We start from the raw sequence: 228,205 nt of genomic DNA on the forward strand, positions 1-228,205 counted from the left end.
CATCGACAAGAAGCAGCTCGTCGTCCGCTCCGGCCAGACCAAGCTCAACCAGGTCACCACCCTGCGCTGGGACGGCGGCACCGCCCAGAAGCGCATGGACGACATCCTGACCTCGGCCTACAAGAGCCAGCGGGTCGACGCCGTCCTCTCCCCCTACGACGGCATCTCCATCGGCATCCTGTCGGCCCTGAAGTCCGACGACTACGGCTCCAAGAGCAAGCCGCTGCCGGTCGTCACGGGCCAGGACGCCGAGGTCGCCTCGGTGAAGTCGATCATCGCCGGCCAGCAGTCGATGACCGTCTACAAGGACACCCGCCAGCTCGCCAAGGTGTCCTCGAACATGGTCGACGCGCTGCTCAACAAGAAGAAGCCCGAGGTCAACGACACCAAGACCTACGACAACGGCGCGAAGGTCGTCCCGGCCTACCTGCTGGAGCCGGTCGCGGTCGACAAGTCGAACTACCAGAAGGAGGTCGTCGACTCCGGCTACATCAAGGAGAGCGACCTCAAGTAGTCCCCGCCACCGACCGAGATTCACCACTGATTGGAAGGCACGACCATGGCGGGACCCGTCCTGGAAATGCGCTCGATCGTCAAGACCTTTCCCGGCGTCAAGGCGCTGTCGGACGTCACACTGACCGTCCGGCAGGGCGAGGTCCACGCCATCTGCGGGGAGAACGGCGCCGGCAAGTCGACCTTGATGAAGGTCCTCTCCGGCGTCCACCCGCACGGCACGTACGAGGGCGACATCCTCTTCGAGGGAGAGGTCTGCCAGTTCAAGGACATCCGGGCCAGCGAAGAGCGCGGCATCGTGATCATCCACCAGGAGCTGGCCCTGGTGCCCTACCTCTCCCTCGCGGAGAACATCTTCCTCGGCAACGAGCACGCCAGCCGGGGGATCATCAGCTGGACCGAGACCCTGCGGCACGCCACCGAACTGCTGCGCCGGGTCGGCCTGTCCGACCACCCGGACACCCGCGTCGCCGACATCGGCGTGGGCAAGCAGCAGCTGGTGGAGATCGCGAAGGCCCTGTCGAAGAAGGTGAAGCTGCTCATCCTGGATGAGCCGACCGCCGCGCTGAACGACGAGGACAGCGGCAAACTCCTGGAGCTCATCCTGGAGTTGAAGAAGCAGGGCATCACCTCGATCATCATCTCCCACAAGCTCAACGAGATCCGCAAGGTCGCCGACTCGGTGACGATCCTCCGCGACGGCCAGACCATCGAGACCCTGGATGTGAAGGCCGCGGAGACCACCGAGGACCGGATCATCAGCGGCATGGTCGGCCGCGACCTGGAGAACCGCTTCCCGGAGCGGTCGCCGCACGAGCCCGAGGAGGGCGCGGCGCCGGCCCTGGAGATCCGGGGCTGGACCGTGCACCACCCGATCGACCAGCAGCGCAAGGTGTGCGACGACGTGTCGCTGCACGTGCGGCGCGGGGAGATCGTCGGGATCGCCGGTCTGATGGGCGCCGGCCGCACCGAACTCGCGATGAGCGTCTTCGGGCGGACCTACGGCCGGTACGCGGGCGGCACCGTCCTCAAGGACGGCAAGGAGATCCGTACGAAGTCCGTCCCCGAGGCGGTCAAGCACGGCATCGCGTACGTCACCGAGGACCGCAAGCACTACGGCCTCAACCTCATCGACACCATCAACCGGAACATCTCGCTGAGCGCCCTGGGCAAGGTCTCCAAGCGCGGTGTGGTCGACGAGCACGAGGAGCGGCAGGTCGCCGAGGGCTTCCGCAAGTCCATGAACATCAAGGCGCCGACGGTGTTCGAGCCGGTGGGCAAGCTGTCCGGCGGCAACCAGCAGAAGGTCGTCCTCAGCAAGTGGATCTTCTCGGGTCCGGACGTGCTGATCCTGGACGAGCCGACGCGCGGCATCGACGTCGGTGCCAAGTACGAGATCTACACGGTCATCGACCAGTTGGCGGCCCAGGGCAAGGCGGTCGTCTTCATCTCCTCCGAGCTGCCCGAGCTGCTCGGCATGTGCGACCGCATCTACACGATGGCCGCGGGGCGGCTGACGGGTGAGTTCTCGCGGGCCGAGGCCTCCCAGGAATCGCTGATGCGTCAGATGACGAAGGACAAAGAGGTAACCCGATGAGCACGGACGTGACCGCCAAGAGCCCGGCCCCCGCGCCGCCGGGCAAGAGCGGAGGGGCCGCGGCCGACGGCCTGCTGCAGCTGGTGATCGACGGTATGCGCCGCAACATGCGGCAGTACGGCATGCTGATCGCGCTGGGCCTGATCGTGGTCCTGTTCGCCGTCTGGACCGACGGCGACCTGCTGCTGCCGCGCAACGTCTCCAACCTGGTGCTGCAGAACAGCTACATCCTGATCCTCGCGATCGGCATGATGCTGGTCATCATCGCCGGCCACATCGACCTGTCGGTCGGATCGCTGACGGCCTTCGTCGGGTCGATGGCCGCCGTGTTCATGGTCAAACAGGATCTGCCCTGGCCGCTCGCCGTGGTGCTGTGCCTGGCCGTGGGCGCGGTCGCGGGTGCCGTACAGGGGTTCTTCATCGCGTACGGCGGGATACCGTCGTTCATCGTGACCCTGGCGGGCATGCTGATCTTCCGCGGTCTGACGGAGATCTTCCTGGAGGGCCAGACCCTCGGCCCGTTCCCGGACGGGCTGCAGAAGGTCGCCAACGGGTTCCTGCCCGAGGTCGGCCCGAACACCAACTACCACAACCTCACCCTGCTGCTGGGCTTCGCGATGATCGCCTTCGTGATCTTCCAGGAGGTCCGTGACCGCAAGCGGCAGCAGGAGTTCAACCTGGAGGTCCCGCCCACCAAGCTGTTCCTGCTGAAGCTGGTCGCGATCGGCGCCGCGGTGCTGACGCTCACCATGCTGCTGGCCAGCTACAAGGGCGCCCCGATCGTCCTGCTGATCCTCGGTGTGCTGCTCGTCGGCTTCGGCTACGTCATGCGCAACGCGATCATCGGCCGCCACATCTACGCCATCGGCGGCAACCTCCCGGCGGCCAAGCTGTCGGGTGTGAAGGACAAGAAGGTCACCTTCCTTGTCTTCCTGAACATGGGCATGCTCGCGGCCCTGGCGGGTCTGGTCTTCGCCGCCCGCTTCAACGCGGCCTCTCCCAAGGCCGGCCTCAACTTCGAGCTGGAGGCGATCGCGGCCTCGTTCATCGGCGGTGCGTCGATGAGCGGCGGTGTCGGCACCGTCCTCGGCGCGATCATCGGTGGCCTGGTCCTGGGCGTGCTGAACAACGGTATGAACCTCGTCGGCATCGGCACCGACTGGCAGCAGGTCATCAAGGGCCTGGTGCTTCTGGCGGCGGTCGGGTTCGACGTGTGGAACAAGCGCAAGGTCGGTTCGTAAGTCAGATCGGGGCCCCGCCGGCAGGCGGGGCCCTCTCCTCAAGCGGGAGCCGCACACATGGAACTGAACAGACGCACGGTCATCGCGGGAGCAGCGGCGGCGGGCATAGCCGCCACCACGCTCGGCGGCACGGCGCACGCCACGGGAGGCAGGAAGCCGGTGAAGACGCTCTTCGGCAAGCTGGCCGACGGCACCAAGGTCTACAGCTGGTCGCTGGAGAACGGCGGCACGCGCCTGAAGGTCCTCTCCTGGGGCGGCGTCGTCCAGTCCCTGGAGATCCCGGACCGCCGCGGACGGTACGCCAACGTCTCCGCGGGCTTCGACAACATCGAGGACTACGTCGCGAAGACCCCGTACTTCGGCGCCCTCATCGGCCGTTACGGCAACCGCATCGGCAAGGGCAAGTTCACGCTGGACGGCAAGGCCTACCAGCTGTCCGTCAACGACGGCGAGAACAGCCTGCACGGTGGCACCCAGGGCTTCGACAAGCGCGTGTGGGACGTCGAGCCGTTCACCAAGGGCTCCGACGTCGGACTGCACCTGTACTACACGAGCGTCGACGGCGAGATGGGCTACCCGGGCACGCTCAAGACGAAGGTGACGTACACGCTCACCCGGCACGGCGACTGGCGCATCGACTACGAGGCCACCACCGACAAGGCCACCGTCGTCAACCTCACCAGCCACGTCTACTGGAACCTCGCCGGCGAGGGCAGCGGCACGATCGAGGACCACGAACTCCAGATCGCCGCCTCCCGCTACACGCCCACCGACGCGGGCCTGATCCCGACGGGCGAGCTGGCCAAGGTCGCGGGCACGCCCTTCGACTTCACCCGGGCCAAGGCGATCGGCCGGGACATCCGCACCTCGCACCCTCAGCTGGTGACCGCCAAGGGCTTCGACCACAACTGGGTCCTCGACAAGGGCATCACCGCCCGGCCCGAGCACGTGGCCACCCTGCGCGACCCGGCCTCCGGCCGCACCCTGAAGATCGCCACGAACGAGCCGGGCCTGCAGTTCTACTCCGGCAACTTCCTCGACGGCACCCTGACCGGCCCGTCCGGCCGCACCTACCGGCAGGGCGACGCGCTGTGCCTGGAGACGCAGCACTTCCCGGACTCGCCGAACAAGCCGAAGTTCCCGTCGACGGTGCTGCGGCCGGGGCAGACGTACCGGACGACGACGATCCACACGTTCGACTGCTGAGGCCACTGACAGGCCTTCACAGACCGGGCACACGTTCTACCCGTTTTCCTGACGGTTGAACGGTGCCACTGTGATCTCCGTATGAAAGGGCGGTCCGCGCTCCCCCGCGCGGGCCGCCCTTGAACGTCGGGTCCGGCCGTCCCCAACGGGCCCGCCTCACACGGAGGTTCCATGGCCGACAACGTCACGTCGCTGTTCCGCAGTACCGCGGCACACAGCCCGTCGATGGCGGCTCTGACACGCGAGGGCGGCGAGGGAGCCGGCCCCGTGGACTTCTGTATCCCCTGCAACCCGTACTTCCCGACCCCGGCCATGTTCGAGGACATGGCGGGCCGGCTGCGCGACATCATCACCTACTACCCGAGCAGCGCCGACACGATCACGGCCGAGCTGTGCAGTCTGCTCCAGCTGCCCCCGCAGTGCGTGGCCATGGGCAACGGCTCGACCGAGCTCATCACCTGGATCGACCACCTGCTGGTGCGCGAATCCCTCGCCGTCCCCGTCCCCACCTTCGGCCGCTGGACCGACCAGCCCATGGAGACCGGCAAGCGGGTCGACATGTTCCCGCTCCAGGAGTCCAGCGGCTTCGCACTCGACCTCGCCCAGTACGCCGAGTTCATCCGGGCCCGCGGCACGCGCGTCGCGGTGATCTGCAACCCGAACAACCCCGACGGCGGCTTCCTGCACAAGCACGCCATCGTGCAGTTCATGGACGCCATGGCCGATCTCGACCTGATCGTCGTCGACGAGTCGTTCCTGGAGTTCGCGGACGCCGAGGCCGAGCCGTCCGTCGTGCAGGAGGCGATGCTGCGGCCCAACGTCATCGTGCTGCGCAGCCTCGGCAAGAACTTCGGCCTGCACGGCATCCGCTTCGGCTACCTCGTCGCCAACCCCGCGCTCGCGGGCCGGGTCCGCGCGATGCTCCCCAAGTGGAACCTCAACTCCTTCGCCGAGCACGTCGTCTTCATGCTGAAGGAGCACGGCGCCGAGTACGCGCAGAGCCTGCAGCAGGTGCGCCGCGACCGCCTCGACATGGCCGGCCAGCTCTCTTCCCTGCCCGGGCTGACGGTCTACCCGTCGCAGGGCAACTTCCTCTTCGTGCGCCTCCCCGTGGGCGCCGAGGGCACCGTGGTCCGGGACCGGATGCTCACCGAGCACCGGATCCTGGTCCGCGAGTGCGGCAACAAGATCGGTTCGTCCAGTCGCTTCCTGCGTCTCGTGGTGCGCCCCCAGGTGGACGTGCGTCGCCTGGTGTCCGGCCTGGAACAGGTGCTCTACGGGACGTCCAGGAGGGGAGCCGCCGTACCCGAGCTGGGCAACGGGACCAGCTACAGCTCGGGTACGGCGGCCGTGGACCGTCTGGTGAGCGAGACGAACGGGTCGGGCATGCGGGGGCTCGCGGCGCAGGCGATGGGGATGGCCGCGGCGCCGGCTGCCGCCGCGGGGGCCGGAGGGCCGGGGCTCGCCGCCACCCCGGCGGCCGCGAGTACGGGTGGGGTGGGGTTCGCTCCCGCCGCGGCGGCCGCCGCCCCGGCTCCCGCTCCGGCCACCGGCATCGGCATGCCGCTCCCCGCCGCCGCGTCCGCCGTACCGGCGGGTGCGGGTGGTGGGATGCCGATGCCGGCTGCGGCGCAGGTGCCCCAGCCGCAGATGCCCCAGACGCAGATGCCGCAGTCGGTGCCGCAGCCCCAGATGCCGCAGTCGGTCCCGCAGCCCGCTCCCCAGCCGGTGGCCGCCCCGGCCCCGCCGCTGGCGCCCGCGGCCCAGGTCCCGGCACCGGTCCCCGCTCCGGCGCCCATGCCCGCGCCATCGCCCATGGCCGTCCCGTTCACCGGGCCCACGCCGCCCGGTGTCCCGGCCCGTGGGGGCCTGACGGCCGCGCAGGTGCGGGGTACGAACGGGCTGACGCCGGCGCCGGCCACGGGGTGGCCCGCCGCGCAGAGCTGGCCCAACGCGGCGGGGATGGGGCAGGCCGGATAGCGACCTTCTCGCCGTAGGCTGGTTCTGTGACCGGGCGGGCGCGGGGTCCGTCGTGGCGTGTCGCGCAGTTCCCCGCGCCCCTGGGCGGACTACACCGCCGTCAGTCTCCACTGCTGGCAGTTGTTGTTGAGCCATGTCCACTGGCGTACGTCGGCGCTGTCCGCCGTGGAGCAGCCGGCGACATCGGCCACCTTGCCCGTGGCCTGGTTGGCGATGCGGACGAAGCCATCGTCCGTGGCCACGAAACGGAAGCGCTGACAGGTGTTGTTCAGCCAGGACCACTGGCGCAGGTCGGCGCCGTCGGCCGTCGAGCAGTCGGCGGTGTCGAGGACCTTGCCGGTGGCGACGTTCACCAGGCGGTGGGTGTCGTCGCCGAGGTCCTCGAGGCGCCAGCGCTGGTTGGCGCCCCCGGTGCAGCCGTACTGCTGGACATTGGCGCCGTCAGCCGAGGAACTCCCGGCCACTTCCAGGCACTTGCCACTGTTGCGGTTGGTGACGGTGTAGGTCGTCGAGGCGGAGGCCGGTTCGCCGGAAGGCCCGGGGAGCGAGGCGCCCAGCCGCACGGGGGTACCGAAGTTCGGCGTGCCGTCGGAGTTCCAGGTGAACTTCTGCGCCCGGGTCGTACGGCCGTTGTCGCAGCCCTCGGAGGCGGCGTCGTTGGCGTGGTAGACGATCCAGTTCTCGCGGCCGTCGGGTGAGGTGAAGAAGCCGTTGTGGCCGGGCCCGTACACCCCGTTGGCGTCACTGCGCTGGAAGACGGGCGTGGACTTCTTGGTCCAGGAGGAGGCGGACAGCGGGTCGGAGCCGGTGAGCTCCAGTTGCCCGAGCTTGTAGTCGGGTGTCCAGCAGCCGCTGGCCGAGTAGATGAGGAAGGTCCGGCCGCCCCGCTGCAGTATCTCCGCGCCCTCGTTGACCGTGCCGCCCTGCCGCTCCCAGGCGTACGTCGGTGTCGAGATCGTCGAGTAGGAGCCGCTGACGGTGTACGGGTTGGACATCGGGGCGATGACGAGGTTCTGTGTGCCGCCGGTGATCGCACTGCCGAGCATGTACAGCCGGCCACCCACGTTCAGCACGCTCGGGTCGAGCATCCATACGTTGCTGAGCTGCCCCTTGTAGGTGTACGGCCCCATTGGGTCGGACCCCGCGCTCTCCAGCACATGGCTGCGCTGCGTCGGGTTGTAGTCGGACACGTTCTGCCCGGCGACGTAGTACAGGTACCAGCGGCCGTTGAGGAAGTGCAGCTCCGGCGCCCAGATGTTGCAGCAGCGGGAGGCGGCGTCGCCCTTCCACACCTGGACGCTGGGGGCGGTGGAGAGCCCGGCGAGGGTGGTGGACTTGCGGATGGTGATGACGTCGGTCCAACTGGTCGTCACCAGGTAGTAGTTGCCGTCGTGGTACGAGATCCAGGGGTCGGCGCCCTTGACGGACTTGACCGGATTGGCGAACGAGGCGGCGCTCGCGGAGGGCTGGCCGAGGCTCAGCGCGAGCAGCAGGGCCGCCAGCAGGGTCAGTAGGCGACGGGCCATCCGCTGCTCCAGTTCAGGAGGTTGACGCCCAGCTTGGGCGTGCCGTTGTCATTGCCGTCGTAGTAGTGGTAGACGATCAGGTCGCCGTCGGCGTCCTTCAGGATCGACTGGCCGCCTGGGCCGATGACGCTGCCGTGCGACTCCAGGACGGGGGTGCCGCCGTTGTTCATCATCGAGACGCCGTTCTTGTCGACGTACGGCCCGGTGATGCTGGAGGCGCGGCCGACCTTGACCTTGTACGTCGAACTCGTCCCGTTGCAGCAGGTGTCGTACGAGGCGAAGAGGTAGTAGTAACCGTTCCGCTTGACGATGAAGGGTGCTTCCACGGCCTTGGTCCCGGTGGGGCGGGAGGCGAGCGAGTAGCGGGTGGTGTTGGAGGACAGCTGCTTCCCGGTGGACGGGTTGATCTGGATCATCTTGATCCCGGTCCACCAACTGCCGAAGGACAGCCACCACTTGCCGTCGTCGTTCACGAAGAGGTTCGGGTCGATGGCGTTGAAGTCGCTGGCGGAGTTCGACGTGTAGACGGTGCCCTGGTCGGTCCAGCTGCCCGGCTGGCCGGTGCCGGAGGTCGCGAGGCCGATGGCGGAGGTGTTCGAGCCGAACTTCGAGACGGAGTAGTACATCAGGTACTTGCCGCCGTGGTACGAGATGTCCGGCGCCCAGGCCTCCGGCACGGAGGAGTAGTTCCGCCACCAGCTCGGCCGGCTGGAGAAGGCGTCGCTGCCGTTGCGGAAGGCGGTGCGGTCGCCGGAGGTCTTGTTGGCGATGCCGCCGCCGGTGGCGTAGAGCAGGTACTGCCCGGACGAGGTGCGGATCATCGACGGGTCGTGCGTGATGACGTCACCGGTGACCCGGCCCGGGTCGGGATATGCGGATGCCGTACCCGGAATCAGCGCCAGGAGCGCGGCGGCGGGGAGGGCGAACAGGGCGGTTCGCCTGCGGAGGGTGCGGGGACTGCGGCTCATGCGGGTCCTCTCCTTGCGGTGGGGGTGAAAAGCTGCTCGATATCCCGAACAGCGATCGCAAGTTCGAACGGACCGTAGAATCGAACCCCTTGCGCGTCAATGGTCCGCGCAGCAACAGCTGCGCGGACCACGGAAGCTCGGCCGAGACGCGGAAGTGTCAGCCGATCGGGAGTCACAGCCCGTAGTACCTGACGTGGTAGCCGTCCACGTACTCGCCCTCGCCGCCGGCGATCAGACCCGCCGGCTCGCTCACCCCGCCGCCCGGGCCGTCGCCACGAGCATCTCCGCGAGGGCACGGCCCTCGGGTTCGCCGGAGCCTCCCGCGTCCACGCGCCACACCGGATCGTCGTCGCGCCAGACCGAGGCCGAACCCGGGTGCTCGGCGACGGTGCCCCAGCCGAGCGAGGCCGCGTCGACGCCGTCCGGGGCGAAGCAGCCGATCGACAGCCGGTCGCCGCACGCCAGGCCGAAGAGGAGGGGCGCGCTGCCGCCGGTCCGCCCGTAGAACGGCATCCCGATACCGATGCCGAGGGCGGTCGCCTCCGCGGGCAGGGCCGTGAGGAAGTCGCCCAGCGACCGCAGCCCTATCCCTCGATGTCGAGCGCGGTCCCGTACAGCCGGTCCACCTTCAGCCGGATGACGACGCGCCGCTCGTCGACGAGTTGCCGGAGGAAGGCGTCCTCGTCCTCCGGTTCGGCGCCCGCCGGGATCATCGCGAGCAGCTCCCGGCCGACCGTGTCGCCGGGAACCGTCGTGACCTCGGAGATCTCGGCCTCGCCCTCGGCGACGGCGAACGACCAGACGTCCCCGCCCTGCACATGCAGCGCGGCACGCGGATCGCGGCGCAGATGCTTGAGCTTGACGCGGTCGGCCGTCGTCGAGAACCGCACCGTGCGGGACTCGGCGTCCCAGCTGTACACCATGGTGGTCAGGTGGGGGTGGCCACTGCGCTTGACGGTGGCGAGCGTGCCGAACTGCTGGGCGGCGAGCAGGTCGGAGAGGGCTGCGTCGGACAGGAGGCGGGGCGTCGGTCTGTCAGTCATGACATCGCCAACACCGGTAAGCCGCCTGGCATTTCGAGAACCAGCTCCCGAAATCCATTCCGGCAGCCGGATCTCCGCACGCACGGTCTTGCCGGGCGGCTCGCGGTCGAGCACCTCCCAGCGGTCGGCGAGCGCGTCGACCAGGACGAACCCCCGGCCGTGCTCGTCGAAGGGCCGGGGCGGGCGTACGGCACCCGGAGCGGGCGGATACGGCGGCCCACTGCGGGTGTCGGTGACCTCCACCCGGACGCTGCCCGTGACGATCGCCAGCCGCAGTTCGAAGTCCCGGCCCGGAACGCGCCCGTGCGTCACGGCGTTGGCCGCCAACTCGGCCACGATCGCAACGTACGGTGACCGGGTTCCGGAAGATGGACTGTGGCGTCATGCGCCCAATCTGGCGGCTGAGACGGGCGATTCTCCAGGCTGCCGCCGCGTACGCTGCGGCAGCGTACACGGTGACGGACTGGACAGTACCGGTGACTACCCGTGACGATCCCTCCGGGAGGTGATCGACGGTGGTCGATGGCGTGATGGGGGCGGGAACGGGCGGCGAGCCGGAGTCGTCGGACAGCTTGCGGACGTTCGGGGCGGTGGTCCAGGGCTTGCGCGAGCACGCGGGGCTGAGCCGGGAGGAGTTCGGCGAGCTGGTGCGGTTCTCCAAGCACACGGTGGCTTCTGTGGAGTTGGGCAGGCGGATGCCGGATCCGGTGTTCGTGGAGCGGGCGGAGGAGGTGTTCGGCAGGACGGGGGCGTTGCGGAAGGCTGCGGGGTGTTTGGAGCGGCAGCCGGGGTTGGCGGCTTGGTTTCGGCGGTGGGCTGCGCTGGAGCAGACGGCGATCACGTTGTACACCTACGAGTGCCGCATGATTCCTGGCTTGTTGCAGACGGAGGCATACGCGCGAGCGCTCTTCGCCAATCAGTTGCCGCCGCTGGACGACGGACAGATCGAGGAACGGTGGGCCGCTCGGGCCGAGCGGCAGAAGCTGCTGAAGGGGCGACCGAACACCGCGTTCAGCTTCATCCTGGAGGAGCACCTGTTCCTGCGATGCCTAGGTGGGGGTGGAGTCACCCGTGAGCTCGTCGATCATCTGCAGGAGATCGCGGAGCTGCGGAACGTCGAGGTCCAGATCATGCCGATGACGCAAGGGGCACACGCAGGGTTGGCCGGTCCCATGCAGTTGCTGGAAACACCCGAAAACCGGTGGCTCGCCTACAACGAAGGCCAGCGCGGAGGTCAGTTCATCTCTGACCCGAAAGAGATCAGCGTGCTTCACAGGCGGTATGCCAGGATGCGTTCGCAGGCTCTCTCCCTCGAAGACTCCTCGAGCCTGTTGCAGCGGATGCGAGGAAACCTATGAGCACCGTCGAACTGGCCTGGTTCAAGTCCAGCTACAGCAGCAGTGGCGACGGCGATTGCGTCGAAATGGCCGTAACCGCTTACCCCGACACCATCCACATCCGAGACTCGAAGAACAGGCAGGGCCCCCAGCTCCGCCTCTCCCCCACCGCCTGGTCCGCCTTCCTCACGCACGCCGCCGAGTAACTGCCGGAGGCGCCCAATTCGCTGCTCAGCCCCGGGCGGTCCCGAACAGCCCGTCGACGATCCGCCGCAGTGCGGCTTCCTCCTGACCGGTGTCTTCCCCCCGCTCGTACTCGGTCAGCGCGATGCCGGCGAGCGTGAACTCCCCCGTCAGTGCCCGCACCGCTCCCAGCAGGTCGTCGATGTCGAGACCTCCGGGTTCCGGTGTGCCGACGGCTGGGAAGACCCGCGGGTCGAGGACGTCGAGGTCGATGTGGACGTAGACCGCCTCGGCGCCGGTCGCGCGCACCGCGGCCAGGAGCGGACCCGGTTCGGCCAGCTGCTCGACGCCGACGTGCCGGATGCCGCGGCGCTCGACGAGGTCCCGCTCTCCCGGGTCCAGGGACCGGGCCCCCGCCAGCACCACGCGGTCGGCCGACAGGCTCCGCGCGGGTCGCAGGCCCTCCGGTCCGTCGCCGATGAGCGCGCGCAGCACCATGCCGTGGAAGGCCCCGGAGGGCGACGACTCCGGTGTGTTGAGGTCTGCGTGAGCGTCGAACCACACCAGCGCCAGCCGGTCCCCGAACACGGAGAGCGCGGTTTCGACGGGGGCGAGATCGACTCCGCAGTCGCCGCCGACGGTCACGACTGTGTCACCCGGCGGAATCTCGGCCAGTGCCTCGCGCACTGCTCGCAGGTGCCGCTCCAGTACGTCGGCGTTCCGTACGCCGCCCCGCGAGTTCCCGACGCCGCTGTCGAGCGCGACCGCGTACCGCCGGCCTTCGGGCATCAGCTCGGCAAGCCGGGCAGCCCCACTGCGCAACCGGCCGGCGGTCGCAGCCCCCGACCCCTGCCACTGCGCCACCTCAAGTACGACCCGCCCGGACGAGATTCTCTCCTCTCCACGGTGATCAACACAGCCTATGAGCGGCAGGGACACGGACGGACGTGCCCCTGCGCCTCATGAGTCATGGCCGGCCCGACATCCTCCCTGACAAGATCACCGCCCGATCCTCCCCCGTCAGTTCTCGTCCGCCACTCGCGGCGCACTCCTCACCGTCGCCCGCCGAACTCCCAGTCGTGCACCTCGACCGCGGCGTACCGCTCCGAGGTCAGCACCGCACGCGCCGCCTCCGCATCCGCAGCCCGCACCAGTGCCGCCGTACCCACCCACACGGCACCGTCGTCCGACAGCAGCGGCCCGTACGCGATCAGTTCGTCCCGCAGAGCACCCGGCGGATCGAGGTCGACACCGTCCCCCGAGCCGAACCCGATCACGAGGTACCGTCTCCCGTCCGTCCGCCCACCGGGAAACTCCCACATGGTCCGCCCCAGCAGATTGCGCCACCGCCGCACCAGCACGTCCCGGTACGCCCCGGCCTGGTAGTTGGGCTCGTCGAAGGCGAACGCCCGGGCGGCGGCGGCATCCGGCAGGTCGACGATGTGGACGCTGCCGGTGGGGGTCTCCCCGTCCTGGGCGAAGGTCGGCCCGCGGGCGATCAACTCCGCCTCGTACCGGTCCATGTAGGCCCAGTGCGCCTCCCCCAACTCCTCACGCAGCGGCAGGGAGCCGGGCCGGTCGCGGTGATAGCAGAAAAACTCCATGGCTCATCCAACCCCGGTGGCTACTCTCGTGTCTCCCATCGTCGCGACCGCAGGAGAGCAGACCGTGCGCAGCGCCTGGTCCTGGTCGACGCGAAGCTGGACCCGATCCCGCGCGCCCCGGGTTCCTCGGGCAGCAGCGGCATCGCCGCCTACTCCGAGGCGGAGTTCGTCACGGGCGGCGGCTGGGAGGAGGTCCGCGACCGGGTCGGCTCCCACTGGTGGTCCACGATGCGCCTGGCCGGCCGTGAGGCTCTGCACCGCAGCGCGTTCCACCTCACCCGCGGCACGACCCCGACCATGCGCGAGCTCCTGCTGGACCTGAAGATTCCCCGCACCCTCCTGCTCCCCGCGGCGGACGGCCCGCTCCCGGGCGCCGACGCCCTCACCGAGGTAGGGGTGTCCGTCGTCACTGTCCCCGACTGCGGCCACAACATCATGCTGGACAACCCGGAGGCCTTCGTGGCGGCCACCGCCGCGGCTCGAGAACGAGGACGCCCCTGCCATGCGGTACGTACGATTCGTCAAAGGCGCCGTCACCGTCGCCGTCTCCACCGCCGCCTGCCACTCCCTCATGTACGCCGGCTTCGCGGGGGCACGCGAAAGCGCGGCCGCGAGCGAGGACGACACGTGGGCCGGCGCCTTCGAGTTCCTGCTCACCACGGCCGCTTCCTGGGCGCTCATGCCGCTGCTGCTGTGGGCCGGCATGCTGGTGATGCGGGAGAGCGGCAACACCCTGCTCGTGCTCGTCGGCGGGTTGGTCTGGGTGATGCTCTCCGGATACTTCACCGACGACATCGACCGCGCCGGCGGGCACCTACCGGTTCCGGCCCTCGCCGCGTACGTCCTTCTCGGTACGGCGGCGGCCGGCGTCGGCCACCGGCCGGACGACGCGCAGGATCACGAAGGGCGGCCCACCGGACCACACGCCCGGTGAGGCCGCCCCCGTTCACACCGTCACGACTTCTTCGGGCACTCCTTCCACGCCAGGTGGTACACCGTGCTGATGTCCCCGTCCGTGGAGTCCATCGTCATGAAGCTGACCTTGTCCGCCGACTGGGTGCCGGCGTTGACCCGGAGTTCGGTGTTGATGTTGAAGTTGCGCTGGACTCCGCAGGGCGCGTAGACCAGTTGGGCCCAGTCCGTCTCGTCGGTGGCCTGCCAGTTGTCGTTGAGGGGGCCGCTGAAGGGGTGGTTCTTGTACACCGTGCTGGGCGAGCCCTGGAAGTAGTACGAGGCCCGCTGCGAGGCGCTCGCGCCGCGCTGGAGGGAGGCGAAGCCGCGGTAGTCCGCGCTCGCGATGGCGTAGGTGAAGCCGCCGGGGACGTGGACGACCAGGCTGAGCTGGCAGTTCCGGCGGAACGCGGTCGGGTCGGAGTTCCCGCCGGCCTGGGCGAGGTAGTCGCTGTAGGTCACCGTGAACGCCGTGTTGTCCTCGGAGACGGCGACCGCTGCCGTGCCCTGCGGGCAGCCGGAGCCGTTCACCGTGGCGACCTTGATGATGATCTTGTCCGGGGGCGGGTCGTCGAACCCGGAGGACGGGGATGATGCGGGAAGTGCGCTGGTGAGCAGCGCGGCGATCGCGCCGCTCAGGAGCAGGCCACCGGCCATGGTTCTCCCATCCGTTCGTGGGGGGTGGATCGATGCGTGAGCGCAGACAGGGCATGGGCATGTCAAAGTGACAGCGCATGCGCCCCCGGCCTGTGACCATTCCATGAAGGGGATGTGAAGGGCGGGAGCGGTCGCATCGTACGCAGGGCCGCAGGGGTCGGCCAGGTCGCTGTCCGGCCATTCACACTGGCGGGAATTCACTGGGGTACCGGCAGGCACATAGGGTGCGTTGCACCAGTGCGTCAGACCGAGGACATCCCGAGGACGGAATGAGGATCACGCACAGCGCCGCCCACGGCCGCCGCCCCTCAGGGGTTCTCCCAGGCCGCCGGTTCCGCCGCCAGCCGCTCCACCGGCTCCGGCAGCGCTCCGGCCGCGAGGTCGGCGACCGTCACGCCCTCCAGGATCCTGCGCACATTGGCCCGCAGCGCGATCCACAGCGGCAGCAGCGGCTCGGCCGTGCCGGAGTAGGCGAGGCCGGTCGGCCGCTCGCCGCGCACCGAGACGATCGGCCCGTCCACGGCCCGGATCACGTCCGCGACCGTGATCTCCGAGGCCTCCCGGGCCAGCCGGTAGCCGCCGCCCCCGCCGCGCCGGCTGTCCACGACACCGCCGCGGCGCAGATCGCCGAGGATCCCCTCCAGGAACTTGTGGGGGATGTCCTGCGCGGTGGCGACGGCCTCCGCCTTGACCGGCCCCTCCCCCTGCCGGACGGCCAGCTCCACGACCGCTCGTACCGCGTAGTCCGCACGTGCCGAGATCCTCATAGGACCATTGTCGCCGTCACCCTGTAGACATTGAGCACACACACCGCGCACCACACCCCTCGAGCACCACGCATCACGCACCACGCACCACGCACCGCAAGGCACAACAGGAGGCGCTCCCTTGGAGCTCAGCAGGCGTACCTTCCACGCTCTGGCCGGCACGGCGGCGCTCGGCTTCGCGCTGACCGGCAGTGGGTCGCCGACCTCCGCCCATCCGGCACGCACCGCGCCCACTGGCCCGCCCCCACCGGTCCCGAGCGCGGACGGCAGACGGCACGAGATCGGCTTCGACCACTACTCGCTGCTGGTCGACGGCCGCCGCCTGGTGCTCTGGTCGGGCGAGATGCACCCCTTCCGGCTGCCGAGCCCGTCGCTGTGGCGGGACGTGCTGGAGAAGATGCGCGCCCACGGCTACAACGCCGTCAGCGTGTACGTCGCCTGGAACTACCACTCCCCCGCGCCCGGCCGGTACGACTTCACCGGCGTGCGCGACCTCGACCTGTTCCTGCGGACCGCCGCCGAGACGGGGATGTACGTGATCCTTCGGCCCGGGCCGTACATCAACGCGGAGGTCGACGCGGGCGGCTTCCCGGGCTGGCTGACCGCCACCGAGGGCCGGGCCCGGACGTCCGACCCGACGTATCTGCGCTATGTCGACGAGTGGCTGACCGCCGTCAACGCCATCGTCGCGGGGCGCCTGTTCACACGGGGCACGGGCACGGTCCTGCTCTACCAGATCGAGAACGAGTACGACGCGCACACCGACGAGCCGTCCGGACGCGCCTACATGTCGTACCTGTACGAGAAGGTCCGCGCCGACGGCATCGACGTACCGCTGTTCCACAACGACAAGGGGCGCAACGGGTACTGGGCCCCGGGGTCGTTCGGCACCGGCGGCGAGAAGGAGCGCTGGCTGTACGGCTTCGACGGGTATCCCGAGCCGGACCGGGTGCCGCCCGACTGGGGGCTCTTCGGGAGCGGCGGCGCGAAGGGCGGGGCGACGGCCAGTCCGCGGACGCCCGCCTTCGTGCCCGAGTTCGGCGGGGGCTGGTTCGACCCGTGGGGCGGATCCTGGTTCGACGGCAAGGGGTACGCCGAGGCGCGCCGGACCCGGGACGCGGCGTACGAGCGGCGCTTCTACCTCACCAACCTCGCCAACGGCATCACGCTGCACAACGTCTACATGACGTACGGCGGCACCTCCTGGGGCTGGCTGCCCGCGCCGGCCGTCTACACCTCGTACGACTACGGCGCCGCGTTCGACGAGGCCCGCAACGCCACCCCGAAGCTCGCCCCCATGCACCAGATCGGGCAGTTGCTGCGTTCCGTGCCCGACCTCGCCAAGCTGAACCGGGCGAAGGCGGTGCGGGCCGGCGACGAGCGGATCAAGGTCTACCACCTGGCCAACCCCGACACCGGCGCCCACGTCTACGTCCTGCGCAACGACTCCGACGAGGCGGTCTCCTCGACGCTGCCGGACGCCGGGATCGACGTGCCCGTCACCGTCCCGGCCCGGGACGCCAAACTGATCGCCGCCGGTCTGAGGCTCGGGAAGCGGACGCTGGTGCACTCCACCGTGCAGCCCATGGTGAGCCTGACCGCCGGGCGGCAGGACATCGCCGTGTTCGCGGGCCGGCGGGGCGAGATGGCCCAGGTCGTCCTGGAGTGCGCGGACGAGCCGACGCCCATGCGGCTGGACGCGGAGCCCGCCTGGTCCTGGAACCTCGGCAAGCTGAACATCACCGCTCCGCTCGGCGCCGGCGGGCTGAGCCGGGTGCGGGTCGAGGACGACGGTGTGGACACGCCGATGCTGGTGCTGTTCGCCGACGACGCCACCGCCCTGCGGTTGTGGCCCTACGAGACCCCGTCCGGCCCGCTCCTGGTCTACGGCCCCGCCCTGCTGCGCTCGGCCGAGCTGCGCGGCTCCACCGTCCACCTCACCGGCGACACCACCGGGGCGACCGGCCTGGAGGTGTGGGGGCCGCGCGGGATCACCCATGTCACCTGGAACGGGCGCCCGGTCCCCTGCCGGATCAGCGCCTCCGGCAGTCTGCTGGCGCTGCGCCCGCTGCCCGGCGTGACCCGGCCGGCCCTGCCCGCCCTGGACGGCTGGCGGCGGCGGACCGGGAACCCGGAGGCCGAACCGGACTTCGACGACTCGGACTGGACGACGGCCGACAGGAAGACGACCTTCAGCACGACGCCCGTGCCCGACGGCGGGCCCGTGCTGTTCGCCGACGACTACGGCTTCCACTACGGCGACGTCTGGTACCGGGGCGAGTGGACCGACGCGAGCGGCATCGACTCCGTGTCCCTCGCCTACAGCACCGGCACCCAGGGCCTGCTGATGGCCTGGCTGGACGGCGAACCGCTGGGCACGCACCGGATGCCGGTCCCCGGCAAGGACCGGGCGCGGCAGGGGACGTGGACCGCGAAGGCCACCTTCGAGCTGCCGGAGGAACTGCGGAAGAAGTTCCGCGAGGAGCGCCCGGAGACGGAACGGCAACGGCATGTGCTGTCCGTGCTCGTGCGGCGGATGCAGCACGACATGGACGGCAGGGCGCTCGACACGCACAAGGCCGCGCGCGGCCTGACCGCGGTCACCTTCGAGGGCGCCTCCCCCGAGGTCACGTGGCGGATCCAAGGCACCGCCACGCCCGACCCCGTGCGTGGGCCGATGAACACCGGCGGGCTGCACGGGGAGCGCGAGGGCTGGCACCTGCCGGAGTACGACGACGGGGACTGGAAGGACGCCGAACTCCCCCGGGCCGACCGGCGGCAGGGCGTCACCTGGTACCGGACGGACTTCCGGCTTGACGTCGACCCGGGCGTCGACGCCTCGATCGGACTCGTCCTCGACGACGACCCGGGCCGGGCCTACCGGGTCCAGATCTTCCTCAACGGCTGGAACATGGGCCAGTACATCAACGACGTAGGGCCGCAGCACACCTTCGTGCTGCCGAACGGGATCCTGCGCACACGGGGTGCCAACACACTGGCGTTGGCGGTGTTGTCCGACGGGACCACACCCTCCGGGCCGGGGGACGTGCGGCTGACGCTGCTGGGCGCCGCGGCCGGAGGGGTGCCCGTAAAGCCGGTCTGACCGGATCGACCGGGGCCGTCACGCCAGCCGGATCACGTTCCAGGACAGCGGCTCCAGGACGGCGCTCAGCGTGCCGTCCCGCAGAGCCGTGCCGTCGACCGGGTGGGGTGCGACCCGCTCGGGGTCGTCGAGGGTGTTGCGGGCGTCGGGGTCGGCGTCCGCGAGGGCGCTGTGCTCGACGACCCGCGTCAGGTCGAGGCCGTTCAGGGCGACGTCGAGCGGCAGGGCGTCGGTGCGGCTGCGGTTGACCGCGAAGACGGTGACGGTGCCGTCCTCGGCGCGCACGGCGGTGGCGTGCAGCAGGTCGGTCTCGCCGTACTTCTCCGTCTCGTGCTTCGGGGAGTCCACGCGGACGTCCAGGACCTGGCCGCGGCCGTACCGCGACGCCTGCGCGAACGGGAAGAACGTGGTCTGCCGCCAGGCCGGGCCGCCGGGCTCGGTCATGATCGGCGCGATGACGTTGACGAGCTGGGCGAGGCAGGCGACCGTGACGCGGTCGGCGTGCCGGAGCAGGGCGATGAGGAGCGAGCCGAAGACGACCGCGTCCATCACGCTGTAGTTGTCCTCCAGCAGGCGCGGGGCCTCGGGCCAGTCGTCCTGCTCGAAGGTCTTGGCACGGGCCTCCCACTCGGGCAGGTACCAGACGTTCCACTCGTCGAAGGAGAGGTTGATCTTCTTCTTCGACTTGAGCCGGGCGCCCACGTGGTCGGCGGTCGCGACGACGTTCTCGATGAAGGACTCCATGTCGACGGCGGAGGCGAGGAAGGAGTCGAGGTCGCCGTTCTCGGGCCAGTAGTAGGCGTGCAGCGAGATGTGGTCGACGAGGTCGTACGTCTCCTTCAGGACCGTCGCCTCCCACTCCGCGAAGGTCGGCATGGACTGGCTGGAGGAGCCGCAGGCGACGAGTTCGACGCCGGGGTCCATCTGGCGCATGGCCCGGGCCGTCTCCGCGGCGAGGCGGCCGTACTCCTCGGCCGTCTTGTGGCCGGTCTGCCAGGGGCCGTCCATCTCGTTGCCGAGGCACCACAGGCGGATGCCGAAGGGGTCCTTGTCGCCGTGCGAGACGCGCAGGTCGGACAGGGCGGTGCCCGCGGTGTGGTTGGCGTACTCCTGGAGCTCCAGGGCCTCGGCGACGCCCCGCGTGCCGAGGTTGACGGCCATCATCGGCTCGGCCTGGGGGCCGATCTTGCGCAGGAAGTCGATGTACTCGGAGAGGCCGAAGCGGTTGGACTCCGTCGAGTGCCAGGCGAGGTCGAGGCGGCGGGGTCGGTCCTCGGCGGGGCCGACGGAGTCCTCCCACTTGTAGCCGGAGACGAAGTTGCCGCCGGGGTAGCGGACGGCGGTGACGCCGAGTTCCCGGACGAGATCCAGGACGTCCTGGCGCAGGCCCTTGTCGTCGGCGGTGGGGTGGTCCGGTTCGAAGACGCCGGTGTAGACGCAGCGGCCGAGGTGTTCCACGAAGCTGCCGAAGAGGCGGGGGTTTACTTCGCCGACGGTGAAGGCGGGGTCGAGGGTGAAGCGGGCGGTGTGCATGCTTGCCTTTCGAGGTTCGGTTTCGTCTGCAGGTGATTCGTGGCTTGTCGCGCCCACGCGGCGGAGCCGCACATTGACACAGACCAGCGCCCCTGAAGCAAGCTCGGCCAGCCCTTCTTGTTCCAGCTCAGGGTGTTCAGTCCCAGCTTGGGGGTGCCTTCGTCCGCTGCGTCGTAGTAGTGGTAGGCGAGGACATCCTTGCCCCGGTCCCTGAAGACCGACTCGCCGCCCGTGCCCATGTAGCGGCCGTGCCCCTCCAGGACCAGGTCGCCGCCGCCCTCCAGCATCGGCTTGCCCGTGCTGTCGACGTACGGGCCGGTGACCTTCAGCGACCTGCCGACCTTGATCTTGTACGTCGAGTTCACGCCCTGGCAGCAGGCGTCGTAGGACGCGAAGAGGTAGTAGTGGCGGCCGTGTTTGAGGATGTACGGGCCCTCGACGGCGTAGGGAGCGTCGGGGCGGGTCGCCAGGTGGTGGACCTCGGCGCCGGGGACCGCCTTGCCCGTCCTCGGGTTCAGCTCGACCATCCGGATGCCGGTCCAGTACGAGCCGAAGGACATCCACAGCCTGCCGTCGGCGCGGATGATCGCCGGGTCGATGGCGTTCCACGTGTCGGTCGTCTCCGAGGTGAAGACCTTGCCGTGGTCGGTCCAGGTGCCGGGCAGGCCGGTGCGGGACGTGGCGACGCCGATCGCGGAGTGGTTGCTGCCCCAGGAGGAGACGGAGTAGTAGAGCCAGGAGCGGCCGTCGCGCCGGGAGAGGTCGGGCGCCCAGGGGTCGGCCTTGTCGTTGTACTCGTACCACCAGGCCGGCGGCTCGGCGAAGGCGTTGCCGGCGTCGGTCCAGTGCCTGCCGTCCTCGGACAGGCGGGCGCCGATGATGCCGCCGGTGGAGTAGGCGACGTAGCCGCCGGACTTCAGACGGGAGACGGTCGGGTCGTGGATGATCTCCTGGCCGGTGATCGGGCGGGGGTCGGGGTAGGTCTCCGCCGCCTGTGCGGTGGGGGGCAGCAGGGCCAGGAGCGGGGCCGCCGCCACGGCCGTGAGGGTTCTGCGCAGGGTCACTGTCCCGCCAATCCCGTGTGGGCGACGCCCGCCACGATCTGACGCTGGAAGAAGACGAACACGATGATCAGCGGCAGGCCCGCCATCAGGCCGCCGGCCATGAGCTGGGCCCACTGGATGCCGTAGGAGTTCATGACGGTCGCGATGCCGTTCGGCATGGTCATCAGGTCGGGGTTGTTGGTCACCATGTACGGCCACAGGAAGTTGTTCCAGGAGGCGATGAAGGTGAAGATGCCGACCGCGGCGAGGGAGGGGCGGGAGAGCGGCAGGACGATGGTGAAGAAGACCCGCCAGCGTCCGGCGCCGTCGATGAACGCGGCCTCCTCCAGCTCGCGCGGGATGCCCTGGAAGAACTTGTAGAGGATGTAGACCATCGCGGCGGGCGCGCACTGCGGCAGGATCATGCCCCAGTAGGTGTCGACCATCCCCATCTGCTGGACCGTGGTGAAGAGCGGCACGCCGAGGACGGCGGGCGAGACCATCAGACCCGCCATGACCACGCCCATCAGGACGTTCTTGCCGCGGAACTCGGTGCGGGCGAAGCCGTAGCCGGCGAGGGCACTCACCAGCAGCACGACGGACGTCACGCAGACGGAGACGACCAGGGAGTTCACGAACCAGTTGGTGATGTTGCCGGTCTCGAACAGGGCCTTCCAGGCCTGGCCCGTCCAGTCCTTCGGGAGCCAGTGCGGCGGGATCTCGGCCGCCTCGGCCTCGGACTTGAGCGAGGTGAGCAGGGCCGCGGCGATCGGCGCCATGAAGACGGCGGAGACGGCGACGCCGAGCACGGTCAGGACGATCTGGCCGGGCGTCCAGGGACTGCGGGGCTCGAGCCGTATCTGCGTGCTGCTCATCGGGTGCCCTCCGCTCGGTTGCGCAGCAGCCACATCCGCGCCAGGGCGACGACTGCGATGATCACGAAGAAGATGATGGACATCGCGGAGGCGTAGCCCACGCGGTAGCTGGTGAAGCCCTGTTCGAGGGTGTACTGGACGAAGGAGCGCGTGCTGAGCTCCGGTCCGGGGCCGAAGTCCATCATCACGACGGCCTGGTCGAACAGCTGGAGCGAGGCGAGGATCTGGAGCGCGATCACCAGGCCGGTGATGCTGCGCAGCATCGGCAGGGTGATGTGGACCATGCGATGCCAGGCGTTGGCGCCGTCCAGCTTCGCGGCCTCGTACAGGTGGGCGGGGATGCCCTGGAGGGCGGCGAGGTAGAGCAGGAAGCTGAAGCCGACCGTCCACCACAGGGTGGTGATGACGATGGCGAGCATGGCGTACGACTTGTCGGTGAGCCAGGGCGTGTCGAGCCCGAAGGTCTCGTTGAACAGGCCGATGCCCTGGGTGAACAGCCACTGCCACATGTTGGCCGCGACCGTCGACGGGAGCAGGAACGGCGTGAAGAAGCACAGCCGCCACAGCCACTTCCCGCGCTCGATGTTGTGGGCGAGCATCGCGAGCAGGAACGCGAGGAGGGTGATGCAGGGGACGACGAGGAGCGTGAAGTACGCGCTGTGGCCGAGCGCGTCCCACATCGCCGAGTCCTTCAGTGCCTCGCGGTAGTTGTCGAGGCCGACGAAGCTCGCTTGCTCGCCCGTGATGTTGGCGTCCGTGAAGCTGAGGTAGAGGCCACGCAGCAGCGGCCAGATCACGAACAGCGCGAAGAGCACCAGGAACGGGGCGACGAACCAGCCCCCGTGCTGGAACCCCTGCTTGCGGCGGACGGTCGCGGCGGCGGTGGCGGTCGTCGCCCGGGCCGGTGCGACGACGGTCTGAGCGCTGGTCGTCATGCGACCGCACCTCCCTGCGCGGCGGTCCTGCCGTCCATCGGGTTCTTCGAGGCGAGGAGCCTGGTGAGCCGGTTCTTCATCCGCTGCGCGACCGCGGCCGGCTTGGCGGAGCCCATGGTCGAGGAGACGACGACCGGGCCGAGGTCCTGGGCGAGGACGCCGGTGGAGCCCGCGAACCACACCTTCGGCTCGGTGGCCTGGTGGTCCATGGCGCTCACATACTCGTTCTGCGGGGTGAGCTTCTTGTACGCGGCAGTGGAGAGCGTCGGCGTGTACGCGGGGATGTGGCCGCCGGCCGCCCACTGGAGGGCGTGCTTGACGACGTAGGCGGCGAGTTCGTGCGCGCCCTCGTTGGCGGCGCCGCCGCGTCCGGACTGGTGGGGCAGGACGAAGGCGTGCGACTCGGCGTGCGTGGCCTGTCTGCCGAAGACCGGCGGCAGCGGGGCGGCGCCGTAGTCGAGTTTCGCGCCGGAGAAGACCGGCACCGACCAGTTGCCCTCCCAGGTGAAGGGGGCTCCGTTGATGAACTGCTCGCCGGTGGGGGCGCCGGGCACGACATAGCCGTCGGTGACGTGCCGGCGGAGGAACTCCAGGACCTGGGTGGCCTTGTCGGTGTCGAAGGTGACCTCGGTGTTGGCGTCGTCGAACCAGGTGCCGCCGAGCTGGGTGTAGAAGGCGACGAAGAACCACCACTGGAAGTTCTGGTCGTTGGTCCACAGGCCGATGGTCTGGAGGCCCTTCTTCTGGACCTGTTTGGCCTTCTTCAGGACGTCGAACCACTCGGTGGTGGAGGTGACCGGGATCATCCGGCCGTCGTCGCCGAGCAGCCCCGCCTTCTTCAGCACGTCCTTGCGGTAGAAGCAGAGCTGGACGTGGATGTCGAGCGGGAGGGCGTAGAGCTTGCCGTCGATGACGCCGCGCTTCCACAGGGTGGGGTTGTAGTCCTGCTCCCGTACGCCGTACTTGGCGAGCAGGCCGACGTCCCAGGGGTCGAGGAGGCGGCCGGGCGAGAAGCCGGGTACCCGGCCCAGGTGCATGACGCCGAGGTCGGGGGCGCGGTTGCCCGCGGCCGCCATGGCGAGCTTGGTGTAGAAGGGGTTGCCCCACTGGAGCGTGGAGTCCTTCACGTCGATGCGGGGGTTCGCCCTACGGAAGGCGTCCAGCATCGCGATCATGTTGGCGCCGTCGCCGCCGCTGAAGAGATTCCAGTAGCGCACGCGTGTGTCGGCGCTGGAGGCGAGCGCATCGGCTCCGGTGCCGAGCGCGGCGAAGCCGAAGCTGCCGGCGACGAAGAGTCCGCCGAGCCCGCCGAGAAGCTGCCTGCGGTTCAGGTCAGGTCGTCCCATGCCCTGCCCTTACGATCGATGACCAGTGCCGTTCGGTATTTCGGATGCCGCTCGTTACTTCGAACGGGACCGTAAGTTCGAAGCGCTTGCGCGTCAATGGTCCGGCCCATTTCGGTGGGGACATTCAGGTCGACAACGGTCGTTCCGCGTTGAACATCGGACACCGGACCGCATGACGCGCACACTTTCGGGCGCGTAGTCTCGGACGCGCCGGCAGGCCGTCGGCCGGCGGTGAGAAGGGGGATCGATGGACATCGCGGGCGCGCGGATGAGAGCCGCCCGAGTCGCCGCCGCACTCAGGCGCTCGCGCACGGGATCCGCCATGCGCGCCCTGGCCGCCGAGCTCGCCACCGCGGTCCGGAAGAGACCGGAGCACCCCACCGACGTACGGTCGTTGTGCCGGGCGCTGTGCGAGGAGATGAGCACGCGACGCGGCGGACGGCCCATCCAGCTGCGGTTCGAGCGCTTCCCCGACGAGATCGAAGTGACCGGCCTGTGGGTGGAGTTCCAGGACTTCGACCTGGTCATCGTCGAGGAACGGGCCGAGGCCGTGCAGCAGTTGGTCATCCTGGGCCACGAGCTGTGGCATCTGCACGCGGGACACGGGCATCACCAGAAGGCGGGTGCGGCGGCGGCCCACGCGTTCGCCGACCGGCCGGGGTGGGACGATGCCGCGCTGGCGATGGCCGCCCGCAACGGCTCCCGGGAACGGGACGAGGCCGATGCCGATGCCTTCGGACATCGCCTGGCGGCGGGGTGCCGGGCGCTGCTGCCGGGCGGGCGCGGGCCGGACGCACCCCTCGAACCCGTGCAGCGGTCGCTGGGCTACCGGGGGCCGCGAGGAGGTGCGGCACCGTGGTGACGGTGGCGCTGACCCCGGCCGAGTTCGTCAACCAGTTCTATCCGAACTTCTGGTGGATCCCCGCGGGGGTCCTGGCCGCGGCCCTGGCCATCAAGCTGCCGAGCATCATCCGGCTCTGGAAGGACCCGATGCTGCGCGCGGTCGGCGGGCTGCTGCTGCTCGCCTGCGCGGTGTTCGTGTTCGTGGCGCCGTCGACGATCGCCCGGGTCAACCGGCTCACCGGGGTGGCGAACTTCTCCGGCCCCTGGGTCTACTCGCTGCTCACCGCGTTCTGCGCCTTCTGCCTGCTGCTGATCATCTCCTGGCGCAACGGCCTGTCCGACCGCTCGGAGCGCACCCGGCGCGCGATGCGCGGGGTCGTGGCGGTCTATTCGGGTGTGATCGTCGCGATGTGGGTGCTGTTCGCTCTCGCGGACGTGCCGGAGGAGCGGCTGCGCGATCTCGACACGTACTACGCCAACACCCCGTACATGCGCGAAGTGATCGTGCTCTACCTGCTCGCGCACACGGTGGCCGCGCTGGTCACCAACGGGCTGATCTGGAACTGGGTCCGCACGGACGGGCTCGACTCGCTGCTGCGCTGGGGGCTGAAGTTCCTCGGCGTCGGCTACGCGGCGCAGTTGCTCTTCGACGCCGCCAAGATCAGCGCCGTGGTGGCCCGTTGGGCCGGGCGGAACGTGGACTGGCTGAGCACGGCCGTCGCCCCGCCGCTCGCCTGCCTGTCCGCCGTGCTCATCGCGGTCGGCTTCATCCTCCCGCACGCCGGACAGTACCTGCACGGCCGCTGGCACGTCCGGCTCGCCCACCACGAACTGCGGCCGCTCTACCTGCTGATGAGGACGGTCAACGGCACCGGGGTCCCGTTCCTGCTGCGCGCGACGCCGGAACTGCGACTGGTCCGCCGGGAGACGTTCATCCGCGACGTGCTGCTGCCGCTGGCCCGGCACATCGACGAGGACCGGCGCGAGCGGTTCCACGACGCCGCCCTCGCCCTCGGCCACCCGCCCGACCTGGCGAAGGCACTCGCCGCCACCGCGGCGATCCTGGACGCGACCGACGCCAGGAACCGGACACGGGAGGACGACGGCACCGGCGCCCGTGACACCACGGACCTGCTGCGCGAGATCGGCGCCGTGTCCCGGGTCCTGCGCCGCACGGAGGACCTCCGGGCGATCCGCGCCCTGGCGCGTGACCACACGGACGGCAAGTCGCTCACCGGCTGACCACGCCCCGGGGTCGCCCGCAGCGGCCACGGGTGCCGCATCCGGCCGCGGCCGGTGCCCGTCGGATGGCACGGACGAGACCCGCACGGGGGCCGTGCACGGTACGTGAAGGTACGGTGAGAGCCGTCCGGGGCGAGTGCGGTATGGCTCGAAACCGGTGCCGGCGCACGGGTGTTGTGCGCCGCTCGGCGCTGGCCGGACGACGGGGAATGCCCTCAGGGCGGAGGAGCCTTCATGGCTGAGTGCGGGGAGTCGCATGTCGCGTAGAGCTGTCGTCATCGGTGCGGGTCTGGCCGGCATGCTGGCCGCGGCGGCCCTGTCCGCCGTCGCGGACGAGGTGGTCGTGCTCGACCGCGACGATCTGCCCGAGGGGCCGGAGCACCGCAAGGGCCTGCCGCAGGGACGTCACGCGCATCTCCTCATGGCCGGCGGTCTGGCCCCCATGGAGGACCTCGTGCCGGGCGTGAGCATGCGCAAGCACCTGCTCGCCGCCGGTGCGCACGAGATTCCGCTCGGCTCGGGCATGGTCGCCCTCACGCCCGAGGGCTGGTTCCGGCGCTGGCGTCACCCCGGCCCGCGGATGCTGACCTGCACCCGGGCACTGCTCGACTGGGCGGTGCGGGGCGCTGTGCTGGACAACACCGGGGTGGTGATCCGCAAGGCGCGGGTACTGGAGCTGACGGGGTCGCGGCAGCGGGTGACCGGGGTACGCCTCTCGACCGCCGCCGGGGAGGAGGACCTCGCCGCCGACTTCGTGGTGGACGCGAGCGGACGTGGCTCGCGGATCGTGACCTGGCTGGCCCGGCTGGGCGTCGACGACGTGCGCGAGAAGACGGTGGACGCCGGCCTGGTGAACGCCACCCGGCTCTACCGCACTCCCGAGGGGGCCGGGCGTTTCCCCCTGACCATGGTGCAGGCCGATCCGTATCAGGGACGGCCCGGCCGCAGCGGCATGGTGCTGCCGATCGAGGGCGACCGCTGGATGGTCAGCCTCGCCGGCACGCGGGGCGGCGGCGAACCGCCGTCCGACCCGGACGCGTTCCTCCGGTACACCCTGGACCTGCCCGACCCCATCGTGGGCCGGCTGATCTCCGGCGCGGAACCGCTCACCGAGGTCCATGTCAGCCGCAGCACCAGCAATCACCGCCGGTACCTGGAGAGGATCCGCTCCTGGCCCGACCGCCTCGTCGTCCTCGGTGACGCGCTGGCCACGTTCAATCCCGCCTACGGACAGGGCATGTCGGTGGCCGCGCTGGGCGCCCGGGAGCTGGACCGCGAGCTGCGGCGGTCCGGCCTCGGCGAGCCCGGGCTCGCCCGGCGTGTGCAGCGGCGGGCGGCCAGGCCGGTGGAGGCCGCGTGGACGATGGCCGTGAGCCAGGACGTCTGGTACCCCGGGACGCGCGGGGGCTCGCCCGGGGTCGCCGACCGTCTGGTCACCGCCTACACCCGCCGCATGATCCGCACGGCGACCGGCTCGTACACGGCGGCGTCGGCGGTCTGGGACGTGATGAGCATGACGACGCGGCCGACGCGGCTGCTACGGCCCTCGACGGTGCTGGCGACGCTGAGCGGGCCGCCGTTGCCGGCGGCGGTGGGGGCGCCGCTGACGGAGGACGAGCGGGCGGTCCTGCGGCGGCTGGACCGGACGGGACGCTGAGACAGGGGCGTTCCGGTCGGGTCCGCGCCCCCGTCCGCGTACTCACGTGTGCAGGTGTCCCGGGACCCGGTCGCCCCTGTCCCCCGTCAGCCGGCGAACGCGGGCTGTGCCAGTCCCTTGCCCGCCCCGGGCACCACGAACAGGGAACCCGCCAGCGCGGGCGGCTCGGTCAGCCCCGTACGGGCCGTGGTGATGTACAGGTCGGTCAGCCCGGCCCCGCCGAACGCGCAGGCCGTCACCAGCGGCACGGGCAGCTCGATCACCCGGTCCAGCTCACCGTCGGGCGTGTACCGCCGCACCGCCGACCCCTGCCACAGGGCGACCCACACACACCCCTCGGCATCCACGGTCAGCCCGTCCGGGAAGCCCGCGCTCTCCTCGATCTCGGCGAGGGTCCGCCGTCCGGAGATCCGTCCGTCCGCGTGGTCGAAGACGTCGACCCGCCGGGTCGGGGAGTCGATGTAGTACACGAGTCGCCCGTCGGGGCTCCACCCCGTGCCGTTGCTGACGGCCACGTCGCCGAGCACGACATCGACCGTGCCGTCCCCGGTGACGCGGGACAGCGTGCCGCCCCCCGGTGCCTCGTCGTAGCGCATCGTGCCCGCCCACAGCGCGCCGTCGGGCGCGACCGCGGCGTCGTTGGCGCGGCGGCCGGGGACCGGCTCGTGGTGGAGCCAGCGGAAGCCGCCGTCCGGGTCGAGCAGGCCGATCCCGTCGCGCAGGTTCAGCACCAGCCCGCCGCCGGCGCGCGGCTTGACGGCTCCGATGTGCTGTTCCGTGCGGCGGACCGTGCGGCGCCCGGTGGCCGGGTCGTAGGTGTGCAGGCGGGAGCCAAGGATGTCGATCCAGAGGAGCCGGCCGGCCGCCGCGTCCCAGGTGGGTCCCTCGCCGAGCTCGGCCTCGGCACGCACCGCGACCTCGCACGGCGTCGTCATGCCAGGCTCCGGTGACCGAGGTGCTCGGACAGCTCGGCGGCGCCCTTGGCGGCGAGCTGCTCCAGCTCGGCCCGGCGCTCCTCGCTCCACCGGATCATGGGCACGGAGATCGACAGGGCGGCGACGACCTGCCCGGTGCGGTCGCGGACCGGCGCGGCCACGCAGGAGACGTCCGGGTTGGACTCGCGGTTCTCGACGGCGAGGCCCCGCTCACGGATTTCGGCCAGGGCCTCGCGCAGGGCGCCCGGGTCGGTGATGCTGTTGGGGGTCATCGCGACCAGCCGGGCGCTGTCCGGGATGCGCGCGGTGAGCTCCGGCTCCGGAAGGGAGGCCAGCAGCATCTTGCCGACGGAGGTGCAGTGCGCGGGCAGCCTGCGGCCGGCCGCCGACACCATCCGCACGGCGTGCGTGGAGTCGACCTTGGCGATGTAGATGACGTCCGTGTCCTCGAGGATCGCCACGTGCACGGTCTCGTCGCAGGTCTCGGCGACGGACCGGGCGACCTGCTGCCCCTCGGCCGCGAGGTCGAGCTGCTCGGAGTAGCGGGCACCGAGCTGGTACGGGCGTACGCCGAGCCGGTAGCGTCCGGGCTGACCGGGCATCGGGACGATGTACTTCCGGGCGGCGAGCGTGGTCACCAGCTCGTGCACGGTGGTGCGCGGCAGCTGGAGCTTGCGCACGATGTCGGGGGCGGAGAGCGTCCCGTCCCCGTCGAGAAAGAGCTCGAGAATGTCGAGAGCCCGGGTCACGGCTGGTACGAGGCGTCCCACGACCGGCCCCCTCCCTAATATGTCTCAGGCGCCTGCGTTCGAGATTTCAACAGGCGATCGGCATGACGAACACAGGCTAGCCATAGAGGTATGTCCGGGCAATGGGCAGACGCCCGCATCACCGGGTTCCGCCTGCTCCTCTTCACGGGCATGGGGAGCGGCCGCGGCAGCGCCGAGCCCGTTTCATCCGCAGCGTCGACGACGCCGTGCACCGCCTCCACACCTCGGTGGTGGTCGACCTGGACGCTCCCGCCCCCGGGCGCCCGGCGGCGAAGGAGCGGGCCGCGGTGTGACACCGGGCGGTGGTGACCGGCGCCGGGGGGGCCGGGCTGGTCACCGCCGCCCCCGCATCACCCCCAGCTCCCCGCGCAGCCGCTGCGCCCGCAGTACCAGTTCCAGTTCGAAGCGGCGGTCGGGGTCGTCGATCTCGTCGCCCCACAGTTCGCGGATCTGGCGCAGGCGGTAGCGGACCGTCTGGGGGTGGACCCCGAGGCGGGTGGCGACCTCCGGGGCGCCGCCGCGGGTCTCCAGCCAGGCCAGGAGGGTCTCGGCGAGGCGGCGGCCGTGGGTGGGGCCGCAGTGGGTCAGGGGGGCCAGGCATCGCAGGGCCAGGTCGTCGATGAGTTCCTCGGGCTGGAGGAGGACCAGGGCCTCGGTGTGTTCGGTGCAGTAGAGGACCTCGCCGGAGGGGAGGAGGCCCCGTTCCATCAGGCGGACCGCCGCCTCCGCCCAGCGCAGGGACTTGGCCGCTTCGGTGAGCGGGACCGGCGGGCCGATCGCGCCGGACCAGCCGGCCAGGGCCCGGTGCATGAGCTCGGAGCGGCCCGCCGCGTCCGGCTCGGGCACGACCATGCGGGGCTGCTCGTACTCCATGTCGAGCAGGACGCCCTGGCCGACCGCGGGGGCCATCGCCTCGCGGGCCGGGCGCAGCAGGACGCCGACCGCGACCTTCGCCGGTAAGGGCCAGCCGATCCGGGCGGCGCGTTCGGCCAGGGCCTCGGCGGGGTCGCCGCGGTGGTGCTCGGCGAGGAGCAGCTCCATGAGGCGGCGTTGCAGGCGCAGGCGTTCGCCGGCCTGGCGGGCCGCGGCCTCGGCGTAGCCGCGTACGGACTGGTCGACCAGGCCGTCGAGGTACTCGTAGCCCGCGTCGACGAGCTCGTACATCGCCGGGGGCGGGATCTCCACTCGCTGGCCGATGTCGGCGAAGCGGCGCCAGGCCAGGCGTACGCCCATGCGGTAGATGGCCTGGAGGGAGTCGAGGGAGCGGCCGTTCAGGCCCTCGCCGCGGCCGAAGTCCTGGAAGACGCCGGGCGGGACGGTCGGGCGTCCCTCCGAGTGCTCCAGGTGCTGCACGAAGACCTCGATGGCGCGGCGGATGCCGACCAGGGCCATCGGCTCGCCGGAGTCGTCGAGGACGACGGGCAGATGCGGGTACTCGCGCTGGATCTCGCAGAGGATCTCCTCGGCGAGCGCGGGCGCCTCGGCCATGGCGATCGCGGCGAACCGGCGCACCTGGAAGCGCGGCACGTCGTGCCAGGCCGAGCGCGTCGTGAGGGCTGCGCTGCGGGCGGCCGTCACGGTCAACTCCCCTGGCCGTCTTGCTCGTACGTGATCAAGGGGGTGTTCGGCTGGTCGGGTGTGGCCTGAAGCAGCGCGACCACGCCCAGCGCGGCGCCCACGGCGAGGGCGGCGGCGAGCGCGACGGTCAGCGCGGCAGCGAGCAGTCTGGACATCGCAGGGTCAGCCTCTCTGTCCGGATTCGTCCGGAGATCGTCCGGAGGTTTCCCCACCTCGGCGTCCCGTCCCTGCCTGTCGCGCCCAGTCTCGACAAGCATTGACACCCCGTCAAGAGCCGCCTACGGTTCCCGGCCCAGCCGCACGCGCACATCTCGCCGCCGTGCCGGTCCTCTCGTACGTCGAGCCGTCCCAAGCCACTGGAGTGCCCGGATGCGCCGTACAACCTCTCCCTTTTCCCTGGTCCTGCTGGGTCTCGGCACGTTCCTGCTGGTGCTGGCGCCCCTGCTCGCCTGGTACGTGGAGCCGCGTGCCGCGGTGAACCCGATCGACATCGACACCACCGCCGTCTACACCGGCCGGGGCAGCGTCTTCGACACTGACCGGATCGAGACGGTGCCCGACCGGAAGATCACCGTGACCCAGCGGGTGCGGGGCAACGTCGAGGACAGCGAACGCAGCGGCAACGCCGTCTGGGACGTGACGACCACGGTCGACACCGACAAGTCGCTGCCGGCCGCCGACCCGCACGACGCCCTGGACTTCGTGCCGCACCGCTGGGTGATGGACCGGAAGACCACTCGGCCGGTGCACTGCTGCGGGGAGAAGCCGTACATCGAGGGCGAGGCGTATCTGAAGTTCCCCTTCGACGTGCAGAAACGCTCCTACCAGTGGTGGGACAACACCCTCGGCGACACGGTCGTGCTGCGCTATCGGGGCACCGCGAAGGTCCAGGGCTACACGGGCTACAAGTTCACCGGCTCCGTGCCGCCGACGAAGACCGGCACCCGCATGGTGCCCGGCAGCCTCGTCGACCAGCCGAACCGGCCGCAGGTACTGGCCGAGGAGTGGTACTCCAACCACGGTTTCGAACTGGTCGTGGACCAGGCGACGGGCCGTGTGATCTACGCGCAGACCGGCCCGAAGCGGACCCTGCGGGCGCCGGACGGGAAGAAGGACGCGGCGGTGCTGCTGGACAGCCGGAAGGTCTCGTTCACGACCGCGACGCAGAAGGAAGCGGTGCGGCAGGCCAAGCGGGACAGCGGGCAACTGCGCATGGTGGGCACGACACTGCCGATCGGGGCGGCGGTGGGGGGCTTCGTGCTCGCGGTGGTGGGTGGCGTTCTCGTGGCGCGTGGGCGGAAGGAGCCGGAGAGCCCCGTTCCGTCCGATACATCGGATACATCCGGTACGCCCCAGCCCACCCTCACGATGTGATGTGACGTCAGCTCCAACAAAGCCGGAAATTGTCACGCCGGTGAGTAGCCGTGGCGAACGTCCGGGCGAAAACTGTCCAACCCCACCCGAGCACATCCCGTCCACACCCCCCTCCCAGGAAGAGCTCAGGCACCCCACAGACCGACCCCCTGTGACGAACCCACCCCCACGTTTTCCCCACGCTGAGTTCCGCACCCCAACACGAGTTGGAGCACCCACCCATGCCCCAGCACGTACCGTCCCGGCTGCGCGCCGCGCTCCCCAGCGCGCCGCAGCACCTTCCGGCGCTCCCCCCACAACCGCGCCGGATCGTTTTTCTCGCCCATCGTGATCTGGACAACCCCTCCGCCGGCGGCTCCGAGCTGCTGGTCGACAAGCTCGCCGACGGGCTGACCAGGCTGGGTCACCAGGTGACCCTGCTGTGCGGAGGGCCCGCTGCCTTCCGTGACTACCGGGTCGTGTCCGCGGGCGGCCCCTATGGGCACTATCTGCGCGCCCGGTCGGCCTTCACCCGGCAGGTCGGTGACTGTGATCTGCTGGTCGAGGTGTGCAACGGCATGCCCTACCTGGCGCCGCTGTGGCACCGGGGACCGACGCTGTGTCTGGTCAACCATGTCCACACGGACCTGTGGACCATGCGCTTCGGCGGGCCGCTGGCCCCGGCGGCGCGGATCGGCCGAAGACTCGAACACTGGGCGCTGACCGGGGCGCAGCAGCGGGGCCTGCTCGTCGCCGTGTCCTCCTCCACCGCGCACGCGCTGCGGGCGATCGGCGTCGAGCGGGACCGGATCCGGGTCGTGCACAACGGAGTCGAGGAGCCGGGGCCGAGGGCCGAGCGCTCACCGGAGCCGTTGTTCGTCGCCGTCGGGCGGCTCGTCGAGTACAAGCGGATCGACCTGCTGCTGCGGCTGTGGGAGCGGGTGCGGCCGGTGACCGGCGGGCGGCTGGTGATCGTCGGGGACGGGCCCGAGCGGGACCGTCTGGAGCAACTGGCCGGACCCGGCGTCGAGTTCACCGGCCATGTGCCGGAGGCCGAGAAACACCGGCTGCTGTGTGCGGCCTGGCTGCTGCTGCACCCGTCCGCCGTGGAGGGGTGGGGGCTGGTCGTGACGGAGGCCGCGGCCCGCGAGACGCCTGCCGTCGCCTTCGACGTGCCGGGGCTCAAGGACTCCGTGGTCGACGGTGAGACCGGGATCCTCGCACGGGGCGAGTCCTCCTTCGCCGCGGCATGGTGCGCGTTGGCTCTCTCCGGGCGACGGCGGGAGTTGATGGGGAAGGCGGCGCGGGAGCGGGCTGCGCAGTTCCGGTGGGACCGGACGGTGCGGCAGTTCAGGGCTGTTGCCGCGGAGGCGGTGAGGGGCTGGGGCCCGTGAAGCCGCCCACGCGCCCACGCGGCGGAGCCGCACATGTCGCAGCCCCGCGCCCCTCCGGACACGACCCCTCGATCCGGCGCTCCCTCGCCCTGTTCCGCGCCTTCCTCCACGAGCAGGACGACCCCGAGGCCTGCTACTCGCTGCTCGCCCGCGACGCCGTCGACCAGGTCGAGGCCTACGACGGGCCGGTCGCCGGGCGTACCGTGCTCGACGTCGGTGGCGGCAGCGGGTACTTCACCGAGGAGTTCCGGCGCCGCGGGGCGCACGCGTTCCTCTTCGAGCCCGACATGGCCGAACTCGGCGAGAAGCCACCCGAGTCGGCCGTCGTCGCCGACGGGTACCTGCTGCCTCTGAGGGACGGCGTCGCGGACGTCACCTTCTCCTCCAACGTGCTGGAGCACGTGGCGGACCCCGAGACGTTCCTCAGCGAGCTGGCCCGGGTGACGCGGCCCGGCGGGCTGATCTACGTGTCGTTCACCAACTGGCTGTCGCCGTGGGGCGGGCACGAGTGGGCCCCGTGGCACTGGTTCGGTGCCGAGCGGGCGCGGGCCCGCTACCTGCGGCGGACCGGCAGGCCCGCCAAGCACACGCTCGGCGAGAACCTGTTCGCCGTGCACATCGGCTCCACCCTGCGGCAGGTGCGTGCCCGGGACGACGTCACGGTCGTCTCGGCGCGCTCCCGCTACTGGCCGTTCCTCGCGGAGGCCGTCGTCAAGGCGCCCGGCATCCGCGAGTTCGCCACCTGGAACCTCCTCCTCATTCTGCGGCGGTGCCCTACATGACAACCACGGTCCAGGCTCCTCCCCCGGCAGCCGTCCCCACCACCGCGACCACCGCGGGCCCGCCCGACGGCCCGCGGTCGCGGCGCTGGCTGCTGGGTTTCTGGGCCGTGGTGTTCGTGCTGTTCCTCGCGGTGCAGCCGGGGCGGCAGACCTTCGACACCAAGCTCGGTGTCACGGTCGATCCGGGGCAGTTCCTGGCCGACCTGGGGCAGTTGTGGCACGACCGGTCCGGGTTCGGCGGGATCCAGGACCAGTACGTCGGCTATCTGTGGCCGATGCTGCCGTTCTACTGGCTGTGCGACCTCGTACGGCTGCCGGTGTGGCTGGCGGAGCGGCTCTGGCTGTCGCTGATCGTGTCCGTCGCCTTCTGGGGGGCGTTGCGGCTGGCGGAGCGGCTGCGGGTGGGGAGCGGGGCCTCCCGGCTGCCGGCCGCGGTGGCGTACGCGCTGTGGCCGGTGTTCACGACCGTGATCGGGTCGACGTCCGCCGCGGCGCTGCCGGGGGCGTTCCTGCCGTGGGTGCTGCTGCCGCTGACGAACGAGCGGTACGCCGCCCGGGTCGCGGCCCTGCGGTCGGCGCTGCTCGTGCCGTTCATGGGCGGGGTGAACGCGTCGGCGACGCTCGCGTCCCTGCTGCCGGTCGGGCTGTATCTGCTGTCCCGGCCGCCGGGGCCGCGGCAGCGCAAGCTGATCGCCTGGTGGGCGCCGGCCGTGATCGTGGTGACGGCCTGGTGGTGGGTGCCGCTGCTGCTGCTCGGCGTCTACGGCGAGAACTTCCTCCCCTATATAGAGACCGCGCAGACGACCACGGACACCATGTCGGCGACCGAGGCGCTGCGCGGCGCCGGGAACTGGGTCGCCTATCTGCACCTCGGTGACGCGTGGCTGCCGGCCGGCTGGGCCGTGGCCTCCTGCGTCCTCGTGATCGTGTGCTCGGCGCTCGCGGCCGGACTCGGGCTCGCCGGACTCGCCCGGCGGGACCTGCCCGAGCGGCGGTGGCTGGTGCTGACGGTGCTCGTGGCGGCGCTGGTGCTGCTCGCCGGGTACGGCGGGGCGTTCGGGGCGCCGTTCCACGGGGTCGTGCAGGGCTGGCTGGACGGGTGGCTGTCGCCGTTCCGGAACATCTACAAGTTCCAGACGGGCCTGGCGCTGGCGCTCGTGCTGGGTCTGGCGCATCTGGTGGGTGTGGCCGCCGAGCCGCGCGGGGCCCGGCAGGTACGCGGCCGGCGCTTCGCCCCGCTGGTCGCGGCCGTGCTGATCCTGCCCGGGCTGCTGTGGCCGTACCTCAACGGCTCGATCCTCAACCCGGGTTCGTTCCAGAAGCTGCCCACCTACTGGCAGGCCACGGCCGACTGGCTGGAGAAGTACTCGCCCGACTCGCGTGCCCTGGTCGTCCCGGCGACCGCGCACGGCGTCTACACCTGGGGCTCCCCCATCGACCAGCCGCTCGACGTGCTCGCCGAGTCGCGGTGGGCGCAGCGCGACTACGTGCCGTTCGGCACGCCCGGCAACCGGCGCGCGATGGACGCCGTCGAGCAGGCACTGATGTCCGGCGCCGAAGTCCCGGGTCTGGCCGACTACTTGAGCCGGGCCGGGCTGTACTACGTCGTCGTACGCAACGACCTCGATCCCGACCAGATCGGTTATGTGCCCACCACGACCGTCAAGCGCACCCTCGAGCAGTCGGGGTACGAGCGGGTGACGGGGCTCGGGCCGGTGATGACCGGCGGCCGGATCGCGCAGGACGCGCCGCTCCAGGTGGAGGGACTGTACCCGCGGCAGCGGGCCGTGGAGATCTACCGGCCGACGGGGGACGACGTGATCCGGCCCGGGCAGGCAGGGCTCGCCCCGGTCGCCGACACGGCCGTGGTGTCCGGCGGGCCGGAGGCGCTGCTGCCGCTGGCGGAGCGGCTGCGCGGGCGGGCGACCGTCCTGACCGGCGACAACCACCCGGGGCTCGGCACCCCTGCCGTGCAGGTGGTGGGTGACGGGCTGCGGCGGGCGGACACCCGGTTCGGGCTGGTCAACGCCGGTACCTCGTACACGTACACGCGCGACGAGCGCAACGCGCCGGACGCCCAGCAGGACCCGGGCGAGAAGCCGCGCCAGATCCTGCCCTCCGAGGGCGCCGCTCACCAGACGGTGGCCGAACTGCGCGGCGCCCGCTCCGTGACGGCGTCCTCGTACGGCAACTGGCTCTTCCATCTCCCGCAGTACGACCCGGTGAACGCCTTCGACGGCAACCCGGACACCGCGTGGGCGGAGGGCGCGCCGGACACACCGGACGGGCAGTGGCTGCGCATCGGCTTCACCGGCCCCTTCGACATGCCGTCCTCCTTCAAGGTCACGCCGCTGCCGCAGGAGAGCGTGCGGGCGGCCGCGACGAAGGTGCGGGTGGAGACCGAGAAGGGCGCGAAGACCAGCTTCCTGCAGCCCAACGGCACGACCCAGCGGATCAAGGCGCCCGAGGGCGCGACGCGGTGGATGAAGCTGACGATCGTGGACTCCGTGGAGCGCCGGGCCGGTCTGACCGGCGCGGGCTTCTCCGAGATCGACCTGCCGGACGTGCGGGTGACCCGGCTGCTGCGGCTCCCGGCGGACGCCGAGGACGCCACCGCGGCCGCGACCGTCGTCTCCCTGCACCGCGCCTCCGACCCGACGGGCCTCTCCGCGACCGGCACCGAGGCGGGCCTGCACCGCCGCTTCACGACCCCGGCCGCCGGGACGTACGAGGTGAAGGCGAGCGCGGTGCCGGTGCCGGGCGAGGAACTCGACGAGTTGCTCTACGAGGTCGCACCCGAGCAGCAGGCCCGGATCGTGGCCACCGCCGACTCCACGGCGCGCCTCGGCGCGGGCCTCGCGGCACGCAACCTCACCGACGGCGACCTGACGACAGCGTGGATCGCGGGCGACCGGCCGACGATCCACCTGCGCTGGCCGGGCAAGCAGCCGGTCGGCGAACTGGTCCTGGCCCCCGCCGGCGGGCTGTCCGCCCGGGCCTCCGAGGTGCACATCAGCTCCCCGGACGGCGCGGCCATCGCCGGCGTCGACGAGAACGGCTGGGTCCGCTTCCCGCCGATCACCACGGACCGGCTCGACATCACGATCACCGAGACCGCCCCGCTGACCCTGCACAACCCGGTCGCCGACGAGGACCTGCGCCTCCCGGTGGGCCTCACGGAGGCGTACCTCCCCTCCCTCGACCAGTACCGCACCCCGCATCCGGACGGCACCCGGACGTTCTCCCTGCCGTGCGGGAAGGGCCCGGACGTGGCACTGGACGGTGAGCTGTACCAGACGAGCGCCAAGGGCACCGTGCGGGATCTCGCGGAGCGCCGGGGCGTGGAAGTGACGCTCTGCCAGGACGGCCGGGGCGACGCCGAGGTGCGGCTCGCGTCGGGCGAGCACCGGCTGGAGGGCGGCGACGCCGGCCCGCTCGCGCTCACGGACGTGACCCTGACCCGCGGCACGGTCCCCGAGGCCGCGGCGGCCGGGCGGGACCTGCGGATCCGGGACTGGCTGGGCGACCGGCGCGAGCTGACGGTCGGCTCCGGCGCGGCCTCGTACCTCACGACCTACGAGAACTTCAACGACGGCTGGCGGGCCACCCTGAACGGCAAGGAGCTGACCCCGGTGCGGCTGGACGGCTGGCAGCAGGGCTGGCGGGTCCCGGCCGGGGCGGGCGGCGACGTCAAGCTGTCCTACGAACCGGCCACGACGTACGACGCCGCCCTGATCGGCAGCGGCGCCGGCATCGCGGTCCTGCTGGGCCTGGCACTGTGGCGCCGCCGCGCCCCCAACCCCGACGCGCCCCAGCCGGCCCCGCCGCTGCCCGGCCTGTGGCTCGGCGCGGTGGCGCTGACACTGGTCGGGGTGGTGATCGCGGGCTGGTTCGCGCTGCTGGTCCCGGCGCTGGCGCTGCTGGCCTCGCGACGGCACGCCCTGCTGGTTCCTCTCGCCTTCGCCGCCCTGGCCGGTGCGGGAGTCACCGCCGCGTTCGGCGCCGGGGAGCCGGTGGGCACGGGCGAGGGCGCGTTCGGGCATCTCGCCCAACTGCTGGCGCTGATCGGCCTGTTCGCAGCGCTGGTGAGCCTGCGCGAGCGCTCTCCGGCGAAGGGGGAAGCCGCATGACGACACCGGTACGCGTCCCGTTCCCGGTGGTGGACGAGGTGTCCCGGCACTGCCTCCAGGAAGAGGAGCCGGAGACGGTCCACATCGAGGTGCACCTCCCGGGCCCCCTCGACCAGGCGCGTCTGCGCAAGGCGTTCGTGGAGGCCCTGCACCGGCATCCGCGGATCCTGATGCGGGAGGCACGGGGCCCCTGGTACCGGCGGCGCTACGAGTGGGAGTTGACGCCGGAGCCGGATGTGGAGGTGGTGACCTTCACCCCGCCGGGCCCAAGAGCTCTGCGGGACGCCCGGGCCCGGGCCCTCGCGGACGCCCCGCCGTTGTCGATGTCCCCGCCGATCCGCCTGGAAGTGGTGGACTCGGTCCTCCTCCTCACCATCAACCACACCGCCCTGGACGGCCCGGCCTGCCTCCGCGTCCTGGCCACGGCCGCCGAGCTGTACGGCGGCCGGGACAACGCCCCGGCGGCGCCCCCGACCCGCCCCGCCGACCCCCGGCAAGAAGCCCCCGACACCCGGGCCGGCTGGTCACCTCCCGCGCGGGTCGCGCACGGCACGCCGGACCCCTCCCCCGGCAACGGCCTGCTCGTCACCGAACTCCCCCTCCCGCACCGCCCCGAGGGCTCCCCGTACACCGTCAACGACCAGCTGATGGTCACCACGGCCCTGACCATCGCCCACTGGAACAGGGAGCACGGCGTCCGCCCCCGCCCCCTGCGCATCACGATGCCCGTGGACGACCGCCCCCGCGACACCACGATGCCCATCGGCAACGGCACCCGCCTGGTGGAAGTCCCGTACGCGCCGCGGGAACTGGACGTCACCGACATGCCGGCCCTCCTGCGCCGCACCGGGGAGCGCACCCGCGCCCTGAAGTCCCTGCCCCGCCCCCAACTCGGCCACGGCGCCGCCCTCCTGACCGCCCCCTGGGCGCCCGTCACCGCCCGCGCCGCCCTCACCCGCACCCTGCGCAGGGCCGCCGCGCCCTGGACGTCGACGACCCTGCTCAGCAACATCGGCCGGATCCCCTACCCCCTGGACTTCGGGGAGGAGGCGGGCCGCGCGCACGCGGTCTGGTTCTCCGCCCCGGCCCGGATGCCACGGGGCCTGACCGTGACCACCGCCTCCACGGCCGGTCGCCTCCATCTGGCCCTGCGCTGGTCGAAGGCCCTGCTCAGCCACGGCGACGGCGCCCGCCTCCGCGACCTCTTCGAGCACTACCTGCACACCACGGAGGTGACCCCGTGACGACACCGACCACCACCGGACGCCCACCGCGCGACCTGCGCGACTTCTACGAGAACCCCGCCGTCCCGGTCGCCTCCGGCACCCCGCGCAGCCTCCGCCAGGCCCGCATGCTGGCCCGCGCCCTCGGACCCGCGACCCGGACCCCCCGGACCGTTCTCGACATCGGCTGCGGGGACGGCACCGCTGCCGCCACCGCCGCCCCGCTCCTGCCCGGCCACCGCGTGATCGGCGTCGACTGGTCCCAGGACGCCCTGCGCCGCGCCCGCACCCGCATCCCGTACGCGGTACGCGGCGAACTCACCGGCGGCGGACTGCCGTTCACGTCCGGGGCGGCCGACGCCGTGCTGTTCAGCGAGGTCATCGAGCACCTCGTCGACCCCGACGCGGCCCTCGACGAGATCCGCCGCATCCTGCGCCCCGGCGGGCATCTCATGCTGTCCACGCCGAACCTGGCCGCCTGGTACAACCGCGGCCTGCTGCTGGCCGGAGTGCAGCCCGTGTTCTCGGAGGTCAGCCTGCGCGGCATCCACGGCCGCCCGGGCAAGGAGGTCGTAGGGCATCTGCGGCTCTACACCGCCCGCGCGCTGAAGGAGTTCGTCGCCGCGTCCGGATTCACGGTGGAACGCCTCGAAGGGGCTCCCTTCCACGGCGTCCCGCGTCCGCTGCGCCCGCTGGACCGGCTGGCCTGCGCCCGCCCGCAGCTCGCGTCGATCCTGCTGCTGCACGCCAGGAGGACGTAGCCGATGTGGTGGGGAGTGGCCGCGGCCCTGCTGGCGAACACCCTGTACAGCCTCGGGTTCGTGCTGGAGAAGCGGGCGCTCACCTCTCTCCCCGAGGTGAGCATCCGGCAACCGGCCCGGCTGCTGCGCCTCGTCCTCGGCAGCCCCCTGTGGATCGGCGGTTCCCTGGCCCTGGCCGCCGGTTTCGCCGCGCAGCTCGTCGTCTACCGCACCCTGCCGATCGCCGCCGCCCAGGGCATCTTCGTCTCCGGCCTGGTGCTGCTCGTGCTGCTGTCGGCGCGGCTGCTCGGGGAGGAGACGTCCGGCCGGGAGCGGTACGCGCTGGGCGCGATCCTGCTGGCGCTGCTGATGGTGGTGCTCTCGCTGCGCGAGGGCGCCGACACCGTCAGCCAGGACGCCCCCTACCAGCTGATCCTGCTGGTGTGCGTGCCCTCGCTGGCGGCCGGGGTGTGGCTGTACGCCTCCGCCGAGCGGCGCACCCGCAACCGGCACCGGCGCCCGACGACCGGCGTCGAGTACGGCGTGGCCGTGGGCCTGCTGTACGGCGTCAGCTCGCTGGCCATCAAGGGCGTCTCCAGCCACCTGACGACCCACGGCATCGGCGGCGCCGTCCTGGACCTGCTGAGCTCCCCGTATCCCTATCTGCTGCTGTTCACCGGTGTGTTCGGCCTGGTGATGTCGCAGGCGGCGCTGCAACGCTGCCGGGCCTCGCTGATCGTGCCGGTGTGCACGACCGTGACGTCCCTGTTCACGGCGGTGCTCGGCACGCTGTCGTTCGGCGAGGCCCTGCCGGACGAGCCGCTGCGGCTCGCGCTGCGGGTGGCGGGCACGGCCCTGGCGGTGGCCGTGCTGCTGACCATGCCGAAGCACGACACCGCTCCCCAACCCTCCCCACCCGCCAAGGAGCTGGCATCCCCATGAAGCCCGACGACCCGCTGCTGAAGATCCTGGCGTGCCCGATCGACAAGGGCCCGCTGCATCTGCTGGCCGAGGAGGCCGGGCGGGAGGAGGCGCTGTACAACCCGCGCCTGCACCGCCGTTACCCGATCACCGACGGCATTCCGCAGTTGCTGCCGTCCTCGGGCGAGCAGGTGCCGGACGACGAGCACGAGGAACTCCTCAAGAGGATGGCACCGTGACCAGCCTGGCAGCCCGCCTCGCCCCCCTTCTGCCCACCCGCCTGGTGGCCGCGACGGCCCGGGCGCTCTACCCCCGGTTCGAACCGGAGCTGGCCCGGCTCGCCGAGCTGTGCCCGCCGGACTGCGGCACGGCGGTGGACGTCGGCGGCTGGTACGGGCCCTGGACGCACCGCCTGGCCGGTCTCGCCGAGCAGGTCGTGACGGTCGAGCCGGTGCCCCATCTGGCCCGGCTGCTGGCCGCCGCGGCCCCGCCGAACGTCCGCGTGATCCGGGCGGCGGCCTCGGACCGGCCGGGCATCGCGCGTCTGTGGCTGCCGTCGGACGACTCGGGCGACCGGGGTGTGTCCTCGCTGGTGCGGCGCGACATCCACGCCCGCGCGCTGGACGTTCCCTGCGTCACGCTGGACGACCTGGGCCTGCGCGACGTCGGCTTCATCAAGATCGACGTGGACGGCAACGAGCCGGCGGTGCTGCGCGGCGCGACGGGCCTGCTGGCCCGCGACCGGCCGGCCCTGTTCGTGGAGCTGGAGTCCCGCATCCAGCCGATCGCGCCGGTGGTGACCTATCTGTCCCTGCTGGGCTACGACGGCTGGGTGCTGCCCGGCGACACGTGGGTGCCGCTGGCAGGGTTCCCCCTGGAGACCCACCAGGCGGACGCCTCCTATGTCGTCTCCCACGGCCTGCTCCGCCGGGTCCTGCCCTCCTCCCTCCTCAGAGGCCCGCGCTACGTCAACTCCGTCCTGTTCCTGCCCGACGGCCGCCGCCCCGGCAGGACCCCCGTGGGCGACGATGGGTCCCATGCCCTCCGGAAAGCACCCCGCTAGTCCCTTCACCCCGCTCGACTTCCAGCTGGTGCTGCTGCGCCGCATGGCCGACCACAATCCCGGCCTGGTGGAGGACGCCCGCCATGAGCTGGGCGTGTCGATCGCGGACATGCGTGAGGCCAACCGGCGGTGGCAGGCGATGGTCCGCTCCCCGCGCTCCCGCGCGCCCCTGTCCCGCTATCGTCAGGTCCTGGGCGAACCCGAGTCGCGTACGCCCCGCCGGATCGGCGATCTCGACTGCGAGGCCTGGCTCTGGCCGGTGCCTTACTGGCCCGGCCTGCGGTTCGAGGTGCTGACCGCCCCGAACCGCGCAGTGTGGAACGAGTGGCTGGTCCGCGCCCCGGGCGCGAAGGGCCCCGAACTGCGCACCCTCGACGATCTCACCCCCTGGTCCTGCACGGTCGACGAGGCGGCCCGCGCCTTCGCCCCGGCCCGCCCCCTGGAGGGCACGGCACCGACCCGGTGGGGGCTGGCGTTCACCGCGCCCGACGCCGAGGGCGTCCGGCGGGAGGCCGTCGCGGAGTTCACGTGGGGGCTGGTGCAGCGGGTGGCCGTCACCGGCGCTCAGGTCTGAGGGGGGTCTTCGCCGGTACGCACCACCAGGCGAGGACCGCCGCCGTCAGATAGGCGAGCGCGCCGATGCCCATGCTGGTCCGGATCCCGGTGCCGTAGGTCGCGGCGGAGGCGAGCAGGCTGCCGCCGAGCGCGACGCCGGTGGCGCTGCCGACCTGACGGGTGGTGTTGAACAGGGCGGAGGCGGCCCCCGAGTAGGCCGGGGGCGCGGCGCCCATCACGGTGGCCGTCGAGCCGGTGAGGGCGAAGGACGTGCCGAAGCCCGCGGCCATCATCGGGAGCACCAGGAGCCCGTAGGCGGGTTCGGCCCCCGCCGCGGCCCAGCCGGCCAGGCCCAGCGCGGCCAGGAGCATGCCCGAGATCACCAGCGGGCGGTCGCCGGTACGGCGGGTCAGCCGGCCGGACAGGACCGAGGCGAACATGGTCATCGCCACCGCCGGGAACAGCGCGAGCCCGGTACCGAGGGCGCTGTAGCCGCGCTGGTGCTGGAACTCCAGGCCGGCGGTGAACACCATGCCGTAGAAGCCGAAGTTGAACAGCAGGCCGATGACGGCTCCGCCGCCCAGGGCGCGGGAGCGCAGCAGGCCGAGCGGGAGGGCCGGGGACCGGGCCAGCCGCTCGCGCAGGGCGAAGGCCGCGGCGGCCAGGACGGCCAGACCGAGACCGGCGAGCACGGCCGGGTCGGACCAGCCGCGCCGTCCGGCCTCGTTGAGCGCCGCGGTCAGCAGGGCCACCGCCGCTACGACGGCGACCTGCGCGGGCAGGTCCAGGGCCCGGTCGGCGCGCCGGGGCGAGCGGGCCACGTGCCGCAGCGTCAGCACCAGGCAGGCCGCGCCGACGGGCAGGTTGATGAGGAACACCCAGCGCCAGCCCACCGTGGAGACGAGCAGCCCGCCCAGCAGCGGCCCGGCGGAGGCGGCGATGCCCGCCATCGACCCCCACAGCCCGAAGGCCCGCGACCGTACGTCCGGCTCCGGGTAGGCCTGCTGGAGCAGGGCCAGCGAACCGGGCACGATCAGCGCCGCGCCGAGTCCCTCCACCAGCCGGGCCACCACCAGGAAGGGGGCGCCGGGCGCGAGCGCGCAGGCCGCCGAGGACACGGTGAACACCGCCACGCCCCAGCAGAACACCCGCCGGTTGCCCAGCCGGTCCCCCAGCGCCCCGCCCGTCAGCAGGAACCCGGCGAGGACCAGCGTGTACCCGTCGGTGATCCACTGGATCCCGGTGAGCGAGGCCGACAACTCCCGCCGACCACCGGCACGGCGACGTTGATGACCGTCACGCCAGGATCACCATGAAGTACCCGGCGCACACCGCCAGCAGCGGGGCCCAGGACCGTCGCGCGGGCTCCGGGGCCGGATCGGGGGAGGGCATGGCCCTACCAGTACACCAAAAGCCTCACCGAGGGACGTATGCCCCACCCGTCGTGGTCAGCCGGCGGCGGCCAGCACCGCCCGCACGACCCGCGGCACGGAGTCCGGGTGCAGATCGAGGAACAGGTTCGGCTCGATCAGCTCCAGCTCCATCACGCACGGCTCGCCGTCCGGCCCGGTGACCAGGTCCACGCGCGCGTACAGCAGCTCCGCGCCCCCGGGCACGGCGGCCAGCGCCCGTTCGGCGACGGCCAGTTCGGCGACCGTCGGCTCCCAGCGGCGCAGGTCGGGGTGGGCGACCTTGTCGGCGTCGTACGGCGTGCCCGGCGCGAGGACGGCGCCCTTGACGCTCGCGTGCAGCAGGCGTCCGCCGAAGAACTGCAGGGCCCGCTCGCCGTACGTGTCGATGCTGCTCAGATAGGGCTGCACCATGACGGTGAACCCCTCGGCGTGCATGCGCTCGACCTGCCGTACGGCGGCGTCCCGCTCCCCGGCCGGGTAGCGGGCGGCGTACCGGGCGCCGGCCCCGGAGGCGGGCTTCACGACGTACTCGCGGTCGGCCGGCAGGTCGACGGGGTCGCCGGGCGCGAAGTACCGGGTGGGCACGGCGGGCACTCCGGCCCCGGCGAGCTGCCCGAGGTAGCGCTTGTCGGCGTTCCACCGCACGACAGCGGCCGGATTGGCGAGCCGCGTCACCTTCCCGCACCGCTCGGCCCACGCCGTGAACTCCCCGGCGCGCCAGCTGTAGTCCCAGGTGGAACGGATGAGGACGAGATCGAAGGCGGCCCAGTCGACCGCGGGATCGTCCCAGTGGACGGCGACGGCTTCGGCCCCGCCCTCCCGCAGCGCGTCCACCAGCACCGGCAGGTCCCGGTCCTTGTGCTCCTCGCCGCGGGGGTCGTAGGTGACGACGGCGATGCGCGGGGTGCCGGCCACGGCGACTCCATCCTGTACGGACGATCGACTCGATGTCCGTCGCAGGCTAACAATCGCGTCCGGAACCACGACACCCCGTTTGACCTTCACCTTCGGTGAAGCCCCAGCATCGGTGGCGGAACGGACGAGCCCGGGGAACCGGGGACCGCGGGGGGACGTATGGCCATGCTCACGATCGGCGCGTTCTCGAAAGCGTGCCGGCTCTCTCCGAAGGCACTGCGCCTGTACGACGAGCTGGACCTGCTGCGGCCCGCCCGCGTGGACCCGGACACCGGATACCGGTACTACGCGGCCGGGCAGCTGGAGCGGGCCCGGCTGGTGGCGTGGCTGCGGCGGCTTGGCATGCCGCTGGCCGAGATCCGCCAGGTCTGCCGCCTGCACGACCGCGACTCCACCGCCGCCGCCCGGGAGATCCAGGCCTACTGGGCGCGGGTCGAGGCGCAGACGGCTGTCCGGCGGGACCTCGCCGCGTTCCTGGTCGATCACCTGATGACGGACCCGCACGGGCCCGGGAAGGACACCGCCATGCTGGAACTGCGTTACTCCGCCCACTCGGACACCGGCCGCGTGCGCCCCGCCAACCAGGACACCGCCTACGCCGGCAGGCGGCTGCTCGCCGTGGCCGACGGCTTCGGAGCGGCGGGCGCGCCCGCGAGCAGCGCGGCCGTGGAGGCGCTGCGCTTCCTGGACACGGACGACATACCGGCCGGCGGTGTCCTCGACGTCCTGGAGGACGCGATACGGGGCGCCGAACAGGCCGTCCGGGACGTCGCCGACGGCTCCGACGACATCGGCACGACTCTGACCGCCCTGCTGTGGACGGGCTCGCGGCTGGCGCTGGTGCACATCGGCGACTCCCGCGCGTATCTGCTGCGCGACGGCGAACTGTTCCGCATCACGCACGACCACACGATGGTCCAGTCGATGGTCGACGAAGGCCGGCTGGCGCCCGAGGAGGCGGCCTCCCACCCCCAGCGCGCGCTGCTCCTGAAGGCCCTCACCGGAGGCGGGACCACCGCGACCCCGGATCTCCGCCTCCACGACCCCCGGCCCGGCGACCGCTATCTGCTGTGCTCCGACGGCCTGTCGGGCGTCGTCCCCGAACACCGCGTCCGGGAACTCCTCGCCACGCCCGTCTCCCCCGACGAGACCGTTCAGGCCCTGGTCGGTGCGGCCGACGAGGCGGGCGGCCCGGACAACGTCAGCTGCGTGGTGGCGGACGTCGTGGAGCCCTGAAATCGTGGTGGCGTCCGTACCGGCGTGGCACACAGCCAAGGAGATGTGACGCGTGACCTCTCTCTTCCCGGCCCTGACCAGCGGCTCCGCCGACAGGCCCGCCCTGCGGTTCGGCGAGCGCTCCCTGACGTACGCAGAACTCGCCGCCGCGGCCGGTGCGGCGGCGGAACGCTTCGGGGATGCCCGCCGGGTCGCTGTCTGGGCGACGCCCACGATGGAGACGGCCGTCGCCGTGGTCGCCGCACTCCTCGCCGGAGTCCCGGCCGTGCCGCTCAACCCCAGGTCGGGTGAGAAGGAGCTGGGGCACATCCTGTCCGACAGCGCCCCCGACCTGGTGCTCACGGCACCCGACGACCAACTCCCGGCCCCCGTGCGGGACCTGCCCCGCGTCGACGTCGACGTGCACGGCACCGGCGCCGCCCCCGAGGACCGTGCCGACGAGAGCGCACCGGCCCTGATCGTCTACACCTCGGGCACCACCGGCCCGCCCAAGGGCGCCGTCATCCCGCGCCGGGCCATCGCGAGCACCCTCGACGCGCTGGCCGACGCCTGGCAGTGGACCGGCGACGACGTCCTCGTCCACGGACTGCCGCTGTTCCATGTGCACGGGCTCGTCCTGGGCATCCTCGGCCCGCTGCGGCGCGGCGGGTCGGTGCGGCACCTGGGCCGTTTCAGTACCCAGGGCGTCGCCCGTGAGCTGAACGGCGGGGCGACCATGCTGTTCGGCGTGCCGACGATGTACCACCGCATCGCGGAGGCCGTGACGAGCGACCCGGAGCTGGTCAAGGCGCTGACCGGGGCGCGGCTGCTGGTCTCCGGTTCCGCCGCGCTGCCCGTGCACGACCACGGCCGGATCGCGACCTCGACCGGCCGCCGGGTGATCGAGCGGTACGGCATGACGGAGACGCTGATGAACACGAGCGTCCGTGCCGACGGCGAGGCCCGCCCGGGCACGGTCGGCGTGCCGCTGCCGGGCGTGGAGCTGCGGCTGGTCGAGGAGGACGGCTCGGAGGTCACCGCGTACGACGGGGAGACGGTGGGTGAGATCCAGGTGCGCGGGCCGAATCTGTTCACCGAGTACCTCAACCGTCCCGACGCCACCGCCGCCGCCTTCACCGCGGACGGCTGGTTCCGCACCGGCGACATGGCGGTGCGCGACCCCGACGGTTACGTCCGGATCGTCGGCCGCAAGGCCACCGACCTGATCAAGAGCGGCGGTTACAAGATCGGGGCCGGTGAGATCGAGAACGCGCTCCTCGAACACCCCGGGGTGCGGGAGGCGGCCGTCACCGGGGAGCCGGACGCCGACCTGGGCGAGCGGATCGTGGCGTGGATCGTGCCGGCGGATCCGCAGTCCCCGCCCGCGCTGGAGGAGTTGGCGGACCATGTGGCGCGGCGGCTCGCGCCGCACAAGCGGCCGCGGGTCGTCCACCACCTGGACGCGCTGCCCCGCAACGACATGGGGAAGATCATGAAGCGGGCGCTGGCTCATGGCTGAGCGCCTCTCCGCCCGGGCGGTCGTCACCGCCCTCGCCGACGACGCCACCTTCGCCGAACTGCCCGCTCCCGCACGGAGGCCGAAGCCCGACGGCCCGCTCGCCTGGCCGGGCTACGACGCCTTGCGCGCCCGTGCCGCCGAACGCACCGGCGAGCAGGAGTCCGTGGTCTGCGGCACCGCCCGCGTCGGCGGCACCCGGGCCGTGCTGATCGCGTTCGAGTTCGGCTTCCTCGGCGGCTCCCTCGGTGAGGGCACCGGCGACCGGCTGGAGGCGGCGTACGCGTACGCCCGTGAGCACCGTTTCCCGGTCGTGCCGCTGGTGGCGACGGGCGGCAGCCGGATGCAGGAGGGCATGCTCGCGCTGACCCAACTCCAGCGGGTGGCCCGCCAGTCGGCGCTCACCCGGGAGGCCGGTCTCGCGCAGGTCGCGGTCCTGCGCGACCCGACCACCGGGGGCGGCTGGGCCACCCTGGGCGGGGGCGCCGACGTGGTGCTCGCGCTGCCCGGGGCCCAGGTCGGCTTCGCCGGCTCCCGGGTGCGGCCGGCGGACGCGGACCCGGCGGCGTACACGGCGGAGGCGCAGGTCGCGGCGGGCGCGGCGGACGCGGTCGTACAGCCGGGGGAGCTGCGCGAGACGCTCGGGCGGTGGCTGCGGCTGCTGACGTGCCCGTCGACCACGCCCGCCCCGCCGCCCGACCCGCTCGGCGGGTCCGCGGTCCTGCCCGCCACGGGCCGGGACGCCGTCCGGCGCGCCCGTTCGCCGCAACGGCCGCGCGCCACGGCCTACTTGGACGCCTACTTCACCGACCGGGTCGTGATCAGCGGCGACCGCTGCGGCGGCACCGACCCGGACGGCATGCTGTGCGGCTTCGGCACCCACGAGGGCCGTACGGTCGCGTACGCCGCGCAGACCGGGACCGCGACCCGTCCCGCCGGCTACCGCACCGCCGCCCGGCTGATCCGCCTCGCGGACCGGCTCGGCATCCCGGTGCTGACCCTCGTGGACACCCCGGGCGCGGCCAACGACGCGGAGGCGGAGCGGCAGGGCGCGGGCGCGGCGATCGCCGACCTGTTCGGCGCGGTCGCGAGCGCCCGCACCCCGGTGACCACGCTGGTGATCGGCGAGGGCGGCTCCGGCGGCGCCCTGGCCCTGGCCGCGCCCGGCAACACCTGGGCCACAGCCGACAGCTACTTCTCGGTGATCGCCCCGGAACTCGCGGCGGCCATCCTCAAACGGCCGCCGCGCGAGGTGGAGGCGACGGCGGACCAACTCCGCATCCGTCCGCAGGACCTGGTGGAGCTGGGGGTGATCCGGGGGACCGTCGGTGGGTGAGTTCGAATGCCTCCTGCGTCATCACGTACCTTCCGTCACAATGGTGCTGCCCAGCGCAATCGGACGACGGGGGTGTCGTGGACGGGTTGGTCGAGTTCAGAACCGGTGACGGGGCCGTGGTCGCGGTCGAGGCGGTGGAGGAGCGGTCCGGCTCCCGCCTGGTCTCCCGCGGCGACGGCACGGTCCGGGCGGCCCAGACCTTCGAGGGCGCCCTGGACGGAGTGCGGGCGGCGGCCGAGTCGGCGCTGCGCGTCTTCCGGGACGGCTCGCTCGGGCCCGACGGGGTGGAGATCGAGTTCGGTGTGAAACTGGCCGCCGAGACGGGCGCGTTCATCGCCAAGGGCACCGCCGAGGGCCATCTGGTGGTCAAGCTGACCTGGTCCCCGTCCACGCCGGAAGGCACGTCCACGCCGGGGGCCGGCCCAGCCTCATGAACAGCGCCGAGTGGCACGCCCGGATCGAGTTACGGGGCCGGGTGACCGGAGCGGGTTTCCTGGTCACCCCGAGCACGGTGCTGACGTGTGCTCATGTCGTGGGCGACGGTGAGGACCTGGCGGTGACCTTCACGGAGCGGCCCGGCACCCCGCCCGTGTCCGCCCGGGTCGTCGCGCACGGCGGCTGGGGCGGCGGCGTCACCGACCCCGGCGACCTGGCCGTGCTGGAACTGGACCGGGAGATGCCGATCGCCCCGGCCGCGCTGGCGCCGGTCGACGCGGCGCACGGCACGACGGCCCGCAAACTCGTCGTCTACGGCTTCCCGGACGGTTTCGACGAGGGCACCCTCGCCGAATACCGCGTCACCGCACCGCAGTTGATCAGACGGGAATGGCTCCAGCTGGAGGCCTGGCACCCCGGCGGCCAGCCCCTGGCCCCCGGTTTCAGCGGGGCCGCCGCCACCCTGGCCGACACCGGCGAGGTCGTCGGCATGGTCACGGCGGACTCCGGGGGCCGGGACGTGCGCACCGGCCGGATGATGCCCACCCAGGTCATGGCCCGCTACTGGCCGGACCTTCAGAGCCTGGTCCCGACCGCCGACCACACGGGCGCCGACCGGGCCCGGCTGCGCGCCCTGGTCGAGAAGGCGGCCCGCGCCGGCGTCGACTGCGACCCGGTGCGGCTGTACACGGCGGCGGCCGACCCGTTCGATCCCCCGCCGCCCGAGGAGGGGTTCGACTCGCTGTGGTCGGCGGCCCTGTTCGTGCTGTGCGAACTCGACGGCCCTGGCGCCGCACGAACCGTCGCCCGGTTCGCCGACCGGCTCCAGGCCCTGCTGCACACCCCCGCCGTGGAGCCGTCGGTGCCCGACTGGTCACCCATCCTCGTCGAGCTCGGGCACAGCGGAGCGGGCGACGGCCTGGTGCGGGTGGAGGTGTCCGCGTACAGCGAGGGGCGGCGGCACCCGGTGGACTCCGGCACGGTCGAACGGCACCGGCTGCACGCCTACGTGCGGGACGCCATCGAGGCGGCCTTCCGGTATCTGACGCCCGGCGCGGACGAGCTGGTCACCTTCGCGCTGCCCCGGGACTGGCTGGACTGGCCGGTCGACCGCTGGGAGAGCGCCCCGGACGACGACACCCCGCTCGGCTGTGTCTACCCGCTGGTCGTCACCGACCACACCCGCCGCAAGGCCAGCACCCGGCACGTGCTGACCCGGGCGTGGAAGCGCCTCGACTCCTGGCCGGGTGCGCGGATGCACCGGGTGGAGTGCGGTGGGCCGGAGGAGCCGGGGCGGCTGCGGTTGCGGCTGCGCCGCCACGACGCCTGCCTCGCCGGGTTCGGCACCGCCCCGGCCGCCTCCCGCACCCGGCCCCACTTCGACATCTCGCTCGCCGCGCCGGCCCCGGTGATCGTGTGGTCGCGTGGCGGCTGCGGCTCCGGGCAGGAGGAGTGCGCCGGTGCGGACGGCTGCACCGGCAAGACGTTCCTCGACGCGCTCGACGCCCACGTCGTGGCCGTACCGCCCGCCGAGCTCCCCCGCCACATCCTCGCCCTGCGCGAGGAGGCGCACGCCGAGGTGGACCACTGGGCCCACGGCATCCAGCTGCTCTGGGACGACCCGCGGCTCTTCACCGACCCGCACGCCGTCGCCGCGCACACGAGGTCGCCGGTGGCCTGACCCACCCGCACGCGACGCGCCTGAGAGACACCCGCACGAAAACGGAGAGCGGAGACCACTCCCCATGCCGCACTGGTCCGTCTACACCGGCCGGAACGAGCCGCACGACGGTATCGACGACCTGCCCGCCCCGCCGCCCTGGCGTGCCTTCGACGGTGGGCCCGCCCTGCCGCCGCCGCACGACGGTGACGACGCGACGGCCGTCTCCCCCGACCGCGTGCACCGGGCGAAGTCGTATGTCGCCGGCGAGGAGAGCGTCCGGCTCGTCAACGCCGCGCTCTGCCTGCGCCGCCCCCTGCTCGTCACCGGGCCGCCCGGCACCGGCAAGTCGTCCCTCGCCTACGCGGTGGCGCGTGAGCTGCGGCTCGGACCGGTGCTGCGCTGGAACATCACCAGCCGCAGCTCGCTGGCCGACGGCCTCTACCAGTACGACCCGCTGTCCCGGCTGTACGCGGCCCGGGAGGGGCTGGACAAGCCCGGCGGTGTCGAGGACCACCTGCGTCTCGGCCCGCTGGGCACGGCCCTGCTTCCCTACGACCGGCCCCGCGCGCTGCTCGTGGACGAGATCGACAAGAGCGACCTCGACCTGCCGAACGACCTGCTGAACGTCCTGGAGGAGGGCCAGTACGAGATCCCGGAGCTGGTCCGTGCGGCCCGGCACTCCGGCGACGGCGGGGCCGAGGTCCTCGCCGACGGCACGGACACCCCGGTCACCGTCCGGGGCGGCCGGGTCCGCTGCCGGGCCTTTCCGTTCGTCGTGCTGACCAGCAACGGGGAGCGCGAGTTCCCGCCCGCCTTCCTGCGCCGCTGCGTCCGGCTGAAGCTGCGACGGCCCGACCGGGACCAGCTCACGCACATCGTCCGGGCCCATCTCGACCCGCCGAACGGTGACGCGGACCGCCTGATCACCCGTTTCCTGGAGCGGGCCTCCGGTGGTGAACTGGCCACCGACCAGCTGCTGAACGCCCTGTACCTCACGGGCGTCGCGGGCCTGGACGCCGAGTCCCGCGACGACCTCGCCGAGCAGCTGATGCCGTACCTCAGCGCGGCGGCCGACGGCGATGGCTTCTGAGGCCGGGACCGGGCCGTCCCCGATCGCCCGGCTGGCGGCGGCCCTGTCGGCGGCGGGCGCCGCGCCGACGCCCCAGGAGATCGCCGAACTGCTATGGCTGGCCGGTCAGTTGGAACCGCCGGCCGGCGAGTCCGAGACCGGTCGGCCGATCGCTCGCGAGGCTCCCGCCCCGGAGGCAGAGGCTCCCGGCCCCGAGGAACGGGCCCCCGCCGCCCCCGCACCACCGCGGACCGCCGAGCCGCCCGCCCGGGCCGCCCCCGACCGCGTCCCCCTCCGCCTCCCCGCCCCGCGCTCCCCGGACCACCCCCACCACCACTCCGGCGGCGGCGGATCGCCCCTCCTCGCGCCCGCGCCCCCGATGCTCGCCCACCCCCTCGCCCTTCAGCGCGCCCTGCGACCGCTGCAACGCAAGGTGCCCTCCCCGCATCTGCGCCTGCTCGACGAGCGGGCGACAGCCGACCGGATCGCGCGGCTCGGCGCCCACCCGGACGTGTGGTTCCCCGTGCTGCGCCCGGCACCCGACCGCTGGCTGCGCCTGAACCTCGTGCACGACACCGGCCCCACCATGCCGGTCTGGCGCCCCCTGGTGAGCGAACTGCACACGGCGCTCGCCCAGTCCGGCATCTTCCGCACGGTCACCCTGCACCCGGCCACACCCGACGGCCGGGCCCGCCGGGTCCCCGTCCTCGACGACGGCCGCACGGTCACCCTCGTCGTCAGCGACTGCATGGGCCCGCAGTGGCGTCCCGGCGAGGCCGGCGAGCGCTGGTACGGCACCCTGCGGCGCTGGGCCCACCACATGCCGCTCGCCGTGGTCCAGCCCCTGCCCGAACACCTGTGGCACACCACGGCGTTGCCCGCCGAGCCGGGCCTGCTGACGTCCCCGTCCACGGCGGCTCCCTCGGCGACCCTCGCCTTCACCCCGTACGAGACGTCACCGCCCCCCGACCAGGCACTCCCGCTGCCGGTCCTGGAACCGGGCGCCCCCTGGCTCGCCCACTGGGCGGCCCTGCTCGCCGATCCGGGCGGCGCCCGCACCCCGGGCGCGGTGGCCTGGCTGCCGCCCGCTCCCGCACCCCTCGCCGAACCCGTCCCCGACATCACCACCTCCTCCCCCGAGGACCTGGTCCTGCGCTTTCGCGCGACCGCGTCCCCGGAGGCCTTCCGTCTCGCCGGACACCTCGCACTGGCGGTGCCCTCGGTCCCGGTGATGCGCCTCGTCCAGCGCACCCTGGAGCGCGATCCACGCCCCCGGCACCTGGCCGAGGTGATCCTCAGCGGCATGCTCACCTCCGTCCCCGGCCCACCCGGCTCCTACGCGTTCCGGCCCGGCGTACGGGACTTGCTGCTGCGCTCCCTCCCCCGCACGGCCCGCGGCCGCACCCGTGAGTTCCTCGCACAGGTCGGGGGCCTGATCGACGAGCGTGCGGGACTCGCGGCCGGGGAGTTCCGGGCCGAGACGGCCGGCGGGCAGGGCGGGGCGGGCCCGGCCTTCGCGACGGTCAGCGAGGAGACCGTGCGGCGCCTCGGCGGGGAGGACCTGTTCGCCGGGCGGTACCGGCTGGTGGCGCGGCGCGGGTGGAACGGGCGGGTGTCCAGGGCCGTGGACACCCGCACGGACCGGCAGGTGATCGTGCGCAGGTACCGCGGCCGGCCCGCCGGGCACGACCGCTTCCTGGAGCAGGCGCGAGCGCTGGCGGGGATGGACGACCCGCATGTCGTGCGGGTGCTCGACTCCGGGGTGGAGGGCGACGCGCCGTACCTGGTGACGGAGTTCGTGGACGGCCTGACCCTGTCCGAGGTGCTGCCGGGCATCTCCTTCCGGGTGTTCACCACCCTCGTGAGCCAGGGCGTGGCCGGGCTCCAGGCCCTGCACGCACACGGTCTGGTGCGCGGGGAGCGCGGGCCCGCCGGTCTGCTGCTGCGGCCCGACGGCACCCTGCTGCTGAGCCGGTTCGCACTGGGTGAGGAGTCCCTGGGCAAGGATCCCGAGTGGGACTTCGCCGAATTCCGGTGGCTGCTCAAGCAGTTGGCCCCGGGGGCGCGGATCCCCGACGAACATCAGGAACTGCTCCACCTGATCGACCAGCACAGGCTGCCCGAGGCCGCCCGCTACGCGACCCGCCTGCACGCCACGTCCCCGTGGCCGCCGGTGCGTTCGTTCACCCTGCTCGGTCCGCTGCGCATCAGCGACGGCACGCGGGACATCGAGCCGCCCTCGCCGACGGCCCAGGCGCTGCTGTGCATGCTGCTGCTCCACCACGGACGGCGCGTGAGCCACGGCGAGCTGGCCAGGGGCCTGTGGGAGGAGGCCCTGCCGGAGAGCGAGGCCGCCGCCCGCCTCGAACGCCTGGCGGCGGAGGTCCGCGAGGTGCTCCCCCCCGACCGCCTGGTCTCCTTCTCGCGCTCGTACGCCCTGCACGCACCCGACGTGTACGTCGACGTGCCGCACTGCGAGCAGCTCCTCGCGCGCGACACCGGCGACCCCCGGCGCGCCCTCGACCTCTGGTACGGCGAGCCCCTCGACGGCATCCCTGGCCCTGCCGCCGCGGCCACCCGGGACCGCCTGCGCACCCTCAGGGCGGATCTGCGGTCCGGGCCGGGGCCCACCGCCCCCACCGCCCACACCGCGCCCACCGCGCCCACCGCGCCCACCGCGCCCACGATCCTCTTCGAGGCCGAGGACCTCACCGGCCACCCCGAGGCCCGCATCACCCTCGAGTACGCGGTGCACGAGATGCTCTCCCGCGGCGCGCTCGGCCCCCACCGATTCGAGGTACGCGTCCGCGGCAACGGCTACGACGTCCACACCGAACCCGGCACCTACCTCCTCCCCGTCCTGGTCGCCGTCCTGCGCGGCCTGCCCGAGGTCCTCACCGGGCTGGTGGACCCGCCGCCCCTGACCGTCACGTTCTGGGACCGGCCCGCCCCGCCGCCCGAGCCACCGCCCGTGCCCGCCGGCATCCAGGTGATCGTCTCCCCGGCCGTCTACGAGCAGTTCGCCGCCAGCTCGGCCGCCCAGGGCCCCCAGCGCTTCCAGCCCCTCTACCAGGACGGCGCCACGGACACCCCGCCCGTCGCCTGGTACTGCCCGCTGTCCCCCGCCACGACCCCGGAGCCCGAGGCCCGCGACCTGGTGCACGGCCCCTTCATCACCCGCGACCTGCGCCGGCTCGGCATACCGGCCCCGGGCCGCACGGCCGTCGTCCACACCCGGCCCGACGGCCCGCTGACCCTCCTCGACCCCGCCCGGCCGCACGGCGACCGGCCGCCGGGGCTCGTGACGTACTACGAGGTGGACCTCACCACGCACCAGGCCCACCACCGGGTCTCCCTGCCCAGTTCCGGCAAGGGCGCCTTCGCCGCCGCGGTCGAGCTGTCCTGGCACGTGGAGGACCCGGTCGCCTTCGTGCGGGCGGAGGTCGGCCGGGTGTCCGAGCCGCTGCTCGGTCATCTGCTGGAGGAGGCGGCCCGGATCACCCGCCGGCATCCGCTGCGCCGGGCGGGCGCCGCCCAGCGCGCGGTCAACGCCGGGCTGCGCCGCTGGCCGGTGCCCGGGCTGTCGGTGACGGCGTCGGTGCAGCTGGGCCCGGAGGGCGCCGCCCTGCCCGGACCGCAGGAGGCCGCTCCCGCGCCACGCCCGCCGGCCCAGCTCCTCGGCGAGGCCGAGACGGTCCTGCTCGGCTTCGACGGCCCGATGGCCCGCCTGTTCTCGGCGACCGCCGCGCGCGAGGCCGTCCTCGACCTGCTCGCCCTCGTCGACGAGCACCGCGATCCGGGGCACGCCCTGCCCGGCGCGGCGCGGGAGACGTTCGCCCACCCGCTGGACGTGCTCCGGGCCTTCGCACGCGACCCGCTCGGGCCGCTGCTGCGGGAGCGTCTGGACGAGATCGAACTCCGGGCGGTGCCGCACGCACCGGCGACGCACAACTCCGCGCCCCTGGTCCGCACCCTGCACGCCTCCGGCCGCCACGTCTGTGTGATCACGGACGTCTGCGCCGAGGCCGTACCCCGCTATCTGCGCCCCTACGGGGCCCTGCCCCTGGCCGCCGTCCACGGGCGCGCCGAGGACCTGGGGCTCCTCACCCCGCACCCGGACTGCATGCTGCGTGCCCTCGACTCCTGCGGCGGGTCCGCCGCCACCGGCCTGGTGATCGGTTCCACGGTCGCCGAGCTCGCCGCCGCCCAGCGGGCCGGACTGCGCTTCATCGGCCTCGCCCGGAACACCACCACCGACCGGCAGCTGCGCGAGGCCGGCTGCGAGACCACGGTGACGTCCCTCGCACCCCTGCTGGAGGCCGCGCACTCCCTGTGACCGAACGCCGAACCCCCCGTTCGGCGGCGCCCCGCCCGGCCCCCCAGGAAAGGCGGCCCGGCCGCCTGCCGCGCACGATGCGAGAAAGGCCCGCCACCCGGCGGACCCACGTCTGCGAGGCCCGCCACCTGGCGGCCCCCCACGGTCTGTGCTCTCGGGAGGACCTGCCATGACCGCCAGTCTGGAGCAGTTGCGCCGCTGCCACTTCGCCGTCGACCTGGGAGCGGCCCGCACACGCGTCTACGTCAAGGGCGCCGGCCTCGTCGTCGACCAGCCGTCCGCCGCCGCCGTGAACACCCGCACCGGCGCGCTGATCGCGGTCGGCGAGCTCGCGGAGAAGATGACGGGCCGCACACCGGACTACATCCGGGTGGTCCGGCCGGTCTCCGGCGGCACCGTCGTCGACATCGAGATGGCGCAGCGCATGCTGCGGCACCTGCTCGGCGACAAGATGCGCCGCGGCCTGCGCCGCAAGCCGATCCTGCGGGCCGCGGCCTGCACCCCGCACGACGCCGACCCACTGGCCCAGCGGGCCGCGATCGAGACGCTGGTGGGCCTGGGCGCGCGCCGAGTGGAGCTGGTCGACACGCTCATCGCCGCCGCCGTCGGCTGCGGGCTGCCCGTGGAGCAGCCCGAGGCGACCATGATCATGGTGTGCGGAGCGGCGGCCACGCAGGTGGCCGTGCTGTCCCTGGGCTCGATCGTCACCGCCGAGCGGATCCCGGTGGGCGGCGAGGCCGTCGACCACGCGATCGTGCAGCACCTGCGTCACAAGCACGAGCTGATGCTGCCGAGCCAGTCGGTACGGCCCTTGCAGCTGGCCCTGTCCGGCAACGGCCTCACCCCGCAGGGCCCGGCCTCCACGGAGATCCACGGCCGGGACGTCGCCACGGGCTTGGCCCGCTCCGTCCAGGTCGACACGGCCGCCGTCCGGGACGCCATCCAGACGCCCCTCACCGCGATCCTCGACGGCATCGGCAAGGTCCTGCGCGCCTGCCCGCCCGATCTGGTCGCCGACCTCGCCGACCGGGGGATCATGATGGTCGGCGGCAGCGCCCTGCTGCCGGGCCTGGACCAGATGCTGCGGCAGGCGACCGGTATGCCGGTGCACATCGCCGAGCGTCCGGACGTGTGCGCCGTGCAGGGTCTCGGCGCGATGCTGGAGGGCAGGATCGCGCCGCTGGCCCTGGACCCGCTGGGCACCTGAGCGTCAGCGGCCGGTCAGCGGGCGAACCAGCAGCGCACGGTCGTCCCGGTGTCGCTCCGGTGCACCCGCACCAGGTCGGCGATCAGATTGACCAGCAGCATCCCGCGCCCGCCGCGCTGGTCGCGGGGCACGGGCCGGCGTCCGGCCAGGATGTCCGCGAGCCGCCCTTCGTCGCGGACCTCGCACACCACGTACCCGTCCTCGGTCCACAGCCGCAGTACGCCCGAACCACCACCGTGCACCACGCTGTTGGTGGCGAGCTCGGCCGTGGCCAGGGCCAGGTCGTCCAGCTTCACGCCGACGAGGCCGAGCCGCGCGCCCTCCCCGACGGCCACGTGCCGGGCGTGGGAGAGCGAGTCGGAGTCGAAGGCGAACGTCACCGCATCCTCCACGGGCACCAGCGGCTCGTTGTAGCGGCTGACGACGTCCCCGGGGGCGTAGGCGGCGCTGTCCTGCTCCGTCCGGGAGCCGGGGTGGATGACGGTGGGGTGGGTGGCGTACGCGTCGGCGACCATGTGCTCGGGCAGCTGCACGACGTCGTACGGGCACAGGATGGTCGCCGTACGGCCCTGGAAGGCGGCGTTGATGAGCGCCTCGTGCTGGGCGCAGGCGGGGTACTCGCTTTCGGAGCGCCCGGCCCAGATGGGCTCGCCGATGATCCGCACCCGGCGGCCCGCGGGCTGGGCGTCGGCGAAGGCGCGCAGCACGCCGGGGATGATCCGCCCGGGGTTGCGTCCGGCGTCGCGCATGTCCAGCAGCCGCACGGCGGCAGCGTCGTCCCCGAGCGCGTCCCGGATCAGGGCGAGGTTCTTGCCGGGTACGGCGACGGCCACCGGTTCGCCGGCCTCCAGTCCGTCGCGTACGAAGGGCAGGGTGCCGTCGAGGTACTCCTCCTCGTCCCGGTAGAAGAGCGCGGGGTGGACGAAGGGGTCGAGGGGCCCGAAGGGCTCGGTCACGGCAGTGGTCATGATGTCGACACCTCGATCCCCGCCTGGCCGGGCCACAGCAGGTCCAGCGTGCGCCGCAGGGCGGGCGGCGGCCGGCGCACGACGAACCGCCGGCCGTTTCGGAGCTGCCCGGCGGCGGCAGCGAGCGCACCCACTCCCGCGACGTCGACGAACGTCACGTCGGACAGCTCAAGGTAATACACATCCTCATCCTCGCGAACAGCCTGTTCGAGCACGCCTTCCCAGATCGCACGTGTCGTCAGGCCGACCTCACCCGCCGCCCGGACGCCCTGCTGCCCGGCCAGCGGGAACACCGCCAGGCCCGGCGCAGGATCGCGAGGGCCGGTCGCCGACATCTGCTGCCGAGTGTTCAAGCCCCTCTCCCCACGCTTGTGGACCAACAGCGCTCTTACCCGTCCGGGACGAGCTCATTCCCCCGAAGCGTGTGTAGTACGCCGTACGGCGGGCAAGCGCACGTCACACCGACGTCCACGGGGGCGAGTGACGTCGTGCAGTCCGGCGAGACGATCACGACCGACGAGGACCGACAAGGCGGTGACATGACCTCAGCGGCATCACCACATCTCACAGGAGGGCTGGACACCCTGGTCATCTGTGGCCGCGTCGACGCGGACCGCGCCGAGCTCACCCCGCGGGGTGAGCTCGTTCACGGCTGCGCGGACATCCTGGGCAGAACGCTGGCCGGTCTCCCGGCCACCGTCACGCGGGTCGACCTGGACATGGGGGGCGTGCACTTCATGGACACGGCCGGCCTGCAGTTCCTGGACGTGCTGGCCGACCACGGCCGGCAGCGGTTCATGACGGTGACGGCGACGAACTGGAACGGCCAGCCGCGCCGGATCCTGGAGCTGGCGGGCCTGGACACGACCGACCCGCTGACCGGCCTGGACGCCACCGGCCCGGTCTCCGCGGTGACGCCGGACGCCCCGGCCGCCTCCGCGGTCGCCCTGGAACGCGCGGAGTGCCTGCACGTCCTTCAGGAGGAGGTCGACCAGCTGCGCCAGGCCATCGCCTCCCGCCCGGTCATCGACCAGGCCCGGGGCATCCTCATGGCCACCCACGGCTGCACCTCCGACGAGGCGTGGCACATCCTGCGGGAGACGTCGCAACTGTCGAACACGAAGTTGCGGGACGTCGCCGCTGCGGTGACGGCGAGTGCGGAAGCGGACGGCCCACCGCCGTCGGCCGAGCTGCGCACGGCGTTGCAGAAGGCTGTCGCGAGGCGCCGCCGGGGTTGAGGAGCCAGGGGCTTCCGTTTTCGCCGGAGGCCCAGGGGTCCCGGCCCGAAAGGGGTACCCGGCAGCCGTCAGCCGTCAGCGCCGCACAAGGAGGTGCACGATGAGCGACCACACCCCGTCACAGGCCGAAGGCGACCGCGACGACGAGCAGGACACGACCCCGCGCCCCACCCCGTCCCAGGCGGAGGGCGACCGGGACGACGCGAGCGCTCAGGGCGAAGGCGACGGAACGGAAGGCGGCGCCGACACCGGTTCCTAGGAGGCCACATGGAGGCGACGCGACGGGGCACCCGTACCTCCCCCACCACTCGAAGGAGTTGCTCGTGATCGTCGCAGTCGTCATAGCCGGATGCGTGCTCCTGGCCGTCCTGGCCTTCCTCGTCCCCCGTCTGTCGCGTCACCCCGAGCGCGGCACCCAGCGTTCGCTCGGCGCCGGCGCCCGGGCCGGCGGCAAGGCACCCGGTGTCCTGGGCAGGCTCTTCAGCAAGCCCTTCCACTCGAGTTCCCGCGCGGTGAGCCGCAGCGGCTCGGCCGGGCGCCGCACGCGCGGCCGCATGCCCTTCTGACCCACGCGGCCGGGTCGCCCGGCATGCTGGTCCGGTACGCAGGGCAGGCAGAAGGAGACCTTCTCGATGGGTACCGCTGTGCATGTCCCGCAGACGCGGGACATGATCGGGGAGGAACTCTCCGGGGACGAGGCGTTCACCGCGCTGCGGCGCTACGGGGGCCGCCGGCTGCTCGTCGACGCGTTCACCCGGTTCCGCTACGCCGACGGATTCAGCAGCTCCCGCTCCCTCGCCTTTCAGGTGGTCCTCGGCATGGTGCCGTTCACCATCGCCCTGGTCGGTGTGGCCACCACCGTGCACACGGAGAGCGTGGGGCGGATCATCGAACTCACCCTCGGCCGGATCGTGCCCGGCGCCAGCGCGGACCTGGTCGAGGACGCCCTGGACGGCACCGCGCGCAGCGCCGGTTCCGGCGTCTGGGGCGCCGTCGCCATGTGGCTGGGCCTGGCCTTCGCCGTCCTCAACCTGGCCTCCGCTATGGCCCAGGTCGAACGGGGCGCCAACCGCATCTACGGCATCGAACGCGACCGGCCCTTCCTGGCCAAGTACGGCCGTTCCCTGCTGCTCGCCCTGGCCGCGGGCATGCCGATGGTCCTGGGGTTCCTGGTGCTCGTGGCCGGTGACGCCGTCGGCAGCGCGGTCGTGCAGGCCCTGGGCTGGTCCCGTACCTGGCTCGACTGGTGGGGTCCTCTCGACGTGCCGCTGGGCGTGGTGCTCGCCTGGGTCGCCTCGTCGGTCATCTTCCGCTGGGCGCCCCGCCGGGACCAACCGGGCTACACCTGGCTGGCGTTCGGCTCCGCGGTCCATCTGGTGCTGTGGATCACGGCCACCTGGCTGCTGGCGCTCTACGTCGCCAAGAGCGGCTCCTTCGGCGCCGTCTACGGACCGCTGACGGCCTTCGTCGCCCTGCTGCTGTGGGCCAACCTGACGGGTGTGGCCCTGTTCCTCGGCATCGCGTTCGCCGCTCAGCTCGAGGCGGCCCGGGCCGGCATCACCGAGGCCGTGCGGCCGGACCCGGGGCCGGGGCCGTGAGGCACCCGGAGCGGGCAGGGGCGGATCGCTGACGCGCGCCCTGCCCCTGTGATCACCGCGCACAACCAGGACGTATCGTCCTCGGTGTGAGCGATGTGCCTCCCGCGACCACCGCACCGGCAGACCGAGAAACGACCTCCGAACCCGCCGGACCGCCGGTGACCGGCGACGACCCGGTCCTGCGGGCGGCCTACCGACTGTGCCGGCGCCGGACGAAGGACCAGGACCCGGCGGAGTACGCGCTGATCCAGCTGGTGCCCGCCGCCCTGCGCCCGGCGCTCCACGCCCTGTGGGCGGCCGCCAACGCCCTCGACGACCTGGGCGACGACCGCACCGCGCCCGCCGCCGAGCGGGCCGCCCGGGTCGAGGCCTGGATCACCGCCCTGCACCGCGAACTGCCCACCGGCTCCAGCCCGGACCCGGTCCGCCACGCCCTGGTGGACACCGCGAACCGCTGGGGTCTGGACCTGACCGAGCTGCGGGACGCCATGGCCCAGGTGCAGGACGACACCCGCGGCAGGCACTTCGCCGACTGGGCGCAGTGGCGCACCTGGGGCCGGGACAACCTCCTGCCCTGGTTCGGCCAGGTCCGCACCGTCTTCGACCGGGCCGGTGTCCCTGTGGCGCTGCGTCTGGACACCCGGGAGACCTACGAGGAGTTCCTCGACGGCGTCCGGCTCACCGACATCCTCACCGACCTGTCCGCCGACCTCGCCCAGGGCGACCTGCTGCTGCCCGCCGAGGCCCTCGACCTCCACCCCGGGTCCGCCGCCGACCTGGCGCAGCGCCGCTGGAGCCCCGCCGTCGCCGCCCTGGTCACGCACCTGACCGCTCTGGCCCGCCGGTGGGTGACCCAGGAGACACTCACCCGCGGCATGCACCCCGGCGCCGCCACGGTGCTGCACACGATGGCCGCCCTGCTGCACGCCCAGCTCGACGCCGTCGACGCCGCCGGCCCGGCTCTCCTCCACACCCCGCCCCGGCCCGCTCTCCTCACCCGGCTCCGCATCCTCGCCCCCGCCCGGACGCGCGCGGCCCTGGCCTGGAGCCTGACCCCGCTGACGGTGCCGCCACGGCATCTCACCGGCCCCCACGGATCACCGGCCCCCGCACCGCCGGCACCCACGAACGGTTTGCGGCCGCCGCCGCCCCATCCCAGCGGCGAGCAGCCCCCTCGGATCCCGCCCGGCCGGCTGCCCACCCACGTCGCCGTGATCATGGACGGCAACGGCCGCTGGGCCCAGCAGCGCGGCCTGCCCCGGCACGAGGGCCACCGCGCCGGTGCCGACGCCGTCCGCGAGGTGGTCCACGGCGCGCTGGAGATCGGCCTGCGTCATCTGACGCTCTACACCTTCTCCACCGAGAACTGGCACCGCGACCCGGAGGAGGTCGACGCGATCCTCGGCCTGCTGCGCGACGAACTGGCCGAGAACCCCTTCCGTGACCTCGACGTCCGGCTGCGCTGGCACGGCCGCGCGGGGCGCCTGCCCCCGGATCTGGTCGACGTCCTGCACCTGCGGGAGCGCACCACCCGCGCCCGCAGCGGCCTGACGCTGACGATGTGCATCGACTACGGCGGCCGGGACGAGCTCACCCGCACGGCCGCCGCCCTGGCCGGCCGGGCGCGGGCCGGCCATCTGGAGCCCGGCCTGATCGCCGAGGACGACTTCGCACGCCATCTGCCCCTGGTGGACATGCCGGACGTGGACCTGCTCTGGCGCACCGGCGGCGAACAGCGCGTCTCGAACTTCCTCCCCTGGCACACGGCCTACGCCGAGCTGCACTTCACCCCGGGCCTCTGGCCCGACGCCGACCGCCGCGATCTCTGGCAGGCGATCTCCGCCTACACCCACCGCCAGCGCCGCCACGGTTCGACCCCGGCCGTCCCTGCCGACGGACCGTCAGCAGCCCGCCGTCCGACAGCTCCTGCCGCGGGGCCGGGTGAGTGAACCGGGTGCGCCGCCCGGGAGCGGCACCGTCGTTCGCCCGCTCTCGCGAGTAGTTGGCTCCGCGCCGGCCTTCCTGATGGGGGCACAAGAACATCGCAGGCATGGCTCACGGCCAAGGGCGAGCACCGCAGCGCGGGCACCGTCGACTTGCTGGTCGCCGCCGCCGCGGAAGAGGCGGGGCTGACCCTGCTTCACTACGACCGCGACTTCGAGACGATCGCCCGTACGACCGGACAGCCCGTGCGGATGATCGATCTCAAGGACTGATCAAGACCACCACGACCCCGGCAGGGTCGAACGGCTGAGCCTCCTGCGCCGTTCTCGCGGTCAGACGTGTCCATCAGTGTCAGCCCTGTGCGGTGCTTGTCGTTCTGCTCCTGTCCTTGTGGCCCCTCAATGGCCCCTGGGGTCGCGGGCCGGCCGGCCCGGACGTCCAAGCCTCCAGCAGAGGCAGCCCTCGGCTGTGGAAGGCGCGCTCCGGCGGAGCGCCTCCCGCTCCGACCGCCGCCCCGAGGAGACCGATGCGACCGCGGCCGATCTCGCGCAGCCCGAGCGAGATAAATACTTGGCTAGCCACATGTTTGCTGTTACGTTGATTATGTGTCCAGCCACCTAAATGGGTGGCGACACGAGAGGAGTCGTCATGAGAGCCGTCCTGTTCGACCGTTTCGGAGGCCCGGAAGTGCTGCACGAGGCGGACATCGAGGTCCCGCGGCCCGGCCCCGGGCAGATCCGCGTCCGCGTCAAGGCGGCCGGGCTGAACGCGCTGGACGGCAAGATCCGCTCCGGGGCACTGGAGGCCGTCTTCCCCACGCCGCTCCCCTCCGTCCCCGGTCACGAGCTCGCCGGCGTGGTGGACGCCCTCGGCGAGGGCGTGCAGGACGTGCAGGTCGGCGACGAGGTGCTGGGCTGGTCGGACACCGGCTCGTACGCCCAGTACGCGCTGGCCACCACCGTGGCTCCCAAGCCCGCCGGCCTCGACTGGCAGCACGCGGTCGCGCTGCCGGTGGCCGCCGAGACGGCCGAGCGGGTCCTGGACCTGCTCGGCGTCACCGCCGGGGAGACCGTGCTGATGCACGGCGCGGCCGGAGCGGTCGGCACCCTGGCGGTCCAGCTCGCCACGGCCCGCGGAGCACGCGTCATCGCCACCGCCGGCCCCGCCAACCAGGACCACCTCACCTCGCTCGGCGCCACCGCGACCCTCTACGGCGAGGGTCTGGTCGAACGGGTCCGGACGCTCGCCCCCGACGGCGTGGACGCGGTGTTCGACCTGGCCGGCAAGGGAGCCCTCGAGGACTCCATCACCCTGCGCGGCGGCACCGAGCGCATCGTCACCATCGCCGACTTCCGCGCGCACCAGCTCGGCATCACCTTCTCCAGCGGTGGCCAGGAACGCTCGGCCGCCCGCCTGGCCGCGCTGGCGCGGGACGCCGCGACCGGCAAGCTCGTCACCACCGTCACCGCCTACCCGCTCGACCAGGCCGCCAAGGCCCAGCAGATCAGCGACGCCGGGCATGTCCGGGGCAAGCTCGTCCTCACCCTCGACTGATCACGCCCGCCATTCCCTCCTGTTCCGATCGTCACCTGGCCATCACCGCACCGAAGGACCACTCATGCTGAACGCCCTCTGGACGCCGACCACCGTCGGTGACATCTCCCTCCCGCACCGCCTGGTCATGGCCCCCATGACCCGCGACCGCTCCACACCCGAAGGCGTACCGACCGAGCTGAATGCCGAGTACTACGCCCAGCGGGCCTCGCACGCGCTCATCATCACCGAGGGCACCCAGCCCTCCACCGACGGCCAGGGCTACCTCCTCACCCCCGGCATCCACAATGACGAGCAGATCGCCGGGTGGCGCAAGGTCACCGACGCCGTGCACGCGGCCGACGGCCGGATCGTCATCCAGCTGATGCACACCGGACGCATCTCCCACCCTGACAACACCCCTCACGGCCGTCAGCCGGTCGCCCCATCGGCGATCCAGCCCCAGGGCGCGATGTTCACCGCATCCGGGCCCCAGGAGATGCCGACGCCCCGTGCGCTGTCGACGCAGGAGGTCGTGGCGACCGTCGACGACTTCCGCCGCGCCGCAGCGGCCGCCGTCGCGGCAGGCGCCGACGGCGTGGAGATCCACGGCGCCAACGGCTACCTGGTGCACCAGTTCCTCGCCGACAACACCAACCAGCGCACCGACCGCTACGGCGGCTCCATCGACAACCGCATCCGCTTCGCCGTCGAGGTCGCCGCTGCCGTGGCCGACGAGATCGGCGCCGACCGCACCGGCCTGCGCATCTCCCCCGGCAACCCCTACAACGACATCGCCGAGTCCGACACCGCCGAGCTGTATCCGGCGCTCCTGCGCGCCCTCAGCCCGATCGGCCTCGCCTACCTCCACATCCTCCACGCGGGCGACGAGGAGCTGCTGGGCACCCTGCGCGCGCTGTGGCCGACCACGCTGATCCTCAACCGGGCCGGCACCGACCTGCCCACCCGCGCCAAGGACGTCGACAACGGCACGGCCGACCTTGTCTCCGTCGGTGCCCTCGCGCTCGCCAACCCGGACCTGGTCGAGCGGCTACGCTCTGACGCGCCGCTGAACACCCCCGACCCGGCGACCTTCTACGGCGGCGGAGTGGCCGGCTACACCGACTACCCCACCCACACCGTCTGAGGAACCGATGCCCGCCCCCACACACCGCACCCCCTCCACGGCCGGCGAGGGGCCGATGAGCTACGCGATCTTCCAGCTCGCCCGCGCTCACCGCGCCCGCGCCGCCGCCATGCTCCGCGAGATGGACCTGCATCCCGGACAGGAACTGCTGCTGATGCAACTCCTCGACCGGGACGGCCAGACCCAGTCCGAACTGCTCGAAAGCGTCGGCCTGGACCACTCCACCGTCTCCAAGTCCCTGCGCCGCATGCAGGACGCCGGCCTGCTCGTGCGCGAGTCGGCCGAACACGACCGGCGCGTCATGGTCGTCCACCTCACCGACAAGGGCCGTGCCATGCGCGAGCCCATCGCTGCCATGTGGCGGGCCCTGGAGGAGACCTCCACGCGGGACCTGTCGGCGCAGCAGGCGGAGTCCTTCGTCCGTATCGCCTACGCCATCACCGACGCGATCAACAGCCGTGGTGTTGCGGCGGGAGAGTCCGAGTAACTCCCCTCGGCCCGCACCCGGTTCCGGCCCGGGGGGCGAATCGTTTCCGGCGTTCCCGCGAAGGCGACAGTGCCGCAGCGCATTCGGCCCATGAAGGCCCATGCTGAACGGAGCCAGGCTCCCCTACTGCCGGAAGAAGTCCCGGCGAGCCGAGCCGGCGGATGCGGCGGAACCCGCCCGTTCACTCCCGTACCACGGGGAGACCGGGGTGAACGGGCCTCAGTGTGAGGGGCAAGCGCGAGCTGTCCCGGTGGAGGCAGGACGGAACTCCTCCGGGGCCAGGGCGACACCCGCGGGGCCTGCGAGCCCTTCCCCGTCGCCGTCCGGCCCGCGTGAAGGTCGGCCGCATCACCCGCGTCCGGGCCGCCTTCGCCCCCCGGCGAGCTCCTGCAGGCCGCCGGTGACCCGCGCCGCGGATCCGCCCACCACAGGCCAGTCCCCTGAGCGGTCCGGGCCGACGGCGCCCGCCTCCCGCGACCACCAGTGCCCCGCCCGCCCAATCCCCCCTCACCACCACTGACCTGATGGAAAGTGAGACCCCCATGACCACCACCCTCCCCGTCCTCGTCGTCGGCGCGACACATGCTCGACCTCGACTCGCTCGTCGCCGCCATGAACGGCGCCGATGCCGTCATCACCACCGCTGCCGGCTACACCCGCGGCGGCAAGAACGCGCACGACATCGACACCGTCGGCAACGCCAACCTCGCCGAGGCCGCCCACCGCACCGGCATCCGGCGGTTCGCCCTGACCAGCATCCTCACCAGCGACCAGACGCCCCAGGTCCCGCACTTCTGGCACAAGAAGCTCGCCGAGGACAAGCTCGAACAGCTCGGCGTCCCGTTCGTCGCACTGCGGCCGGGGGCCTTCCTCGACCAGATCGCGACCATGGCGGGCAACCCGATCGACAAGGGCCGCCTGGCGTGGATCGGCAAGACCACCGTCCCGCTGACCTTCGTCCACACCTCCGACCTCGCGGCGTACCTGGCGGCCGCCGTCGACGCCGGGGCGGACGACGGTGAGCGCATCGACATCGGCTGGGACCGTCCGGTCAGCATGCGCGGGATGGCCGACCTGATGGGCAACCGGGCCGGAAAGGAGATCAAGGTACGGCCGTCCCCTCCGTCGTCGCCCGCGCCGCAGGAGCCGCCGCCGGACGCTTCATGCCCCTGGTCAAGGACATGGCCGCGATGTTCAGCTGGTTCGACAGCGGACGCTACGTCGCCGACCCCCGCCGCCAGGAGCAGCTGTTCGGCCCCGCCCCCACCGCCGAGGACGTCCTCGGCCGGTACACCGACGGGCTGGGCACGGCGCAGCACCGGTGACCAGCCCGCATGTCGGTCCGGCCGCCCGGGCGGGGCCCAACCGGTGAGTGGGGGGAACCGCTCTGGCATCGGCCGAACTCGCGAGCAGCGGATTCAGTCCGTTCAAGCGAAGTTGACGCTCCGGCACCCAAAAAAAGAACGTTTCCGCAGGTCACAGACCTGCACAGGTGGGGCGGGTGGGACTCGAACCCACGGCCGACGGATTATGAGTCCGCTGCTCTAACCGGCTGAGCTACCGCCCCATAGCGGCGTGTCGCGTACATGTGTGCGCGCCGTCTGCCGCAGCATAGCCGCTCATACGATCTCCTGCTTCGGCTGGGCGGCTTCGCACGGCCTACGTGACCTTGAGGACTGCACCGGGTGCCGCGCGGTTCCCGGGACAGCGGAACGGACACGAAAAAGGACCCCTGAGAGGGGTCCTTTTCGGCTTGCTCCCCCGACTGGACTCGAACCAGTAACCTGCCGGTTAACAGCCGGCTGCTCTGCCAATTGAGCTACGGAGGACCGAGCTCCCCGGACTGGACTCGAACCAGTAACCTGCCGGTTAACAGCCGGCTGCTCTGCCAATTGAGCTACCGAGGAAGGTCTCGTTTGCATCGAACGCACCTACCTGGGTATCCGCCAGGGGGCGCGCGTTCGCTGCGACACATACATTAGCGCAAGCAGGGGGGTGCTTTGCCAATCGGTACTCCCCGGCACCGACGCCGCATCGGAGACCTACGCAAGGAAAGGGTGGCCGCCATGCGTTACCGGCTCACGTTCGTCGCCGGAGTCGTCCTGGGTTACGTGCTGGGCACGAGGGCCGGGCGCGAGCGCTACGAGCAGCTGAAGAAGTCAGCTCGGCAGTTCGCTCAGAACCCCGCCGTACGCAACACCGCGGAGAGCGCGGCCCACCAGGGCCGTGAGTTCGCGGGCAAGGCGTACCACGTGGTGAGCGACAAGGTCGGCGACCGAGTCCCCGACTCGGTGGCGGACCGGGTCCGTCACCTCCGCGACCGAGCCACCCACAACGGCGGCGAGGACGACTGGGGCACGAGCAACACGTAACAGTTGTTTCTCGCATCGGGTACGGCCACGTCCCTCAGGGGGCGCGGGGAACGGCGCGACCAGCCACGACGAACTCCGCACCCTTCCACCGGCGCCAAGATCCACGGCGCCCACGGCTCAACCCGAGCGGAGCGTGCGGCAGAATTTCGGCCATGGGGATAGTCGCCGGGTTGGACAGTTCGCCCGATTTCACTCGTATCGTCGTCTGTGACACGGACTCCGGAGCCGTGCTCAGGCAGGGATATGCGCCGCATCCGGTGGAGAGCCCCGAGGGCGGCGGCCGGCCGTCGGACGTCGATCCGCAGGCCTGGCTGCTCTCCCTGGGCGAGGCCGCGGGCGGCGGGCTGCTGGAGGGTGTGCAGGCGATCGGCGTCTCGGCGCAGCAGAACGCCGTCGTGCCGCTGGACGCGCAGGGCAACACCGTGCGGCCGGCGATGGTCGGCGGCGACAAGCGGACGCAGGTCGCCGCGGCCGATCTGGTCGACGCGCTCGGCGGGCGCGAGGCGTGGGCGCAGGCGGTGGGCTGTGTGCCGCAGGCCGCGCAGCCCATCACGAAACTGCGCTGGATGGCCCGGACCGAGCCGGAGAACGCGCGGCGCACCGCGATCCTCCTCCAGGCGCACGACTGGCTGGTGTGGCAGCTGCTGGGCCGGCCGGTCAGGAGGACCACCGACCGGGGCGGGGCGTCCGGCACCGGCTACTGGTCGGCGGCGACCGGCGCCTACCGGCCCGACCTCGTCGAGCTGGCGCTCGGGCACCAGGTGATGCTGCCGGAGGTGATCGGCCCGGCGGACGCGGCCGGTACGACGCCGGAGGGGCTGCTGATCTCCGTGGGGACCGGCGAGACCATGGCGGCGGCGTTCGGGCTGGGCATCGGCCTCGGGGACGCGGTGGTGTCGCTGGGCGCGTCCGGGTCCGTGATGGCCGTGCACCCCGAGGCGCTGGTCGACGGGTCGGGGATGATCACCGCGCTGGCGGACGCGACCGGCATGCACCTGCCCGTCGTCACCACGCTGAACGCCGTGAGGACGCTGCGCGGGGCCGCCGAACTGCTGGGGCTGCCCGATCTGGAGAGCCTGTCCGACCTGGCGATGAAGTCGACGCCCGGGTCGCACGGGCTGGTGCTGCTGCCCTATCTGGAGGGTGAGCGGACACCGAATCTGCCGCACACCGCCGGGACCCTGGCCGGGCTGCGGCGCGAGTCGATGAAGGCGGAGCATCTGGCGCGGGCCGCGTTCGAGGGGATGCTGTGCGGGCTCGCGGACGCGCTGGACGTGCTGCGCGCCCGGGGTGTGGAGGTGCGGCGGGTGTTCCTGCTCGGGCCGGCCGCCGAACTGCCCGCCGTGCAGGCGGCGGCGCCCATGCTGTTCGGGACGCAGGTCGTGGTGCCGCAGCCGGCTGACTACGCGGCGATCGGCGCCGCCCGCCAGGCGGCCTGGGCGCTCGGGACGTCCCAGGGCATGCTCGACGTGCGCAATCCGCCGGCCTGGCAGGGCGCGGTGGCGCAGGTGCTGGAGCCCGGGGACGAGCTGGCCGTGGGACAGGCGGTGCGGCAGCAGTTCGTGGCGGTGCGGGAGCAGACGCACCCCGGGGCCCTCTGACCTTTGACCGCCTGTTGGGTTAATTCGGTTGAGGTAACGCGGGTGGAGTGTTCGACGATAGGGGCCAGGGGCAACCACTCGCCCCCGTCGCCCACTCCGAGAGAAGCAGCGTGCTCATACGACTTCTGCGGACCTATCTCAGGCCCTACAAGAGACCCATCACCCTGCTGGTGCTGCTCCAGTTCCTGCAGACCTGCGCCACGCTCTACCTGCCCACGCTGAACGCGGACATCATCGACCGGGGTGTCGTGAACGGCGACACGGCCTACATCCTGGGCTACGGCGGCCTGATGATCGGCATCTCGCTGGTCCAGGTCGTGTGCAACATCGGCGCCGTGTACTACGGCGCCCGTACGGCGTCGGCGCTCGGGCGGGACGTGCGCGGTGCCGTGTTCGACCGGGTGCAGTCGTTCTCCGCGCGTGAGGTGGGTCACTTCGGGGCCCCGTCGCTGATCACCCGCACGACGAACGACGTCCAGCAGGTGCAGATGCTGGCGCTGATGACGTTCACGCTGCTGGTGTCGGCGCCGATCATGTGCGTGGGCGGCATCGTGCTGGCGCTCGGTCTCGATGCGCCGCTGTCCGGCGTGCTGGTGGCGGTCGTCCCGGTGCTGGGCATCTGCGTGACGCTGATCGTGCGACGGCTGCGGCCGCTGTTCCGGTCGATGCAGGAGCGGCTGGACTCGGTGAACCGGGTGCTGCGCGAGCAGATCACCGGCAACCGCGTGATCCGGGCCTTCGTCCGGGACGAGTACGAGCAGCAGCGCTTCCGGAAGGCCAACACCGATCTCACGGACTTCGCGCTGGGCACCGGCAACCTGCTCGCGCTGATGTTCCCGATCGTCATGACGGTGGTGAACCTGTCGTCGATCGCCGTGGTGTGGTTCGGTGCGCACCGCATCGACAGCGGCGGGATGCAGATCGGTGATCTGACGGCGTTCCTGGCCTATCTGATGCAGATCGTCATGTCCGTGATGATGGCCACCTTCATGTTCATGATGGTGCCGCGCGCGGAGGTGTGCGCCGAGCGCATCCAGGAGGTGCTGGACACCTCCTCGAGCGTGGTGCCGCCGTCGGCGCCGGTGCGGGAGCTGCGCCGGCACGGGCATCTGGAGATCCGCGGGGCGGGCTTCCGCTACCCGGGTGCCGAGGAGCCGGTGCTGCGGGCCGTGGACCTGGTGGCCCGGCCGGGTGAGACGACCGCCGTCATCGGCTCGACCGGCAGCGGCAAATCCACCCTGCTCGGGCTGGTCCCGCGGCTGTTCGACGCGACCGACGGGCAGGTGCTCGTCGACGGGGTCGAGGTCGCGGAGATCGACCCGAAGCTGCTGGCCAAGACGGTCGGGATGGTGCCGCAGAAGCCGTATCTGTTCGCGGGGACCGTGGCGACCAACCTGCGCTACGGCAATCCCGACGCCACCGACGAGGAGTTGTGGCACGCGCTGGAGGTGGCACAGGCCAAGGACTTCGTGGAGCGGCTGGAGGGCGGTCTCGACTCGCCGATCGCGCAGGGCGGGACGAACGTCTCCGGTGGTCAGCGCCAGCGGCTCGCGATTGCCCGGACGCTGGTGCAGCGGCCCGAGATCTACCTCTTCGACGACTCCTTCTCCGCGCTCGACTACGCCACCGACGCCGCGCTGCGGGCCGCGCTGTCCCAGGAGACCGCCGAGGCGACCGTGGTGATCGTGGCCCAGCGGGTGTCGACCATCCGGGACGCCGACCGGATCGTGGTCCTCGACGAGGGCCGGGTCGTCGGCACCGGACGGCATCACGAGCTGATGGCGGACAACGAGACCTACCGGGAGATCGTGCTCTCCCAGCTCACGGAAGCGGAGGCTGCCTGATGGCGGGGCCCATGGGGCGGATGATGGCCGGGGGCGGCCCCGACCAGCGCTCGCTGGACTTCAAGGGATCGGGCAAACGGCTCGTCGCGCGGTTCCGGCCCGAGCGCGTGACCATCTGCGTGCTGCTGCTGTGCGTGGTGCTCAGCGTCGGCCTCAACGTCGTCGGGCCGAAGATCCTCGGCAAGGCCACCGACCTGGTCTTCGCGGGCATCATCGGGCGCGGCATGCCCGAGGGGGCGTCCAAGGACCAGGTCCTGGAGCAGATGCGGCAGCGCGGGGAGGGCGACGAAGCCGACATGCTGCGCAGCACCGACTTCACCCCGGGCGAGGGCATCGACTTCACGGCCGTCGGACATGTGCTGCTGCTCGCGCTGGGTGTGTTCACGGTGGCCGGGCTGCTGATGGCGGTGGCGACGCGGCTGGTGAACCGGGCCGTGAACCGGACCATGTTCCGGATGCGCGAGGACGTGCAGACGAAGCTGTCGCGGCTGCCGCTGTCGTACTTCGACCAGCGCCGGCGCGGCGAGGTGCTGTCCCGGGCGACCAACGACATCGACAACATCGGGCAGACCCTCCAGCAGTCGATGGGGCAGCTCATCAACTCGGTGCTGACCATCATCGGCGTGCTCGCGATGATGTTCTACGTCTCCTGGATCCTGGCGCTGGTCGCGCTGGTGACCGTGCCGCTGTCGTTCGTCGTGGCCACGCGGGTCGGCAAGCGGTCGCAGCCGCACTTCGTGCAGCAGTGGCGTACGACCGGCAAGCTCAACGCGCACATCGAGGAGATGTACACCGGGCACGCCCTGGTGAAGGTGTTCGGGCGGCAGGAGGAGTCGGCGCGGCAGTTCTCCGAGGAGAACGACGCGCTGTACGAGGCGGGGTTCAAGGCGCAGTTCAACAGCGGGGTGATGCAGCCGCTGATGATGTTCGTGTCGAACCTCAACTACGTGCTGGTGGCGGTCGTCGGCGGGCTGCGGGTCGCCTCCGGCTCGCTGTCGATCGGTGATGTGCAGGCGTTCATCCAGTACTCGCGGCAGTTCTCCATGCCGCTGACGCAGGTGGCGTCGATGGCGAACCTGGTGCAGTCGGGTGTGGCGTCGGCGGAGCGGGTCTTCGAACTGCTCGACGCGGAGGAGCAGGGCGCCGACCCGGTGCCGGGCGTGCGGCCCGAGGAACTGCGCGGGCAGGTGGCGCTGGAGCACGTGTCGTTCCGCTACGACCCGGACAAGCCACTCATCGAGGACCTGTCGCTGAAGGTGGAGCCCGGGCAGACGGTCGCCATCGTCGGCCCGACGGGCGCCGGCAAGACGACGCTGGTGAACCTCTTGATGCGGTTCTACGACGTCACCGGCGGACGCATCACCCTCGACGGGGTCGACATCGCGCGGATGTCCCGGGACGAACTGCGGGCCGGAATCGGCATGGTGCTCCAGGACACCTGGCTGTTCGGCGGCACGATCGCGGAGAACATCGCGTACGGCGCGTCCCGGAAGGTGACCCGGGGCGAGATCGAGGAGGCGGCCCGGGCGGCGCACGCGGACCGGTTCATCCGGACGCTGCCGGACGGGTACGACACGGTGATCGACGACGAGGGGACGGGGGTCAGCGCGGGTGAGAAGCAGCTCATCACCATCGCCCGGGCGTTCCTGTCCGACCCGGTGATCCTGGTGCTGGACGAGGCGACCAGCTCCGTCGACACCCGCACGGAGGTGCTGATCCAGAAGGCGATGGCCAAACTGGCGCACGGGCGCACGTCGTTCGTCATCGCCCACCGGTTGTCGACGATCCGGGACGCGGACACGATCCTGGTCATGGAGAACGGGTCGATCGTGGAGCAGGGGACGCACGAGGAGCTGCTGGCCGGGGACGGTGCCTACGCGCGGCTGTACCAGGCCCAGTTCGCGCAGGCGGTGGCCGAGGTCGACTGAGTCGCGTTCGGGGGTGCCAAGTGGTGTCGTGGGGCGGCTGCGGGCCCGGTGGGGGCTGGTCGCGCAGTTCCCCGCGCCCCTTGGTACGTGCGGCTGACGCCCTTCACTCCAGATAGCCCCTCAGCTGGTCCGCAAAGGCGTGATCCCGCAGTTTGTTGAGGGTCTTCGACTCGATCTGACGGATGCGTTCCCTCGTGACGCCGAAGATCCTGCCGATCTCCTCCAGCGTGCGCGGGCGGCCGTCGGCCAGGCCGTACCGCAGCTGGACCACCTTCCGCTCCCGCTCCCCCAGGGTCGACAGGACCGCTTCCAGGTGCTCCCTCAGCAGGAGGAACGCGGCCGACTCGACGGGGCTGGCGGCGTCGCCGTCCTCGATGAGGTCGCCGAGGGCGACATCGTCCTCCTCGCCGACGGGCGCGTGCAGCGACACCGGTTCCTGGGCCAGGCGCAGGACCTCGCTGACCCGCTCCGGCGCCAGGTCCAGATGGGCCGCGACCTCCTCGGGCGTCGGCTCGTACCCCCGCTCCTGGAGCATCCGGCGCTGGACGCGGACGACCCGGTTGATGAGCTCCACGACGTGGACCGGGACCCGTATCGTGCGGGCCTGGTCGGCCAGGGCGCGGGACATGGCCTGGCGGATCCACCAGGTGGCGTACGTCGAGAACTTGTAGCCGCGGGCGTAGTCGAACTTCTCCACGGCCCGGATGAGGCCGAGGTTGCCCTCCTGGACGAGGTCGAGCATGGTCAGGCCGCGGCCGACGTACCGCTTGGCGACGGACACCACCAGCCGCAGGTTCGCCTCGATCAGACGGCGCTTGGCCATCCGGCCCATGACGACGAGCCGGTCCAGGTCGAGGGCGAGCTGGCTGTCCAGGTCGGGGGTGAGCCGCAGCTTCTCCTCGGCGAACAGGCCGGCCTCGACGCGGCGGGCGAGTTCGACCTCCTCGGCGGCGGTGAGCAGGGGGATGCGGCCGATCTCCCGCAGGTACTGGCGGAACAGGTCCGAGGAGGGGCCGCCGGTCTCGGTGCGGACCGGCGGGGGTTCGGCGGCTTCGGGGGGCTCGGCCGTCTCGATGACCTCGGCGGGCGGTTCCTCCGGCTCCGGTTCCGACTCGGGGTGGTGCGCGACGCGGCTCTGCGCCGGGACCGCGGACAGGGCGTCGGCCTCCGCGTCCGGGGCGGTGCCGCCGGCGCCGGGGGCAGCACCGACGTCGGTCTGGGTGAGGGTCTGGGTCTGCACGGGGGCGACCTCCAGGATGATCGCTGCCAAGGAGTACGGCAGCGGTACTTCGGGGACGGAATCGACGGCCTCGCCGCTTTCCGTCCCGTACGCGATGAGCGGAACCGCGGGGGTCTGGGACCCGTCGGTGACGGGTCGGCCGCGCTCCGAGGACTCAGGCACCGGAACCCAGTGTGGGGTAAGACACATCGTTGCCACGAGGGGCGTGCGATGACTTTTTGCTTCCGGTCCGTGACCGCGCGGTGACCTCAGAGTGCGGCGGCGCCGTGCTCCCGGAGGGTCTGGTCGTACTGCTGGAGGACCCACAGTTCGTTCTGCACGGCGGCCAGCTCGGCCGGGTCGCCGTGGGTGCCGAGGCGGGTGAGGCGGCCCGTGATGTCGCGGATGCGGCGCTCCACGGCCCTGCGGCGAACCGTGACCAACTGGGCGCCCGCGTACACCTCGTCGACGCCCTTCACACCCTTGTGCAGCATGATCGCCTCGACGGCGAGCTCCGTCACCATCGCGCGGACCGCGTCGTCCGGGGCGGCCTCGCGGACCTTGACCAGGTAGTCCTGGGGGTCCGCGACGCCCAGTTCGGCGCCGCCCGCGTCCTGGATGGCCTGGCGGACGGCGGCGTAGGGCGGGGCGGTGAACTCGTCGATGCCGTACGCGTCGAAGGCCGGGGAGACCAACTCGGGTCGCTGGAGGGCGAGTTTGAGCAGCTCCCGCTCGGTGGCGAAGACGGGGTTGCGGAGGTTGAGGGCCGGGCCGCGGGGGGCGGCGGGCTGGGGCGGGCCGGCGTACCGCTGCTGTCCCTGGTGGTGCCGCTCCGGGGTGGGACCCTTGCCGCCGCGGTCGCGGGCCCAGCGGGCCAGCTGGGCCACGCGCTTGACCACGAACTGGGTGTCGAGGATGCCGAGCATGCCGGCGAGCTGGACGGCGACCTCGTGCTGGGCGCCGCTGTTCTTGATGCGGGCGACGATCGGGGCGGCCTCGTCCAGCGCCGCCGCGCGGCCCGCCGGCGTGTCGAGGTCGTAGCGGTCCACGATCTGGCGCAGGGCGAACTCGAAGAGCGGGGTGCGGGGTTCGACGAGGTCGGCGACGGCCTCGTCGCCCTTGGCGAGGCGCAGGTCGCAGGGGTCCATGCCGTCCGGGGCGATGGCGATGTACGTCTCGGCGGCGAACTTCTGGTCGTCCTCGAAGGCGCGCAGGGCCGCCTTCTGGCCTGCGGCGTCGCCGTCGAAGGTGAAGATGACCCGGGCCGAGCCGTTGTCCATCAGCAGCCGGCGGAGGATCTTGATGTGGTCCCCGCCGAAGGCGGTGCCGCAGGTGGCGATGGCGGTCGTCACACCGGCGAGGTGGCAGGCCATGACGTCCGTGTAGCCCTCGACGACGACCGCGCGGGAGGCCTTGGCGATGTCCTTCTTCGCCAGGTCGATGCCGTAGAGGACCTGGGACTTCTTGTAGATCGCCGTGTCGGGCGTGTTGAGGTACTTGGGGCCGTTGTCCGCCTCGTAGAGCTTGCGGGCGCCGAAGCCGACGACGTCGCCGCCGATGTCGCGGATGGGCCACATCAGCCGGCCGCGGAAGCGGTCGATGGGGCCGCGGCGGCCCTCCTGGGAGAGGCCGGAGAGGATCAGCTCCTTGTCGGTGAAGCCCTTGCCGCGCAGATAGCGCGTGAGGTGGTCCCACCCCTGGGGGCTGTAGCCGACGGAGAAGTGCTGGGCGGCGGCCTGGTCGAAGCCGCGCTCGGCGAGGAACTGGCGGCCGGTGTCGGCCTCCGGGCTGGTGGCGAGCTGTTCCCCGTACCAGTCGGCGGCGATCTTGTGGGCCTCGACCAGCCGGATCCGCTCGCCGCGCTGGTGGGAGGGGTTGTACCCGCCCTCCTCGTAGCGCAGGGTGATGCCCGCCTGGCCGGCCAGGCGCTCGACCGCCTCCGAGAAGGAGAGGTGGTCGATCTTCATCACGAACGTGATGGTGTCGCCGCCCTCCTGGCAGCCGAAGCAGTGGAAGAACCCCTTGCTCGGGCTGACCTGGAAGGAGGGCGACTTCTCGTCGTGGAACGGGCAGAGACCCTTCAGGTTTCCGCCGCCCGCGTTGCGCAGCTGGAGGTACTCGGACACCACGGCGTCGATCGGGACCGCGTCCCGTACCGCCTTCACGTCCTCGTCGTTGATCCGTCCTGCCACGCGTGAATTCTACGGTGGTGGACCGACAGTCCTGACGCCTATGAGGCGAGGCTGTCCAGCGGCACGTGCGGGTCCGCCAGCGACTCCGTGTTCACCTGGGCCCTGGACCGGATCAGGCGCTGGATCTTGTCTGTGACGTCCCACACATTCACGTTCATCCCGGCCAGCACCCGGCCGTCCTTCACCCAGAACGCGATGAACTCGCGCTTCCCGGCGTCGCCGCGGATCACCACCTGGTCGTAGCTGCCCGCGGGCGCCCAGCCGGAGTACTCCATGCCCAGGTCGTACTGGTCGGAGAAGAAGTAGGGCACGCGGTCGTACGTCACGTCGCGGCCCAGCATGGAGCGCGCGGCCGCCGGGCCGCCGTTGAGGGCGTTGGCCCAGTGCTCGACGCGCACGCGCGTGCCGAAGAGCGTGTGCGGGAAGGAGACGACGTCCCCGGCCGCGTAGACGTCCGGGTCGGAGGTGCGCAGCCGCTCGTCGACGACGATGCCGCCGCCGTCGGCGCGGTCGGCGATCTCCAGCCCCGCCGCCTCCGCCAGGTGGGTACGCGGGGCCGCGCCGATCGCCGCCAGCACGTCGTGCGCCGGGTGCTCCTCGCCGTCGTCCGCGCGGGCGGCGAGGACCATGCCGTCCTGGCCGACGATCTCCGTCAGCCGCCTGCCGAAGTGGAAGCGCACCCCGTGCTCACGGTGCAGCTCGGCGAAGAGCCCGCCGAGCTCCGGGCCCAGCACGCCGTGCAGCGGCGTCGGCCCGTGCTCGACGACCGTGACCTCCGCGCCGTACTCGCGGGCCGCCGCCGCCACCTCCAGGCCGATCCAGCCGGCTCCCGCGATGACCAGGTGGCCGTTGTCCCGGCCGAGGTTGGTCAGGACGTGCTTGAGGCGCTCGGCGTGGGCGAGGCGGCGCAGGTGGTGCACGCCCGCCAGGTCCGTGCCCGGGATGTCGAGGCGGCGGGGCTCGGCGCCGGTCGCCAGGAGCAGCTTGTCGTAGCGGACAACGGTGCCGTCCTCGCCGAAGCGGACCGTCTTCGCCGTACGGTCGATCGCGTCGACGGTCTGGCCGAGGTGCAGCTCGATGTCGTTGCGCGCGTACCAGGCGGGCTCGTGCACGAAGACGCTGTCGCGGTCCTCCTTGCCGAGGAGGAAGCCCTTGGACAGGGGCGGACGCTCGTAGGGGTGGTCGCGTTCGTCGCAGATCAGTATCACCCGGCCGGTGAAGCCCTCCGCGCGGAGCGTCTCGGCCGCCTTGGCGCCGGCCAGTCCGCCTCCGACGATGACGAATGTCTGATCCGCGTCGACCACTTGATGCCTCCTACGGGGGTCCGGGGGTGTCTCCCCGGAAAACACAGCGGGTGTCGCCACTTGCGAGCGTCCCGCACGGAGCGTGATGCGGGAAGAGGGAGTGACCCGATCAGGCCACGGAGGGTCACATTCGGGGGTGCTCGGGTCCCACCTGTCGCGTCAGTCTCGCCCCCGCCCCGTCAGACGGGCGTGAAGCGAACGGGCGGAGGTGTCGGTGAGGGAGGCGATCTGGTCGACGATCACCCGCTTGCGCGCCCGGTCGTCCGCCGCCCGGTCGAACAGGGCGCGGAACTGCGGGTCCAGGCCGTCCGGGGCGCGGGCGGTGAGCGCCTCGGCCAGTTCGGCGACGACGATCCGCTGGTCGGCGCGCAGCCGCTCCTGCTCGGCTCGCTGCATGACGTACAGGTCGGCGACCGCCTTGAGGACGGCGCACTCCATCCGGGTCTCGCGCGGGACGACCAGTTCGGCGGCGTACCGGGTGAGCCGCCCGGCCCCTCCCTCAGTGCCTGAACGGCCCGGGTGGTACCCCCACGCGGAGCGGGTGGCGGTCTCGGCGGCCAGGCAGAAGCGGCCGATGAGCTGGCTGGTGGCGTCCTTGAGCCGGGCCTGGGCGACGGCGGTGCCGTCGTAGCCGTGCGGCCACCACTCCTGGGCGAGCAGCCGGTCCAGGGCCTCGGCGAGCTCGGCGGGGTCGGTGTCGGCGGGGACGTACCTGCCGAGGGCGACCCGGAAGACGTCCCGGCGTTCGGGGTCGGCGTGCAGGCAGTTCGGGTCGATGTGGCCGGCGTGCAGGCCGTCCTCCACGTCGTGCACCGAGTAGGCCACGTCGTCGGACCAGTCCATGACCTGCGCCTCGAAGCAGGTGCGGGTGCCGGGGGCGTCCTTGCGGAGCCAGTCGAAGACCGGGCGGTCGTCGTCGTAGACACCGAACTTGTTCGAGGCCGGGTCGGTGGGGTGGGCGCCGCGGGGCCAGGGGTACTTGGTGGCGGCGTCGAGGGCGGCGCGGGTGAGGTTGAGGCCGACGGAGCCCTCCGGGGTGAACCGTTTGGGTTCGATGCGGGTGAGGAGTCTGAGGGACTGGGCGTTGCCCTCGAAGCCGCCGCAGTCGGCCGCGAACTCGTTGAGGGCCTGTTCGCCGTTGTGGCCGAAGGGCGGGTGGCCCAGGTCGTGCGAGAGGCAGGCGGCTTCCACGAGGTCCGGGTCGCAGCCGAGGGCCGCGCCCAGCTCGCGGCCGACCTGGGCGCATTCGAGGGAGTGGGTCAGGCGGGTGCGGGGGCTGGCGTCCCAGGCGGGGCCCCGGGTGCCGGGCGTCACCACTTGGGTTTTGCCGGCGAGCCTTCTCAGGGCGGCGCTGTGCAGGACCCGGGCCCGGTCGCGTTGGAAGGCGGTGCGGCCGGGGCGTTTGTCTGGTTCGGGGGCCCAGCGGTCGACTGACGCCGGGTCGTAGGCCGTGGGGTGTTGTGCGGTGCCGTCCATGTGACGACAGTAAGCGCGTCTGCGTGTGCCGGGCTCTGTTCTCTGGCGGGTGCGGGTTGTTTCGGGCTGGTCGCGCGGTTCCCGCCCCCTTTACGCCGATGCCAGTGCTGGTTCCTCGAAAGCCCGGGTCGTCAGTGCTTCCTCGTAGCGGTGCAGGAGGAGCTGGGCCATGGCGGGGTGGGTGCCCAGGGGGGCCGCCGCCGTCCAGGGGGCCTTCTGGGCGCACTCCGTGGCGAAGCGGCCCGGGGCCGTGAAGTAGGAAGCGAGGGCGATGTGGCGGCGGCCCCGTGCCAGGAGGGTGCGGACGGCCTCCTGGACCGTGGGGGTCGCCGCCGAGGCGTAGGCCGGGATGACCGGGACGCCGAGGCGGGCCGCCAGGAGGTGGGCCGTGCGGGCGGTGTCCGTCTTCGCGTCCGGGTCGCGGGAGCCCGCCGCTGCGAGGACCACCGCGCTGGTGCGTCGGGGGGTGGCGCCCCAGCCGGCCTCCGACAGGCGGGCCTGGAGGGCGTCCACCAGCAGGGGGTGGGGGCCCAGGGGGGCCGCCAGGTGGGTGCGGGCCGGGGAGGCCGCGGCCATCTCGGGGATGTCCTGCTTGACGTGGTAGCCGCGGCTGAGGAGGAGCGGGACGAGGACGGCCTCCCTGTCTCCGAGGGCGGCGAGCGTGTCGGGGAGCAGGGGGGCGTTGAGCTCGATGTGGCCCAGGTGCACCGGCACGTCGGGGCGCAGGGCCCGGACCCGGTCGAGGAGCGCGCTCACGGTGCTCAGCGCGCGGGGGTCGCGGCTGCCGTGGGCCACCACCACGAGGGCGGGCGGCGCCGGGCGGCGCGTGGCGGGCGGCGGGACGAGGCTGAGCTGACTGGGCATGCACCGATGGTCGCGGCGCCACGTTGCCTTCCCGTTGCATGGGCGTCACGGGTGTTTTCCAGCGGTTCACGATGCGGGACAGGGGGTGTGTGAGGAGGCTTGACCTGCGGTTTCCATGAATCGAGTGAACCTGGTCACGCGGCTGCGGATGAACCGGACGGCCCGGGCGGACGTCCCTGACTGTCGAGGAGCCGACCTGGGGAGGGACCGTCCGATGCGTCGTGTGACGTTGCGCGGACCGCGGCTGCCGCGTACCCGGCGGGGGCAGCGGAGGCTGGTGCAGGCCGTGATGGCCGGGTGCGTGCTCGCGCTGCTTCCCGCGACCTGGATGTACACGGTGGCGGGTGACCGGCTGCGTACGGCGGCGGATGTGCCGCGTACCGATGTGGCCGTGGTGTTCGGTGCCGGGCTGTGGGACGGGGAGCCCTCGCCGTATCTCGCGCACCGGCTGGACGCGGCGGCGCAGCTGTACCGGCAGGGGCGGGTGGAGGTGGTGCTCGTCACCGGGGGACAACAGCCGAGCGGACTACGACGAGCCGGACGCGATGCGCGGGTACCTGACGCGGCACGGGGTGCCCGACGGGCGGATCGTCAGCGACTACGCCGGGTTCGACACCTGGGACTCCTGCGTGCGCGCGAAGAAGATCTTCGGGGTGGACGAGGCCGTGCTGATCAGCCAGGGCTTCCACATCCGGCGGGCGGTGGCGCTGTGCGAGGCGGCGGGGGTCACCTCGTACGGGGTCGGGGTGGACGCGGTGCACGACGCGACCTGGTACTACGGGGGTGCCCGGGAGATCCTCGCCGCCGGGAAGGCAGCGCTGGACGCGGTGTTCCGGCCGGATCCGCGGTTCCTCGGGCCGCGGGAGCCGGGGGTGGAGAGGGCCTTGGCGACAGCCGAAGACCCTCTCGGTTGACCGGGCCGGCGTCAGCGTCAGCGCCCGTGGAAGCGCGGCGGGCGCTTCTCCAGGAACGCCGTCATCCCCTCCTTCTGGTCGTCGGTGGCGAACAGGGCGTGGAAGACGCGGCGTTCGAAGCGGACGCCGTCGCGCAGGCCGGTTTCGAGGGCCCGGTCGACGCACTCGCGGGCCGCCCTGACCGCCGCGCTGCCGTAGGAGGCGATCGTCGCCGCCGCTTCGAGGGCCTCGGGCAGGACCCGGTCGTCGGGGACCACGCGGGAGACGAGACCGCAGCGTCCAGCCTCCTGTGCGTCCATGGTGCGGCCGGTGAGGACCAGGTCCATCGCCTTCGCCCGGCCGACGAGACGGGTCAGCCGCTGGGTGCCGCCGATGCCGGGGATCACGCCCAGCTTGATCTCGGGCTGGCCGAAGACCGCCGACTCCCCCGCGACGACCAGATCGCACATCATCGCCAGCTCGCAACCGCCGCCGAGTGCCGGCCCGTTGACGGCAGCGATCTTCGGGGTGCGGAGGTCGGCGAACTCCTCCCAGGCGGCGAAGTAGTCCTCGGCCGCCATGTCGACGGCCGACTTCCCGGCCATCTCCCTGATGTCGGCGCCCGCCGCGAAGACCGTCTCCGAGCCGGTGACGACGAAGCAGCCGGTTCCGGAGTCCCCGTCCAACGGGCGCAGCACGTCGAGGAGTTCGGTGAGGAGCTCACTGCTGAGCGCGTTGCGGACGTGCGGTCGGTGCAGGCGTACGGTCACCACACGGCCGTGCCGTTCGACCTTCAGATGGTTCATCTGCCTTCTCCTTCCGAGAGATCACGAGTCAGGGTCACTAGTCCGGGTCACGAGTCCGGGTCACGAGTCCCAGATCGCGCCGTACGCCGGGATGCCCCGCCGCTCCAGGCCGTGGACCACCTGCCAGGTCAGCTTCTTGTTGGAGATGCAGATGACCGCCTCGGCGCCGAAGTCCCGGTAGGCCTCGTGGGCGAGGCGCACCATGTCGGGCTTGCCGTGCCGGGAGGTGTCCCAGATCAGGGCGTGCGGCTGGACGGCGAGGATCTCGTCGACCAGGGCGTCGCCGTAGGTCGTGCGGGGGTCGCGGGTCGCCCAGACCAGCCGGGAGGGCACCTGGGCGGCGAGCAGGTGGGGCAGGCAGGGGCCGATGCCGCTGCCGGTGGCGACGTAGACCACCTTGGTGAACAGGACCTCGATGTTGGCGACGCCGGCCGTGGTGATGCCCTTGACCCACACCTGCCGGGGCAGGTCGTCGATGAAGGAGCCCGTCCAGTCGCCGGCCCGGGAGATGGTCAGGCGGAAGCCCGGCTCGCCGGGGGCGGGGACGTTGGCGAAGGAGTGCCATTCCTTCAGCGGGCTGCGGCTGATGGCGGTGGACGAGCCCGCGAAGGGGGTCTCGCCGTGGTCGAAGCGGGCCAGCACCACGTGGGAGGAGGGACGTTCGAGGTGGACGTCCACCTTGCGCAGCCGAAGCCAGGGCAGGGCGACGCTGAAGGTGATCACGGCGAGCACCCCGACCTCCCAGGGGCCGGGCGACGAGAGCAGGGTGTGCGTCCAGAACAGGGCCAGGGCCGTCCAGCCGCCGAAACGGTGGATCTTCTCGAAGTGGTCGTGGTGGCGGGAGCGGAAGGGCGGCAGGGCGGTGGCGACGACGAGCGCGAGGAGGGCGATCAGCGTCCAGCCGACGGCCATCAGGGGGCCGATGGGCGTCGTGATCGTCAGCGCCAGGAACCAGGCCGTGCCCGCCAGCGCCCCGCCGACGTGCAGTCCGCCGAAGTGGTACACCTTGCCGAGCGTCCAGCGGACCCGCAGCGGCCAGCTCGTCGGGGCCGAAGTCGCCAGCCGGAACAGCAGGTTGATGACGTACTGCTGGCGTACGACGACGGCGAGGGCGAGGTTGGCGAGGGCCGCGTGCCCGAGGGTCGGCGTGGTCAACGGCCAAGCGGTCGCCGCGAAGGCCGCGTTGGCGAGCAGGACCAGGGCCGCGAGCCGGTTGTAGTGCATCAGGCGGGGGTGCTTGAGCAGGCGGCGGGGCGCGGGGAGGAGCGGCGGGAGCCCGCCGGTGGCCGGGTGGGTCCGGGGAGGGGACGTGGTCATGGCGCCACCGCCACGCGCTCCTCGATCATCCGCAGCAGCGCCTGTTTGTCGACCTTGCCGCGGTCGGTCTCGGGGAGGAGGGCGAGCGGCAGGATCCGCTCGGGGACGCAGTAGTACGGCAGGGCGTCCGCGACCGCGCGGCGGGCCGCGTCCGGGTCGACGTCCGCCGGGCAGACGAAGGAGACCAGGGTGCGGGCGTCGCGTTGCAGGGTGACGGCCCGGGTGCAGCCCGCGGCCGACTCCAGGACCGAGGAGACGGAGTCCAGTTCGACCCGGAAGCCGCGCACCTTGACCTGGTCGTCGGTGCGGCCGAGGTGTTCCAGCTCGCCCTCGGGGGTCCAGCGGCCGAGGTCGCGGGTGCGGAACATGCGGCGGCCGCCGCCCAGGAACGGGTCGGGGGCGTAGCGCTCGGCGTTGAGGGTGTCGTCGCCCAGGTAGCCGGCGGAGACGCAGTCGCCGCCGGCCCACATCTCGCCGGGCTCGCCGACCGGCAGGGGACGTCGGTCGGCGTCGAGGACGTAGACCGTGTTGTTGGGGGTGGGGCGGCCGATGGTGAGCAGCGGGGCGGCCGGGTCGTGGCGGCTCATCGTGTTGACGATCGTCGTCTCCGTCGGGCCGCAGCCGTTGAAGAAGGCGGCCTGCCGGGCCCACCGGTCGGCCAGCGGGCGCGGGCAGGGCTCCCCCGCGACGGCGACCGTGCGCACCCGGGGGCAGGCGGCCGGGTCGAGGCCGGACAGCACGGTCGGGGTCGCGACGAGCACGTCCGCCGTGCGGGCCGCCGCGGCGAGGTCCTTGCCGCGGATGACGAGCGTGCCGCCCTGGGTGAGGCAGCCGAGGATCTCCCAGGCGGCCATGTCGAAGGCGATGTTGAGGAGCTGGGCGACGCGGTCGCCGGGCCGGACGCCGAGGCCGCCCGGGGCGGTGAGCAGGAGGTTGGCGACGTTGCGGTGGGTGACCTTCACGCCGTTGGGACGGCCGGTGGTGCCGGAGGTGAACAGGACGTACGCGCCGTCGTCGCCGGTGACGCGGACGCGTGGGGGCGGGGCGTACGGCAGCGGCTCGTCGAGCGGGAGCAGCAGATGGCCGTCCGGCACGGGCACGCGGGGGGCGTGTTCGGCGACCGTCAGGACGACCCGGGTGCGGGCGGTGCGGATGACGTGGGTGAGCTGGGCCGGGGGTGCGAGACCGATGTCCTGCGGGACGTAGGCGGCGCCGGCCTTCAGGATGCCGAGCAGGCCGACCAGCATCGGGATCGAGCGGCGGACGAACAGGCCGACGTGGTCGCCGGGGCGGACGCCCTCGCGGACCAGGCGGGCGGCGAGGGCGCCGGCGTGCCGGTCGAGTTCGCCGTAGGTGATGCGGGCGCCCTGGTGCTCGGCGGCCACGGCGTGCGGGCGGGCCGTGGCGTGCCGGGCGACGGCGTGGTGCAGGAGCGGGTCGGGGACGGGGACGGTCGGACCCCGGCCGTACTGCCGGAAGAGCCGCTGGTCGTGAGGGGTCAGGTGGCGCAGAGGCATGGTCGGGGGGCCTCCTGGCTGTTTCGAGGTCGGATTGCCACCCGCGGCGGAGCCGCGGGTGGATGCAGCCGTGAGCGGCGGGCATGCCCGGGGGTCGAACGCCGTGCGGAGTCGTGCGAGCGCTGCGCGTAGCGAGAGCGTAGTGCGGCTGCTTCAACACTCAACGAGGTCGGATCGGCCAAGAAAGGAACGCAATGAGCCACATGTGGCGTTTCTCGTCACACGGGCAACGTCCGTGCCGGTCGGCGACGACTTGAAGGAGGGCAGGCCTGTGTCTCAGCGGGCAGCGGGCCCGTGCCTCACGCGGGCGGGGCGGTGGCGGGGAGGTTGCCGTCCCGGCCGCGTAACAGGGAACCGTCCCTGGCGTAACACGGCCGACGCACGCTGAACGGTATGCAGAACACCGCGACGCCCACGCACTGCCCGTACTGCGCCCTGCAGTGCGGGATGAACCTGACGCCCGCGCCGGACGGGACCGTCGAGGTGAGCGAGCGTGCGGACTTCCCGGTGAACCGGGGCGCGCTGTGCGGCAAGGGCCGTACGGCTCCGGCGGTGCTCGCGAGCAACGTCCGGCTGACCTCGCCGTTGGTGCGCGACGGGGGCGGCGCCCTGGTGCCCGCCTCCTGGGACGAGGCGCTGGACCGGATCGCCGCGGGGCTGGGCCGCACGCGCGCGGAGCACGGGCCGGACGCGGTCGGAGTGTTCGGCGGGGGCGGGCTGACGAACGAGAAGGCGTACACACTCGGCAAGTTCGCGCGGGTCGTGCTCGGCACGTCCCAGATCGACTACAACGGGCGTTTCTGCATGTCGTCGGCGGCGGCCGCCGGCATCAAGGCGTTCGGCCTCGACCGGGGGCTGCCCTTCCCGCTGGAGGACATCCCGAAATCCGGCTGCGTGATCCTCGTCGGATCGAACCTCGCGGAGACCATGCCGCCGTCGCTGCGGTTCTTCACCGAGCTGAAGGAGAACGGCGGCACGCTCGTCGTGATCGACCCGCGCCGCACGAAGACGGCCGAGCAGGCGGACCTGCACCTGGCGCCCCGGCCGGGCACGGATCTGGCCCTCGCCCTGGGCCTGCTGCATCTGGTGATCGCCGAGGGGCGGGTGGACGAGGAGTACGTCCGGGAGCGCACGGCCGGCTGGGAGGACGCGCGGGCGGCCGCGATGGCGCACTGGCCGGAGTACGTGGAGCGGATCACGGGGGTGTCCGTTCCCCAGCTCCGGGAGACCGTGCGGCTGTTCTGTGAGCCGGAGTCGGCGATGGTGCTCACCGCCCGGGGGCCCGAGCAGCAGTCCAAGGGCACGGACACGGTGGGCGCGTGGATCAACCTGTGCCTGGCGACCGGCCGGGCGGGCCGTCCGCTGTCCGGGTACGGCTGTCTGACCGGGCAGGGCAACGGGCAGGGCGGCCGCGAGCACGGGCAGAAGGCCGACCAGTTGCCGGGCTACCGCAAGCTCGACGACCCGGCCGCGCGGGCGCATGTCGCCGAGGTGTGGGGTGTCGACCCGGACAGCCTCCCCGGGCCGGGGCGCAGCGCGTACGAGCTGCTGGACGCGCTCGGCACCGACATCAGGTCCCTGCTGCTGATGGCGTCCAACCCGGTGGTGTCGGCGCCGCGGGCCGCGCACATCGAGGAGCGCATCAGGTCGCTGGACTTCCTGGCGGTCTGTGACGTGGTGCTGTCGGAGACGGCGGCGCTCGCGGACGTGGTCCTGCCGGTCACCCAGTGGGCCGAGGAGACGGGCACGACGACGAACCTGGAGGGCAGGGTCCTGCTGCGGCGCCGGGCGATCACCCCGCCCGACGGCATCCGCAGCGACCTGGAAGTGCTGCACGAACTGGCCGCCCGGCTGGGCGTGGAGAAGGGCTTCCCGACGGACCCGGAGGAGGTCTTCGAGGAACTGCGCCGGGCCTCGGCGGGCGGGGCGGCCGACTACTCGGGAATCACGTACCGCAGGCTGGTGGAGGAGGACGGGGTGTTCTGGCCGTGTCCGGCAGCCGTGGAAGCGGTGGACGCGGACGGCGACCCCACCTCGAAGACTCCTGCCTCGCACCCGGGCACGCCCCGGCTCTTCCTCGACCGGTTCGCCACTCCCGACGGCCGGGCACGGTTCGTCCCCGTCTCGCACCGGCCGATCGCCGAGGAACCCGACGACGAGTACCCCGTGCTGCTCACCACCGGGCGGGTCGTGGCGCAGTACCAGTCCGGGGCCCAGACCCGGCGCGTGGCGGAGCTGAACGCCGCGGCGCCCGGGCCCTTCGTGGAGCTGCACCCCCGGCTGGCGGCCCGGCTGGGGGCGGCCGAGGGGGACCCGGTCGCCGTCGTGTCGCGGCGGGGCCGGGCCGTGGCGCCCGCGCGGATCACGAACGCCATCCGGCCCGACACCGTCTTCATGCCCTTCCACTGGCCGGGCGAAGGCCGCGCCAACACTCTCACCAACCCCGCGCTCGACCCGACGTCCCGGATGCCGGAGTTCAAGGCGTGCGCGGTGCGGCTGGAGGCGGTGGGGCGGTAGGGCTCAGCCCACCCCGACCGCGTTCCAGGCCGCCGCGACCGCCTTCTGCTCCGTGCTCTCGCTGCCGTAGAGATCCTTCGCCGCACTCAGGGTCGCCGTGCGCGCGTCCGCGTAGTCCGTCGAGGACGTCATGTAGACCGTCAGCGCGCGGTACCAGATCTTGCCCAGCGCGGCCCGGCCGATGCCGTTCACCGTGGAGCCGTCGCAGGTCGGGGAGTGGTGGCCGACGCCGTTGAGGGTCTTGCCGCCGCTGCCCTCCGCGAGCAGGTACGCGAAGTGGTTGCCGACGCCCGAGGAGTAGTGCACGTCGAGGTCGGCCAGCCCCTCGCTCCAGCAATCGGCCGACTTCCCGTCCTTGGACGGCTTGTCCATGAAGCGCAGGGCCTCCCGCCCGAGGCCGGATCGGACGACCTTTTCGCCGATGAGCCAGTCGCCCCGGTCCTCGGGGTTGGCGGCGTGGAACTCCACCAGCGTGCCGAAGATGTCCGACGTGGCCTCGTTCAGGCCGCCGGACTCACCCGAGTACGTCAGCGCCGCCGTCTTCGACGTGACGCCGTGGGACATCTCGTGCCCGGCGACGTCCAGCGACACCAGCGGGCCCAGCACCTTGCCGTCACCGTCGCCGTACGTCATGCAGAAGCAGTTGTCGTCCCAGAAGGCGTTGTTGTAGTCCTTGCCGTAGTGGACGCGGTTGTAGGAGCCCTTGCCGTCGCCGGCGATGCCACTGCGGCCGTGGACCTCCTTGTAGTAGTCCCAGGTGACGTCCGTGCCGTACTGGGCGTCCACCGCCACCGTGGCCCGGTCGGCGGTCGTGCCCGTCCCCCACTGGTTGTCGGCGTCCGTGAAGAGCGTCGCGGGGGCGCGGGTCAGGCAGATGGACAGCAGGCACTGGTCCGTCTTGTTCCCGGCGTCGCCGGTGTACGTGCCACCGCGCGTCGCGTCCTTCAGCCGGTACGAGGAGCCGGACGCCGTCGTCTCCAGCGGGACCGTGCCGCCGTAGAGGGACGTGCCGTCGCCCGACGCCGACTCCAGGGAGTCCCAGGCGTCGATCCGGGCACCGGTCGTCGCGTCGGTCAGCACCGTGCGCCCGACCGGGTTGCCGAGTTCGTCGTGCGCCACCGCGTCGGTCTGCCAGGCCAGCTTCGGGGCGCCGTGCAGGGCGTCGACGACCAGCCGCGGCTTGGCGGTCAGCTTCTTCAGGGTCTCGCCGAGGTGGGCCGCGCGCAGCAGGTTCGCCGCGAGGTCGGCGGCCTTCGGGGCGGTCACCTTCGGGGTGACGCTCGCCAGGGAGAGCGCGGACCGCGTCGCGCGGCTCGTGCCGCGGTAGGTGCCGTCCGGGTTCAGATGGAGCACGAAGTCGCCGCCGAGGACGGGCAGTCGGTGGTAGGTGCGGTCGTAGCGGACGTGCCGGGTGCCGTCGTCGTCGACGACGACGTCCCGGACCTTCGTCTCCTGGGCCGAGGTGAGGCCCAGGGCCCCGGCCCGGTCCGCGAGCACCGCCTCGGCGTCCTCGATCGCGCTCGACCTGGTCGGCCGGTCCACCGCGCCGGCGGCCGGGGAGAGCACGGCGCCCAGCAGGGCGGTGGCGCCGGTGACGGCCACACCGGCGAGGGCGAGACGGGAACCGCGGATCTGACGTATCCGACTCATCGGTCTCCTCATACGGGCGCACCCGGTCGCGTGGGGTCGACCGGGTGCGGCGTTGATGTTGACCGCGAGTCAAGGCGACGCGGACATGGCATGTCCATAGCCCCGCTGTGCAGGTGTGTGAGGGTGCAGAATCGTTCCTGTGACCCTCCCTTTCTTCGTCTACGGCACCCTCCGTCCGGGGCAGGTCAACCACGACCTCCTGCTGCGCGGCCGCACCCGTTCCGAGGAACCGGCCCGGCTCGCGGACGCGGTGCTGTACCAGGGGCCGGGCTATCCGTACGCGGTCGAGGAAAGGGGCGGTGGCCCGGTCACCGGGGAACTGGTCACCGCGCTGCCGGAGGCGTACGAGGAGCTGCTCGCCGAGCTGGACCGGCTGGAGGAGTACGTGCCGGGGGATCCGCGCAGTCTGTACCTGCGTGTCGAGCGGAAGGTCGTACGGGAGGCCGACGGGGCGGCCGCCCGGGCCTGGGTGTACGTGGCCGCGCCCGCCGTCGCCACGCGGCTGCGGGCCCGGGGCCGGGTGATCGCGAGCGGGGACTGGCGGGCGCGGGTGTGAGGAAGGCGCGAGCGTGCGGCCGGCGTGCCTGAAGCGGGCTCAGCCGGCGTACGGCCGCTTCTCCCTGGCCTCTCGCAACGCATGTCCCCACCACACCAGTTGGTCCAGCATGGCCTTGGCCGCCGCGTTCGGGCCGGACGGGTCGCGCAGGGTGCCCCGGTCGTCGAAGGAGGCGCCGGCGTTGTGGAAGGAGACGGTGTCGCGCACCGTCACGGCGTGGAGCTCGGCGAAGACCTGCCGGAGGTGCTCAGCGGCGCGCAGGCCGCCGGACAGGCCGCCGTAGGAGACGAGGGCGACGGGCTTGGCCTGCCACTCGGTGAAGTGCCAGTCGACGAGGTTCTTCAGGCCCGCCGGGAAGGAGTGGTTGTACTCGGGGGTGAGGACCACGAAGGCGTCCGCGCGAGTCAGCTTCGGGGTGATGCCGGACAGCGCGGCGATCGCCTCCGGGGTCGGTTCGAGGGACATCGGCAGCGCGGCCTCGGCGACGTCCACGACCTCGGCGACCAGGTCGTCCCGGTCCCGGATGCGGCCGAGGAGCCAGTCGGCGACGACGGGGCCGAAGCGGCCGTGCCGGTTGCTGCCCACGACGAGGGTCAGGCGGAGCGGGCCGGCCGGGGTCTGCCCACGGGCGGCTGAGTCGGTAGCGGTTGCGTTCATGCGGCACAGCCTCGTACCTCAACCATTCTTGAGGTCAAGCGCCGGCGCACACACCCGGGTCACCCGTTCACACGCGCGCCCCGCGCTTTTCCGCAGCCCGCCCACCGAACGCCCGTGACCTGGCCAAACGGCCGCGCACAAAGGCCGGTCCCCTCGCACCTGACACCCATTCACCCCAATTCTGACGCCCCCTCAGCAAGCGCGGGGGTGCCGCTGCCCGTTACCTCGGAAAGGCAGGCGCACGACCGAACCGCTTCGAGGGAGCACCGATGCGACGTACCGCCCGGCCGCTGACCGCCACCGCGCTCGCCGTCGCCGCCGCGGCTCTCGCCACAGCCCCCGCGTACGGCGCGTCCGCCGACGGCCTGGAGGTGTCCCCGGCCTCGGTCGTGCCCGGCGGTCAGGTGACGGTGCGCACGGCGGCCTGTGGCGACGGCGGCCCGGCGACGGGTGACGCCGGCGCGGTCGGGGCCGGTTCCCTCGGCCTGGCCCCCGACGCGCAGGGGAAGGATGTGACCGGGCGGTTCACGGTGCCGCCGAGTGCGCAGCCCGGCACGTACGAGATCAGCGCGACCTGCTCCGGCAACGGCCGGCGGGTCACCGGGGACCTGGTGGTCACGCTGACGTCGGTGAGCGGGCAGGTGCATCCCCGGGGCAGTGTGAAGACGGGGGTCGGCGGCGCCCTGGGCCCCGACCCCGTGCAGACCGCGGCCGGTGTGGCGGCCCTCGCCGTCGCCGCCGCGGGCGGTACCTGGCTCCTGCATCGCCGGGCGAGAGGCGACGGGATCTGACGGACACCCTCCGCTGTCCGTCGCCGGTACCGCATGTCCCCTCCCCCTCCGGGTCCGACGCCCCTCGCGGCCCGGAGGGGGCACGGGGCCCGAGCTCAGAAAAGGGTGGGTATGCGCAGGGTCCCCAGGTTCGGCAGCGGCGTCCGCAATCCCGCGAACGCGGCCATGGCGGCCGTCACGGTGTTCGCGCTGTGCTGCGGGGCGTGGCTGCTGCGCAACGGCGCCGAGACGCACGCCCCGCCGCAGCCGTCCGCCGCGCAGGCCCGGGCCGGGCTGGACGGCCGGGCCGGTGAGCGGCCCGCCGTGCCGGCGCTGCCGCCCTCGCCGCCCGACCGCATCCGCATCCCGGCGATCGAAGTGAACGCGCCGCTGACCGGGCTCGGCCTGACGAGGACCGGCAGCCTCGACGTACCGCCCGCCGCGGACAAGAACCTCGCCGGCTGGTACGAGGCCGGCACCACCCCCGGTGAGCGGGGCACCGCGATCGTCGCCGGCCATGTCGACAACGCCGACGGCCCTGCCGTGTTCTACGACCTCGGCGCCCTGGCCAAGGGCAGCACGATCGAGGTGGACCGCCGGGACGGCGGCGTCGCGGTGTTCACCGTCGACGCCGTCGAGGTGTACGCCGCGAAGGACTTCCCCGACGAGAAGGTCTACGGCGCCGCCCGCCGGCCCGAACTGCGGGTCATCACCTGCGGCGGCGGCTGGTCACGCGGCACCGGTTACCAGGGGAACGTCGTCGTCTTCGCGCACCTGACCGGCAGCCGGTGACGCTCCCAGGACGTTGGCCCTCCCCCAGGCCCCCAGCGGTTCCAGCGCCTCGTTCAGGGACACGCCCCGCGGCGTCAGCGAGTACTCGACGCGGGGTGGCACCTCGTCGTACGCCTCGCGGTGCACCAGACCGTCGGCCTCCATCTCCCGCAGGTGCGAGGCGAGCACCTTCTCCGTGACGCCCGGCAGCTCGCGGCGCAGTTCCCCGAAGCGGCACGGCCGCTCGTTCAGCGCCCAGAGGATCAGCACCTTCCACTTGCCGCCGATCACGTCCATCGCCGCGTCGATCCCGCAGACGTACGCCCCCGGCCGTCGTCCTGTCGTCCCCATGCCGACCCTCCCCCTTCCGCTGCCTGCACTCTTCCCCCGGGGTAACCACCCACTTCGAAGTACGTACTTGAGCAGGCGCTTCCCCTACGACGAGCCTAAACGCCATGACCGACAACGCAGTTGCCTCCCGCACTCCTCTCACTCTTCTCGGCACCGGCGCCATGGGCACCGCCCTCGCCCGCGTCTGGCTGGCCGCCGGGCACGAGGTGACCGTCTGGAACCGCACCGCCGCCCGTGCCGAGCCGCTCGCCGCCGAGGGCGCCACGATCGCCCGGACCGCCGTGGAGGCGGTGGCCGCGCACCGGCTCGTGATCGTCTGCCTGCTCGACGACGCCTCCGTGGGCGAGGCCCTGGAGGGGGCCGCTCTCGCCGGGCGGGACCTGGTGAACCTCACCACCGGCACCCCGGCCCAGGGCCGTGCGCGCGCCGCCTGGGCCGAGGCGCGCGGCGCGCGTTTCCTGGACGCCGGGATCATGGCCGTACCGCCGATGATCGGCGTCCCGGACTCCGGCGGCTACGTCTTCTACAGCGGCTCCCCCGAGCTGTTCGAGGAGCACCGCGACACCCTCGCCGTACCGGCCGGCACCCGCTATGCCGGGACCGACCCGGGCTTCGCCGCCCTGCACGACGTGGCGCTGCTGAGCGCGATGAGCGGCATGTTCGCGGGCATCACCCACGCCTTCGCCCTGATCCGCCCGGAGGACATCGCCCCGAAGGACTTCGCCCCGCTGCTCGTGGACTGGCTGACCGCGATGGCCCCGGCCGTGCACCGGAGCGCGGACCAGCTCCAGAGCGGCGACTACACCCGGAACGTCGTCTCCAACCTCGCGATGCAGGTAGCGGGCAACGCCACCCTGCTGCGCACGGCCGAGGAGCAGCGGGTCAGCCCGGAACTGCTGACGCCGTACATGGAGCTGATGGGGCGGCGGCTCGCGCAGGGGCACGGGGACGAGGACGGGACGGGCATGGTCGAGTTGCTGGATCTGCGGCGGAAGACGGGCGCCTAGGGGGTGTCCGCAAAGTCCCCGCCTGCCCCGCCCTCCGGGCGAACGACGCGACTTTGCGGACACCCCCTAGGCCAGCCACTGCTCGTACGCCAGGTTCGCCACCAGGGCGAAGACGACCGTCAGCAGCACGATCCGGACGAAGCCGCTGCCCTGCTTCAGGGCGGTGTGGGCGCCGAGGGTGCCGCCCGCGAGGTTGAAGAGGGCCATCAGGGCGGCCAGTTGCCACAGCACAGCGCCCTGCCAGGCGAAGGTGGCCAGCGCCCCCGCATTGGTGCAGCAGTTGACGATCTTGGCGGTGGCGGAGGCCGTGACGAGGTCGAGGTGGAGGACGGCGGTGAGCGCGAGGACCAGGAAGGTGCCGGTGCCGGGGCCGATCAGACCGTCGTAGAAGCCGATGCCGAGGCCCGCGAGGCCGATCGCGGCGAGGATCCGGCGGCGGGTGGCCGGGCCGGTGGCAGGAGCCGTGCCGAAGGCGGGCCGCAGGATCACGAAGGCGGCGACCCCGAGCAGCACCACCATGATCACCGGTTTGAGGACCTCGGTGCTCATCCCGGCCGCGAAGAAGGCCCCGGCGGAGGAACCGGCGAGGGCGGCCAGCCCGATGCGGACGGCGGTACGGACGTCCACGGGAGCCTTGCGGGCGTAGGTCACGGCCGCGCCCGTGGTGCCGACGATGGCGACGGCCTTGTTGGTGCCGAGCGCGTGCGCCGCGGGTGTGTGCGCCGGCAGTCCGAGCAGCAGCACCGGCAGCAGCAGGAGGCCGCCCCCGCCGACCACGGCGTCGATCCAGCCGGCGGCGAGGGCCGCGACGCAGAGCAGGACGATCATGGTCAGCGATATGTCGGGCATGATCGTGACCCTATGCGACGCCCCCTGCCTCCCCTCACAGTCGGCCGTCGCCGCACTTCAGGAACCCTCACACCCACCGCCCCTCCCCGCTGAGGGCAGCGTTCCCCGCGGGAAACAGAGGTGATGCTGCCGGGTAACACCGGCACCGCACGCTCGAGTGCATGACCTCGAATGAGCGTGTGGTGGTGATCGGCACCGGCCTGGCGGGCGTACGGCTCGCCCGGCGGCTCGGTGAGCTCGGCACGCCCGCGCTGCTGATCGGCGAGGAGGAGCACCGGCCCTACAACCGGGTGCTCCTCGCCGAGGTGCTGGCCGGACGGTACAGCCCCGAGGTGATCGCCCTGCCGGCGCCGGCGCAGGTCACGCGCGGCCGGATCACAGGGATCGACCGTGAGCAGCGGACCGTCGCCTGTGCGGACGGGTCCGTGATCGCATACGACCGGCTCGTCCTCGCCACCGGCTCCAACCCGGTACTGCCGCCGCTGCGCGGCCTGTTCACCGAGAACCACGAACTGCCCGAGGGCATTCACGCGTTCCGCACCATGGACGACTGCCTGGGCCTGTCCAAGGCGGTCCGGCCTGGCATGAAGGCGGTCGTCATCGGAGGCGGGCTCCTCGGGGTCTCCGCCGCCCGGGCGCTCGCCCTGCGCGGCGCCCAGGTCGTGCTCGCCCAGCAGTCCGAGCGGCTGATGGAACGCCAGCTCGACCCGGCCGCGTCCAAGCTCGTCAAGCGGCACCTGACCGACCTGGGCGTCGAGGTGCACACCGAGTGCCGCGTCCGGGACGTGCGCTGCGTCGGCGGCGCCGTCCGCTCCGTGGAGATGGCCGACGGATACGCGCTCGACGCCGACCTGGTGGTCATCGCCTGCGGTGTGCATCCGCGTGTGGGACTCGCCCAGGCCGCCGGCCTCGACGTCCGCAAGGGCGTCGTCGTCGACGACGAGCTGCGCACCTCCGACCCGTACATCCACGCGATCGGCGACTGCGCCCAGCACGACGGCGTCCTCTACGGACTCGCCGCTCCCGCGCTCGAACAGGCCGACGCGCTCGCGGAGCTGCTCGCCGGTGACTCGAACGCCCGCTACACCGGCACCCGCTCCCTGACCCGGCTCACGCTGAACGGGCACGACAGTCCCTTCGACCTCGCCGCGTTCGGCGAGACCGAGGCGCTGCCGGGCGACGACGTCGTCCAGCTCGCCGACGCCACCCGCGGCACCTACCGCAAGGTCGTCGTCCGCGACGACCGCCTGGTCGGCGGGGTCCTCGTCGGCGAACTCGGCACCGTCGGCGCGCTCGCCCGCGCCTGGGAGGGAGCAGAGCCGCTCCCCTCCGACGGCGGCCCGCTGCTCCACCTGCTCACCAACGATGGAGGCTCCTGATGACCGCCACCCCGGAGGCCACGGAGGCCACCCCCACGATCGTGCTCGTCGGCCACGGCATGGTCGGCCAGCGCTTCCTCGAAGCACTCGCCGAGCGCGGCCTGACCGCCACGCACCGCGTGGTCGTGCTCTGCGAGGAGCCGCGCCCGGCCTACGACCGCGTGGCGCTCACGTCGTACTTCTCGGGGAAGACCCCCGAAGACCTGTCCATGACGGACATGGAGTTCATCGAGACGCACGGCATCGAGCTGTACGTCGGTGACCCGGCGACCGCCGTCGACCGGGAGGCCCGCAAGGTCACCGCCAGGTCCGGCGAGGTCTTCGACTACGACGTCCTCGTCCTCGCCACCGGCTCCTACCCGTTCGTCCCGCCGGTCCCCGGCAAGGACGCCGAGGGCTGTTTCGTCTACCGCACCATCGAAGACCTGCTCGCGATCGAGGAGTACGCGAAGTCGAAGGCCACGGTGGGTGCCGTGGTCGGCGGCGGTCTCCTCGGGCTGGAGGCGGCCGGTGCGCTCAAGGGGCTCGGACTCACCTCCCACATCGTGGAGTTCGCGCCCCGGCTGATGCCCGTCCAGGTGGACGAGGGCGGCGGCGCCGCGCTGCTGCGCACCATCGAGGAGATGGGCCTGACCGTCCACACGGGCGTGGGCACGCAGGAGATCCTGGTCGGCGCCGAGGGCGCCGTCACCGGCATGAAGCTCTCCGACGGCTCCGAACTCGCCGCCGACATGGTGGTGTTCTCCGCCGGTGTGCGCCCCCGCGACCAGCTGGCCCGCGACTGCGGTCTGACGGTCGGAGAGCGCGGCGGCATCACGGTCGACGAGCAGTGCCGTACGGTCTCCGACCCGCACGTCTTCGCGATCGGCGAGTGCGCGCTGGCCTGCGACGGCCGGGTGTACGGCCTGGTGGCCCCTGGCTACGAGCAGGCCGAGACGGCGGCGGCCACGATCGCCTCGGACGAGGCGTCCTTCACCGGAGCCGACCTCTCCACCAAGCTGAAGCTGCTCGGCGTGGACGTGGCGTCCTTCGGTGACGCGCACGGCACCGCCGAGGACTGCCTTGACGTCGTCTACTCCGACTCCCGCGCGGGCCTGTACAAGAAGCTGGTCATCGGCCGCGACGGCACGCTGCTCGGCGGCATCCTGGTCGGAGACGCGGAGGCGTACGGCACGCTGAAGGCGTTCACCGGCTCGGTCCCGCCGGTCTCCCCCGAGTCGCTGGTGCTGCCCGCCGGCGCAGGGGCGCCCACCCAGCTCGGCCCGGCCGCGCTGCCGGACGACGCGATCATCTGCTCCTGCAACAACGTCCGCAAGGGCACGATCCGCGACGCGGTGACCGAGCACAGGTGCACCACCGTGCCCGAGGTGAAGAAGTGCACCAAGGCCGGTACGACGTGCGGCAGTTGCGTCAAGGTCCTCGGCCAGCTGGTCACCGCCGAGCTGGAGGCGAGCGGCGTCGAGGTCGACAAGGGCCTGTGCGGCTGCTTCTCGCAGACCCGCGAGGAGCTGTACGAGATCGTCCTCGCGCTGCGCATCACCACCTACCAGGACCTGCTGGACCGCCACGGCCGCGAGGAGGCCCGGGGCGGTGACGGCTGCGAGGTCTGCAAGCCGGCCGTCGGCTCGATCATCGCCTCCCTCGCCCCGACGATCGGCGCGAGCGGTTACGTCCTGGACGGTGAGCAGGCGGCTCTCCAGGACACCAACGACCACTTCCTGGCCAACCTCCAGAAGAACGGCTCGTACTCGGTCGTGCCGCGGATCCCCGGCGGTGAGATCGCCCCGGAGAAGCTGATCGTGATCGGCGAGATCGCCCGCGACTTCGGCCTGTACACGAAGATCACCGGTGGTCAGCGGATCGACATGTTCGGTGCGCGCGTCGAGCAACTCCCGCTGATCTGGGCGCGGCTGGTGGACGCGGGCTTCGAGTCCGGCCACGCCTACGGCAAGTCGCTGCGCACGGTGAAGTCCTGCGTCGGCCAGACCTGGTGCCGCTACGGCGTCCAGGACTCCGTCCGGATGGCGATCGACCTGGAGCTGCGCTACCGGGGCCTGCGCTCCCCGCACAAGCTGAAGTCGGCGGTCTCCGGCTGCCAGCGCGAGTGCGCCGAGGCCCAGTCGAAGGACTTCGGCGTGATCGCCACCGCCAACGGCTGGAACCTCTACGTCGGCGGCAACGGCGGTGCGACGCCGCGCCACGCGGACCTGCTCGCGCAGGACCTGTCGGACGCCGAACTGGTCCGCCTGATCGACCGGTTCCTGATGTTCTACATCCGTACGGCCGACCGCCTGGAGCGCACCTCGACCTGGCTGGAGCGGATCCCCGGCGGCCTCGACCACGTGCGGGACGTCGTCGTCCACGACTCGCTCGGCATCTGCGACGAGCTGGAGCAGCTGATGCGGGCACATGTCGCGCACTACCGCGACGAGTGGGCCGAGACCATCAACGACCCCGAGAAGCTCGCCCGGTTCGTGTCCTTCGTGAACGCGCCGGACACCCCGGACCCGGTCGTCGCCTTCGTGCCCGAGCGCGACCAGATGAAGCCCGACCTGCCGCTGCTGTCCATCGGCATGCGACCCGCCGCTGACGTACTGGAAGGAAGCGCCCAGCGATGACCCTGGCACCCGAGACCACCGAGCTGAAGATCGAAATCGCCCTGGACGGGGACTGGTTCACGGTCTGCGACCTGAGCACGCTGCTCCCGGGCCGCGGGGTGGCCGCACTGCTGCCGGACGGCCGGCAGGCCGCGATCTTCCGCGACCGCTCCGGCGGCCTGTTCGCCATCGACAACCGCGACCCCTTCACCGGTGCCGCGGTCCTCTCCCGGGGCCTCACCGGCACCCACCAGGGCCGCCCCTTCGTCGCCTCCCCTCTGCTGAAGCAGCGCTTCGACCTGACGTCCGGCCAGTGCCTGGACGACGAGACGGTACGGGTGACGGCTTACGAGGTGCGGACGGCGTAGCCGACCGGCCTGAGCGTCTCGCCGAACGGGAGCGCCCCTTCTTCACGGAGGGGCGCTTTCCGCGTCCGCCTGGCAGGCTGGGGCCATGGTCACGCAGCCGAACGAAGGGACCGGCCTCGTCCGGCTCGGTGTCCCCATCGACGCCCGTCCGCTGTTCGGCCCGGAACTGGAGGCGCTGCTGGGCCTGCTGCGCGGGCTGCGCCCCAGCGGCTGGGAGCGGATCGCCGTTCCGGGCTGGACCGTGCACGACGTCGCCGCGCACCTTCTGGGCGACTACTGTGCCCGCCTCGGCCGCCGGGAGCCGCCGCTCTCGTTCGCGCCGGGCGAGACCCTGGAGACGTTCATCCATCGTGCCAACCAGGAGTGGGTCGAGCGCCATCGCGACATCGGCGCGGCAGCGCTCGTCGACTCCCTGGAGCGGACGGGCACCGAACTGGCCCACCGCTTCGCGCGAGCGGACCTGGACGCACCTGCCCTCGGCGTGTCCTGGGCCGGGGCCGATCCGGCGCCGATGTGGCTGGACTGCGCCCGTGAGTTCACCGAGCACTGGACCCACCGCCAGCAGATCCGCCACGCGGTGGGGCTGGGCACCGACGCGGAGCCGCGGGCCCTGTCCCTGGTCCTCGACACCTTCATGCGGGCGCTGCCGCACACCCTGCGCGACACCGGGGCGCCTGGCGGCACGCAGGTGGAGGTGACGGTCGACGGCCCGGTCGAAGCCACCTGGACCGTGACCGCCGGGCCGGGGGGCTGGTCCCTGGCCGAAGCGCCCGAGGGCCGGCCGGCGGCCGCACTACGACTGGACACGGAGACCGCCTGGCGGCTGTGCACCCGCGGTATCGAGCCGGCCACGGCACTCGCACGGGCCCGGGTCCGGGGGGACCAGCGGCTGGGCGAGGCCGTCTGCCGGATCGTGTCCATCGTGTACTGATCACGTCCCGTCGGGTGCCGTCGTGATCCGGCCCTCGGACGCCGGGGACGACGTTCACCGCGGTGGCCGTGTCGCTGCAGGCGAGGGCCGGGGCGACGCGGACCGGGGCGCGTCGGCGGCGCGTTCGCAGTGCGGCCAGTCGCCGAAGTCGCGGTCCCGGCTCCACAGCTTCCGGGCCGCGTGGATGTTCCACTCCGGGTCCAGGGCCTGGCGCGGGGTGCCGCCCAGTTCGCGCAGCCGGGTGTCGGAGATCTGGAACAGGCCCCAGTTCCGGGTGCCGTTGGTGTTGGGGAGGATGTGCAGCGGGTCGAGGAAGGACTGGCAGTCGGCGATGGCCACCGCCTTGTCCGGCACTTCGGGGAACACCTCCCGTACCCGTTGCCGCACCTTCTGCGGTGACCACACGCCCATCCGGACGCGCGAGGTGTACAGCGCCTTCTTCGTCGGCTCCCCGACGACTCCGTTGGGCTGGAGTCCGGCGAGCACCTGGAAGGCCGTGACGCGGCGCAGGGTCTGCGGTCCGAAGTCCCCGTCCACGCCGATGTCCGCGCCCTTGGCGTGCAGCAGGCGCTGCACCTCCCGTACGCACTCGTCGTGCTCCCCCATCGCGATCACGGGCGGGCAGTTGGCCGAGAACAACGGCCGGTCCTCGCCGGTGCTCCGCCCGCCGCCGGAGGGTGACCGGCCGTTCGACAGGGCCCAGGCGGAGACGCTGACGGCGGCGACGAGCGCGGCGACGACGACGCAGGTGCGCAGCCGGCGCCGGCGTGACCATCGGGCGGGCCGTGGGCTCGGCCCGGCCTGCGGCTCACCGGCCCGGCCGGGATCCGGCTCCCCGGACCGGGCAGGGCGCTGATCCGAGCCCTCGTGCGGGGCCACGACCGGAGCCGGGTCCGGGACCGGGGACGGGGCTTTGTCCGGGGCCGGGTCGACAGCCTGTTCCGCGGGTTCGTGTTCCGGTGTGCGTTCCTCGTCTCCCCCCGCACCGGCCGCGGCGGCCCGCGCCGCGTCCGCCAGCGCCCACAGGCGGTGCAGGGTGCGCAGTTCGTCCGGGGTCGCGCCACAGACCGTGGCCAGCCGGTGCACGCTCCCGTAGTCCTGCGGCACCGACGTGCCCCGGCAGTAGCGGTGCAACGTCGAACCGGCCAGTCCGGACTTCCTGGCGAGGGCCTCGTAACTGAGCCCGGACCGGCTCTTCAGCGAACGCAGCAGCGCGGCGAACCGCTCCGTTTCTGGGCATGCGGACAACGCCTCTCCCCCCTCGAAATCCCCAACAGGACGCTGGTCGGGCGTCTCGTGCCGACACTGTGCCACCAAAGGCGTCCCATGGCCGTCCCAACGGTTCCGGAACGCGCCAGGCAGGCGCTGGGACACCCGTCCCGGCATCCCAGGCGGCCCCGCCGTCCTTGCCCGGCCCGGTCGTGCCTTGCCAGCGTCGGGCCGTCCGCACCACCGTCCCCCGACCTCCGAGGAGACCAGGCTCATGCGCCTTTCCGTACGCAGGCACTCTCGTACGAATTCGCTGCTCGCGGTTCTCACCGTCAGCGCCGCCGCCGTCACCGCCCTGGCCGTGCCGAGCTCCGCGTCGGCGGCCCCGGCCGCGCCCGCCGCGGTGGACTGCGCGTCCGGGCACGTCTGTTTCTGGACCGGCTTCAACTTCACCGGCAGCAAGTGCGCGTGGGACGTGGCCGACCCCGACTGGCAGAACGGTGCCATCAGGTGCTCCTGGGCCGCCACGACCAACGTGAAGTCGGTGTGGAACGCGGGCACCAGCAGCTCCAGCGGTGTCGCCTACTACCGGGGCGCCGACTACTCCGACCGCATCGGCTGCACCCGCCAGCAGCACGGCGGCAACCTGGCCGGTACGTACAAGGTCCGCTCCCACCGGTGGATCTCGGGCAGCTGCGGCTGACCCGGCCCCCGGCACACGAACGCGGTGGCGTGCACGCCTGCAAGAGCGTGCACGCCACCGCGGCATGTCCCGCGGGCGCGGGTCAGCCCACGAGGGGCGAACCGCGTGCTCCGCCGGGAGGGGCCGCGTGTCGAGGTAGAACCACTCGGCGTCGGCGGTGGGCCGGGGCGACGGTTCCACCGCCTCCTCCGCCGGGCCGGCGACCGGGCGCCTTGGCAGCGGCGTCGTCGCCGGAGTCTCGAAGGCGGGTTGCGGCAGGCGTGGTCCAACGCAGCCGCAGCGCCGCGGAGGAGCAGCGGGCCCGCCCATTCGACCGTTTCTGGCGCGCTCCGGGTGCCCTCAAGGGCGGTACGGGACTCGGGCTCGCCCTGGTGCAGCGGCTCACCCATGCCGGCGGTGGCGAGGCGACCCTGCGCGCGGCGGCGACGGGCGGACTGGAGGTGGTGATCCGGCTGCCGTCGGCACGGCCTGGGGGCGAGGGCGGCCCCGGCCCGGGCGGCGAGCGCCCGAGGAGGCCCGGACGGGAGGTTCCGGCGCTGCCCGCGTAGGCCCGGACGGGAGGCTCCGGCACCGCCGGCGTCGCACTGACCGCCGTGGGACACAGGCGGCACACAGCATGCCGCCCCACGGCCACGAGTTGGCCATGCCCCGTCAACCCGGCCCCCTTAGCGTCCTTTCCGCCTCCCCCCACGCACGACCCCTGCCGTCGACCGGCGGCGGGGCGGTACGGCACCTCTGGAGTGAGAGTGGAACGTCGTAGCCTCCTGCGTGCGGCCGTCCTCGGCGGCACATCGGCCGCTCTGGGCGGAACCCTGTGGCGCGGCGCCGCGTACGCGGCTCCCGCCCAGCCCGGCACCGGCCCCTACGGGCCGCTGGGTTCCCCGGACGCCAACGGCATCAGACTCCCCAGCGGCTTCACGAGCCGGGTCATCGCCCGGTCGGGCCAGCGGGTCGGGAGCACGTCGTACACCTGGCACAACGCCCCGGACGGCGGCGCCTGTTACGCCGACGGCACGGGCTGGATCTATGTCTCCAACTCCGAGATCAACCCCTCGGGCGGCGCGAGCGCGGTGAAGTTCTCGTCGGCCGGCGCGATCACGGGCGCGTACCGCATCCTGTCGAACACCCGGCAGAACTGCGCGGGCGGCAAGACGCCGTGGAACACCTGGCTGTCCTGCGAGGAGGTGGACCGGGGTTACGTCTACGAGACGGACCCGTGGGGCACGAAGGCGGCGGTGCGCCGGGACGCGATGGGCCGCTTCAAGCACGAGGCGGCCGCGGCCGACCCGGTCCGCCGGGTCGTCTACCTGACGGAGGACGTGACGGACGGCTGCTTCTACCGCTTCCGGCCGACGACCTGGGGCGATCTGTCCTCCGGCACGCTGGAGGTCATGGTGGCGGGCACCGGCACCAGCGGCCCGGTGACCTGGTCCCGGATCCCCGACCCCTCCGGCGCGACGGCCACCCGCAACCAGGTGTCCGGCGCCAAGCGGTTCAACGGCGGCGAGGGCTGCTACTACGCGAACGACACCTGCTGGTTCACCACGAAGGGCGACAACCGCGTCTGGCAGTACAACGCGGCCGCCCAGACCATCGAACTCGCCTACGACGACTCCCTGGTCACCGGCGGCACGGCCCCGCTCACCGGCGTGGACAACGTCACCGGCTCCGCCTCCGGCGACCTCTTCGTCGCCGAGGACGGCGGCACCATGGAGATCTGCGTCATCACCCCCGCCGACGTCGTGGCCCCCTTCCTCCGCGTCGACGGCCAGTCCGCCTCGGAGATCACCGGGCCGGCCTTCTCCCCTGACGGCACCCGCCTCTACTTCTCCAGCCAGCGAGGCACCGGTGGCACGTCCTCGGCCGGCATCACGTACGAGGTGACGGGCCCGTTCCGCTCGTAGCCACCCCGTCCGGCTTCACGTGACCATCACAAGTTGGTCACCCCTCCCTCACGCCGGGCCGCCCGGGCCTACGGTCATCCCCTCACGTATCAGCCCTGGGGGGATGACCATGACCGATCCGTACACCGGCCCGCACACCACCCCGTACCCCGCACCGCCCATGCCCCGGCCCGGGAGACCGGCGCCCCGCTGGGCCCGGAAGCGCTACGTGCTCCCCGCGCTCGGGCTGGCCCTGTTCATCGGCATCGGCCTGGGCGCCGGGGGCGGGGAGACCACCGCGGACGCCAAGCCCGCCTCCGCCGAGCCGCAGCCGGCCGTCACGGTCACCGCGACGGCCACCGCCACCGCGACGCCGCCCGCGAAGGAACCGGAGCCCGCTCCCACCGTCACCGCCACGAAGACCGTGAAGGTCACCACCACGGTCACCGCACAGCCCGCGGCGGACGGCGGGTCCGACGACGGTGGCTCCGGGGGCGGCGGGGACGTGTACTACGCCAACTGCAGCGAGGTCCGGGCCGCGGGAGCCGCCCCCATCCACCGGGGTGAGCCCGGTTACGCCTCCCACCTGGACCGGGACGACGACGGGGTCGCCTGCGACACCTGAGCCCGGCCTGCCGGTGACCATCGGCGAATCCGGCCGTTCCACCGTTCGGGCAGCTCGATCCGGGCTGCCCAGCCGACGGAAGGAACATCACCGTGGACACGACCGCGCCCGTCCCGAACGCGCCGCGTGTGCTGCCCCGTGCCGAGTGGGTCAAGACACTGCCGCAGACCATCGTCGCGTCCTGCGTCCTGCTGCTCGACGCCGAGGACCGGATCCTGCTGCTGCGCTACGCCGGGGGGCAGCCCGCAGCGGGGCTCTGGGGGCTGCCGGGCGGCATGCTCGACCCGGGCGAGGACCCCGTCGGTGCCGCCCGCCGGGAGTTGCACGAGGAGACCGGCATCGTCCTCGAAGGAGACCTGCGGTTCATCGGGTACGACCACCGGGCCGATGTGCTGGGCACGGGGCCGGTGATCGACTTCTACTTCCACGGAGGGCGGCTCCCGGCCGGGCAGCCGGTCCGGCGCAGCTCCGAGCACGACCGCCACGGCCTCTTCGCCCTCACCGACCTGGAATCCACACCCCTGGCGACCCGGCTGCCCACCCTCACCGCACTCCTGACCGCCGCCAGGACCGGCACCGCCGTCTGCCTACGGGAGGGCCTGCCCCGGTAACCGCCCCCCAGACCGCGGAAGGCCCGTGCAGGCGGGCACGTCACCCGACCTCGATGTCGAGGATCTCCGCCAGCCGGGACAGCCCCTCGAGCGCACGCTCCTTGTGCGCGGCCACGACCCGAGTGCGCTCGGTCGCCGGCAGATGCCTGTCGGCCTCGGCGAGCAGGTCCGCGTACTCGCCGAGCACCTGCACAGCGAGGTTCGCGAGCTGCCCCGCTCTGCGGTGCACGGGGTCGCCCGGGTTCAGGTCGGCTTCGAAGATCTCCAGCGCCTCGTCCAGGTGCGAGCGTCGGCCTGTGCCGAGGGTGCCCGGTGCCGGCTTCTTGTCCATGCCCGAGTGTCCCGCACCGGGCGGGCGAACAGAACGCCGACAGCGCGGGAGCCGCACCTCCGCACAAGGTGCCGCTCCCGCGCTTCTGCGTGCGCCGGAGCCGCCGCGATCGGTGAGGGTCGGGGACCGTCGGCGGCTCCGGGTTCTGTGGACCCCGGCTAGCGGTGGTCGCTGCCCTGGGACTGGACCGCCGCCCGGCCCGCTTCCAGGCGGGCCACCGGGATGCGGAACGGGGAGCAGGAGACGTAGTCGAGTCCGACCTCATGGAAGAAGTGGACCGACTCGGGGTCGCCGCCGTGCTCGCCGCAGACGCCGAGCTTGAGGTCGGGGCGGGTCTCGCGGCCGGCCTTGGCGGCCAGCTTCACCAGGGAGCCGACGCCGTCCTTGTCGATCGTCTCGAACGGGGAGACACCGAAGATGCCCTTCTCCAGGTACGCGGTGAAGAAGCTCGCCTCCACGTCGTCCCGGGAGAAGCCCCACACCGTCTGGGTGAGGTCGTTCGTGCCGAAGGAGAAGAACTGGGCGGCCTCGGCGATCTGACCGGCGGTCAGCGCGGCGCGCGGCAGCTCGATCATCGTGCCGATGGACAGCTTGAGCTGCGCGCCCGAGGCCGCCTCCACCTCGGCGATGACCTGGTCGGCCTCCTCGCGCACGATCTCCAGCTCCTGGACCGTGCCGACGAGCGGGATCATGATCTCGGCGCGCGGGTCGCCCTTGGCGGCCTTGCGCTCGGCCGCGGCCTCGGCGATGGCCCGGACCTGCATGGTGAACAGGCCCGGGATGACCAGGCCGAGGCGCACACCGCGCAGACCCAGCATCGGGTTCTGCTCGTGCAGCCGGTGCACGGCCTGGAGGAGGCGCAGTTCGTTCTCGTGCGGCTCCTGGCGGGACTCGGCGAGCGCCACGCGGACGGACAGCTCGGTGATGTCCGGGAGGAACTCGTGCAGCGGCGGGTCGAGCAGGCGGACGGTGACCGGGAGGCCGTCCATCGACTCGAAGAGCTGGACGAAGTCCTGCTTCTGGAGCGGGAGCAGCTGCTTGAGGGACTCCTCGCGCTCGGCGTCGGTGTCGGCCAGGATCAGCCGCTCCACCAGCTCGCGCCGGTCGCCGAGGAACATGTGCTCGGTGCGGCACAGGCCGATGCCCTGGGCGCCGAAGCGGCGGGCGCGCAGCGCGTCCTCGGCGTTGTCGGCGTTGGCGCGCACGCGCAGGCGGCGCTTGCGGTCGGCGAAGGCCATCATGCGGTGCACGGCCTCGACCAGCTCGTCGGCGTCGTCGGCACCGGGGTGCATCCGGCCCTCGAAGTACTCCACGACCGGCGACGGCACGACCGGTACCTCACCGAGGTAGACCTTGCCCGAGGAGCCGTCGATGGAGACGACGTCGCCCTCCTCGACGACGTGCCCGCCCGGGACGGTCATCCGGCGGCGCTTGGTGTCGACCTCCAGCTCCTCCGCGCCGCAGACACAGGTCTTGCCCATGCCGCGCGCGACGACGGCCGCGTGGGAGGTCTTGCCGCCGCGGGAGGTCAGGATGCCCTCGGCGGCGATCATGCCGTCCAGGTCGTCGGGGTTGGTCTCGCGGCGGATCAGGATGACCTTCTCGCCCGAGCGGGACCACTTCACGGCCGTGTAGGAGTCGAACACGGCCTTGCCGACGGCCGCGCCCGGGGAGGCGGCGATGCCCCGTCCGACCTGCGCGACCTTCGCGTCCTCGTCGAAGCGCGGGAACATCAGCTGCGCGAGCTGGGCGCCGTTGACGCGGGTGAGCGCCTCGGCCTCGTCGATCAGGCCCTGGTCCACCAGCTGCGTCGCGATGCGGAAGGCCGCGCCCGCGGTGCGCTTGCCGACGCGGGTCTGGAGCATCCACAGCACACCGCGCTCGATGGTGAACTCGATGTCGCAGAGATCCTTGTAGTGGTTCTCCAGCGTCTGCATGATCTGCATCAGCTGGTCGTACGACTTCTTGTCGATCTGCTCCAGCTCGGCGAGCGGCACGGTGTTGCGGATGCCCGCGACGACGTCCTCGCCCTGGGCGTTCTGCAGGTAGTCGCCGTAGACGCCCTGGTGGCCGGAGGCGGGGTCGCGGGTGAAGGCGACGCCGGTGCCGGAGTCGGGGCCGAGGTTGCCGAAGACCATGGAGCAGACGTTGACGGCCGTGCCCAGGTCGTGCGGGATGCGCTCCTGGCGGCGGTAGAGCTTGGCCCGGTCGGTGTTCCAGGAGTCGAAGACGGCGTGGATGGCGAGGTCCATCTGCTCGCGCGGGTCCTGCGGGAAGTCCCGGCCGGCCTCGGTCTTGACGATCTTCTTGAACTTGGTGACGAGCTTCTTGAGGTCGGCGGCCTCCAGCTCGGTGTCGACCGTGACCTTCTTGGCCGTCTTGGCCGCCTCCAGCGCGTCCTCGAACAGCTCGCCGTCGACACCCAGGACGGTCTTGCCGAACATCTGGATGAGGCGGCGGTAGGAGTCCCACGCGAACCGGTCGTCGCCGGCCTGCTTGGCCAGGCCCTGCACGGACTTGTCGGAGAGGCCGATGTTGAGGACGGTGTCCATCATGCCGGGCATGGAGAACTTGGCGCCCGAGCGCACCGACACGAGCAGCGGGTCGTCGGCCTGGCCGAGCTTCTTGCCCATACGGGCCTCCAGCGCGTCGAGGTGTGCACTGACCTCGTCACGCAGTGCCGCCGGCTCCTCGCCGCTGTCCAGGTAGACCTTGCAGGCCTCGGTGGTGATCGTGAACCCGGGCGGGACCGGAAGTCCGAGGTTCGTCATCTCGGCGAGGTTCGCGCCCTTGCCACCGAGGAGGTCCTTGAGGTCCTTGTTGCCCTCGGTGAAGTCGTAGACGAACTTCACGCCCTCAACGCTGGTGCCGTGCTCAGCTACCTGGGGATCTTTGTTTTCCGACACGGGTCTCGACTCCTCGAGGACGCGGTGGCTGCCCTGACGGCGAGGAACATACCCAGATCAAAGGCGTCTGGGTACGTCCACTCGTGCGTCATACGCCTGTAACCACTCGTCCGCCAGCGGATCGAAAGTCAAGGCTGAGAAAGCGATCACGGGCGCGTGTTTTCACTTCTTGAACGCAAGAACCTCCCTCACCCCCTCTGGACGCTCATCTGAGCGCAGTTTCCGCACATTTGATTTCGCTCGATGAACGATCAAAGCGTGGCACTCAGTGCCACCCTTTGGAGAAGTGCAGTCGCTCACGATCCGCTCATCTGAGCGCAACCCTTATCAGGGGTGGCGAGAATCACGCTGCCACAGACGACGGAATTTCACCATGCGGACGCGTCACGGGACCGGAACGCGGCCGTCACACCCCGAGCGCGCGCAGCCGCTCCTCGGCCCGCTCGGGCGCGTAGAGGTGCTCCACGACCATCGCACCGGCCCCCACCAGCCCGGCCCGCTCGCCCAGCCGTGTGGTCACGATGTCCAGGTGAGCGGTGGAGCGGGGCAGCGCCCGCTGGTACAGCAGTTCACGGACGCCCGTCAGGAAGGCAGTTCCGGCCAGATCCCCGGCGATCATCAGCACGCCGGGGTTGAGCAGGGTCACGACGGTCGCGAGGACGTCCCCGACGCGGCGCCCGGCCTCCCGGGCGAGTCCGACCGCCTCCGGATGCCCGGACGCCAGCAGGTCCCGCACATCCGAGCCGGAAGCCGCCGCCACCCCCGCCTCCGCCAGCCGCCGCGCCACCGCGCCACCGCTCGCGACGGCGGCCAGACAGCCGTACGAACCGCACCGGCACAGCGCCTCGGCGCCCTCCGGCACCCGGATGTGCCCGATGTCGCCCGCCCCGCCGTCGACGCCCCGGAAGACCGAGCCGTCCACCACGACCCCGGCGCCGATGCCGGTGGAGACCTTGACCAGCACGAAGGCGGAGCAGCCGGGGTAGCCGGTGCGCTGTTCCCCGTACGCCATGAGGTTGGCGTCGTTGTCCACCAGCACGGGCACCCCGGCGGCGCCCGCGTGCTCGCCGAGCGCCCGGGCCAGCCGCCCCCTTATGTCGTAGCCGTCCCAGCCGGGCATGATCGGCGGCTGGACGACGCGGCCGGTCTCGGTGTCGACCGGGCCGGGCACCGCGAGCCCGACCCCGCAGACGGCCTCGGACCCGTGTCCGGCCTTTTCGAGCAACTCGGCGAACCAGCGGCCGAGTTCGCCGAGCACGGCGTCCGGACCGTCCTCCACGACCAGGGTGCCGGAGTGCTCGGCGAGTATCTCGCCGCTCAGCGACAGCACGGCCGCCCGCGCGTGCCGGGTGTCGAGGTCGGCGGCCAGGACCACCGCGTGCTCGTCGTCGAACTCCAGGGTGATGGAGGGCCGCCCGCCCAGCGGGGAGTCCACCGGCCCCCCGGCGCCCTCGCGCAGCCAGCCCGCACGGAAGAGCCGGTCGAGCCGCTGCCCGACGGTGGCCCGGGACAGTCCGGTCGCCTGTTGCAGCGCACCCCGGGTCACGGCACGGCGACTGCGCACCAGTTCGAGCAGATCGCCGGCGCTCGCCTGAACGCGTCCCGTCATGCGCACCCCCTTGTGTTTCCCAACCCTGCATTACATATTGGGTTTTGCGTGTTAAATAGACGTAACCCTACGGTAGCCCCTGCCGATCCTGGTCAGGAGTACGTTTTGGGAGAGCCCCGAGTGGATCGCATCGCCCAGCTCACCACGCGTCCCGCGGGGCGCGAGACCGTATACGATCCGGCCGCCGCGCCGTCTTCCCTGCAGGTCAGGGCCGCACAAGTGCTGGAGGGCAACTGGACGGGCGGATCCACGGTGCCCTCGCGCGGCCTGTATCCGCACCAGTGGTCGTGGGACTCGGCGTTCATCGCGATCGGCCTGCGGCATCTGTCGCCGTTACGGGCCCAGACGGAACTGGAGACGCTGCTGGCGGCCCAGTGGGCGGACGGGCGGATCCCGCACATCGTCTTCAACCCCTCCGTCCCTCTCGACGCGTACTTCCCGAGCCCCGACTTCTGGCGCTCCTCGACCGCGGGACGCGCGGCGGGCGCCCCGGGCACCGTACAGACCTCCGGGATCGTGCAGCCACCGGTGCACGCGCTGGCCGCGTGGCTGGTGCACCTCGCCGACCCGGGTCTGTCCAGGGCACGCGGCTTCCTCACCCGGGTGCACCCCCGGCTGGCCGCCTGGCACCGCTACCTCCTGCACCGGCGCGACCTCGGCGGAGGCGGACTGGTGTCCGTCGTGCACCCCTGGGAACAGGGCATGGACAACAGCCCCTGCTGGGACCGTCCGCTGTCCCGGGTCGCTCCGGCCCCCGCCCGCTCCTTCCGCCGGGCCGACCTCGACCACGGCGCCCCCGAGGACCGGCCGACGGATCTGGACTACGGGCGGTACGTGCGGCTGGCGGCGGACTACCGGGACCGCGGATACGCCGACGGCCCGGGCGACTTCGCCGTGGAGGACCCGGCGTTCAACGCCCTGCTCATCGCCTCCGAGTACGCCCTGGACCACATCGCGCACGAGCTGGGCGCGGCGGGCTCGGCCCGGCAGGCCCGCGCCGAGCGGCTCACCGCCGCCCTGGTGGAGCGGCTGTGGGAACCGGCCGCGGGGATGTTCCTGTGCCGGGACGTGCGCGCCGGGGAGCTGATTCCCGAACGCGGCGTCACCGGCCTCGTCCCCCTGCTGCTGCCGGCGCTGCCGCGCGACCTCGCGGCCACCCTGGTCCGCACGGTCTGCGGCCCGCACTTCGGCCTCGGCGGCACGACCCGCCTGGTCCCGAGCTACGACCTGCTCGGCGAGGCCTTCGACCCGCACCGCTACTGGCGCGGCCCGGCCTGGTTCAACACCAACTGGCTGCTGGAGCGCGGACTGCGGCTGCACGGCGAGCGGGGCCGGGCCGACGCGCTGCGCAAGGGCATGCTGCACACCGCCGGCGCCTCCGGCTTCGCGGAGTACGTCGACCCGTACACGGCACAGGCCTGCGGCGTCACCGGCTTCGGCTGGACCGCCGCGCTCACGCTCGACCTGCTGCACGACCGGCCCGCACGGGGCAGGAACGGCCTCACGGCGACCAAGGGAGGGGACCGAGGATGACGGACCGGCATCATCTGCTCGTGCACGGCCGGACGTTCGCCGCCGTCGGCGACCGCGGTGACATCAGCGGCTACCGGGGCGGCAGCGCCCCGGACGGCATGTTCGTACGGGACGCCCGGCATCTGAGCCGGTGGCAGCTCACCGTCGACGGGGCGGTGCCCGACACGCTGACGCCGGTCGCCGACGGGGACACCGCCCGCTGTGTGCTCGTCCCGCGCGGCGGCCGCGACGAGCCGCCCGCGTACACGCTCTTCCGCGAACAGGCCGTCGGGGACTCCTCGTTCGTGGAGTCCTTGCGCGTCACCAGCAACCGCCCGGTACCGACGACGGTCCACCTCGCGGTCACCGCCGACGCCGACTTCACCGACCAGTTCGAGCTGCGCTCCGACCACCGCACCTACCCGAAGCCCGGCGCCGTCCGCTCCCGCCGCGTGCTCGGCCACGGCGTGGAGTTCGCCTACCGGCGGGGCGAATGGCGGTCCGTCACGACCGTGACGACGGACCCCCAGCCGGACGCCGTGGAGGAGACCGGCACCGGCGCCCGCCGCCTGGCGTGGACCCTGGACCTCGAACCGCACGGCACCGCCGAGCTGACCCTGCGGGTCATCGCCCGTCCGCACGGCGACCGGCGCGCCCTGCGCGTACCCCGATCGCCCGCCGCCGTCCAGGAGCGACTGCGCGCCAGGGAACGCGAGTTCGTCCAGGACGTGGCTTTCCCGAGCGGCTGGCCGGAGCTGGCCGCGGCCTGCACCCGGGGTCTCGCCGACCTCGCGGCCCTCCAGCTCCCGGCGACCGGCCCGGACGGCGAGGACCTGCGCGTCCCGGCCGCCGGCGCCCCCTGGTTCCTGACGCTGCTGGGCCGGGACGCCCTGCTGACCTCGCTGTTCGCGCTGCCCTACCGGCCCCGGCTGGCCGCCGCCACCCTGCCCGCGCTCGCCGCGACCCAGGCCACCGGGACCGGCGCCGACGGGATCGCCCAGCCCGGCAAGATCGTGCACGAGGTTCGGCACGGCGAACTGGCGCACTTCGGCCAGGTCCCCTACGGCCGCTACTACGGCTCGGTCGACGCCACGCCCCTGTTCCTCGTCCTGCTCGGCGCGTACACCGAGCACACCGGCGACACCGGCCCGGCCCGCCGCCTGGAATCCCACGCCCGGGCGGCCGTCACCTGGATGCTCGACCACGGCGGCCTGACCTCGCGCGGCTACCTCGTCTACCGCGCCGACCAGGGCGGCCTCGCCAACCAGAACTGGAAGGACTCCCCCGGCGCCATCTGCTCCGCCGAAGGCACCCGCCCCCAGGGGCCGGTGACGGCCGCGGGCGCCCAGGGCTACGCCTACGACGCCCTGCGCCGCACGGCGGGCCTCGCCCGCACGGTGTGGCAGGACACGACGTACGCGCACCTGCTGGAGCAGGCGGCCGGTGACCTGCGCGACCGTTTCCAGCGGGACTTCTGGATGCCGGAGCACTCCTTCCCGGCCCTCGCGCTCGACGGCCGGGGCAAGCAGGTCGACGCGCTGGCCTCGGACGCCGGGCACCTGCTGTGGTCGGGCCTGCTGGACAAGGAGTACGGCGAACTCGTCGGCCGGCGGCTCCTCGAACCGGACTTCTTCTCCGGCTGGGGCGTCCGCACCCTCGCCGCCGGGCAGCCGGCGTACCACCCGCTCTCCTACCACCGCGGCTCGGTCTGGCCGCACGACAACGCGCTGATCGCACTGGGCCTGGCCCGCTACGGGCTGCACGACGAGGCCCGCGCGATCGCCCACGGCCTGGTCGACGCGGCGGGCGCGACCGGCCACCGGCTCCCGGAGGTCCTCGCGGGCTACGGCCGCGACACGCACCCGGAGCCGGTGCCGTACCCGCACGCGTGCGTGCGTGAATCCCGTTCGGCGTCGGCCCCGTTGGCGCTGCTCACGGCGGTCGGCGTGGTCTGAGGGCGGGTTGGCCGGCTGTTTGCCGGGTGTTTGCCGAGTGCTGGCCCGGCGGGCTGAACACACCTGGTGGACGCCCCGTACGGAACGGAGGCGGACCCGTACCCCCACCCGGGTCCGCCACCTCACCGGTTCCGTACGGGAAGGACCTCCGGGTGCCTGTCTTCACACGCTTCCACCAGTCGTCGCGGCCGGGCGACGGCAGGTCCGGGGCCGGGCCCGAGCCGGAGCGTGACGAGAAGGCGGACGTCCCGGAGGAGGTCGTCACGGAGGAGGTCGTCACGGAGGAGGCCGTCACGGAGGAGGCCGTCACGGAGGAGGCGGAGAGCGCCGGCGCCGGGACACGCCTCACCCGTCTGCGCACCTGGCGCACCCGTCACCCCCGAGCGGCCCGCGCGCTCCGCCTGACGACCACCGCCCTCGCCGCCGTCCTGGTCCTCGGGGCCCTGCTGCTGCCCAACACCCTCCCCGCCCTGAAAGCGGCCGGCTTCGCGCGGATCCCGGCCGAGGCGGTCATCGGGGCCGTCGTCGTGCTGGCGCTGCCGCGCCGGCCCCGGCTGGTGGCGGCGGTGCTGTACGGGCTCGGCCTCACCGCGCTGACCATGGTGAACCTGCTCGACATGGGGTTCAACGAGTACCTGGGCCGGGGCTTCAACGCCGCGCTCGACTGGGATTTGCTGCCCGACGCGCAGGCGTACGTCGAGGACACGCTGGGCGAGGGCGTCGCGACCGCTGCCGCCGTCGGTGCGGTGGCACTCGTGCTGCTCGTGGCGGCCGTCATGGTCGCGGCGGCGATCCGGCTCGCGACCGTACTGGCCCGGCACCGGGTGCGGGCGACCAAGGGCGCCCTGATCGCCGGCACCGTCTGGGTCACCTGCTCCGCGCTGGGCCTGACCCTGTTCGGCGGGCCGATCGCCTCCGAGCGCGGGGCCGGGGCCCTCAGGGTGCACGCGCAGCGGACGGTGGAATCGCTGCGCGACGAGGCGGCGTTCGTGAAGCAGTCGAAGGCGGACACCTTCGGCAACACCCCGCCCGGTGAGCTGCTGCCGGACCTGCGCGGCAAGGACGTGATCTTCACGTTCATCGAGAGCTACGGCCGCAGCGCGATCGAGGACCCCGTCATGGCACCCGGCGTCGACCGGACCCTCGACACGAGCACCAAGGCCCTGGAGAAGGCCGGCTTCGCCGCCCGCAGCGGCTGGCTGACCTCGGCGACGTACGGCGGCAGCAGCTGGCTCGGCCACTCCACGACCATGTCCGGCCTGTGGATCGACAACCAGCGGCGCTACCGCACGGTCAGCGCCGGCGACCACCTCACCCTCACCAAGGCGTTCCAGAAGACCGGCGCGTGGGACACGGTCGGCGTCATGCCGGGCGTGCAGAAGGGCTGGCCGGAGGAGAAGTGGTACGGCCTCGACAAGCTGTACGACGCCTTCGACCTGGGCTACCGGGGACCGAAGTTCAGCTGGTCGACCATGCCCGACCAGTACGCGCTGGAGGCGTTCCAGCGTCAGGTGCACGGAAAGAAGCGGGACAAGCCGCTGATGTCGTTCGTCATCCTGACCTCCAGCCACCAGCCCTGGGCGCCCATCCCCGAGATGGTCGGCTGGGACGAACTCGGCGACGGCTCGGTCTTCGACGCGATCCAGAAGGCCGGCAACAAGGCGTCGGACGTCCTCACCGACACCACCAAGTCCCGTGAGGAGTACGGCAAGTCCATCCAGTACTCCGTGACCAGCCTCACCCAGTGGCTTCAGCGCTACGGCACCGACGACACCGTCCTGGTGTTCCTCGGCGACCACCAGCCCATCGCCCGGGTCAGCGGCAACCGCGCCTCCCGGGACGTGCCGGTGTCGATCGTCGCGAAGGACCCGAAGGTCCTGGACAAGGTCGCCGACTGGAACTGGACGGAGGGCCTCAAGCCCGACAGCGACGCGCCCGTGTGGAAGATGAGCTCGTTCCGCGACCGCTTCCTCAAGGCGTTCGGCTCCACACCGCACCCCTCCAAGGGCTGATCAGCCGCCCGAGGTGTCCAGTTCGGCGTCCTCACCGACCCCGGCGCAGTCGTAGGGGTCCTTCAGCCAGCCGTCCGGCAGCACCACCCGGTTGTTGCCGGACGTACGGCCCCGGGGCCCGTCCGCACCCGTGGGCCAGGGCTGGTCGAGGTCCAGCTCGTCCAGTCCGGAGCGCAGTTCCTCCAGCGAGGACGTGATGGCGAGGCGCCCGCGCATCTCGGAGCCGACCGCGAAGCCCTTCAGGTACCAGGCGACGTGCTTGCGGAAGTCGATCACGCCCCGGGACTCGTCGCCGATCCACTCCCCGAGCAGGGTGGCGTGCCGGACCATGACGTCGGCGACCTCGCGCAGGATGGGGCGGGCGATGTCCTCGGCGCGGCCCTCGAAGGCTGCGACCAGGTCCGAGAACAGCCACGGCCGCCCGAGGCAGCCGCGGCCCACGACCACCCCGTCGCAGCCGGTCTCGCGCACCATCCGCAGGGCGTCTTCGGCCGACCAGATGTCGCCGTTGCCGAGCACCGGGATCTCCGGCACGTGCTCCTTCAGCCGGGCGATGGCGTCCCAGTCGGCGGTGCCGCCGTAGTGCTGGGCGGCGGTGCGGCCGTGCAGGGCGATGGCGGTGACGCCCTCCTCGACGGCGATCCGGCCGGCGTCGAGGAAGGTGATGTGGTCGTCGTCGATGCCCTTGCGCATCTTCATCGTGACCGGCAGATCGCCGGCGCCGCTGACGGCCTCGCGCAGGATGGCCCGCAGCAGGTTCCGCTTGTACGGCAGCGCGGAGCCGCCGCCCTTGCGGGTGACCTTCGGCACCGGGCAGCCGAAGTTGAGGTCGATGTGGTCGGCGAGGTCCTCCTCCGCGATCATGCGGACGGCCTTGCCGACGGTCGCGGGGTCCACGCCGTACAGCTGGATGGACCGGGGCCGCTCACTCGCGTCGAAGTGAATGAGCTGCATGGTCTTCTCGTTGCGCTCGACCAGCGCCCTGGTGGTGATCATCTCGCTGACGAACAGGCCCTTGCCGCCGCTGAACTCCCGGCACAGGGTGCGGAAGGGTGCGTTGGTGATCCCGGCCATGGGGGCCAGGACAACGGGCGGCTGGACGGTGTGCGGGCCGATCTGCAGGGGCGTGGACATGCCTCCATTGTGCCGTGCAATGAGATGGCAAAATTCATTAGTTAGCCACACTATCGAAGTCGGCGTACGATGGAGCGCATGCCCGAGCTCAGCCCTCGCCGCCGCATGCTGGTGCTCGCGATCTGCTGTATGAGCCTGCTGATCGTGAGCCTCGACAACACGGTCCTGAACGTGGCTCTGCCGTCCATGCAGCAGGACCTGCACGCGAGCACGTCGGGCCTCCAGTGGACGATCGACGCCTACACCCTGGTCCTCGCCTCGCTGCTGATGCTCGCGGGTTCCACGGCCGACCGGATCGGCCGCAAGCGGGTCTTCATGGCGGGCCTGGTCGTCTTCACGATCGGTTCGGTCCTGTGCTCCCTCGCGCCGAACCTTCAGGCACTGGTCGCGTTCCGGATGGTGCAGGCGGTGGGCGGCTCGATGCTGAACCCGGTCGCCATGTCGATCATCACCAACACCTTCACCGACCCGCGCGAGCGGGCCCGGGCGATCGGCGCCTGGGGCGCGGTCGTCGGCATCTCCATGGCCGCCGGCCCGCTGGTCGGGGGTCTGCTGGTCGACTCCGTCGGCTGGCGCTCCATCTTCTGGATCAACCTGCCGGTGGGCCTGGCGGCCCTGCTGCTCACCCTGCGCTTCGTCCCCGAGTCCCGCGCGCCTCGCGCCCGCCGCCCCGACCCGGTGGGGCAGGTGCTGGTGATCGCGCTGTTCGGCTCGCTCACGTACGCCATCATCGAGGCGCCGGGACTTCCGCTCAGGTCCATCGCGCCGCTGGCCGTCGTCGCCCTTGCCGCCCTGGCGGGACTGCTCCTCTACGAACCGCGCCGCGAGGAACCGCTGATCGACCTGCGCTTCTTCCGCTCGGCACCGTTCAGCGGGGCGACGGTCATCGCGGTCAGCGCGTTCGCCGCGCTCGGCGGCTTCCTCTTCCTGTCGACGCTGTACTTGCAGAACGTGCGCGGCCTGACCGCCCTGGAGGCGGGTCTGTGGATGCTGCCCATGGCGGTCCCGACGTTCCTGTGCGCCCCCCTGTCGGGCCGCCTGGTGGGCACGCGCGGCCCCCGTCCGCCCCTGCTGATCGCGGGCTGCACGATGACGGCGAGCGGCATCCTCTTCGCCGCGTTCGAGGCCGAGACCTCGAACGTCACGCTCTTCGCCGGCTACGTCCTGTTCGGCATCGGCTTCGGGTTCGTCAACGCGCCCATCACCAACACGGCGGTCTCGGGCATGCCCCGCGCCCAGGCGGGCGTGGCCGCCGCGGTCGCCTCGACGAGCCGGCAGCTGGGCCAGACCCTGGGCGTGGCCGTGCTGGGCTCGGTCCTCGCCTCGGGCGTCGGCTCGTCCTCGTACCGCGAGACGTTCGTGTCCGCGGCACGGCCCGGCTGGTGGATCCTGGCGGCCTGCGGGTTCGCGGTGCTGGCGCTGGGGGCGGTGACCAGCGGACGGTGGGCTCGCCGCACGGCCGATCGGACGGCGGAGCGCCTGGAGTCGGCGGAGGTACGGCAGGCCGTCGGGACGAGCGGCTGAGCTCGGAACGGCCGCCGGCCAGGAGGTTCGCCGGTGCGGGCCGGGCGCCGCGACTCAGAGCTCGCGGGGTCCTCCTTCGCGACTGCCGTGCGGGGCCCAGGAGGGACGACTCCTGCTTCGCCGTCTCCCACGATGCTCAGTCGAGACAGAACTCGTTGCCCTCGATGTCCTGCATCACGATGCACGACTCGTCGTACTCGTCGGCGAGCAGCACCCGCACGCGTGTCGCGCCGAGCGCGACCAGTCGCGCGCACTCGGCTTCGAGCGCGGCGAGGCGCTCTTCACCCACGAGCCCGGTGCCGACTCGCACATCGAGATGCACCCGGTTCTTGACGACCTTGCCTTCGGGGACGCGCTGGAAGTACAGCCGCGGGCCCACGCCCGAGGGATCGCCGCAGGCGAACCCGGCACCCCGCCGCTCGGGGGGCAGAGACCGATCGAAGTCGCCCCACGTGGCGAACCCCTCCGGTGGCGGCGGTACGACGTATCCCAACACCTCGCACCAGAAGCGAGCGACGCGCTCTGGTTCCGCGCAGTCGAAGGTGACCTGGACCTGCCTGATCGATGACATCGGCGCACCATAGCAGGGGCCTTCGTCGCTCATCTCCCGGCGTGTACCGGCATGTTGTCGTGCACCCCGCGTCCATCGGGCCCGTCCGCGTCTGAGAACTCGTCCCCGGGGAAACCCTGTTGATGTTGGTCTTGCTGCACACTCCTTGCTGCGAGCGGACCGGAACGCCGGATTTTCTCGACGCGGGAGGCGCCATGACGCAGATCGACACGAGCAAGGTCAGCCGCTGGGACCAGCACGGCCGGGAGCACGTGGTGCGGGTGCGGCGTACGGGCGTGCAGCGCACGATCAGATGCGACACCTGCGGCTGGCGCAGAGGCGCCCAGTTCCTGCCCTGGCTGAAGGCGGAGGAACACCTGGCGGAGGCTCACCAGGCGACGGTGGACCCGACAGCGGCTTGAGCCGGCCCGGATACCCTAGTAGAGGATCGAGGGCAGGTACGCGCCGTCGGGCCGGTTGTACAGGCCGATGGTCATCAGGCTCATCAGCTGCACGACCTTGAGGCCGTTGGACAGGCACCACCTGAGCAGCGCGCTGTCTTCCGCGGGGACGAGGATGCCCGGGCCGCCGAACTGCGGTGCCGAAGCGATCAGCGCCTGGACATCCGGGGCGGTCTCGCCCACGGCATGCGCGAAGAAGGCCAGGTCGGTGGCGTACCCGGTGACGCGTCCCTCGCGTTCGACGACCCGGGCGGTGCCCTGTTCGAGCGCGTCGGCGACCTCGCCGCCCCGGTCGACGCCGTGGACCTGCCGGCACACGTCGTTGCAGGCGCCGAGGTCCGCGTCCGTGGCCTCCCGCACCGTGTACCCGGGCAGCGCCCGCCCGATCGGCGGCCCCTGCACACAGGCCACCGTGGCCCGGTGGGCGAAGCCCATGCTCATGTACAGCGAGAACGACCTGTTGTGGTAGCCGCTCTGCAGCAGCCGGATGCCCGGTGCCCCGCGCTCGGCGGCCCTCTCCATCACGTCGCGCATCAGACGGCGGCCCACTCCCGCGTTCTGCACGGTGGGGTCGACGGTGACCGGCCCGACCCCGACGACGGCCGAGCGTTCGTCGAGGAAGTTGCTGCCGACGATCCGCCCGTCGAGCTCGGCGACGACACCGTAGAAACCCGGGTGCGTCAGGGCTCCCTCGATCAGCGCGACACCCACGTCGGGGCTCGGGATGTCGGGCGGGAACGCATGCTCCTCGGCGACGCCGGCGAAGGCCTCGTAGCAGATCCTTCCGCACTCTGCGGCATCGTCCGCAGTGCCCGGGCGCAGTGTGAGAGCCATGATCGCCATCCCTTCTTCGCACCCCCGCGCGGCGACCCACCCCTCGCTTCCATCCTGTGCCCGTCCCGGCCGGGACGCACCCGGTGCTGACGGGCACCCCTACGGTGTTCGCCGCAGTCCCTGCACCAGCAGGTCCACGACCGCCGCGAAGTCGGCCTCGGCTCCCGGCTCCTCCCACTCCCTCGCGTGGCAGGGGTCGTGGAAGCGGCCCGTGGCCTGAAAGACCGCCCGGGCCGATGCCTCCGCGTCGGTGGCGGCGAAGTCACCGGCCTCGACGCCGGCCTGGATGATGCGGGTCAGCTGGGACTCCAGGTCGGTGATGTGCTCACCCACCGCCGAACCGTTCTCGTCGGTGAGGACCATGTAGGTGGCGAACAGCTCCGGGTCCTCGCCCGCCTTGCGGCGCTTCGCGGCGAACAGCGCGGTGAGCCAGTCCCGCAGCCGGGCCTCCGGGACGCGGTCCGCGGCGGCGATCCCGGACAGCTCCCCGGACGTGCGGTCCAGCCAGCGCTTGGTGACCGCCTCGCGCAGCGCCGCCTTCGTCCGGAAGTGGCGGTAGACGCTGCCGTGGCTGACGCCGAGCGCGCGGGCCACATCCACCACCGTGGCCTTGGCCGGGCCGTGGCGGCGCAGCACCTCCTCGGTGGCCTCGAGGATGCGCTCGGCGGTCAGAGTCTCGCTGGTCGGTGCCATGCCCCTGACCGTACCCGGAGCCCGGTTCAGCTCTCGAGGTGCGCCATCTGGGCCGCCGGGTAGCGGTCACCGGCGGCGGCACCGGCCGGTACGGCCTCCTCGATCGCGGCCAGGTCGGCCGGTTCCAGCGTGACGTCCAGCGCGCCCAGCGCCTCCGTGAGCCGGTCGCGTCGGCGGGCGCCGACCAGGGGCACGATGTCCTCACCACGCGAGAGCACCCAGGAGATGGCGATCTGCGCGACGCTCACCCCCTTCTGCTCGGCGATCTTCCGCAGCGCCTCGACGAGGTTCAGGTTGTGCCGGAGGTTTTCGCCCTGGAAGCGCGGCGACATCGCCCGGAAGTCGCCCGCGCCCAGCTGCCGGTCGGCGGTGAAGTGGCCGGAGATCAGGCCCCGGGAGAGCACCCCGTACGCCGTGATGCCGATGCCCAGCTCACGGGTGGTGGGCAGGATCTCGTCCTCGATGCCGCGGGATATGAGGGAGTACTCGATCTGGAGGTCGGAGACGGGTGCCGTGGCCGCCGCCCGGCGGATCGTCTCGGCGCCGACCTCGCTCAGGCCGATGTGCCGCACGTAGCCCTTCTCGACGAGTTCCGCGATCGCGCCGACCGTCTCCTCGATCGGCACGTCCGGGTCGAGGCGGGCGATGCGGTAGACGTCGATGTGGTCGACGCCGAGACGCTGGAGGGAGTACGCGGCGAAGTTCTTCACGGCGGCGGGCCGGCCGTCGTAGCCCAGCCAGCTGCCGTCCGGGCCGCGCAGGGCGCCGAACTTCACGCTGACCAGGGCCTGTTCGCGCCGGGCCGCGGGGGCGGCGCGCAGGGCCTCCCCGATCAGCATCTCGTTGTGGCCCATGCCGTAGAAGTCGCCGGTGTCGAGCAGGGTGACGCCCGCTTCGAGCGCCGCGTGGAGGGTCGCGATGGATTCGGCCCGGTCCGCCTCGCCGTACAGCGCGGACATGCCCATGCAGCCGAGACCGAGGGCGGAGACCTGAGGGCCGGTGGTTCCGAGGGAGCGGGTGCGCATCGTCATGCCCCCAGCGTGCCATGACAGCTGACAGATTTCAATATCTGTCAGCTGATACTTGTCAGCGCATCCCGGGGGAAGCGATCCGCACCTAGCGCGCCGTGAACGCCAGCTTCGCCCCCAGCGCCACGAACGACCCCGCGAAACCCCGCCGCAGCCAGGCCATCACCCGCGGCCGGCCCACGACATGCCGGCGCACCGACGCGGCCAGCACCCCGTACGCGGCGAACACCACGAAGGTCGCGAGCATGAAGACTCCGCCGAGCCCCACCATCCGCATCAGCGTGTGCGGCTCCCCGGGGCTGACGAACTGCGGCAGGAACGCGAAGAAGAAGATCGTCAGCTTGGGGTTGAGGATGTTGATCAGCACCCCGCGCACGATCACCCGCCGGGCCGACACCTCCGAGGCCGCCTCCCGCTCCTCCACCACGAGCGCCTCCTTGTCCCGCACGGTCGCCCACGCCATGTAGAGCAGGTGGGCGACCCCCGCGTACTTCAGCACCTGGAACGCGGTCGCGCTCGCGTGCAGCAGCGCGGCGACGCCGGTGACCGTGGCCAGCAGATGCGGCACGATCCCGAGCGTGCAGCCGACGGCCGCGACGACACTCGCGCGGCGCCCCCGGGAGAGCGCGGCGGCGAGGGTGTAGACGACGCCGGTGCCCGGCGTGGCGACGACGACCAGGGTGGTCAGCAGGAACGCGATGCTCATGACGTCACCCTGGCGCGGGGCCCGCCCGGGCAACAGGACCAATCGGCGCGGGCGCTACGGGACCGATCCCCCGCATCGCGCTGAACGCCGTACCCGTACGACATGGTGGCCGACGGCAACGACCCCGCGCGGCATCGACGCGGGGAACACCCACGGCACGGGCAACTCCGAGGGCCGGAAGCTCGACCACCTGATGCCGCCGCCGCTGTGGGAGCAGGTGCAGCACGTGGACCTGTGAGACGCGGCGGTGCCGGGCCCCTCCGAGGAGGAACCCGGCACCGCGCCCCGGCGAAAGGCGATCAGCAGCCGATCAGGCGGGCCGCCAGGTAGCCCTCGATCTGGTCGAGGGAGACGCGCTCCTGCTTCATCGAGTCGCGCTCGCGGACGGTGACCGCGTTGTCCTCGAGCGTGTCGAAGTCGACGGTCACGCAGAAGGGCGTACCGATCTCGTCCTGGCGACGGTAGCGGCGGCCGATGGCGCCGGCGTCGTCGAACTCGATGTTCCAGTTCTGGCGGAGCGCCTGGGCGAGGCCCTTGGCCTTCGGGGACAGCTCCGGGTTGCGGGACAGCGGCAGCACCGCGACCTTCACCGGGGCGAGGCGCTGGTCGAGACGGAGCACGGTGCGCTTCTCCATCTTGCCCTTGGCGTTGGGCGCCTCGTCCTCGATGTAGGCGTCCAGGAGGAACGCCAGCATCGCGCGGCCGACACCGGCCGCGGGCTCGATGACGTACGGAGTCCAGCGCTCGCCGGCCTCCTGGTCGAAGTAGGTGAGGTCCTGGCCGGAGGCCTTGGAGTGGGCACCGAGGTCGTAGTCGGTGCGGTTGGCCACACCTTCGAGCTCGCCCCACTCACTGCCGCCGAACTGGAAGCGGTACTCGATGTCGGCGGTGCGCTTGGAGTAGTGGGAGAGCTTCTCCTTCGGGTGCTCGTACCACCGCATGTTCTCCTCGCGCAGGCCGAGACCGGTGTACCAGTTCCAGCGCTGCTCCATCCAGTACTCCTGCCACTTCTCGTCCTCGCCCGGCTTGACGAAGAACTCCATCTCCATCTGCTCGAACTCGCGGGTGCGGAAGATGAAGTTGCCGGGCGTGATCTCGTTGCGGAAGGACTTGCCCATCTGGGCGATGCCGAACGGCGGCTTGCGGCGCGAGGTGGTCTGCACCTGCGAGAAGTTGGTGAAGATGCCCTGCGCGGTCTCGGGGCGCAGGTAGGCGACGGAGCCGGAGTCCTGCGTCGGGCCGAGGTGGGTGGACAGCAGGCCCGAGAACTGCTTGGGCTCGGTGAACTGGCCCTTGTTGCCGCAGTTGGGGCAGTTGACGTCGGCCAGGCCGTTCTCCGGCAGGCGCTTGTGCTTGGCCTCGTAGGCCTCCTCCAGGTGGTCCGCGCGGAACCGCTTGTGGCAGGAGGTGCACTCGGTCAGCGGGTCCGTGAAGGTGGCGACGTGACCGGAGGCGACCCAGACCTCGGGGGCCAGGATCACGGACGAGTCGATGCCCACGACGTCCTCGCGCGACGTCACCATGTAGCGCCACCACTGGCGCTTGAGGTTCTCCTTGAGCTCGACACCGAGGGGGCCGTAGTCCCAAGCGGCGCGCTGGCCGCCGTAGATCTCACTACAGGGGAATACGAAGCCACGGCGCTTGCTCAGGCTGACGATGGTGTCGATCTTGTCGGCGGCCACGGTGCTCTCTTCATTACGACGACGGGCGACGAAGCGAGATGCTTCCAGCGAATGCTTCAGGTTACCGGCGGGGACGCCCCCTCAATCAAATCGCTCCCCCTCCGGCTCCCTCAAGGCCCTGCTCAGGCGGTTTGTTGACAACGGTTTCCATATTTGTTGAAAATGAGTGTCATGAACGTACGACGACGCCTCATACCCGCCGCCCTGGCCTCCGCTCTCGGCCTCGGCGCCCTGACCGCCTGCTCCAGCGACAGCGCGGCCTCGGGCAACACGGACAAGTTCGACGTCGTCGCGTCGTTCTACCCGATGGCGTTCCTCGCCGAGCAGATCGGCGGCGACCACGCGAACGTCACCAGCCTGACCGAGCCCGGCCAGGAGCCGCACGACCTGGAGATCAGCACCAAGCAGCGCGCGCAGCTGGAGGAGGCCGACGCGGCGCTCTACCTCAAGGGCCTCCAGCCCGCCGTCGACGAGGCCGTCGGCCAGACCGGCATCAAGACGAAGATCGACGCGGCCACGCTGACCCACCTCGAGGACCACGGCACCGGCGGCCACACCCACGAGGGCGAGGAGGGCCACTCCGAGGAGGAAGGCCACTCCGAGGAGGAGGAGCACGGCCGCGACCCGCACGTCTGGCTCGACCCGGTGAAGTACGCCGAGATCGCCCAGGGCGTCGGCAAGGCCTTCGAGAAGGCCGACCCGGACCACGCGGCCGACTACAAGAAGAACACCGAGGCCCTGGTCACCAAGCTGAAGGGCCTGGACAGCGACTTCGAGAACGGCCTGAAGAACACCAAGAGCAAGGTCTTCTTCACCAACCACGCCGCCTTCGGCTACCTCGCCGAGCGCTACGGCCTCACCCAGGAGGCCATCTCCGGCATCGACCCCGAGAGCGAGCCCAGCGGCGCCCGGGTCCGGGAGCTCCAGCAGGAGGCCAAGGCCGACGGCGTCACCACCGTCTTCTACGAGACACTGGTCTCCGACAAGACCGCGAAGACCCTGGCCAGGGACGCGAACCTGAAGACGGACGTCCTCGACCCGCTCGAGGGCATCACCGACCAGTCCCGCGGAGACGACTACTTCCAGGTCATGGAAGCCAACCTCAAGGCCCTGCGGACGGCCCTGGGAGCCAAGTGATCGACCCACCGGAGGACGGCATGACCGAGCCCGTCATATCCCTGCGCGGCGTCCGCGCGGACCTGGGCTCGCGCCCCGTGCTGCGCGGCATCGACCTCACCGTGCACCGCGGCGAGGTCGTCGCGCTGCTCGGTGCGAACGGCTCGGGCAAGTCGACGGCCGTGCGCAGCGTCATCGGCCAGGTGCAGACCGGAGCCGGTGAGATCCGGCTGTTCGGCACGGACCGCGGGCGGTTCCGCGACTGGCACCGCGTGGGCTACGTCCCGCAGCGCACCACGGCCGCGGGCGGCGTGCCCGCCACGGTGACCGAGGTGGTCTCCTCGGGCCGCCTGTCCCGGGCCCGCTTCGGCGTGCTGCGCAAGACGGACCACGCGGCCGTACGACGCGCCCTGGACCTCGTCGGCATGGCCGACCGGGCCAAGGACTCGGTCGACGCCCTCTCCGGCGGCCAGCACCAGCGGGTCCTGATCGCCCGCGCGCTCGCCTCCGAACCCGAGCTGCTGATCATGGACGAGCCGATGGCGGGCGTCGACCTGGCCAGCCAGGAGGTCCTCGCGCACACGCTCCGGGAGCAGGTCTCCCAGGGCACGACCGTGCTGCTCGTGCTGCACGAACTGGGCCCCCTGGAGCCCCTGATCGACCGGGCGGTCGTCCTGCGCGACGGCTGCGTCGTCCACGACGGGCCGCCCCCGAAGGCCGTGGGACAGCACGCCCTGCCCGGCCACGACCACGTGCACCCGCACGCACCGGCGGGCGCCGAACCGATCCGCACGGGACTGCTGAGCTGATGGACTTCCTCGACTACGCCTTCATGCAGCGGGCGCTGCTCGCCGCCGTCCTGGTCGGCATCACGGCCCCCGCGGTGGGGATCTACCTGGTCCAGCGCCGCCAGGCCCTGATGGGCGACGGCATCGGCCACGTGGCGATGACCGGCGTCGGCCTCGGCTTCCTGCTGACCTGGTCCCCGGTGTGGATGGCGACCCTCGTCTCCGTCCTCGGCGCGGTCCTCATGGAGCTGATCCGCTGGTACGGCAGGACCCGCGGCGACATCGCCCTGGCGATGCTGTTCTACGGCGGCATGGCCGGCGGTGTGATGTTCATCAACCTCGCGCCGACGGGCTCCAACGCCAACCTGACGTCGTACCTGTTCGGCTCCCTGTCGACCGTGTCCGAGTCGGACGTCACGGCGATCTGCGTGCTGGCCGCGTTCGTCGTCCTGGTCACCCTCGGCCTGCGTCGGCAGCTGTTCGCGGTCAGCCAGGACGAGGAGTTCGCCCGGGTGACCGGCCTGCCGGTGCGCGCCCTGAACCTGCTGACGGCGATCACCGCGGCCGTCACGGTGACCGTGGCGATGCGCGTGGTCGGCCTGCTGCTGGTCAGTGCGCTGATGGTGGTGCCCGTCGCGGCCGCCCAGCAGATCGGCCGCAGCTTCGCCGCCACCTTCGCGATCGCCGTCGCTATCGGCGTGAGCGTGACGATCGGCGGCACCGTCACCTCGTACTACCAGGACGTGCCGCCCGGTGCGACGATCGTGCTGCTCACCATCGGCGCGTTCATCGTGCTGACGGGGCTCGCGGCCCCGCTGGCCCGGCGCCGCGCCCGCGCGGCGGCGTCCGCTGACACGACGACCGACCCCGCCGAGTGCGCGATTCCGGGCAGCCGGGAGTCGGCAGACGAGGTCGGCGTCTGACCGCCCCCACCCCGGGCTGGCACAATGGCCCGGGCAAGGCAGACGTAGGGAGGCAACGGTGACGACCGCTGGACCGTCCGTGAAGGGCCGCGCCACCAAGCAGCGGGCCGCTGTGGCGGCGGCCCTTCAGGAGGTCGACGAGTTCCGCAGCGCGCAGGAACTGCACGACATGCTCAAGCACAAGGGCGACTCGGTCGGGCTCACCACGGTCTACCGCACCCTTCAGTCCCTCGCCGACGCCGGCGAGGTCGACGTCCTGCGCACCGCCGACGGCGAGTCCGTCTACCGCCGTTGCTCCACCGACGACCATCACCACCACCTCGTGTGCCGGGGTTGCGGCAAGGCCGTCGAGGTGGAGGGCCCGGCCGTGGAGAAGTGGGCCGAGGCCATCGCCGCCGAGCACGGCTATGTGAACGTGGCGCACACGGTGGAGATCTTCGGCACGTGTGCCGACTGTGCGGGGGCCTCCGGCGGTTGAGCCGTTGTTCCTCGCCGTAGGGGTGGGGGCTCGTCGCCGGCTGCGGGTGTGTGGGGGCTGTTCGCGCAGTTCCCCGCGCCCCTGAGGGAAGCCTCCTACAGCCCTTGATGGCCGCGACCGCGGCCCGGCTGCCCCGGAGGGGCTGCCGGGCCTTCACGTGTTACGGCTGCTTGCCCTCCATGGCCAGCAGTTCCTCGTTCGGGATGGCCCCGCCGAAGCGCCGGTCCCGCGAGGCGAACTCCAGGCAGGCCCGCCACAGGTCACGCCGGTCGAAGTCCGGCCACAGCACGTCCTGGAAGACCATTTCGGCGTAGGCGCTCTGCCAGAGCAGGTAGTTGGAGGTGCGCTGCTCGCCGCTGGGCCGCAGGAACAGGTCGACGTCCGGCATGTCCGGGTAGTACATGTACTTCGCGAAGGTCTTCTCGTTCACCTTCGACGGGTCGAGCTTCCCGCTCTTCACATCCTCGGCCAGCGCCTGCGCCGCGTCGGCGATCTCGGCCCGTCCGCCGTAGTTCATGCAGAAGTACAGCGTGAGCCGGTCGTTGCCCTTGGTCTGCTCCTGGGCGACCTGAAGCTCCTTGGCGACCGAGCGCCACAGCTTGGGCATCCGGCCCACCCAGCGCACCCGGATGCCCAGCTCGTCGAGCTGGTCGCGGGTCTTGCGGATGAAGTCCCGGTTGAAGTTCATCAGGAAGCGCACCTCGTCCGGTGAGCGCTTCCAGTTCTCGGTGGAGAAGGCGTAGAGGGAGATGGCGCCCACGCCCATCTCGATGGCCCCCTGGAGCACGTCCAGCACGCGCTCGGCACCGACCTTGTGCCCCTCGGTGCGCGGCAGACCCCGGTCCTTGGCCCAGCGGCCGTTGCCGTCCATGACGATCGCCACATGCCGCGGTACGAGCTCTCCGAGCTTCGGCGGCCGTGCGCCGGACGGGTGCGGCTCCGGCGTCCTGTACTCCCGGCGCTGGCGCCCCAGGATCCCGCGTACGGCCATGTGTTTCTCGTCTCCTCGTGCTTGCTTGCTGTGTAGGGGCTTACTTCTCGACGTAGCGCAGCGAGCGCAGCCCGCGCTCCATGTGCCAGTGCAGATACGCGGACACCAGCCCGCTGCCCTCCCGGACGTAGCGCGCCTCGCACGCGTCCGCGGTCTCCCAGTCTCCCGTGAGCAGGGCACCGAGGAGTTCCAGGGCCTGGGGCGAGGGTACGACGCTGCCGGGCACCCGGCAGTCCACGCAGACGGAACCGCCCGACGCGACCGAGAAGAACCGGTTGGGCCCCGGCATCCCGCACTTCGCGCAGTCGGTGAAGCTCGGGGCGTAGCCGTTGACGGCGAGGGAGCGGAGCAGGAACGCGTCGAGCACGAGATGCGGCGCGTGCTCTCCCCGGGCGAGGGTCCGCAGCCCGCCGACCAGCAGCAGATACTGCTGCACGGCCGGCTCGCCCTCATGATCGGTGAACCGCTCCGCGGTCTCCAGCATGACGGTCCCGGCCGTGTACCGGGCGTAGTCGCTGACGATCCCACCGCCGTACGGCGCGATGGTCTCGCTCTGGGTGCACAGCGGCAGACCCCGCCCGACCAGTTCGCTCCCCTTGGCGAAGAACTGCACGTCGACATGGGAGAACGGCTCGAGGCGCGCCCCGAACTTCGACTTCGTCCGGCGCACGCCCCGGGCCACCGCGCGTACCCGTCCGTGACCGCGCGTGAGCAGCGTGATGATCCGGTCCGCCTCACCCAGTTTCTGGGTGCGCAGCACGATGCCGTCGTCGCGGAACAGACTCATGGAGCCATTCTGGCAGGGTCGTCACGTCAAGGGACCTCGCCCCTGCTGCGGGCGTTGGCGTACGCGGTCGCCGCGCGCAGCCGCTCGGCCGGGGTGGCGTGCCGGACGGCTCCGGGGTCGGCGTCCCACTCCTTGCCGCCGCCGTACGGCCTCAGCTGCACGTAGGGCCCCTCATGCCCCATCACGATGCCGATGCGACCGCTGCGGGTGTCCACGACGTACGCGCCGACCGGAGGCTTCATCGCGGCACCGCCGCGAACCGCCCGGCACTCTCCACGGGGCGTCGGCCCCGTGCCACGAGCGGGCAGGGCGCTTCCCGCGCAAGACTTACCGGCTCGAGTCCCACTGAGGGCAGGATCATTCCGGCCTTGGCGAGTTCTGCCCGCAATTCTTTCACCGCGTCCTCCGTTTCTTCGGCGTGGAGCGCCGAATGCCGTGCCTCCACCGTGCTCCCCTTCCTTTCACGGTTTCACTCTTCGCATCTCCGCGGTCACGCTCCGCGTCTATACTCGGGAAGGGTCTGTGCCGTACAACTGCGGTGCAGCACAAAGGGGTTCGGCGCGGGGTGCGGCAAACCGGCGTGATCGGCGAGCGGTTCACGGAAAGCCGATGCCGGTAAACGGTGTGCCGACGGTCCGTTGAGACAATCCAGCCGTGCACACATCACAGGGGCAGCATTCGGAGCCGGAATGGGGCATGCGCCCCGCGCGACCGGCGGATGTCGAGGCGATCGCGGAACTACGGGCCGTGGTGATGCGCCCGGATCTGGAGCGACTGGGTCGCTACGACGAACATCGGGTCAGGCAGCGCCTCCGGGACGGCTTCTCCCCGCGGCACACGTCGGTCATCACGACCGCCGGCACCTTCGCGGGCAGCGTCACACTGCGCCCGTCCGGGACCGGCCACTGGCTGGAGCACTTCTACCTCGCCCCGGCGCTCCAGGGCCGGGGCGTGGGTTCGGCGGTCCTGTGCACCCTGCTGGACAGGACGGACTCCACCGGCGACCTCGTCCGCCTGAACGTCCTCCAGGGCAGCCCGGCCCGTCACCTCTACGAACGCCACGGCTTCACGGTGGAAACCCAGGACGCGATCGACATCTTCATGCTGCGGCCCCCGGCGTGCCCACAGCACTGAGGCCAGCGAGACCAGGTGTCCGTGACCTGCACAGCCCAGGAGACGGGCGGGACGGGTCCGGCACTGCGACGATGGCGAGGACGGCCCGTTTCGCACACAGCGGAGTACTCACATGGCACTCGTCCCGAACAACAGTCTGGTCACGGCCACGCCTGAGGAAGGGCGGGAGCTGGCCCTGAAAATGGCCCGCCTGGTGATCAAGGCGACGCAGCCGGACGACGAGGTGCGGGGCAAGCTGCGCCCGGTGTTCGCCGAGGACCCGAACTCGCGGATCGCGATCGGGCACGTGGTGGCCGTCGAGTTCGCCACCATCGCGGCCGCGAACGACTACTGGCGCTGACCTCTCGCTCGCCCCCCTCCCGGCTTGGGGTAATCCCCCGCATACAAAAGGCAGTTACCCGGATGTGGTCGTCCGTCGGGGTCGGTCAGGCTGCTGGGTATGAAGCAGATCACGAGATATGCGGCACTGCTCGCCGCCGCCGGGGTCGTACTCGGGCTCGCCGGGCCCGGTGAGGCGTCCGCGGCCGGTGGGGAGAGGATCGAGTGGGGCGCGTGCGAGGGCTCCGGGCTCGATCCGAGACAGCAGTGTGCCACCGTCGGCGTCCCCATGGACTACTCCGATCCCGACAGCCCCGAGATCCGGATCGCCGTCTCCCGGATTCCCAGTGAGAAGCCGTCCGCGCGGCGAGGCACGCTGTTACTCATCCCGGGCGGTCCCGGCGGGGTCAGTCTCGCCGACCCGTCCGGCAAGGGGCAGAAGCTGCCGCAGAAGGTGCGGGACGCCTACGACCTCGTCGGGTTCGCGCCGCGCGGGATGGCGCCCTCCACCGCGGTCGACTGCCGGCTCGACCCCGCCGACATCGGCGCGACCAAACTGCTGCCCTGGCCGGCCCCGGACGGTTCCGTCGGCGAGAACATGGCCACCGCCCGGCGTACCGCAACGGCCTGTGCCCGCAACGGCGGTGAGCTGATCCGGCACATCAGCACCGCCAACGAGGCCCGCGACCTGGACCGCGTCCGGGCCGCCCTCGGCGAGGCGAAGATCTCCGCGTGGGGCGTCTCGTACGGCACGTACGTCGGTGCCGTCTACAGCTCGCTGTTCCCGCACCGCACCGACCGCATCGTGCTGGACAGCAACAACGATCCCGACCCCACCCGCGTGACCCGCAACTGGCTCGCCTCCTTCGAGGTCGGTGTCGAGGACAACTTCCCCGAGTTCGCCAAGTGGGCGTCCCGGCCCGGGAATCCGCACCGGATCGCCCGTACGCCCGCCGAGGTGCGCTCCGGCTTCCTGCGTCTCGCCGCCCGGCTGGACCGCGACCCCCTCCCCTGGCCCGGCGCCAACCCGCCGCGGCTGGACGGCAACGCGCTCCGCCAGACCATGCTGTCCAGCCTCTACGACCCCGACGACTACCCGACCCTGGCCGAGGCCGTCCGGGCCGCCCGCAAGGGCACCGTGCCGCCCCCGCCCGAGGCCCCGCCCGAGCCGGTCCTCCAGAACGTCACCGCGGTCGGCGTCGGCACCATCTGCAACGACGTCGACTGGCCCGACTCGGCCGCCGCGTACCAGAAGGGCGTCGACGAGAGCCGGGCCGCCCACCCGCTGACCGCGGGCATGCCGCGCGGGCCGATGGTGTGCGCGGCCTGGCCGTACGAGCCGAGGGAGCCGGCCATGCGGGTCACCGACCGGGGACCCTCCGACATCCTGCTCGTGCAGAACGAGCGGGATGTCGCCACCCCGCTCGCGGGGGCCCGGAAGCTGCGCCGGGCCCTCGGCGACCGGGCCGTCATGGTCACCGTGAACTCCACCGGCCATGACGCCTATCTCGCCAACGGCAACGCCTGCGGCGACCGGACGGTGTCCCGTTTCCTGGCCACCGGCGCACGGCCCGCCGCCGACCTCTACTGCGGCTGAGGAGTGCGGTGGCCCGCCGCCCCGTATCGGCGGGCCACCGCGCGGAACGCCTCCTTCGGCTCCCAGTGCCAGTCGGAGGCGGGATCGTCCGGACGGGCCTTGACGACCTTGGTGATGGCGTACGCCGCCAGGTCGAGGTCGAGACGCGGCTCGTCCGGGCGGTGCGGGGCGTCCGCGCTGATGAACTCGAAGGTCATCGCCGCGTACAGGCCCATCGACTCGAAGACGTCCAGCAACCCGCCCACGTAGTCGGCCTGGACGCGCTCGCTGCGGACCGGGTTCCCCTTGATCTCCGGCGGCTCCTTGTCGTAGTCGACGATGTCCCAGCCCATGCCGCCGGTCTCGGGCGCACCGACATAGGCGCACGTGCCGAACTCGGTGATGGCGAGCGGCTTGCCCCAGCGCAGGTACTGCTTCAGCTCCCGGACGTAGTCGGACCGCTTGTCGAAGTACGAGTAGTAGTCGATGCCGACGATGTCGAAGAGGTTCCAGTCCGGCGCGTCGATGCTCTGGGCTGCGGCATAGCTGAGGTTCCCCCGGAAGACGGAGCGGCCGACCTTCGCGGCTTTCGCGGTGAACTCGGCGAGACGCCGCCGCATGTGCGGCCAGTCGACGGTGCCGTTCTGGAGGTTCTCGATGCGCTCCAGCACCGTCTCCCCCGGCAGGATGCCGGGGACGAACAGCCAGAACTCGCAGCCGACGCTGAAGTCGACACTCGCGCCCTGCCGCCGCAGCCGCTCCGCGAACCGCCCGGTCTCGGCGATGTGCTCCAGGATGTCCCGCTGCGGGGCGTCCCCGAGGGTCGGCTGCAGCCAGACGTGCAGCCCACGCTCGGCGGCTTCGGCGGCGGTCTTCGTGAGGCGTTCGACGCCGTCGCCGGTGACGTCGACGGTGTCGGCGTGCAGGTCGTCGCGGATGGCCCGCACATCGGCCCGCATCCGGCGCGCACTCCAGGCTGTACCCGGCGTCTCCCCCGCTCCGACGGTGTAGACGACGCCCCGCCGGCGCAGCCCCCTGCCGGGCCCGGCTTCCGTGGCCCGGGCCTGTCCGGCCGATGCCAGCATCCCGGCGGCCCCCACCGCCGCGGCTCCGGCCAGGAACTGCGCCCGGCTGATCCCCTTCGCCCGCTTGGTCCCCGTGGTCTCTTCCATGCCGCCCACTGTGCCGAGCGGGGCACCGAATCCGCTGTCGGCCGTCGGTCTACGGCGGCGCGACCAAGGTATGAGGTGCCGGGCCGAAGGAGGGGCTCAGCCCTCGCCGAACCGGCGCACGTACCGCCGCTGCCAGGGCGTCTCCACCGCGTGCCGGTCGTAGTGCCGACGGACGTACGCCACCGCCTCCTCCCCCGGCACCCCGTCCAGCACCGCCAGGCAGGCCAGGGCCGTCCCCGTGCGGCCGCGTCCGCCGCCGCAGGCGATCTCCACCCGCTCACCGGCGGCCCGTTCCCATACGTCGGCCAGCACCGCGCGGGCGGCGGCCCGGTCCGACGGGAGGCGGAAGTCGGGCCAGCGGATCCAACCCGACTCCCAGGAGACCTCGGGCGGCCGTCGGCCGAGCAGGTAGACACCGTAGGAGGGAAGGGGCGCGGCCGGGTCCAAGGGGCGGCGAAGGCCCCGGCCCCGGATCAGCCGGCCGGACGGCAGGCGCAGGACGCCGGTGTCGCTCTCGCTCCACAGCTCGCTCACGTCCTCATCATGCTCCGGGTTCGCCCGCCCGGTGGCGGAATCACCCCACGCCCCGCGACTCCCGGCCCGCCCGCGCCTCGATCCCCCGGAAGTGCACCGCCATCGCCCGCTGCGCCCCCTCGACGTCCCGCGCCCGCAACGCCGTGACGATGTCACGGTGGCGGCGGACGGTGATCTCGGGAGCCGGGTCGTCGGGCCGGCCGCGGGCGCCGGAGACCCGGCGGAATACCGTCCAGAACGCGGCGAGGAGCTGGGAGACGAGGGCGTTGCCGAGGGACGCGTAGAGGATTTCGTGAAACTCGCGGTCGAGTTCGGGGAAGGATCGGCCCGTGCCGCGCGCGGCCTCCATGCGGCTGACCACGTCCTCCAGCTGGTCCAGTTCCGCCTCGGTGGCCGTCGTGGCGACCCGGCGGATCAGGCCCTCCTCCAGCACCTCGCGGACCTGGAGGATCTCGGCGAGGGCGCCGGTGTCGTCGTCGTGACGGGCCAGGGTACGGAAGGTCAGGCCGTCGACGAGCGGCGCGAGGGAGGCCTGGCCGACGTAGGTGCCGTAGCCGTGTCTGATCTCGACGATGTCGAGGGCCTGGAGGGCCTTGAGCGCCTCGCGGACGGAGTTGCGGCTGACGCCGAGGGCCTCCATCAGTTCGGCCTCGGTGGGCAGCGGCGCACCGGCGGTGAGTCTGCGGTCGAGGATGAGCTGGACGACCTGGCGCTGTATCCGGCTGGTCCTGGGCTCCTCGGACATGCGCCGCATCGTACGCGCCCCGGACGTCCCACGTCCCACCTCTGGCGGTACCCGGTGCCGGGCCTGCCCTGATAAGCCGTCAACTTCCGCCAGTCACGTCGACATTGGTCCGACCTGTGGCAGATACGCCATTCGTGTGCGATCCCTTGACCGCCCTCACGACCCCTCCTATGGTCGCGCTGACCGCAGGACGTAGGACGTCGTATCTCCTCTGCCAGTCCCTTCCCCCCAGACCTCGCTGGAGGACCCGTGCGCGACGTGACCCCCGACGTGCCGGCGCTGCACCGCCGGTCGTTCCTGAAGTACACCGGCGCGCTGGGTGCGGCCGCCGCCGTCTCCGCGTCGCTGTCGGCCTGTTCGTCCGGGCCGGAGTCCACCAACGACACCGGCACCGGCGGTGGTCGGGACCGGACCCTCACGGCGGTCATCGGCTACGGCAACGACGGCAGCTGGGATCCCACCCAGACGGCCTCCGCGTTCTGCATGGCCGCCAACAACCACATCTACGAGGGGCTGCTGGACACGGATCCGATCTCCCGTGAGCCGTACGCGGCGCTGGCGACCGAGGTGCCGAAGGACCCGGACAGCACGTCCTGGAAGTTCGAGCTGCGGGCGGGTGCGACGTTCCACGACGGCAAGCCCGTCACCGCCGACGACGTGGTGTTCGTCTTCCAGCGGATCCTCGATCCGGACACCCAGACCCTCGCCAAGGGCTTCTTCGCGAGCTGGCTGAAGGAGGTCCGGAGGATCGACGCGCGGAACGTCGAGCTGGTGCTCAAGTTCCCCTTCCCGGAGGGGCTCTCGCGGCTGACGCTCGCCAAGATCATGCCGAGGCACGTGTTCTCGAAGCCGGGGGGCTGGGACGAGGCCATCAAGGGCAAGGCGATCGGCTCGGGGCCGTACCGGCAGACCGCGCACCACCCGAAGTCGAACACGACCTTCGAGGCGTTCGACGGCTACAACGGCCCCCGCAAGCCCGCCTTCCGCACCATGAACTGGCTGACCATCGTGGACGCGGCCCCCCGGGTCGCGAAGATCTCCGGATCCAGCGCGGGCGCGCAGATCGCGGACAACATCCCGTACGCCAACATCGGGCAGTTGGAGAGCGGTGGGCTCACGGTCGCCGGCGGGGCCGGGATGAACAACCTGTTCCTGATGTTCAACACCAGGCACAAGCCCTTCGACGACGTGCGGGTGCGCCAGGCCCTGCACTACGCCATCGACACCGAGAAGATGGTGGAGGTCGCCCTCAAGGGCCACGGCAGGCCCTCCAGTTCCTTCCTCGACGAGGCCAATCCGTCCTATCGCCGGGCCAAGACGGTCTACGACCACGACCCCGACAAGGCGAAGGCCCTGCTGAAGCAGGCCGGGGTCAAGGGGCTGAGCATCGAGATCCTCGCCGTGAACGTCAGCTGGATCGTCGACTGCCTGCCCACCATCAAGGCCTCCTGGGACGCGATCGGCGTGAGGACGACCCTGTCCCCGCAGGAGACCACGGCCGTCTTCACGAAGATGGACCAGAAGCAGGACTACCAGGTCGTCGTCGCCGCCTCGAACCCCAACCAGTTCGGCCTCGACGCCGACCTGATCATGCACTACAACTACGGGCCCGAGAACCTCTGGATGCAGTACACGCGGTGGGCCTCCGACCCCGTCGCCAGGCAGCTCTTCAAGGACATGGACCGGGCCACCCGGGAACCCGACCCGACGAAGAAGAAGACCATGGTCCAGGACTACATCGACGTCGTCGCCGAGCAGGCCGTGCTCTACCCGGTCGTCCACAACGAGCTGATGACGGCCTGGGACCCGGATCGGCTCAGCGGGATAAGGGCGCAGCCCTACCCGGGCATCAATCTCCTTCAGGCCAAGTGGGCCTAGCGCATGACGGCCGTCCTGCGGATCCTGCTCCGCCGTGTCGCCCTGCTCGTGCCCCTGATGCTCGGCATCGTGCTGTTCGTGTTCCTGGTGATGCGGTTCTCGGACGTCGACCCGGCGTCCGCGTTCTTCCAGGGCGCCAACCCGACCCCGCGGCAACTGCACGACTTCCGCGAGGAGCACGGCCTGCTCGACCCGCTGCCGGTGCGCTACGTGGACTTCGTCGCCGATCTGCTGCACGGCGACCTGGGCACCAGCGCGCTGACCCGGGCGCCGGTGATCGACCAGGTCACCACCGCGCTGCCGCTCACCCTCCAGCTGACGTTCCTCGGCCTGGGCATCGCGGTGGTGCTGTCCCTCGTGGGCGGGGTGACCGCGGCGATCCACCGGGACCGGCTGCCCGACCAGATCATCCGGGTCGTCTCCCTGACCGGCGTCGCGGCGCCCGGCTTCTGGCTGGCGCTGCTGATGATCCAGTACCTGGCGGTGGACCTGGGCTGGTTCCCGACCGGCGGGTACATCAACCCGGCCGACTCCGTCACCGGCTGGCTGAGGACCATGACCCTGCCGGCGTTCGCGCTGTCGCTGCCGGTGGCGGCGCAGCTGACCCGGATCGTGCGGACGGCCGTGGTGGAGGAGCTGGACAAGGACTACGTACGGACGGCGATCGGGAGCGGTCTGCCGCCCCGGGTGGTGGTCGGGCGGAACGTCCTGCGGAACGCCCTGATCAACCCCCTCACCGTGCTCGGTCTGCGCGTCGGCTATCTCCTCGGCGGCGCGGTCGTCATCGAGACGATCTTCTCGCTGCCCGGCATGGGCAAGCTGATGATCGACGCCGTGAAGAACGGCGATCCGGCCGTCGTCCAGGGCGTCGTGCTGACCACGGCGGCCGGGTTCGTCGTGGTCAACCTCGTCATCGACGTCCTGTACCTGTTGGTCAACCCGCGACTGAGGGATGCGACCCCATGACGACCCGCAAGAGTCTCACTGCGGCGCTGTCCCGGCCCGGTGTCCGGCTGCGCGGCTGGCGCAGGCTGCCGACGCTGTCGAAGGTCGCCGTCTGCTTCCTGGCGGTCGTCGCCCTGATGGCGCTGCTCGCGCCGCTCCTCGCTCCGCACGACCCGCTCGACCAGCAGCCGCCGGCCGACGGCACCGGGCATCCGTCCGCCGGGCACTGGATGGGCCAGGACAGTCTCGGCCGGGACATCCTCAGCCGGCTGATGTACGGGGCGCGCTGGTCGCTCGCGATCGGGCTCGGCGCCACCGGCCTGGCGCTGGTGGCCGGGGCGCTGCTCGGGGCGATCGCGGCGACCTCCCGCAAGGCGGTCGACGAGACGCTGATGCGCTGCCTGGACGTCGTGATGGCGTTCCCGGGCATCGCGCTGGCCGCCGTGCTGGTGGCGGTGTTCGGCGGCGGCATCACGGTTCTGATCTGCGCGATCGCGTTCCTGTTCACGCCGCCGGTGGCGCGGGTGGTGCGGGCGAACGTCCTCGACCAGTACGGCGAGGACTATGTGACGGCGGAACGGGTGATCGGCGCGCGGACCCCGCACATCGTGCTGAGGCATGTGGCGGTCAACTGCGCCGCGCCGGTACTGGTGTTCTGCACGGTCCAGGTCGCCGAGGCGGTCGTCTTCGAGGCGTCGCTGTCGTTCATCGGGGCGGGCGTACGGCCGCCGGACCCGTCCTGGGGCAGTGTCATCGCGGACGGCAAGAACATGGTGCTGACCGGCGGCTGGTGGGCGACGGTGTTCCCCGGGCTGCTGATGCTGGTCACCGTGCTGTCGCTGAACATCCTGTCCGAAGGGGTGTCCGACGCGTGGGCGGCGCCGTCGGCGCGGGAGGTCGACGCGCCCGGCGACGACCCGGTCGAGGCTCCGGAGCCCGGCAGCGGGGAGGTCGTGCAGCTGCCCGGTCTGGCGGAGGCGGCCCGGCGGCTGCGGGCCCGGGCCCGTCAGCTGCCCCGGGACGGACAGCCGGTGCTCGCGGTGGAGAACCTCACCATCGGCTTCGACCAGCGGCACGGCGGCGTCGACATCGTGGACGGCATCAGCTTCGAGGTGCATCCCGGGGAAGTGCTCGGACTGGTCGGCGAGTCGGGCTGCGGCAAGTCCCTGACCGCCCTGGCGGTCATGGGCCTCCAGCCGAAAGGGGCGCGGATCGGCGGCCAGGTCCGTTTCCACCAGCGGGACCTGCTCGCCGAGCCGATGCGCGTACGCCGCAAGCTGCTCGGCCACGAGATGGCGATGGTCTACCAGGACGCGCTGTCGTCGCTGAACCCGGCGATGACGATCCGTGCCCAGCTGAGGCAGGTGGTGCGGCGCGGCGGGCACCGTGGTCCCGCCGAGCTGCTGACGATGGTCGGCCTCGACCCCGAGCGCACCCTGCGCAGCTACCCGCACGAACTGTCCGGCGGGCAGCGCCAGCGCGTGCTGATCGCGATGGCCCTGTCCCGCGACCCGAAGCTGATCGTCGCCGACGAGCCGACGACGGCCCTCGACGTGACCGTGCAGGCGCAGGTCATGGAGTTGCTGCTGCGGCTGCGCGAGGAGCTCGGCTTCGCGCTGATCCTGGTCTCGCACGACCTGGCGCTGGTCGCGGACGTCACCGACCGGGTGGTGGTGATGTACGGCGGGCAGATCGTGGAGACGGGGGTGACCGCCGACCTGGTCGAGGCCCCGGCCCACCATTACACGCGCGGACTGCTCGGCAGCGTGCTGTCGCTGGAGTCGGCGCAGGAGCGGATGACGCAGATCAAGGGCGTCGTGCCGTCCCCGGCCGACTTCCCCGCGGGGTGCCGCTTCGCCGACCGGTGCCCGCGCGCGAGCGGCGTCTGCCGGACGACGGCCCCGGTGCTGACCGGTACGCCGGCGCACATGGCGGCCTGCCATCACCCGGCCCTGGAGCTCGCCACGACCGAGAGCGAGGCGGTGTCATGAACGCTCTGGTGGAGCTCTCCGACACGCACGTCGTCCACAAGGCCCGCAGCGGCGGCCTGTTCACCCGCGACCGCGTCTACGCCCTGACCGGCGCCGACCTGGCCATCGCACCCGGCGAGACCGTCGGCGTGGTCGGCGAGTCCGGCTGCGGGAAGTCGACGCTGGCGAAGGTGCTGGTGGGGGTGGAGCGGCCGACGCGGGGGACGGTGTCGTTCCGGGGCAGGGACCTGTGGGCGATGCCGGCCGCCGAGCGCCGCCGGGCCGTCGGCAGCAGCACCGGCATGATCTTCCAGGACCCGTCGACGGCCCTGAACCGCCGCCTGACCGTCCGGCAGATCCTGCGGGACCCGCTGGACGTGCACGACCGGGGCACGAGGAATCAGCGTGACGACCGGGTCCGGGAGCTGATGTCCCTCGTCGCTCTGCCCCGGGCCCTCGCCGGTGCCCTGCCGGCCCAGTTGTCGGGCGGGCAGCGCCAGCGCGTCGCGATCGCCCGGGCGCTGGCGCTGGACCCGGCCCTCGTCGTGGCCGACGAACCGACGAGCGCCCTGGACGTGTCGGTCCGGGCCCAGATCCTGAACCTCCTCCTCGACCTGAGGGAACGCCTCGGCCTGGCCCTGGTGTTCGTCTCGCACGACATCCAGACGGTGCGGCGGATGAGCGACCGCGTGATCACCATGTATCTGGGCCGGATCGTGGAGGAGTCCCCGGCCGCCCTGGTCACCGACCGGGCCCGGCACCCGTACACCCGCGCCCTGTTCTCCGCCACGCCCGGCCTGCTCGACCCGATCGAGCCGATCCCGCTGGCCGGTCCGGTCCCGTCGGCGACGCGTCCGCCCAGCGGCTGCCCGTTCCGCACCCGCTGCTGGAAGGCCGACGGGACGTGTGCGGACGAGATGCCGGGCTTCTCCGCCGCGTCGGCACCCGCGCACCGCTTCCGCTGCCACCATCCTGTCCGGGAGGACGAGTCGACCCGCGACCTCGTCCACCGCCGCGACCCGATGGAGGCTCCATGACTCTCACCCCGCTGACCGGTGTCATCCCGCCCGTCTGCACGCCCCTGACATCGGACGGCGAGGTGGACGTCCCCTCGCTGATCAGGCTCGTCGACCATCTGGTGGCCGGCGGCGTGCACGGACTGTTCGTGCTCGGCTCCACCTCGGAGGCCGCGTATCTGCCGGACCGGCAGCGCAGGCTGGTCGTCGAGTCGGTCACCGGGCATGTGGGCGGGCAGCTCCCGGTGCTGGCCGGGGCGATCGACATGACGACGCCCCGGGTCCTGGACCATGTCGCATCGGTGACGGCGGCGGGCGCGGACGCGGTCGTCGTCACCGCCCCGTTCTACGCCCGTACCCACCCGGCGGAGATCGCCCGCCACTACCGCGCGGTCGCCGCCGCGAGCCCGGTCCCGGTGATCGCCTACGACCTTCCCGTCGCCGTCCACACGAAGCTGCCGGCCGACGTGGTCCTGGAGCTGGCGGCCGACGGTGTCGTGACCGGGCTCAAGGACTCCAGCGGCGACCTGGCCGCCTTCCGGCAGGTCGTGACCGGCGTCCGGGAGCGGCGGGGCATCACCGGCTTCAGCGTGCTGACCGGCTCCGAGCTGATCGTCGACGCGGCCCTCGCGATCGGCGCGGACGGCACGGTGCCGGGCCTCGGCAATGTCGACCCGCACGGCTACGTCCGGCTGGACCGCCTGTGCCGCGCCGGGGACTGGGAGGGGGCCCGTGCCGAACAGGAGCGCCTGTGCGCCCTGTTCGGCATGATCACCGTCGGCGACCCGGCCCGGATGGGCCCGAACTCCTCGGCGATCGGCGCCTTCAAGGCCGCGCTGTACCTGCGCGGCGTCATCGACTGCCCGGCGACGGCTGAGCCGCAGATCCCGCTGTCACCGGACGAGGTGGAGCAGGTCGGGAAGTACCTCGCGGCGGCCGGGCTGCTCTAGAAGTCCCTCACGGCGAGGCGGCGCCGCTCGATCGTCTTCAGACGCTGCCCGGCGTCACCATTCCCGACTCGTACGCGACGATGACCAGCTGCGCCCGGTCCCGCGCCGCCAGCTTGCCCATGATGCGGCTGACATGGGTCTTCGCGGTGAGCGGGCTCAGGCCCAACGCGTCTGCGATCTCGGTGTTGTTGAGGCCGCGCGCGACCAGCGCGAGCACCTCACGCTCCCGGCCCGACAGGCAGTCGGGCCCGCCGGTTGCCGGGGCGGAGGGGCTGCGCAGGAACCGTCGGATCAGTCGTGCCGTGGGTCCGGGCGACAGCAGGGACTCCCCGGCCGCGACCGTGCGGATGGCGTCGAGGAGTTCGGCCGGTCTGGTGTCCTTCACCAGGAACCCGGAGGCACCGGCGCGCAGGGCGTCGACGATGTTCTCGTCGGTGTCGTACGTGGTGAGGACGAGGACCCGCACCCCCGCGAGATCCTCGTCGGCCGCGATGAGCCGGGTCGCCTCGATACCGTCCAGGTCGGGCATGCGGATGTCCATCACCACGAGGTCGGCGCGTGCGCTGCGGGCCAGTTCGACGGCCTGCCGCCCGGTGGCGGCCTGCCCGACGACCTCCATGTCCCGGGCCGACTCCACGAGCATCGCGAACGCCTCCCGTACCAGAGTCTGGTCGTCCGCGAGCAGCACCCGTATGGTCATCCGGTCCTCTCCCCCGTCGTGGTCAGCGGCAGCACCGCTCTCACCTCGAATCCGCCCCCGGTACGCGGTCCGGCGTCGAGTGTGCCACCGACGCTGCGGGCCCGCTCCCGCATCCCGACGAGCCCGAACCCCGGCGTGCCGCCCGCGGCCGGTCCGGTGCCGTCGTCGCGGACCGACAGGTGCAGGGCGCCCTGCCGTTCCTCCAGCGCGACACGGACGGCCGGTTCGGGCCCGGCGTGCCGTACCGCGTTCGTCAGGGCCTCCTGCACGATGCGGTAGGCGGCGGCGCCGACGGCGGGCGGTGCCTGCCGTATCCGTACGGTCTGCTCGACCCGGGCACCGGCCAGCCGCGCGGCCTCCGCCAGGTCGGGCAGCCCGTCGAGGCCGGGCAGCGGGCCGCGGGCGTCCGGGGGGCCGTGCTCGCGCAGCACCTCCAGGGTCGTACGGAGTTCACCCCGGGCACTGCGGCAGGTCTCGGCGATGTCGTCGAGGGCCTTGGCCACCGTCTCCCGGTCGAGCCGCTCCGGGTCGGCGGACAGCACATGGGCGGCGACGGAGGTCTGCACGCCGATGAGGGTGATGCTGTGGGCGAGCAGATCGTGCAGATCCTGGGCGATCCGCAGCCGCTCCTCGGCGACCCGCCGCCGGGCCTCCTCCTCCCGGGTGCGTTCGGCGCGTTCGGCGCGCTCCACGATCGAGGCGACGTACTGGCGGTAGAAGCGCACGTCGACACCGAGGAACAGGACGGCGACGACCCAGCCGGACGCCTTCAGCAGCCCCAGCGCCTCCTGTGCGCTGATGGTGAGCAGCACGCACACCGCCATGGTGATGACGCCGATGCCGACCAGGACGGTGCGCAGCGGCCGTCCGGTGACGGCGACGGTGTAGAGGGCGACGTACGCGGCCTGGGTGCCCGCGGTGTGCGGGTAGTCGAGGAAGTGGTAGGGGAAGACGCAGCCGATTACGGCGAGCAGGACGAGCACCGGACGGCGGCGGCGCCACACCAGCGGCACGTGGGAGACGAGCAGCAGGGCCCAGCCGAGTGTGTCGGGCGTGCGCCCGTCGTCGACGAACTGCGCGGTCGCGGCGGCGAACGCGGCCACCGACAGGGCGAGCAGCGCGTCGTTGCGCAGCGCGTGCGGAGCGGTCAGGGGATCGCGGTTGATCGCGGCCATGATCCGCTCGGCGGACCGCGACCAGGTCGCCTGCGGGGTGGTGGGTTCCTGCACGGGCATCATCCTCGGCCAGGAAGGCGCCCCTCCGGGAGAGGAGGGGCGCCGTCGGTCAGCGGGCGTTGGCGGCCACGGGCTTCTGCTCCTCCTGCGGAACCGTCCGCTCCGGCGCCCGCGAGAGCTTCCCCGGCCACCACATCCGCCGCTTGAGCAGCACGCTCGCGGTGGTCACCAGGTACGTCCGCACGAGGAAGGTGTCGAGCAGCACCCCGACCGCGATCACGAATCCGAGCTCGACCAGCCCCACCATCGGCAGCGTGGTCAGCACCGCGAACGTCGCCGCGAGCACCACCCCCGCCGAGGCGATGACCCCACCGGTCGTCCGCAGCGCGGTGAGCGCCGCGGCCTCCGGTTCGGCCCCTCGTACGGACTCCTCCCGCATCCGGTGCATCAGGAAGATCCCGTAGTCCACCCCGAGGGCGACCAGGAACACGAAGGACAGCAGTCCGAGCCCGGGGTCCGTTCCTCCGAAGCCGAACACCGGCTCGAACAGCAGCCCTCCGATGCCGAGCGCCGCTCCCCACACGGCGACCACCGCCGCCAGCAGCAACAGTGGCGCGACGAGGCTGCGCAACAGCCCGACGAGGATGACGAACACCGCACCGAGCACCAGCGGCACGATCACCTTGCGGTCCCGCGACTCGCTCTCGGCCAGGTCGATCTGCTGGGCGCTGGGTCCGCCGACGTACGCGCCCTCGGGATCGAGCCCGGCCCGCAGCGCCTCGATGGTGCGGGTCTCGGCCGGGGTCTCCGGAGCAGCCGTGGTGAAGACGGCGATCTCGGTCCACCCCGCCCCGCTCCGCCCGGGAACCACGTCGGCGACCCCCTCGGTCGCCCGGGCCCGTTCCCTCACCGCCTCGGCCCGTTCCCCGGGCGCGATGACGGTCACGGGCCGGCTGCTCCGCTCGGGATACTCCCGCGCCAGCGTCTGCATCGCGGTGATGGACTCGGGCCGCTCGGTGAAGGAGTCCTCCTGCTTGATGCTCCCGGACAGATTCAGCGTGCCGAGCGCGAGCGCACCGAGCAGCACGCCTCCTCCGACGAGCACGGTGACGGGCCGCCGCGTCGCCGAGGTGCCCATCGCGGCGAACAGGGACCGCCGGGCCTTCGGCTCGCTCCCGAACGCGGGGATCAGCGGCCAGAAGACGCGCCGCCCGAGCAGCACCAGCACCGCGGGCAGCAGGGTCGTCATGGCGATCAGCGCGGCGAGCACCCCGACCATGCCGACCGGCCCCATGCCGCTGCTGCTGTTGAGGTCCGCGGCGAGCAGGCACAGCAGTCCGGCCGCGACGGTCCCCGAGGAGGCGAGGACGGCCGGCCCGCAGCCGCGCAGGGCGGTGCGCATGGCGTCGTACGGCCGCTCGTGGCGCCGCAGTTCCTCGCGGTAGCGGGAGATGAGCAGCAACGCGTAGTCCGTGCCGGCGCCGAGGACGAGTACGGTCATCACGCCGCCGCTCTGGCCGGTGACGGTGACGTCGAACAGCTCGTGCAGTCCGTATCCGGCGGCCATCGACACGGCGGCGGCGACCCCCGCCACGGCGAGCGGCACCAGCCACAGGAAGGGGCTGCGGTAGATGAGGATGAGCAGCACGGTGACGACACCGAGCGTGGCGAGCAGCAGGGTGGCGTCGAGCGTCTCGAACACCTTGTTCATGTCGGTGTTCAGCGCGCCGGGCCCGCCGACCTCCACGCTCAGTCCGCCGCCGCCCCGGGCGATGTCCCGCACCCCGTCGACGAAGGCGTCCCGGGCCTCCTCGTCCTGGCCCGGCTGGGTGCTGGAGACCGGGTACATCAGGGCGGAGCCGTCCTCGGACAAAACCCCCTGCGGCTCATCCGCCAGCTCGTAGCCGCCGTCCACCTCGGCGACCTGCTCGGCGGCCGTGCGCCGGTCGGCGTCGGTCAGCCCGCCGTCCCGGTGGTAGACGAGCACCAGGTCGGTCGCCTCACCGCCCGGCAGCTCGTCCTGGATCCGCGCGACCTGGGTGGAGTCGGCGCTGTCGGGCAGGTAGTCGACCGCGCGGTTCTGCTGGATGTCGGCGAACTTGCCCGCGAGCGGCCCGACCAGCACGAGCGCGGCCAGCCACAGCCCGACCACCGCCCAGGGCACCGCCCTTCGCCGCCCTGTCCGTGTCCTCACAGCCCCCATGTGTCCGGCTCCCTCCGGTCGGGTGTCTGGATCGGTCTCCAGACTCCCGTCGGACGGGGGCCGGTTCGTCGGGCGTGAGGTCGAGTCGGGGGCTACTGCCGCGGGCGGTCCCTGCCGCGCGTTACTCCCCGGGGAGTAACGCGGGGCGTGCCCTACGAAGGCGTGCGCGCCGCAGCGGCCAGCAGCCGGGTCACGTCGTCGGAGCAGATCGTGAGCGCCGCCCCCACCGTCGCCAGCACATCCCGCTCGGCCGGGGTGTACGGCCCGTCCGCCAGGGCGATGCGGGCGCCCTGGAGCAGGATCGATTCGCGGCCGACGGTGGCGAGGTGCGGGGCGAGCGGGTCCAGCGCCTCGTGCAGCTCTATGGCCAGCCCCGCGCCGCAGGGTTCGCCGGTGATCCGGCCGGTGTCGGCCTCCAGCGCCTCGACGAGGGCGGCCAGCTGCTCCTCGGTGCAGTCGTCGAAACCGGCCGCGCGCACGGCGAGCACGGCGGACTCCAGGGCCGTACGGGACCCGGCGCCGCCGGCTGCCAGCACCGCGAGGGCGACGGTGTGCACGGCGTCGCGGAGCATCGCGGAGAAGCGGGTGGTGGTCGGGTGGTCGAGGACGTCCGTGCCGAAGTGGCGGCGGCAGGCGGCGCACTCCACGACCGGGCCGGTCTCGCCGCGCGGCAGCACGGGCAGGCCGAGCAGGGTGAAGCGGCGCTGTCCGGTCAGCCGCTGGTAGTTGCGGTCGCCGCCGCAGCCGGGGCAGAAGAACTCCCCGTCACCGGCGGCCGTCCACGCGGTGCGGGTGCCCAGGATGCGAGAAAGCCTGGCGGCATGGCCGTTTCGTCCCCGTCCTGGCAGCACGTCGCACCTCCGTCACGCCGCACGGCAACGTCGCCGCGCTTGCGTGATGTTAGCCACATCAGCGACGAGGAGTCAGCACCCCGGAGGAGACCTTTCCGTGACCTCCACAGGGAATGGCCGGTATGCGACGGGGCTCCGCCCGCCGGACATCGGCGGGCGGAGCCCCTGAGGCATCGGTGGCGGCCTTCGGCCGCGGACCCGTACGGCTGGTCAGCGAGCCGCGCGGTTGACGGCCGAGACGACCGCCTTCAGCGAGGCCCGCGTGGTGTTCGCGTCGATTCCGATGCCCCACAGGACCTTGTCGTCGATCGCGCACTCGATGTAGGAGGCGGCCTGCGCGGAGGCGCCCTCGCTCATCGTGTGCTCCTGGTAGTCCAGCAGGCGTACGTCGATGCCGACGGACTGCAGGGCGTCGAAGAAGGCCGAGATCGGACCGTTGCCGGAACCGGTCAGGACGGTGTCCCGGCCGTCGACCGTGGCCTCCACCTTCAGGGTGTCCACGCCGTCGGTGTCGGTCGTCGACTGGTTGTTCTTGACCTGGATCCGGCCCCACGGGTTCTCGGGGTTGGGCAGGTACTCGTCCTGGAAGACCGACCAGATGTCCTTCGGCGTGACCTCGCCGCCCTCGGCGTCCGTCTTGGCCTGGATGAGCTTGGAGAACTCGATCTGCATCCGGCGCGGCAGGTCCAGCTTGTGGTCGTTCTTCAGGACGTAGGCGATCCCGCCCTTGCCGGACTGCGAGTTGACCCGGATGACCGCCTCGTAGGAGCGGCCGACGTCCTTGGGGTCGATCGGCAGGTAGGGGACGGCCCACTCGATGTCGTCGACGGTGACGCCCTTGGCGGCCGCGTCGGCCTCCATGGCGTCGAAGCCCTTCTTGATGGCGTCCTGGTGGGAGCCGGAGAAGGACGTGTAGACCAGGTCGCCCACGTACGGGTGGCGCGGGTGGACCTCCATCTGGTTGCAGTACTCCCACGTACGGCGGATCTCGTCGATGTCGGAGAAGTCGATCTGCGGGTCGACGCCCTGGGAGAAGAGGTTCATGCCCAGGGTGACCAGGTCGACGTTGCCGGTGCGCTCGCCCTGGCCGAACAGGCAGCCCTCGACACGGTCGGCGCCGGCCATCAGGGCCAGCTCGGCGGCGGCGACGGCCGTGCCGCGGTCGTTGTGGGGGTGGATCGACAGGCAGACGTGCTCGCGGCGGGACAGGTTGCGGCCCATCCACTCGAAGCGGTCGGCGTGCGTGGAGGGCGTGGAGCGCTCCACGGTGGCCGGCAGGTTCAGGATGATCTCGCGGCCCGGGCCGGGCTGCCAGACGTCCATGACCGCCTCGCAGACCTCCAGCGCGAAGTCCAGCTCGGTGTCGGTGAAGATCTCCGGCGAGTACTGGTAGCCGAATTCCGTCTCCGGGCCCAGCAGCTTCTCCGCGTACTCCATGACCAGGCGCGTGCCGTCGACGGCGATCTGCTTGATGTCGTCCTTGGAGCCGCGGAAGACGACCCGGCGGAAGACCGGCGCGGTGGCGTTGTACAGGTGGACCGTGGCGCGCTTGGCGCCCTTCAGGGACTCCACCGTGCGCTCGATCAGGTCCTCGCGGGCCTGGGTCAGTACGGAGATGGTGACGTCGTCGGGGATGGCCCCGGGCTCCTCGATGATGGAGCGCACGAAGTCGAAGTCGGTCTGGCCGGAGGCCGGGAAGCCGACCTCGATCTCCTTGTAGCCCATCGTGACCAGCAGGTCGAACATGGCGCGCTTGCGGGCCGGCGACATGGGGTCGATCAGGGCCTGGTTGCCGTCGCGCAGGTCGGTGGAGAGCCAGCGGGGGGCGGTGGTGACGCGGTTGTTCGGCCAGGTGCGGTCCGGGATGTCGACCTGCTCGTAGCGGCCGTACTTGTGGATCGGCATGGAACTGGGCTGCTGGCGGTTCGCCATGATGCGGGGGCTCCTCAGGGGGTGTCCGGAAGGACGGCCGACGACGCAGCACCAAGCTCCGCGGGGAGGGAGTCGGCCTCGACTACAGGCCCTCGCCGCGGCAGCTAAGGAGAAGCAGCCCGAAACGCATGATGCGCAGCATGCTAGCCGAGCCCCTCCCGGCGCGTGGGGTCGTATCAGTATGCGGGACCCGGAGCACATACGGGACAAAAAGTGCGCTATGCCACTTCGCCCTACCACTCACCACGGAGAGTGAGGTTCGTTGTCCCGGTATTTCACCAATCATGGTGGCGACTAGTGACAGTCTCGTCACGCAGTGCAAGGGTTCCGGGTATGACGACTCACGGGGGCTACGAGCCCGTCTTCTGCACCATCGTTCCGCCTCATGTCCTCGACCAGCTCGCCCAGGCCGAGGACCCCGCGCTCGCCGGTCCCGCCCGCCGCACCCTGCAACGCGACGCCTACGAGCGCACCCAGCGACGGCTCACCACGGTCATCGGCGCCACCGCCGTCACCGCGGTCGCCGACGGCACACCGCAGCGCACGATCCACGACGCCCGGCACGGCACCGACCTGCCCGGCCACAAGGTCCGCGGCGAGGGCGACAAGCCGGGCAGGGACGCCACCGTCAACCGCGCGTACGCGGGCCTCGGCGCCACCTTCGAGCTGTTCCTCCAGGCGTACCGGCGCGACTCGATCGACGGGAACGGCCTGCCGCTGAACGCGACGGTGCACTACGACCGCGACTACAACAACGCGTTCTGGAACGGCGAACAGATGGTCTTCGGCGACGGGGACGGCGAGATCTTCCTCGACTTCACCATCCCGATCGACGTCATCGGCCACGAACTCGCGCACGGCGTCACCCAGTACACGGCCAACCTCACCTACTTCGGCCAGCCGGGCGCGCTCAACGAGTCCCTGTCGGACGTCTTCGGCGCCCTGATCAAGCAGTACACGCTCGGCCAGACCGCCGCCGAGGCCGACTGGCTGATCGGCGCCGGGCTGCTCGCCCCGCGGGTGACGGGCAAGGCGCTGCGCTCCATGAAGGAGCCGGGCACGGCGTACGACGACGACGTGCTCGGCAAGGACCCGCAGCCCGCGACGATGGACGACTTCGTCCGCACCGGCCGCGACAACGGCGGTGTCCACATCAACTCGGGCATCCCGAACCACGCCTTCTACCTCGCCGCGACGGCCCTCGGCGGCCACGCCTGGGAGCGCGCGGGACAGGTCTGGTACGACGTGTTGACCGGCGGCGAGCTCAAGCAGCAGGCGCGGTTCGTCGACTTCGCCACGCTCACCGTCAAGGCGGCCCGGGAGCGGTTCGGCGACGGGGAGGAACTCGACGCCGTGTCGAAGGCCTGGGAGCAGGTCGGGGTGCGGACCCTGTAGTTCCGTACTAGACAGGTGCCATGCGGATTCAGGTGAGGCGCACGGGCGGGTTCGCGGGCATCGAACGGCATGCCGAGGTGGACACCTCGGGCCGGGCCGATGCCTCCGCATGGCACGCGCTGGCCGAGCAGGCCGTCGCCGCCGGGCGGAGCACACCGCCGATCGGGGTCCCGGACGGGTTCAGCTACCAGATCACGGTGGACGGGAGGACGGTGTACGCGGCCGACCCCAGGCTGACCGACGAACAGCGGACGCTGATCTCGCGGGTGCTGAAGGAAGGGGCCTGACAGCTCCTTTCCGCCCGGCCGTTGACTTCCGTTACCACCGGTACGGATGATCCAGCGCATGGCGACTGACGCAGGCAACCCGATCCCCCGCTTCCCGGACGGCTTCCTCTGGGGCGTGTCCACCTCGGCGCACCAGATCGAGGGCGCCGCGGACGAGCGCGGGCCGTCCGTGTGGGACGTCTTCACGGCAGCGCCGGGACGGGTGAAGGACGGCTCGACGGCGGCGGTGGCCTGCGACCACGTCCACCGCCACCGCGAGGACGTGGCACTCCTGGCCGACCTCGGCGTGAACGCCTACCGCTTCTCGGTCTCCTGGCCGCGGGCACGCTCCGAGAAGGGCCTGGACTTCTACGACCGGCTGGTGGACGACCTGTGCGCGGCGGGCGTCCGCCCGGTGCCGACACTGTTCCACTGGGACCTGCCGGCGGACCTGGACTGGCTGGAGCGGGACACCGCCGAGCGCTTCGCCGAGTACGTGGCCCTGGTGGCCGACCGCCTGGGCGACCGCGTGTCGACATGGATCACCCTGAACGAGCCCGCCGAGCACACCCTGCTGGGCCACGCCCTGGGGGTGCACGCACCCGGAAAGCAGCTGCTGTTCGACGCGCTGCCGGCCGCCCACCACCAGCTGCTCGCCCACGGCCTGGCCGTACGGGCCCTGCGCGCCTCGGGCGCCGGCGACATCGGCATCGCCAACTCGCACGGCCCGACCTGGGCGGCGTCGACCGAGGCGGCGGACGTGGAGGCGGCGGACTTCTACGACCTGCTGCTGAACCGCCTGTTCGCGGACCCGCTGCTGCTGGGCAGGTACCCCGACGGCATCGGCGAGCTGATGCCGGGGGACGTGGAGGCCGACCTGAAGGTGATCGCCGAGCCGCTCGACCGGTACGGGATCAACTACTACGCGCCGACCAGGGTGGGCGCCCCGCAGGGCGCGGAGATCGAGTTCGGCGGGATCACCATGCCCGCCGAACTGCCCTTCTCCGTCCGGGAGATCGAGGGCCACCCGGTGACCGACTTCGGCTGGCCGGTCGTGCCCGAGGGCCTCACCGAACTGCTCACCACCTTCCGCGACCGCTACGGCGACCGCCTCCCGCCCGTCGTCATCACCGAGAACGGCTGCTCGTACCCGGGCGTCGACGACCAGGACCGCATCGCCTACCTGGACGGCCACATGCGGGCCCTGCACCGGGCGGTGGAGGCGGGCGTCGACGTGCGCGGCTACTTCGTGTGGTCCCTGCTCGACAACTTCGAGTGGGCGGAGGGCTACGCACGCCGTTTCGGCCTGGTCCACGTCGACTTCGCCACCCTGGAGCGGACCCCCAAGGCGTCGTACCACTGGTACCGGGAGCTGCTGCGGGCGCAGGGGCCTACGGCTTGATGCCCACACCGGTCCACAGGCTGACCTCGGCGTCCGTCGGGGCGTCGCCCCCGGCGGTGTCGGGCCGCCAGCGGTGGCCCACGGTGACGCCCGGCTCCAGAAGGTCCAGGCCCTCGAAGAAGCGGGCGACGTCCTTCCGCGAGCGGAACTGCACCGGCGTACCGGCCGAGGTGTAGATGTCGGTGACCTTCTGCCAGGTCGACGGGTCGAAGTCGGGTGTGCAGTGGCTCAGCGCCAGGGCGCTGCCCGAGGGCAGCACGTCCAGCAGGCGGCGCACGATGCCGTAGGGGTCCTGGGCGTCGGTGACGAAGTGCATCAGGGCGTTGAGGGACAGCGCGACCGGGCGGTCCAGGTCCAGGATCTCGGCCAGCTCGGGCGCGTTCAGCAGCGACTGCGGGTCGTTGACGTCCGCCTCGATGTAGGTGGTGCGGCCTTCGGAGGTGCTGCGCATCAGGCGCTCGGCGTACTTCAGGACGAGCGGGTCGTTGTCGGCGTAGACCACCCGGGCGTCGGGCACCACGGACTGGGCGACCTGGTGCAGGTTGGGCTCGGTGGGGATACCCGTGCCTATGTCCAGCCACTGGCGGATGCCGTGCTCGCGGGCGAGGACCCGGGTGGCGCGGTGCATGAAGGCCCGGTTCTCGCGGGCGCACACGAAGATGGCGGGGTAGGCCTCGGCGACCCGCTCGGCCGCCTGCTTGTCGACCTCGAAGTGGTCCTTGCCGCCGAGGTAGTAGTCGTACATGCGGGCGGAGTGCGGCCTGCTGGTGTCGATGTCCCGCGCGGCCTGCGAGTTGCTCATGGGGTGCCTCTCGGTGGGGGGTGGTGGTGCGAGTCCGGTCCGGTGGGGGCTTCAGCGGGCCGTCAGATGGTCGGCGAGGCCCTGCTTGACCCCCCTGACGAACGCGGTGATCTCCTCGGGGGTGCAGATCAGCGCGGGACCGGCGGGATCGGTCGACTGGCGCACCGCCACGCGGCCGTCGGCGAGCTGCTTGGTCTCCACGCACTGGCCCCCGTTGGGGCCGCTCCACGGACGTTCCCAGCCCTGTTCCCCGAGGTCCGAAGCGGGCATCCCGTTGTAGACGGCGCCCTCGGCGAGGGTCATGCGTACTCCTTCCGCATGCGGTTCAACAGCGCCCTGCTGTCCGCGGACGAGGTCTTCAGCGACAGCCGGTTGTGCGCCTCCAGATGGGCCACGACGTCCGCTCGCTGGTCGAGGTAGACGGACGCGGAGAGGATCTCGCTGTAGACGATGTCGGGCAGCTCCCGCTCCTCGAACCGGAAGTAGGTGAAGGGCGCGCACGCTCCGACGTGGGCGCCCGCGGCGAACGGCACGATGTCGACGCTGACGTGCTCCAGCTCGGACGCCTCCAGGAGCCGGTCGATCTGGTCCCGCATCACGTCGGGGCCGCCCACCACCCGGTGCAGCACGGCCTCCTCCATCACCACCCACAGCGTGGGCGCGTCCGGTTTGGTGAGCAGGCTCTGGCGGCGCAGCCGCAGCTCCACGCGCCGGTCCAGGTCCTCCTCGTCGTCGTTCGGGAAGCCGCCGCGCAGCACGGCACGCGCGTATCCGGGTGTCTGGAGCAGGCCCGTGACGTACTGCGGTTCATAGGTGCGCAGCGTTCTCGCGCCGGTTTCCAGGCTCACGTAGGCGGTGAACCAGGACGGCATCACATCGCGGTACGGGTGCCACCAGCCGGGCTCGTTGGCCCGTTCCGCCAGGGTGACGAACTCGTCGATCTCCTGCCGGCCGGCCCCGTAGGTCTCCAGCAGCTTCTCGACGTAGAGGATCTTCAGGCCGACCTCGGCCTTCTCCAGGCGGCGGATGGTCAGCGGCGTGACGCGCAGGGCCTTGGCCGCGTCGTCGAGGGACAGGCCCGCGTGCTGCCGGGCCTCCTGCAGGCGGCGGCCCAGGATCATGCGGAGCACCGTGGGGGCGCCGGCGCCGGTGCCTGATCGGGCGTCGTTCACGCCGTGCCTCCTGAGGGGTCGTCACCGCCGCTTGCCCGGCAGGGGCTTGATCGCTGCATCGAATCGTTTCGCCCGGGCGATACCGCCGTTCTGAAATTATCAGGGAGATGGTTGCAGCGTGAACTGCACTGCGAGCATAGTTACTGGTGTGACCAGGGTTCCGGAAGCATGAACTCCCCTTTCCGCCCCTTCCGTTGCCCGCTCCCCCTCGACTTCGCCCACCCCCCACGGAAGGCGATCGCCGTGTCCCCCCACACGACATCCACCCCCCGGTTCCTGGACGCGGTGCACCCGGGCCGCACCGACTGGCTGGAGCTGCCGCCGCAGCGGACCAGCGTCAGAGTCGCCCGTCATGCCCTGCGCGCCCGGCTGGCCTCGTGGCAGGTGCCCGAGGAGGTGTGCGCGAACGCGGTGCTGCTCGTGTCCGAGCTGGTGACCAACGCCGTGCTGCACACGCTCAGCGAACGGATCGTGTGCGGCGTCCAGCTGATGACGAACGCGTGTTTCCGGCTGGAGGTGCACGACGGCGACCTCAGCGGCCGCGGCATCCCCGACCGCCGCCCCGGCCTCGACGACGAGGGCGGCCGCGGACTGCTGCTCGTACGGGAGATGGCCGACAGCTGGGGCATCGCCCGCTCGACCCTCACGGGCGGCAACGCGGTGTGGGCGAGTCTGCGGACGGCGTCATGACACGGGGCGGGCTCGCTCTCAGAACCCCAGCTTGCGCAGCTGCCGGGGGTCCCGCTGCCAATCCTTGGCGACCTTCACGTGCAGGTCGAGGAAGACGGGTGTGCCCAGCAGCGCCTCGATCTGCTTGCGGGACTTGATGCCGACCTCCTTCAGGCGCTTGCCCTTGGGGCCGATGACGATGCCCTTCTGGCTGGGGCGCTCGATGTAGACGAAGGCGTGGATGTCGAGGAGGGGCTTGTCGGCGGGGCGGTCCTCGCGGGGGAGCATCTCCTCGACGACGACCGCGATGGAGTGCGGCAGCTCGTCGCGGACGCCCTCCAGCGCGGCCTCCCGGATCAGCTCCGCGATCATGACCTGCTCGGGCTCGTCGGTCAGGTCGCCCTCGGGATAGAGCGCGGGGCCCTCGGGCAGCAGGGGGACGAGCAGGTCGGCGAGCAGGCCCACCTGCTTGTCGCCGACCGCCGACACCGGCACGATCTCGGCCCACTCGAAGCCCAGCTCCTTGCCGAGCTGATCGATGGCGATCAGCTGCTCGGCGAGCGTCTTGCTGTCCACGAGGTCGGTCTTGGTGACGATGGCGATCTTCGGCGTCTTCTTGATGGACGCCAGTTCCTTCGCGATGAAGCGGTCGCCGGGGCCGAGCTTCTCGTTCGCCGGCAGACAGAAGCCGATCACGTCGACCTCGGCCCACGTCGTGCGCACGACGTCGTTGAGCCGCTCGCCCAGCAGCGTGCGCGGCTTGTGCAGACCCGGGGTGTCGACCAGGATCAGCTGGGCGTCCGGGCGGTGCACGATGCCCCGCACGGTGTGCCGCGTCGTCTGCGGCTGGTTCGCCGTGATCGCCACCTTCTGGCCGACCAGAGCATTCGTGAGGGTGGACTTGCCCGCGTTGGGACGGCCCACGAAGCAGGCGAAGCCGGCGCGGTGGACGGTCTCGCCCGACTCTTCGGATGACTGCATACGAACGCTCATGCCGCCCATTCTCCCTGATCCTCGAAGCCGCCCCGTACCGGACGTGCCACGTGAGCTTCCCGAAACCCATACGCAACGAAACGTCACGGAAACACACCCGTACGCAACCCGAAACGCAGGCCGGTGAACCTCTGACGAGCCCCCGGAGCCCCCACCCGTTGGAGACACCGTGCCTCTGGCCGCCGCAACCGCCGACACCGGCGACACCGCCTGGCTGCTCGCCGCCACCGCCCTCGTCCTGCTGATGACCCCGGGCCTGGCCCTGTTCTACGGCGGCATGGTCCGCACGAAGAGCGTGCTCAACATGCTGATGATGAGCTTCGTCTCGATCGCCCTGGTGACGGTGGTGTGGCTGGCGGCCGGCTACTCCCTGGCCTTCGGCGAGGACGCCGCGGGGGGACTCATCGGCGGGCTCGACCACGTGGGCATGAGCGGCCTCGGCCCGGACAGCGTCCAGGGCACGGTCCCCACCCTCCTCTTCGCCACCTTCCAGCTCACCTTCGCGATCATCACGGCCGCGCTGATCAGCGGCGCCGTCGCGGACCGGGCGAAGTTCGGGGCGTGGCTGGTCTTCGTGCCGGTGTGGGCGCTGCTCGTATACGTTCCGGTCGCGCACTGGGTGTGGGGCCCGGGTGGCTGGATCCTGGACGGGCTGGGTGCGCTGGACTTCGCCGGCGGGCTGCCCGTGGAGATCGTCTCCGGCGCCTCGGGGCTGGCGTTGTGCCTGGTCCTGGGCCCGCGGCTGGGCTTCAAGAAGGAAGCCATGCGGCCGCACAATCTGCCCATGGTGATGCTGGGCGCCGGTCTGCTCTGGTTCGGCTGGTTCGGCTTCAACGCCGGGTCCGCCCTCGGCGCCAACGGCCTCGCGGCCGCCGCGTTCCTGAACACCCTCGCCGCGGGCTGCACCGGCCTGCTGGGCTGGCTCTTCGTGGAGCAGAAGCGCGACGGCCACCCCACGACCCTGGGCGCCGCGTCCGGCGCGGTCGCGGGCCTGGTCGCCATCACCCCGTCCTGCGGCTCGGTCTCCCTGCTCGGCGCGCTGGTCGTCGGACTCACCGCCGGTGTCGTCTGCTCGTACGCCGTGAGCTGGAAGTTCAAGCTGAACTACGACGACTCGCTGGACGTCGTCGGCGTCCACCTGGTCGGCGGTGTCATCGGCACGCTCCTCATCGGCGTCTTCGCCGTCGAGTCGATGACCGGTGGAGCGGAGGGCCTCCTCTATGGTGGCGGCCTCGGTCAGCTGGGCAGGCAACTGCTGGCGGTGGTCGTGGTGGGGGTGTACGCCTTCGGCGTGACGTACGGCATCGGCAGGCTGATCGACGCCACGATGGGCCTGCGCGCCGGCGAGGAGCAGGAGCAGACCGGTCTGGACCTTACGGTGCACGCCGAGACGGCCTACGATCACGGGGTCCTGGGCCACGGCGCCCCGGTCTCCTCCTCCGTCGTCTCCCCCGCCCAGAAGGTCACCCCCCAGGCATGAAGCTCATCACCGCGATCGTCAAGCCGTACCGTCTCGACGAGGTCAAGAACGCCCTTCAGGAACGGGGCGTGCACGGCCTGACCGTGAGCGAGGCCAGCGGCTACGGCCGGCAGCGCGGCCACACCGAGGTGTACCGCGGCGCCGAGTACCAGGTCGACCTGGTGCCCAAGGTCCGGATCGAGGTCGTCGTCGAGGACGCGGACGCCGAGGCCGTCATCGACGCGGTCGTGAAGGCCGCGCACACCGGCAAGATCGGCGACGGCAAGGTGTGGGCCCTGCCCGTGGACACGGTCGTGCGGGTGCGGACGGGCGAGCGCGGCCCCGACGCGCTCTGAACACACCGGGGCCGCCCCGCTTCGGTCTCAGTCGAACACGAACGGGCCCGGCGACTGCGGCCCGGCCGCCGTGCAGGTGATGGTGATGCCGAAGACGGTCATCCTCAGCGAGCCGCCGAAGGCCTCCAGGCTGTCGCCGGAGGCCACGGTGCCGTTGAGGGGACCGACCTCGACGGGGGCGCCGGCGGCCATCGCCGGGTTCTCCGTGCCGGTGAAGTCGACGGTGCCGCCGCCGCTCTTCACCAGCGTGAGGGTGGACGCGATCGAGTCCTCTCCCAGCGCGATGGGCGCCGTGATCGCGGAGGACTTGACCGTGAGGGTGGCGGCGGTGCCGTCCTGCGTGGCCGTCAGCGTGGCCTCGCCACTGCCGAAGGCGCCGCAGTCAGCGTTGATCGTCGCCGTCTGGGGGGTGACGGCGAGGGCTGCGGGGGCGAAGGCGAGCCCGGTGACCGCGAGGGCCCCGGCCGCCAGTGCCGCACCTGCTCCGATTCGCTTGCATCTCATGGGATTCCGGCTCCCTTTCCGTGTGGGGGGACCGCTCGGCAGGTGAGTGCGGGCACGCTGCGCGAGAGCCGAACCTGACGGTCCGTCGGAACTTACGGTTCCATTGATGCGCGTGGGGCAGGGGGCGGCAAGGTTGAAAACTGGCCTAATTACCGGCGGTTACAGCGAAGTTCAGCCGGCGGTCAGGGTGACGCGGACCGTTCCGTCGGGACCGGCCACCAGGACCGGCGTCTCGGCGCTCCCCAGATCCCGTACCGCCGCCCGGTCCTCCGCGGACGCGGTCTCCGCCTCCGTCACGATCGCCGCCGCCTCCAGCGACCGCGCGCCCGAGGCCACCGCCATCGCCACCGCGGTCCGCAGGGCACTGAGCTTCAGGGAGTCGAGGGCCACGGTCCCCGCGACATAGGTGCGTCCGGTCTCGTCCCGTACGGCCGCGCCCTCGGGCACGCCGTTGCGGGCCCGTGCGGAACGGGCCAGGGTGACGATCTTGCGGTCCTCGGGGTCGAGCGCGCTGCTGTCGGTCATGATCCGAGCATACGGAAGCGTCACGGGCGGTCGAGGCGCAGGCGGTCCGCTCGGGGCAGGCCCGCGACGACCAGGTCGTACGAGTCCTCGATGAGCTCCCGGACCAGCTTGTCCGGGAGTTCGCCGTCGACGGTGACCGTGTTCCAGTGGCGCTTGTTCATGTGCCAGCCGGGGACGATCAGCCCCTCGTGCTCGCGGCGCAGACGGATCGCCTCCTCCGGGTCGCACTTGAGGTTGGCCTTCAGGGGGCGCGCGTCCAGGAAGGAGAGCGCGAAGAGCTTCCCCCGCACCTTGAAGACCGAGATCTCCGGGCTGAACGGGAAGTCCTCCACCGCCGCGTTGAAGGACAGGCAGAACGCGCGCAGTTCCTGCGGGGTCATTCCGGCTTCTCCTCCTCGAGCGGGTCCGCCGGGTCCGCCTGCTCCACGGGCTCCGCCAGCACCGTCACGATCTTGTTCCGGCGGCCGGCCGCGGCCTCGGCGGTCAGGCGCAGCTCCCGGCCGTCGGGGAGGCCGACGACGGACGACGCACCCGCGATGGGCACCCGGCCCAGCGCCTTGGCCAGCAGGCCGCCGACCGTCTCGACGTCCTCGTCGTCGAAGGCCTCCAGGCCGTACAGCTCGCCCAGGTCGCCGATGTCGAGGCGGGCGGTGACGCGGAAGCGGTCCTTGCCGAGGTCCTCCACCGGCGGCAGTTCACGGTCGTACTCGTCGGTGATCTCGCCGACGATCTCCTCGAGGATGTCCTCGATGGTGACGATGCCGGCCGTGCCGCCGTACTCGTCGATGACGACGGCGACGTGGTTGCGTTCCTTCTGCATCTCGCGCAGCAGGTCACCGGCGTTCTTGGTGTCGGGCACGAAGAACGCCGGGCGCATGGCCGTGGACACCTGCTCGGACTCGGCGTCGCGGCTGATGTGCGTCTTGCGGACCAGGTCCTTCAGATACACGATGCCGACGATGTCGTCCTCGTTCTCGCCGGTCACCGGGATGCGCGAGAAGCCGGAGCGCAGCGCGAGGGTGAGGGCCTGGCGGATGGTCTTGAAGCGCTCGATGACCACCAGGTCCGTGCGCGGGACCATGACCTCCCGCACGAGGGTGTCGCCCAGCTCGAAGACCGAGTGCACCATGCGGCGCTCCTCGTCCTCGATGAGGGACTCCTTCTCGGCGAGGTCGACCAGGGCGCGCAGTTCCGCCTCGGAGGCGAAGGGGCCGCGGCGGAAGCCCTTGCCGGGGGTGAGCGCGTTGCCGATGAGGATCAGCAGCGACGGGATCGGGCCCATGATCCGGGCCAGCGGCACCAGGACGTACGCCGAGACCGTGGCGGTGTGCAGCGGGTGCTGCCGGCCGATGGTGCGCGGGGAGACGCCGACGGCGACGTACGACACGAGGACCATGACCGCGATGGCGACCAGGAGGGCCTCGGTGGTGGCGTCGAACTCCTTCAGGCAGCCGTAGGTGATCAGCGCGGCGGCTGCCATCTCGCAGGCGACGCGGACCAGCAGCGCCACGTTGAGGTAGCGGGTCGGGTCGGCGGCGACCTGGGAGAGCTTGGCGCTGCCGCGGCGGCCGGAGCGCACGGCCTCCTCGGCGCGGAAGCTGGAGACGCGCGCGAGGCCCGCCTCCGCGCAGGCGGCGAGCCAGGCCACGACGACCAGGGCGATGGCGCCCAGGACGAGTTGGGGACTCATCGGCGGCGCTACGAGACCGTCGGCGCCGGGGACGGGCCGGTCAGGCCCCGCTCCGCGCGCCAGCCGTCCACGATGGCCGCCTGGAGGCCGAACATCTCGGCCTTCTCGTCCGGTTCCTCGTGGTCGTAGCCGAGCAGGTGCAGCACCCCGTGGACGGTGAGGAGCTGGAGCTCCTCGTCCATGGAGTGCTGCGTGTCGGCTTCCTTGCCCTGCTTCTGCGCGACCTCGGGGCACAGCACGATGTCGCCGAGCAGTCCCTGCGGCGGCTCGTCGTCGTCCTTGGAGGGCGGCCGCAGCTCGTCCATCGGGAAGGACATGACATCCGTCGGGCCCGGGAGGTCCATCCACTGGATGTGGAGCTGCTCCATGGCGTCGGCGTCCACGACGATCACCGAGAGCTCGGAGAGCGGGTGGATGCGCATCCGAGCGAGCGCGTAGCGGGCGATGTCGAGGATCGCCTGCTCGTCGACTTCGGTGCCTGACTCGTTGTTGACGTCGATCGACATGGTGCTGTGTGTGTCTACTTCCCCTTGTGCCCGGACTTGCCGCGGCTCTTGTGCGCGCCGTTCTGGGTGCCGTGCGTGGTGTCGTACTTCTCGTACGCGTCGACGATACGGCCCACCAGCTTGTGCCGGACCACGTCCTGGGACGACAGCCGGGAGAAGTGCACGTCGTCCACGCCGTCCAGGATCTCCTGCACCTGCCGCAGACCGCTCTTCGTCCCGTCCGGCAGGTCGACCTGCGTCACGTCACCGGTGATCACGATCTTCGAGTCGAAGCCGAGGCGGGTGAGGAACATCTTCATCTGCTCGGGGCTCGTGTTCTGGGCCTCGTCCAGGATGATGAAGGCGTCGTTGAGCGTGCGGCCGCGCATGTAGGCGAGCGGCGCGACCTCGATGGTGCCCGCCGCCATCAGCCGCGGGATCGAGTCGGGGTCGAGCATGTCGTGCAGCGCGTCGTACAGGGGGCGCAGGTACGGGTCGATCTTCTCGTAGAGCGTGCCCGGGAGGAAGCCGAGGCGCTCCCCGGCCTCGACCGCGGGGCGGGTCAGGATGATGCGGTTGACCTGCTTGGACTGCAGGGCCTGCACCGCCTTGGCCATCGCCAGGTACGTCTTGCCGGTGCCCGCGGGGCCGATGCCGAAGACGATCGTGTGCTTGTCGATCGCGTCCACGTAGCGCTTCTGGTTGAGCGTCTTGGGGCGGATCGTGCGGCCGCGCGAGGACAGGATGTTCTGCGTGAGCACCTGGGCCGGGGTCTCCTGGCCGTCGCTCTCGCCGTTGTCGCTCGCCTTGAGCATGGCGATCGAGCGTTCCACTGCGTCCTCCGTCATCGGCTGCCCGGTGCGGAGCACCAGCATCATCTCGTCGAACACGCGCGCGATGAGGGCGACGTCCTTCGGGTCGCCGACCGCGCTGATCTCGTTGCCCCGGACGTGGATGTCGGCCGCCGGGAAGGCCTTCTCGATCACGCGCAAGAGGGAGTCGCCGGACCCCAGCACGGTCACCATGGGGTGCTGGGCGGGGACGGTGAACTGCGCTCTCGCCTGCTCCTGCGCGGGGGTGTGAGCTGTGGGTGTCTGAGTCATGGGCCGGCGCTGAAGGCCTGCGGTTCCTCCTCGTCATGGCCGCACAGCTGAGGGCGGCCTCGCGATTCCCAGGGTACGACGGGGGAGTGACAACGCCGTAGGGGTTTTGGGGGCGGGGTTCTCACCGGGCGTCATGCGGAGCGGCGGAAGCCGATCGTGGGGACGGCGCGCCGCAGCGGCCAGGGCCTCACCAGTTCCTCCGAGACGAGCCCCGCCAGGAACCCGTACCTCTCCAGGGCCGCCGGCGACTGCCCCTCGACCGACTGCACCTCCCGCCACCACGCCGCGATCTCCGACCACCCCGGCGCCGACAGCGATCCCCCGAACTCCTGCACCGACAGCGCCGCCGTCAGCCCGGCGAAGGCCAGCCGGTCCGCCAGCGGCCAGTCCGCCAGCGTCCCGGCCACGAAACCGGCGACGAACACGTCACCTGCCCCGGTCGGATCGAGCGCCTCGACCGCGATGGCCGGCACCTCAGCCGTCTCACCCGTCCGCCGGTCCACCGCGTACGCCCCGTCCGCGCCGAGGGTGACCACCGCGAGCGGTACGTAGTCGGTCAGGGCGTGGGCGGCGGCCCGGGGGCAGTCCGCGCCGGTGTACCGCATGGCCTCCTCCGCGTTCGGCAGGAACGCCTCGCAGTGCCGCAGGTCGGGCAGCCGCGCCAGATCCCACGCGCCGGTGTCGTCCCAGCCGACGTCGCCGAACACACGGGTGCCGTTGCTCGCGGCCTGGGCGATCCAGGGCGCGCTCACGCCGGGTGCGAGGGAGGCGACGGCGGCACGCGCGCGTGGCGGGCAGGCGGGTGCGGGCTCCTCGGGGGGCGGCTCGTGGCCGTGCGAGACCATCGTGCGCTCCCCCTCGTAGGCCATGGAGACGGTCACCGGGGAGTGCCAGCCGGGCACCGTGCGCGACGGGGAGAGGTCGATGCCCTCGCCGTGCTCCAGGGCGTCCCAGCAGTAGTCGCCGTAGTGGTCGTCGCCGAAGGCCGCCGCGAGGGACGTACGCAGGCCGAGGCGGGCCAGGGCGGTCGCCATGTTGGCGACGCCGCCGGGGCTCGACCCCATCCCGCGCGCCCAGGACTCCGTCCCGCGCACCGGGGCGGAGTCGAGGCCGGTGAAGATGATGTCCAGGAAGACGGTGCCGGTGAGGTAGACGTCCCAGGGCGGGTCGTCCGGCCTGCGCAGCGGGGCGAGGGGATCGACCTGGCTCTGGCGGTGCGATCCCTTTCCGGCCGGGCCCTTTCCGGCCGGGGCGGTGGACGCGATCACGATGCGCTCCCTGACGTGGTGCGGACCAGGCCAGTCTGCACCACGACACCGACAACGTGACGCCGATCACGCCGGGCCCACCTGTCCCGTCAGCTCGCGCCGGGCCCTCGCGCGCACTCCTCCGGCGTGCTCAGTGGGCGCTACCAGCGGGGCATCGCGGGTGTCACCCACTGCGGGTCGGTGATCCGCATGGCCGCCGCGTCGTCGCGGTCCCGCAGGGCGCCGTCGTCGTCCAGCCACCGCCGGTGCGAGTGCGGCCAGCCGCTCGCGGTCGAGCTCCACCCCGAGGCCGGGCGCGTCGGACACGGCCACCTTGCCGCCCTCGAAGGTGAGCCGCTCGGTGAGGACGTCCTCCGACTGCCAGGGGTAGTGGGAGTCGCAGGCGTGGTGGAGGTCGGGGACGGTGGCCGCGACGTGGGTCATCGCGGCGAGCGAGATGCCGAGGTGGGTGTTGGAGTGCATCGACACGCCGACGCCGAAGGCGCGGCAGACGGCGGCGAGTTGCTGGGTGTTGCGCAGCCCGCCCCAGTAGTGGTGGTCGGAGAGCACGACCTGCACGGCGTCCCGTGTGAACGCCTCCTCGATCTCGGCGAAGGTCGTCACGCACATGTTGGTGGCGAGCGGCACCCCGGTGCGCGCGGCGACCTCGGCCATGGCGGGTGTGCCGAGCGCCGGGTCCTCCAGGTACTCCAGGACGTCCCCGAGTTCCCGGGCCACCCGCACGGACGTCTCCACGGACCAGGCGCCGTTCGGGTCGAGCCGCAGCGGGTGCCCCGGGAACGCCTCGGCGAGCGCCCGTACGGCCGCGATCTCCTCGCCGGGCGGGAAGACGCCGCCCTTGAGCTTGAAGGAGGTGAAGCCGTAGCGCTCGGTGAACCGCCGGGCCTGCTCCACCACTCCCGCCGGGTCGACGGCGGCGCCCCAGTCGTCTTTCTCGGCCGGTACGCCCTCGGGGTGGCCGGCCCACTTGTAGAACAGGTAGGCGCTGTACTCGACGGCGTCGCGGACCTTGCCGCCGAGCAGTGTGTGCACCGGCAGTCCGAGCGCCTTGCCGAGGGCGTCGAGGCAGGCGACCTCGAAGCCGGAGACGACGGACAGCCGCAGCTTGTCGGCGGTCTGGACGCCGCGCAGCCCGCCGACGTCGACGGCGTTCTCGACGCGGGAGGCGTCCACCGCGACTTGGTCCGCGACTGTGAACAGGCCGTTCAGATCGCTGACCTGGCGTCCCTTCAGCCGCTCGGCGAAGGGGCGGGCCAGCTCCAGGTACTTGGTGTCGCCGTAGGTCTCCCCCACGCCGGTGATCCCGTCCACCGTGACGACCTCGACGATCAGCCGGGGCGTGTACGGCTGGTGCACGCCCTGGGTGTTCAGCAGCGGCGGGTCCGCGACCAGGATCGGCGTGAGCCGTACGTCGGCGATGGTGAGGTTCACAGGGCGGCTCCTACGAGGTCGAGTCCGGCGGTGTGTGCGGCCAGGTCGGCGGGCGGGGTCCTGCCTGCTCGGCCGTCCCCCATCTCCCCATAGAGACCCCATCCATATATGAGAATGAGGGTTTGATATGCGAACGTCAATCGTCCGGCCCGGCTCCAGGGGCCGAGGGGCCGTACGAGACGCTGACCCCGAACTCGCACACGAGCAAGGGAGTCCGGCGACGCCTGACAAAGGGCATTCGTTTACCCGGGCTTCACCACCCCAAACGCAACGTGCTCCAGATCACACGCCCCGGGTTCCCGTGTGCGTCTACGTGCTTGATACAAATTGCTCGCGCGTTCCTGTCCGTCGACGGTCGTCGCCCAATCCCCTTTTCTCCCCGCTCCTTTCGCATGCCCTGGGAACGCCCGTGTTCGCCCCCCGCACCACTCCCTGGCCCCTCGTCGCCCTTTTTACGGCCGGGTACCTCGCTCCGTATCTGCTGCCCACCACCGTGGGCAGACTCGACTCGGACCTTCCGCTCTCCGCCACGCAGGCCGGCGCCGTCGGCAGCGCCCTGCTGCTGAGTTCGGCCGCCGCCGGATTCGTCCTGGCCTCACGGGTCGAACGGGTCGGAGCCCGCGCCCTCGCCCGGCTCGGCCTCGCCCTGGCCCTGCTCGGCTACGGCGGCGCCGCCCTGACCACCGCGATTCCCGCTGTCGTCGCCGGTGCGATGGTCGGCGGGTTCGGCTCCGGCACGGCCACCACCGTCGCCGCGACCCTGATCGCAGCCCAGCGGGACCCCCACCGGGCCTCCACGGCCGGCCTGCTCAGCGTCTCCGCCCTCGCGGGCGCCGTGTATCTGACGGTGCCTCACCTGGGCCCGGGGCACGGTCTGCCCCTCGCCGCGATCGCCCTCACGGCCCTGGCCGTGTGGCCGCTGACCGGCCGCCTCCCCGTCGGAACGCCCGCCGCGCCCGCACGGCAGGCCAAGGCCCGGCTGCCGCACGCCCGTTCCGGGCTGGTGCTGGCCGGTGCCATGGTGTGCTGGTCGCTCGCCCAGAACTCCCTGTGGGGGGTGAGCGGACGCATCGGCCTGGAGCAGGCGCACCTGGGCGAGGCCACCGTCGGTGCCGTCTTCGCCCTCGGACTGGGCGCCGGGCTGACCGGTGTCCTCGCGGCGGGCGCCCTCGGGGCCCGGCTGGGACGTGCCGTGCCCATCGGCGGGGGCACCGTCCTCATCGCCGCCTGCATCGCGCTCAGCGCCTCCGCGACCGACCTGGGGAGCTTCGCGGCCGGCGAGATCGCGTGGAACACGCTCTACCCGGTGGTGCTGTCGTACCTGATCGGGCTCGCCGCCTCGCTCGACCCGCGCGGCCGCTGGGCGGTGCTGGTCGGCTCGGCGTCCTCGCTGGGTACCGCCGCCGGGCCGCTGACCGGCAGCGTGCTGTCGGCGCAGGCCGGGTTCCCGGTCATGGGCGCGGTGCTCGGCGCCGGGCTGCTGGTGATCGCCCTGCCGATGACCGCCGTCGCCCTGCACACCGGCGGACGGCCGCTGCTGCCCGGCGCGATCCGCCGCCGCGGCGGCCACCCGGCCGCCCTGGTCGCCGCCGCCACGGGCACGCCCACCGGCGCGATCCCCGAGATCGGCGCCCCGGAGCAGCCGGTGGTGGAGATCCCGGTCGAGGCCGCCGCCGTCCCCGCCCAGCGCGCCTACGGCAAGGCGGGGTCGGAGGTCCTCTGAGACCTGCCCGGAGCTATCCGAAGGTGTACGCCTCCACCTCGGCCAGGTACCGCGCCCGCAGCTCCTCGTCGTCCTCCAAGAAGGAGGCGAGGAAGGAGTTGCGGGCGAGCTCCCGCAGCCGTTTCTCGGTGAGGCCGAGGGTGGCGCGCACGGCGTCGAAGTTGTCGCCGGCGTAGCCGCCGAAGTAGGCCGGGTCGTCGGAGTTGACCGTGCACATGAGGCCGGCCTCCAGCATGGCGGGCAGGGGGTGGTCGGCGAGGGTGTCGACCGTGCGCAGCCGGACGTTGGACAGCGGGCACAGCGTCAGCGGGACCCGGTCGCGCACCAGCCGCTCCACCAGCGCCGGGTCCTCCACGCAGCGCAGCCCGTGGTCGACCCGCTCGACGCCGAGGACGTCCAGCGCCTCGGTGATGTACTCGGGCGGACCCTCCTCGCCCGCGTGGGCGACGCGCCGCAGCCCGAGAGCGGCGGCGGCCTCGTACACCTCGCGGAACTTCACCGGCGGGTGCCCGACCTCGGCCGAGTCGAGGCCGACACCGGTGATCCGGTCCAGGTAGGGCTTGGCGGCGTCCAGGGTGGCCAGGGCCGACTCGGCGGACTCGTCACGCAGGAAGCACAGGATCAGCCGGGTCGAGACGCCGTGGTTGGCCTCGCTGCTCCCCAGCGCGCGCCACAGCCCCTCGACGACCGTGCCGATCTCCAGCCCGCGGCTGGTGTGGGCCTGCGGGTCGAAGAAGATCTCCGCGTGGCGCACGCCCTGCGCGGCGGCGCGTTCGAGGTAGGCGTTCGCGAGGTCCTCGAAGTCCCGCTCGGTGCGCAGGACGGCCATGAGCTCGTAGTACAGGTTCAGGAAGGACTGCAGGTCCTCGAACCGGTAGGCCTCGCGCAGCGCGTCCGTGTCGGCGTAGGGCAGCGTGACGCCGTTGCGCGCGGCCAGCTCGAAGGCGAGTTCCGGTTCCAGGGTGCCTTCGATGTGAAGGTGCAGTTCGGCTTTGGGGAGGGACATCAATTCATCGTACGGCCGCTTCACCGACGCTTCGGAACCGGCACCCGCAGGAGATCGTGCGCCACCGTCAGCTCTCCCTCGTACCCGGCGGCCCGCGCCTGCCGCTCGAACTCGTCAGGGACGGTGTACCTCTGGCTGAAGTGGGTCAGCACGAGGTGCCGTACGCCGCCGTCCCGGGCCACCCGCGCGGCCTGACCGGCGGTCAGATGCCCGTGCTCGACGGCCAGTTCCTCGTCCTCGTCCAGGAAGGTCGACTCGATGACGAGCATGTCGCAGCCCTCGGCGAGCGCGTACACGCCGTCGCACAGCCGGGTGTCCATGACGAACGCGAACCGCTGCCCGCGCCGTACCTCGCTGACGTCCTCCAGCGAGACCGCGCCGAGCGAGCCCTCGCGCTGGATGCGGCCGACGTCCGGGCCCTTGATGCCGTGCTCGGCGAGCCGCTCGGGCAGCATGCGGCGGCCGTCGGGCTCGACGATCCGGTACCCGTACGACTCCACCGGGTGCGACAGCTTCCGGGCCTGAAGCGTGTATCCGTCCGTACGGGCGAGGGGCCCGTCGGCGTCGACCGGAGCCTCCGTGATGCCGACGGTCTCACGGTAGGCCGTGGCGTACCGGAGCCGGTCGAAGAAGCGCTGCCCGGAGCGGGGGTAGTGGGCGGTGATCTCGTGCGGCACCTTGTCGAGGTTGATGCGCTGGATCACCCCGGCGAGACCGAGGGAGTGGTCGCCGTGGAAGTGCGTGACGCAGATCCGGTTCAGGTCGTGCGCGGCGACCCCGGCGCGCAGCATCTGGCGCTGCGTGCCCTCGCCGGGGTCGAACAGGATGCCCTCGCCGTCCCAGCGCAGCAGGTAGCCGTTGTGGTTGCGGTGCCGGGTCGGGACCTGGCTGGCGGTGCCGAGGACCACGAGTTCACGTACGGACAAGGCGGACTACCCCGGGGGCCATTCGAGGCCGCGGCCGCCGAGCACGTGGCCGTGCACGTGCCACACCGTCTGGCCGGCGCCGCTGCCCGTGTTGAAGACGAGGCGGTAGCTGTCGAGCTTCTCCTCGTCGGCGACGGCCTGGGCCTCGCGGAGCACGTCGGCGGTGAGCGCCGGGTCGGCGGCGGCGAGGGCGGCGGCGTTCTCGTGGTGCGCCTTGGGGATGATCAGGACGTGGGTGGGGGCCTGGGGGTTGATGTCGCGGAACGCGATGGTGGTCTCTGTCTGGCGGACGATGGTCGCCGGGATGGTGCCTGCGACGATCTTGCAGAACAGACAGTCTTCCTGTGGCTCCCCTGCCATGTCTCCTCCGAGGGTTGGGCCGGTGCGGTCCGACGTGGGCATCGTATCGTCGTCGGGTGCGGGTGCGTTGTGGCTGGTCGCGCCGTTCCCCGCGCCCCTTAAGTGGGCAGGCCTGGGGGCGTTTTTGCAGGTGCTGCCTCCAGGCTCTCCAGTGCCAGTCGGATGGCCTCGTCCAGTTGGGTGTCCTTGCCCGCCACGTAGTCCTGGGGGCGCTGCACGACTTCCACGTCCGGGTCCACACCATGATTCTCGACGCCCCACTCGTAGCCCTCCAACCAAAAGGCGTACTTGGGCTGGGTCACGAGGGTGCCGTCGACGAGGCGGTAGCGGCTGTCGATGCCGATGACGCCGCCCCAGGTGCGGGTGCCGACGACCGGGCCGAGGCCCAGGGCCTTGATCGCCGCGTTGACGATGTCGCCGTCGGAGCCGGAGAACTCGTTGGCGACGGCCACGACGGGGCCCCGGGGGGCGTCCTCCGGGTAGCTGTAGGCGCGCATGCCGCGCGGGACGGCCCAGCCGACGATACGGCGGGCGAGCTTCTCCACGACCAGCTGGGAGGTGTGGCCGCCGCGGTTCTCGCGGACGTCGACGACCAGACCCTCGCGGGCGACCTCGACGCGCAGGTCGCGGTGGATCTGGGCCCAGCCGGGGGCCTGCATGTCCGGGACGTGGAGATAACCGAGGCGGCCGCCGGACTTCTCGTGGACGTAGGCGCGCCGGTCGGCGACCCAGGCGTGGTAGCGCAGGGGTTCCTCGTCGGCGACCGGGACGACGACGGCGTGCCGGGGGTCGCCGCCGCCGGACGGGGAGATGGTCAGCTCCACCGGCTTGTTCGCCGTGCCGATCAGCAGCGGGCCTGGCCCGGCCACCGGGTCGACGGGCTGTCCCGCGACCGCGACGACGGCGTCCCCGGGGCGTACCGCGACGCCCGGCGCGGCCAGCGGGCTGCGGGCGTCCGGGTCGGAGGTCTCGGAGGGCAGGATGCGGTCGACCCGCCAACTGCCGTCCTCGTGGCGGGAGATGTCGGCGCCGAGCAGGCCCTGGCGAGGGCCGCCGCCGTGTCCGCCGCGCGGGGTGACGTAGGCGTGCGAGGTGCCGAGTTCGCCCTGGACCTCCCACAGCAGGTCGACCAGGTCGTCGTGGGTGGCGAGCCGCTCCACGACCGGGCGGTAGCGGTCGAGGACGCCGTCCCAGTCGACGCCGCTCATGTCGGGCCGCCAGAAGTGGTCCCGCATGATGCGGCCGTTCTCGTCGAACATCTGGCGCCACTCGGCCGCCGGGTCGACGATCTGGCGTACCCGACTCAGGTCGACGGTGATGTTGGTGTCGCTGTCGTCGTCGCTCGAGGCGCGCCGGTCGCTGGGGACGACCTTCAGCCGCCCGTCGGTCCACAGCAGCACCCTCTTGCCGTCACCGCTGACGGCGAAGTGGTCGGCGTCGACGGCGAGATGCTCGATGCGCTGCTGGGCGAGGTCGTAGCGCTCCAGCTCGGACTTGGGTTCGGGGTCGTCCGGGGTGGCCCGGGACGCGCCGAGCACACCGGCGACCGGGTGGCGCAGCCAGAGCACGCCGTCCTTGGCGGCGCGCAGGTCGGAGTAGCGGGCGGCCTCGACCGGGAAGGGCACGATGCGGTCGGCGAGGCCTTCGAGGTCGATGCGGGTGGTGGGGGTTCCCTCGCTGTCGGGGGTCTCCTCCCGGTCGGGCGTCTCGAAGGACCGGCCGTGCCGCTGCGGCCCGAACGGGGAGGGTGTGGTGGCCGCCAGGGTGATCAGATGCGGCCGGGCGCCCTCCACGAAGGCCAGATCGAAGACGTGCTCGTCGTAGACCGGGTCGAAGGAGCGGGTCGACAGGAACGCGAGATGCTTGCCGTCCATCGTGAAGGCGGGCGCGTAGTCCTGGAAGCGCAGCGGGGTGGCCTCGGTGACCGACAGGTCGGTGGTGTTGGCGAGCTTCAGCTGGCACAGGGGCCGCGGGCCGGGGTGGGACCAGGCCAGCCAGGACGAGTCGGGCGAGAAGACGGGCCCCGACACGTCACCGTCCTCGCTGCGGTCCACCTCGCGCACCTCGCCCGTCTCCCGCTCCACGAGCAGCAGGCGGCCGTCGTGGCAGGCGACCGCGGCTCGGCTGCCGTCGGGCGCCATGGCGAGGTCCAGCACCCGGCCGAGCTGCCCGGCGGCGATCCGGCGCGGAGTCGCCCCGGGGGCCGGTCCGGTGGCGGGCGCGAACTCCAGGGCGTCGTCGCCCTCGGCGTCCGTCACCCAGACCACCCACTCCTCGCCGTCCGCGCGGAACGTCCGCGGCAGCCGGGCCCGCACCCCGGGCGTCGCGGCCAGGGCGCGCGCCGGACCGGAGCGGTGGGTGACCCAGTGGACGGAGCCGCGTACGGAGACGGCACTGCCGCGCGCGGTGTGGTCCGGGGACGCCGACCCGAACCACCGGGAGGCGTTCACCGGGAACGGCTGAAGGTCGACGCGCTGCCCGCCCAGCCGCACGTCCAGCCGCCGCGGCTCGGCCCCCTCCAGGTCGTCCAGCACCCACAGTTCACCGGCGCTGGAGTAGACGACACGGGTGCCGTCGGTCGCGGCGTGCCGGGCGTAGAACCCGTCGAGTGGTGTGTGCCGGCGCAGGTCGGACCCGTCGGCGAGGGAGGAGTAGAGCGCCCCGGTGCCCTCGTGGTCGGAGAGGAACCCGATCCGGTCCCCCACCCACAGCGGGTACTCGATGTTGCCGTCGAGGTCCTCGTGCAGCCGCACGAACTCCCCGTCGTCCTCGGGGTCGATCCACAACTTGCCCGCCGTACCGCCCCGGTACCGCTTCCACCAGGCCGCCTCACGGCCCATCGCGGACAGCAGCACCGTGTGCGGGCCGTAGGCGATGTCACCGACCGGCCCGTACGGCAGGGTGGTGGCCGGGCCGGCGTCCAACGGGACGGCACGTGCCCAGGTGCGGCGCAGGCTCGCCTGCCCCTGGGTGCTGATCGCCAGGACCTCACCGTCCGGGGTCCAGCCGCGCACCTGCGTCTTGAGACTCCCCCAGTACGTCAGCCGCTGGGCGGGACCGCCGTCGACCGGGGCGATGAGCACCTCGGGGGCGCCGTCTCTCGTGGAGGTCCAGGCGACCGTGGTGCCGTCGGGCGAGATACGGGGCTGGGTCACCGGCGTGTTGTCGGCGCTGACCCGCCAGGCCCGGCCGCCGTCGAGCGGCGCGAGCCACACGTCGTCCTCGGCGGTGAAGGCGACCAGGTCACCGTGCACATGGGGGAACCGGAGGTAAGCAGGCGATGTCACCCGATCACCCTATGCAGGGACGACGCCGCGCGGACAGAGTTCGGATCACTTGCCCTCGACGGGGCGGCAGTCCGGGTAGCGCTCGCACCAGATGGTCTGTGTGACGGTCACGGTGACGGTGGGCCCGGGCTGCCCGTTCGTGGGCCCGCCGACGGGCGGCGGGCTGGTGGAGTTGCAGTCGCCGAGCCCGTCGACCTCGAACCACACCTTGCCGTCCACCTTGGCGGTGATGTTCCCGCGCACGCAGGCACCGTCCACCGCGTGGGTGACCTTGCCGTCGACGGTGATCTCCTTGCCGTCGTCGGTCTCGCCCTCGCAGTCGACGATCGCGACGGTCCGCTCCCGCGCCGACGGTGACGACTTCCCGCCGCTCTCCCCGTAGGAGGCGGTGCACGTGAGCCACCGCACGCCCGCCTTCTGCCGGTTGAGCTCCTTGGTCACGGTCTCGTCGGTGGTGTACGCGACGGACGCGGCGCTGACGCTGCCGGGCTCGCAGGCGACGGCGCCGCCCACGGCCAGCACGGCGAACGTCGCCGCGACCGCCACTCGCCGGCCGCGCGGTCCCGGCCGATTCCTCGTCGAAGCCCCCATGGAGGGGAGCCTGCCACTGACGGGGGCCGCGCGGTAGGGCGCAAAGGCGTCAGCCGCGCAGCAGCAGCCACTCCTGGAGCTCCACCAAGTTGCCCTCGGGATCCTTGAGATGGGCCACCCGCATGCGGTCCGTCATGGGCACCGGTCCGTGCAGGACCGTGGCGCCGCGCATCGTGATCTCCTCGCAGTACGCGTCCAGCCCGTCCACCCGCAGCACGACCAGGGAGCGGTGGCCCGCCGCCGTATCGCCCAGCTCGTCGAGCACCTCGGCCATCATCGACCGGTCCTGCAACGCGATCCCCGCGGAACCCACCGCGGGACTGAACTTCTCGTAGGGCCCCCGCACCGCCCCCGACTGCGGCTTGAGGCCGAGGACCTCGCCGTAGAAGTGGTAACAGGCGGAGAAGTCGGTCACGAGCAGACGAACCTGTGCGAGTTCCAGGTGCCTCCGAGAGGGTCAGGACCAGCGTCCGGTGCGTGCCAGGAGCACGGCCGCGGCCGCCGTCCCGGCAGTCGATGTGCGCAGCACACTGCGCCCGAGGCGGTAGGCCTGTGCCCCCGCCTCCTCGAACAGCGCCAGTTCCTCCGGCGCCACGCCCCCCTCGGGCCCCACGACCAGCACGATCTCGCCGGTGGACGGCAGTTCGGCCGTAGCCAGCGGCGCGTCCCCGCTCTCGTGCAGCACGGCGGCGAACTCCGCCCCCGCCAGCAGGGCGGCGACCTGCTTGGTCGTGGCCGCCTCCGCGACCTCCGGGAAGCGCACCCGGCGCGACTGCTTGCCGGCCTCCCGGGCCGTCGCCCGCCACTTGCCCAGCGCCTTCGCGCCGCGCTCGCCCCTCCACTGCGTGATGCAGCGCGCCGCCGCCCACGGCACGATCGCGTCCACGCCGACCTCGGTCATCGTCTCGACGGCGAGCTCTCCCCGGTCGCCCTTGGGCAGCGCCTGGACGACGGTGACCCGGGGCTGCTCCGCAGGCTCCTCGTGCACCGAGTCCAGCTGGAGGATCAGCCGGTCCTTGCCTTCCGTGTCGAGCACGGCGCAGTCCGCCCAGCGCCCGGCCCCGTCGGTGAGGACGACGTCCTCACCGGCCCGCAGCCGCTTCACGGACACGGCGTGCCGCCCCTCCGGCCCGTCGAGGACGTACCGGCCGCCACCGCCCGCGGCGAAGTGCTCGACGACGAACACCGGCGCGGTCACAGCACGCCCCCGCCCGTCAACGAGGCCCGGGCGGCGGCCAGTTCCCCGGCCAGCACCTCGACCAGCTGTCCGGCGGGCAGCTCCCGCGCCATCCGGTGCCCCTGCCCGGCCCACAGCGCCATGCCCTGCGCGTCACCTGCCTTGGCGGCGGCCTTGCGCAGCGGCGAGGTGAGGTGGTGGATCTCGGGGTAGGCGGCGGGCGCGTACGGGCCGTGCTCGCGCAGGAACCGGTTGACGAGGCCGCGTGCCGGGCGGCCGGAGAACGCCCTGGTCAACTCCGTGCGCACGAACAGGGGGTTGGTCAGGGCCCGCTTGTGCAGGGCGTTCGCGCCCGACTCGTGCGTGGCGAGGAAGGCGGTGCCCAGCTGGGCCGCGCTCGCGCCCGCCGCGAGGACCCCGGCGATCTGGCCGCCGCGCATGATGCCGCCGGCGGCGACGATCGGGATGCTCACGGCCTCGCGGACCTGGGCGATCAGCGACAGCAGCCCGAGGCCGGATCCGTCCGTCTCGGGGATGTCCCGGTGGGTGCCCTGGTGGCCGCCGGCCTCGACGCCCTGGGCGATGACCGCGTCCGCGCCCGCCCGCTCCACGGCCCGGGCCTCGTCGGGGGTGGTCGCGGCGGCCAGGACGAAGGTGCCGACCCGGTGCAGGGTGTCGACGACCTCACGGCTCGGGACACCGAAGTGGAACGACACCACCGGCACGGGGTTGTCGCGCAGCACCACGAGTTTGGCCTCGAACCCGTCGTCGCGTCCGCTGTCCGGATCGCCGAGCTCGGCCTCGTACCAGGTGGCCTCGCCGGCCAGCTGGTGGGCGTAGACGTCGACGGCGGCGGGGTCGGCGTACTCCGGCTGCGGCATGAAGACGTTGACACCGAAGGGCCTGCCGGTGAGGCTCCGGAGCTGCTTGATCTCCTGGTACATCCCGTCGGCGGTCTTGTACCCGGCGGCGAGGAACCCGAGCCCGCCCGCCTCGCACACGGCCGCGGCGAGCTGCGGCACGGAGACGCCGCCCGCCATGGGGGCCTGCACGATCGGGAGGGGGAAGAGATCGGTCAGTGCGGAGGACATGACCGCATGTTGTCACGTCCTCCGAACAACTCCGAAACCGGCCTGCCGACTGGCATAGACCAGAGGAACAAGCGCCTCGTGGTGCCCGAGGGGCGCCCGGTCACCGCCCGTTGAAGGCGTCCTTCAACCGCGAGAACAGCCCCTGCTGCCCTGGCTGGAACTGACCCGTGGGCCGTTCCTCGCCGCGGAGCTTGGAGAGCTCGCGCAGCAGGCGTTCCTGCTCGGGGTCGAGCTTGGTCGGGGTCTGGACCTCGACGTGGACGATGAGGTCGCCGCGTCCGCCGCCGCGCAGGTGCGTGACGCCCCGGCCGTGCAGCGGGATCGACTGGCCGGACTGGGTGCCCGGGCGGATGTCGACCTCCTCCAAGCCGTCCAGCGTCTCCAGCGGCACCTTCGTGCCGAGGGCGGCCGCCGTCATCGGGAGCGTGACCGTGCAGTGCAGGTCGTCGCCGCGCCGCTGGAACTGCGAGTGGGGCAGTTCGTGGATCTCCACGTACAGGTCACCCGCGGGACCGCCGCCGGGGCCGACCTCGCCCTCGCCGGCGAGCTGGATCCGCGTGCCGTTGTCGACACCGGCCGGGATCTTCACCGTGAGCGTGCGGCGGGACCGGACGCGGCCGTCGCCCGCGCACTCCGGGCACGGCGTCGGGACGACCGTGCCGAAGCCCTGGCACTGCGGGCAGGGGCGGGAGGTCATGACCTGCCCCAGGAAGGACCGGGTGACCTGCGAGACCTCACCGCGGCCGCGGCACATGTCGCACGTCTGGGCGGAGGTGCCCGGGGCCGCGCCCTCGCCGTTGCAGGTGTTGCACACGACGGCCGTGTCGACCTGGATGTCCTTCGTCGTACCGAAGGCCGCCTCGTCGAGCTCGATCTCGATGCGGATCATCGCGTCCTGGCCGCGGCGGGTGCGCGAGCGCGGTCCGCGCTGCGACGCCGTGCCGAAGAACGCGTCCATGATGTCCGAGAAGTTCCCGAAGCCGCCGGCTCCGAAGCCGCCCGCGCCGCCGCCACCGGCCTGCGAGAGCGGGTCGCCGCCGAGGTCGTAGACCTGCTTCTTCTGCGGGTCCGACAGCACCTCGTAGGCGGCGTTGATCTCCTTGAACCGCTCCTGGGTCTTCGGATCGGGGTTGACGTCCGGGTGCAGCTCGCGTGCGAGCCGCCGGAAGGCCTTCTTGATCTCTTCCTGCGACGCGTCGCGGCGCACGCCGAGTACGGCGTAGTAGTCCGTGGCCACTACGACTCCGCCAGGATCTGTCCGACGTACCGTGCCACTGCGCGTACCGCTCCCATCGTTCCCGGGTAGTCCATGCGGGTCGGTCCGACCACGCCGAGCTTGGCGACTGCCTCGCCGCCCGAACCGTAGCCGACCGACACGACGGACGTGGAGTTGAGTCCTTCGTGGGCGTTCTCGTGACCGATCCGTACGGTCACGCCCGGATCCTGCGCCTCGCCGAGCAGCTTGAGGAGCACGACCTGCTCCTCCAGCGCCTCCAGCACCGGCCGGATCGTGAGGGGGAAGTCATGACCGAAGCGGGTCAGATTGGCGGTGCCGCCGATCATCAGCCGCTCCTCGTTCTCCTCGACGAGCGTCTCCAGAAGTGTGGAGAGCACCGTGGAGACCGTACCCCGGTCCTCGTGCTCGAACGCCTCGGGGAGATCCTCCACCAGACTCGGCACATCCGCGAAACGGCGGTTCGCCACCCGGCTGTTGAGCCGCGCGCGCAGATCCGCGAGCGAGGCCTCGCCGAAGGGCGCCGGGCAGTCGACCACGCGCTGCTCGACCCGCCCGGTGTCCGTGATCAGCACGAGCATCACGCGCGCGGGCGCCAGGGAGAGCAACTCCACATGCCGCACGGTCGAGCGGGTCAGCGACGGGTACTGCACGACGGCGACCTGGCGCGTGAGCTGCGCGAGCAGCCGTACCGTACGCGCCACGACGTCGTCGAGGTCGACGGCACCCTCGAGGAAGTTCTGGATCGCGCGCCGCTCGGGCGCGGTCATCGGCTTGACGCCGGCGAGCTTGTCGACGAACAGCCGGTAGCCCTTGTCGGTGGGGATGCGCCCGGCGCTGGTGTGCGGCTGGGCGATGTACCCCTCGTCCTCGAGGGCCGCCATGTCGTTGCGGACGGTGGCCGGGGAGACGCCGAGGCGGTGCCGCTCGGTGAGGGCCTTGGAGCCCACCGGCTCCTCGGTGCCGACGTAGTCCTGGACGATGGCGCGCAGCACCTGAAGCCTGCGTTCACTGAGCATCGCGCACACCTCCAGATGTCTGAGCCTGCTGCCCTGCCGGTCCGGCCTGGCACTCTGCGTGTGCGAGTGCCAGCATTCCCCGGCCCAGTGTACGGCGGTGGGGTACACCCCCGGCAAGGCTGGTCGTGCGGTGCCGTGCCCCGAGCGGGGCGCACCGCTAGCGTCGCCGTATGACGGTGACTTGGGAAGACCTCGGATGGGAGCGCGTGGCCGCCGGGGTGGGGCGGTGCCGGCTTCCGGTGTGGGACTGCACGGTGGGGCTGGTCGCCGGTGAGGGCGCGGTCCTCATGATCGACGCGGGTTCGAGTCTCGCGGAGGGGGCGAAGGTGTGCGCGCAGGCGCGGTCGCTCACGGGTCACCGTGTGACACATCTCGCGTTGACCCATCCGCACTTCGACCATGTCTTCGGGGCGGCGGCGTGCACGGACGCGGAGGTGTTCGGCGCGGTGGGCGTGGACGCGGTGCTGACGCGGGTGCGGGACCGCGAGGAGCTGCGCGCGGACGCGGTACGGCACGGCCTGGCGGCGCCCACGGCCGAGGAGGCGGCGAAGCGGCTGGCCCCGCCCGGCCACCTGGTCTCCGGCGAGTGGACCCTCGACCTGGGCGGTGGCCGACAGGTGCTGCTGGCGAACGTCGGCCCGGGGCACACCGCGCACGATCTGGCGGTGCTGGTGCCGGGTGATCCGGAGGTGGTGTTCTGCGGCGACCTGGTCGAGGAGTCCGGAGAACCCCAGGCGGGGCCCGACGCGGTGCCGTCGCACTGGCCGGCCGCCCTGGACCAGCTGCTCGCCCTCGGCGGCGAGGACGCGGTGTACGTACCCGGTCACGGAGCGGTGGTGGACGCGGAGTTCGTACGGGCGCAACGGGACGCCCTGGCGGCGCGTTTCGGCGTGTCGCGGTGATCGCCGTCCGCATTCTCCTATCGTCATTCGAATGCGCCAGTACTCCGCCGATCTGACCCCGCCGTGGAAGAAGCCGAAGCCGGTGCCCGAGGTCGCGGCGGAGCCGGGCCTGGTGGTGGAGGAGCCGGGGACCGGCTTCTGCGGTGCGGTGATCCGCTGCGAGGCGGGCACGGTGACGCTGGAGGACCGCTTCGGCAAGCACCGGGTCTTCCCCCTGGAGCCGCGCGGCTTCCTGCTGGAGGGCAGGGTGGTGACCCTCGTGCGCCCCGCCCTGGGCGGCCCCGCGCGTCCCGCCCGCACGGCCTCCGGGTCGGTCGCCGTCCCCGGAGCACGCGCCCGCGTGGCCCGCGCCGGCCGCATCTACGTCGAGGGCCGCCACGACGCCGAGCTGGTCGAGCGGGTGTGGGGCGACGACCTGCGCATCGAGGGCGTGGTCGTGGAGTACCTGGAGGGCGTCGACGACCTCCCGTCGATCGTCGACTCCTTCGCCCCCGGCCCGGACGCGCGCTTGGGCGTCCTGGTGGATCACCTGGTCCCGGGCTCGAAGGAGTGGCGCATCGCGCAGTCCGTCACCAGCGACCACGCCCTGGTCGTGGGCCACCCGTACATCGACATCTGGGAGGCGGTGAAACCGTCGTCCCTGGGCATCGAGGCGTGGCCCAGGGTGCCGCGCGGCCAGGACTGGAAGACGGGGGTGTGCCGGGCGCTGGGCTGGCCCGAGAACACGGGGGCGGCCTGGCAGCGAATCCTGTCGGGGGTCCACTCGTACAAGGACCTGGAACCGGAGCTGCTCGGCAGGGTGGAAGAGCTGATCGACTTCGTCACGGCCCCGGTGGACTGAGCCGGCTCAGTCCACGAGGTCGCGGACCACGCCGTCCGCCAGCAGCCTTCCCCGCAGTGTGAGCACGGCCCGGCCCTCGTCGTACGGGCCCTTCTCCAGGAGTCCGTCCGCGAGCGCCGTGCGCGAGGCGGCCAGCCCCTCCTGCCTGAGCAGGGACAGCGGCACGCCCTCCTTGAGCCGCAGCTCCAGCAGGATCCGCTCGACCCGCCGGTCCTCGTCGCTCAGCAGCTCCCGCCCGGCCCCGGGCGACCGCCCCGCCGCCAACGCCCCCGCGTACGCGCCGGGATGCTTCACGTTCCACCACCGCACCCCGCCCACGTGGCTGTGCGCACCGGGCCCGGCCCCCCACCAGTCGGCCCCCCGCCAGTACAGCTCGTTGTGCAGACACCGCCCGGCTTCCGAGGTCGCCCAGTTCGACACCTCGTACCACTCGAAGCCCGCGCCCGAGAGGACCTCGTCCGCGATCAGATAGCGGTCGGCGTGAACGTCGTCGTCGGTCATCGGGACCTCGCCCCGGCGGATCCGGCGGGCCAGCTGCGTCCCCTCCTCGACGATCAGGGCGTACGCGCTGACATGGTCCGGCCCGGCGCCCAGCACCGCGTCCAGGGAGGCCCGCCAGTCGTCGTCGGACTCGCCGGGCGTGCCGTAGATCAGGTCGAGATTGACATGCTCGAAGCCGGCCGCCCGGGCCTCCGCCACACACGCCTCGGGCCGCCCGGGCGTGTGCGTGCGGTCCAGCACCTTCAGCACATGCTGCCGCGCACTCTGCATCCCGAAGGAGATCCGGTTGAAGCCCCCCTCGCGCAGAGCCGCCAGATAGGCGGGATCGACCGACTCCGGGTTCGCCTCCGTCGTGACCTCGGCGTCCTCCGCGAGCCCGAACTCGTCACGGACGGCCTTCAGCATCCGCACGAGGTCACCGGCGTCCAGCAGGGTCGGCGTCCCCCCGCCCACGAACACCGTGCGCACCGGCCGCGGATCGTCCCCCAGCACCTTGCGTGCCAGCCGGATCTCGTCGGCCAGCGTCTCGGCGTAGTTGTCGCGGGACGCGAGCACACCGCCGGTGCCGCGCAGCTCGGTCGCGGTGTACGTGTTGAAGTCGCAGTAGCCGCAGCGGGTCGCGCAGTACGGAACGTGCAGGTAGAACCCGAGCGGACGATCGGCGGCCCCGGTGAGCGCGGACGCGGGCAGCGCGCCGTCGTCGGGGACGGGCTCGCCGTCGGGCAGTGCGGAAGGCATGCCCCCCATTGTCCAGCACCCGCGCGGTCAGTCCGCCTGGAGCACCAGCAGCGCGAGATCGTCCGCCGGGGGCCGCGCCCCGAACTCGTGCACCAGCCGCTTGATCCGCTCGGCTATCAGCTCCGCGTCCAGCCCGGCGCACCCGGCCAGCGCCGCGGCGAGCCCGTCCCCGTCGTCGAACTGGCGCGAGCCCGAGCGGCGCTCGGTCACACCGTCGGTGACGCACAGCAGCGTGTCGCCGGACCGCAGCTCGAAGGTCTCGCTGGTGTAGGTGGCGTCCTCGACGACGCCGAGGAGGGTCTGGGGCTGCGCGGCCGTGTGGACCTCGCCGCCCGCCCCGAGCAGCAGGGGCAGCGGATGCCCGGCGGAGGCGACGGTGCAGCGGACACCGCCGTCGAAGGGCACGAGCTCGCCGTACAGCAGGGACAGGAAGCGCGTCTGTGGACCGTCGCCGGGCGGGGTCGGTCGCGCTCCCGCGGCGACCAGCGCCCGGGCCGCCGCGTCGGCGGCTTCCGTGGCGTCGTCGAGCAGCAGCTGGTTGAGGCGGTCGAGGACGTCGGCCACCCGGTAGCCCTCGCGCGCCAGCAGCCGCAGCCAGGGCCGGGCCAGGCCGATCACGACGGCCGCCTCGGGCCCCTTGCCCTGCACGTCGCCGACGGCGAAGCACCAGCGGCCGTCGCCGGCCGGGAACAGGTCGTAGAAGTCGCCGCTGGGCCCGCCCTTGTCGCACGGCTCGTAGACGAGGGCGCTGCGCATGCCGGGGATCTCGGCCACGGCGCCGGGCAGCAGCCCGCGCTGGAGGACCGCGCTGATGGTGGCCTGGCGGGCGTACTGGCGGGCGGCGCCGACGGCGAGGGCCACCCGGCGGCTGAGATCCTCCACGAGGCCGGTGATCTCGTCGGGGAAGCCGGCCGTCCCGGAGCGTCCGATGACGAGGGTGCCCAGTGGCCGTCCCCCGGCGACCAGCCGGTACGCGAGGGCCGCGCCGGGCTCGCCGGCACCGAGCGCCTCGCCGGGCCAGGGGTAGTCGGCGGGCCCGGACCTGCCCTGATCCCGACCGCGTTCGAACGGGGACGCCCCCGTCGGGTCGAACGGTTGCGGCGGGTCCTTCTCCAGGGCGCGGCGCAGCTCCTCGATGCGGTTCTCGCTGCCGTGCCAGACCCGGGCGAGGCGGGGTCCGCCCGCGCCGGCTCCGCCGCTCCAGCCGCCGCCGGTGGCCTCGTCCTCCAGCCACACCGCGCACCAGTCGGCCAGCCGGGGCACGATCAGCTGCCCGGCGAGGGCCGCGACCAGGTCCTCGTCGAGCTGACCGGCGAGCAGGTCGGAGGCCTCGGCGAGGAAGGAGAGGGCGCCGCGGCCGAGCCAGGCGCCGTCGGGTCCGTTGCGTCCGTGGTGGCTCTCGTGCCGGTCCCGCCAGTCCCTCAAGTCATTCCAGTCCCGCAGGTCACGGGACTCCCGCACGTCGGGCCAGTCCCGTGCCTCCCCGCCCTCGCGTGAGTCCCATGTCTCGCCTCCCTCACGCGAGTCCCACAAGTCTCCTCCGCCACGCCAGGCCCGTACGGCCCGACCCACCTCGTGGCCCTGACGTGGTTCGGGTGCCAGGATCTCCGCCACCCGCAAGCCGCGTGCCAGCGCGTGCTCCCCGGCGTACGCCTCGATCTGCTCGCCCGCCGCGCACCCCCCGGCGGGCAGCCGCGCCCACACGGTCTTCCGCCCCGTGCGGTACGTGATCCCCCACGCCTCGCAGAGCGCGCCCACGAGCCGCAGGCCGCGCCCGTACTCCGGGGGGTCGTGCGGCGTCTCCGGCTCGCTGCCGCGCGGGGCGCGCGAGGGGTGGTGGTCGGAGACCTCGACGACGAGCGCGGCCGTGTCCGGGCCGTCGCCTTCCAGCCGGCACTCCATCTCGACGTCGGTGCCGGCGTGCACGACGGCGTTGGTGACGAGTTCGCTGACGACGAGCGTGGCGTCGTCGGTGAGGCGGTCGGTGAGATGCTCGCCGCCCAGGCCGAACCCGGCCCATTCGTCGAGCGCCGCGCGCACCAGGGCACGGGCGGCGCCCGGCGCGAGCGAGCTGCCGGACAGGGTCGCGTGCGCCAGCGCACGCTCCTGCGCGGGCGCCTCGGGGCCGGGCCCGGGCGCCGCGCAGGCCGGCGCACGCGTATCGGGGGCGAGCGCCCCGGCGGACGGTGTGATCACTTCCGCGGACGGTGCGGGTTCCTCGGAGACGGACCCCTCCTGGACGGGCACGGGCGTCTCCCAAGCGTGTGCAGGCGCCTGCGAGGCACGGGAAGCGGTCTCCCATTGCGTCGGAATGGCCCCCATGGACAGCTCCCCGGGCAGTTCGTACGAATACGCCACAGTCGATGCCGACAGAGTGACAGACTGACCACGCCCATAAGCGCCGAGTTACCGAAGTGGGCCGCCATGAGTGAGAACCGTGCTACTCCTGTGGTCGAAGACCGGTACGAAGACGGTCAGATTCGTGCATCCGATCTGCGTCCCCTGCTCGCCGCCATGACAGCGGCACGTGACGGTGATTTCACCAAGGTGCCAGAATCCGGCCATGGGATGGTGGCCGAACTCACCGCGGTCCACAACCAGATCATGGACCGCAGTGTCCACTTCACCTCCGAGGTGCAGCGCGTCAGACGCGAGCTGGTGCGGCACGGCCGGCTCGACGAGCGGCTCTCCGCGTCTCCGGGGCAGGGCCTGTGGACGTCCCGGGTCAACGACGTCAACCAACTGCTCGACGCCCTGGTCGCCCCGGCGGCGAACGCCACGCGGGTCCTGGACGCGGTGGCCGGCGGCGATCTGACCCAGCGGGTGGATCTGCACGACGGCACACGCCAGTTGCGCGGCGATCTGCGGCACCTTGGCCGGGCCGTGAACAAGATGGTGGACCAGCTGTCCCTGTTCACGGGCGAGGTGACGCGGGTCGCCCGTGAGGTCGGCACCGAGGGGCGGCTCGGCGGCCGGGCCAAGGTGCAGGGGTTGTCGGGCAGTTGGCGGGACGTGACCGAGGCCGTCAACACCATGGCGTCCCGGCTGACGGCCCAGGTCCGGGACATCGCGGCGGTGACGACCGCGGTGGCCCGCGGCGACCTGACCCGCACGGTCACGGTGGAGGCGACCGGCGAGCTGCTGGAGCTGAAGCTGACCGTGAACACGATGGTCGACCAGCTGTCCGCCTTCGCCGACGAGGTCACCCGGGTGGCCCGCGAGGTCGGCACCGAGGGCCGGTTGGGCGGCCGGGCGCAGGTGCGGGGCGTGTCGGGGGTGTGGAAGGACCTCACCGACAACGTCAACTTCATGGCGTCGAACCTGACCTCGCAGGTCCGCAACATCGCCCAGGTGACGACGGCCGTCGCCAACGGCGACCTGTCCCAGAAGATCACGGTCGACGCGCAGGGCGAGATCCTGGAGCTGAAGTCGACCATCAACACGATGGTCGATCAGCTCTCCGCCTTCGCCGACGAGGTCACCCGCGTCGCCCGCGAGGTCGGCACCGAGGGCAACCTCGGCGGCCGGGCGCAGGTCCGGGGCGTCTCGGGGGTGTGGAAGGACCTCACCGACAACGTCAACTTCATGGCCGACAACCTCACCTCCCAGGTGCGGAACATCGCCCTCGTCTCCACCGCCGTCGCCCAGGGCGACCTCGGCAAGAAGATCACGGTGGAGGCCAAGGGCGAGATCCTGGAGCTGAAGTCCACGATCAACACGATGGTCGACCAGCTGTCCGCCTTCGCCGACGAGGTCACCCGCGTCGCCCGCGAGGTCGGCACGGAAGGCAACCTCGGCGGCCAGGCGCAGGTCCGGGGCGTCTCCGGGGTCTGGAAGGACCTCACCGACAACGTCAACTTCATGGCGCTGAACCTGACCTCCCAGGTCCGCAACATCGCCCAGGTGACGACGGCCGTCGCCAACGGCGACCTGTCGAAGAAGATCACGGTCGACGCGCGCGGCGAGATCCTCGAACTCAAGGACACCGTCAACACGATGGTGGAGCAGCTGCGCGCCTTCGCCGACGAGGTGACCCGCGTCGCCCGCGAGGTCGGCACCGACGGCCGGCTCGGCGGCCGGGCCCAGGTGCTGGGCGTCTCGGGCGTCTGGCGGGACCTGACGGACAACGTCAACTACATGGCCGACAACCTCACCTCCCAGGTACGCAACATCGCCCAGGTCGCGACGGCGGTGGCGCAGGGCGACCTGTCCCGGAAGATCGACGTGGACGCGCGCGGCGAGATCCTGGAGCTCAAGACCACCATCAACACCATGGTCGACACGCTGTCCTCCTTCTCCTCGGAGGTCACCCGTGTGGCCCGCGAGGTCGGCAGCGAGGGCCGGCTCGGCGGCCAGGCCCGGGTCGAGGGCGTCTACGGCACCTGGAAGCGCCTGACGACGAACGTCAACGAACTCGCTTCCAACCTCACCACCCAGGTCCGCGCGATCGCGGAGGTCGCCTCCGCCGTGGCCCAGGGCGACATGTCCCGCTCGATCACGGTGGAGACGCAGGGCGAGGTCGCCGAGCTGAAGGACAACATCAACCTGATGGTGGCCAACCTCCGCGAGACCACCCGCGCGAAGGACTGGCTGGAGTCCAATCTGGCCCGCCTGGCCGCCCTGATGCAGGGGCACCGCGACCTGATGGAGGTCGCCGACCTGATACTCCGCGAGCTGACCCCGCTGGTGAACGCCCAGTACGGCGCGTTCTACCTGGCCGACGCGGACGAGGACAGCGCGGCTCCGCGGACCACCGTGCCGATCAAGGGCCTGGCCTTCATCGCCGGCTACGGCGCCGCCCAGGACGCGACCGTCGAGACCGGCGGCCTCCCGGTGCACGGTCTGGTCGCGCAGGCGGCCCGGGAGAAGAAGCGGATCCTGGTGGAGGGCGCCCCGCCCGACTACATCAAGATCAACAGCGGGCTGGGCGAGGCGGCTCCGACCACGATCGTCATCATCCCGATCCTCTTCGAGGACAAGCTCCTCGGCGTCATCGAACTCGCCTCGTTCTCCCGCTTCTCCGATGTGCACCTGGCGTTCTTCGACCAGTTCGTCAACACCATCGGCGTCGCCATCAACACGATCATCGCCAACTCCCGCACGGAGTCCCTGCTCGGCGAGTCCCAGCGCCTGGCCATGCAGCTCCAGGAGCGCTCGGACGAACTCCAGAAGCAGCAGGGCGAACTCCAGCGCTCCAACGCCGAACTGGAGGAGAAGGCCGCCCTGCTGGCCACGTCCTCCCAGTACAAGTCCGAGTTCCTGGCGAACATGTCGCACGAGCTGCGCACCCCGCTGAACTCCCTGCTGATCCTGGCCCGGCTGCTCTCCGACAACCCGGACGGCCGTCTCTCCGACCAGGAGGTGCAGTTCGCGACGACGATCCACCGCTCGGGCTCGGACCTCCTCCAGCTGATCAACGACATCCTGGACCTGTCGAAGATCGAGGCCGGCCGGATGGACGTACGCCCCAAGCGGCTCCCGCTGATCAAGCTGCTCGACTACGTCCACGCCACCTTCCGGCCCCTGACCATCGACCGGGGGCTCGCCTTCGAACTGGCGGTCGGGGAGGACGTACCGCGCGAGATGTACTCGGACGAGCAGCGGCTCCAGCAGATCCTGCGCAACCTGCTGTCCAACGCGATCAAGTTCACCGCGAACGGCAAGGTCGAGCTGCGGGTGGACCGGGTGCAGGACGCCGAGCACCGATGGGGATCCCCCCGCTCGGGGGAAGCCGAGAGCGGAGGAGTCCGGGACACCGACGACGTCGTCGCGTTCGCCGTGTCCGACACCGGCATCGGCATCGCGCCGGAGAAACTCCCGGTGATCTTCGAGGCGTTCCAGCAGGCCGACGGCACGACCAACCGCAAGTACGGCGGGACCGGCCTCGGCCTGTCCATCAGCCGGGAGATCGCGGGCCTGCTCGGCGGCCGGATCGTCGCCGAGAGCCAACCCGGCAAGGGCTCCACGTTCACCCTCTACGTCCCCGTCGTCAGCCCCGGTCACCCGGCCCCCGTGCCGCTCCCCGAGGACCGCACCGACCTGCCCCTGCCGCTCCAGCCGGCCGCCGGGGCCTTCCCGGTCGCGCACGACACGGACGACACGTGGCCCGCGCCGACCAAGCTGGAGGCGTGGACGTCCGGCAGGCCGGGCCGGATCCTGGCCGGGCGGCGGGTGCTGATCGTGGACGACGACATCCGCAACGTCTTCGCCCTCACCCATGTCCTGGGCCGGGTCGGCATGACCGTGCTGTACGCGGAGAACGGCCGCGAGGGCATCGAGACGCTGGAGCGCAGCGCCGACGTCGAACTGATCCTGATGGACATCATGATGCCGGAGATGGACGGCTACGAGACCATCTCCGCGATCCGCCGCACACCCCGCTGGGCGGACCTGCCGATCGTGGCCCTGACCGCCAAGGCGATGCCCGGCGACCGGGAGAAGTCCATCGCCCGCGGCGCCAACGACTACGTGCCCAAGCCGGTGGACATCGACGGCCTGCTGACGGTCGTGTGCGGACTGCTGGACCCCGAGGGCACGGAAGAAGAGGCATGAGCAGCGCGGCCACTCACCCCGACCGCGCCGGAATCCTCCTCGTCGACGACATGGAGGACAACCTGACCGCCCTGGAGGCCGTCCTCGCCTCCCTCAACGAGCCGCTGGTGCGCGCCCGTTCGGGCGAGGAGGCGATGAAGGCCCTGCTGCGGCAGCCGATCGCCCTGGTCCTGCTCGACATCCGCATGCCCGGCATGGACGGCTTCGAGACGGCCGCCCACATCAAACGCCTCGACCAGACCCGGGACGTCCCGATCATCTTCCTCACCGGCGCGGACGACGACTCGGGCTACGCCTTCCGCGGCTACGCGACCGGCGCCGCCGACTACCTGACCAAGCCGTTCGACCCGTGGGTCCTCACGGCGAAGGTCAGCGTCTTCCTGGACCTCTACCGCAAGGGCCGAGAGGTGGAACGCCTCGAGGCGGAGGTCCAGGAGCTGCGACGCCGGGTCGGTCCGGGGGCTTGAGGCCCCCTGCTACCGCTCGCGGGAGCCGTCGTACATCTCCTCGATCAGATGCTTGTACTCCCGCTCCACAACGGGCCGCTTCAGCTTCAGGCTCGGCGTGATCTCACCGTGCTCCACGTCGAGGTCCCGCGGCAGCAGCCGGAACTTCTTGATGGTCTGCCACCGCTGAAGCCCCTCGTTGAGCTGCTTCACATACCCGTCGACCATCTCGACGGTCACCGGCGCGGCGACGATCTCCGCGTACGACTTCCCCTCGAGGCCGTTCTCCTTGGTCCACTCGGTGATCGCGGCCTCGTCCAGCGCGATGAGCGCCGTGCAGAAGTTCCGGTCGGCCCCGTGCACCAGGATGTTGGACACGTACGGGCACACCGCCTTGAACTGACCCTCGACCTCCGCCGGGGCGATGTACTTGCCGCCCGAGGTCTTGATGAGGTCCTTCTTGCGGTCGGTGATCCGCAGATAGCCGTCGGGCGACAGCTCGCCGATGTCCCCGGTGTGGAACCAGCCGTCCGGCTCCAGCACCTCGGCGGTCTTCTCGGGCAGCTTGTGGTAGCCCTCCATGATGCCCGGGCCGCGCAGCAGGATCTCGCCGTCGTCGGCGATCCGCACCTCCGTGCCGGGCAGCGGCTTGCCGACCGTACCGGTGCGGTAGGCCTCGCCCGGGTTCACGAAGGACGCCGCCGAGGACTCGGTCAGGCCGTAGCCCTCCAGAATGTGGATGCCGGCGCCCGAGAAGAAGTAGCCGATCTCCGGGGAGAGCGCGGCGGAACCCGAGACGCACGCCCGCAGGTTCCCGCCGAAGGCCTCACGGATCTTGGCGAACACCAGCGCGTCGGCGACCTTGTGCTTCGCGCCGAGACCGAACGGCACCGACACGGTTCCGGTCCGCCGGAAGTTGTCCTGCGCGGCCTTGGCGTACTCGCGGGCCACCTCGGCCGCCCACTGGAAGATCTTGTACTTGGCGCCGCCGCCCGCCCGGGCCTTCGCGGCCACGCCGTTGTAGACCTTCTCGAAGATGCGCGGCACGGCCGCCATGTACGTCGGCTGCACCACCGGCAGGTTCTCGATGATCTTGTCGACCCGGCCGTCGACGGCGGTGACGTGCCCGACCTCGATCTGCCCGGACGTGAGCACCTTGCCGAACACGTGCGCGAGCGGCAGCCACAGGTACTGCACGTCCTCGGCGCTGACCAGCCCCGTCGCGGCGATCGCCTTCGCCATGTAGGACCAGTTGTCGTGCGGCAGGCGCACACCCTTGGGGCGGCCCGTGGTGCCGGAGGTGTAGATGAGGGTGGCCAGCTGGTCCTTGCCGATCGCGCCGACCCGCTCCCTGATCAGGCCGGGGTCCTTCTCCAGCCGGGCAGCGCCGCGCTTCTCCAGCTCGTCCAGGGTGAGGATCCAGTCGGCGGTCTCGACCCCGGCCGCGTCGATCACCACGACATGTGTCAGTTCGGGCAGCTCGGCGCGCTTCTCCTTCGCCTTGGCCAGCTGCTCGGCGTTCTCCGCGATCAGCACCCGGCTCTCGGAGTCCGCCAGGATGTACGCGGACTCTTCGGCGTTGGTCTGCGGATACACCGTGGTCGTGGCGGCGCCGGCGCACATGATGCCGAGGTCGGCCAGGATCCACTCGATCCGGGTGCTGGAAGCGAGGGCGACGCGCTGCTCGGGCTGCACGCCCAGCTCGATGAGCCCGGCCGCGATGGCGTAGACCCGCTCGGCGGCCTGCGCCCAGCTCAGCGACCTCCACTCGTCCGGTCCCTGGCCCGTCGACGACGGGACCGGATACCGGTAGGCCTCGGCGTCCGGCGTGGCCGCCACGCGCTCGAGGAAGAGGCCCGCCACGGAGGGCGGACGGTTCTCGATCAGGGTCTGTGTGTCGCTCACGACATCCTCCGGGGCCCGCGACGGTGCGGCTGGCTCAGGTGCGGCTGGGTTCACTCGCGAGCCCTTGTTTAACTCGCGAGTAACTATCGAGCAGGGATCAGAGTAAAGGGCGACCGGCCCCTGCGTAAGGGTCCGCGGCCTGTCACTTCGTACAGAGAGCTACCCCACGTACGCACAGGGCCCGCCGCACTTTCGCACGGCGGGCCCCTGTTCACCCGGATTGCGGTGTAACCCTCAGTAATCCGTGATTACTTCTTGCCCTTGCCCGACCCCGCGCTGTCATCGCTCGACAGGACGGCGATGAAGGCCTCCTGCGGAACTTCCACGGAACCCACCATCTTCATCCGCTTCTTGCCCTCCTTCTGCTTCTCCAGCAGCTTCCGCTTACGGGAGATGTCACCGCCGTAGCACTTGGCGAGGACGTCCTTGCGGATGGCGCGGATGGTCTCGCGGGCGATGACGCGCGAGCCGATGGCCGCCTGGATGGGCACCTCGAACGCCTGCCGGGGGATGAGCTCCCGCAGCTTGGCGACGAGCCGCACCCCGTACGCGTACGCCGCGTCCTTGTGCGTGATGGCGGAGAAGGCGTCGACCTTGTCGCCGTGCAGCAGGATGTCGACCTTGACCAGGCTGGAGGTCTGCTCGCCGGTGGGCTCGTAGTCGAGCGAGGCGTAGCCGCGGGTCTTGGACTTCAGCTGGTCGAAGAAGTCGAAGACGATCTCGGCGAGCGGCAGGGTGTAGCGGATCTCGACCCGGTCCTCGGAGAGGTAGTCCATGCCGAGCAGGGTGCCGCGCCGGGTCTGGCACAGCTCCATGATCGAGCCGATGAACTCGCTGGGCGCCAGGATGGTGGCCCGCACGACCGGCTCGTAGACCTCCGAGATCTTGCCCTCGGGGAACTCGCTCGGGTTGGTGACGGTGTGCTCAGTGCCGTCCTCCATGAGGACGCGGTAGACCACGTTCGGCGCGGTGGCGATGAGGTCGAGGCCGAACTCGCGCTCCAGCCGCTCCCGGATCACGTCCAGGTGCAGCAGGCCGAGGAAGCCGACGCGGAAACCGAATCCAAGGGCCGCGGAGGTCTCCGGCTCGTAGACCAGCGCGGCGTCGTTGAGCTGGAGCTTGTCCAGGGCCTCGCGCAGCTCGGGGTAGTCCGAGCCGTCCAGCGGATACAGGCCCGAGAAGACCATGGGCTTGGGGTCCTTGTAACCCCCGAGCGCCTCCGTGGCCCCCTTGTGCTGGCTGGTGACGGTGTCACCGACCTTGGACTGGCGGACGTCCTTCACGCCGGTGATCAGATAGCCCACCTCGCCGACGCCGAGACCGTCGGCCGGCAGCATCTCGGGCGAGTTGGTGCCGATCTCCAGCAGCTCGTGCGTGGCGCCGGTGGACATCATCCGGATCCGCTCGCGCTTGTTGAGCTGGCCGTCGATGACACGGACGTACGTCACGACACCGCGGTAGGAGTCGTAGACCGAGTCGAAGATCATCGCGCGGGCGGGAGCGTCCGCGACACCGACCGGCGGGGGGATCTCCGCGACGACCTTGTCGAGCAGCGCCTCGACGCCCAGGCCGGTCTTGGCGGACACCTTGAGGACGTCGTCCGGGTCGCAGCCGACGAGGTTGGCGAGCTCCTCGGAGAACTTCTCGGGCTGCGCGGCCGGCAGGTCGATCTTGTTCAGCACGGGGATGATCGTGAGGTCGTTCTCCATCGCCAGGTAGAGGTTGGCGAGGGTCTGCGCCTCGATGCCCTGGGCGGCGTCGACCAGGAGGACGGTGCCCTCGCAGGCGGCCAGCGACCGCGAGACCTCATAGGTGAAGTCGACGTGCCCCGGGGTGTCGATCATGTTGAGGATGTGCGTGTCGTTCTTGTCGTGGGTGGGGGCCCACGGCAGACGCACCGCCTGTGACTTGATCGTGATGCCACGCTCGCGCTCGATGTCCATGCGGTCGAGGTACTGGGCGCGCATCTGTCGCTGCTCGACCACTCCGGTCAGCTGGAGCATCCGGTCGGCGAGCGTGGACTTGCCGTGGTCGATGTGCGCGATGATGCAGAAGTTGCGGATCAGAGCCGGGTCGGTACGGCTCGGCTCGGGCACGTGGCTGGGGATCGCGGGCACGCAGGGTCCTGATTCTTGAGGCGTCCGCAGTGTCTGCGGTCTCGGGTCGGATCGATACGTAGCCTCCATGGTCCCACGGGTGGGGACCACGGACGGGTTTGGGCCGTGGAAGGGGCCGCTGGTAGCCTGGGTGGCTGTGCCTCGTGCCCTCTCGCAGGAGGCACGCCCCAAGAAATCACCCGGTACGGGAATCGTGCGGTGTCCGTGCGGCCTCGTGCCAGAACCTGAGAAGGCTCATTCGTGGCGAACATCAAGTCCCAGATCAAGCGGATCAAGACCAACGAGAAGGCGCGGCAGCGCAACAAGGCCGTCAAGTCCTCCCTCAAGACCGCGATCCGCAAGGCCCGTGAGGCTGCTGCCGCGGGTGACGTCGAGAAGGCCACCGAGTACCAGCGCGTCGCCGCGCGTCAGCTCGACAAGGCCGTCTCCAAGGGCGTCATCCACAAGAACCAGGCCGCCAACAAGAAGTCGGCGCTGGCTCAGAAGGTCGAAGCGCTCAAGGGCTGACATTTGATGTGACGCCGGAGGGAATCGAGCGGGCCCTCTCTCATCCGCTCCCGTCCGGCACCCCTCGGATCCGCGCGCGGCCTGCGTTCGCCACGCGGGCGCGGATCCAGCAGCTTGAACCGAAGGCCCCGCCTTCCGCTCTTCCCCAGAGCGGGCCGGCGGGGCCTTCGGCCCGTTCAGGACCAGAACTCGTTGTTCTTGTCGATGTCCTCGACGCATTCGTCGAGGTCCGTGACCTTGTCGCCGACGATCCGGAAGATGATGCAGCCGGTGTCGTCGAGGCGCTTGCCGTTGCGCTCGGCCGTGAAGTGGTTCATGCCGACCACGTGACCGCGCCCGTCGACACAGATGCCGATCAGCTCGGCGCGCATCGTCCCGCTGGTCTCCGCGCCGAGCCGCTCGTACATCTCGATGATCGAGTCCACCCCTTTGAAGTCGCCCGACAACGGGTGATTCCCGGGCACGTGGTGGGTGGCGTCCGCCGCCATCATCTCCCGCAAGGTGTCCATGTCCCCTTGCGAGAAGGCCTCGAATCCCTTGCGGACCAGCGCTGCGTGCGGGTGTTCAGCCATGGCCTTCGCCACCTCTCCGTCACTCGGCGACGTACGGCTGATACACCCGATTCTCCTCTCCGGCAGGAGGAGGGCGACTCGATCACGGCACAGTGGAGACATGGACGCAGACGACACGAGCGCGCCGGCCCTGGTCCGCGCGGCGACCCGGCTCCCCGCCCAGGACCTGGAGCGGGCGCGGCGCTTCTACTCCGAGAAACTCGGTCTGGATCCCGTCGACGAACGCCCCGGCGGGCTGCTGTACCGGTGCGGCGGCGCGGAGTTCGTCCTCTTCCTGTCGACGGGGACCTCGCCCGGCACCTTCACGCAGATGGCTTTGGAGGTGGAGGACATCGAGGCGGCGGTCGAGGAGCTGAAGCGGCGCGGCGTGGTGTTCGAGGAGGTCGACGCGCCCGGCTTCCGCACGCGGGGCGGAATCGCCGAGATCGAGGGGAACTACCCGAGCAAGGGCGCGCGGGGTGAACGCGGCGCCTGGTTCCACGACAGCGAGGGGAACCTGCTGGGGATGGGGGAGCTGGTTTTCTGAGCGGAGGCACGGTCTCGGAGGTCTCGGAGCAGGGGCCCAGGAGAGCCGAGGCCGGGGACGGGCCCGACCGGACAGGGGCCTGTGAACCCCGCCCCCTGGGAGCGAGCCGGCCAGAGTCCGATCAGCCCCGGATCTTGAAGCTGGCCTAGCGGGGCCTCGACCTGACAGGCCCTGCCCTCGGGAGCAGGCCTCGCCAAGGCCTGGGGACAGCTGGCTCCCCCCTTGCAGCGAGCCCGCACAGGCCTGGGTCCGGCCGGGCCCGGGACGGTCAGCCCCGGCCCCTGGAGCGGGCCGCCCGGGCGATGGTGACCACTGCCTTCTCCAACGCGTACTCGGGGTCGTCGCTCCCGCCCTTCACCCCCGCGTCCGCCTCGGCCACGGCCCGCAGCGCGACCGACACCCCGTCCGGAGTCCAGCCGCGCATCTGCTGCCGCACCCGGTCGATCTTCCACGGCGGCATCCCCAGCTCCCGGGCGAGATCGGCCGGCCGGCCCCCGCGCGCGGACGACAGCTTCCCGATCGCCCGGACGCCCTGCGCGAGCGCACTCGTGATCAGCACCGGCGCCACCCCTGTCGCCAGCGACCAGCGCAACGCCTCCAGGGCCTCCGCGGCCCGCCCCTCGACCGCCCGGTCGGCGACCGTGAAGCTCGACGCCTCGGCCCGCCCGGTGTAGTACCGCCCGACGACCGCCTCGTCGATCGTCCCCTCGACGTCCGCGACCAGCTGCGACACCGCCGAGGCCAGCTCCCGCAGATCGCTGCCGATCGCGTCGACGAGCGCCTGGCAGGCCTCCGGCGTGGCGGATCTCCCCGTCGTCCTGAACTCGCCCCGCACGAACGCCAGCCGGTCCGCCGGCTTCGTCATCTTCGGGCAGGCCACCTCACGCGCCCCCGCCTTGCGCGCCGCGTCGAGCAGCCCCTTGCCCTTGGCCCCGCCGGCGTGCAGCAGCACGAGGGTGATCTCCTCGGCGGGGGACCCGAGATACGCCTTCACGTCCTTGATCGTGTCGGCCGACAGATCCTGCGCGTTGCGTACGACCACGACCTTGCGCTCCGCGAAGAGCGACGGGCTCGTCAGCTCGGCGAGCGTGCCGGGCTGCACCTGGTCGGGGGTCAGGTCCCGTACGTCCGTGTCGGCGTCGGAGGCCTTCGCGGCGGCCACCACCTCCTGCACGGCGCGGTCGAGGAGCAGCTCCTCCTGGCCCACGGCGAGCGTCACCGGGGCGAGAGGGTCGTCATGCGCAGTGTTCCTGGCCATCGCGACAAGCATCCCACGCGCCACTGACAGCGGCCCCGACGGACCGGGACGCGCACCCCCGGAAGACCGGAGGCCTACGGTTCCTCCCGCCAGCCCTCCCACTCGCCGGCCAACCGGTCCAGCTCCCCGGGGTCCAGCCGCCCGTCCTCGTCCCGCAGGACGACCAGCCACTGCGCGTCCTCGGCATCGTCCTCACCGGCCAGCGCGTCCCGCACCAGCTGCGGCTCCTCGACGATCCCGAACCGCTCCCGCAGCGCGTCCACCACCTCTTCCGCCGCGTCACGGTCGGGCAGCACCAGCACATGTCGCACATCACTCACGCCGGACATTGTCCGACACCGCGCAGCGGCCCGGCCGCTCAGCCCTTGCGCACGACCTGCACATCGAGGTCGACCCTGATGCTCGGCCCCACCACCGCGATGCCCCGCGCCAACATCGTCTGCCAGCTCACGGTGAAGTCGTCCCGGTGCAGCTCGGTCGTGGCCCGGCAGGCCGCCCGCACCTCGCCCTCCATGCCGTTGCCCAGCCCCAGGTACTCCGTGTCCAGCGTGACCGTCCGCGTCACGCCGTGCAGCGACAGCGCCCCCGTCACGGCCCACCGGTTCCCGCCCTTGTGCACGAACCGTTCGCTGTAGAACTCCAGGGTCGGGAACCTCTCGACGTCCAGGAAGTCCGCCGAGCGCAGATGGTCGTCGCGCATCCTCATGCCGGTGTCGATGGACGCCGCGTCGATCACCACGTGCATCGCCGACCGCTCCATCGGATCGGTGACCCGGACGACCCCCGCGAACGACGTGAACCGCCCATGGATCCGCGCCAGTCCGATGTGCCGCGCGGTGAAGCCGATCGAGGAGTGCGCCGACTCGATCTCCCAGTCACCGGCATCGGGCAGCTCCGGCGGCCGGGCCACCTGCAGCGTCACGTCGCCGAACGACGCGAGCGCGTTCTCCGCTACCTGCGTGGTCGCCCGGTACGGCGTGTACCCCTCGGCGGACACCGCCAGCCGGTACTCCCCCGCGGGCACCGTCGTCACGAACGACCCGTACGGATCCGCTCCTCCGCTGACCACCGGACGCCCCGCTGCGTCCGTGACCGCGAACTCCGCATGCGTGACCGGCTCGTTGACCGGGTCCAGCACCCGGCAGGCCAGCACGCCCGCGCTCGGCGGGACCGGCACCGCCCCCAGGGGACTCGTCCGTTGCACCCGGTCGGTGCGGCTTCCCCGCCAGCGGCCGATCATACACGACTCCCTGAGTGACTCGAAATCGCCCTGTTGATCACTGTTGATCACACGTTGCCGAAGACGCATTCGAGCACCAGTGAGGCTTTCGAGGCAACACGCGACCACATCGCGGGAATCCAGCAGATGTGCTGGTACTACGCACGAGTAGCCCCGTGTGGCCGGAATGCCTCCTACGCGGGATTTCGCAGTACCGGCACCGTGTCGAGCTCGATCCCGAACCGCTCCCGGTACACCCCGAGTACCTCCTCGTCCGTCCCCAGTTCCCGTTCCTCCCGCGTGCCGTCGGCCGCCGTCGTCGTGAGCCTGCGCCCGCTGAGCGTGATCCTGCCTCCGTCCTCCGTCACCCGCGAACAGACCAGCGACCGCGTGAAATGCGACACCGGCGACGTGCTGTGCCACCACGCCCCGGCCACGAAGTCGCCGAGCGCCCGGGGCCGCACCTCCAGGCGGTACTGCGCTCTGCCGTCCCGGGACACGTCCAGGTCCGCCGCCTCCACCGTGCCGTGCCCCCCGCGCACCCCGGCGGCGTCCGGTCCCGCCTCGACGATCCGGAACGTGCCCCCCGGATCCTCCTGTTCTCCCCGCTCCCCGAGCGCCAGCGGGAGGTGGCTGTGCGCCCCGAACCCGACGTCGGCCAGCCAGTCGCCCCCGTCCACCGTCCGCACCCGAAGCGCGAGATGGTCGTAGGGGATCCCGAGCCGCTCCCCGTCCCCGTACACCCGCGCCGCCAGCAGCACCACGTCGAACCCCAACGCGGCGAGCAACGCCCCGAAGGAGCCGTTGAGTTCGTAGCAGAACCCGCCCCGCCGCGCGCCCACCACCTTGTCCAGCAGCCGCTTCTCCTCCAGCACGATCTCCTCGCCCAGGTGGATCGAGAGGTTCTCGAACGGCACGTTCTGCAGGTGACGCAGGTGCAGCTCGCGCAGCGCGTCGACGGTGGGCCACGCCGGGGGCTCGACTCGGAGTCGGCGGAGATAGGCATCAACCTGTGCTGAGTTCATGCCCTCAGTCTCGCGCCACGCTCAGCTCTCCGCCCCCTCCCACGACCGCGAGCGCGCCGTCCCGGTCCGTCCGCAGCACCGCCGCGCCCCCGGCGCGCAGAGCGGCGACGGTGCCGGGCGCCGGGTGGCCGTAGGAATTGTCCTCACCGCAGGAGATGAGGGCCAGCCGCGGTGCCGCCCGGCGTATGAGGCCGGGGTCCTGGTAGGCCGAGCCGTGGTGGGCGACCTTCAGCACGTCCACACCCTCCAGCGCCTCGGCCGCCGGTGATCGCGCCAAGGCCCGCTGCGCCGGGGGCTCCAGGTCCCCTAGGAGCAGCAGGCGCAGTCCGGCCGAGCGGACCAGCATGGCGACACTGGCGTCGTTCGGCCCCTCCGGCACCGGGTGGGCCGGGAGCAGCCCAGGGCGCGGCCACCAAGGCGGGTCCGGCGGCGGCCACACCACCTGCCAGGACAGCTCCCCCGTGCGCCGCTGCTCCCCGGCCGCCGCCCGCGTCACGGGAATCCGCCGCGCCGCCGCCAGCCTCCGCACGAACGCGGCCTGGTCCGCGGGCTCTTCGAAACCCGTCGTCTCGATCGCGCCCACCGCCCGGCCACGCAGCACCCCGGGCAGACCGGCCACGTGATCGGCATGGAAGTGGGTGAGCACGACCAGCGGGATCCTGGTGATGCCGAGTGAACGCAGACAGTGGTCGACGAGCTGCGGGTCGGGCCCCGCGTCGACCACCACGCCGGCCCCCTCGCCCGCCGCGAGCACCAGGGCATCGCCCTGCCCCACGTCACACATCACCAGCCGCCAGCCCGGCGGCGGCCAGCCCGTGACCACCTGGGTCAGCGGCGGTGGCTGCACCACCACCAGCGCCAGCAGCAGGCCGCACACCGCGCACCACCAGGGGTGCCCGAGCAGTCGCCGCCCGAGGAGAACCACGATCAGGGTCACGGCCAGGAGCAGCGCCGCACCCGCCCAACTGCCCGGCCAGTCGATTCCCCCGCCCGGCAGCGCCGCCCCGGTCCGGGCGATCTGCGCGATCCACTCGGCGGGCCAGTGCGCGCACCACGCCAGGGCCTTGGCCACCGGCATCGCCACCGGCGCCGTGGCCAGCGCCGCGAACCCCAGCACGGTCGCGGGAGCGATCGCGAACTCCGCGAGCAGATTGCACGGCACCGCCACCAGGCTCACCCGCGCCGACAGCACGGCCACGATGGGCGCGCACAGGGCCTGCGCGGCCGCGGCGGCACCCAGCGCCTCAGCCGGCCTCGCCGGCACCCCGCGCCGCCGCAGCCCGGCACTCCAGCGGGGCGCGAGGGTGAGCAGAGCACCGGTCGCCGTGACGGAGAGCAGGAACCCGTAACTGCGCGCCAGCCAGGGGTCGTACAGCACCAGCAGCAGAACCGCCGTCGCCAACGCCGGGATCATCGACCTCCGGCGTCCGGTCGCCAGGGCCAGCAGCGCGACCGCCCCACAAGCCGCGGCCCGCACCACGCTCGGATCCGGTCTGCACACGACCACGAACCCGAGCGAGAGCGCACCCCCGAGCACCGCCGTCCCCCGCAGGGAGATGCCGAGGCGTGGCGCGAGTCCGCGTCGCTCGGCATGCTGCGCCAGACCCGGCGGCCCGAGCAGCAGCGCGAGGAGGATGGTGAAGTTGGCCCCGGACACGGCCAGCGTGTGCGTGAGGTCGGTCTCCTTGAAGGCCTCCTCCAGCTCCGGAGTGATCCGCGAGGTGTCTCCCACCACCAAACCCGGCAACAGCGCCCGGGCGTCCGCCGGCAGCCCGTCGGTCGCCTCCCGCAGCCCGGCACGCAGCCTCCCGGCGAGCCGCTGCGGCTCCGAGGGCTCGCCCACCACGTCCGGTCCGCCCCGGCCCCCTACCCGCAGCACGGCCGCGACCCGGTCACCGCCCGTCATCGCGGGCGCCAGCCGCGCACTGACCCGCAGCCGCGTCGACGGCAGCAGGCCGAGCCACGGCGACCGCACCGGCCCACCGGTGACCCGGCCGGGCGGGGGCGAGTCCACGTCCACGATCATCAGCACCGGCGTCCGTGTCGTCATCACCGCGCCACCCGCCTCCTGGACGCGCCGCACGTCGGCGTCGATCAGCAGGGCCGTCGGAGCCACGTGAGCGCCCCGGACCCTCGGCCGGGTGAGCCGCGGGTCGGACGTGAGCTCGACCTCGGCGGTCACGGTCGCGTACTCCCGCGCCAGGCCGGGAACGGGCCCCCGGCGCAGATCCGCCCCGTGCAGTCCGGCCGCGGCGGCAGCCGCCGCGACACACAGCAGCAGGGCGGTGGCCGAGGCTCGCGGCCAGGACGCCGTCCGGTGCCGCAGGGCCAACGGCAGCAGAGCGACGGCGGCCAGGCAGCCGAACACGACGCCGAGGGCCCACTCCCACGCCGCGTCCAGCACCAGCGCCGCCGTCGCCCAGGCCGCCAGGGCGGGGGGTACGAGCCGCAGGTCCGTGGGGCCTTCCTGGCGTGGACGGGCAACGCCGAGACGCGCGCCGGAGGAGGCATGCACGGCCGACCGCGTGAGGCCGGGCGCGGGCGCGGCCGCGTCCTGCCGCGCCGACGGGTCGGGGGCGCCCCTCATGGCCGTACGAGATCGCGCAGGTCGGCGAAGCGGCGGTCGCCGATGCCGTTCACCTCGCGCAGCTCGTCCACCGAGCGGAAGCCGCCGTGCTGCGTGCGGTAGTCGATGATGTGCTGCGCCAGGACCGGGCCGACACCCGGCAAGGTGTCGAGCTGTTCCGCGGTGGCGGTGTTGAGGGAGACGGGAGCCGCCGGCTCGGCCGCCCCACCGGCCGGACCACCGGGAGCCGGACCGCCGCCCACCCCGGGCCCCGCGGCCGGAGCCGGCCCCCCGACGATCACCTGCTCGCCGTCCACGAGGAACCGGGCACGGTTGAGCCCGTCGGTGTTCGTGCCCGGCTTCACCCCACCCGCCGCGCTCAAGGCGTCCGCCACCCGCGAGCCGGCCGGCAGCCGGTGGATCCCCGGCTCACGGACCTTGCCGCCGACGTCCACGACGATCTCGGCCGCCCCCGCCGTCCCAGGCCCGGCAGGGGCCCCGGAGGAAGCACCGGCAGGCACCCCGGCAGCGCCCGGGCCTCGCTTCTCCTCCCCCTGCCCGCTCTCCTGCCCTGCCCCGAAGGGCACCGCCGCCCGCACCACCTCCGGCGGCCGCACGGACTGGGTCCGGCCGGTCCAGAAGTGCTGCACGGCGAACGCCGCGGCGACGACGAGCACCACCGTCAGGGCGAGCACACTCCGTCGCTCCAGACCACACCTCGTCTGCAACCAGAGGGGCATCCGCTCCCACAGCGCCAGCCCGGCCCGCTCCCGCCAGGCTCCCTCCGCGGCGCGCTCGTCCCCGCCCTCCACCTCGGCGGAAGCGCCCGCGGGAGCCGGCCCGCGCCGAGTCCCTTCGGCACCGCCGGAACCCGGCGGCCCCTGGCCCGACTCCCGCCGCTCCCCCGCCCGTTCGGCGGGTCCCGCCGGCCCGGTCCGCTCGTCCGGCTCAGCCCATGCGGTGTGCTCGCCGAACAACACCCCGGCGCGCCGCCGAAGTTCCTCCGCCGAGGTATGACGCCGCCGGGCCCGCCCGCGCGGAACGGACCGGCGGTGACGGACGCGCCCGTCGGACGCCGGCCCGCGGCCCGGCCCACTGGTCGCGGTCGCTGTGCGTGAACGTGATCGAAGTGCCATGCGACGAGGATCGGCCACCTCGGGCCACCCGCGATGATCTTGGTGGTTTTCCGGGGACGGTCCACCGGTTGGGGAAAACTCCGCCACTCACACGGGCGACCGGAGCCCCACAGCAACGTTCACCGGGGCGAAACCACAACCGCCAGCAACCCGGGCCCCGAATGCGCCCCGATCACCGCCCCGACCTCGCTGACATGCAGATCGGCCAGCCCCGGCAGCCGTGTCCGCAACCGGTCGGCGAGGGCCGACGCCCGTTCCGGCGCGGCGAGATGGTGGACGGCGACGTCGACTTGGGCGCTACCCGCCCGGTCGGCCGCGATCTCCTCCAGTCGGGCGATGGCCTTCGACGCGGTGCGCACCTTCTCCAGCGGTCCGATCCGTCCGTCGGCCAGTTGCAGCAGCGGCTTCACCGCGAGCGCCGAGCCCAGCAGGGCCTCCGCGGCCCCGATACGGCCGCCGCGGCGCAGGTAGTCGAGGGTGTCGACGTAGAAGTAGGCAGACGTGCCCGCGGCCCGCTTCTCCGCGGCCGTGACGGCCTCGTCCACCGTGCCGCCCGACTCCGCGCTCTCCGCGGCGGAGAGCGCGCAGAACCCGAGCGCCATCGCGATCATGCCGGTGTCGACCACCCGCACGGGCACCGGCGCCTGCCGCGCGGCGACGACGGCCGCGTCGTACGTGCCGGAGAGCTCGGCGGAGAGATGGAGGGAGACGATGCCGGTGGCACCGGCCTCGGCGACCCTGCGGTACGTCTCCTCGAAAACCGCGGGACTGGGCCGCGAGGTCGTCACGGGGCGCCGCTTCTGCAAAGCCTGGGCGAGGGCGCGGGTCGAGATCTCGGTGCCCTCCTCCAGCGCCCGGTCGCCGAGGACCACCGTCAGAGGGACCGCTGTGATGCCGTGCCGCTCCATCGTCCGGGCCGGCAGGTAGGCCGTTGAATCGGTGACGATCGCGACATGGCGGGACATGAGCTGGAGGTTACCTGCCGTAGCGCCGGTGCGGCAGCCCGGCCCCCGCGCCTCGCGGTGCGAGTGGCCGGATCAAGTGGTGCTCTCGGGGCGGGGCTTCTTCTGCCAGGGGTAGGTCGGACGCGGTGCCGGCGGCGTGATGGCGGGCCGCGCCGGCTCTTGCGCCGGGCTCGACCGCGCGGTGTCCGGCCAGGTCTGCCCGGCCGTGGCGGCATCGGCGGCGGGCGCCTCGGGCCACGGCGGCGTCGCGGGCTGCGGCGGCGAGGCCGGCTGCCGGGACGACGCCGGCTGCTGCGACGACGCGGGCTGCGGCTCCGGCTCCGTCCAGTGCCGCAGGGCCCCGGACTCCAGGTCGATCTGCGCGCTGAGCGAGTCCAGGTCGTCCTCCGCGAACCGGCGGGCCCGGTCGCGGGCCGCCCAGCGCAGCGAGTCCGCCGAGTGCGTGATGCGTTCGGTGCGCTCGCGCAGCTCCGGCAGCCGCTCGGCGAGCGCGACGCGGTCCGGCTCGGACTCCAGGCGCTTCAGCTCGTCGTCCAGCTCGTGTCCATGCGCGCTGAGCCGTTCGAAGAGGCCGACGGACTCCTTCAGGGACTCGTCCTCGGCGACGGCCGCGTGCAGCGCGTCCTGGGTGGCGCGCATCGAGGTGCGCAGCTTCAGCCGGAGCTGGGCGAGTTCGCCCGCGGCGCCGGGCTGGGCGAAGGACTTGGCGCGCAGTGTGTGGTCCTCGACCGTGCGGCGGGCCTGGGTGATGCCGCGGTCCACGCCGCGCCTGGCGGCGCCGACCACCTTCACCGTGGCGTACACCCCGAGCCCGAGAAAGAGCACGAAGAGCAGGGCGAAGACTGCGATCACTGCTTCCACAAGGGCTCCTCCTCAGGACATCACGGCACCTCGTCGCTCTTCCACGGTAAACGCAACGGGCAGGTCCGGAGTTCCACAACAACCCCGAACCTGCCCGTAGGGGACCACCCCGAGAGCGGTCCGCACACCCCGGCGGCTACGCCGGAACGATGTTCACCAGCTTCGGCGCGCGCACGATCACCTTCCGGATCCCGGCACCGCCCAGCGCGGCGACGACCTTTTCGTCCGCCAGTGCGACCTTCTCCAGCTCGTCGTCGGAGATCGACGGCGAGACCTCCAGCCGCGCCTTCACCTTGCCCTTGACCTGCACGACACAGGTCACGGTCTCGTCGACCACGTACGCCGGGTCGGCCACCGGGAAGTCCCGGTGCACCACCGAGTCGGTGTGGCCCAGCCTGCGCCACAGCTCCTCGGCGATGTGCGGGGCCAGCGGCGCGACCATCAGCACCAGGGCCTCGGCGACCGGGCGGGACACGGCCGCGCCCACCTTGGTCAGGTGGTTGTTCAGCTCGGTGACCTTGGCGATGGCGGTGTTGAACCGCATGCCCTCCAGGTCACCGCGTACCCCGTCGATCGCCTTGTGCAGGGCGCGCAGCGTCTCTTCGTCGGGCTCGGCGTCGACGACGGTCACCTCGCCGGTCGCCTCGTCGACGATGTTGCGCCACAGCCGCTGCAGCAGCCGGAACTGGCCGACCACCGCGCGCGTGTCCCACGGCCGGGAGACGTCCAGCGGGCCCATGGCCATCTCGTACAGGCGCAGGGTGTCGGCTCCGTACTCGGCGCAGATCTCGTCCGGAGTGACCGCGTTCTTCAGGGACTTGCCCATCTTGCCCAGCAGCCGGGAGACCTTCTCGCCCTGGTAGTGGTACGCGCCGTCGCGCTCCTCCACCTCGGCGGCCGGCACCGCGATGCCCCGGCTGTCACGGTAGACGTAGGCCTGGATCATGCCCTGGTTGAACAGCTTGTGGAACGGCTCGGCGGACGAGACGTGACCCAGGTCGTACAGGACCTTGGACCAGAAGCGCGCGTACAGCAGGTGCAGCACGGCGTGCTCGGCGCCGCCGACGTACAGGTCGACACCGCCGTGCGGCTGTCCCTCGCGCGGGCCCATCCAGTACTGCTCGATCTCGGGGTCGACCAGCTTCTCGGAGTTGTGCGGGTCCAGGTAGCGCAGCTCGTACCAGCAGGAGCCGGCCCAGTTGGGCATGGTGTTGGTCTCGCGCCGGTACGGGCGCGGGCCCCGTCCGTCGCCCAGGTCCAGCGTGACGTTCACCCAGTCCTCGTTGCGCGACAGCGGCGTCTCGGGCTGGGTGTCGGCGTCGTCCGGGTCGAAGGTGCGCGGCGAGTAGTCCTCGACCTCGGGCAGCTCCAGGGGCAGCATCGACTCGGGCAGCGCGTGGGCGATGCCGTCCTCGTCGTAGACGATCGGGAAGGGCTCGCCCCAGTAGCGCTGGCGGCTGAACAGCCAGTCGCGCAGCCGGAAGTTGACGGTGCCCTCGCCGACGCCGGACCGCTCCAGCCACTCGGTGATGCGCGCCTTGGCCTCGGCGACGCCCAGGCCGTCCAGGCTGACCTCGTCGTTCGAGGAGCTGATGATCTTCGCGTCGTACGACGCGAAGGCGTTCTCCCAGGTCGAGGTGTCCGTGCCACGGCCGTCGGTCGGCTCGACGATGCAGGTGATCGGCAGTTCGAAGGCGCGCGCGAACTCGAAGTCGCGCTGGTCTCCGGCCGGGACGGCCATGATCGCGCCGGTGCCGTAGCCCATCAGGACGTAGTCGGCGATGAAGACCGGGACCTGCTCGCCGTTGACCGGGTTGGTCGCGTACGCGCCGATGAAGACGCCGGTCTTGTCCTTGGCCTCGGCCTGCCGCTCCACGTCGGACTTGGAGGCGGCCTGGGCGCGGTAGGCGGCGACGGCCTCACCGGGGGTCGCGTGGCCGCCGGTCCACACCTCGTGGGTGCCCTCCGGCCAGGCGGCCGGGGTGAACTTCTCGACCAGGGGGTGCTCGGGCGCCAGCACCATGTAGGTGGCGCCGAACAGGGTGTCCGGGCGGGTGGTGAAGACGGTGATGCGCTCGCCGTCGATGGGGAAGTCGACGCGGGCACCCTCGGAGCGGCCGATCCAGTTGCGCTGCTGCAGCTTGATGGCCTCGGGCCAGTCCAGCGCGTCCAGGTCCTCCAGCAGCCGGTCGGCGTAGGCCGTGATGCGCATGTTCCACTGGCGCAGCTTGGCCTTGAAGACCGGGAAGTTGCCGCGCTCGGAGCGGCCCTCGGCGGTGACCTCCTCGTTGGCCAGCACGGTGCCCAGGCCGGGGCACCAGTTGACCGGCGCGTCGGAGGCGTAGGCCAGCCGGAACTCGCCCAGGACGTCGGCCTTCTCGGCGGCGCTCAGCTCGCTCCACGCGCGCGTGTGCCCCGGAACGGGCCGCTCACCCGACTCGAACGCGGCGACCAGCTCGGCGATCGGACGGGCCCGCCGGGCGTCGTGGTCGTACCAGGAGTTGAAGATCTGCAGGAAGATCCACTGGGTCCACTTGTAGTAGTCCGGGTCGATCGTGGCGAACGACCGGCGCTTGTCGTGGCCCAGGCCCAGCCGGCGCAGCTGGACCTTCATGTTCTCCATGTTGGCCTCGGTGGACACGCGCGGGTGCGTGCCGGTCTGCACCGCGTACTGCTCGGCGGGCAGGCCGAAGGCGTCGAAGCCCAGGGTGTGCAGGACGTTGTGGCCGGTCATCCGCTGGAAGCGGGCGAAGACGTCCGTGGCGATGTAGCCCAGCGGGTGTCCCACGTGCAGGCCCGCACCGGAGGGGTACGGGAACATGTCCATGATGAACTTCTTGGGCCGGGCGACGGTCTCCCGGTCGCCCGCCAGGTCACCCTTCGGGTTGGGCGCGGCGTAGGTGCCGTCCGCGTCCCAGAAGTCCTGCCAGCGCGCCTCGATCTCGGCAGCCATCGCGGCCGTGTAGCGGTGCGGCGCCGCCACCTCGGAGGCGGCAGCGGGGTTCGTCTCGCTCATGATCCTCAAAGCTCCATCGATCGTCTCTGCCTGCGGCTGTGTGGTTCGAGAAACGAAAAATCCCCTCGCACAGGAGGGGACGCCGCGCCGATTCCGACCATCCGAATCATCCGGTGGCCGGGACTGATCAGCGCGGCCCGCTAAGCAGAAGGCGTACGGCACGCATGGCGTTAGGGTACCGCAGGCCCTCAGCGCGCCGCGACGCGCTTATGACGGGCCTTCTCGACACTCGAAGCGCTGAACCAAGGTCAAGAGTTACTTCGCGTAACAACCACTAAGGGACATCACAACAGCCACATTGTCCTTTGATAACAACGCAATAACTCAAACCCCCTACCCATCGGTATGGCTCCGCTTAGAGTGCGGCAGCGGGACCGCTTTCCCGAACCGCTCGGAGTTGCCCCCATGAACCCTCATCGCAGTATCAGCTCTCCACCCCCGGTCGCCGGGACGCGGGGAGGCAGGTCGTGAACCCCAACGACTCCACGGCAGACGACTCCTTCGCCGAGTTCCTCAACTTCGGTGCGGGCGTGCTGTCCCTCGTGTGCCTGACCTGCTCGGTGATCTGGGGCCTGGTCGCCCAGGACCGGATCCTGCTGGACGCACGCAGGCGCATCCTGGCGCAGGCCGTGCACCGGGCCACGGCCGTCGCCTCGATCGTCTTCCTGCTGGTGCACATCGGGGTCAAACTCGCGTTGTCCCACACCTCGTGGATCGCCGCGGTGATCCCCTTCGGGCTGCTCCTCACCGACGACGAAGCCGTCATGGGCAGGTCGTTCCTCATCGGCCTGGGCACCCTGGCCAGCATGCTCATGATCTTCGTGGGCATCACCGGCGTGCTGCGCAACCGCTTCGCGTCCCCCGCGCCCGTGGCGGCCCGCTGGCGGGCCATGCACATGCTGGCCTACCCGGCGTGGTGCGCCGCCCTCGTCCACGGGCTCTACGCGGGTCGCGCGGCCAAGCCGATCTTCGTCATCCTGTACTGCCTGTCCCTGGCCGGCGTGGCCGGAGCCCTCGCCCTGCGCGCGGCTCCGCGCCCGGTCAAGCGCAAGGTCGCCGACAAGGTCGCCGCGCTCATCGGGCCTGGTGAGGGGCAGGGCCGCAGGGACCTCGAGGAGAGCCGGGCCCGGGCGGGCGGCGGCTTCGCGTTGCCCGGTTACGAGGGCCGCGAGGCACGCGCGGGAGCCGCTGCGTCCGCGCCGGGCCCGCGGTACGAGAAGGCGGAGCGCCCCGCACCCCAGGAGTCCGCGAACGGTTTCGCCGCGGCCTACCGGGCCGTCTCGGCACCGCCCCTGGGCCAGCAGCCCTTCGCGCCGGGGCCGACGACCAGCATGGAACTGCCGCTGGACCTGCAGTCCACCGAGACCATCCCGACCGTGGAGGGCCCCTCCAGCACCTCGGGCAACTGGCCCATCCCGTCCCCGCCGCCGGTCGGCGAGGCCCCGCCGTCCGCCTACGACCCGCTCCAGGACACGGGCTTCAACATCCCGCCCTACGACCCCTTGCAGGACACCGGACAAAGCATCCCGGCCTATGGCAACCCAGGCGCCGCCGGCTATGGATCGAGTGACGTGTACGACACGGGTGAGACGAACGCCGTCTATGACACGTACTACCCGAACGACACGTACAACAGCGGTCCCGCCACTGAAACAACGCCCGGTGCGTCCTACGACTTCGACGCACCGGCATCGGGCGAACCTTGGAACACGCCTTCCGGAGGCTTTAAGTGAACGAGGCCCTGCCCGACGTACCCGAAGTCCGCGTGGTCGGTCTTCCTCAGCTCACGTCGGGTTTCGACCTTGTCGATCGGCTCGATCTGCCCATGCATCTCAAGGTGCACGGGCCGCTCGAGCCGATGGGCGGCGAGCAGCTCGCGCAACTCGCCGAACGCATCAACCTGAAGGGCCGCGGCGGCGCGGGCTTCCCCTTCCACAAGAAGCTGCGCTCGGTCGCCGAGGCGGCGATCAAGCGCGGCGTCCGGCCGGTCGTCGTCGTGAACGGAAGCGAGGACGAGCCGGCCTGCCGCAAGGACACGGTGCTGATCAACCGTGCCCCGCATCTGATCCTGGACGGCGCGCTGCTGTGCGCCGAGGCCCTGGGTGCCCGCACGCTCGTGGTGGGGGTCACCCGTGAGTCGACCCAGCGCTCCATGGAGGCCGCGCTCGCCGAACGCGGCCTCAGCAACGGCCGTCGATCGGCACTGCGCGCGCGGGTGCAGCGCAATCCGGTCCGTATGGTCACCGGTGCCGCCGCCTCACTGATCCGCTCGATCGACGGCGGCCCGGCCATCCCTCCCGGCCGCAAGGTCAGCGCCTCGCAGAACGGCGTCGGCGGCGCGCCCACGCTGCTGTCCAACGCCGAGACCTTCGCCCAGCTGGCCATCGCCGCCCGCATCGGCCCGGAGCGCTACGGCAACACCGGCCTGTACGACGAGCCGGGCACCGTCATGCTCACCGTCTCCGGGGCGGTCGCCCGCCCCATGGTGATCGAGGTCCCCACGGGCGTGCCGCTGCGGTACGTCCTGCAGCTCGCCGGCGCTCCGCCGGTGCCGCAGGGCGTGCTCACCGGCGGTTACCACGGCAAGTGGATCGACGCGGCGACGGTCAACGAGGCGATCGTCTCCCGCAACTCCCTGGACGCGGTGGGCGGCGCGCTCGGCGCCGGCGCGATCCTGCCGATCACTCAGGACACCTGCCCGCTGGGCGAATCGCTGCGCGTGGCGCAGTGGCTGGCCGAGGAGAGCGCGGGCCAGTGCGGCCCCTGCTACCTCGGTCTGCCGGCCGCCGCGCGCGGTCTGGAGGACATCCTCAACGGTGGCGGACCGGCCGCCCTGGAGGCGCTCAAGCAGGTCGCCAAGAACGTGAAGCGGCGCGGCGCGTGCTCGCACCCGGACGGCTCCGCGATGTTCATCGAGTCGACCATCAAGGCGTTCACGGACGACCTGGCCGCCCATGTCCTCGGCAACGGCTGCGGACGGCGCGTGGAGGGCGTTCTGCCGCTCTTCGCGGGCGGGAGGGCCCCTACGGGCATCCCGGGCGGCGCCGAGTCCGAGGAGAACGGCCCCAGCCGCCAGAAGATCTACGTCGACTGGACGCTGTGCCGGGGCCACGGCCTGTGCGCGGACATCCTCCCCGAGGTGTTCCAGCTGGGCGCCGACGGTTTCCCGACCGTGGCGCAGGCGCAGGTGCCGCGGTACGCCGAGGCCAAGGCTCTACGCGCGGTGCGCCGCTGCCCGGCGCTGGCGCTGCGCATCGAGGAGGAGCGCGCGCAGGGCGCGCCGTCCCGCAACCTCCCGGTCCTCTCCCAGGGCCGCGGCCGCCGCGCTCTCGGCCGCTGAGCACACCCGCGGCGGGCTCCTTCGGTGGGGCCCGCCGTCAGCGCCCACGCTCGACGCGACACAAAGAAGGCGGGCCATCCGATTCGGATGGCCCGCCTTCTCATTCACTGTGGAGCTAAGGAGAATTGAACTCCTGACCTCCTGCATGCCATGCAGGCGCTCTACCAACTGAGCTATAGCCCCTTGCTGGTGCTCCTCCGGGTTTCCCCGGCGGCGACGCCAACATTACTGGTCCACCGGGCCCAACACCAAATCCATTTCACCTCGTACAGAGATGCCCGCCATGTCGGATTTGCACCGACTTGGCGGGGTCAGGCCGTGACGAACGAATAGAACCGCTTGAGCGTGCAGTGCTCCTCCAGAAGCCGGCCGTAGATCGGCTCGCCCTCCAACTCGCGGTACGTCTCGATCGGGTCGCCTTTTATGATCAGCGCCCGCGCGCATTCCTCGCACCAGTACTGGTAGTCGGGATTGATCGGTTCCATGTCGCGGACGATCGGAGTCCCGCTGCCGCACCAGTCGCACTTCCGCCTGTGTGCACCCATCGATCAGCTCCAGCTGTGGCCGCAGGCCGTGCACACGTAGGAGATCCCGCCGTTGTCGCCGAGCATCTGGGCCACGTGCGCGGAACCACAGGAAGGGCAGCTGAGGCGGGTGGACATGTCCCGGGTCAACGCTGCTTCGAGGAGGTGGTCGGCCTCCTCGAGGATGCTCGCAGGCATCGCTACTCCTCCCGTCGGGTCGCGCCCCCTTCCGGCCGTTTGATTCTGCCACGGCCGGACCAATACGGTCAGCGACGCCTCAGTACCAGTCCGGCCACGGCACCCGGCGGGGCCGTAGAGGTATACGCCGCGAAGGGCCTGGGCGACTCAAGCCGGAGCATGAAAAATCCCGCCCCCTGTTGGGGACGGGATCTTGATGTGGAGCTAAGGAGAATTGAACTCCTGACCTCCTGCATGCCATGCAGGCGCTCTACCAACTGAGCTATAGCCCCTCGGTTCCCCCTGCCGCTGGCGGGGCGAACAAGAAGAACTTTAGCCTGCGACCTGCCGGAAAGTGAAATCCGGGGTCAGTCGTCGTCGCCGAGCACCGGTTCCGGCAGGGTGCCGGCGTTGTGCTCCAGCAGGCGCCAGCCGCGGGCGCCTTCGCCGAGGACGGACCAGCAGCAGTTGGAGAGTCCGCCGAGGCTCTCCCAGTTGTGGGGGTCGAGGCCCAGGAGGCGGCCGATGGTGGTACGGATCGTGCCGCCGTGGCTGACCACGACGAGCGTGCCGTCCTCGGGGAGCTTCTCGGCGTGCCGCAGCACCACGGGGGCGGCCCGGTCGGCCACCTCGGTCTCCAGTTCGCCACCGCCGCGGCGCACGGGCTCACCGCGCTTCCACGCGGCGTACTCGTCGCCGTACCGGGCGATGATCTCCTCGTGCGTGAGGCCCTGCCAGACGCCCGCGTAGGTCTCGCGCAGCGCCTCGTCATGGGTGACGTGGAGGCCGGTGAGCGTGGCCAGCTCGGTGGCCGTGGCCGCGGCGCGCCGGAGGTCGGAGGCGACCAGCGCGTCCGGCTTCAGCGAGGCGAGCAGCCGGGCGGCGCGGCGGGCCTGGGCGACGCCGGTCTCGGTCAGCTCGACGTCCGTGCTGCCCTGGAAGCGGCGCTCCACGTTCCACGAGGTCTGGCCGTGCCGCCAGAGGATGATGCGGCGGCCCCGGCCCTTCCTGGCGGACGCCTCACCGAAGGAGGTCACCGCCAGTCACCGTCCAGCTCCGCCGCCTCCTCGGCCGCGCGCAGTTTGGCGTGCTCCTCGGCCTTGCCGCGGGTGGCCTTGGCCTCCTCGGGCAGCTCGAGCTCGGGGCAGTCCTTCCACAGCCGCTCCAGGGCGTAGAAGACGCGCTCCTCGCTGTGCTGGACATGGACGACGATGTCGACGTAGTCGAGCAGCACCCAGCGTGCTTCGCGGTCGCCCTCGCGGCGTACCGGCTTGGTGCCGAGTTCCTTCGAGAGGCGCTCCTCGATCTCGTCGACGATCGCCTTGACCTGGCGGTCGTTGGGTGCGGAGGCCAGCAGGAAGGCATCCGTGATGGAGAGCACGTCACTGACGTCGTAGGCGACGATGTCGTGGGCCAGCTTGTCGGCGGCCGCCTGGGCGGCGGTGTTGATCAGCTCGTGAGAGCGGTCGGTCACGGTCACTGCAAGGCTTTCGGTCGGCGGACACTTGCCACCAAGGGTCTCACGGACCGCAGCGGGCCCCCCACGCGATGACGGGGATCACGTGGGGGGGCGCGCTCCGTCCGCCTAGTCGGACGACGGCTTGTAGTCCTGGCCGAGGACCACGGAGACGTCGGCGCTCGCGGAGGTCCTGCCCTTGATGACGGAGCCCGCGGGCAGGCCCAGGGTCTTGGCGACCTCGGCGGCGTTCGCCTTCTCGGCGGCGTCGGCGTAGCGGACCTCGGAGGTGGCCCGGGCGGTGCCGGTGCCGTTCTCCAGGAAGGTGAAGCCGCCGTTGAGGAGCACGACGCGGGCCTTCTCGGTGTTGTCCTCGACGCCGGTGGCGTTCTGGACGGAGACGCTGACGGCGGCGTCCTTGTCGGGGCTCTTGGCGGTACCGCCGAGGACGTTCCTGACCACACCCGCGCTCGCCTGGGCGCTGAGCGTGCCGTCGTTCTGCACGGGCAGCAGGTCGGTCTTCACGTCGCCGCCCTTGGCGAGGTCGGAGAGCCCGGCGAGGAAGGTGCCGAGATCCTTGTCGGTGAGGGACGGGTCCAGGATCTGCGCCAGGGTCTGGATGGTGGTCGTGGCGGCCTGCGGGTCGGAGGACATCTTGCGCAGGACGCCCTGCATGACCTGCCCGAAGCGCTCCAGCTGGGCGTTCTGGGCCTCGCCCGGGGCGCGGTAGGTGGCGTAGGCGACCGCCATCTTGCCGCTGAGGGTCTGGTCCCGGCCCTTGGTGACCAGGGGGGCCTCGCCCTTCTTCTTGGCGCCCGGGTCGGGCACGTCGGCGTTGGTGTCGACGTCGATGTTGCCGACGAGGTCGACGAGGTTCTGAAGGTAGGGGGTGTCCAGGCGCCAGGTGCCCTCGATGTCGGTGCCGAGGACCGTGTCGAGCGCGTCGCGGGTGCCGTCGGAGCCGTCGTCCTCGACCGATTTGGCGAGCGTCGTCGTGGTGCCGTCGTCGCTGGTCAGGGCGAGGGAGTTGGGCAGCAGGACGGTGGTGCCCCGCTTGGTGGTGGTGTTGTCGACCAGGAGGGCCGTGGAGGTGCCGCCGCCCTTGGTGTCGTGCAGGTGGACGACGATCACGTCACGCTTCTGGGCGCCCGCGGCCGTGGCGGTGCCCGTGGCGGAGTCGTCGGAGGACAGGCCGGGCAGCTTGCCCGCGTACCAGAGGTAGCCCACGCCGCCGGCCGCGGCGAGCGCGAGGACGACGGCCAGGGCGACGATCCGGCTGCGGGCGCGGCGGCGGGCCTCCTCGCGGCGTTCGGTGCGGTTCTCGGTGAACTTCAGCCAGTCGATGACGTCTTCGGAGTTGGCGTCCGGTTCCTCGACGAAGGCGAACTGCTCGGTGTGGTACTCCCGTTGCGGCTCGGCGGCTTCCTCGGGGTCGGCCGGGCCGGCCTGCTGCGGGATGTGGGCGGTCTGCTGGGCGGTCTGCTGGGCGGTCTGTTCGGCGACGCGGGGCTGCCGGCCGGTGGCGGCGCCGGCCGGGGCCTGGCCGTAGGGGTCGTGCGGGGCGCCCTGCGCGGGGCCGCCCTGGTGCGGGGCGGTGTCGTACGGGTCGTAGGAGCCGTAGTCGTACGCGGGCGGGGACTGCTGCTGGAACTGCTGCCCCTGCTGCCCGTACGGGTCGTAGCCGTAGCCCTGTTGCTGCTGATGCTGGGCGTACGGGTCGTACGTCTGCTGCTGGGTCTGCTGGGTCTGGACCTGCCGGTAGACAGGCCGGCCGTACTCGTCGTAGCCGACGAGCTCGTACTGGTCGGCGCCGTGGTCTGCGGCCCCCGCGTCGTATCGGTCGTTCACCGGTGCCCCTCTCGGCTCACTCGCCGCGGTACAGCTCGCGCTTGTCGATATAGCGCACGACTCCGTCCGGCACCAGGTACCAGATGGGGTCCCCCTTGGCGACTCTCGCACGGCAGTCCGTCGAGGAGATGGCGAGGGCGGGAACCTCCACGAGCGAGACGCCGCCCTCGGGGAGTCCGGAGTCGTCCAGGTGGTGACCCGGCCTGGTGGCCCCGATGAAGTGCGCCAGGGAGAAGAGTTCCTCGCTGTCCCGCCAGGTGAGGATCTGGGCGAGCGCGTCGGCGCCGGTGATGAAGAACAGGTCCGTGTCGGGGTTGAGCGCGCGCAGGTCGCGCAGGGTGTCCACGGTGTAGGTGGGGCCGCCGCGGTCGATGTCGATGCGGCTCACGGAGAACTGCGGGTTCTCGGCGGTCGCGATGACCGTCATCAGGTAGCGGTCCTCGGCCGGGGAGACACTGCGGTGGCTCTTCTGCCAGGGCTGGCCGGTCGGGACGAAGACCACCTCGTCGAGGTGGAACGCCGCGGCCACCTCGCTGGCCGCCACCAGGTGCCCGTGGTGGATCGGGTCGAAGGTGCCGCCCATGACGCCGAGACGGCGCTTGGCCGGCCGTGACGGGCTTTCGGGGCCGTCGGTGCGGCGGGCCACCGCGGCGGCACGGCGGGGCTCCGAGTGTCGCTCGGTGCCGCTCGCCGTGTCCCGTGCCGGGTCGTGCGGCGTCTCGTTCGCCGGACCGGTAGGCATGTCCTGCTCTCCCATGCGTGCAGACCCTACCGGCCCTGCCTGAGGGCTCCGGCCGCCCCCGTGGTCCCCCGGGCATCCTCCGCGGGATGCCCCGCCGGTCTCAGCGGTCGCGGTTGAAGCGGGTGGTGATCCACAGCAGGAGCAGCAGGATGAGGAGTGCGCCGCCACCGGTGAGGTAGGGGCTGAGGCTCTCATGGTTTCCGCCGTGCTCCTGGCCCTCGGCGGCGAGGGTGACCAACTGGGCAGCGGTGCTGTGGAAGCTCATCTTCGGCAGGACCTATCGCGTGTGGGCGGGATAAAGACGTCGGCTCATCGTAAGCGGGCGCCCGTTCCGCGATCACCCCGACTCCGCCTGTTCGTGCCGCGGGCGGTCGCACGTGCTGCCGCCGGGCCCGGTCCCGGGGGCGCGGCGGGGAACCTTCGTGTGGCCTCAGTCGTCCTTCCGTCTGTAGCCACGCAGCAGGAACCACGCGGTCAGCACACAACCCACGATCATCACGAGCAGGACGTACCGCAGCATCCCCGGCCCCCCTTGCCGCTCGGCAGCGCTCGCGGCCTCGGCGAGCCAGGCGGATGCGGGGTGGTGCTCCATGGCGGTGGTCTCCTTCGCTGTACTGCCCGACCACCGTAACTCCGCCTAGGCTGGGGTCCGCCTCGGGGAAGCAAAAGGCCGCACAAGGGGCCGCAAAGGTCACACCAGACGCATGGGGGAAGACATGTCCGACGGCCACGAGCACAACGAGCACGTGCCGAGCAGGCAGCGCAGGCGCTTCCCCGGGATCTCCTCGCGTACGTACGAGCACCCGGCCGACCGCTCCGCCCTGGTGGCGCTGCGCAAGCTGAGCGGTTTCGACACGGTGTTCAAGGCGCTCAGCGGTCTGCTGCCCGAACGCAGTCTGCGGCTGCTGTTCCTGTCCGACTCGGTACGTGTCTCGGACCAGCAGTTCGCCCACCTGAACGTGATGCTGCGGGACGCCTGCTACATCCTGGACCTGGAGAAGGTCCCGCCGATGTACGTGAACCAGGACCCGCAGCCGAACGCGATGTGCATCGGCCTGGACGAGCCGATCATCGTCGTCACGACGGGCCTCGTCGAGCTGCTCGACGAGGAGGAGATGCGGGCGGTCGTCGGCCACGAGGTGGGGCACGCGCTGTCCGGGCACTCCGTCTACCGGACGATCCTGCTGTTCCTGACCAGCCTCGCCGTCCGGGTCGCCTGGATCCCCCTGGGCAACCTCGCGATCATGGCGATCGTGACCGGGCTGCGGGAGTGGTTCCGCAAGTCGGAGCTGTCCGCGGACCGCGCGGGGCTGCTGGTCGGGCAGGACGTGCAGGCGTCCATGCGCGGTCTGATGAAGATCGCCGGCGGCAACCACCTGCACGAGATGAACGTGGACGCGTTCCTCGCCCAGGCCGAGGAGTACGAGGCCGCGGGCGACCTGCGCGACTCCGTGCTGAAGATCCTGAACGTGCTGCCCCGCTCCCACCCCTTCACCACCGTGCGGGCGGCCGAGCTGAAGAAGTGGGCCGAGTCGCGCGACTACCAGCGGATCATGGACGGCCACTACCCGCGGCGCGACGAGGACCAGGACACCTCCGTCCGGGACTCCTGGCGGGACTCGGCGAACCACTACTCCACCCATGTGAAGAACTCCAAGGACCCGCTGATGAAGCTGGTCACCGACCTCGCGGGCGGCGCCGGCGACCTGGGCGACCGGGTCCGCCGCGGCTTCGGCGGCTTCACGAACACGTCCCCGAAGCCGCCCCAGGGGCCGGAGACGGGTGATGCGCCGGATTCCCCGGGGGACGACCAGCCGCCCCGTAGCGAGAGCTAGGCGCCACAGGGACGCCAGAGCTTCCTACGGGCCTGCGGGGCCTCTCGGGCTCGTCCTCACACCTTCGGCTGCGCGCTCGTCGCCAGCGAACCGCACAGGGCCGTCGCGCTGCCCGTGGCGTAGGGATCCGTGCCCGCGGGGCCGCCCTCCTTGGCCGTCTGGCCGGCCAGGAGGGGCCGGAGGTGGTTGGTGGAGTCCTCGGCGCAGGACAGCGGGCCGGCCTGGACGTAGGAGACGACGAGCTGGGCCTGGTGCAGCCGCAGGTCGTCGCGGTCGAAGCGGAAGTGCAGCTCGCGCCGGAGGGTGAACAGGGAGACCTCGCCCCTGTCGGCCCCGGCCGCGCGCAGCGCGTACACGAACGTGTGGTCGGCGGTGACCTCGAGTGTGGACGCGTCGGCCTCGGCGGCCTGGAGCGTGCCCTGGACCCGGACCCTGCGGTCGGCGAGCTCGGCGCGTGAGGGATCGAAGCGGACCAGCCAGCCGGTGGGTGCGTGGCGTCCGTCGGCCGTGGGGCGGGCGAAGCTCTGGTCGAACTGGTCCAGTTGGTCGGGGTCGAGCAGCACACGGACGGCCCGGACCTCACTGCCCGTGAGCACCTCCGGGTCGAGGGCGGACCGCACGATGTAGTCCTTGGCGGTGGTCAGGGCGCTCACGACCTGGCTGTCCGAGAAGTGCGCGGTGCGCCGGGAGGCGGGCAGCGGCACCCCCTCCGCGCCGGTTTTGAACTGTGCGGCGGGGCTGTGGTCGTACAGGTACGCCAGGTCGGCCGTGCCGGGCACCTTGCCCTCGGGGGCGAGCGGGATGACGGTCATCCGCAGCGGCTCGGTGGGCTCCTGGGCGGCAGGGGTCTGGTAGGGGTGTCGTACACCCATGTAGATCGCGGTGCCGAAGGCGATGGCGATCAGCAGGACCAGGACCAGCGCCTGCCGGGACAGGCCCCGGCGCAGGGGGGCCCGGCGTCGTACGGCGGGCGCGTGGTCGGCGATGCGCTCCTCGGCGGAGAACTCCTGGAGGCGGGCAGCACGGACGAACGACTCGTCGAAGACGACGGATCGGTACTCGTCCTCTCCACCTCCGGGGGCGCCCTCGGGAGTCCCCTCAGGTGGGTTTCCAGGCCCGCCCATATCTTCAGGGTAGGTCGCCGGAAGCTCGGGTAAACGCCCTGCTGCACCACAAGTTCTGACAGGTTCTCACCAGGACGGGCGGGTTCTGGTCAGGGGCTGCGGGGGATCACCGAGACCGCCGGCTGGGAGTAGTCGGCGGATGCCGAGGGGGCTGCTCCGCCGCCCTGTTCCAGCCCGGTCGAGGCGGGTGGCGGCGCCGGCTCGTCGCGGTTGGAGGAGGCACCCCGGTACACCGCCGTGAAGGCCAGGGCGACCATGCCGATGCCCATCACGAGGGCGAGCAGCCAGGCGACGGGGCGGTGCCAGCGGACCTGTTTGGAGTACGGCCCCGTACCGCCGTAGTGGTCCTCGAGGACGTCGGGGTCGTCCAGATCGTCGAGGTCTGGATCATGGCCGAAATGGCCGGGCCTGTCCGGGCCGTACCCGTCGTCGTAGCGCTCGCCTCTGGTGGGGGCGCGACGCGCCTCCGCCTCGGAGGCCTCGGCTCTCGCCTGTGCCGCGGCCAGGAGGCGCTCCACCGCGGTCGGCTCGTGCACCACGGCCGCGCGTACGAAGGCCTCGTCGAAGACCACGGAGGCGAACTCTTCGTCCGACACCCCGCGGTCGTGGTCGTCGTCGGGCTCCCGGCCGTCCGGAAACGGCGTGCCCCCCACGTCCTCCGGCACGGATCCAGAGTAGACCTGGGGGGTCAATTTGGGCAGACGGTGCGGAAATTCATCCGCCGGTCGAGACGGCTTCCACGGGGTTCCGGACGGCGCACGCCCGCCCGGTGCACCCCTTCCGCACGCATCACACCACCTGAACGGCCCCGCACGGCCATGCGCCGCAGCGCATACTCCCGCACTCGGCCCGAGCGCGGTCAGCGCCGCACGTGCCCGTCCCCGGTGACGATGTACTTCGTGCTGGTCAGCTCCGGCAGGCCCATGGGCCCGCGGGCGTGCAGCTTCTGCGTGGAGATGCCGATCTCCGCGCCGAAACCGAACTGGCCGCCGTCGGTGAAGCGCGTGGAGGCGTTCACGGCGACGGTGGTGGAGTCGACCAGTTGGGTGAAGCGGCGGGCGGCCTGCTGGGAGGTCGTCACGATGGCCTCGGTGTGGCCGGAGGTCCACAGCCGGATGTGCTCCACGGCCTTGTCCAGCGAGTCCACGACGGCCGCGGCGATGTCGTACGAGAGGTACTCCGTCTCCCAGTCCTCGGCCGTCGCCTCGACGACGGTGGCCTTGGAGTCCTTGGCGTAGGCCTGGACGCGCTCGTCGGCGTGCACGGTGACCCCGGCGCCGGCCAGGGCGTCCAGGGCGCGGGGCAGGAATTCGGCGGCGATGTCCTGGTGGACCAGCAGGGTCTCGGCGGCGTTGCAGACGCCGACCCGCTGGGCCTTGGAGTTGATCAGGATCTCGACGGCCATGTCGAGGTCGGCCTGCGCGTCGACGTAGACGTGGCAGTTGCCGGTGCCGGTCTCGATGACCGGGACGACGGACTCCTGGACGACCGTGTTGATCAGGGAGGCTCCGCCGCGCGGGATGAGCACGTCGACCAGGCCGCGGGCGCGCATCAGCTCGCGCACGCTGTCACGGCTCTCGCCGGGGACGAGCTGGATGGCGTCGGCGGGCAGCCCGGCCCCGCCCACGGCGTCGCGCAGCACGCGCACGAGGGCGGTGTTCGACTGGTACGCCGAGGAGGAGCCGCGCAGCAGGACCGCGTTGCCGGACTTCAGGCAGAGGGCGGCGGCGTCGACGGTGACGTTCGGCCGGCCCTCGTAGATGATCCCGACGACGCCGAGCGGCACGCGGACCTGGCGCAGGTCGATGCCGTTGGGCAGCGTGGAGCCACGGACGACCTCGCCGACCGGGTCGGGCAGGGCGGCGACGTCGCGCACGTCGGAGGCGATGGCGCGGATCCGCTCGGGAGTGAGCGTGAGCCGGTCGATCATGCCCTCGCTGATGCCGGCCTCGCGGGCCTTGGCGACATCCTTGGCGTTGGCCTCGACGATCTCGCTCGCACGGACCTCCAGCGCGTCCGCGATGGCGAGCAGCGCGTCGTCCTTCTCGGCCCGGGGCAGCGGCGCGAGGGTCGCGGCGGCGGCCTTGGCGCGGTAGGCGGCCTCGGTGACCGGGGACATCGAGTCGTACGGCGAAAGCGTGGTCATGAGGGAAGGGTAGTCCGCCGGGCGGATCCGTTCATCGCGCGTTTCACCCCCCGAGACACTTCCCGGACCGGATCAAAAGGGGTGCACTCCGACCGGCGAGGCCGGGGGCGGCCCGTACCCCTCGGCGATGCGCTGATGGTAGGTCGCGCGGTCGATGACCTCCAGGCCGACGATCTCCCAGGGCGGCAGCCCGGCGGTCTGCCGGTGCTCGCCCCACAGGCGCAGGGCGACGGCGGCCGCGTCGTGCAGGTCGCGGGCCTCCTCCCAGTAGCGGATCTCCGCGTGGTCGACCGCGTACCTGCTGGTCAGGAAGAAGGGGTGGTCGTGGGCGAGCTGCTCCAGGGCGCGCCGGACCTCCGGGAGCGGGGCCTCCTTGCCGGAGACGCTGAGGGTGACATGCCACAGGCGCGGGGTGTCCCCGGGTTCCTCGCCCTGGAACCGGTCCCCGGCCGCCACGCTCGTCAGGGCACGCTCCTCACCGGCCGCGCGCGAGCCGGCACCACCGCGGGACGCCTGAGTCCCAGGGCGCACTCGTCTCACGACGGCCTCCTTTGCACAGTGGCGCTGCTGCGGAATAGGTTCCCCGAGACAAAGTTGAGCAGGCCGCAAGGGATCGCGGGGCGGTTTTGCGGAACGTCCACCACCGGGGGCGGACGTTTCGGCACATTACGGGTGCAGGACCACCAGGTCGTCCCTGTGTACGACCTCGCGTTCGTACGCGGGTCCGAGTTCGCGGGCCAGTTCCCGGGTGGAGCGGCCGATCAGCCGGGGGATTTCCTTGGCGTCGAAGTTGACGAGGCCGCGGGCCACCGCGTGCCCCGTGCCGTCCCGCAGCTCGACCGGGTCGCCGGCGCTGAACTCGCCCTCGACGGCGGCGATCCCGGCCGGCAGCAGCGACTTGCGCCGGTCCACGACGGCCTGCACGGCACCGTCGTCCAGGGTCAGCGCGCCCTGGGGGGTGGAGGCGTGCTGGAGCCACAGCAGCCGGTCGGCGGAGCGCTTGCCGGTCGGGTGGAAGTAGGTGCCGGTGTCCTGGCCCGTCAGGGCGTCGGCCGCGTGGACGGTGCTGGTGAGGACGACGGGGACACCGGCGGCGGCCGCGATGCGGGCGGCCTCGACCTTGGTGACCATGCCTCCGGTGCCCACGCCGGCCTTGCCCGTGCTGCCGATCTCGACGTCCGCGAGGTCGGCAGGGGCGCGCACCTCGCCGATACGGGAGGTGCCGGGCTTCGCGGGGTCCCCGTCGTAGACGCCGTCCACGTCGGAGAGCAGGACGAGCAGGTCGGCGTGGACGAGGTGGGCGACGAGGGCGGCGAGGCGGTCGTTGTCGCCGAAGCGGATCTCGTCCGTGGCGACGGTGTCGTTCTCGTTGACGATCGGGAAGGCGCCCATCGCGAGCAGCTTGTCGAGGGTGCGCGAGGCGTTGCGGTGGTGCGAGCGGCGGCTCATGTCGTCGGAGGTCAGCAGCACCTGCCCGACGCGGACGCCGTAGCGGGCGAAGGAGGCGGTGTAGCGGGCGACCAGCAGGCCCTGCCCGACGCTGGCGGCGGCCTGCTGCCGGGCGAGGTCCTTGGGGCGGCGGCGCAGGCCCAGCGGGGCGAGACCGGCGGCGATGGCGCCCGAGGAGACCAGGACGATCTCGCGCTCCCCGCCGCTGCGGACCTTGGCGAGGACGTCGACCAGCGCGTCCACCCGGTCCGCGTCCAGGCCGCCCGAGGCGGTGGTCAGCGAGGAGGACCCGACCTTGACGACGATCCTGCGGGCCTCGCCCACGGCCTGCCTTGCCCCTGCCACGTCGCCGTCCGTCCCCTCGCGTCGATTCGCTCCCTCACCAGGAAATCTACGGGACGGCCGGACGGGGTGCGGCGCCGGTCCACGCTACGGACGGTGCCGCCCGTGTCACGGGACGGCAGCCGGCCCCTTTCTCCGGCCCGCCCTCGGCAGGAAGGCGAGCTTCCGCTACCGTCCGACCGCACGCGAGACGGCAGGCGTCCCCACGCCCCGACGACACGCGCGTGTCGTCAGGAGGTCGCCGCGCGTTAACCCGGACGGCCGACCTGCGCCGACCCGACGCTCCTGGAGTGACCGCAGTGCCCGTACCTCTCCCCCGCCCGCCGGCCCTCCTCAAGGGGCTGGTCACCGTAGTCCTGGCCGCCGCGTTCGCCGCACAGGCGGTCGCGGCGCTGCTGCCCCACGTCCCGCTGCTGATCGCCGCGACCGCCGTCTCCCTGGCCACCGAGGGGGTGCTGTACCGGTGGCAGCGCGGGATGCTGTCGCTGTTCGCCAAGTCGCACGCCGACATCACCGTGCGGCACGTCCTGCGGGACCTGCTGCTGGTCGTGGGGCTGCTGCGGCTCGGCGAGCAGGACCGGGAGACGGTGTACGCCCCGCTGGTGGCCGGGCTGCTCGTCTTCTACGCGCTGCACTGCGCCATCCAGGCGGTCTCCGTGCTGGTGCGCCGCACCCGCACCCTGCCGGTGGTGACCCGCAACATCGACGCCTCGGCGCTGCGGCTGTCCCCGGCCCCGCCCGTCCTGCTGCGCCGCCCGGGCCACCGGCTGCTGGTGTTCGGCCTGCCGGCGACGGCCGGGCTGCTGGCCAGTGCTCCGGGCGACCGGCCGGTGTACGCGGCGGCCGGCATCGCGCTTTCCCTGGCGCTCGGGCTGACCGGCCTCGGCGCGCTGCTGCTCCGGCTGCTGCCGGGCCGTCGTCCGGCGGACGAGCAGGAGGTGCTCGACTGGTTCGACGCGTGGCTGGCCGCGTACCGGCCGACCGTCGGTCTGTACTTCTCCGGCGGCGCCGCCTCGGCCTATCAGGCGAACATGTGGCTGGAGCCGCTCGCCGGGCTGGAGGGCAGGCCGGTCATCGTGCTGCGCGAGCGGTTCATGGTGCAGAAGATCGCGGCGACGGACATCCCGATCGTGTGCCTGCCGAAGGTGTCGACGCTGATGCGTCTGGAGCACTCCACGCTCCAGGTCCTCATCCACCCGTCGAACTCCGGCAAGACCTCCCAGGTGCTGCGCATCCCCACGATCAAGCACACCTTCGTCAACCACGGCGAGAGCGACAAGCTGTCCTCGTGCAACCCGTACGCGAAGGCGTACGACGAGGTGTGGGTGGCCGGGCCCGCCGCGCGCGAGCGGTACGCGCTGGCCGAGGTCGGGGTCGAGGACAAGGACGTGGTGGAGACGGGCCGCCCGCAGCTGGACGGCGTGCTGCCCTACGCGGGTCCGCCGGCCGGGCGGTGGACGACCGTGCTCTACGCGCCGACCTGGGAGGGCTGGGACGGCAACCCCGGCAACACGTCGGTGATCGCGGCCGGTGAGAACCTGGTGCGGGCGCTGCTCGCGGACCCGGGCGTGCGGCTGCTGTACAAGCCGCATCCGCTGACGGGCTCGGTGGACCCGCGCGCGGGCGCGGCCGACCTGCGGATCCGGGAGCTGATCCGGGCGGCCGTCCGGGAGCGGGCCGGGTCGCGCCCCCCGGACGGCGCGGACCTCGCCCGACGCACCGCCGAGCTGGACCGGCTCACCACGTCGGTCTTCCGGCCCGGGGCCGACACCGTGGAGCGGATGCTGGTGCAGTCGGCGCCGGAACCGGGCCGCGCGGCTGCGGTGGTCCGGGCGACGGCCGCGTGGGAGGAGACGTACTGGGCGACGCTGCCGGAGGGTGAACACCAGATCATCACCGACGCCCGGCCCACGCTGTACTCCTGCTTCAACGTGGCCGACCTGCTGATCAGCGATGTGTCGAGCGTGATCAGCGACTTCCTGGCCAGCGAGAAGCCGTACGCGGTGGCCAACACCAGCGGGCTGCCCGAGGACGCCTTCCGTACGGCGTTCCCGACGGTGGCGGCGGCGACGGTGCTGACACCGGACGCCGCCGGGGTCCCGGACCTGCTGGAGACGGTCCGGCACCCGCAGAACGACGAACTGGCCGGGGCACGCGCCGAGTTGAAGCTGCGCCTGCTGGGTCCGGCGGAGCCGTCCTCGCAGGAGCGCTTCAACGAGGCCGTCCGGGCGCTGTGCGCGGCGGCCCGGGATCACCGGGCCCGGGTGGCGGAGCGGCTGGCCGCCGAACTGCCCGGCCAGCGCACCGGGACCGCGGTCCCGTCCGCACCGCGCTGAGCGGCGGCACGCGCGTTCACGCCGCGTGCCGCACCTCGCGGGAGGCCAGCACCCGCCGCGCCTTGCGCACCGCCCGGCGCATGAACGTGTCGACGCCGCCCTCGCGGTAGCCCGGGAAGGCCCGGGCCTCCCGGGGCTCGGCGAGGTAGACCGAGTCGGGGACGCCGGCGGCGCGGTCCCGGAAGTGCGGGTAGGCCAGGTAGACACGGCGGCCCTTCCTCTCCAGGAGGGCCGCCGCCTGCTTCTTGGCCTTGACGAACGTCACGACGTCCAGCAGCAGGTCGGGACGCTGCTCGGCGACCAGGTGCAGCCGCAGCCGCTCGTGGACCTTGAGGCGCTGGGCGACGCCCTCGGTCCAGTAGGTGTCCATCAACGGCTTGGCCAGCTCGAACTTGTGCCGGCGTATCTCCTCGCTGTCCGTCAGGTACTTGGGCCCGAACTGCGGCAGCAGCGTGACGAGGAAGGGCCGGACCATCAGCTGGTCACGCCGGCCGCCCGCGGGGACGAGCTCGGCGATGAGGTTCATCAGCGCCCGCGCGGAGTCGAAGCGCAGCGTGTAACTGCCGCTCTTCGTCACGTGCTTGCCGTCGTCACGGCCGACCAGGTAGTAGCAGGTGTGGTCGGCGACCACGGAGACGCCGTCCGCCCGCAGATACGCCTCCATGGTGAACAGCGCGTCCTCGCCGGTGAACAGCGACTCGTCGAAGCGCATGCCGTGCCGGTCCAGCAGCTCGCGGCGGAACAGCTTCTGCGCGCTGAGCGTGAACTTGATGTTGGAGGAGAAGACGTCGGTGCGCTCCACCGTCTTGCCCCACATGGACTTCGGCGCCGAGCGGTTGACGCCCTCGACCTTGCCGAGCACCACGTCCGTGCCGGCGCGGTCGGCCATGCCGACCATCCGCTCCAGTGCCTCGGGACCCAGCCGGTCGTCGGCGTCGAGGAAGAAGACGTAGCGCCCGGTCGCCTTGCCGAGGCCGACGTTGCGCGGGCCGCTGGGGCCTCCGGAGTTCGCCTGCCGGATCACCAGAACGTGCATGGGAGCCCGCTCGGCGAACTCCTCCAGGTACTCGCCCGTGCCGTCCGTCGATCCGTCGTCCACCGCAATGACCTCGACGCGCGTCGGATCGATGGTCTGCGCCTCGACGGACGAGAGGCACTCGATCAGATACGGCATCGCCTCGTACGCCCCGATGATCACACTCACATCAGGCTGCGTCACGGTCACGTTTCCCCCTAGTCAATGGGATATTCCCCCCGTATCGCCTCATTCGCTACTTGGTAGACGGGTGATCGAGGCAAGCGGTTGCCTCTCACGCAGGTGTTAGTGGGACACGTCACACGGTGGACCGGCAGGGCCCGGAAAACGGGAAGAGTTCGGCCCCGAGGACAAGCTCCTCGGGGCCGAACTCTTCAGTCGACGGCGGCAGGTCAGCCCGTGCCGACACCGTCCGTGTCACCGGCGGCGGACACCCGCTGCCCGGGCACGGCGTTCGCCAGCTCGGCCTCGGTCTCCGCGAGGGCGGCCGCGTCCCGTGACTGCTGGCCGACGTTGCGCGTCTCGGCCTTGAGGGCGAGGTTCGCGACGGCGGTGTTGAACTGCTCCAGGGAGGACGGCTCGTCCGGGCCCAGCAGGTACTGCTTGAGCTCCTTGCGGTCCTCGGCCAGCGGGTCGGCGTCCGGGGCGCGGACCGCGCCGAGCAGCTCGCCCAGCTCGGACGCGCTGTTGGACAGGATCACCGCGGCACGCACCGCCGTGTTGTTCCGCTTGAACTCCTCGACGCCCACCTCGGCGGAGTCCGTGACCGCGTACGGCTTGCCGCTCGCGATGAAGTCGGACACCACGCTGGAGATGTCGGAGACCATCGCGTCGGAGACGTTGAAGCAGTCGTACAGCCGCGGCTCGGCACCGGTGATGACGCGGTGCTCCCATGATGGGAAGGAGCGCCAGTAGGCGTCGTTCCACTCGGCACGCAGCCGGGCGATCTCCTCGTGGCGGGCGACGTCGACCAGCCCGTCACGAGTGGCCACGGCCTCGTCGCCGCGGTCGCCGCCGGATCCGGACAGCTGCGCGAGCCGGGCCTCGATCCGGTCCAGCTCGGCCTTCGCCTGCGCCTGGGCGGCGGTGTCGGCGATGAACCGGGTGTTGATGGCGCGCTCCGCGGCGGCCTTCTGCACCAGGGCGGTGATCCGCCGGTGCGCGGCGCCGGCCTCCTTGCTGACGTTGCCGGTGAACGGGTGCGGCTTGTACAGGACGCGGACCGGCGGGTCGGCCGCGACCAGCTTCTTCACGATGTTCTCGCCGGCCAGCACGACCGAGGTGTTGCCCGGGTTGCCGTCCCAGCCCTCCCAGGTGGGGGCGTACAGCACGGTCGGGATGCGGCCCTCGGGTACGCCCTGCCAGGTCTGGATGGGGGCGAGCTGCGGCCGGCCGACCTCGACGATGTCGTCGTCGCGGACACCGACGTCGGCGATGGCGTAGCGGTCGCGGCCCGCGCGGCCGGCCGTCCACACCTCGTCGTAGACCTTGCTGTACGGGTTGACGCTGGCGAGCTTGTCGCTGTCGCCGTGGCCGATGAAGACGTGCTTGATGGTGGGCACGCGCAGCATGTGGATGTTCTTGCCGACATTGGCCGCGTAGAGCGCCACGCGCACCGTGGACAGGTCCATGTTCATCAGGTGCACCCCTCCGGGCACGCAGATGACGGGGACCGTGGTGGGCGCCAGGTTGTTCAGGATGGCCCGCTCACGCAGGATGATCAGCGGCTTGGAATCCAGCTTCTCCATGGTGTCGAGCCACATGTTGACCTGGTACGCGGAGTCCTTCGAACCGGAGAAGTACAGAACCGTCTCCGGCTTGTACTCGCCCAGCCAGTCGTCGACGGCGGCCAGGACCTTCTCGGCGTTCGGCGGGATCCGCCGGCCGCGCACGTACGGCACGAGCGTCAGGACGTACAGGGTGGCGAGGGCGACCGTGACGCCGATGCCGATGAAGCCGATCAGGGCCGACTTCACCTGCGCGGCGACCAGGATGCCGACGACCGCCGCGAGGTCGAGGTGGAGCATCTTCTCGGCGGAGCGGTGCAGCAGCCCCCGCGGCGGGGCGTTCGGGATGCGGATGCGGGAGGCCAGGTCGACGTTGCGGGTGGCGACCGGCATGCGGCGGCGGTTGCGTATCAGCTGGACCAGCGCGCCGTGCGGGGCCTGGAGACCGTAGAAGGCGATGAAGCAGGCGATCGCCCCGTAGTAGATCAGGTTGTCCGCGAGGGACAGCCGGGCCAGCAGCAGGATGAGGAGCAACTGCCGGATCAGGAAGCGGATCGACAGGCCGGCCCGCACCTTGCCGAGGCGGTTGATCAGGTAGCTGCCCTTGCGGTGCAGATAGTGGTCCGCCAGGTACGTCACGGCGGCCGCTGCCGCGAAGGCGGGAACGCTCGGGACGAGCGCGGCCAGCATGAGGACGGGGAAGCCCGCCACCATGAGGACCGCCGCGGCCAGCTCGGCCGCGCTGCCCACCCGGGCGACGCGAATAGCGGTGGATATCACGGAGAAACCTGCTCTTGGGAGGGGTGTGCCGGTCTTGGTTCGAGAATGCGGCTGGTCTGTGAATATTCGCGAGACTGTATGGATTCAGGCCCCTGCGAACACTCCTGACGACAAAAGCCGTTAACAGGAGAGCGCAGAGGCCTGAATTACCGGAGTCTATTTGGCGCCAATTATTACACGCCGTCCTGCCGGTCCAGCACCGTGGCCAGTGCCTGCTCGAAGCCGGAGGCCCGGGCCGCACCGGCCGTCGGGTCCTGCTGACGGACGTCGATGACGTGGCCGGTCAGCTCGGAGAGCAGCACGTCGAGCGAGGTGCGGGCCACGGCCTCGGAGGACAGCAGGGAACCCGCGGGCTCCTGGCCGAACGCCTTGGTGCGCATCGGGGTGGCGGTGCGCTCGGGGTTGATGCAGTTGACGCGGACGCCGTCGCCGGCCCACTCGTCGGACAGCGCCTGGGTCAGGTTCACCATGGCGGCCTTGGTGGAGGAGTACAGGCTGTACTCGGCGCGGCCGCGGGTGTAGCTGCTGGAGGTGTAGAGCAGCAACTGGCCGTTGGTCTCGGACAGGTACTTGTACGAGGACCGGGCGATCTGCACCGGGGCCAGGTAGTTGACCTTCAGCGCCTCCTCGATGGTGGCGTTGTCGGTCTCGGCGAGCTTGCCTATGCGCAGCACGCCGGCGGTGTTGACCACGTAGTCGATGCGGCCGGTCTCGGCGTACGCCTTGGACAGGGCGTCGTCGACCTCCTCCGGGTTCTCCACGTGGGTGCCGGTGGTGGAGCGGCCCAGCGCGTAGACCTTGGCGCCGTAGGACTCGGCGAGCTCGGCGATGTCCTTGCCGATGCCGTAGCTGCCGCCGAAGACGACCATGGTCTTGCCGGTCAGCAGCTCGCGGTAGGCCTCCTCGGAGACCTGCTCGGGCGCGGCCGTGGAGGCGAGCTGGAAGAGCTTGTCGGCGATGAAGACGTCGACGGGCTGGGTGACCTTCATGTTGTACTCGTCGCCCGCGACGACGTGGATCGGCACGTGAGGCAGGTACTTGAGCACGACGGAGCAGTCGTCGGTGGCCTGGAAGTTGGGGTCGCCGGCGGCGACCTCGTAGGCCCGCTTGATCGTGGACAGCTTGAAGGCCTGCGGCGTCTGGCCGCGGCGCAGACGGGAGCGGTCCGGGATCTCGGTGATGAACTCGCCGTCCTCGCCGTGCGTGCGCGTGACGATGATGGTGTCCGCGGACGGGATGGCCACGTCGACGGCCTGGTAGCGCTCCAGCGCGACGACGCAGTCGTCGATGACGCGCTGCGAGAGCAGGGGGCGCACGGCGTCGTGGAAGAGGACGTTGGCGTCCTCGCCCTCGGCCAGGCCCTCACCCAGCGCGGCGATGGCGCGCTCGGTGGTCTCGTTCCTCGTGGAGCCGCCCTCGATGATCTTCGAGACCTTCTGGAATCCGGCCTTCGCGACGATCTTCTCGATGTCGGGCACGTAACCCGGCGCCATCAGCACGATGATGTCGTCGATCGAGTCGGCGTTCTCGAAGGTGGTCAGCGTGTGCTCGATGACTGCCTTGCCGGCGATCTTCAGCAGCTGCTTGGGGATCGACAGACCCACGCGCTGACCGGTGCCACCGGCCAGGATCACTGCGGTGGTACGGGGCTTGGCTATGTGCTGGGACACAGGTGACCTACCTTGGGGCGACAGGGAACTTCGAAATGGTCCCACTTGTGGTTACCGCGATGCAAGGTGAGCGACCTCCGCCGCATATGTGCGCGCAACCTGTCATTCACCTCCCACTCCTGGTGATTGGTGAGACGGCTGTGCGCGCCCCGGGAAATGCGCTGTGAGTAACTGCACAGAAGCTCAGCGGCAGCGGAGGCGCTCGGGGCAGCGGTGACCGAGGACCCTGACGGGTTCCTTGGACGATGTCCGGTGCACGGTACGCCCTTTGACGGTGCCCCGTGCACCACACCCGCCGCCCGCGGCGCCGGGTGCGAGGGCCGCGATGTGCGGATCTTCACGTCCGGGGGCGCGCGGCTGCACGCGTTCTTCGCGGGCGCGGCCGCGAATACGGCCCGCCCGGACGCTCATTGCCGTGGAATTCCCGGTCAAGATTCCGCAGCAATTCGGTCTCGGCGAGAGCAATACGCCGCGAGCCGGGTCGGACTTCTCACACGGCTCGCACGTCTCGGGAACGCGAAGAGCCCGGGACTCGGAGGAGTCCCGGGCTCATGCGCCTCCTGGGCCGGTTCAGACGACCTCGACGC

The 228,205-nt window shown here is 71.8% G+C and carries 197 protein-coding genes, 5 tRNA genes and 8 pseudogenes (2 of these 210 running past the window's edge); 96 read left to right on the forward strand and 114 right to left on the reverse strand.

Translation table 11 applies throughout. The annotated features are described in order from the left end of the window. The 5 genes from chvE to ACIRDU_RS03445 all read left to right on the forward strand — a co-directional run. Positions 1-514, forward strand: partial view of a multiple monosaccharide ABC transporter substrate-binding protein gene (gene chvE, locus ACIRDU_RS03425; RefSeq protein ID WP_403573773.1) — the end only. 599 nt of this gene lie to the left of the window's left edge; 514 of the gene's 1,113 nt are visible here — the last part of the coding sequence; its start codon lies off the left edge, out of view; its stop codon occupies positions 512-514. 45 nt (positions 515-559) lie between these two features. Next, the gene (mmsA, locus tag ACIRDU_RS03430) at positions 560-2,110 is read left to right on the forward strand and encodes a multiple monosaccharide ABC transporter ATP-binding protein (protein WP_403573775.1); all 1,551 of its coding nucleotides are present in this window, start codon (positions 560-562) and stop codon (positions 2,108-2,110) included. Then, positions 2,107-3,351: a multiple monosaccharide ABC transporter permease gene (gene mmsB / locus ACIRDU_RS03435; RefSeq protein ID WP_403573778.1), complete on the forward strand. Its 1,245-nt coding sequence runs from the start codon at positions 2,107-2,109 to the stop codon at positions 3,349-3,351. The genes mmsA and mmsB overlap by 4 nt, the downstream gene beginning before the upstream one ends. Before the next feature lie 57 nt (positions 3,352-3,408). Next, positions 3,409-4,557: an aldose epimerase family protein gene (locus ACIRDU_RS03440; protein WP_403573780.1), complete on the forward strand. Its 1,149-nt coding sequence runs from the start codon at positions 3,409-3,411 to the stop codon at positions 4,555-4,557. Positions 4,558-4,728: 171 nt separating this feature from the next. Beyond that, positions 4,729-6,537: a pyridoxal phosphate-dependent aminotransferase gene (locus ACIRDU_RS03445; RefSeq protein WP_403573782.1), complete on the forward strand. Its 1,809-nt coding sequence runs from the start codon at positions 4,729-4,731 to the stop codon at positions 6,535-6,537. Positions 6,538-6,626: 89 nt separating this feature from the next. On the opposite strand, the gene ACIRDU_RS03450 is transcribed toward ACIRDU_RS03445, so the two are convergent. The 5 genes and pseudogenes from ACIRDU_RS03450 to ACIRDU_RS03470 all read right to left on the reverse strand — a co-directional run. After that, complete coding sequence (locus tag ACIRDU_RS03450) at positions 6,627-8,063, reverse strand: family 43 glycosylhydrolase (RefSeq protein ID WP_403573785.1); 1,437 nt, start codon at positions 8,061-8,063, stop codon at positions 6,627-6,629. After that, positions 8,045-9,031 (reverse strand): arabinan endo-1,5-alpha-L-arabinosidase, encoded by a 987-nt coding sequence (locus ACIRDU_RS03455; RefSeq protein WP_403573788.1) that lies wholly within the window; start codon positions 9,029-9,031, stop codon positions 8,045-8,047. The genes ACIRDU_RS03450 and ACIRDU_RS03455 overlap by 19 nt, the downstream gene beginning before the upstream one ends. A gap of 249 nt (positions 9,032-9,280) precedes the next feature. After that, positions 9,281-9,544: a hypothetical protein gene (locus ACIRDU_RS03460; RefSeq protein WP_403573791.1), complete on the reverse strand. Its 264-nt coding sequence runs from the start codon at positions 9,542-9,544 to the stop codon at positions 9,281-9,283. Between the two features lie 71 nt (positions 9,545-9,615). After that, a complete protein-coding gene (locus ACIRDU_RS03465) occupies positions 9,616-10,074 on the reverse strand; it encodes a PPOX class F420-dependent oxidoreductase (RefSeq protein ID WP_403575124.1) in 459 nt (152 codons plus the stop codon). 48 nt (positions 10,075-10,122) lie between these two features. Further along, positions 10,123-10,413, reverse strand: a pseudogene (locus ACIRDU_RS03470) (ATP-binding protein); the annotation flags it as partial. A gap of 191 nt (positions 10,414-10,604) precedes the next feature. On the opposite strand from ACIRDU_RS03470, the gene ACIRDU_RS03475 reads away from it, so the two are divergent. Both ACIRDU_RS03475 and ACIRDU_RS03480 read left to right on the forward strand, forming a co-directional pair. Continuing rightward, positions 10,605-11,432, forward strand: coding sequence for a Scr1 family TA system antitoxin-like transcriptional regulator (locus ACIRDU_RS03475; RefSeq protein WP_403575127.1), 828 nt, complete (start codon positions 10,605-10,607; stop codon positions 11,430-11,432). Continuing rightward, complete coding sequence (locus tag ACIRDU_RS03480) at positions 11,429-11,617, forward strand: DUF397 domain-containing protein (protein WP_403573793.1); 189 nt, start codon at positions 11,429-11,431, stop codon at positions 11,615-11,617. The genes ACIRDU_RS03475 and ACIRDU_RS03480 overlap by 4 nt, the downstream gene beginning before the upstream one ends. A gap of 25 nt (positions 11,618-11,642) precedes the next feature. Here the strand turns inward: ACIRDU_RS03480 and ACIRDU_RS03485 are convergent, their stop codons facing one another. Together ACIRDU_RS03485 and ACIRDU_RS03490 are read right to left on the reverse strand one after the other, a co-directional pair. Further along, positions 11,643-12,416 carry an arginase family protein gene (locus tag ACIRDU_RS03485; protein WP_403573796.1) on the reverse strand — a complete coding sequence of 258 codons (774 nt, stop codon included), beginning with the start codon at positions 12,414-12,416 and terminating at the stop codon, positions 11,643-11,645. Positions 12,417-12,646: 230 nt separating this feature from the next. Continuing rightward, a complete protein-coding gene (locus tag ACIRDU_RS03490) occupies positions 12,647-13,198 on the reverse strand; it encodes a YciI family protein (RefSeq protein ID WP_403573799.1) in 552 nt (183 codons plus the stop codon). A gap of 69 nt (positions 13,199-13,267) precedes the next feature. On the opposite strand from ACIRDU_RS03490, the pseudogene ACIRDU_RS03495 reads away from it, so the two are divergent. Next, positions 13,268-13,678 (forward strand): annotated as a pseudogene (locus tag ACIRDU_RS03495) (alpha/beta hydrolase); the annotation flags it as partial. Between the two features lie 22 nt (positions 13,679-13,700). After that, complete coding sequence (locus ACIRDU_RS03500; protein WP_403573801.1) at positions 13,701-14,132, forward strand: hypothetical protein; 432 nt, start codon at positions 13,701-13,703, stop codon at positions 14,130-14,132. 20 nt (positions 14,133-14,152) lie between these two features. Here ACIRDU_RS03500 and ACIRDU_RS03505 read toward each other — a convergent pair whose 3' ends face one another. Together ACIRDU_RS03505 and ACIRDU_RS03510 are read right to left on the reverse strand one after the other, a co-directional pair. Continuing rightward, positions 14,153-14,806 (reverse strand): DUF4360 domain-containing protein, encoded by a 654-nt coding sequence (locus tag ACIRDU_RS03505; RefSeq protein WP_403573804.1) that lies wholly within the window; start codon positions 14,804-14,806, stop codon positions 14,153-14,155. 308 nt (positions 14,807-15,114) lie between these two features. Continuing rightward, complete coding sequence (locus ACIRDU_RS03510; protein WP_387842491.1) at positions 15,115-15,573, reverse strand: RrF2 family transcriptional regulator; 459 nt, start codon at positions 15,571-15,573, stop codon at positions 15,115-15,117. Between the two features lie 121 nt (positions 15,574-15,694). On the opposite strand from ACIRDU_RS03510, the gene ACIRDU_RS03515 reads away from it, so the two are divergent. Next, positions 15,695-18,676 (forward strand): beta-galactosidase, encoded by a 2,982-nt coding sequence (locus tag ACIRDU_RS03515; RefSeq protein ID WP_403573806.1) that lies wholly within the window; start codon positions 15,695-15,697, stop codon positions 18,674-18,676. Between the two features lie 18 nt (positions 18,677-18,694). Here the strand turns inward: ACIRDU_RS03515 and ACIRDU_RS03520 are convergent, their stop codons facing one another. Genes ACIRDU_RS03520 through ACIRDU_RS03540 form a run of 5 tightly spaced genes read right to left on the reverse strand, consistent with a single transcriptional unit; the run spans position 18,695 to position 24,408 of the window. Beyond that, on the reverse strand, positions 18,695-20,209 hold the full coding sequence (locus ACIRDU_RS03520; RefSeq protein ID WP_403573809.1) for an alpha-N-arabinofuranosidase: 1,515 nt from the start codon (positions 20,207-20,209) through the stop codon (positions 18,695-18,697). Beyond that, the gene (locus ACIRDU_RS03525) at positions 20,158-21,273 is read right to left on the reverse strand and encodes an arabinan endo-1,5-alpha-L-arabinosidase (protein WP_403573812.1); all 1,116 of its coding nucleotides are present in this window, start codon (positions 21,271-21,273) and stop codon (positions 20,158-20,160) included. Before ACIRDU_RS03525 ends, ACIRDU_RS03520 begins: the two co-directional genes overlap by 52 nt. Beyond that, positions 21,270-22,127, reverse strand: a complete 858-nt coding sequence (locus ACIRDU_RS03530) for a carbohydrate ABC transporter permease (RefSeq protein WP_403573815.1) — start codon at positions 22,125-22,127, stop codon at positions 21,270-21,272. The genes ACIRDU_RS03525 and ACIRDU_RS03530 overlap by 4 nt, the downstream gene beginning before the upstream one ends. After that, complete coding sequence (locus tag ACIRDU_RS03535) at positions 22,124-23,062, reverse strand: carbohydrate ABC transporter permease (RefSeq protein ID WP_403573818.1); 939 nt, start codon at positions 23,060-23,062, stop codon at positions 22,124-22,126. Before ACIRDU_RS03535 ends, ACIRDU_RS03530 begins: the two co-directional genes overlap by 4 nt. Beyond that, positions 23,059-24,408: an extracellular solute-binding protein gene (locus ACIRDU_RS03540; RefSeq protein WP_403573821.1), complete on the reverse strand. Its 1,350-nt coding sequence runs from the start codon at positions 24,406-24,408 to the stop codon at positions 23,059-23,061. The genes ACIRDU_RS03535 and ACIRDU_RS03540 overlap by 4 nt, the downstream gene beginning before the upstream one ends. Positions 24,409-24,655: 247 nt before the next feature. On the opposite strand from ACIRDU_RS03540, the gene ACIRDU_RS03545 reads away from it, so the two are divergent. From ACIRDU_RS03545 to ACIRDU_RS03555, 3 genes are all read left to right on the forward strand, one after another. After that, the gene (locus tag ACIRDU_RS03545) at positions 24,656-25,270 is read left to right on the forward strand and encodes a toxin-antitoxin system, toxin component family protein (protein ID WP_403573824.1); all 615 of its coding nucleotides are present in this window, start codon (positions 24,656-24,658) and stop codon (positions 25,268-25,270) included. Next, on the forward strand, positions 25,264-26,493 hold the full coding sequence (locus ACIRDU_RS03550; RefSeq protein WP_403573827.1) for a DUF6545 domain-containing protein: 1,230 nt from the start codon (positions 25,264-25,266) through the stop codon (positions 26,491-26,493). Before ACIRDU_RS03545 ends, ACIRDU_RS03550 begins: the two co-directional genes overlap by 7 nt. Before the next feature lie 256 nt (positions 26,494-26,749). Further along, positions 26,750-28,150 carry an FAD-dependent oxidoreductase gene (locus ACIRDU_RS03555; protein WP_403573829.1) on the forward strand — a complete coding sequence of 467 codons (1,401 nt, stop codon included), beginning with the start codon at positions 26,750-26,752 and terminating at the stop codon, positions 28,148-28,150. An 86-nt stretch (positions 28,151-28,236) separates the two neighbouring features. Here the strand turns inward: ACIRDU_RS03555 and ACIRDU_RS03560 are convergent, their stop codons facing one another. The 4 genes from ACIRDU_RS03560 to ACIRDU_RS03575 all read right to left on the reverse strand — a co-directional run bounded on the left by ACIRDU_RS03560 (position 28,237) and on the right by ACIRDU_RS03575 (position 31,588). Further along, a complete protein-coding gene (locus ACIRDU_RS03560) occupies positions 28,237-29,085 on the reverse strand; it encodes an SMP-30/gluconolactonase/LRE family protein (RefSeq protein ID WP_403573832.1) in 849 nt (282 codons plus the stop codon). Continuing rightward, entirely contained in the window at positions 29,082-29,855 is a 774-nt protein-coding gene (locus tag ACIRDU_RS03565) for an IclR family transcriptional regulator (RefSeq protein ID WP_403573835.1), read from the reverse strand. The genes ACIRDU_RS03560 and ACIRDU_RS03565 overlap by 4 nt, the downstream gene beginning before the upstream one ends. 333 nt (positions 29,856-30,188) lie before the next feature. After that, positions 30,189-31,433, reverse strand: a complete 1,245-nt coding sequence (locus ACIRDU_RS03570) for a helix-turn-helix domain-containing protein (protein ID WP_403573838.1) — start codon at positions 31,431-31,433, stop codon at positions 30,189-30,191. A gap of 2 nt (positions 31,434-31,435) precedes the next feature. Further along, a complete protein-coding gene (locus tag ACIRDU_RS03575; protein ID WP_403573841.1) occupies positions 31,436-31,588 on the reverse strand; it encodes a hypothetical protein in 153 nt (50 codons plus the stop codon). 214 nt (positions 31,589-31,802) lie between these two features. On the opposite strand from ACIRDU_RS03575, the gene ACIRDU_RS03580 reads away from it, so the two are divergent. The 10 genes from ACIRDU_RS03580 (at position 31,803) to ACIRDU_RS03625 (ending at position 43,613) form a co-directional block, all read left to right on the forward strand. After that, positions 31,803-32,807 (forward strand): DUF3068 domain-containing protein, encoded by a 1,005-nt coding sequence (locus ACIRDU_RS03580; RefSeq protein ID WP_403573844.1) that lies wholly within the window; start codon positions 31,803-31,805, stop codon positions 32,805-32,807. Positions 32,808-33,028: 221 nt separating this feature from the next. Then, the gene (locus ACIRDU_RS03585; protein WP_403573846.1) at positions 33,029-34,180 is read left to right on the forward strand and encodes a glycosyltransferase family 4 protein; all 1,152 of its coding nucleotides are present in this window, start codon (positions 33,029-33,031) and stop codon (positions 34,178-34,180) included. Then, positions 34,177-34,962 (forward strand): class I SAM-dependent methyltransferase, encoded by a 786-nt coding sequence (locus ACIRDU_RS03590; protein WP_403573849.1) that lies wholly within the window; start codon positions 34,177-34,179, stop codon positions 34,960-34,962. The genes ACIRDU_RS03585 and ACIRDU_RS03590 overlap by 4 nt, the downstream gene beginning before the upstream one ends. Next, on the forward strand, positions 34,959-39,092 hold the full coding sequence (locus ACIRDU_RS03595) for an alpha-(1->3)-arabinofuranosyltransferase family protein (protein WP_403573852.1): 4,134 nt from the start codon (positions 34,959-34,961) through the stop codon (positions 39,090-39,092). The genes ACIRDU_RS03590 and ACIRDU_RS03595 overlap by 4 nt, the downstream gene beginning before the upstream one ends. Next, entirely contained in the window at positions 39,089-40,336 is a 1,248-nt protein-coding gene (locus ACIRDU_RS03600) for a condensation protein (protein WP_403573855.1), read from the forward strand. The genes ACIRDU_RS03595 and ACIRDU_RS03600 overlap by 4 nt, the downstream gene beginning before the upstream one ends. Continuing rightward, positions 40,333-41,076 carry a class I SAM-dependent methyltransferase gene (locus ACIRDU_RS03605; protein ID WP_403573857.1) on the forward strand — a complete coding sequence of 248 codons (744 nt, stop codon included), beginning with the start codon at positions 40,333-40,335 and terminating at the stop codon, positions 41,074-41,076. The genes ACIRDU_RS03600 and ACIRDU_RS03605 overlap by 4 nt, the downstream gene beginning before the upstream one ends. 15 nt (positions 41,077-41,091) lie before the next feature. Further along, positions 41,092-41,997 carry a hypothetical protein gene (locus tag ACIRDU_RS03610; protein WP_403575130.1) on the forward strand — a complete coding sequence of 302 codons (906 nt, stop codon included), beginning with the start codon at positions 41,092-41,094 and terminating at the stop codon, positions 41,995-41,997. After that, positions 41,994-42,215 carry a Trm112 family protein gene (locus ACIRDU_RS03615; RefSeq protein WP_053672201.1) on the forward strand — a complete coding sequence of 74 codons (222 nt, stop codon included), beginning with the start codon at positions 41,994-41,996 and terminating at the stop codon, positions 42,213-42,215. The genes ACIRDU_RS03610 and ACIRDU_RS03615 overlap by 4 nt, the downstream gene beginning before the upstream one ends. Continuing rightward, positions 42,212-43,039 carry an FkbM family methyltransferase gene (locus ACIRDU_RS03620; protein WP_403573860.1) on the forward strand — a complete coding sequence of 276 codons (828 nt, stop codon included), beginning with the start codon at positions 42,212-42,214 and terminating at the stop codon, positions 43,037-43,039. Before ACIRDU_RS03615 ends, ACIRDU_RS03620 begins: the two co-directional genes overlap by 4 nt. Then, the gene (locus ACIRDU_RS03625; protein WP_403573863.1) at positions 43,005-43,613 is read left to right on the forward strand and encodes a hypothetical protein; all 609 of its coding nucleotides are present in this window, start codon (positions 43,005-43,007) and stop codon (positions 43,611-43,613) included. Before ACIRDU_RS03620 ends, ACIRDU_RS03625 begins: the two co-directional genes overlap by 35 nt. On the opposite strand, the pseudogene ACIRDU_RS03630 reads toward ACIRDU_RS03625, so the two are convergent. Further along, positions 43,594-44,986: pseudogene (locus tag ACIRDU_RS03630) on the reverse strand (MFS transporter). The gene ACIRDU_RS03625 and the pseudogene ACIRDU_RS03630 overlap by 20 nt on opposite strands. A 56-nt stretch (positions 44,987-45,042) precedes the next feature. Next, positions 45,043-45,921, reverse strand: coding sequence for a RimK family alpha-L-glutamate ligase (locus tag ACIRDU_RS03635; RefSeq protein WP_403573866.1), 879 nt, complete (start codon positions 45,919-45,921; stop codon positions 45,043-45,045). A gap of 159 nt (positions 45,922-46,080) precedes the next feature. On the opposite strand from ACIRDU_RS03635, the gene ACIRDU_RS03640 reads away from it, so the two are divergent. The 8 genes from ACIRDU_RS03640 to ACIRDU_RS03675 all read left to right on the forward strand — a co-directional run bounded on the left by ACIRDU_RS03640 (position 46,081) and on the right by ACIRDU_RS03675 (position 58,698). Then, positions 46,081-47,157, forward strand: a complete 1,077-nt coding sequence (locus ACIRDU_RS03640; RefSeq protein ID WP_403573869.1) for a MerR family transcriptional regulator — start codon at positions 46,081-46,083, stop codon at positions 47,155-47,157. Positions 47,158-47,209: 52 nt separating this feature from the next. Further along, entirely contained in the window at positions 47,210-48,655 is a 1,446-nt protein-coding gene (locus tag ACIRDU_RS03645; protein ID WP_403573872.1) for an acyl-CoA synthetase, read from the forward strand. Continuing rightward, positions 48,648-49,988, forward strand: a complete 1,341-nt coding sequence (locus tag ACIRDU_RS03650; protein WP_403573874.1) for a carboxyl transferase domain-containing protein — start codon at positions 48,648-48,650, stop codon at positions 49,986-49,988. Before ACIRDU_RS03645 ends, ACIRDU_RS03650 begins: the two co-directional genes overlap by 8 nt. Positions 49,989-50,065: 77 nt before the next feature. Then, positions 50,066-50,422, forward strand: coding sequence for a CU044_2847 family protein (locus ACIRDU_RS03655; RefSeq protein WP_403573877.1), 357 nt, complete (start codon positions 50,066-50,068; stop codon positions 50,420-50,422). Then, a complete protein-coding gene (locus ACIRDU_RS03660; RefSeq protein WP_403573880.1) occupies positions 50,419-52,104 on the forward strand; it encodes a trypsin-like peptidase domain-containing protein in 1,686 nt (561 codons plus the stop codon). The genes ACIRDU_RS03655 and ACIRDU_RS03660 overlap by 4 nt, the downstream gene beginning before the upstream one ends. Before the next feature lie 64 nt (positions 52,105-52,168). Beyond that, positions 52,169-53,176 carry an AAA family ATPase gene (locus tag ACIRDU_RS03665; protein WP_403573883.1) on the forward strand — a complete coding sequence of 336 codons (1,008 nt, stop codon included), beginning with the start codon at positions 52,169-52,171 and terminating at the stop codon, positions 53,174-53,176. Next, a complete protein-coding gene (locus ACIRDU_RS03670) occupies positions 53,166-57,491 on the forward strand; it encodes an SAV_2336 N-terminal domain-related protein (RefSeq protein WP_403573886.1) in 4,326 nt (1,441 codons plus the stop codon). Before ACIRDU_RS03665 ends, ACIRDU_RS03670 begins: the two co-directional genes overlap by 11 nt. Before the next feature lie 169 nt (positions 57,492-57,660). Further along, positions 57,661-58,698 carry a rod shape-determining protein gene (locus tag ACIRDU_RS03675; protein WP_403573889.1) on the forward strand — a complete coding sequence of 346 codons (1,038 nt, stop codon included), beginning with the start codon at positions 57,661-57,663 and terminating at the stop codon, positions 58,696-58,698. Positions 58,699-58,712: 14 nt separating this feature from the next. Here the strand turns inward: ACIRDU_RS03675 and ACIRDU_RS03680 are convergent, their stop codons facing one another. Together ACIRDU_RS03680 and ACIRDU_RS03685 are read right to left on the reverse strand one after the other, a co-directional pair. Beyond that, positions 58,713-59,666: an anti-sigma factor RsbA family regulatory protein gene (locus tag ACIRDU_RS03680; RefSeq protein WP_403573892.1), complete on the reverse strand. Its 954-nt coding sequence runs from the start codon at positions 59,664-59,666 to the stop codon at positions 58,713-58,715. Then, positions 59,663-60,001, reverse strand: a complete 339-nt coding sequence (locus ACIRDU_RS03685) for an STAS domain-containing protein (protein WP_403575133.1) — start codon at positions 59,999-60,001, stop codon at positions 59,663-59,665. Before ACIRDU_RS03685 ends, ACIRDU_RS03680 begins: the two co-directional genes overlap by 4 nt. Before the next feature lie 204 nt (positions 60,002-60,205). On the opposite strand from ACIRDU_RS03685, the gene ACIRDU_RS03690 reads away from it, so the two are divergent. The 11 genes and pseudogenes from ACIRDU_RS03690 to ACIRDU_RS03740 all read left to right on the forward strand — a co-directional run bounded on the left by ACIRDU_RS03690 (position 60,206) and on the right by ACIRDU_RS03740 (position 68,938). Next, a complete protein-coding gene (locus ACIRDU_RS03690; protein ID WP_403573895.1) occupies positions 60,206-60,904 on the forward strand; it encodes an ANTAR domain-containing protein in 699 nt (232 codons plus the stop codon). A 100-nt stretch (positions 60,905-61,004) separates the two neighbouring features. Continuing rightward, complete coding sequence (locus ACIRDU_RS03695) at positions 61,005-61,163, forward strand: hypothetical protein (RefSeq protein WP_403573898.1); 159 nt, start codon at positions 61,005-61,007, stop codon at positions 61,161-61,163. A gap of 64 nt (positions 61,164-61,227) precedes the next feature. Next, positions 61,228-61,470, forward strand: a complete 243-nt coding sequence (locus ACIRDU_RS03700; protein WP_031131162.1) for a DUF6411 family protein — start codon at positions 61,228-61,230, stop codon at positions 61,468-61,470. A gap of 66 nt (positions 61,471-61,536) precedes the next feature. Beyond that, positions 61,537-62,502, forward strand: coding sequence for a YihY/virulence factor BrkB family protein (locus ACIRDU_RS03705; RefSeq protein WP_403573901.1), 966 nt, complete (start codon positions 61,537-61,539; stop codon positions 62,500-62,502). Between the two features lie 86 nt (positions 62,503-62,588). Next, positions 62,589-64,451, forward strand: coding sequence for a polyprenyl diphosphate synthase (gene uppS, locus ACIRDU_RS03710; RefSeq protein WP_403573904.1), 1,863 nt, complete (start codon positions 62,589-62,591; stop codon positions 64,449-64,451). Positions 64,452-64,538: 87 nt separating this feature from the next. Then, positions 64,539-64,718 (forward strand): annotated as a pseudogene (locus tag ACIRDU_RS03715) (PIN domain-containing protein); the annotation flags it as partial. Positions 64,719-65,094: 376 nt separating this feature from the next. Then, positions 65,095-66,000, forward strand: a complete 906-nt coding sequence (locus tag ACIRDU_RS03720; protein WP_403573907.1) for an NADP-dependent oxidoreductase — start codon at positions 65,095-65,097, stop codon at positions 65,998-66,000. Positions 66,001-66,064: 64 nt separating this feature from the next. Then, the gene (locus tag ACIRDU_RS03725) at positions 66,065-67,126 is read left to right on the forward strand and encodes an alkene reductase (RefSeq protein WP_403573910.1); all 1,062 of its coding nucleotides are present in this window, start codon (positions 66,065-66,067) and stop codon (positions 67,124-67,126) included. A gap of 7 nt (positions 67,127-67,133) precedes the next feature. Beyond that, complete coding sequence (locus ACIRDU_RS03730; protein ID WP_403573913.1) at positions 67,134-67,613, forward strand: MarR family winged helix-turn-helix transcriptional regulator; 480 nt, start codon at positions 67,134-67,136, stop codon at positions 67,611-67,613. 612 nt (positions 67,614-68,225) lie between these two features. Beyond that, positions 68,226-68,660: pseudogene (locus ACIRDU_RS03735) on the forward strand (NAD(P)H-binding protein); the annotation flags it as partial. A 116-nt stretch (positions 68,661-68,776) separates the two neighbouring features. Continuing rightward, the gene (locus ACIRDU_RS03740) at positions 68,777-68,938 is read left to right on the forward strand and encodes a hypothetical protein (protein ID WP_403573916.1); all 162 of its coding nucleotides are present in this window, start codon (positions 68,777-68,779) and stop codon (positions 68,936-68,938) included. A gap of 168 nt (positions 68,939-69,106) precedes the next feature. On the opposite strand, the gene ACIRDU_RS03745 is transcribed toward ACIRDU_RS03740, so the two are convergent. The 3 genes from ACIRDU_RS03745 to ACIRDU_RS03755 all read right to left on the reverse strand — a co-directional run bounded on the left by ACIRDU_RS03745 (position 69,107) and on the right by ACIRDU_RS03755 (position 69,520). After that, positions 69,107-69,180 (reverse strand) — tRNA-Ile (locus ACIRDU_RS03745). A 189-nt stretch (positions 69,181-69,369) separates the two neighbouring features. Next, positions 69,370-69,442 (reverse strand) — tRNA-Asn (locus ACIRDU_RS03750). A 5-nt stretch (positions 69,443-69,447) separates the two neighbouring features. Further along, a tRNA-Asn gene (locus ACIRDU_RS03755) sits at positions 69,448-69,520 on the reverse strand. Positions 69,521-69,679: 159 nt separating this feature from the next. On the opposite strand from ACIRDU_RS03755, the gene ACIRDU_RS03760 reads away from it, so the two are divergent. The 4 genes from ACIRDU_RS03760 (at position 69,680) to ACIRDU_RS03775 (ending at position 75,358) form a co-directional block, all read left to right on the forward strand. Beyond that, complete coding sequence (locus tag ACIRDU_RS03760; protein ID WP_403573919.1) at positions 69,680-69,985, forward strand: YtxH domain-containing protein; 306 nt, start codon at positions 69,680-69,682, stop codon at positions 69,983-69,985. 152 nt (positions 69,986-70,137) lie between these two features. Then, positions 70,138-71,586, forward strand: a complete 1,449-nt coding sequence (locus ACIRDU_RS03765; protein WP_403573922.1) for an FGGY-family carbohydrate kinase — start codon at positions 70,138-70,140, stop codon at positions 71,584-71,586. 110 nt (positions 71,587-71,696) lie between these two features. Beyond that, a complete protein-coding gene (locus tag ACIRDU_RS03770; RefSeq protein ID WP_403573924.1) occupies positions 71,697-73,430 on the forward strand; it encodes an ABC transporter ATP-binding protein in 1,734 nt (577 codons plus the stop codon). Further along, entirely contained in the window at positions 73,430-75,358 is a 1,929-nt protein-coding gene (locus ACIRDU_RS03775) for an ABC transporter ATP-binding protein (RefSeq protein ID WP_403573927.1), read from the forward strand. The genes ACIRDU_RS03770 and ACIRDU_RS03775 overlap by 1 nt, the downstream gene beginning before the upstream one ends. Before the next feature lie 103 nt (positions 75,359-75,461). Here the strand turns inward: ACIRDU_RS03775 and ACIRDU_RS03780 are convergent, their stop codons facing one another. The 5 genes from ACIRDU_RS03780 to ACIRDU_RS03800 all read right to left on the reverse strand — a co-directional run bounded on the left by ACIRDU_RS03780 (position 75,462) and on the right by ACIRDU_RS03800 (position 82,413). Further along, positions 75,462-76,760, reverse strand: coding sequence for an RNA polymerase sigma factor (locus ACIRDU_RS03780; RefSeq protein WP_403573930.1), 1,299 nt, complete (start codon positions 76,758-76,760; stop codon positions 75,462-75,464). A gap of 86 nt (positions 76,761-76,846) precedes the next feature. Then, positions 76,847-78,769 carry a DNA primase gene (gene dnaG, locus ACIRDU_RS03785; protein WP_403573933.1) on the reverse strand — a complete coding sequence of 641 codons (1,923 nt, stop codon included), beginning with the start codon at positions 78,767-78,769 and terminating at the stop codon, positions 76,847-76,849. A 38-nt stretch (positions 78,770-78,807) separates the two neighbouring features. Continuing rightward, entirely contained in the window at positions 78,808-80,073 is a 1,266-nt protein-coding gene (locus ACIRDU_RS03790; protein ID WP_403573936.1) for an NAD(P)/FAD-dependent oxidoreductase, read from the reverse strand. Positions 80,074-80,232: 159 nt separating this feature from the next. After that, a complete protein-coding gene (locus tag ACIRDU_RS03795; RefSeq protein ID WP_403573939.1) occupies positions 80,233-81,549 on the reverse strand; it encodes a deoxyguanosinetriphosphate triphosphohydrolase in 1,317 nt (438 codons plus the stop codon). Between the two features lie 90 nt (positions 81,550-81,639). Continuing rightward, the gene (locus tag ACIRDU_RS03800) at positions 81,640-82,413 is read right to left on the reverse strand and encodes a sirohydrochlorin chelatase (protein WP_403573942.1); all 774 of its coding nucleotides are present in this window, start codon (positions 82,411-82,413) and stop codon (positions 81,640-81,642) included. 214 nt (positions 82,414-82,627) lie between these two features. Here ACIRDU_RS03800 and ACIRDU_RS03805 point away from each other — a divergent pair. Then, positions 82,628-83,327, forward strand: a pseudogene (locus ACIRDU_RS03805) (vancomycin high temperature exclusion protein). Between the two features lie 17 nt (positions 83,328-83,344). Here ACIRDU_RS03805 and ACIRDU_RS03810 read toward each other — a convergent pair. Genes ACIRDU_RS03810 through ACIRDU_RS03820 form a run of 3 tightly spaced genes read right to left on the reverse strand, consistent with a single transcriptional unit; the run spans position 83,345 to position 86,946 of the window. Next, entirely contained in the window at positions 83,345-84,112 is a 768-nt protein-coding gene (locus tag ACIRDU_RS03810; protein WP_403573945.1) for an enoyl-CoA hydratase-related protein, read from the reverse strand. Between the two features lie 60 nt (positions 84,113-84,172). Beyond that, on the reverse strand, positions 84,173-85,429 hold the full coding sequence (locus ACIRDU_RS03815; RefSeq protein WP_403573948.1) for a hypothetical protein: 1,257 nt from the start codon (positions 85,427-85,429) through the stop codon (positions 84,173-84,175). Next, positions 85,426-86,946, reverse strand: a complete 1,521-nt coding sequence (locus ACIRDU_RS03820) for an amino acid adenylation domain-containing protein (RefSeq protein WP_403573951.1) — start codon at positions 86,944-86,946, stop codon at positions 85,426-85,428. Before ACIRDU_RS03820 ends, ACIRDU_RS03815 begins: the two co-directional genes overlap by 4 nt. 393 nt (positions 86,947-87,339) lie before the next feature. Here ACIRDU_RS03820 and ACIRDU_RS03825 point away from each other — a divergent pair, with 393 nt between their 5' ends. Next, positions 87,340-89,463: a molybdopterin oxidoreductase family protein gene (locus ACIRDU_RS03825; RefSeq protein WP_403573954.1), complete on the forward strand. Its 2,124-nt coding sequence runs from the start codon at positions 87,340-87,342 to the stop codon at positions 89,461-89,463. 3 nt (positions 89,464-89,466) lie between these two features. On the opposite strand, the gene ACIRDU_RS03830 is transcribed toward ACIRDU_RS03825, so the two are convergent. Next, entirely contained in the window at positions 89,467-91,113 is a 1,647-nt protein-coding gene (locus ACIRDU_RS03830) for a M4 family metallopeptidase (protein ID WP_403573958.1), read from the reverse strand. 139 nt (positions 91,114-91,252) lie between these two features. Between ACIRDU_RS03830 and ACIRDU_RS03835 the strand changes: the two genes are divergently transcribed. Continuing rightward, entirely contained in the window at positions 91,253-91,669 is a 417-nt protein-coding gene (locus ACIRDU_RS03835; protein WP_403573961.1) for a gamma-glutamylcyclotransferase family protein, read from the forward strand. Positions 91,670-91,708: 39 nt separating this feature from the next. On the opposite strand, the gene ACIRDU_RS03840 is transcribed toward ACIRDU_RS03835, so the two are convergent. Beyond that, entirely contained in the window at positions 91,709-92,326 is a 618-nt protein-coding gene (locus ACIRDU_RS03840) for an NADPH-dependent FMN reductase (RefSeq protein WP_403573964.1), read from the reverse strand. Between the two features lie 269 nt (positions 92,327-92,595). On the opposite strand from ACIRDU_RS03840, the gene ACIRDU_RS03845 reads away from it, so the two are divergent. Beyond that, positions 92,596-93,117 (forward strand): hypothetical protein, encoded by a 522-nt coding sequence (locus ACIRDU_RS03845; protein WP_403573967.1) that lies wholly within the window; start codon positions 92,596-92,598, stop codon positions 93,115-93,117. Positions 93,118-93,228: 111 nt separating this feature from the next. Then, on the forward strand, positions 93,229-93,888 hold the full coding sequence (locus ACIRDU_RS03850) for a class F sortase (protein ID WP_403573970.1): 660 nt from the start codon (positions 93,229-93,231) through the stop codon (positions 93,886-93,888). Here the strand turns inward: ACIRDU_RS03850 and ACIRDU_RS03855 are convergent. Beyond that, positions 93,826-94,218 carry a winged helix-turn-helix transcriptional regulator gene (locus ACIRDU_RS03855; protein ID WP_403573972.1) on the reverse strand — a complete coding sequence of 131 codons (393 nt, stop codon included), beginning with the start codon at positions 94,216-94,218 and terminating at the stop codon, positions 93,826-93,828. The genes ACIRDU_RS03850 and ACIRDU_RS03855 overlap by 63 nt on opposite strands. Positions 94,219-94,322: 104 nt before the next feature. Here ACIRDU_RS03855 and ACIRDU_RS03860 point away from each other — a divergent pair, with 104 nt between their 5' ends. Then, positions 94,323-95,225, forward strand: a complete 903-nt coding sequence (locus ACIRDU_RS03860) for an NAD(P)-dependent oxidoreductase (protein WP_403573975.1) — start codon at positions 94,323-94,325, stop codon at positions 95,223-95,225. Positions 95,226-95,291: 66 nt separating this feature from the next. Here the strand turns inward: ACIRDU_RS03860 and ACIRDU_RS03865 are convergent, their stop codons facing one another. After that, entirely contained in the window at positions 95,292-96,074 is a 783-nt protein-coding gene (locus ACIRDU_RS03865; RefSeq protein WP_403573978.1) for a sulfite exporter TauE/SafE family protein, read from the reverse strand. Between the two features lie 161 nt (positions 96,075-96,235). Here ACIRDU_RS03865 and ACIRDU_RS03870 point away from each other — a divergent pair, with 161 nt between their 5' ends. The 4 genes from ACIRDU_RS03870 to ACIRDU_RS03885 all read left to right on the forward strand — a co-directional run bounded on the left by ACIRDU_RS03870 (position 96,236) and on the right by ACIRDU_RS03885 (position 101,349). Continuing rightward, on the forward strand, positions 96,236-97,453 hold the full coding sequence (locus ACIRDU_RS03870; RefSeq protein WP_403573980.1) for an NAD(P)/FAD-dependent oxidoreductase: 1,218 nt from the start codon (positions 96,236-96,238) through the stop codon (positions 97,451-97,453). Continuing rightward, complete coding sequence (gene nirB / locus ACIRDU_RS03875; protein WP_403573983.1) at positions 97,453-100,071, forward strand: nitrite reductase large subunit NirB; 2,619 nt, start codon at positions 97,453-97,455, stop codon at positions 100,069-100,071. Before ACIRDU_RS03870 ends, nirB begins: the two co-directional genes overlap by 1 nt. Continuing rightward, entirely contained in the window at positions 100,068-100,418 is a 351-nt protein-coding gene (nirD, locus tag ACIRDU_RS03880; RefSeq protein ID WP_403573985.1) for a nitrite reductase small subunit NirD, read from the forward strand. The genes nirB and nirD overlap by 4 nt, the downstream gene beginning before the upstream one ends. Before the next feature lie 85 nt (positions 100,419-100,503). Then, positions 100,504-101,349, forward strand: a complete 846-nt coding sequence (locus ACIRDU_RS03885) for a maleylpyruvate isomerase family mycothiol-dependent enzyme (RefSeq protein WP_403573988.1) — start codon at positions 100,504-100,506, stop codon at positions 101,347-101,349. A gap of 54 nt (positions 101,350-101,403) precedes the next feature. On the opposite strand, the gene ACIRDU_RS03890 is transcribed toward ACIRDU_RS03885, so the two are convergent. Next, on the reverse strand, positions 101,404-102,597 hold the full coding sequence (locus ACIRDU_RS03890) for a helix-turn-helix domain-containing protein (protein WP_403573991.1): 1,194 nt from the start codon (positions 102,595-102,597) through the stop codon (positions 101,404-101,406). 235 nt (positions 102,598-102,832) lie between these two features. Here ACIRDU_RS03890 and ACIRDU_RS03895 point away from each other — a divergent pair, with 235 nt between their 5' ends. The 5 genes and pseudogenes from ACIRDU_RS03895 (at position 102,833) to ACIRDU_RS03915 (ending at position 106,380) form a co-directional block, all read left to right on the forward strand. After that, positions 102,833-103,261: a peptidase inhibitor family I36 protein gene (locus ACIRDU_RS03895; protein ID WP_403573994.1), complete on the forward strand. Its 429-nt coding sequence runs from the start codon at positions 102,833-102,835 to the stop codon at positions 103,259-103,261. Positions 103,262-103,551: 290 nt separating this feature from the next. Beyond that, positions 103,552-103,809 (forward strand): annotated as a pseudogene (locus ACIRDU_RS03900) (ATP-binding protein); the annotation flags it as partial. 198 nt (positions 103,810-104,007) lie between these two features. Next, positions 104,008-105,165 (forward strand): alkaline phosphatase PhoX, encoded by a 1,158-nt coding sequence (locus ACIRDU_RS03905; protein WP_403573997.1) that lies wholly within the window; start codon positions 104,008-104,010, stop codon positions 105,163-105,165. 109 nt (positions 105,166-105,274) lie between these two features. Continuing rightward, positions 105,275-105,769, forward strand: coding sequence for an excalibur calcium-binding domain-containing protein (locus ACIRDU_RS03910; RefSeq protein WP_403573999.1), 495 nt, complete (start codon positions 105,275-105,277; stop codon positions 105,767-105,769). Positions 105,770-105,861: 92 nt separating this feature from the next. Beyond that, entirely contained in the window at positions 105,862-106,380 is a 519-nt protein-coding gene (locus ACIRDU_RS03915) for an NUDIX hydrolase (protein ID WP_403574002.1), read from the forward strand. A gap of 40 nt (positions 106,381-106,420) precedes the next feature. Here the strand turns inward: ACIRDU_RS03915 and ACIRDU_RS03920 are convergent, their stop codons facing one another. The 3 genes from ACIRDU_RS03920 to ACIRDU_RS03930 form a co-directional block, all read right to left on the reverse strand. After that, on the reverse strand, positions 106,421-106,711 hold the full coding sequence (locus ACIRDU_RS03920; RefSeq protein ID WP_403574005.1) for a hypothetical protein: 291 nt from the start codon (positions 106,709-106,711) through the stop codon (positions 106,421-106,423). A gap of 158 nt (positions 106,712-106,869) precedes the next feature. Next, positions 106,870-109,617 (reverse strand): pyruvate, phosphate dikinase, encoded by a 2,748-nt coding sequence (gene ppdK, locus ACIRDU_RS03925; RefSeq protein ID WP_403574008.1) that lies wholly within the window; start codon positions 109,615-109,617, stop codon positions 106,870-106,872. A gap of 406 nt (positions 109,618-110,023) precedes the next feature. Next, the gene (locus ACIRDU_RS03930; protein WP_403574011.1) at positions 110,024-111,226 is read right to left on the reverse strand and encodes an ROK family protein; all 1,203 of its coding nucleotides are present in this window, start codon (positions 111,224-111,226) and stop codon (positions 110,024-110,026) included. 120 nt (positions 111,227-111,346) lie between these two features. On the opposite strand from ACIRDU_RS03930, the gene ACIRDU_RS03935 reads away from it, so the two are divergent. The 3 genes from ACIRDU_RS03935 to ACIRDU_RS03945 all read left to right on the forward strand — a co-directional run bounded on the left by ACIRDU_RS03935 (position 111,347) and on the right by ACIRDU_RS03945 (position 116,705). Beyond that, entirely contained in the window at positions 111,347-112,759 is a 1,413-nt protein-coding gene (locus tag ACIRDU_RS03935; protein ID WP_403575135.1) for an MGH1-like glycoside hydrolase domain-containing protein, read from the forward strand. Beyond that, complete coding sequence (locus ACIRDU_RS03940; RefSeq protein ID WP_403574014.1) at positions 112,756-114,693, forward strand: glycogen debranching N-terminal domain-containing protein; 1,938 nt, start codon at positions 112,756-112,758, stop codon at positions 114,691-114,693. Before ACIRDU_RS03935 ends, ACIRDU_RS03940 begins: the two co-directional genes overlap by 4 nt. Positions 114,694-114,845: 152 nt before the next feature. Continuing rightward, the gene (locus ACIRDU_RS03945) at positions 114,846-116,705 is read left to right on the forward strand and encodes a sulfatase-like hydrolase/transferase (RefSeq protein ID WP_403574017.1); all 1,860 of its coding nucleotides are present in this window, start codon (positions 114,846-114,848) and stop codon (positions 116,703-116,705) included. Here the strand turns inward: ACIRDU_RS03945 and dusB are convergent, their stop codons facing one another. Then, positions 116,706-117,839 (reverse strand): tRNA dihydrouridine synthase DusB, encoded by a 1,134-nt coding sequence (gene dusB / locus ACIRDU_RS03950; protein WP_403574020.1) that lies wholly within the window; start codon positions 117,837-117,839, stop codon positions 116,706-116,708. A gap of 78 nt (positions 117,840-117,917) precedes the next feature. On the opposite strand from dusB, the gene ACIRDU_RS03955 reads away from it, so the two are divergent. Continuing rightward, positions 117,918-119,363: an MFS transporter gene (locus tag ACIRDU_RS03955; RefSeq protein WP_403574023.1), complete on the forward strand. Its 1,446-nt coding sequence runs from the start codon at positions 117,918-117,920 to the stop codon at positions 119,361-119,363. A 136-nt stretch (positions 119,364-119,499) separates the two neighbouring features. Here the strand turns inward: ACIRDU_RS03955 and ACIRDU_RS03960 are convergent, their stop codons facing one another. After that, positions 119,500-119,934, reverse strand: coding sequence for a VOC family protein (locus tag ACIRDU_RS03960; RefSeq protein ID WP_403575138.1), 435 nt, complete (start codon positions 119,932-119,934; stop codon positions 119,500-119,502). Between the two features lie 194 nt (positions 119,935-120,128). Here ACIRDU_RS03960 and ACIRDU_RS03965 point away from each other — a divergent pair, with 194 nt between their 5' ends. Beyond that, a complete protein-coding gene (locus tag ACIRDU_RS03965; protein ID WP_356524717.1) occupies positions 120,129-120,335 on the forward strand; it encodes a hypothetical protein in 207 nt (68 codons plus the stop codon). Between the two features lie 15 nt (positions 120,336-120,350). Here ACIRDU_RS03965 and ACIRDU_RS03970 read toward each other — a convergent pair whose 3' ends face one another. The 4 genes from ACIRDU_RS03970 to ACIRDU_RS03985 form a co-directional block, all read right to left on the reverse strand. Then, on the reverse strand, positions 120,351-121,208 hold the full coding sequence (locus ACIRDU_RS03970; RefSeq protein WP_403574026.1) for a GNAT family N-acetyltransferase: 858 nt from the start codon (positions 121,206-121,208) through the stop codon (positions 120,351-120,353). Positions 121,209-121,307: 99 nt separating this feature from the next. Beyond that, positions 121,308-121,901: a TetR family transcriptional regulator gene (locus tag ACIRDU_RS03975; RefSeq protein WP_403574029.1), complete on the reverse strand. Its 594-nt coding sequence runs from the start codon at positions 121,899-121,901 to the stop codon at positions 121,308-121,310. A 26-nt stretch (positions 121,902-121,927) separates the two neighbouring features. After that, positions 121,928-122,932, reverse strand: coding sequence for an aldo/keto reductase (locus ACIRDU_RS03980; RefSeq protein ID WP_403574032.1), 1,005 nt, complete (start codon positions 122,930-122,932; stop codon positions 121,928-121,930). A gap of 85 nt (positions 122,933-123,017) precedes the next feature. After that, on the reverse strand, positions 123,018-123,635 hold the full coding sequence (locus ACIRDU_RS03985) for a LysE family translocator (RefSeq protein ID WP_403574035.1): 618 nt from the start codon (positions 123,633-123,635) through the stop codon (positions 123,018-123,020). Between ACIRDU_RS03985 and ACIRDU_RS03990 the strand changes: the two genes are divergently transcribed. Then, complete coding sequence (locus tag ACIRDU_RS03990; RefSeq protein ID WP_403574038.1) at positions 123,634-123,873, forward strand: hypothetical protein; 240 nt, start codon at positions 123,634-123,636, stop codon at positions 123,871-123,873. The two genes, ACIRDU_RS03985 and ACIRDU_RS03990, sit on opposite strands and share 2 nt — an antisense overlap. A gap of 61 nt (positions 123,874-123,934) precedes the next feature. Here the strand turns inward: ACIRDU_RS03990 and ACIRDU_RS03995 are convergent, their stop codons facing one another. After that, positions 123,935-125,317 (reverse strand): glycine--tRNA ligase, encoded by a 1,383-nt coding sequence (locus ACIRDU_RS03995; protein WP_403574041.1) that lies wholly within the window; start codon positions 125,315-125,317, stop codon positions 123,935-123,937. 171 nt (positions 125,318-125,488) lie between these two features. Between ACIRDU_RS03995 and ACIRDU_RS04000 the strand changes: the two genes are divergently transcribed. The 4 genes from ACIRDU_RS04000 to ACIRDU_RS04015 are packed head-to-tail and all read left to right on the forward strand — an operon-like array spanning position 125,489 to position 128,622. Then, entirely contained in the window at positions 125,489-126,454 is a 966-nt protein-coding gene (locus ACIRDU_RS04000) for a metal ABC transporter substrate-binding protein (protein WP_403574042.1), read from the forward strand. 20 nt (positions 126,455-126,474) lie between these two features. Next, a complete protein-coding gene (locus ACIRDU_RS04005) occupies positions 126,475-127,242 on the forward strand; it encodes a metal ABC transporter ATP-binding protein (protein WP_403574044.1) in 768 nt (255 codons plus the stop codon). After that, the gene (locus tag ACIRDU_RS04010) at positions 127,242-128,144 is read left to right on the forward strand and encodes a metal ABC transporter permease (RefSeq protein ID WP_403574047.1); all 903 of its coding nucleotides are present in this window, start codon (positions 127,242-127,244) and stop codon (positions 128,142-128,144) included. The genes ACIRDU_RS04005 and ACIRDU_RS04010 overlap by 1 nt, the downstream gene beginning before the upstream one ends. Positions 128,145-128,202: 58 nt before the next feature. Further along, positions 128,203-128,622, forward strand: coding sequence for a transcriptional repressor (locus ACIRDU_RS04015; protein ID WP_363118709.1), 420 nt, complete (start codon positions 128,203-128,205; stop codon positions 128,620-128,622). A gap of 160 nt (positions 128,623-128,782) precedes the next feature. On the opposite strand, the gene ACIRDU_RS04020 is transcribed toward ACIRDU_RS04015, so the two are convergent. Genes ACIRDU_RS04020 through ACIRDU_RS04030 form a run of 3 tightly spaced genes read right to left on the reverse strand, consistent with a single transcriptional unit; the run spans position 128,783 to position 130,642 of the window. Next, positions 128,783-129,613, reverse strand: a complete 831-nt coding sequence (locus ACIRDU_RS04020) for an isoprenyl transferase (protein WP_403574050.1) — start codon at positions 129,611-129,613, stop codon at positions 128,783-128,785. A gap of 40 nt (positions 129,614-129,653) precedes the next feature. Further along, positions 129,654-130,400: a DNA repair protein RecO gene (gene recO, locus ACIRDU_RS04025; RefSeq protein WP_003990109.1), complete on the reverse strand. Its 747-nt coding sequence runs from the start codon at positions 130,398-130,400 to the stop codon at positions 129,654-129,656. A 26-nt stretch (positions 130,401-130,426) separates the two neighbouring features. Beyond that, positions 130,427-130,642, reverse strand: coding sequence for a hypothetical protein (locus ACIRDU_RS04030; RefSeq protein WP_086599578.1), 216 nt, complete (start codon positions 130,640-130,642; stop codon positions 130,427-130,429). 454 nt (positions 130,643-131,096) lie between these two features. Here ACIRDU_RS04030 and ACIRDU_RS04035 point away from each other — a divergent pair, with 454 nt between their 5' ends. The 3 genes from ACIRDU_RS04035 (at position 131,097) to ACIRDU_RS04045 (ending at position 133,449) form a co-directional block, all read left to right on the forward strand. Further along, complete coding sequence (locus ACIRDU_RS04035; protein WP_403574055.1) at positions 131,097-131,534, forward strand: GNAT family N-acetyltransferase; 438 nt, start codon at positions 131,097-131,099, stop codon at positions 131,532-131,534. Between the two features lie 112 nt (positions 131,535-131,646). After that, a complete protein-coding gene (locus tag ACIRDU_RS04040) occupies positions 131,647-131,874 on the forward strand; it encodes a hexameric tyrosine-coordinated heme protein (protein WP_403574058.1) in 228 nt (75 codons plus the stop codon). A gap of 99 nt (positions 131,875-131,973) precedes the next feature. Further along, positions 131,974-133,449, forward strand: a complete 1,476-nt coding sequence (locus ACIRDU_RS04045; RefSeq protein ID WP_403574061.1) for an alpha/beta hydrolase — start codon at positions 131,974-131,976, stop codon at positions 133,447-133,449. Here ACIRDU_RS04045 and ACIRDU_RS04050 read toward each other — a convergent pair. The 3 genes from ACIRDU_RS04050 to ACIRDU_RS04060 all read right to left on the reverse strand — a co-directional run bounded on the left by ACIRDU_RS04050 (position 133,437) and on the right by ACIRDU_RS04060 (position 135,888). Beyond that, positions 133,437-134,600 (reverse strand): abortive phage infection protein, encoded by a 1,164-nt coding sequence (locus ACIRDU_RS04050; protein WP_403574064.1) that lies wholly within the window; start codon positions 134,598-134,600, stop codon positions 133,437-133,439. The two genes, ACIRDU_RS04045 and ACIRDU_RS04050, sit on opposite strands and share 13 nt — an antisense overlap. Before the next feature lie 96 nt (positions 134,601-134,696). Continuing rightward, on the reverse strand, positions 134,697-135,134 hold the full coding sequence (locus tag ACIRDU_RS04055; protein WP_403574067.1) for a protein phosphatase: 438 nt from the start codon (positions 135,132-135,134) through the stop codon (positions 134,697-134,699). A gap of 40 nt (positions 135,135-135,174) precedes the next feature. Beyond that, on the reverse strand, positions 135,175-135,888 hold the full coding sequence (locus tag ACIRDU_RS04060) for a FadR/GntR family transcriptional regulator (RefSeq protein WP_403574070.1): 714 nt from the start codon (positions 135,886-135,888) through the stop codon (positions 135,175-135,177). A gap of 240 nt (positions 135,889-136,128) precedes the next feature. Between ACIRDU_RS04060 and ACIRDU_RS04065 the strand changes: the two genes are divergently transcribed. The 5 genes from ACIRDU_RS04065 to ACIRDU_RS04085 are packed head-to-tail and all read left to right on the forward strand — an operon-like array spanning position 136,129 to position 142,638. After that, a complete protein-coding gene (locus ACIRDU_RS04065; RefSeq protein ID WP_403574073.1) occupies positions 136,129-137,757 on the forward strand; it encodes an ABC transporter substrate-binding protein in 1,629 nt (542 codons plus the stop codon). 3 nt (positions 137,758-137,760) lie between these two features. Further along, positions 137,761-138,723 (forward strand): ABC transporter permease, encoded by a 963-nt coding sequence (locus ACIRDU_RS04070; RefSeq protein WP_403574076.1) that lies wholly within the window; start codon positions 137,761-137,763, stop codon positions 138,721-138,723. After that, the gene (locus ACIRDU_RS04075) at positions 138,720-140,693 is read left to right on the forward strand and encodes a dipeptide/oligopeptide/nickel ABC transporter permease/ATP-binding protein (RefSeq protein WP_403574079.1); all 1,974 of its coding nucleotides are present in this window, start codon (positions 138,720-138,722) and stop codon (positions 140,691-140,693) included. The genes ACIRDU_RS04070 and ACIRDU_RS04075 overlap by 4 nt, the downstream gene beginning before the upstream one ends. Next, positions 140,690-141,709, forward strand: a complete 1,020-nt coding sequence (locus ACIRDU_RS04080) for an oligopeptide/dipeptide ABC transporter ATP-binding protein (protein ID WP_403574082.1) — start codon at positions 140,690-140,692, stop codon at positions 141,707-141,709. The genes ACIRDU_RS04075 and ACIRDU_RS04080 overlap by 4 nt, the downstream gene beginning before the upstream one ends. Beyond that, positions 141,706-142,638, forward strand: coding sequence for a dihydrodipicolinate synthase family protein (locus ACIRDU_RS04085; RefSeq protein ID WP_403574084.1), 933 nt, complete (start codon positions 141,706-141,708; stop codon positions 142,636-142,638). The genes ACIRDU_RS04080 and ACIRDU_RS04085 overlap by 4 nt, the downstream gene beginning before the upstream one ends. A gap of 37 nt (positions 142,639-142,675) precedes the next feature. Here ACIRDU_RS04085 and ACIRDU_RS04090 read toward each other — a convergent pair whose 3' ends face one another. From ACIRDU_RS04090 to leuA, 5 genes are all read right to left on the reverse strand, one after another. Then, a complete protein-coding gene (locus tag ACIRDU_RS04090; RefSeq protein WP_403574086.1) occupies positions 142,676-143,338 on the reverse strand; it encodes a response regulator in 663 nt (220 codons plus the stop codon). After that, the gene (locus ACIRDU_RS04095) at positions 143,335-144,576 is read right to left on the reverse strand and encodes a sensor histidine kinase (RefSeq protein WP_403574089.1); all 1,242 of its coding nucleotides are present in this window, start codon (positions 144,574-144,576) and stop codon (positions 143,335-143,337) included. The genes ACIRDU_RS04090 and ACIRDU_RS04095 overlap by 4 nt, the downstream gene beginning before the upstream one ends. A 46-nt stretch (positions 144,577-144,622) precedes the next feature. Next, positions 144,623-146,716 (reverse strand): MMPL family transporter, encoded by a 2,094-nt coding sequence (locus ACIRDU_RS04100; protein WP_403574093.1) that lies wholly within the window; start codon positions 146,714-146,716, stop codon positions 144,623-144,625. Between the two features lie 152 nt (positions 146,717-146,868). Then, the gene (locus tag ACIRDU_RS04105) at positions 146,869-147,567 is read right to left on the reverse strand and encodes a TerB family tellurite resistance protein (protein WP_403574095.1); all 699 of its coding nucleotides are present in this window, start codon (positions 147,565-147,567) and stop codon (positions 146,869-146,871) included. A gap of 210 nt (positions 147,568-147,777) precedes the next feature. Further along, a complete protein-coding gene (gene leuA / locus ACIRDU_RS04110; RefSeq protein ID WP_403574098.1) occupies positions 147,778-149,499 on the reverse strand; it encodes a 2-isopropylmalate synthase in 1,722 nt (573 codons plus the stop codon). Positions 149,500-149,832: 333 nt separating this feature from the next. On the opposite strand from leuA, the gene ACIRDU_RS04115 reads away from it, so the two are divergent. From ACIRDU_RS04115 to ACIRDU_RS04125, 3 genes are read left to right on the forward strand one after another with little or no spacing between them, the layout of a single operon-like run. After that, positions 149,833-150,894 carry a M4 family metallopeptidase gene (locus tag ACIRDU_RS04115; protein ID WP_403574100.1) on the forward strand — a complete coding sequence of 354 codons (1,062 nt, stop codon included), beginning with the start codon at positions 149,833-149,835 and terminating at the stop codon, positions 150,892-150,894. A gap of 20 nt (positions 150,895-150,914) precedes the next feature. Beyond that, positions 150,915-151,181: a protealysin inhibitor emfourin gene (locus tag ACIRDU_RS04120; protein ID WP_403574103.1), complete on the forward strand. Its 267-nt coding sequence runs from the start codon at positions 150,915-150,917 to the stop codon at positions 151,179-151,181. Positions 151,182-151,239: 58 nt separating this feature from the next. Further along, complete coding sequence (locus ACIRDU_RS04125; RefSeq protein ID WP_403574105.1) at positions 151,240-152,562, forward strand: GH1 family beta-glucosidase; 1,323 nt, start codon at positions 151,240-151,242, stop codon at positions 152,560-152,562. On the opposite strand, the gene ACIRDU_RS04130 is transcribed toward ACIRDU_RS04125, so the two are convergent. The 3 genes from ACIRDU_RS04130 to ACIRDU_RS04140 are packed head-to-tail and all read right to left on the reverse strand — an operon-like array spanning position 152,552 to position 154,536. Further along, a complete protein-coding gene (locus ACIRDU_RS04130) occupies positions 152,552-153,364 on the reverse strand; it encodes an SAM-dependent methyltransferase (protein WP_403574108.1) in 813 nt (270 codons plus the stop codon). The two genes, ACIRDU_RS04125 and ACIRDU_RS04130, sit on opposite strands and share 11 nt — an antisense overlap. 51 nt (positions 153,365-153,415) lie before the next feature. Continuing rightward, entirely contained in the window at positions 153,416-153,667 is a 252-nt protein-coding gene (locus ACIRDU_RS04135; RefSeq protein ID WP_403574111.1) for a DUF397 domain-containing protein, read from the reverse strand. After that, on the reverse strand, positions 153,664-154,536 hold the full coding sequence (locus ACIRDU_RS04140; RefSeq protein ID WP_403574114.1) for a helix-turn-helix domain-containing protein: 873 nt from the start codon (positions 154,534-154,536) through the stop codon (positions 153,664-153,666). Before ACIRDU_RS04140 ends, ACIRDU_RS04135 begins: the two co-directional genes overlap by 4 nt. Before the next feature lie 168 nt (positions 154,537-154,704). On the opposite strand from ACIRDU_RS04140, the gene ACIRDU_RS04145 reads away from it, so the two are divergent. Then, complete coding sequence (locus tag ACIRDU_RS04145; protein WP_403574117.1) at positions 154,705-155,226, forward strand: ATP-binding protein; 522 nt, start codon at positions 154,705-154,707, stop codon at positions 155,224-155,226. An 18-nt stretch (positions 155,227-155,244) separates the two neighbouring features. Here the strand turns inward: ACIRDU_RS04145 and era are convergent, their stop codons facing one another. Then, positions 155,245-156,207, reverse strand: coding sequence for a GTPase Era (gene era / locus ACIRDU_RS04150; RefSeq protein ID WP_403574120.1), 963 nt, complete (start codon positions 156,205-156,207; stop codon positions 155,245-155,247). A gap of 160 nt (positions 156,208-156,367) precedes the next feature. Here era and ACIRDU_RS04155 point away from each other — a divergent pair, with 160 nt between their 5' ends. Then, positions 156,368-157,678, forward strand: coding sequence for an ammonium transporter (locus tag ACIRDU_RS04155; RefSeq protein ID WP_403574123.1), 1,311 nt, complete (start codon positions 156,368-156,370; stop codon positions 157,676-157,678). Continuing rightward, complete coding sequence (locus ACIRDU_RS04160; RefSeq protein ID WP_403574126.1) at positions 157,675-158,013, forward strand: P-II family nitrogen regulator; 339 nt, start codon at positions 157,675-157,677, stop codon at positions 158,011-158,013. The genes ACIRDU_RS04155 and ACIRDU_RS04160 overlap by 4 nt, the downstream gene beginning before the upstream one ends. 27 nt (positions 158,014-158,040) lie before the next feature. Here ACIRDU_RS04160 and ACIRDU_RS04165 read toward each other — a convergent pair whose 3' ends face one another. The 8 genes and pseudogenes from ACIRDU_RS04165 to ACIRDU_RS04200 form a co-directional block, all read right to left on the reverse strand. Next, a complete protein-coding gene (locus ACIRDU_RS04165) occupies positions 158,041-158,517 on the reverse strand; it encodes a hypothetical protein (RefSeq protein WP_403574129.1) in 477 nt (158 codons plus the stop codon). 171 nt (positions 158,518-158,688) lie between these two features. Next, positions 158,689-159,042 carry a cytidine deaminase gene (locus ACIRDU_RS04170; protein ID WP_403574132.1) on the reverse strand — a complete coding sequence of 118 codons (354 nt, stop codon included), beginning with the start codon at positions 159,040-159,042 and terminating at the stop codon, positions 158,689-158,691. Positions 159,043-159,062: 20 nt separating this feature from the next. Continuing rightward, a complete protein-coding gene (locus ACIRDU_RS04175; RefSeq protein WP_403574135.1) occupies positions 159,063-159,422 on the reverse strand; it encodes an MmcQ/YjbR family DNA-binding protein in 360 nt (119 codons plus the stop codon). Next, the gene (locus ACIRDU_RS04180; protein WP_403574138.1) at positions 159,419-160,732 is read right to left on the reverse strand and encodes a hemolysin family protein; all 1,314 of its coding nucleotides are present in this window, start codon (positions 160,730-160,732) and stop codon (positions 159,419-159,421) included. Before ACIRDU_RS04180 ends, ACIRDU_RS04175 begins: the two co-directional genes overlap by 4 nt. A gap of 8 nt (positions 160,733-160,740) precedes the next feature. Continuing rightward, positions 160,741-161,238, reverse strand: a complete 498-nt coding sequence (gene ybeY, locus ACIRDU_RS04185) for an rRNA maturation RNase YbeY (RefSeq protein ID WP_184846222.1) — start codon at positions 161,236-161,238, stop codon at positions 160,741-160,743. 14 nt (positions 161,239-161,252) lie between these two features. After that, positions 161,253-162,320, reverse strand: a complete 1,068-nt coding sequence (locus ACIRDU_RS04190) for a PhoH family protein (protein ID WP_403574142.1) — start codon at positions 162,318-162,320, stop codon at positions 161,253-161,255. Positions 162,321-162,451: 131 nt separating this feature from the next. Beyond that, complete coding sequence (locus ACIRDU_RS04195) at positions 162,452-163,588, reverse strand: carbohydrate kinase family protein (RefSeq protein WP_403574144.1); 1,137 nt, start codon at positions 163,586-163,588, stop codon at positions 162,452-162,454. A 140-nt stretch (positions 163,589-163,728) separates the two neighbouring features. Beyond that, positions 163,729-165,019: pseudogene (locus ACIRDU_RS04200) on the reverse strand (glucarate dehydratase family protein). 409 nt (positions 165,020-165,428) lie between these two features. Between ACIRDU_RS04200 and ACIRDU_RS04205 the strand changes: the two are divergent. After that, positions 165,429-166,742 (forward strand): MFS transporter, encoded by a 1,314-nt coding sequence (locus ACIRDU_RS04205; protein WP_403574147.1) that lies wholly within the window; start codon positions 165,429-165,431, stop codon positions 166,740-166,742. Between the two features lie 13 nt (positions 166,743-166,755). Here ACIRDU_RS04205 and ACIRDU_RS04210 read toward each other — a convergent pair whose 3' ends face one another. The 10 genes from ACIRDU_RS04210 to hrcA form a co-directional block, all read right to left on the reverse strand. Continuing rightward, positions 166,756-167,748: an adenosine deaminase gene (locus ACIRDU_RS04210; protein WP_403574150.1), complete on the reverse strand. Its 993-nt coding sequence runs from the start codon at positions 167,746-167,748 to the stop codon at positions 166,756-166,758. A 20-nt stretch (positions 167,749-167,768) separates the two neighbouring features. After that, complete coding sequence (locus tag ACIRDU_RS04215; RefSeq protein ID WP_403574153.1) at positions 167,769-168,674, reverse strand: ribonuclease Z; 906 nt, start codon at positions 168,672-168,674, stop codon at positions 167,769-167,771. A gap of 6 nt (positions 168,675-168,680) precedes the next feature. Continuing rightward, on the reverse strand, positions 168,681-169,034 hold the full coding sequence (locus ACIRDU_RS04220; RefSeq protein ID WP_352095882.1) for a histidine triad nucleotide-binding protein: 354 nt from the start codon (positions 169,032-169,034) through the stop codon (positions 168,681-168,683). Between the two features lie 98 nt (positions 169,035-169,132). Then, positions 169,133-172,321: a S41 family peptidase gene (locus ACIRDU_RS04225; protein ID WP_403574156.1), complete on the reverse strand. Its 3,189-nt coding sequence runs from the start codon at positions 172,319-172,321 to the stop codon at positions 169,133-169,135. Between the two features lie 45 nt (positions 172,322-172,366). Then, positions 172,367-172,912 (reverse strand): hypothetical protein, encoded by a 546-nt coding sequence (locus ACIRDU_RS04230; protein WP_403574159.1) that lies wholly within the window; start codon positions 172,910-172,912, stop codon positions 172,367-172,369. Between the two features lie 49 nt (positions 172,913-172,961). Next, positions 172,962-173,354: a VOC family protein gene (locus ACIRDU_RS04235; protein ID WP_403575141.1), complete on the reverse strand. Its 393-nt coding sequence runs from the start codon at positions 173,352-173,354 to the stop codon at positions 172,962-172,964. A 15-nt stretch (positions 173,355-173,369) separates the two neighbouring features. Continuing rightward, positions 173,370-174,110: a 16S rRNA (uracil(1498)-N(3))-methyltransferase gene (locus ACIRDU_RS04240; RefSeq protein ID WP_403574162.1), complete on the reverse strand. Its 741-nt coding sequence runs from the start codon at positions 174,108-174,110 to the stop codon at positions 173,370-173,372. Next, complete coding sequence (locus ACIRDU_RS04245) at positions 174,107-175,180, reverse strand: nitronate monooxygenase (RefSeq protein ID WP_403574164.1); 1,074 nt, start codon at positions 175,178-175,180, stop codon at positions 174,107-174,109. The genes ACIRDU_RS04240 and ACIRDU_RS04245 overlap by 4 nt, the downstream gene beginning before the upstream one ends. Before the next feature lie 100 nt (positions 175,181-175,280). Continuing rightward, positions 175,281-176,417, reverse strand: coding sequence for a molecular chaperone DnaJ (dnaJ, locus tag ACIRDU_RS04250; RefSeq protein WP_403574166.1), 1,137 nt, complete (start codon positions 176,415-176,417; stop codon positions 175,281-175,283). Further along, entirely contained in the window at positions 176,417-177,433 is a 1,017-nt protein-coding gene (gene hrcA, locus ACIRDU_RS04255) for a heat-inducible transcriptional repressor HrcA (protein WP_403574168.1), read from the reverse strand. Before hrcA ends, dnaJ begins: the two co-directional genes overlap by 1 nt. A 170-nt stretch (positions 177,434-177,603) precedes the next feature. Here hrcA and ACIRDU_RS04260 point away from each other — a divergent pair, with 170 nt between their 5' ends. Further along, positions 177,604-178,335: an MBL fold metallo-hydrolase gene (locus tag ACIRDU_RS04260; RefSeq protein WP_403574171.1), complete on the forward strand. Its 732-nt coding sequence runs from the start codon at positions 177,604-177,606 to the stop codon at positions 178,333-178,335. 31 nt (positions 178,336-178,366) lie between these two features. Then, complete coding sequence (locus tag ACIRDU_RS04265) at positions 178,367-179,176, forward strand: DUF3097 domain-containing protein (RefSeq protein WP_403574173.1); 810 nt, start codon at positions 178,367-178,369, stop codon at positions 179,174-179,176. Positions 179,177-179,182: 6 nt separating this feature from the next. On the opposite strand, the gene hemW is transcribed toward ACIRDU_RS04265, so the two are convergent. Next, positions 179,183-180,415: a radical SAM family heme chaperone HemW gene (gene hemW, locus ACIRDU_RS04270; protein ID WP_403574176.1), complete on the reverse strand. Its 1,233-nt coding sequence runs from the start codon at positions 180,413-180,415 to the stop codon at positions 179,183-179,185. 27 nt (positions 180,416-180,442) lie between these two features. Beyond that, positions 180,443-182,737, reverse strand: coding sequence for a SpoIIE family protein phosphatase (locus ACIRDU_RS04275; RefSeq protein WP_403574179.1), 2,295 nt, complete (start codon positions 182,735-182,737; stop codon positions 180,443-180,445). Positions 182,738-182,839: 102 nt separating this feature from the next. Here ACIRDU_RS04275 and ACIRDU_RS04280 point away from each other — a divergent pair, with 102 nt between their 5' ends. Further along, complete coding sequence (locus ACIRDU_RS04280) at positions 182,840-186,967, forward strand: HAMP domain-containing protein (protein WP_403574182.1); 4,128 nt, start codon at positions 182,840-182,842, stop codon at positions 186,965-186,967. Next, positions 186,964-187,434 carry a two-component system response regulator gene (locus ACIRDU_RS04285; RefSeq protein ID WP_403574184.1) on the forward strand — a complete coding sequence of 157 codons (471 nt, stop codon included), beginning with the start codon at positions 186,964-186,966 and terminating at the stop codon, positions 187,432-187,434. The genes ACIRDU_RS04280 and ACIRDU_RS04285 overlap by 4 nt, the downstream gene beginning before the upstream one ends. A 9-nt stretch (positions 187,435-187,443) precedes the next feature. Here the strand turns inward: ACIRDU_RS04285 and ACIRDU_RS04290 are convergent, their stop codons facing one another. Together ACIRDU_RS04290 and lepA are read right to left on the reverse strand one after the other, a co-directional pair. Further along, the gene (locus tag ACIRDU_RS04290; protein ID WP_403574187.1) at positions 187,444-189,318 is read right to left on the reverse strand and encodes an AMP-dependent synthetase/ligase; all 1,875 of its coding nucleotides are present in this window, start codon (positions 189,316-189,318) and stop codon (positions 187,444-187,446) included. Positions 189,319-189,566: 248 nt separating this feature from the next. Further along, positions 189,567-191,435: a translation elongation factor 4 gene (gene lepA, locus ACIRDU_RS04295; RefSeq protein ID WP_403574190.1), complete on the reverse strand. Its 1,869-nt coding sequence runs from the start codon at positions 191,433-191,435 to the stop codon at positions 189,567-189,569. A 240-nt stretch (positions 191,436-191,675) separates the two neighbouring features. Between lepA and rpsT the strand changes: the two genes are divergently transcribed. Continuing rightward, positions 191,676-191,942 (forward strand): 30S ribosomal protein S20, encoded by a 267-nt coding sequence (gene rpsT, locus ACIRDU_RS04300; RefSeq protein WP_403574193.1) that lies wholly within the window; start codon positions 191,676-191,678, stop codon positions 191,940-191,942. Between the two features lie 176 nt (positions 191,943-192,118). Here rpsT and ACIRDU_RS04305 read toward each other — a convergent pair whose 3' ends face one another. Then, positions 192,119-192,514 carry a nuclear transport factor 2 family protein gene (locus ACIRDU_RS04305; protein WP_403574196.1) on the reverse strand — a complete coding sequence of 132 codons (396 nt, stop codon included), beginning with the start codon at positions 192,512-192,514 and terminating at the stop codon, positions 192,119-192,121. A gap of 100 nt (positions 192,515-192,614) precedes the next feature. Here ACIRDU_RS04305 and ACIRDU_RS04310 point away from each other — a divergent pair, with 100 nt between their 5' ends. Then, positions 192,615-193,040: a VOC family protein gene (locus ACIRDU_RS04310; RefSeq protein WP_403574198.1), complete on the forward strand. Its 426-nt coding sequence runs from the start codon at positions 192,615-192,617 to the stop codon at positions 193,038-193,040. A 268-nt stretch (positions 193,041-193,308) separates the two neighbouring features. Here the strand turns inward: ACIRDU_RS04310 and holA are convergent, their stop codons facing one another. The 9 genes from holA to leuS form a co-directional block, all read right to left on the reverse strand. Further along, entirely contained in the window at positions 193,309-194,298 is a 990-nt protein-coding gene (holA, locus tag ACIRDU_RS04315) for a DNA polymerase III subunit delta (protein WP_403574201.1), read from the reverse strand. A gap of 74 nt (positions 194,299-194,372) precedes the next feature. Further along, a complete protein-coding gene (locus tag ACIRDU_RS04320) occupies positions 194,373-194,618 on the reverse strand; it encodes a hypothetical protein (RefSeq protein WP_403574204.1) in 246 nt (81 codons plus the stop codon). Between the two features lie 38 nt (positions 194,619-194,656). Continuing rightward, a complete protein-coding gene (locus ACIRDU_RS04325; RefSeq protein ID WP_403574207.1) occupies positions 194,657-195,538 on the reverse strand; it encodes a YceI family protein in 882 nt (293 codons plus the stop codon). A gap of 173 nt (positions 195,539-195,711) precedes the next feature. Beyond that, complete coding sequence (locus ACIRDU_RS04330; RefSeq protein WP_403574209.1) at positions 195,712-196,542, reverse strand: arylamine N-acetyltransferase; 831 nt, start codon at positions 196,540-196,542, stop codon at positions 195,712-195,714. A 4-nt stretch (positions 196,543-196,546) separates the two neighbouring features. Beyond that, positions 196,547-199,129 (reverse strand): ComEC/Rec2 family competence protein, encoded by a 2,583-nt coding sequence (locus ACIRDU_RS04335; RefSeq protein WP_403574211.1) that lies wholly within the window; start codon positions 199,127-199,129, stop codon positions 196,547-196,549. Further along, the gene (locus ACIRDU_RS04340) at positions 199,126-200,244 is read right to left on the reverse strand and encodes a helix-hairpin-helix domain-containing protein (protein ID WP_403574213.1); all 1,119 of its coding nucleotides are present in this window, start codon (positions 200,242-200,244) and stop codon (positions 199,126-199,128) included. Before ACIRDU_RS04340 ends, ACIRDU_RS04335 begins: the two co-directional genes overlap by 4 nt. Positions 200,245-200,363: 119 nt before the next feature. Further along, positions 200,364-201,209, reverse strand: a complete 846-nt coding sequence (locus ACIRDU_RS04345) for a DegV family protein (protein ID WP_403574216.1) — start codon at positions 201,207-201,209, stop codon at positions 200,364-200,366. Positions 201,210-201,281: 72 nt separating this feature from the next. Next, positions 201,282-202,070 (reverse strand): hypothetical protein, encoded by a 789-nt coding sequence (locus ACIRDU_RS04350; protein WP_403574219.1) that lies wholly within the window; start codon positions 202,068-202,070, stop codon positions 201,282-201,284. Positions 202,071-202,206: 136 nt separating this feature from the next. Next, positions 202,207-205,086: a leucine--tRNA ligase gene (gene leuS, locus ACIRDU_RS04355; RefSeq protein ID WP_403574222.1), complete on the reverse strand. Its 2,880-nt coding sequence runs from the start codon at positions 205,084-205,086 to the stop codon at positions 202,207-202,209. A gap of 467 nt (positions 205,087-205,553) precedes the next feature. Between leuS and ACIRDU_RS04360 the strand changes: the two genes are divergently transcribed. Both ACIRDU_RS04360 and ACIRDU_RS04365 read left to right on the forward strand, forming a co-directional pair. Next, a complete protein-coding gene (locus ACIRDU_RS04360) occupies positions 205,554-206,819 on the forward strand; it encodes a cytochrome b/b6 domain-containing protein (RefSeq protein ID WP_403574225.1) in 1,266 nt (421 codons plus the stop codon). Continuing rightward, positions 206,816-208,426 carry an NADH-ubiquinone oxidoreductase-F iron-sulfur binding region domain-containing protein gene (locus tag ACIRDU_RS04365; protein ID WP_403574230.1) on the forward strand — a complete coding sequence of 537 codons (1,611 nt, stop codon included), beginning with the start codon at positions 206,816-206,818 and terminating at the stop codon, positions 208,424-208,426. Before ACIRDU_RS04360 ends, ACIRDU_RS04365 begins: the two co-directional genes overlap by 4 nt. 110 nt (positions 208,427-208,536) lie before the next feature. Here ACIRDU_RS04365 and ACIRDU_RS04370 read toward each other — a convergent pair. The 10 genes from ACIRDU_RS04370 to ACIRDU_RS04415 all read right to left on the reverse strand — a co-directional run bounded on the left by ACIRDU_RS04370 (position 208,537) and on the right by ACIRDU_RS04415 (position 213,765). Then, a tRNA-Ala gene (locus ACIRDU_RS04370) sits at positions 208,537-208,609 on the reverse strand. A gap of 128 nt (positions 208,610-208,737) precedes the next feature. Further along, positions 208,738-208,971 carry a hypothetical protein gene (locus ACIRDU_RS04375; RefSeq protein WP_006136074.1) on the reverse strand — a complete coding sequence of 78 codons (234 nt, stop codon included), beginning with the start codon at positions 208,969-208,971 and terminating at the stop codon, positions 208,738-208,740. 3 nt (positions 208,972-208,974) lie between these two features. Next, positions 208,975-209,148, reverse strand: coding sequence for a hypothetical protein (locus tag ACIRDU_RS04380; protein ID WP_403574233.1), 174 nt, complete (start codon positions 209,146-209,148; stop codon positions 208,975-208,977). A 199-nt stretch (positions 209,149-209,347) separates the two neighbouring features. Beyond that, positions 209,348-209,420 (reverse strand) — tRNA-Ala (locus ACIRDU_RS04385). 75 nt (positions 209,421-209,495) lie between these two features. Next, positions 209,496-210,170, reverse strand: coding sequence for a histidine phosphatase family protein (locus ACIRDU_RS04390; protein ID WP_403575144.1), 675 nt, complete (start codon positions 210,168-210,170; stop codon positions 209,496-209,498). Then, positions 210,161-210,607 carry a ribosome silencing factor gene (rsfS, locus tag ACIRDU_RS04395; RefSeq protein ID WP_403574235.1) on the reverse strand — a complete coding sequence of 149 codons (447 nt, stop codon included), beginning with the start codon at positions 210,605-210,607 and terminating at the stop codon, positions 210,161-210,163. The genes ACIRDU_RS04390 and rsfS overlap by 10 nt, the downstream gene beginning before the upstream one ends. Positions 210,608-210,712: 105 nt before the next feature. Next, positions 210,713-212,431: an LCP family protein gene (locus ACIRDU_RS04400; protein WP_403574238.1), complete on the reverse strand. Its 1,719-nt coding sequence runs from the start codon at positions 212,429-212,431 to the stop codon at positions 210,713-210,715. A gap of 16 nt (positions 212,432-212,447) precedes the next feature. Next, entirely contained in the window at positions 212,448-213,188 is a 741-nt protein-coding gene (gene nadD / locus ACIRDU_RS04405) for a nicotinate-nucleotide adenylyltransferase (RefSeq protein ID WP_403574241.1), read from the reverse strand. Between the two features lie 85 nt (positions 213,189-213,273). Next, the gene (locus ACIRDU_RS04410) at positions 213,274-213,438 is read right to left on the reverse strand and encodes a hypothetical protein (protein WP_403574244.1); all 165 of its coding nucleotides are present in this window, start codon (positions 213,436-213,438) and stop codon (positions 213,274-213,276) included. A gap of 165 nt (positions 213,439-213,603) precedes the next feature. Then, positions 213,604-213,765, reverse strand: a complete 162-nt coding sequence (locus ACIRDU_RS04415) for a hypothetical protein (RefSeq protein WP_033306370.1) — start codon at positions 213,763-213,765, stop codon at positions 213,604-213,606. A gap of 124 nt (positions 213,766-213,889) precedes the next feature. On the opposite strand from ACIRDU_RS04415, the gene ACIRDU_RS04420 reads away from it, so the two are divergent. Continuing rightward, positions 213,890-215,008, forward strand: coding sequence for a M48 family metallopeptidase (locus ACIRDU_RS04420; protein ID WP_403575148.1), 1,119 nt, complete (start codon positions 213,890-213,892; stop codon positions 215,006-215,008). Between the two features lie 56 nt (positions 215,009-215,064). Here ACIRDU_RS04420 and ACIRDU_RS04425 read toward each other — a convergent pair whose 3' ends face one another. From ACIRDU_RS04425 to proB, 5 genes are all read right to left on the reverse strand, one after another. Continuing rightward, on the reverse strand, positions 215,065-216,132 hold the full coding sequence (locus ACIRDU_RS04425) for a hypothetical protein (RefSeq protein ID WP_403574247.1): 1,068 nt from the start codon (positions 216,130-216,132) through the stop codon (positions 215,065-215,067). 89 nt (positions 216,133-216,221) lie between these two features. Further along, entirely contained in the window at positions 216,222-216,824 is a 603-nt protein-coding gene (locus ACIRDU_RS04430) for a hypothetical protein (RefSeq protein WP_403574249.1), read from the reverse strand. A gap of 167 nt (positions 216,825-216,991) precedes the next feature. Next, a complete protein-coding gene (locus ACIRDU_RS04435) occupies positions 216,992-218,278 on the reverse strand; it encodes a glutamate-5-semialdehyde dehydrogenase (RefSeq protein WP_403574252.1) in 1,287 nt (428 codons plus the stop codon). A gap of 72 nt (positions 218,279-218,350) precedes the next feature. Next, positions 218,351-218,818, reverse strand: coding sequence for a hypothetical protein (locus ACIRDU_RS04440; RefSeq protein ID WP_174569427.1), 468 nt, complete (start codon positions 218,816-218,818; stop codon positions 218,351-218,353). A 126-nt stretch (positions 218,819-218,944) separates the two neighbouring features. Next, entirely contained in the window at positions 218,945-220,051 is a 1,107-nt protein-coding gene (proB, locus tag ACIRDU_RS04445) for a glutamate 5-kinase (protein WP_403575151.1), read from the reverse strand. Between the two features lie 317 nt (positions 220,052-220,368). Here proB and ACIRDU_RS04450 point away from each other — a divergent pair, with 317 nt between their 5' ends. Continuing rightward, entirely contained in the window at positions 220,369-222,405 is a 2,037-nt protein-coding gene (locus ACIRDU_RS04450; protein WP_403574255.1) for a hypothetical protein, read from the forward strand. Between the two features lie 16 nt (positions 222,406-222,421). Here the strand turns inward: ACIRDU_RS04450 and ACIRDU_RS04455 are convergent, their stop codons facing one another. From ACIRDU_RS04455 to ACIRDU_RS04470, 4 genes are all read right to left on the reverse strand, one after another. Further along, entirely contained in the window at positions 222,422-223,630 is a 1,209-nt protein-coding gene (locus ACIRDU_RS04455; protein ID WP_403574258.1) for a glycosyltransferase family 2 protein, read from the reverse strand. Positions 223,631-223,833: 203 nt separating this feature from the next. Beyond that, the gene (locus ACIRDU_RS04460; RefSeq protein WP_403574261.1) at positions 223,834-225,948 is read right to left on the reverse strand and encodes a hypothetical protein; all 2,115 of its coding nucleotides are present in this window, start codon (positions 225,946-225,948) and stop codon (positions 223,834-223,836) included. Positions 225,949-226,121: 173 nt separating this feature from the next. Continuing rightward, the gene (locus ACIRDU_RS04465; RefSeq protein ID WP_403574264.1) at positions 226,122-227,618 is read right to left on the reverse strand and encodes a D-ribitol-5-phosphate cytidylyltransferase; all 1,497 of its coding nucleotides are present in this window, start codon (positions 227,616-227,618) and stop codon (positions 226,122-226,124) included. Positions 227,619-228,188: 570 nt separating this feature from the next. Continuing rightward, positions 228,189-228,205, reverse strand: partial view of an alkaline phosphatase D family protein gene (locus ACIRDU_RS04470; RefSeq protein ID WP_403574267.1) — the 3' end only. The gene runs 1,534 nt beyond the window's last position; only the last 17 of its 1,551 coding nucleotides appear in the window; the start codon falls outside the window, past its right edge — the gene reads right to left on this strand; it ends in the stop codon at positions 228,189-228,191.

Origin of the sequence: Streptomyces sp. NPDC093598 (assembly GCF_044764825.1) — a bacterium.
Lineage (GTDB): Bacteria > Actinomycetota > Actinomycetes > Streptomycetales > Streptomycetaceae > Streptomyces.

Bases quoted from the DNA above. Each gene is read 5' to 3' on its own strand.
- ACIRDU_RS03850 (WP_403573970.1), top strand. From the start codon at position 93,229: ATGCGCAGGGTCCCCAGGTTCGGCAGCGGCGTCCGCAATCCCGCGAAC.
- ACIRDU_RS03450 (WP_403573785.1), bottom strand. From the start codon at position 8,063: ATGGCCCGTCGCCTACTGACCCTGCTGGCGGCCCTGCTGCTCGCGCTG.
- ACIRDU_RS03940 (WP_403574014.1), top strand. From the start codon at position 112,756: ATGACGGACCGGCATCATCTGCTCGTGCACGGCCGGACGTTCGCCGCC.
- ACIRDU_RS04425 (WP_403574247.1), bottom strand. From the start codon at position 216,132: ATGGGCGGGCCTGGAAACCCACCTGAGGGGACTCCCGAGGGCGCCCCC.
- ACIRDU_RS04035 (WP_403574055.1), top strand. From the start codon at position 131,097: ATGCGCCCCGCGCGACCGGCGGATGTCGAGGCGATCGCGGAACTACGG.
- ACIRDU_RS03665 (WP_403573883.1), top strand. From the start codon at position 52,169: ATGCCGCACTGGTCCGTCTACACCGGCCGGAACGAGCCGCACGACGGT.
- ACIRDU_RS03740 (WP_403573916.1), top strand. From the start codon at position 68,777: ATGCCCCTGGTCAAGGACATGGCCGCGATGTTCAGCTGGTTCGACAGC.
- ACIRDU_RS03970 (WP_403574026.1), bottom strand. From the start codon at position 121,208: ATGGCTCTCACACTGCGCCCGGGCACTGCGGACGATGCCGCAGAGTGC.
- ACIRDU_RS04305 (WP_403574196.1), bottom strand. From the start codon at position 192,514: ATGGCTGAACACCCGCACGCAGCGCTGGTCCGCAAGGGATTCGAGGCC.
- ACIRDU_RS03690 (WP_403573895.1), top strand. From the start codon at position 60,206: ATGACCTCAGCGGCATCACCACATCTCACAGGAGGGCTGGACACCCTG.
- ACIRDU_RS03445 (WP_403573782.1), top strand. From the start codon at position 4,729: ATGGCCGACAACGTCACGTCGCTGTTCCGCAGTACCGCGGCACACAGC.
- ACIRDU_RS03870 (WP_403573980.1), top strand. From the start codon at position 96,236: ATGACCTCGAATGAGCGTGTGGTGGTGATCGGCACCGGCCTGGCGGGC.
- recO (WP_003990109.1), bottom strand. From the start codon at position 130,400: ATGAGTCTGTTCCGCGACGACGGCATCGTGCTGCGCACCCAGAAACTG.
- ACIRDU_RS04415 (WP_033306370.1), bottom strand. From the start codon at position 213,765: ATGGAGCACCACCCCGCATCCGCCTGGCTCGCCGAGGCCGCGAGCGCT.
- ACIRDU_RS03820 (WP_403573951.1), bottom strand. From the start codon at position 86,946: ATGCCTCTGCGCCACCTGACCCCTCACGACCAGCGGCTCTTCCGGCAG.
- ybeY (WP_184846222.1), bottom strand. From the start codon at position 161,238: ATGTCGATCGACGTCAACAACGAGTCAGGCACCGAAGTCGACGAGCAG.
- ACIRDU_RS04190 (WP_403574142.1), bottom strand. From the start codon at position 162,320: ATGACTCAGACACCCACAGCTCACACCCCCGCGCAGGAGCAGGCGAGA.
- ACIRDU_RS04410 (WP_403574244.1), bottom strand. From the start codon at position 213,438: ATGAGCTTCCACAGCACCGCTGCCCAGTTGGTCACCCTCGCCGCCGAG.
- ACIRDU_RS03575 (WP_403573841.1), bottom strand. From the start codon at position 31,588: ATGTCCAGACTGCTCGCTGCCGCGCTGACCGTCGCGCTCGCCGCCGCC.
- ACIRDU_RS04265 (WP_403574173.1), top strand. From the start codon at position 178,367: ATGCGCCAGTACTCCGCCGATCTGACCCCGCCGTGGAAGAAGCCGAAG.
- ACIRDU_RS04125 (WP_403574105.1), top strand. From the start codon at position 151,240: ATGGCGACTGACGCAGGCAACCCGATCCCCCGCTTCCCGGACGGCTTC.
- ACIRDU_RS04135 (WP_403574111.1), bottom strand. From the start codon at position 153,667: ATGACCCTCGCCGAGGGCGCCGTCTACAACGGGATGCCCGCTTCGGAC.
- ACIRDU_RS04010 (WP_403574047.1), top strand. From the start codon at position 127,242: ATGGACTTCCTCGACTACGCCTTCATGCAGCGGGCGCTGCTCGCCGCC.
- ACIRDU_RS04230 (WP_403574159.1), bottom strand. From the start codon at position 172,912: ATGGGGGCTTCGACGAGGAATCGGCCGGGACCGCGCGGCCGGCGAGTG.
- ACIRDU_RS04120 (WP_403574103.1), top strand. From the start codon at position 150,915: ATGCGGATTCAGGTGAGGCGCACGGGCGGGTTCGCGGGCATCGAACGG.
- ACIRDU_RS03695 (WP_403573898.1), top strand. From the start codon at position 61,005: ATGAGCGACCACACCCCGTCACAGGCCGAAGGCGACCGCGACGACGAG.
- ACIRDU_RS03960 (WP_403575138.1), bottom strand. From the start codon at position 119,934: ATGTCATCGATCAGGCAGGTCCAGGTCACCTTCGACTGCGCGGAACCA.
- ACIRDU_RS03795 (WP_403573939.1), bottom strand. From the start codon at position 81,549: ATGGACGGCACCGCACAACACCCCACGGCCTACGACCCGGCGTCAGTC.
- ACIRDU_RS03830 (WP_403573958.1), bottom strand. From the start codon at position 91,113: ATGAGTCGGATACGTCAGATCCGCGGTTCCCGTCTCGCCCTCGCCGGT.
- ACIRDU_RS04260 (WP_403574171.1), top strand. From the start codon at position 177,604: ATGACGGTGACTTGGGAAGACCTCGGATGGGAGCGCGTGGCCGCCGGG.
- hemW (WP_403574176.1), bottom strand. From the start codon at position 180,415: ATGCCTTCCGCACTGCCCGACGGCGAGCCCGTCCCCGACGACGGCGCG.
- ACIRDU_RS03660 (WP_403573880.1), top strand. From the start codon at position 50,419: ATGAACAGCGCCGAGTGGCACGCCCGGATCGAGTTACGGGGCCGGGTG.
- ACIRDU_RS04380 (WP_403574233.1), bottom strand. From the start codon at position 209,148: ATGCCTGCGAGCATCCTCGAGGAGGCCGACCACCTCCTCGAAGCAGCG.
- ACIRDU_RS03670 (WP_403573886.1), top strand. From the start codon at position 53,166: ATGGCTTCTGAGGCCGGGACCGGGCCGTCCCCGATCGCCCGGCTGGCG.
- ACIRDU_RS04335 (WP_403574211.1), bottom strand. From the start codon at position 199,129: ATGAGGGGCGCCCCCGACCCGTCGGCGCGGCAGGACGCGGCCGCGCCC.
- ACIRDU_RS03545 (WP_403573824.1), top strand. From the start codon at position 24,656: ATGGACATCGCGGGCGCGCGGATGAGAGCCGCCCGAGTCGCCGCCGCA.
- ACIRDU_RS04070 (WP_403574076.1), top strand. From the start codon at position 137,761: ATGACGGCCGTCCTGCGGATCCTGCTCCGCCGTGTCGCCCTGCTCGTG.
- ACIRDU_RS04030 (WP_086599578.1), bottom strand. From the start codon at position 130,642: ATGAAGCCTCCGGTCGGCGCGTACGTCGTGGACACCCGCAGCGGTCGC.
- ACIRDU_RS03480 (WP_403573793.1), top strand. From the start codon at position 11,429: ATGAGCACCGTCGAACTGGCCTGGTTCAAGTCCAGCTACAGCAGCAGT.
- ACIRDU_RS03705 (WP_403573901.1), top strand. From the start codon at position 61,537: ATGGGTACCGCTGTGCATGTCCCGCAGACGCGGGACATGATCGGGGAG.
- ACIRDU_RS03845 (WP_403573967.1), top strand. From the start codon at position 92,596: ATGCGACGTACCGCCCGGCCGCTGACCGCCACCGCGCTCGCCGTCGCC.
- ACIRDU_RS03680 (WP_403573892.1), bottom strand. From the start codon at position 59,666: ATGACCACTGCCGTGACCGAGCCCTTCGGGCCCCTCGACCCCTTCGTC.
- ACIRDU_RS03540 (WP_403573821.1), bottom strand. From the start codon at position 24,408: ATGGGACGACCTGACCTGAACCGCAGGCAGCTTCTCGGCGGGCTCGGC.
- ACIRDU_RS03990 (WP_403574038.1), top strand. From the start codon at position 123,634: ATGACGTCACCCTGGCGCGGGGCCCGCCCGGGCAACAGGACCAATCGG.
- ACIRDU_RS03585 (WP_403573846.1), top strand. From the start codon at position 33,029: ATGCCCCAGCACGTACCGTCCCGGCTGCGCGCCGCGCTCCCCAGCGCG.
- ACIRDU_RS03825 (WP_403573954.1), top strand. From the start codon at position 87,340: ATGCAGAACACCGCGACGCCCACGCACTGCCCGTACTGCGCCCTGCAG.
- ACIRDU_RS03500 (WP_403573801.1), top strand. From the start codon at position 13,701: ATGCGGTACGTACGATTCGTCAAAGGCGCCGTCACCGTCGCCGTCTCC.
- ACIRDU_RS03535 (WP_403573818.1), bottom strand. From the start codon at position 23,062: ATGACGACCAGCGCTCAGACCGTCGTCGCACCGGCCCGGGCGACGACC.
- ACIRDU_RS04050 (WP_403574064.1), bottom strand. From the start codon at position 134,600: ATGGAAGAGACCACGGGGACCAAGCGGGCGAAGGGGATCAGCCGGGCG.
- ACIRDU_RS03600 (WP_403573855.1), top strand. From the start codon at position 39,089: ATGACGACACCGGTACGCGTCCCGTTCCCGGTGGTGGACGAGGTGTCC.
- ACIRDU_RS04100 (WP_403574093.1), bottom strand. From the start codon at position 146,716: ATGGGGGCTGTGAGGACACGGACAGGGCGGCGAAGGGCGGTGCCCTGG.
- ACIRDU_RS03455 (WP_403573788.1), bottom strand. From the start codon at position 9,031: ATGAGCCGCAGTCCCCGCACCCTCCGCAGGCGAACCGCCCTGTTCGCC.
- ACIRDU_RS03465 (WP_403575124.1), bottom strand. From the start codon at position 10,074: ATGACTGACAGACCGACGCCCCGCCTCCTGTCCGACGCAGCCCTCTCC.
- ACIRDU_RS03615 (WP_053672201.1), top strand. From the start codon at position 41,994: ATGAAGCCCGACGACCCGCTGCTGAAGATCCTGGCGTGCCCGATCGAC.
- ACIRDU_RS03530 (WP_403573815.1), bottom strand. From the start codon at position 22,127: ATGAGCAGCACGCAGATACGGCTCGAGCCCCGCAGTCCCTGGACGCCC.
- ACIRDU_RS04375 (WP_006136074.1), bottom strand. From the start codon at position 208,971: ATGGGTGCACACAGGCGGAAGTGCGACTGGTGCGGCAGCGGGACTCCG.
- dusB (WP_403574020.1), bottom strand. From the start codon at position 117,839: ATGTCCACGCCCCTGCAGATCGGCCCGCACACCGTCCAGCCGCCCGTT.
- ACIRDU_RS03725 (WP_403573910.1), top strand. From the start codon at position 66,065: ATGCTGAACGCCCTCTGGACGCCGACCACCGTCGGTGACATCTCCCTC.
- ACIRDU_RS03860 (WP_403573975.1), top strand. From the start codon at position 94,323: ATGACCGACAACGCAGTTGCCTCCCGCACTCCTCTCACTCTTCTCGGC.
- ACIRDU_RS03475 (WP_403575127.1), top strand. From the start codon at position 10,605: ATGGGGGCGGGAACGGGCGGCGAGCCGGAGTCGTCGGACAGCTTGCGG.
- ACIRDU_RS03760 (WP_403573919.1), top strand. From the start codon at position 69,680: ATGCGTTACCGGCTCACGTTCGTCGCCGGAGTCGTCCTGGGTTACGTG.
- mmsA (WP_403573775.1), top strand. From the start codon at position 560: ATGGCGGGACCCGTCCTGGAAATGCGCTCGATCGTCAAGACCTTTCCC.
- ACIRDU_RS04345 (WP_403574216.1), bottom strand. From the start codon at position 201,209: ATGTCCCGCCATGTCGCGATCGTCACCGATTCAACGGCCTACCTGCCG.
- ACIRDU_RS03720 (WP_403573907.1), top strand. From the start codon at position 65,095: ATGAGAGCCGTCCTGTTCGACCGTTTCGGAGGCCCGGAAGTGCTGCAC.
- nirB (WP_403573983.1), top strand. From the start codon at position 97,453: ATGACCGCCACCCCGGAGGCCACGGAGGCCACCCCCACGATCGTGCTC.
- hrcA (WP_403574168.1), bottom strand. From the start codon at position 177,433: ATGCTCAGTGAACGCAGGCTTCAGGTGCTGCGCGCCATCGTCCAGGAC.
- ACIRDU_RS04075 (WP_403574079.1), top strand. From the start codon at position 138,720: ATGACGACCCGCAAGAGTCTCACTGCGGCGCTGTCCCGGCCCGGTGTC.
- ACIRDU_RS03520 (WP_403573809.1), bottom strand. From the start codon at position 20,209: ATGCACACCGCCCGCTTCACCCTCGACCCCGCCTTCACCGTCGGCGAA.
- ACIRDU_RS04420 (WP_403575148.1), top strand. From the start codon at position 213,890: ATGTCCGACGGCCACGAGCACAACGAGCACGTGCCGAGCAGGCAGCGC.
- ACIRDU_RS04245 (WP_403574164.1), bottom strand. From the start codon at position 175,180: ATGTCCTCCGCACTGACCGATCTCTTCCCCCTCCCGATCGTGCAGGCC.
- ACIRDU_RS04160 (WP_403574126.1), top strand. From the start codon at position 157,675: ATGAAGCTCATCACCGCGATCGTCAAGCCGTACCGTCTCGACGAGGTC.
- ACIRDU_RS04080 (WP_403574082.1), top strand. From the start codon at position 140,690: ATGAACGCTCTGGTGGAGCTCTCCGACACGCACGTCGTCCACAAGGCC.
- ACIRDU_RS03460 (WP_403573791.1), bottom strand. From the start codon at position 9,544: ATGCCGTTCTACGGGCGGACCGGCGGCAGCGCGCCCCTCCTCTTCGGC.
- ACIRDU_RS03650 (WP_403573874.1), top strand. From the start codon at position 48,648: ATGGCTGAGCGCCTCTCCGCCCGGGCGGTCGTCACCGCCCTCGCCGAC.
- ACIRDU_RS03675 (WP_403573889.1), top strand. From the start codon at position 57,661: ATGACCGCCAGTCTGGAGCAGTTGCGCCGCTGCCACTTCGCCGTCGAC.
- ACIRDU_RS04115 (WP_403574100.1), top strand. From the start codon at position 149,833: ATGACGACTCACGGGGGCTACGAGCCCGTCTTCTGCACCATCGTTCCG.
- ACIRDU_RS04435 (WP_403574252.1), bottom strand. From the start codon at position 218,278: ATGACCACGCTTTCGCCGTACGACTCGATGTCCCCGGTCACCGAGGCC.
- ACIRDU_RS03855 (WP_403573972.1), bottom strand. From the start codon at position 94,218: ATGGGGACGACAGGACGACGGCCGGGGGCGTACGTCTGCGGGATCGAC.
- ACIRDU_RS04060 (WP_403574070.1), bottom strand. From the start codon at position 135,888: ATGCGGCGCATGTCCGAGGAGCCCAGGACCAGCCGGATACAGCGCCAG.
- ACIRDU_RS03840 (WP_403573964.1), bottom strand. From the start codon at position 92,326: ATGAACGCAACCGCTACCGACTCAGCCGCCCGTGGGCAGACCCCGGCC.
- ACIRDU_RS03580 (WP_403573844.1), top strand. From the start codon at position 31,803: ATGCGCCGTACAACCTCTCCCTTTTCCCTGGTCCTGCTGGGTCTCGGC.
- ACIRDU_RS03955 (WP_403574023.1), top strand. From the start codon at position 117,918: ATGCCCGAGCTCAGCCCTCGCCGCCGCATGCTGGTGCTCGCGATCTGC.
- ACIRDU_RS03560 (WP_403573832.1), bottom strand. From the start codon at position 29,085: ATGACGACGCCGTGCGAGGTCGCGGTGCGTGCCGAGGCCGAGCTCGGC.
- ACIRDU_RS04210 (WP_403574150.1), bottom strand. From the start codon at position 167,748: ATGTCCCTCCCCAAAGCCGAACTGCACCTTCACATCGAAGGCACCCTG.
- nirD (WP_403573985.1), top strand. From the start codon at position 100,068: ATGACCCTGGCACCCGAGACCACCGAGCTGAAGATCGAAATCGCCCTG.
- ACIRDU_RS04040 (WP_403574058.1), top strand. From the start codon at position 131,647: ATGGCACTCGTCCCGAACAACAGTCTGGTCACGGCCACGCCTGAGGAA.
- ACIRDU_RS04130 (WP_403574108.1), bottom strand. From the start codon at position 153,364: ATGAGCAACTCGCAGGCCGCGCGGGACATCGACACCAGCAGGCCGCAC.
- ACIRDU_RS03765 (WP_403573922.1), top strand. From the start codon at position 70,138: ATGGGGATAGTCGCCGGGTTGGACAGTTCGCCCGATTTCACTCGTATC.
- mmsB (WP_403573778.1), top strand. From the start codon at position 2,107: ATGAGCACGGACGTGACCGCCAAGAGCCCGGCCCCCGCGCCGCCGGGC.
- ACIRDU_RS03865 (WP_403573978.1), bottom strand. From the start codon at position 96,074: ATGCCCGACATATCGCTGACCATGATCGTCCTGCTCTGCGTCGCGGCC.
- ACIRDU_RS03810 (WP_403573945.1), bottom strand. From the start codon at position 84,112: ATGAACCATCTGAAGGTCGAACGGCACGGCCGTGTGGTGACCGTACGC.
- ACIRDU_RS03800 (WP_403573942.1), bottom strand. From the start codon at position 82,413: ATGCCCAGTCAGCTCAGCCTCGTCCCGCCGCCCGCCACGCGCCGCCCG.
- ACIRDU_RS03885 (WP_403573988.1), top strand. From the start codon at position 100,504: ATGGTCACGCAGCCGAACGAAGGGACCGGCCTCGTCCGGCTCGGTGTC.
- leuS (WP_403574222.1), bottom strand. From the start codon at position 205,086: ATGAGCGAGACGAACCCCGCTGCCGCCTCCGAGGTGGCGGCGCCGCAC.
- ACIRDU_RS04165 (WP_403574129.1), bottom strand. From the start codon at position 158,517: ATGAGATGCAAGCGAATCGGAGCAGGTGCGGCACTGGCGGCCGGGGCC.
- ACIRDU_RS03895 (WP_403573994.1), top strand. From the start codon at position 102,833: ATGCGCCTTTCCGTACGCAGGCACTCTCGTACGAATTCGCTGCTCGCG.
- ACIRDU_RS03815 (WP_403573948.1), bottom strand. From the start codon at position 85,429: ATGACCACGTCCCCTCCCCGGACCCACCCGGCCACCGGCGGGCTCCCG.
- ACIRDU_RS04145 (WP_403574117.1), top strand. From the start codon at position 154,705: ATGAACTCCCCTTTCCGCCCCTTCCGTTGCCCGCTCCCCCTCGACTTC.
- nadD (WP_403574241.1), bottom strand. From the start codon at position 213,188: ATGGGAGAGCAGGACATGCCTACCGGTCCGGCGAACGAGACGCCGCAC.
- ACIRDU_RS03490 (WP_403573799.1), bottom strand. From the start codon at position 13,198: ATGGAGTTTTTCTGCTATCACCGCGACCGGCCCGGCTCCCTGCCGCTG.
- ACIRDU_RS04090 (WP_403574086.1), bottom strand. From the start codon at position 143,338: ATGACCATACGGGTGCTGCTCGCGGACGACCAGACTCTGGTACGGGAG.
- ACIRDU_RS04005 (WP_403574044.1), top strand. From the start codon at position 126,475: ATGACCGAGCCCGTCATATCCCTGCGCGGCGTCCGCGCGGACCTGGGC.
- ACIRDU_RS03685 (WP_403575133.1), bottom strand. From the start codon at position 60,001: ATGTCGGCGACCGGCCCTCGCGATCCTGCGCCGGGCCTGGCGGTGTTC.
- ACIRDU_RS04175 (WP_403574135.1), bottom strand. From the start codon at position 159,422: ATGACCCCGCAGGAACTGCGCGCGTTCTGCCTGTCCTTCAACGCGGCG.
- ACIRDU_RS04310 (WP_403574198.1), top strand. From the start codon at position 192,615: ATGGACGCAGACGACACGAGCGCGCCGGCCCTGGTCCGCGCGGCGACC.
- ACIRDU_RS03920 (WP_403574005.1), bottom strand. From the start codon at position 106,711: ATGGACAAGAAGCCGGCACCGGGCACCCTCGGCACAGGCCGACGCTCG.
- ACIRDU_RS03910 (WP_403573999.1), top strand. From the start codon at position 105,275: ATGACCGATCCGTACACCGGCCCGCACACCACCCCGTACCCCGCACCG.
- ACIRDU_RS03595 (WP_403573852.1), top strand. From the start codon at position 34,959: ATGACAACCACGGTCCAGGCTCCTCCCCCGGCAGCCGTCCCCACCACC.
- ACIRDU_RS03505 (WP_403573804.1), bottom strand. From the start codon at position 14,806: ATGGCCGGTGGCCTGCTCCTGAGCGGCGCGATCGCCGCGCTGCTCACC.
- ACIRDU_RS04095 (WP_403574089.1), bottom strand. From the start codon at position 144,576: ATGATGCCCGTGCAGGAACCCACCACCCCGCAGGCGACCTGGTCGCGG.
- ACIRDU_RS03730 (WP_403573913.1), top strand. From the start codon at position 67,134: ATGCCCGCCCCCACACACCGCACCCCCTCCACGGCCGGCGAGGGGCCG.
- ACIRDU_RS03975 (WP_403574029.1), bottom strand. From the start codon at position 121,901: ATGGCACCGACCAGCGAGACTCTGACCGCCGAGCGCATCCTCGAGGCC.
- ACIRDU_RS04000 (WP_403574042.1), top strand. From the start codon at position 125,489: ATGAACGTACGACGACGCCTCATACCCGCCGCCCTGGCCTCCGCTCTC.
- ACIRDU_RS04275 (WP_403574179.1), bottom strand. From the start codon at position 182,737: ATGGGGGCCATTCCGACGCAATGGGAGACCGCTTCCCGTGCCTCGCAG.
- holA (WP_403574201.1), bottom strand. From the start codon at position 194,298: ATGGCCAGGAACACTGCGCATGACGACCCTCTCGCCCCGGTGACGCTC.
- ACIRDU_RS04220 (WP_352095882.1), bottom strand. From the start codon at position 169,034: ATGGCAGGGGAGCCACAGGAAGACTGTCTGTTCTGCAAGATCGTCGCA.
- ACIRDU_RS04170 (WP_403574132.1), bottom strand. From the start codon at position 159,042: ATGACCGACAGCAGCGCGCTCGACCCCGAGGACCGCAAGATCGTCACC.
- ACIRDU_RS04280 (WP_403574182.1), top strand. From the start codon at position 182,840: ATGAGTGAGAACCGTGCTACTCCTGTGGTCGAAGACCGGTACGAAGAC.
- ACIRDU_RS04330 (WP_403574209.1), bottom strand. From the start codon at position 196,542: ATGAACTCAGCACAGGTTGATGCCTATCTCCGCCGACTCCGAGTCGAG.
- ACIRDU_RS03625 (WP_403573863.1), top strand. From the start codon at position 43,005: ATGGGTCCCATGCCCTCCGGAAAGCACCCCGCTAGTCCCTTCACCCCG.
- ACIRDU_RS04340 (WP_403574213.1), bottom strand. From the start codon at position 200,244: ATGGCACTTCGATCACGTTCACGCACAGCGACCGCGACCAGTGGGCCG.
- ACIRDU_RS04085 (WP_403574084.1), top strand. From the start codon at position 141,706: ATGACTCTCACCCCGCTGACCGGTGTCATCCCGCCCGTCTGCACGCCC.
- ACIRDU_RS03930 (WP_403574011.1), bottom strand. From the start codon at position 111,226: ATGACGGGACGCGTTCAGGCGAGCGCCGGCGATCTGCTCGAACTGGTG.
- ACIRDU_RS03965 (WP_356524717.1), top strand. From the start codon at position 120,129: ATGACGCAGATCGACACGAGCAAGGTCAGCCGCTGGGACCAGCACGGC.
- ACIRDU_RS03440 (WP_403573780.1), top strand. From the start codon at position 3,409: ATGGAACTGAACAGACGCACGGTCATCGCGGGAGCAGCGGCGGCGGGC.
- ACIRDU_RS03640 (WP_403573869.1), top strand. From the start codon at position 46,081: ATGGCCATGCTCACGATCGGCGCGTTCTCGAAAGCGTGCCGGCTCTCT.
- leuA (WP_403574098.1), bottom strand. From the start codon at position 149,499: ATGGCGAACCGCCAGCAGCCCAGTTCCATGCCGATCCACAAGTACGGC.
- ACIRDU_RS03985 (WP_403574035.1), bottom strand. From the start codon at position 123,635: ATGAGCATCGCGTTCCTGCTGACCACCCTGGTCGTCGTCGCCACGCCG.
- ACIRDU_RS04285 (WP_403574184.1), top strand. From the start codon at position 186,964: ATGAGCAGCGCGGCCACTCACCCCGACCGCGCCGGAATCCTCCTCGTC.
- ACIRDU_RS04180 (WP_403574138.1), bottom strand. From the start codon at position 160,732: ATGAGTCCCCAACTCGTCCTGGGCGCCATCGCCCTGGTCGTCGTGGCC.
- ACIRDU_RS03775 (WP_403573927.1), top strand. From the start codon at position 73,430: ATGGCGGGGCCCATGGGGCGGATGATGGCCGGGGGCGGCCCCGACCAG.
- ACIRDU_RS03555 (WP_403573829.1), top strand. From the start codon at position 26,750: ATGTCGCGTAGAGCTGTCGTCATCGGTGCGGGTCTGGCCGGCATGCTG.
- era (WP_403574120.1), bottom strand. From the start codon at position 156,207: ATGGGCGGCATGAGCGTTCGTATGCAGTCATCCGAAGAGTCGGGCGAG.
- ACIRDU_RS04325 (WP_403574207.1), bottom strand. From the start codon at position 195,538: ATGATCGGCCGCTGGCGGGGAAGCCGCACCGACCGGGTGCAACGGACG.
- ACIRDU_RS03510 (WP_387842491.1), bottom strand. From the start codon at position 15,573: ATGAGGATCTCGGCACGTGCGGACTACGCGGTACGAGCGGTCGTGGAG.
- ACIRDU_RS03980 (WP_403574032.1), bottom strand. From the start codon at position 122,932: ATGACGATGCGCACCCGCTCCCTCGGAACCACCGGCCCTCAGGTCTCC.
- ACIRDU_RS04045 (WP_403574061.1), top strand. From the start codon at position 131,974: ATGAAGCAGATCACGAGATATGCGGCACTGCTCGCCGCCGCCGGGGTC.
- ACIRDU_RS04020 (WP_403574050.1), bottom strand. From the start codon at position 129,613: ATGGCCGTACGCGGGATCCTGGGGCGCCAGCGCCGGGAGTACAGGACG.